Origin of the sequence: Aurantimonas sp. Leaf443, from assembly GCF_001425575.1 — a bacterium.
Taxonomy (GTDB): domain Bacteria; phylum Pseudomonadota; class Alphaproteobacteria; order Rhizobiales; family Rhizobiaceae; genus Leaf443.
On the sequence record NZ_LMRD01000010.1, the window covers coordinates 1 to 185,980 of the forward strand.

The window sequence follows — 185,980 nt, forward strand, 5'->3', positions numbered from 1 at the left end:
CACTCCGATGTCCCCGCACCGATGGCGTGGAGACGAGTTCAAACATGGGTCAATTCTCGATGGAAAAACCGAAGCTGCCTGGGTCAGCTCTCAGTGGAAATCAACACTTCGAGCGTTTTGTCGCCATCGGCTCCGCGACAACGCTGGCGAAAGCGCTCGCGGCCGAGGGCGTTCTGAACAAGCGCGGCAAGCTGATCGACAAGGGCTTCCTCTACAAGCTCATCAACAACCGAGTCTATCTCGGCGAAGCCGTCCACAAGGGTACCTCCTATCCCGGCGAACACGAGGCCATCATCAATCAGACCCTCTGGGACAAGGTTCACAGCATCCTGCAGGAAAGCCCGCGCCTGCGGGCGAAAAACACCCGCCGCCAGACGCCGGCCCTGCTGAAAGGGATCATCTTCACCGAAACGGGCACGGCGATGACGCCGACCGCGACGAAGAAGGGCACGCGTCTCTACCGCTACTACGCATCGATGGACCTGATCCGAAACCGCCCGACCGGCGAGACTTCAGGCCCGCTGCGCTTGCCCGCAGGTATGGTCGAGGATGCGGTCGTCGGCGAAATTCGCCGCATGATCCGCGCGCCCGAGATCGTGGCCCGAACGATCAAAGCCCTTCGCGAGGAGAGCCCGACCGTCGATGAGAAGGCAGTCGTGAAAGCGCTCGGCGAGTTCGACCAGCTCTGGGCGGCGCTCTATCCGGCGGAACAGTCCCGCATCGTCCAGCTTCTGGTTGAGCGGGTGACCGTCGGCGAAGATGGCATCGCCGTCGATCTGCGTCAGGAGGGGCTGGGGTCGGTCCTGAGAGACATGATGGTGTCCTGCCAGACGGAGGCCTGCGCATGACCAGCACGAAGGACACCATCCGCGTCGTCATCCCGCTGACGATCCGCAAACGCAACGGGCGACCGAAGATCCTGCCGCCCGACGATTTGAGCTTGCGGGATGGACGGGCACAGGATCCGCATGTGCTTCGCGCCATCGCCCGCGCCTGGAGCTGGCGGCGGCAGTTGGAAACGGGCGCCGCTTCCACGATTCAGGACATCGCAGCGGCCGAGAAGGTCTCCGACCGGTTCGTAAGCCGGATGATGCGGCTCGCCTATTTGTCGCCGGAGGTGCATGAACACCTCGTCATCAGGCGCGTGCCGCCCGCGCTTTCGTTGAACGACCTCGTCGCGGTCGCGGACCGACCGTGGGCGGATCAGATAGACATGGTTTTCGGTTTAGGCACTTAAGTAGACCCGCCCGTCCATAGGACTGCATGTGAGAACCAGGGCGGAGCTGACGAATTTCAAGAACAAGAAAATCAGGGACGCTGCTTCAGTCTGGCCTCCAAGGCGCGGTAAGCATGCTTTTCACCCAGAGCGAGGATCTCGGGCCGGTTGTCTATTACTGCTGCCAGTTCGAAAGTGACGGCGTCGAACAGATTAGCGAGAAGCGCGTCTCCGATCGCCCGAGTCTCAGAGAGATCTTCAAGAAGGCCGGCCATTTCCCCATGAGCGAGCTTATTGCGGCCCTCCCGGTACACTTTGGTGACGGCGTCTGCGATGCTCAGCGACTCCGATGGGGTCGGCTGCCCCTTGGGATTAAGTGCGGCTTCCGAGAAGGTCGTCATTGTCGCAGCATCGCCACCAGCCCCCGACAGCCCGTCGGCTGCGCAACCATAGTTGACCACCGCCATGAAGTCCGAGGCTTCCCGCCGCGCCTCGCCAACCCAGTATAGCGCGTTTGCCCAACGTTCGATTACATGCGGCCCCCGGCCTGTCTGTCGGCCCTGCACATAGGCGCTGAGAACTTTGCCCGCTGCGTCGAGGAATGGTCGCTCAGCCTGCACTTTCGCGGCGAGCGCGCCGGGTGCGGAGCCCAACCCCGGAATCTGCACGCTTGAGCCTCTCAAGAAGGCACCACTGGACGAGGTCGCCAGTCGGTCTTCTGCGAAGAGGTGTTGCCGTCCGGCTTTTGTGAACCGCCGCGCGTCCTCCACCTGGAAACGCAACCCGATTGCATCGATCGCCAGGCCGATGATGATCGAAGCTTTATTGTGCGACTGGTTGAGTGCGTGGCCTTCCATTCTGATCGTCGCAACCCATTCGAAGTTCCGGAGCGAACTCAGGACTTCCCAAGCTCTGTGAAGGTCTCCATCGCTGTTGGGTGTAAGCGCTTGATCACGGAGTTCGTCGTATCTGATCTCCCCGCTCTCGACCTTTTGGATATGCTCAAGTTGGGCCGGGTTGCTTACATACCGCGCAATCCAGGCTTCCCGGGGCAGAAACTCGACCGGCCCAATGGAGAACGGCCGCACTCCTTGGTCGGCGTGAAACAAGTGGCACGGGATATGGCGATGGACATCTGGCCGGGCGGCATCGGCAAGCCTATCGAGGATGCGCTCATAATCTGCGGCCATGGCGGCGAAGAAGCAATCGTTTACGACCGTATTGTGTTGCTCTGCAGCGTCGATCGGAAGGTGCGAACGGCAATTGCGGATCGTTTCGCCAATTGAGCGGAACGACAGTTTGTCGAACTCGGAGCGGGCGATGGTCTGACGGAAATCCTCCCGTCGATCCCACGTCTGTCCAGTGAGCCGGTGAGCGGCATCCACGCCAACTTGCGTGACGCGATACTCCTGCTCCGAATCGACTGGAATGGCGAGAGGCACCAGGGGGAATCGGCTCAGCGCCCACCACTCATCAAACGGCATAGCAGCCGCCTTGATGACATCTTCCAGGATGGTCTCAAGGAGACGTTCGGCAGGCACCTCGGGCACCTTTTGACCGTCCAACTTGTTTGATCTCGCCACCTCGACCTCCTACTTCACCTCTCGTGACGCACGACACTCGTCCTCGTGGGACTGCGCCGTCTTGCGCGCCGTAACGCCCACTTCAGGTGTCTCAATTTTCATGCCTGGCGATGAAACGGCTGCAAAAAGTTCGGGCGAGTCAATTCCGCAACGAAAGGAAAATGCAACGCTTTTCGTGATCGAACCAAATCAGGTGAGGTTCGTTCAGAAAGAGACGAAAGTCGTTTAGAGACCAAAAATCGGCGCTGCGCCAGTCTCTGAGGTTCGGGCGGCTTTAGTAAACCCCTTTGAAACTTGGGATAAATTCGTCGCTCAACGCGCGTCGCTGAAAGTTCGCGACGGGAAACTGGCGGACAGAGAGGGATTCGAACCCTCGATACGGTTTCCCGTATACACGCGTTCCAGGCGTGCGCCTTCAACCACTCGGCCACCTGTCCGTTTCGTTCGTAGACCGCCGGGCGGAACGGGCCGCGGCGGGGGTGGCCGGGCGGCCTTCGGGGGCCGCCGGAAGGCTGGCCACCTTCGAACGAGGCGGACTTATAGCCGGAACCCCCGTTCGTTCAAGCACCAATCGACGGGACGGCGAAGATTGGGGTGGCGCCCTCGCAATCCCCGCGCAAGGCTGCGGCCCGGCCATCCCGGATGGGCGGAGAAATATGCGGCGTCCGGCTCGGGTCCGGCGGCGTGACGGAAGGCGTCGCGTGCGGATCGGGTCGGCCGAGATCCGGACAGGAGTGCCGTTTCATACCGGCTCGCCTTGGAACGACCCTTCGGGACGGCTCATGCGATTCTGAAAGACGCTCAAGCGCCGTGCGGTCCATGCCAGGGAACGTCATTCCAAACGCGCGGCGGGATCAGGCACGGGGTCGGGGACGCCAGGTGGGAGGCGCGGGCCCTGGCGCCCGGAGCTGAAGGACCGGACGCCTCGCGAAAGCGGACACGCGGCGCGCCGGGGCCTGACGGGTCCGAACGGCGTCGGACACGTCAGGAGGCGGACCGAGGCACCGGAGCGCCTCGAAGGCGCCCTATTCCTTCACGGCGCCCGTCATCGAGGACACGTAATAGTCCACGAAGAACGAGTAGAGGATCACGACGGGCAGCGAGCCGATCAGCGCCCCGGCCATGAGCGAGCCCCATTCGTAGACGTCGCCGCGCACGAGCTCGGTGAGGACGCCGACGGGCACCGTCTTGTTCTCCGAGGACTGGATGAAGGTCAGCGCGTAGATGAACTCGTTCCAGGCCAGCGTGAAGGCGAAGATGCCGGCCGAGATGAGGCCGGGCACGGCCAGCGGCAGGACGATCTTCGTCAGGATCTGCCAGCGCGTCGCCCCGTCGACCAGCGCGCTCTCCTCCAGCTCGAAGGGGATGGAGCGGAAATAGCCCATCAGGAGCCAGGTGCAGAAGGGGATGAGGAAGGTCGGGTAGGTGAGGATCAGCGCGAGGCGCGAGTCGAAGATGCCGACCTGGAAGACGATGAAGGCGAGCGGGATGAAGAGGATCGAGGGCGGGATGAGATAGGCGAGGAAGACGAGAAGGCCCGTCACCCGCGATCCCGTGAAGCGCACGCGCTCGATGGCATAGGCGGCGAAGACGGAGGCCGCCAGCGCGATGACGGTCGAGCAGGTCGAGACGATCACCGTGTTCCAGAGCCAGCCGGGATAGGAGGTCTCGAACAGGAGATACTTGATGTGGTCGAGCGTCGGCGCCACGACCCAGAACGGGCTGTGCGCCGAATAGTCGGTGAGCTGGTCGTTCGGCTTCACCGCCGTGATCGCCATCCAGTAGAACGGGAAGAGCAGCACGAAGATGAAGACGGCGAGCGGCAGGTAGATCACCAGGATCTTGCGCGCCGGCGTGTCGTGGTGGGACATGCCGACGATGTCGTCGGTGATGTGGCCGCCGGTGGGTTCGGTATGGGTCGCGGTCATCGTTTCGTCCTCAATCCGAGCCGCCCTGCTGCCATTTGCGGCGTTGCAGACCGAAGAAGCTGAACAGGATGGCGGCGAGCAGGAAGGGCACCATCGCCACCGCGATGGCCGCGCCCTCGCCGAGCGAGCCGCCGGGAATGCCGCGCTGGAAGGAGAGCGTGGCCATGAGATGCGTGGCGTTCACCGGCCCGCCCTTGGTGAGGACGTAGATCAGCTGGAAGTCGGTGAAGGTGAAGAGGACCGAGAAGGTCATCACCACGGCGATGATCGGCGTCAGCAGCGGCAGGGTGATGCGGCGGAAGCGCTGCCAGGAGGTGGCGCCGTCGAGGGCTGCCGCCTCGTGCAGCGAGACGGGGATGGTCTGGAGGCCGGCGAGAAGGGAGATCGCCACGAAGGGAATGCCGCGCCAGACATTGGCGGCGATCACCGAGAAACGGGCGTTCCAGGGATCGCCGAGGAAGTTGATGGGCGCCGAGATCAGCCCCGCCTTCATCAGAAGCCAGGAGATGATCGAGAACTGCGCGTCGTAGATCCACCAGAAGGCCAGCGCCGACAGGACGGTCGGCACGACCCAGGGCAGGAGGATGATGGCGCGGAAGAAGTTCTTGAAGGGCAGGTTCTCGTTGAGGATCACCGCCAGCCAGAGGCCGAGGCCGAACTTCAGGATCGAGGCGATGGTCGTGTAGAACACGGTGTTGAACACCGAGAGCCAGAAGACCCGATCTTCCATCAGGTAGGCGTAGTTCTCCAGCCCGATGAAGACGCCGGGGCGCCCGATGCTCGTGTCGGTGAAGCCGAGCCAGATGCCGAGCGCCAGCGGGTAGGTGAGGAAGCACAGGAGGAAGACGGCCGCCGGCAGCATGAACAGGAGGCCGAGCCCGTTGCGGCTCTGCGACAGGCGCTCGAAGAACGAGGCTCGGGCCGCGCGCGGTGGCGAGGCGGTGGAAACGGACATGGCGGCGGCCTCTCGCAAGGGAGGGAAAGTCTGGCTTGCGGCCGGCGAACCGGACCGCGGGATCGGCATCCGGACCGCGCCTTCCCCGAAGGGGAGGCGCGCCGGCAGGCGCAGGGGCGTGGCGCGGCTCGCGCCGCCGGCCGTCGAAGCATCGCCTCGCCGCGTCCGGCTCGTCGGGCGATCCTCTCCCCTTCAAGGGGAGAGGACGGGCGCCGATCGGCCCGGAGCGGGCGGGGCCGCGCGGCCCCGGTCGGGCCGGTCTAGATGCGGTAGTAGCGGTTCGCCCGGCGCTCCGCATTGGCGATGGCGTCCTCGGGCGTGGACTGGCCCGTGACGGCCTCGGCGAACATGTCGACGAGGACGTAGTCGGCCATGGCCGCCGCGGAGGCCGCGCCCAGCGGGCCGGCATAGCCGTTCGGGCGAAGGCTCGCCGAGGCCTTGGCATAGGCCGCGTGGATCGGGTTCGACGTCCAGACCGGGTTCGCCTCGAAGGCCTTGAGCGGCTGGCAGCAATAGGCGCTGGCGCCCTCGATCCAGGCGTTCATGTTGTCGGCCTGGAACAGGAACTGCAGATAGGCCTTGGCCGCTTCCGGATACTTGGTGTGGCGGAAGATCGAGATGGTCGAGGTCTGGTGCAGTTCCACGCTCTCGCCGACCGGGCCGATGGGCAGGTTGGTCGAGCGCATGTCGTCGGCGATCTCCTTCATCGCCGGATCCTTCAGGGCGGCGTAGTAGACCGAGACGCCGTTGGCCGTCAGCGACACCTGGCCGGCGAGGAAGGCGCGGTTGTTGTTGACGTCCTGCCAGCTCTCGGTGCCGGGGATGAAGGTCTTGTAGAGCTCCATGGCGTATTTGACGGCCGCGAGCGTCTCCGGGCTGTTGAGGACGACCTTGCCGCTCTCGTCGACCATCTTGCCGCCGTGGCTCCACAGGAGCCAGTGGGCGTAGTTGTTGCCGTCGCCCACCGCCTTGCCGTGCGGGAAGCCGGCGGGCGTGCCCTTGGCCTGCATGGCCTTGCACAGTTCCAGGAAGCCGGCGGTGTCCTTGGGAAATTCCGAGAAGCCGGCCGCCTTCATGTGGCTGTCGCGGTAGACGACCGCGTTGCCGATGGCGCAGAGCGGCAGGGCGATGAACTTGTCGTCGCGCTTGGCGTAGGATTCGAGGCCCGGATACCAGCCGCCATTGGCGGCCCCGATCGAGGTGCCGAGATCGGTCACGTCGACGAGCTTGTCGGGATATTGCTGCGGGTCGTCGAACCAGCTCATCACCATGTCCGGACCCGAGCCGACATTGGCGGCGACGGCGGCCTTCGGGCGCACGTCCTCCCAGCTCTCCTTGTCGATGCGCACCTGGACGCCCGTCGCCTCGGTGAACTTCTGCGTGTTGGCGATGAAGGCCGCCTCCTCGGCGGGCACGAAGGGCACCCAGCGCAGGAGACGCAGCGAGGCGCCCTCCTCGGGCTTGAAGGTCGGCGCCCCTTGCGCGAAGGCGCCGAGCGGGCCGTTGAAGGCCGAGGCGGCGAGAAGGCCGGCCGTGCCGGCGAGTACGGTTCTGCGGGTGATCATGGTCGTTTCCTCAAACGGCGGGATGTCGTTGGTGGAAGGACGCGGTCGGGATCCCGAGCCCGCCGCGCTGTCTTTTTGGAGGGCGCGCGCCTAGAGGCGCATGCCGCTCGCCGCATCGAAAAGATGCACCGCCGCCGGATCGATCGCGACGTCGATGCGCTCGCCCGGCCGCGCCGTGATGCGCTCGCGGAAGACGCAGGTGACGGAGGTGGCGCCCAGCTTGCCGAGGACCTGGCTCTCGAAGCCGGTCGGCTCGATGACCTGCACCTCCATCGGGATCGTGCCGCCGAGCACGATCGCCTCGGGCCGCGCGCCGTAGACGAGGTCCTGCCCCGGCGTGCCGCGATGGCCGGGCGAGAGCGGCAGCGAGAGCCCGTCCTTGGTCAGGAAGCGCGTGGCGTCGTTCGGGTCGAGCCGGCCGGGCATCATGTTCATGGCGGGCGAGCCGATGAAGCCGGCGACGAAGAGGTTGTTCGGCCGGTCGTAGAGCTCCAGCGGCGCGCCGATCTGCTCGATGCGCCCGTCCTGCATCACGACGATCTTGTCGGCCATGGTCATGGCCTCGATCTGGTCGTGCGTCACGTAGACCGTCGTCGTCGTCAGGCGCTGGTGGAGATTCTTGATCTCCGTGCGCATGGAGACGCGCAGCTTGGCGTCGAGGTTGGAGAGCGGCTCGTCGAAGAGGAAGACCTGCGGGTCGCGCACGATCGCCCGGCCCATGGCCACGCGCTGGCGCTGGCCGCCCGAGAGCTGGCGGGGAAAGCGGTCGAGAAGGTGGGAAAGGCCGAGGATCTCGGCCGCGGGCTTCACGCGCGCGTCGATCTCGGACTGCGGGGCGCCCTTCAGCTTCAGCGAGAAGGCCATGTTGTCGGCGACCGACATATGGGGATAGAGCGCGTAGTTCTGGAACACCATGGCGATGTCCCGGTCCTTGGGCGGCACGTCGTTGACGACGCGCTCGCCGATGCGGATCTCGCCGCCGGAAATGTGCTCCAGCCCCGCCAGCATGCGCAGGAGCGTCGACTTCCCGCAGCCCGAGGGGCCGACCAGGATGACGAACTCCCCGTCGTCGATATGGACGTTGACGCCCTTGATGACGGAATGCGAGCCGAACGACTTGCGGACGTCGACGAAATCGACCGAGGCCATGCGTGAACTTCCTCCCCTTGGACGAGCGGCCGGCGGGCCTTCTCGGCCTCGTGCCGGCCTTGCGGCCCGCCTCGTTTATCCGCGCCCGACGAAGGGCATCTTGGTGGCCATGATGGTGAGCGTCAGGATGTTGATGTCGAGCGGCAGGCCCGCCATGTGGACGACGGCCGCCCCGACCGCGGCCGGATCCATGGTGGGCTCGGGCGCCACGCGCCCGTCCGCCTGCAGGACGCCGGAGGACATCTTGGCCGTCATGTCGCTTGCCGCGTTGCCGATGTCGATCTGGCCGCAGGCGATGTCGAAGGGCCGCCCGTCGAGCGCCGTCGACTTGGTGAGGCCGGCGATGGCGTGCTTGGTGGCGGTGTAGGGCGCCGAGTTCGGGCGCGGCGTCGTCGCCGAGATCGAGCCGTTGTTGACGATGCGCCCGCCCCGCGGCACCTGCCGCTTCATCAGCCGGAAGGCTCCTTGCGTGCACAGGAACGCGCCCGTCAGGTTGGCGGCGAGGATCGTCTGCCACTGGTCGAAGGTCACGTCCTCGAGGGCGACGGGCGGCACGTTGGTGCCGGCATTGTTGACGAGGAGGTCGAGGCGCCCGAACCGGTCCTCGATCGCCTCGAAGAGGGCGTTCACCGCCGCCGGATCGCCGATATCGGCGGCCATGGGGACCACGGCGCCGGACCCGAGCGTTCGGGCGGTCTCCTCGAGGACCGCGAGGCGGCGCCCGGTGACGACCACCGTCCAGCCGGCTTCGACGAGCGCGGCGGCGATCGCCTTGCCGACGCCGGTGCCGCCGCCCGTGACGAGGGCGATGCGGGAGGAAGGGGAGGTGCTCGTCAAGCGGCGGATTCCTTCTGGTTCGGCAGGCGCGTGCCGGAAAGCATGGCGTAGACGCGGGCGAGCGAGGCGTCGTCGTCGCGCCCCATGCCGGCGCCCGAGGCGGCGAGGAACATCTGCAGCGCGGCGGCGGCCACGGGCGCGGGGAACTTCGCCGCGCGCGCCATGTCCTCCACGATGCCGAGATCCTTCACGAAGATGTCGACCGCGCTTTTCGGCGCGTAGTCGCCCTCCACGATATGCGGCACGCGGTTCTCGAACATCCAGGAATTGCCGGCCGAGGCCGTGATGACCTCGTAGACCCTGGCCAGATCGAGCCCCTGGCGCGCGGCGAAGGCGACGGCCTCGCAGGCGGCGGCGATGTGGATGCCGGCCAGATGCTGGTTGATCATCTTGAAGGCCGCGCCGGCGCCCGGCGCCTCGCCGAGCTCGTAGACCTTGGCCGCGACGGCGTCGAGCAGCGCCCGGGCGCCGGCAAAGGCGGAGGGCGATCCCGAGGCCATGACGGTGAGTTCGCCCGAGGCCGCCCGGACCGGGCCGCCGCTCATCGGCGCGTCGAGATAGTGCCGGCCCGACGCTTCGAGCCGCGCCGCCAGGCGCCGCACCACGTCCGGGTCCATCGTGGCGCAGGAGACGAAGGTGCCGCCGGGCGCCATGACCTCGGCGACCGCGTCCGGCCCGAAGAGCAGCGCCTCGGTCTGCGCGGCGTTGACGACGACGCTCAGCACCACGCCCGCTCCCGCCGCGGCCGCGCCGGCGCTCTCTGCGACTCGCCCGCCCTGGCTCGCGAAGGCCCGGCGCGAGGCCTCGGCCACGTCGAAGCCGACGACGTCGAGCCCGGCGCCACGCGCCGAGCGCGCCATGCCGAGACCCATCGAGCCGAGACCGAGCACCGCGACGGGGCCGGCCGGTCGGGATTGCTCCTCCACCGCCATTCATCCTCCCTGGCGCCGAACCCGCTGGCCCGGCTTTACCGATCGTGCCGTTCCGGCATTCTGCTTCGGCCGCTCCGGCCCTCCCGAACCAAAGCTCCCTCTTCATAATTCATTGCCCCAGTCGAAGCAACGAAGTCTTTCATATTACGCCGGAAGAACCCCGGTTTTTATTTTCGATACGCCGATTTTATAGTCAGCATGACGCGATCATCCGCACCGGATGCTTGAAAGCCCCGACGAATGTCTCTCGCCTCCTCTGGTGCGGACGGAGTTAGACCACGGACGCCATCCAGCCGAGACCCTCTTCCACCGATCCGCGCGGGCGGTATTCGGCCCCGACGAAACCGGCATAGCCGACGGCGTCGAAGGCCCGCAGGAGCCGTGGCGTATCGATCTCGCCCTCGTCCGGCTCGGCCCGGCTCGGCACGGCGGCGATCTGCACGTGGCCGATCAGGTCGCGATGGGCCTCGAAGCGCCGGATCAGGTCGCCGCCCATGATCTGCAGGTGATAGCAGTCGAACATGATCGACAGGTCCGGGCATCCGAGCCGGCGAACGATCGCCGCCGCCCCTTCCAGCGTGTCGAGGAAGTAGCCGGGCGCGTCGCGGTGGTTCAGCGGCTCGATGAGGACGCCCATGCCGCGCGTCGCGGCGCGATCGCAGGCATATCGCAGATGGGCGTCGAAGGTCTCGGCGGCGCCCGCCACGCCCTTGGAGGCGCCGGCCATGACGTGGACCGCGCGCGCGCCGATCGAGGCCCCGTAGAAGAAGGCCTCGTCGATCGCGGCGCGCGCCTCCTCCTCGCGCCCGGGCAGCGCCGAGAGGCCGAACTCGCCGGGCCGGCCCTTGGCCGTGTTGAGGCCGAGCATGGGAAGCCCCGTCTCGGCAAGGGCGGCCGCCACGGCGCCGGCCTCCTCGCCATAGGGCCAATGGCACTCGACGGCCGAGAAGCCGGCGGCCTTGGCGGCGCGGATCGCGTCGGGCAGCGGGCGGTCGTTCCACAGGAAGCCGAGATTGGCCGAGAGGCGGATCATGCGGGGTCTCCGAACCGCGTGGTGACGGCCTCGACCTGGTCCGGCGTCAGGCGCCGGGCGCCGAGGCCGCGCGTGAGGAGCGCGAGGCGCGCGGTCGCCTCCAGCTCCTCCACGGCGTTGACGGCGCTCTCCACGGTCCGGCCGGCGACGACCGGCCCGTGATGGGCGAGCATGACCGCCGCGTGCCGGCCGGCCAGGCCCCGGATCGCGGCGCCGATCGCCGCATCGCCCGGCACGAAGAAGGGCAGGAGCTTCACCCGGCCGAGCAGCATGACCGAATAGGGCGTCAGCGCCGGAGCGAAATCCTCCTCGTCGGCCTCGGGCAGCGTCGAGAGCGCCACGCAATGGGCGCAGTGGAGATGCACCACCGCCCCGGCCCCGTGCCGCGTCTCGTAGAAGGCCTCGTGGAGGGGCATCTCCTTGGTCGGCCGGTCGCCGCCGACATGGCGGCCGGCGGCGTCGAAGCGGCTGAGGCGCGCCGGGTCGAGCCGCCCGAAGGAGGAGCCGGTGGGCGTCACGAGAAGGCCGCCGTCCTCCGTGCGCGCCGAGATGTTGCCGGTCGAGCCGTGCGTCAGGCCGCGCTCGAAGAGCGAGACGGCAAGGGCCGCGATGGCCTCGCGCAGTCTCGCCTCGCCGCTCACGGCCGGCCCGCCTTCAGCGCCGAGAGCGCGGTGGAGAAGAAGTCCTCGGCGCCGAAATTGCCGGATTTGAGCACCAGCCAGAGCGGTCGGTCCTCGGCCTTGAGCGCCGGCACGCCCGGCGCGATCTCCGGCCCGATGGCGAGGGCCGGCAGGCCGAGCCCTTCCACCACGGCGCCGGAGGTCTCGCCGCCGGCGACCACGAGGCGGGTGATGCCGCCCCGCGTCAGCGCCCGCGCGAGCGCGGCGAAGAAGGTCTCGACGGCACCGGCCGCGGCCTCGCGGCCAAAGCGCGCCTGCGCTTCGCGCACGGCCTCGGGCTCGGCCGAGCTCGCCACGAGCGGCACCGCGCCCTGCGCGATGGCCGACAGCGCCCATTCGGCGGCGCCCTGCGCGGTCACGGCGCCCGACAGGAGCCCCTCCGGTTCGACGGCGAGGACGGGATGGCCGTCCCGCGCGTAGCGCTCGACCTGGCCGCGCGTGGCGATGGAACAGGAGCCCGACAGGATCGCCGCCGGCCCGTCGCTGCCCGTAAACGGCGCCCCGGCGCCCGAGATGAGGCCCTGCGCGCGAAAATTCCCGGGCAGGCCGAGCGCGACCCCCGATCCCCCGGTGACGAGCGCCATTCCGTCGGCCGCCCGGCCGATCTCGAGGAGGTCGCGGTCGGCGATCGCGTCGACCACGACGAGGCCGCGTCCGGCCTCGGCCTCGCCAAGGATCGCCGCGCGGATCGCCTCCGCCCCGCGAAAGACGGTCGCCGCCGGCACGTGGCCGACGCCGCCCGTCGTCTGCGGCTTCAGCCAGCGCCGGATGTCGGCGTCGCGCATCGGCGTCAGCGGATGGTTCTCCATGCCGCTCTCGCTGAGCAGCCTGTCGCCGACGAAGAGATGGCCCTGGTAGAGGCTGCGCCCGGCGGCCGGAAAGGCCGGGCAGACGATGGCGTGGGTCGTGCCAAGGCGCGCCATCAGCGCGTCGATCACCGGGCCGATATTGCCTTCGGGCGTCGAATCGAAGGTCGAGCAGTACTTGAAGAGGATCTGCCGGCAGCCGGCCTCGAGCAGCCATTCGGCGGCCTCCAGCGAGAGGCGCACGGCTTCGGCGACCGGGACGGTGCGCGACTTCAGCGCCACGATCCCCGCTTCCACGCCGGCCTGCGGCGCGCCCTTCGGCACGCCGCTATACTGCGTCACCGCCATCCCGCCCTTGGTGAGCGTGTTGGCAAGGTCCGAGGAGCCGGTGAAGTCGTCGCCGATGCAGCCGAGGAGCATGGGGGTCAGACCTTCGCCACGCCGCCGAGCTCGTCCTCGAGATGGGCCCGGACGATCTCGTCGAACGTGGTCTCGGCCTTGAAGCCGAGGACGCGCGCCCGGTCCGCCGAGACGTCGGGCGCCCAGCCCGAGACGATCCGGGCGATGGTCTCGTCCGGCTCGCGGCGGATGAGCTTCACCGCCTTCTCGCCGACGATGCGGCGCAGCGCCTCGATCTCCTCGCCGACCGTGGCCGAGAGGCCGGGCATGGCGAGATTGCGGCGCGGGCCGACGGGCCCGGTGTCCATCGTGGCGGCATGCAGGAAGAAGCCGATCGCCGCGCGCGGGCTGGCGAAGAAGTGGCGCACCTCCTCCGAGACCGGCAGCACCGCCTCCTGCCCGTTCATCGGCTCGCGCAGGATGTTGGAGAAGAAGCCGGAGGCGGCCTTGTTGGGCCGGCCCGGGCGCACGCAGATCGTGGGCAGGCGAAGACCGATGCCGTCGAAGATGCCCCGGCGCGAATAGTCGGCGAGGAGCAGTTCGCCGATCGCCTTCTGCGTGCCGTAGCTCGTCAGCGGCGTCAGCGCGAAGTCGTCGGGAATGGCTTCGGGGAACGGTGCGCCGTAGACGGCGATGGAGGAGGCGAAGACGACGCGCGGCGCGTAGGGGGCCTCGCGCCCGGCGAGCCTGATCGCCTCGAAGAGGTCGCGCGTGCCGTCGAGATTGATGCGGTAGCCCTTCTCGAAATCGGCCTCCGCCTCGCCCGAGACGATGGCGGCGAGGTGGAAGATCGTGTCGGGCCGCCCCGCGATCAGCATCGCGGCCGAACCCGGCGCCGAGAGATCGACGGCATGGGTCTCGATGGCGGGCACCGCGCCTTCCGGCCGGGCGGGCTCGACGACGTCGGCGAGCACCATGGACTCCACCGGGCGGCCGCCGAGCGTGCCGTCGGCGGCGATGCGCGCGGCGAGCCGCGCCCCGATCATGCCGGCCGCGCCGATCACGAGTAGTTTCATGCCGTCCTCCCTCGGGCCCCTCGGCCCGCCGGCTTGCCGCCGGCCCGTTGCCTGTCGTCTCGATCCGGCCGCCCGCCGCCGTCCGGCCGGGCGCGGCCGCGTCTCATGGCGGCCCGGCGCGCGCCAGCATGGCGCGGGTCGTCTCGCCGATATGCTCGATATGGATCTCGAAGGCCCGGATCGTCGCCTCGCGGTCGCGCCGTTCGAGCGCGTCGACGATGGCCTCGTGATCGGCGATCGACCGCGCGACGACGCCGGGCTCGGCGACGGCGAGGCGCCTGGAATCGATGACGAAGCCGTAGAGATCGACGGTGAAGTCGACGAGCGCCCGGTTCGTGGCGAGGCGATAGACCGCCAGGTGAAACTCGCGGTCGCTGATGAGGAAGCGCAACGGGTCGTCCGCGACGGCGCGCTGGGCGCGCACGCATTCGCGCAGGAACGCGATCGTCCCCGCCTCGATGCGCGTCGCCGCCTCGCCGACGACCGCGCGCTCGACGAGGAGCCGCGCGGCATGGATCTCGTCCAGCGTGTAGACATCGACGCGATGCGCCTCGCGCGGGCGGCGGAACTCGGAGCCGACGGCGCTGGAGGCGATGCGGGTGCGCGCGCCGTGCACCACCGTCAGGAGCCCCTTGGCCGCCAGGATCTGGATGCCGCCGCGCACCGTCTCGCGGCTGACCTGGAAGGCGGCGGCCAGATCCCGCTCGCCCGGCAGGTCGTCGCCGATCTTCAGGAGACCGGAATCGATGAGGCTGGCGATCTTGCCGGCCACGACCTCGCGCACGTTGCGCCGGACGATCCTCTCGTGGAGGTCCGGCGCGTGGTCGAGGACGAGGGTGGGGGATGCCATGGTGGGCCTGTGGTCCATCCTTTAGACCACGATGACAGGCGATCGCGCGACCCCCGTCAATCCTGCGCCGCACCAAACCCATCCCGCGTCCGCGAAGGCGCGCCGGGCCTCGCGCGCGATTCACGAGGCCGCGAGAGGCGCTTGCGGCGGGCGGGCGGACATCCCATCTTGGTCCTTCCGGATTCTTCCCGGCCCTCCGCGACAGCGGCCGGCCGGCTCTGCAGGACGACAGGATGCGCTTCGTGATTCGCGCGCTCGGCTTCTTGGCCACGGCCTTCGCGGTGGTGCTCGCCATCGGCGACATCGCCCGCTCGCTCGCCGACGAGCGCATGGAGCTCGCGAGCGTCTCGGAGATCCTCGCCTCGGCCGGCGCCAGCCCCGCCGCGCCGGCCGATCCGCAGATCGCCGATCTCGTCGCCACGCTTCTGGCGGCCCCGGCCTCGCCGCTCCTCTTCGCGCTCGGCCTCGTCCTGATCGCGCTGTCGCGGCGGCCGCACCGGTCCGGCCTGCGGCGCCTGTCGGCCTGAGGCCGCGCGGGCCCGACGAATCTCAAGCCGGCGTGGCGCCCTTGCGGCGCCGCGCGACCGCCGCTCTCGCGCCGCGAGGGCACGGGCCCCCCATGCGCGAAAGGACGACCATGTACATTCTCGATATGTTCACCAAGAAGATGAAGCTGCCGAGCGTCGAGGACGCCCTGCCCGGACGCGCCGAACCGCTGCCGACGGCCGAGCGCCACTTCCTGAACGACCGGCCCCTGAAGCCGCCCTTCCCCGATGGAAGCCGCACCGCGATCTTCGGCATGGGCTGCTTCTGGGGCGTGGAGCGCAAGTTCTGGCAGCTGCCGGGCGTCGTCGTGACGGCCGTCGGCTACAGCGGCGGCGCCACGCCCAACCCGACCTATCAGGAGGTCTGCAGCGGCCAGACCGGGCAGAACGAGGTGGTGCTCGTCGTCTACGATCCGGCCGGCATCTCCTACGAGGCGCTGCTCAAGGCCTTCTGGGAAGGCCACGACCCGACGCAGGGCATGCGCCAGGGCAACGACATGGGCACGCAGTACCGCTCGGGCATCTACTATGCCGACGAGGATCAGCGCGAGGCGGCGCTCGCCTCGAAGGCGGCCTATCAGGCCGCGCTCGAGAAGGCCGGCCACAAGGGCCGCATTACCACCGAGATCGAGCCCGCCGGCGCCTTCTACTACGCGGAAGCCTATCACCAGCAGTATCTCGCCAAGAATCCCGGCGGCTATTGCGGCATCGGCGGCACCGGCGTCTCCTGCCCGATCGGGCTCGGCACGCCGGCCGGCGCGGGAACGCAGGCGGCCGAGTAGGCCGGGCGTCCGCGACCGCGGGACATGGCGCGGGCGGCGGAGGCGGCCCGCGCCAGGCCCGCCTCCGCCGCCCGGACCGCGGCCAGATTTCACGTGAAATCGGCCCTCGCCCGTGCCAGTCTCGCCCTCGTGCCCGGACCGGGGCGTGAAGCGCCCCGTCCGGTCCCGTTTTCCAGCGGGCGAACCCGCCACGGGGCGCCCCGCGACACGAGGATCGAGACTCGATGAAACGCTTCCTGGCCGGGCTTCTCGCCGCAACCGTCCTGACCGCAGGCGCCGCGAAGGCGGCCGACGACAAGCCGGCGATCCTCTACGATCTGGGCGGAAAGTTCGACAAGTCCTTCAACGAGGCCGCCTATAACGGCGCCGAGAAGTACAAGGCGGAGACGGGCGTCGCCTATCGCGAGTTCGAGATCGTCAACGACACGCAGCGCGAACAGGCCCTGCGCCGCTTCGCCCGCGACGGGGCGAGCCCGATCATCTCCGTCGGCTTCAGCCAGGCCGCCGCGCTCGAAGCCGTCGCCAAGGAATTTCCCGACACCAAGTTCGCCATCATCGACGCCGTGGTCGAGGCGCCGAACGTGCGCTCCATCCTCTTCAAGGAGGAGGAGGGCTCCTATCTCGTCGGCCTCCTGGCCGGCATGAAGTCGCAGACCGGCAAGGTCGGCTTCATCGGCGGCATGGACATTCCCCTCATCTCCAAGTTCGGCTGCGGCTATCGCGGCGGCGTCAAGGCCGCCAGGGCGGACGCCGAGGTCCTCTGGAACATGACGGGCACGACGGGCGCGGCCTGGAACGACCCGGTGCGCGGCGGCGAGCTCGCCAAGTCGCAGATGGACCAGGGCGCCGACGTCATCTTCCACGCCGCCGGCGGCACCGGCATCGGCGTCCTGCAGGCCGCCGCCGACGCCGGCAAGTTCGGCATCGGCGTCGATTCCAACCAGAACATGCTGCATCCCGGCCACGTCCTCACCTCCATGGTGAAGCGCGTCGACAACGCCGTCTACGCGACCTTCGCGGACGCGGCCAAGGGCAGCTGGACCGCCGGCACGCAGATGCTCGGCCTCAAGGAGGACGGCGTCGCCTACGCCCTGGACGACGACAACAAGGCGCTCCTGACGCCCGAGATGACCGCCGCCGCCGAGAAGGCCAAGGCCGACATCATCGCCGGCACCGTGAAGGTCCACGACTTCACCACCGACAGCGCCTGCCCGTACTGAGGGCAGAACCGCGGCCTTCCGCCGCCGCACAAGGGGGCGAACGTCCCGCGACGCCAGTGCTCTCCCCTTCTCCCCTCGGGGGAGAAGGGCGCTGCGTCCCGGCCGTCACCATCACTTTGCCGCGATGCGCCGTCGATGCTATCGCCAGCCGGCGACACGAGGTGCGGGAGAGCGGAGAGCGCGACATGGCCGAGAAGGTGATCTTCGACACCGATCCGGGTCCGGACGACGCGGTGGCGCTCCGTGCGGCGCCGGGCTTGCCGGTCCTTCGTCTTCATCCGGCATATCGATGATGGGATCGCAATGACGGACGATCGTTCACGCCCGTTGCAGACACGGGGGAAGGAAATGTCCGGCAGCGGGCGATGCTCGCCGGAGGCGACGACCCTGGCGCAGCGCAAGCGGAACGAGGCGACGCGCCGGACGCTGGCCGCCGATGCCGCGGTGCGCGCGCTTCGCGATTACGCGCGGGGGCATGGCGGACGTTACGTCGTCTTCGGATCCTACGTCACGGGAGCGATGCGATACGACAGCGATCTCGATGTCCTCGTCGATTTTCCCGTCGAGCTGACGCCGCAGGCCTGGCGGTTCGCGGAGGATGTCTGCGCCGGGACCGCCGTCCCGCTGGACATCCACGACGCGCGGACCGCCACGCCCGCTTTCTGCGAACGGGTGATGAGCAGAGGCCTTCTCCTTCCGTGACGGACGTGCGCTGGATCGAGGTCGAGGACGATCTGGCGTCGGCATGCCGGCACTTCGGCAACGCCGCTTGGCTGGCCGACGACGGCGGGTTCGACGACGACGGCATCGCCGGGTACCGGGCGCGGATGGCGCTTCTGCATGCCATGCAGTCCGCCCACACCTCGCTCGAAGGCGCGCTCCGGCGAATCCTCGAAATCCTCGGCGAGGAACCTCCGGTCGGCGGCAACTCCCATGTCGACCTCGTCAGGCGCGTGTCCAGAGCGGTCGACACGCCCGGCCATGTGCGTCCCGCGATCCTGACACCGGACGTCTTCCGCGACGTGGACGAGTCCCGGCGGTTCCGTCATCGCGCGACCCATGACTACGACAATTTCGACCCGACGCTCGCCAAGCCGTCCATCGAAGCCGCGCGCCGTCTCGCTGTCGGTCTCGGACCCTGCATCGCGGCGTTCAGGGATCGCGTCGATCCGCCGTCGCCCGAGGTCGACGACGACGAACATACAGGATGACGGGCGATGACGGTCGCGCGTGGTCGACCCTTGGAGCGCGCGCGGTGACGCGGTGCTCCGTCGATGCTATCGCCAGCCGGCGACACGAGGTGCGGGAGAGCGCGACATGGCCGAGAAGGTGATCTTCGACACCGATCCGGGGCAGGACGACGCGGTGGCGATCCTTGCGGCGCTGGGCTCGCCGGCCGAGATCGAGGTGCTCGGCATCGTCACCGTCGCCGGCAACATCCCGATCCATCACACGACGCGCAACGCCCTGCGGCTCGTGGAACTGGCCGGCCGTACCGAGGTGCCGGTCATCCAGGGCTGCGACCGGCCGCTGGTGCGCCGGCTCGTCACCGCCGAGCACGTGCACGGGCAGACCGGGCTCGACGGGTCGGACCTGCCCGAGCCCTCGATCGCCGCCCGGCCCGGCCACGGCGTCGACTTCATCGTCGAGACGGTGCGCGCGCACGAAGCGGGCACGATCAGCCTTCTGGCGCTCGGGCCCCTGACCAATGTCGCGCTGGCGCTGCAGAAGGCGCCGGACATCGCGGGCCGGCTGAAGCGCATCGTGCTCATGGGCGGGGCCTATTTCGAGGTCGGCAACATCACCCCCGCCGCCGAGTTCAACATCTATGTGGACCCCGAAGCGGCCGCGATGGTGGTGGCGAGCGGCGTGCCGCTGGTCATGCTGCCGCTCGACGTGACCCATGCGATGCGCTCGACCAAGCCGCGCATCGCCGCCTTCGCCGGGCTCGGCAACCGGGCGGGCGAGGCGGTCGCGGCCATGCTCTCCTTCTCCGAGGTCTACGACCTCAGGAAATACGGCTGGGACGGCGCGCCGCTGCACGACCCCTGCGTGACCGCCTATGTCCTCGCGCCCCATCTCTTCGAGGGCCGGCACATCAACGTGGAGATCGAGACGGCGAGCGCGCTCACGCGCGGCATGACGGTGGCCGACTACTGGGGCGTGACCGACCGCGCGCCGAACGCCTTCTACGTGCGCTCGGGCGATGCCGACGCCTTCTTCGCGCTCCTGACCGAGCGTATCGCGACCTTGCCGTGACGCGTCGGTAACGGCCCGAGGCGACAACAGCGCCGAGCCGCGTAAACGACGACGTTTGCCGTCAGTAATGCGGCGGCTTGGTGATCTCGGGCCGCGCGAAGCCGCCCTCCTCCAGACCGTTCACGCGGTCGGCGATCTGCTTGACGGCGCGCTGCAGCGCGACGAGCTGGTCGTGCGCGCCCTTCAGCTCGTCCGAGAGTTCCTCGATCGTCTTGGCCTGGTGGGCCACCATGATCTCGAGATCCTCGATCCTCTGGCGGTCGACGTCGCTGCTCATCGCATCATCTCCTGCAGTGCTCTTCGCATCGCCTCGCCATGCGCGACCGGACGGCGCGTCAGGCGCTCGACGCTGACATGGACGAAGAAGCCGTCGGCCGCGGCCGTCTCCGCCTCGCCCCCGAACAGGGCGATCTCGTAGCGCACCGAGGAGCGCCCGAGATGGCCGACCCTGAGGCCCGCCGTGACGGGCTGGGGGAAGGCGAGTTCGCGATGATAGCGGCATCCGCTTTCCACGACGAGGCCGATCGGCCCCTGCCCGCGCAGGTCGAGAAGCCCGGCCCCGATGAGGAAGGCGTTCACCGCCGAATCGAACAGCGCGTAGTGCACGACGTTGTTCATGTGGCCGTAGGCGTCGTTGTCGCTCCAGCGCGTCGTCAGCGGCACGAAGCGGGCGTAGTCGGCCCGCACGGGCGGCTCCCCGCGCCCGGCGCCCGGCTTGCGATCCTCCGTCATCGTCCCTCCCCGTCCGGTTCGGCGCGGCCCGAAGCCGCCCGGGCGCCGAGCCTTTGCTTTCGGCGCGGCAGAGCCTAGTCTCACGACCGACCGACTATCGACAAGCGAGCATCGTGAATGGCCGAGCCGGCGATCGAACTGATCGACATCGACAAGACCTTCGGCGCCGTGCACGCGAACCGCCGGATCAACCTGACGGTCGAGAAGGGCACGATCCACGGCATCGTCGGCGAGAACGGCGCCGGCAAGTCGACGCTGATGTCGATCCTCTACGGCTTCTACCAGGCCGATCGCGGCGAGATCCGCGTCGGCGGCCGCACGGTCCAGATCCTCGATCCGAACGCGGCCATCGCGGCGGGCATCGGCATGGTGCACCAGCATTTCATGCTGGTCGACACTTTCACCGTCGTCGAGAACGTCATGCTCGGCGCCGAGCAGTCGCCGCTTCTGGCCAAGGGCATCGCCAGGGTGCGGGCGGAGCTGAAGCGGCTGGAACGCGACCACAGGCTCGACGTCGATCCCGACGCCGTGGTCGAGACGCTGCCCGTCGGGCGCCAGCAGCGCGTGGAGATCCTGAAGGCGCTCTATCGCGGCGCCGACATCCTCATCCTCGACGAGCCGACCGGCGTCCTCACCCCGCCCGAGGCCGACCACCTCTTCGCCGTGCTGCGCCAGCTGCGCGACGCCGGCAAGACCGTCATCCTCATCACCCACAAGCTGCGCGAGATCATGGACGTGACGGACGCCGTCTCGGTCATGCGCCGCGGCGAGATGGTGGCGACGCGGCGCACCGCGCAGACCTCCGTCGGCGAACTCGCCGAGCTGATGGTCGGGCGGCGCGTCCTCCTCACCGTCGACAAGGCGCCGGCCCGGCCCGCGGCCACCGCGCTCGCCGTCCGGAACCTGACGGTGCGCGACGAGCGCGGCGTCACCATGTGCGACGACCTCACCTTCGAGCTGCGCTCCGGCGAGATCGTCGGCATCGCGGGGGTCGCCGGCAACGGGCAGTCCGAGCTCCTGGAGACGCTGGCCGGCATCCGCCGGGCCAGTTCGGGCCGCATCACCCTTCTCGGCGAGACGATCGACCCCGCGAGCGGACGCGTCGATCCCGCCGCGATGCGCGCGCGGGGCCTCGCCCACGTGCCGGAGGACCGCCACCACATGGGCCTCGTCCTGCCCTTCAAGGCCTACGAGAACGCGATCCTCGGCTATCACGACGATCCCGCGCTGCGGCGCGGCCCGCTTCTCGACGTCGCCGCCATGCGCCGGCGCGCCGAGGGCGAGATCGCCGCCTACGACATCCGCCCGCCCGCCTGCGACCTGAAGACCGCCAACTTCTCCGGCGGCAACCAGCAGAAGATCGTGCTCGCGCGCGAGATGGAGCGCGACCCGAAAGTGCTCCTCATCGGCCAGCCGACGCGCGGCGTCGATGTCGGAGCCATCGAGTTCATCCACCGCCGCATCGTGGAGATGCGCGACGCCGGCAAGGCGATCCTTCTCGTCTCCGTCGAGCTCGACGAGATCCGCGCGCTCTGCGACCGCATCCTCGTCATGTTCGCCGGGCGCATCGTCGGCGAGCGCCCGGGCGGGGCGGACGAGAACGAACTCGGCCTCCTGATGGCCGGCATCGAAAGCCGCGAGGCCGCCGAGTGAGGGACGCGCGCCTCACGCTCCTGACCCTCGGCGTCGCCGATCTCGAAAGCGCGGCCCGTTTCTACGAGGCGCTCGGCTGGGCGCGTACGGGGGCGGGCAACGAGAGCGTCGTGTTCCTGCAGGGCGAAGGCCTCGTCCTCTCGCTCTTCGGCCTCGACGATCTGGCGCGCGATGCCGGGCTCGAGCCCGGCGCGGCGCTGCCGGCCTTCCGCGGCATGGCGCTCGCGATCAACCTGCCGGACGAGGCCGGGACGGACCGGCTCTACGCCGCGGCGCTCGCCGCCGGCGCCAGCGCCGTGAAGCCGCCTCAGAAGGCGCCCTGGGGCGGCTATTCCGGCTATTTCGCCGATCCCGACGGCCATCTGTGGGAACTGGCCCACAATCCCTTCTTCCCGCTCACACCGGAGGGCCACGTGAACCTTCTCGCCAAGGACGGCGCATGAGCCGTCCCTATGCCAAGCTGCCCGCCTCCGTCGAGTTCGGCCTCATCCCCCTCGTCAATCTCGTCGTCGCCTTCGCCGTCGCCGGCCTCGTCGTCCTGGCCGTCGGCGAAAGCCCGGTGGAGGCGGCGCGGCTGATGCTGCGCGGGGCCTTCGGCTACGGCGAGGGCATCGGCTTCACGCTCTACTACGCGACGAACTTCATCTTCACCGGCCTTGCCGTCGCGGTCGCCTTCCATGCCGGGCTCTTCAACATCGGCGGCGAGGGGCAGGCCTATCTCGGCGGGCTCGGCGTCGCGCTCGTCGCGCTCGGCCTCGGCGCGCTCCTGCCCTGGTGGCTGACGCTGCCGATCGCCATCCTCGCCTCGGCGCTGTTCGGCGCGGCCTGGGCCTTCCTGCCCGGCCTCCTGCAGGCGACGCGCGGCAGCCACGTCGTCATCACCACCATCATGTTCAACTTCATCGCCGCCAGCCTGATGGTCTATCTCCTGGCCGGCCCGCTGAAGCCCATGGGCACGATGGCGCCGGAGACGGCGACCTTTGCGGCGGGCGGACAGCTGCCCAAGCTCGGGCCCCTGTTCGAGCTCTTCGGCGTGCGGCTCGGCGGCGCGCCGCTCAACGTCTCGCTCTTCGTGGCGCTGGCGGCCGCCCTCCTCGTCTGGCTCATGATCTGGCGCACCAGGCTCGGCTACGAGATCCGAACGCTCGGCCATTCGCCGAAGGCCGCGCATTATGCGGGCATGTCGCGCACGCGCCTCGTCGTCATCGCCATGGCGATCTCCGGCGCGCTCGCCGGCATGATGGCGCTGAACCCGGTGATGGGCGACCAGTACCGGCTCGTGATCGACTTTCCCTCCGGCGCCGGCTTCGTGGGCATCGCCGTCGCGCTGATGGGACGGGGCCACCCGGTCGGCATCGTCCTGGCCGCACTCCTCTTCGGCGTCCTCTACCAGGGCGGGGCGGAGCTCGCCTTCGACATGCCCTCGATCTCGCGCGACATGATCGTCATCATCCAGGGCCTCGTCATCCTCTTCGCCGGCGCCCTCGAGAACATGGTGCGCCCGGCGGTCGGGGGTGCGTGGCGCATCCTGGCGCCGCGCGGCACCGGCCCGGCCGCCGCCCCCGGGGAGACGCGCTGATGGACGCGAACACGCTCGTCAACCTCCTCGATTCCACCATCCGCCTGTCGACGCCGCTCCTCTTCGCCGCGCTCGCCGGCCTCTATTCCGAGCGCTCGGGGATCTTCGACATCAGCCTCGAGGGCAAGATGCTGATCGCCGCCTTCGCCTCGGCGAGCGTCGCCGCCGTCACGGGCTCGGCCTTCGCGGGGCTCGGCGTCGGCATCCTCGCGGCGATCGGCTTCTCGCTCGTCCACGGCCTCGCCTCCATCACCTATCGCGGCAACCAGATCGTCTCGGGCGTGGCGCTGAACTTCATCGCCTCGGGCCTGACCATCATCCTGGGCGCGGCCTGGTTCGCGCGCGGCGGCTCGACGCCGAGCCTCACAGGGGCGCAGCGCTTTTCGCCCATCGCCCTGCCGGGCGCCGACGCCCTGCGCGACGTGCCTGTCCTCGGCCGCTTCTATGCCGACATCGTCTCCGGCCAGACGCTCCTCGTCTACGTCGCCTTCGCCATGGTGCCGCTCACCTGGTGGGTGCTCTACCGCACGCGCTTCGGCCTCAGGCTGCGGGCGGTCGGCGAGAATCCGGCGGCGGTGGACACGGCGGGCATCTCGGTCGCCTTCCTGCGCTACCGCGCCGTCGTCATCTGCGGCCTGCTCACCGGGCTCGCCGGCTCCTATCTGGCGCTCGCGCAGGCCGCCGGCTTCACGCGCGAGATGTCGGCCGGCAAGGGCTATATCGCGCTCGCCGCCCTCATCTTCGCCAACTGGAAGCCGGTGCCGGTGATGCTCGCCTGCCTCCTCTTCGGCTTTCTCGACGCGATCTCGATCCGCCTGCCGGGGCTTTCCATTCCCGGCCTCGGCGCCGTGCCGCTGCAGGTGGTGCAGGCCTTGCCCTACATCCTCACCGTCGTGCTGCTGGCCGGCTTCATCGGCAAGGCGAGCGCGCCCAAGGCCGGCGGCATCCCCTATGTGAAGGAACGCTGAGCCGATGTCCGACGACCTGTTCCTGCGCGCCCGGCAGGCGATGCGAAAGGCGCATGCGCCCTATTCGAGCTTCCCCGTGGGCGCGGCGCTGCGCACGACGGACGGGCGCATCTATGCCGGCTGCAACGTGGAGAGCGTCGCCTTTCCCGAGGGCTGGTGCGCTGAGACGACGGCGATCGGCCACATGGTGATGGACGGCGGCGGGCGCATCGCGGAGATCGCGGTGGTGGCCGAGAAGCTCGTGGCCTGCAGCCCCTGCGGCGGCTGCCGCCAGCGCATCGCCGAATTCGCGAGCGCGCAGACGCGCGTCCATCTGTGCGACGCGGCGGGCGGCGTCGTGGAGACGGTGGCGATGGGCGAACTCCTGCCGCGCGCCTTCGACACGACGAGCCTCTCGTGAGCGCCGCCGCGCTCCTGCGGGAAAGGCTCGCCGGGCGGCGCCCGAACGTGGCGCTGATCCTGGGCTCGGGCCTCGGCGCGCTCGCCGAAGGGCTGGCGGAGCGGATCGAGATTCCCTTCGCCGACATTCCCGGCTTTCCGCGAAGTTCGGTCAGCGGCCATGCCGGCGCGCTCGTCTCCGGCCGCCTGGAGGGGCGCGAGGTGATCGTCGTCTCCGGCCGCGTCCACTATTACGAGCGCGGCGACGCGGCGGCCATGCGCCCCGTGCTGGAGGCGCTCGCGACGTTGGGCGTGCGCACGCTCGTCCTCACCAATTCCGCCGGCTCGGTGCGCCAGGAGATGGCGCCCGGCTCGGTGATGGTGATCGCGGACCACATCAACTTCTCCGGCCTCAACCCGCTGATCGGCGAGCCGGACGAGCGCCGCTTCGCCGGCATGACCGCCGCCTACGACGCGACCTTACGCGAGCGGATCTCGGACGTCGCGGCCGCGCTCGGCGAGGAGCTGCATTCGGGCGTCTACATGTGGTTCTCCGGCCCCTCCTTCGAGACGCCGGCCGAGATCGCCATGGCGCGCACGCTCGGCGCCGACGCGGTGGGCATGTCGACCGTGCCAGAGACGATCCTCGCCCGCTTCCTCGGGCTGAAGGTCCTGGCCGCCTCGGTCGTCACCAATTACGGGGCCGGCATGACCGGCGCCGAACTCTCGCATGCCGAGACCAAGGAGATGGCGCCGAAGGGCGGCGCGCGCCTGTCGCGCCTCCTCGCCGCCCTCCTGAGACAAGGACATCTCGATGACTGACGATCCCGCCGCCAAGGCCCGCCGCCTCATCGCCTGCCTCGACCTCACCGACCTGTCCGACACGTCCTCGCAGGCGGATGTCGCGGCGCTCTGCGAGCGGGCCGTCACGCCCGAGGGCAGGGTCGCCGCGATCTGCATCTGGCCGCGCTTCGTCGCCTTCGCCGCCGAACGCCTCGATCCCGCCATCCGCATCGCGACGGTCGTGAACTTCCCCGCCGGCGAGGACGACGTGGCGGCGACCTGCGACGAGACGCGGCGGGCCGTCGCGGACGGGGCGCACGAGATCGACCTCGTGATCGCCCATTCCAGGCTCCCCGTCGATCCCGGCTTCGTGACGGCGCAGGTGGCGGCGGTGAAGGACGCCTGTGGAGGCGCGCTCCTGAAGACGATCCTGGAGACCGGCGAGCTCGCCGACGCGGCGACGATCCGCCTCGCCTGCCGGGCCGCGCTCGAGGGCGGCGCCGATTTCCTGAAGACCTCCACCGGCAAGCGCCCCGTCGCGGCGACGCCCGCCTCCGCGCGCCTCCTGATGGAGGCGGCCGCCGGCGCCGGGCGCCCGGTCGGCGTGAAGCCCGCCGGCGGCATCCGCAGCTTCGAGGACGCGGCGGCCTATGCCGATCTCGCCGAGGCGATCCTGGGGCCGGGCGGCGCGACGCCCGCCCGCTTCCGGCTCGGCGCCTCCGGCGTCCTCGCCGATCTCCTCGCCGTCGCGCGCGGCGAGCGCCGCCCGGCCGCCGGCGCCGCCTATTGATGGCACCGCTGCCGCAGGAGACCATCCGGCACAAGCGCGATGGCGGCGAACTGGCCCCCGCGGCCATCGCCGCCTTCGTCGAGGGCCTGTCGACGGGGCGGATCGGCGAGGGGCAGATCGGCGCCTTCGCCATGGCGGTGTTCCTGAAGGGCATGACGCGCGCCGAGACCGTGGCGCTGACGCTCGCCCTGCGCGATTCCGGCGACGTGCTCGACTGGTCCGGTCTCGACCGCCCGGTGGTGGACAAGCATTCGACGGGCGGCATCGGCGACAACGTCTCGCTGATGCTCGCGCCGCTCGTCGCGGCCTGCGGAGGCGCGGTGCCGATGATCTCCGGCCGCGGCCTCGGCCATACCGGCGGCACGCTCGACAAGCTGGAGGCGATCCCCGGCTACGACGTCTCGCCCGACCCGGGGGTGCTGACGCGTCTCGTCTCGACGGTCGGCTGCGCCATCGTCGCCCCGACCGGCCGCCTCGCGCCCGCCGACGGGCGGCTCTACGCCGTGCGCGACGTGACGGCGACGGTGGAATCCGTGCCGCTCATCGTCTCCTCGATCCTCTCCAAGAAGCTCGCCGCCGGCCTCGGCGCGCTCGTTCTCGACGTGAAGACCGGCTCGGGCGCCTTCATGGCGCGCGAGGCCGACGCCCGCGCGCTGGCGGCCAGTCTCGTCGAGGTGGCGAACGGCGCCGGCCTTCGCACCAGCGCGCTCCTGACGCGCATGGACGAGGCGCTGGCCTCGGCCGCCGGCAACGCGCTGGAGGTCGCCAACGCGGTGCGGTTCCTCTCCGGCGCCCATCGCGACGCGCGGCTGGAGCGCGTGACGCTGGCGCTCGCCGGCCAGATGCTGGTTTCGGCGGGCCTCGCGCAGGCACCGGCGCAAGCCGAGCGGATGGCGCGCGAGGCGCTGGTCAGCGGACGGGCGCTGGAGCGCTTCTCGGCGATGGTCGCGGGGCTCGGCGGCCCGGCCGACTTCGTCGAGCGCGCGGATGCCTATCTGCCCGCCGCCCCGCTCGTGCGCGACGTGCCCGCGCCGCGATCCGGCACGGTCGTCGCGGTGGACGCACGGGCGCTCGGCCTTGCCGTCGTCGCGCTCGGCGGCGGGCGCACGCGCCCGCAGGACGGGATCGACCCCGCCGTCGGCCTCGACCGGCTGGCGGAGATCGGACGCGAGGTGACACGCGGCGAGCCGATCGCGCGGGTGCATGCGGCGCGCGAGACGCAGGCCGAGGCGGCGCTCGCCTCGGTCGCGGCGGCCTATCGCATCGCCGAGGGCACGGTCGCGCGCGCCGACCCCGTGGTCGACCGGATCGGCTGACGGGGCGAGCGGGCGCCCCTCCCTACTGGCGCAGTTCCAGCTGGCCGTCGCGGATCGAGACGCTCGACAGGCGCTTCAGGAAGCTCATGCCGAGGAGCACGGTCGGAAGGCCGGCGCCCTCGAGCACCAGCGCCTCCACCTCGCGCGCCGAGACGGCTCCGATCTCGACGCGGTCGAGCGTGACGAGGGCGGCCCTGGCCGGTCCGTTGGCGGTCTCGACGCTCGCGGTGAAGTCGGCGGGCCGCAGCGACAGGCCGAGCCGGCGCGCGGTCTGCGCATCCAGCGCGACGCGCGTCGCGCCCGTATCGACGAGGACGGGAACGGCGCGCCCGTTGAGGCGGGCCTGCGTGCGCGCATGGCCGTCGGGCCCGAGCGCGAGGCGCAGCATGCGCGGGGCGAGCGAGGCCTCGAGGGGAGCCTCGGGCGTCTCGATCGTCTCCACGCCTTGCGCCTGCCGGCGCTGCAGGACCTCGAAGACCGAGGGCGTCGCGAGGCCGATCAGCGTGGTGGCGGCGAGGACGGCGAGGAACTTGTGCATGCGGGCCGCCCTCTTCTCGGAGCGGCCGGGATGATGGACCGCGCCGCCCGCGCCGGCCGGATCGCGGCGCGCGGGGGCGAGCGTAGCGGGAGAGGTCCCGCCAGACCCTTGCCATGCCCCCGGCAAGGGCCGGATTTCGCGGCGAAGGGTTAGCGCGCGGTCAAGACGAGCGCTACTTCGTGCCGTACATGCGGTCGCCCGCATCGCCGAGGCCCGGCACGATATAGCCCTTCTCGTTGAGATGGCTGTCGATGGAGGCGGTGAAGACGGGGATGTCGGGATGGGCGGCGCGGAAGCGCTCGATGCCCTCGGGCGCGGCGAGGAGGCAGAGGAAGCGGATGTTCTGCGCCCCGCGCTCCTTCAGCTTGTCCATCGCCGCGATGGCCGAGTTGCCGGTGGCGAGCATCGGATCGACGACGATGACGAGGCGGTTGCCGAGATCCTCGGGCGCCTTGAAATAGTATTCCACGGGCATCAGCGTCTCGTGGTCGCGATAGACGCCGATATGGGCGACGCGCGCGGCCGGCACGAGGTCGAGCATGCCTTCCAGAAGCCCGTTGCCGGCGCGCAGGATCGAGGCGAAGACGAGCTTCTTGCCTTCCAGGATCGGCGCGTCCATCGGCTCCAGCGGCGTCTCAATGGCGAGCGTCGTCAGGTCGAGGCCGCGCGTCACCTCGTAGCACAGCAGCGTCGAGATCTCGCGCAGGAGCCGCCGGAAGCTCGCCGTCGAGGTCTCCTTCTTGCGCATCAGCGTCAGCTTGTGCTGCACGAGCGGGTGATCGATGACGGTGACGCCGTCCATGAAGGACCTCTCGGGACGAATGGTGACGCTCTCCGCTTAGCCTGCCGCAGGCGGCGCGCCAAGCGCCATCGCGCGCGCCAGCATGGCGTCGAGGAGCCGCCTGCGCGTCGGCTCGTCGACGAAGGCGGCCTCGATGGCGGTGCGGGTGAAGGTGAGGCCCCGCCCCGGCAGGAGGCTCTCGGCCCGCTCGTATTCGGTCGCGAGATCGGTGGCGAAGAAGGGCGGGTCGTCGGAGGCGAGCGTCGCTTTCACGCCGGCCTCCACCAGCGCCTTCAGCGGATGGGACGCCAGGTCGGGACAGATCCCAAGCGCGAGGTTGGAGCCGGGGCAGACTTCCAGCACGATGCCCTCGCCGCGCAGCCGGGCGACGAGATCGGGATCCTCGGCCGCGCGCACGCCGTGGCCGAGGCGCTCGGGCTTCAGCGCGTCGAGCGTCCCGCGCACGCTGGCGGGCCCGCAAAGTTCCCCGGCATGGGCGGTGAGGCCGAGCCCGGCCTCGCGGGCGATGTCGAAGGCGCGCGCGAAATCGGCCGCCCGCCCCTGCCGCTCGTCGCCGGCGAGGTTGAAGCCGGTGACGAAGGGAAAGGCCGGGTCGACGGCGATGCGCGCCGCCCGCTCCACCGCCTCGGGCCCGAAATGGCGCACGCCGACGACGATCTGGCGCGAGACGATGCCGCAACGGCGCTCCGCCCGCGCCATGCCGCGCGCCGCGGCCCTGAGATAGGCGGCGGCGGAGAGGCCGGAGGCGACGCCATGGTCGGGCGAGACGAGGAGTTCGGCATAGAGCGCCCCCATGCCCGCGATCGAGACGAGATAGTCGAAGGCGAGGCGCTCGAAATCCTCCTCGCGGCGCAGGAGCACGGCCGCGCCGTCATAGACGGCGAGGAACTGCGTGAAATCGCCCGTCCGATAGGCGCCGTCGCGCAGGAAGGCCGAGACGTCGCGGCCCTCGCGCGCGGCGAGCTCCAGCGCGAAGGCGGGCTGCAGCGTGCCCTCCAGATGCACGTGGAGCTCGGCCTTGGGCAGCGTCTTCGGCCCGGCGGCGGCGGGGATCACAGGAAGCTCGTCCCGTGGCGGCCGGGGGCGAGGCCGAGATGAGCGGCGACGCTCTCGCCGATATCGGCGAAGCTCTCCCGCGTGCCGAGCGCGCCGGCGGGAAGGCCCGGTCCGTAGGCGAGGATCGGCACGAGTTCGCGCGTGTGGTCCGTGCCCGGATGGGTCGGGTCGCAGCCGTGGTCGGCGGTCAGGATCACGAGGTCGCCCGGCTGGAGGCGCGCCTGAAGGTCGGGCAGGCGCGCGTCGAAGGCCTCGAGCGCGGCGGCGTAGCCGGGAACGTCGCGGCGATGGCCGTAGAGCATGTCGAAATCGACGAAATTGGCGAAGACGAGATCGCCCGCGCGCGCCCGGTCGAGCCCCTCCAGCAGGGCGTCGAACTGCGCCATGTTGCCGTCGCCCTTCAGGACGAGCGAGACGCCGCGATGGGCGAAGATGTCGGAGATCTTGCCGATGCCGACGACCTGGCGGCCGGCGGCGCAGGCCCGGTCGAGCAGCGTCTCCTCCGGCGGCGGCACGCAGTAGTCGCGCCGGTTGGCGGTGCGCCGGAAGGTCCCGGCGCTCTCGCCGACGAAGGGCCTCGCGATGACGCGGCCGATATTGAGCGCGTCGAGGCGCGCGCGCGCCGCCTCGCAGAGCCCGTAGAGCCGCTCCAGCCCGAACGCCGCCTCGTGCGCGGCGATCTGCAGCACGCTGTCGGAGGATGTGTAGAGGATGGGCCGGCCGGTCGAAACGCTCTCCTCGCCCAGCGCCTCGATGATCTGCGTGCCCGAGGCATGGCGGTCGCCGAGAATGCCCGGCAGGTCGCAATCCTCGATCAGCGCGCTCACCAGATCGCGCGGCAGGCAGGGCACCGTGTGCGGGAAGTAGCCCCAGTCGAAGGCGACGGGCACGCCGGCGATCTCCCAATGGCCGGAGGGCGTGTCCTTGCCGTTGGAGACCTCGCGCGCCGCGCCGTAGAGGGCGGTCGGCGCCGGCGCGTCGCGCCCGGCGCGCCCGGCGGCGTGGAAGAGGCCGAGCCGGGCCATGTGGGGCAGGCGCAGCGGACCCCGGCGCAGGCCGTCCCGGTCGCCCCGCCCGGCGGCGCAGGCCGCCTCGATATGGCCGAGCGTGTCGGCCCCCGCATCGCCGAAGCGCCCGGCATCGGGCGCGGCGCCGATGCCGAAACTGTCGAGGACGACGAGGACGGCTCTGGCCAAGACGGGAGGCTCCGGGTTCGGGCCCCTCCATGGGCCCTTCGCGCGCCAATCTAGAGCCCGGCGCCCGGATTTGACAGGCGCGGGGCCCCGGGCGGTCAGTTGGCGGCCGAGCCCTTGGCCATGCTCTCGCGCGACTGGTACTGCTTGGCCGCCTCGTCGAAGGCGTCGACATTGTCGCCGATGGTGACGGTCGGCTGGCAGTTGGGAACGCAGGCATAGGTCATCCGGCTCGACTGCCGGTAGACGCGCACCGTGCGGTCCTCGAAGCTCTGCACGCCCACCTGCTCGTCGACGATCATGCGGCCCTTGTCGTCGAGGACGACGAGATTGGTGATGCCGTAGGAGCGGCCGGTCAGGACGAGGCGCTCGGAGTTCAAGACCTCGACGTCGACGATGGCGGGATTGCCGACGATGACGGTGGTGGCGGGACGGTCGATCTCGACGATGCGGGCGTGGTCGATGAGGACCTCGATCATCGTCTCCGCCGATGCGGCGGGACCGCAGGCCGCGGCGAGCGCCAGGAGGGCACCGAGCGCGGCGACGCGAGGACGGAAGGAAGACATGGCGGTTCGGGACCCTCGCTGTGCAGGCGTCCCGAGGATGGCGCGCGCTTGGTAAGGGAAGGCTTAACGGGACCTGCCGCAATTGCCGAAAACCCGGCGGCGCAGGCCCGCGAAGTGTTTACCACCCCCATTAAACCGCCCGCAATCTGTTCGCAGTAGTGTCTGAACATCCGATCGAGAGACCTCGACGGAACCGAACCTGCCGAGGCACAGGAGTTATCATGACCAAGGTTTTCGCGAAGTTCCTGAAAGACGAGTCGGGCGCCACCGCCATCGAATACGGCCTGATCGCCGCCCTGGTCGGCGTCGCCATCATCGGCGGCGCGACGACGCTCGGCAGCAACCTGTCGACCAAGATGACCGCCATCGCCGGCAAGATCGGCACCACGGTTCCCTGAGGTCGGCGGGCCGGCGCCGGACGGCGGCCGGCCGCTGATATCCGTGCCACGGCGCAGCGAGCGGGAGGCCTTCCGCGGTCGCCCGCTCGCTCGCCGCACCCGGAGCGCTCATCCATCGCAAGGGCAGGCCAGCCGTGACCGCAGCGCTTCTCGTCGTCGTCTTTCCCTTCGCCATGGCCTTCGCGGCCTTTTCCGATCTCGTCTCCATGACGATCCCGAACCGCGTGCCGGCGCTGCTCCTGGCCGCCTTTCTCGCCGCCGCGCTGCTGATGGGGCTCACGCCCGAGGCGATCGGCTGGCATTTCCTCACCGGACTGATCGCGCTCTGCGCGACCTTCGCGCTCTTCGCCGCCGGCTGGATGGGCGGGGGCGACGCCAAGCTGATCGCGGCGAGCGCCGTCTGGTTCGGACCGACGCCGGTCCTTGCCGACTATCTCGGCACCAGCGCCCTGTTCGGCGGCGTCCTGACGCTCGGCCTTCTCCTGGCGCGCGGTCAGGTCCTTCCCGTCACCGGCATCGACTTCGTCGACCATCTCCTCGAACGCGACACGGGCGTGCCCTACGGCATCGCGCTGGGCGCGGGCGGTCTCGTCGCCTACAGCACCAGCCCCTGGCTCGAGGCCGCGCTGTCGAGCCTTGCGTGAGGATGAAGCGCGGCCGCCAAAGCCCGCCACGGCGGCTCGGCGAGGCCCGGCATCAGGGTTTGTTAACCATAAATTGAGGGTTCGACCTCGATAACCGACCCCGGAACCTGTCCGTCGACAGGTGCGAGGGGGATTGCGATGCAGTTCGCGCGTCTGGCCGTCGTCTCGATTGCGCTTCTGGCCGCCGGTGGCGCCATGTTCGTCGCCATGACGTTCATGGAACCCGTGCCCGTCGAGCCCGTCATCATCACGGCGGCGCCCGCGCAGCCGCCGATCAAGCTCGTCGACGTGCTCGTGACCTCCCGCGACCTGCCGATGGGCTCGCCCATCGAGGGCGCCCTCGACTGGCAGGCCTGGCCCGCGGACGGCGCCGGCCCGACGCTCATCCTCAAATCCCTGCGCCCGAACGCGGTGGAGGAGCTCAAGGGCTCCATCGCCCGCCAGACCTTCTTCGCCGGCGAGCCGGTGCGCGAGGCCAAGCTCATCAAGACCGACCACGGCTTCATGTCGGCGATCCTGCCCGCCGGCAAGCGCGCCGTCTCCGTGCAGATCAGCGCCGAGACCTCGGCCGGCGGCTTCGTCCTGCCCAACGACCATGTCGACGTCATCATGACGCGCCGCCGCGCCACGACGGGCACCGGCTCGGGCGCCGGCGAGCAGTTCTCGACCGAGACGGTCCTGCGCAACCTGCGCGTCCTCGCCATCGACCAGACGATCGAGGAAAAGGACGGCGAGCGCGTCGTCGTCGGCTCCACGGCGACGCTCGAGGTCGACCCGACGCAGGCCGAGGCGCTGACGGCGGCCCAGCAGATGGCCGACAAGCTCGTCCTGTCGCTGCGCTCCATCGCCGATTCCGTGCCCGGCTCGCCGGGCTATGCCGCCTTCCTCCTCGCCGAGGAGGAGAACGCCAAGCACGGCAAGATCAAGGTCGTGCGCTACGGCGTCAGCGAGGACGTGACCCCGGCCCGATGAGCGATCCGTCCCGACCCGACATGCCGCCCCGCCTTGCGACCCGCCCCTCACACGAGCGCCCGATGATTGCCCGACCGACCGCCGTCCGGACGCGGCGCGCCACGCGCGCCTGCCTGTCCACGTTCCTCGCCCTGACGACCGCGCTGGCGCCCCTGGCCTGCGTCCAGAGCGCGCGGGCGGCCGAGTCCACGGTCGTTCCCGTGCGCGGCGGCGTCCAGAGCGTCAATCTCGGCCTCAACAAGACGCGGGTCATCGTCCTGTCGGCCGACGCGCACGACATCCTCGTCGCCAACCCCTCGGTCGCCGACGCCGTGACGCGCGACGCGCGGCGCATCTACATCTTCGGCAAGCAGATCGGCCAGACGAACATCGTCGTCTTCGACCGCCAGAACCGCCAGATCGCCTCCATCGACCTGAAGATCGAGCGCGACATTTCCGGCCTCGAGGCCTCGATCCGCAAGTATCTGCCGGGCTCGGAAGTCCATGTGGACATGCTCAACGACAACGTCGTCCTCACCGGCCAGGTGCAGACGCCGCAGGACGCGGCGCGCGTGGAGCGCCTGGCGCGCATCTTCGTCACCGGCGGCGAGGGCACGACGGGGCAGTATCTGCAGTCCGCCGCCTCCTCCGGCGGGGGCGACGTCGCCTTCGGCCAGGAGCAGCGCCAGACCAGCCAGATCGTCAACCTCCTGCAGATCGCGGGCGAGGACCAGGTCACGCTGAAGGTGACGGTCGCCGAGGTGCAGCGCTCCGTCATCAAGCAGCTCGGCTTCAATTCCAGCGCCTCCGGCGCCATCGACGGGATCTCCTTTGCCTCTTCCGGCGACAATCCCTTCGCCCTCGGCAACCGCCTGACGAACAACCTCCTCAACGCGAGCGGCACGCTCGGCAACACGACCATCGCCGGCTCGCTCGCCGCCCTCGAGCAGGCGGGCGTCATGCGCACGCTCGCCGAGCCGAGCCTGACCGCCATCTCCGGCGAGAAGGCGAGCTTCAAGGTCGGCGGCGAGTTCGCCCTGCCCGACGGGCGCACGATCACGCCCGAGAAGCGCACCAACATCCGCGACGACGCCGGCCGCATCGTCGACACGGAGGTGGAGGAGGCGCAGGTCGAACTGAACTCGGTGCGCATGGAATACGGGATCGGGCTCGACTTCACGCCCGTCGTCCTCAGCCCCGGCCGCATCTCGCTGAAGATCCGCACCGCCGTCTCCGAGCCGACCTTCGAGAGCCCGTTCACGCTCGCCGGCGGCGTCAAGGTGCCGGCCACCAACATCATCGGCCTGCGCAAGCGCCTCGCCGACACGACGGTGGAGCTGCCCTCCGGCGGCAGCCTCGTCATCGCCGGCCTCGTGCGCGACGAGCAGCGCCAGGTGATGTCCGGCTTTCCGGGCCTCGCCAAGGTGCCCATCCTCGGCACGCTCTTCCGCAGCCGCGACTTCCAGCGCTACGAGACCGAGCTCGTCGTCATCGTGACGCCCTATCTCGTGCGGCCGGTGGCCCGCGACGCGCTGGCGCGTCCGGACGACAACCTCTCCCTCTCCTCGGACGGCGCGGCCAACTTCCTCGGCAAGGTGAACCGCGTCTACGGGCGGATGGAGACCCAGCTTCCCCCGGGCCGGTACCACGGCGTCGTCGGCTACATCTACAAGTGACCCGGGCGAGAGACCGCAAAGAGATGACCAAGACGTCACGCGCCCTCATCGACCCGCTGCGACCCTTCGCGATCGCGCTCCTGCTCGGCCTTTCCGGCGGCTGCGCCAATGTCCACACCATCGAGGTGGGCGCCGTTCCGGACGACTACCGCAACCGCCATCCGATCGTGGTCGGCGAGGCGGTGCGCACGATCGAGATCCCGATCCTCGTCTCCGACCGCGCCCTCTCGCCCGGCGACCGCAGCCGCGTGGAGGATTTCGGCGAGCGCTTCAAGGTCTCCGGGGCCGGCGCCATCCAGGTGCTGATGCCGGCGGGCGCGGCCAACGACTTCGCCGCCCGCCACGTGACGAGCGAGGTCGTGGCGCTCCTGAAGCGCCGGCGCATCGACAAGGCGCGCATCTACGTCCAGCCCTATCCGGCGCAGGGCCTCGCCGGCCCCGTGCCGATCCGCCTCGCCTTCGCGACGCTGGAGGCGCGCACCAGGCAGTGCGGCGTGTGGGACGCCGATCTCGGCGACACGTCGGAGAACCGCAACTACACCAATTTCGGCTGCGCCACCCAGCAGAACATCGCCGCCCAGATCGCCGACCCGCGCGATCTCGTGAGCCCGCGCGGCATGGGCGAGATCGACGCCCAGCAGCGCACCAACATGCTCGACAAGTACCGCACCGGCCGCCGGACCCAGTCCGACGCCAACGACACCGAGACGGACTACACATGGTAGGGACGGGAGCGACCATGCAAGCGCTGGACGGGTCGGCGGGCCCCGCCGAGGAACTGTTCTCCACCGTGCGCCCGATCCCGCGGATCTCGGTGCAGGCCTTCTGCGAGAGCGAGGGCGTGGCCGAGCCGATCGAGCGCTGCGGGCAGGACCGGCGCATGGCCAAGGCGCATCTGCGCGTCCACATGGGCGGCATCCGCGCGGCGGCCGAGCACTACGCCTCGGCCCCCACCCCCAATCTCGTCCTCATCGAGACGCGCTCGCCGCCCTCGGAGGTGCTCGCCGAGCTCGAGCTCCTCGCCGACGTCTGCGACCCCGGCACCAAGGTCGTCGTGGTCGGCCATCACAACGACGTCTCGCTCTATCGCGAGCTGACGCGCCGCGGCATCTCGGAATATCTCGTCGCCCCCATCGCCTTCTCCGACGTCCTCGACGTGATCGCGGCGCTGTTCGTGGCGCCCGACGCCGAGCCGCTCGGGCGCGTCGTCGCCTTCGTCGGCGCCAAGGGCGGCGTCGGCTCCTCCACGATCGCCCACAACATCTCCTGGTCGATCTCCAAGCTCTTCTCGTCGGACGTCGTCATCGCCGACCTGGACCTGCCCTTCGGCACGGCCAACATCAATTTCGACCAGGACCCGGCCCAGGGCATCGCCGAGGCGGTGTTCTCGGCCGACCGGATCGACGACGTCTTCCTCGACCGGCTGCTCGCCAAATGCGCCGAGCATCTCTCGCTGCTCGCCGCCCCGTCCATGCTCGACCGCACCTACGACTTCGAGGCCGAGGCGTTCAGCGCGCTGATCGAGACGGCCCAGCGCGGGGCGCCCTTCGTCGCGCTCGACGTGCCGCACGTGTGGAACGACTGGACGCGCATCGTCCTGTCGCGGGCCGACGACATCGTCCTGACGGCGACGCCCGACCTTGCGAACCTGCGCAACGCCAAGAACCTCGTCGACACGCTGAAGCGCCTGCGCCCCAACGACCGGCCGCCGCGCCTCATCCTCAACCAGGTGCATATGCCAAGGCGCCCCGAGATCCCGCCGCAGGAATTCTCCGAGCCGCTGGGGCTCGAGCCCATCGGGCTCATCCCCTTCGACCCGCAGGTCTTCGGCAATGCGGCCAATAGCGGGCGCATGCTCGCCGAGACCGATCCCAAGCACCCCTCGGTCGAGGCGTTCCACCAGATCGCGCATGTCCTCACCGGGCGGGGCGAGCCGAAGAAGCACAAGAAGGCCGGTCTCCTGCAGCGCCTCGGCATGCGCTGACGGGCCTCCGGCGGGCCTCGACCCGAACTGCGGACGACGGGGCACGCCGCCCCCCGCCGTCCTGTCGATCCCGCGGCACGCCAAGGTGACGCACGATGTTCGGCAAACGCGGTAACGAGAGACCCTCAGGCGGGGCGGCGACGGCCACCCTTCCCGCCCCGAGCGCCTCGCCGCGCCCGGCGCCCGCCGCCATCGCCGAGCCGCGCGCGGCCAACACGCCGATCGCGCCGCGCACCGCGCCCGTCCCGCCCGAACCCGAGGCGCGGGCCCCGCGCGGCCGCTCGGACAGCTATTACGAGACCAAGACGCAGGTCTTCGGCGCGCTGATCGACACGATCGACCTCTCCCAGCTCGCCAAGCTCGACGCCGAGAGCGCGCGCGAGGAGATCCGCGACATCGTCAACGACATCATCGCGATCAAGAATTTCGCGATGTCGATCGCCGAGCAGGAGGACCTGCTCGCCGACATCTGCAACGACGTGCTCGGCTACGGCCCGCTGGAGCCGCTGCTGGCGCGCGACGACATCGCCGACATCATGGTCAACGGCGCGCGCCAGACCTTCATCGAGGTCGCCGGCAAGGTGCAGGAGAGCGGCATCCGCTTCCGCGACAACCAACAGCTCCTCAACATCTGCCAGCGCATCGTCTCCCAGGTCGGGCGCCGCGTCGACGAGACCTCGCCGATCTGCGACGCGCGCCTGCCCGACGGCAGCCGCGTCAACGTCATCGCGCCCCCGCTCGCCATCGACGGGCCCGTCCTCACCATCCGAAAGTTCAAGAAGGACAAGCTCACCCTCGACCAGCTGGTGAAGTTCGGCGCCATCACGCCGGAGGGCGCCACGATCCTCCAGATCATCGGCCGCGTGCGCTGCAACGTCGTGATCTCCGGCGGCACGGGCTCGGGCAAGACGACGCTCCTCAACTGCCTGACGCGCTACATCGACGAGGACGAGCGCATCATCACCTGCGAGGATTCGGCCGAACTGCAGCTGCAGCAGCCGCATGTGGTGCGTCTGGAGACGCGCCCGCCCAATATCGAGGGCGAGGGCGAGATCACCATGCGCGACCTCGTCAAGAACTGCCTGCGCATGCGCCCCGAGCGCATCATCGTCGGCGAGGTGCGCGGACCGGAAGTGTTCGACCTCCTGCAGGCGATGAACACCGGCCATGACGGCTCGATGGGCACGATCCACGCCAACTCGCCGCGCGAATGCCTGAACCGCATGGAGTCGATGATCGCCATGGGCGGCTTCACCCTGCCGGCCAGGACGGTCAAGGAGATCATCGTCGGCTCGGTCGACATCATCGTGCAGGCCGCCCGTCTCCGCGACGGCTCGCGCCGCATCACCCACATCACCGAGGTCGTCGGCATGGAGGGCGACGTGGTGACGACGCAGGACCTCTTCGTCTACGACATCCTGGGCGAGGACGCGGCCGGCAAGCTCGTCGGACGCCACCGCTCCACGGGCGTCGGGCGCCCGGTCTTCTGGGACCGCGCCCGCTACTACAACGAGGAGAAGCGCCTCGCCGCCGCGCTCGACGCCAGCGAGACGTCCGAGTCCGGCGAGCGGTCGCGATGAACCCGCTCCTCCTCGTCCTCTTCGTCCTGCTCGTGGGCCTGGCGGCCGGCGCCATCGCCTACGCGGTGCTCTCGCCCGCGATCGCCAACGGGCGCAAGGTCGAGACGCGCCTGTCGGCCGTCGTGCGCTCGGACAACGACCGGGCCGTCCTCAAGTCGGCGCGCGACCGGCTGCAGGAGCAGAACAAGCGCCGGCGCTCGATCCAGTCCTCGCTGAAGGACCTCGAGTCGCGCCAGAAGGAAAAGTCCAAGCACACGAGCGAGCTCACCCTCGCCCGCCGCCTGGAACAGGCCGGGCTGAAGCTCCTGCCCCGGCACTTCGTCATGATCAGCGTCGGCCTGGGCGCCTTCGGCGGCCTTCTCGCGCTCCTCCTCCTCGGCTCGCCGCTCTATGCGGCCGGGATTGCCATCGTCTGCGGCTTCGGCCTGCCCCGCTTCTGGCTCGGGCGGCGGCGCAAGAAGCGGCTCGACCGCTTCATCAACGAGTTCCCCAACGCCATCGACCTCATCGTGCGCGGCATCCGCTCGGGCCTGCCGCTGAACGACACGATGCGCATGATCGCCAGCGAGACCGTGGAGCCGGTGCGCGGCGAGTTCCAGAAGATCATCGAGGCCCAGCAGATGGGCATGAGCGTGCCCGAGGCCGTCGAGCGGCTCTATCGCAGCGTGCCCGTCGCCGAGACGAACTTCTTCTCCATCGTCGTCACCATCCAGGCCCAGGCCGGCGGCAACCTCTCGGAGGCGCTGGCCAATCTCAGCCGCGTCCTGCGCGACCGCAAGAAGATGAAGGGCAAGATCCAGGCGATGTCCATGGAGGCCAAGGCGTCGGGCTGGATCATCGGCTCGCTGCCGGTCATCGTCGGCTTCCTCGTGTTCCTGACGACGCCCGATTACATCAGCATCCTCTTCACCAGCACCACCGGCAACATCATCCTCGGCTGCAGCGCGCTGTGGATGGCCTGCGGCGTCTTCACGATGAAGAAGATGATCTCGTTCGACTTCTGATCCCCGGCGCCTCCAGCCCCTCCCCCAGACCAGCCAAGCGAAGGCCGCATGTCCGACTTCTTCCACGCGATCGGCGTCTCGCCCTCCTTCGTGCTCAGCCTCGTCATCGGCCTCGCCGTCTTCGCCAGCCTGACGGCGGTGGCCCTGCCGCTGGTCACCGGCAACCGCCTCAAGGGGCGCATGCGCGCGGTGGCGATCGAGCGCGAGGAGGTGCGGCTTCGCGAGCGCGCGCGCATGAGCGCCGAGCGCGAGCGCGGCCGCAGCTCGGCGCAGCTGCGCCAGGCCGAGAAGGGGTTTGCGGCCGCCGTCGTCGCCAAGCTCAACCTGAAGGACGCGCTCGTCGACGAGAAGACCGTCGCGAGCCTTCGCGTGGCGGGCTATCGCGGCCAGGCCCCGCTCAATGCCTTCCTCGCCGCCCGCGCCATCCTGCCGCTCGGCTTCGGCCTCTTCGCCGTCGTCTACGTCTTCGGCCTCGGGCTTCTCTCGGACTATCCGACCTGGATGCGGCTCTTCGCCTGCCTTTTGGCGGCCTATCTCGGCTTCTACATGCCGAACATCTACATCTCGAACAAAGCCAAGAAGCGCCAGCTCTCGATCATCCGCGCCTGGCCGGACGCGCTCGACCTCCTGCTCATCTGCGTGGAGGCCGGCAATTCCATCGAGGCGGCCTTCCGCCGCGTGGCCGAGGAGATCGGCATCCAGTCCATCCCGCTCGCCGAGGAACTCGTCCTCGTCTGCGCCGAACTCTCCTACCTGCCCGAGCGCAAGGTCGCCTACGACAACCTCGCCGCCCGCACGGGGCTGGAGGGGGTGAAGGCCGTGACCACCGCCCTCATCCAGGCCGAACGCTACGGAACGCCGCTCGGCAGCGCCCTGCGCGTGCTCGCGCAGGAGAACCGCGACAACCGCATGATGATCGCCGAGAAGAAGGCCGCCGCCCTGCCGCCCAAGCTCACCGTGCCGATGATCGTGTTCTTCCTGCCGGTGCTCTTCGCCGTCATCATCGGCCCCGCCGCCATCAAGCTGATGGGCTCGCAGTAGCAGCCGCCCGTCGCGCGCGGGAGGTCGCGCCACGGTCCGCCCCATGAGAAAAGCCCGCGCCGGTCGTCCCGGGCGGGCTTTCTCGTTCATCGGCGGATAGGCAGGCCCGTCAGCCCTGCGGCTGCGGCTTGTCCTTCAGCATGCCCCAGGTGTTCTGCTGGGCGAGCATGCCGCGCAGATAGGCGACGTTGGCCTGCGCTTCGGCGGGCGGAAGCTCGGCGGCGGCGATGGTCTCGGCCTCCCGGAAACGGCCCTGCAGGCCGACGACGAGGGCGAGGTTCTGGCGCACGCGGCTGTCGGCGCCCGGCTGCTCGCTCGCCGCCTTCATGTAGGATTCGGCCGATTTCAGGTCGTTGGCGAGAAGATAGGACATGCCGAGATTGGACAGGACGCTCGGCTCGTTGGGCTGCAGGTCGAGCGCCTTGCGGTAGAGCGCGCGCGCCTCGTCGGCCCGCCCGAGCTGGTCGAGGATCGCGCCCTCGGCCGAGAACAGGCGCCAGTCCGGGCGGTCGGGCGTCTGGGCGCGCTGCACGGTCTCCAGCGCCTTCTCCAGTTCGCCGGCGGCGGCCAGCGCCTTGCCGTAGGCGGCGAGGACCTGGCGGTCGGTCGGATGGGTGATGGCGACCTGGCGCATGACGGCGAGCGACTGTTCGTTGCGCCCCGTCATCTGCAGGGCGCTCGCGTAGTTGAGGCCGATCGCCTTGTCCTTGGGCGCGCCGTCATAGGCGCGGCCATAGGCTTCGGTCGTGGCGCGCAGCTCGGCGCCGGACATGGCCGAGACCGGCTTCTGCGGAACGGCGGGCCGGGCGATCGAGCCCGTCGTCTCGCGCGAGACCTGGCTGCAGCCGCCGGCGGCAAGGAGCGCCAGCGCGGCCGCGCCGAAGAAGGCGCGCGGCATGGCCGATGCCCGTTTCCTGCGCTCGACCATGGTCTCTCCCGTTTCCTGCTGGTAATCGACGGTTCGCGGGCGGTGTCAGCCGCTCCGGGACGACAATGAATGGTTAACCCTAACGAGGGGTTAACGCCGGCCGGCCGCCGAAAGGATTCCTTCATGACCGTCACGCTCCTCTCCCACCCGGTCGAGGGCTCGCGACCGATCCTCGTCGCCGCCGGCGCCCTGCCGGACGCCCTGCCGCAGACCGCGCGCCGCTTCGCCGAGGCGACGGGCTTCACGGGCAAGGCCGGCGAGGTCGCGATCCTGCCCGGGCCCGACGGCGCGCCGGCGGCGGCGCTCGTGGGGATCGGCACGAACGGCGAGGGCGCCGCGCAGGCGCTGCTCGCGGGCCATCTCGGCCCCGTCCTGCCCGAGGGCGACTGGCATTTCGAGGGGACCGATCTCGACGAGGGCCTGGCGGCGCTGGCGCTCGCCCTTTCGGGCTACCGCTTCGATCGCTACCGCTCCAGGCCGGCCCCGGCCCGGGACGTGCGCATCGCCGGCCTCTCGCAGGCCGCCGCCACGCGCGCGGCAAGGGCCGCGGACGCGGTGTTCCTCGCCCGCGACCTCGTCAACACGCCCGTCAACGACATGGGCCCGGCCGAACTCGCCGCGGCCGCGCAGGCGCTCGCGGGCCGTTTCGGGGCCGAGTTCTCCTGCATCGTCGGCGACGAGCTCCTCGCCCGCAACCTGCCGATGATCCACGCCGTGGGCCGCGCCAGCGCCTCGGCGCCGCGGCTCGTCGACTTCACCTGGGGCCGGGCGGACGCGCCGAAGGTGACGCTCGTCGGCAAGGGCGTGTGCTTCGACACGGGCGGGCTCGACATCAAGCCCTCCTCGTCCATGCTCCTGATGAAGAAGGACATGGGCGGCTCGGCCAATGTCCTGGCGCTGGCGCAGATGGTGATGGCGGCCGGGCTGGACTGCCGCCTGCGCGTGCTCGTGCCGGCGGTGGAGAACGCGATCTCGGGCGATGCCTTCCGCCCGAGCGACGTCCTCACCAGCCGCACCGGCCGCACGGTGGAGATCGGCAACACCGACGCCGAGGGACGCCTCGTCCTGGCGGACGCGCTCGCCCTCGCCGACGAGGAGGCGCCCGATCTCCTGATCGACATGGCGACGCTGACGGGCGCGGCCCGCGTCGCGCTCGGGCCGGACGTGCCGCCCTTCTTCACGCCCGACGAGGCCCTGGCCGATCAGCTGGCCGCCGCCGCGCGCGCCGTCGGCGACCCGATCTGGCGCCTGCCCCTGCACAAGCCCTACGCGGCGGGCCTCGCCTCCAAGATCGCCGACACCAACAACGTGACGAGCGACGGCTTCGCCGGCGCCATCACCGCCGCGCTCTTCCTCGAATCCTTCGTCGAGAGGGCCGGGGCCTGGGCGCATTTCGACATCTATGGCTGGCGCCCCAAGCCCGGGGCGCTCGGCCCCGTCGGCGGCGAGGCGCAGGCCATCCGCGCGATCTTCGAGGTCCTGGAGGCCCGTTGCCGCTAGGGACCGCGCGGGCGAGGCGGATGCGCCTCGCCGTCGGACGACGCGACGCGGAAGGCGATTTCAGAACGCTGAGGAAACGCCGATGGGCACGGACATGCTCGACAGACGACTGAACGCCTATCGCGACGACCTCGCCGATGCGCGCCTGGCCGGCCGCGTGACGGCCGCCCGCTTCGTCGAGGGCGAGGCCCGCCGCGTGCGCGCCCCGCTCGCCCCCTTGCGCCGGGCGCCGCGCGACGACGCGCCGCTGGAGACGCAGGCCCTGATGGGCGAGGCGGTGCGCGTCTTCGAGACGGACGGGAACGGCTGGTGCTTCGCCCAGCTGGAGGACGACGCCTATGTCGGCTACCTCCCCGCGTCGGCGCTGGGCCCGCTCGGCGAGGCGCCGACCCATGTCGTGCGCGTGAACCAGACCTTCCTCTTCCCCGGCCCCGACATCAAGCGCCCGCCGCTCGCCACGCTCCCCCTCGGCGCGCGGCTCGGCATCGTCGGCGAGGCGAGCGACCGCAACGCGACCTATGCGCTCGTGGCCGGCGGCGGCGCGGTCGTCGTGCAGCATCTCGCCGGAACCGGCCCGAGCGAGGCGGACGCCGTCGAGACCGCGCTCGGTTTTCTCGGCACGCCCTATCTGTGGGGCGGCAAGAGCGCGCTCGGGATCGACTGTTCGGGCCTCGTCCAGGTGGCGCTCGGCCGCGCCGGCATCGCCGCCCCGCGCGATGCGGACCTGCAGGAGCGCGATCTCGGCACGCCTGTTCCGGCGGGCGAGGCCCCGCGGCGCGGCGATCTCGTCTTCTGGCCCGGCCATGTCGGGCTCATGCTGGACGAGACGCGGCTTCTCCACGCCAACGCCTTCCACATGATGACCGCCATCGAGCCGCTCGCCGAGGCGAGCGCGCGCATGGCGGCGCGCGGCGTCGCGCTGCGCAGCGTGCGGCGGCTGTAGACTAACGCCGCGCGAGGCAGCGCTGATAGGCGCGGTCGCCGTCGCGCAGCGCCTGCTGGCGCTTGAGGGCGCGCATGCCGAACCCGTCCTCGCCGCGGTCGACGGCGTTCTCGTAGGCGTTGTTGGCGCTCTGCGAGGCGTAGATCCGGCAGAACTCGGGCGAGCCGCGCGGCGCGGGATTGGCCGAGGCGCCGACATAGGGCACCGGGGAATCGATGGGAACCGGCGTCACGGACGTGCAGCCGGCGAGAAGCGCGGGGCCGAGCAGCGCGGCCGCGAACCAGGGACGCATCTTGAGGTCTCCGGACCATGGGATCATCGTTAAGGCACAAGCCCGCCGGGCCGCGGCAGGTTCCATGCCGGCGGCGGGCGAATGGTCGCGCGCCGGCGCCGCATGCCGCGTTTGACGGCGGGCGCGGAACGGTCCATTCACGCGGCGATGCCTCATCGCGAGATCGACTTCATCGAGCCGGAAACCGCCGCGTCGCGCCTGCGGGCGCTCGGCGGGCTGGCCTTTCTCGACAGCGCCATGCCCCACGAGACGCTCGGGCGCCACTCCTACGCGATGGCCGACCCCTTCGCCCGCTTCACCGTGGAGGCCGGCGGCGCCCGTCTCGACGGCGCCCCCCTGGCCGGCCCGCCGCTTCAGGCCCTCTCGGCGCTCCTTCAGCGCCATGCCGGCGAGACGATCCCCGGCCTGCCGCCCTTCCAGGGCGGGGCCTGCGGCCTCATCGGCTACGATTTCGCCCGTCACCTCGAGCGGCTCGCCGCCGCGCCCGACCTCGATCCGGCAAGGCCCAGCGTCTCGCTCGGCCTCTACGACGCGCTCGTCGCCTTCGATCTCGCCGCGCGCCGCGCCTTCCTCGTCTCGACCGGCGATCCCGAGCGCGAGCCCGCCGCGCGGGCCGAGCGGGCCGAGGCGCGCATGGCGCAGCTGGCCGAAGCGCTGGCGCGGCCCGCACCCGACCCCGCGCCCCTGCCGAAGGGGGGGCTCGACTGGCGCTCCAACTTCTTCGAGCCGGACTACCGCGCCGCGATCGAGCGCGTGCGCGACTACATCCGCGCCGGCGACATCTACCAGGCCAACATCGCCCAGACCTTCGAGGCGGCGCTGCCGCCGGGCTTCGACCCGTTCGCGCTCTATCTGAACCTGCGCCGCACCAATCCCGCGCCCTTCGCGGCCTTCCTGGAAGAGGGCGGGCGGGCCATCGCCTCCTCCTCGCCCGAACGCTTCCTGAAGCTTCAGGGCCGCGCGGTCGAGACGCGGCCGATCAAGGGCACGGCCAAGCGGGCGGCGGACCGGGACGCGGACCGCGCGCTCGGCGAGGCGCTTCTCGCCTCGCAGAAGGACCGGGCGGAAAACGTCATGATCGTCGATCTCCTGCGCAACGACATCAGCCGCGTCTGCGAGGCGGACTCGGTCGAGGTGCCCGTCCTGTGCGGGCTGGAGACCTATGCGAGCGTCCACCACCTCGTCTCGGTCGTCACCGGCCGGCTGCGGGCGGGGCTGGGCGCCGCCGACCTCCTCGCCGCGACCTTCCCGGGCGGCTCCATCACCGGGGCGCCGAAGATCCGGGCGATGGACATCGTCACCGAGATCGAGCGCACGGCGCGCGGCGCCTATTGCGGCTCGATCGGCTATCTCGGCTTCGACGGGGCGATGGACACCAACATCGCCATCCGCACCGTGACGATGGAGGCGGGCCGCGCCCGGCTCTCGGCGGGCGGGGGCATCACCATCCTCTCCGACCCCGCGGCCGAATACGAGGAGACCTTCACCAAGGCGACGCGCGTCTTCGCCGCCTTCTCGGGCACGGGCGCGTGATCCTCGTCGTCGACAACTACGACAGCTTCGTCTTCAACGTCGCGCGCTACGTCGTGCGGCTCGGCCGCCGGGTGGAGGTGGTGCGCAACGACGAGGTGAGCGTCGGGGCCGTGGAGGCGCTCGCGCCCGAGGCCGTGATCGTCTCGCCGGGGCCCTGCAGCCCGCGCGAGGCGGGCATCTCGCCCGACCTCGTGGCGCGCCTTTCCGGGCGCCTGCCGATCCTGGGCGTCTGTCTCGGCCACCAGGTCATCGGCGACGTCTTCGGTGGCCGCGTCACCCGCGCCCTCCATCCCATGCACGGGCGCGCCTCGCTCGTCTCCCATGCCGGAACCCGGCTCTTCGAGGGGCTCGGCGAGACGATGCAGGTCGGGCGCTACCATTCGCTGATCGTGGAGGAGACCGCGCCGATGCGCGAGACGCTCCTCGTCGACGCGCGCTCGCGCGAGGGCGAGATCATGGCGCTCAGCCATCGCGCGCACCCGACCTTCGGCATCCAGTTCCATCCGGAATCGGTGCTGACGGTGCGGGGCGAGGCGATCTTCGAGAATTTCCTGAGGCTCAGCGACGGGTGGCATGGCCGAGATCTGGATTGACGGCGCCTTCCGCGACGGCGCCGGGGCGATCGACGCCTCCGATCGCGGGCTGCTCCTGGGCGACGGCGTCTTCGACACCGCCCTCGTGCTCGGATCCCGCGTGTTTCGCCGCCGCGCCCATCTCGACCGGCTGGAGGCGGCCCTTGCGGCCCTCTCCATTCCGGTGCCGCTTGAGACGCTCGAAGGCGCCATGACGGCGCTTGCCGAGCGCGTCGGCGAGGGCTCGATCCGCCTGACCGTCACGCGCGGCCGCGCCGCGCGCGGCCTCGCCCTGCCGGCCGACCCCCGCCCCACCATCCTCGGCTCGCAGGCGCCGCTGGCGCCCGGCGCCTTCTTCGCCCCGCTGCGCCTCTCGCTGGCCGAGGCCCGGCGCAACGAGACCTCGCCGCTCTCGCGGCTGAAGACGCTCTCCTATCTCGACGCGATCCTCGCCAACGACGCCGCGCGCCGGGCGGGCGCGCAGGAGGCGCTGTTCCTCAACACGCAAGGACGCCTCGCCTGCTCGGCGCTCGCCAACGTCTTCGTGGAGACGCCGCAGGGGCTGGCGACGCCCCCGCTCGCCGAGGGCGCCCTGCCCGGCATCATGCGCGCGCTGGTCCGGGACATCGCCCCAAGGCTCGGCCTTCGCGTCGAGGAGCGCCCGGTGGCGCTCGCCGAAGCGCTGGAAGCCCCGCTCTTCCTCACCAACAGCCTGCGCCTCCTGGCGCCCGCGGCGCTCGACGCCGCGCCCAACGAACCCTCGAGCGCCATGCGCGCGCTGACGCAGGCGCTCTGCGAGGCGGCGCGCGCGGAATGCGGCGTCGACCCGCGCGAGAAGCGCGGGCGGCCGCAGCCTACCGTTTGAAGCGCCCGCCGGCGACGAGCCAGGCCGGGTCGAACCACGTGTCGGCCTCCCCGTCATAGGGCAGCGTGTTCACGTCCCAATGACGCACGAACGGGGCGTAGACGTCCCAGACGCGCGGGCCGCCGCCGACGAAGACGACGCGGCCGGCAAAGCGCGACAGCACCGCCTGCGGCGCCTCGTGCGAGCGGATCTCGACGATCGTGCGGGTGCGCCGGGCGAAATCGGGAAAGGCGGCGAAGGTGCGCGGCCCGCAGATCACGACATGGCCGCGCGTGATCTCGAAGAAGCGCTCGACATCCTCGACGAAGGCGCGGTCCGGCTCACCCTCCCAGGGCATGCCGCCGTGAAGGCCGAGCTGTCCCGAGCGCCCGATGGCGCAGATCACCCTCACGTCCGGCATCGAAGACCCCCGCGCCCGTTTCGCTGCCGCCGCCATGCCACGGCGCGGAGCGCGGCGGAAGCGCCGGGCGCACGTCCCGAACCGTCCGGGGTACCCTTCATGACCGCGGGCCTGCGACCGGCGCTTCGTTCGCGCAAATGCATCGCCGGCCGAGACTGTGATTTAGTTGGCAAAACATTAATCACTTAAAAGATCGCGCGCCGACTATCGGCCATAAGGGGAGGATGGATAACGTTCTTACTTCCTCCGATCATCTCGACGGCGGCTCCGGCCAGAAGCCGGTCATCGTCGCCTCGCTGCTCTCGATCGCGAAATCGACGCGGGCCTTCCTCGCCCTCCTTCTGGCGGAGATCGATCTCCATCCCGGCCAGGACCAGCTCCTCGACCGGCTGGAGCCGGCGACGCCGATCAGCGTCTCGGCGCTCGCCGACGCTCTCTCCGTGCGCCCCTCGACGGTCTCCAAGATGCTCGACCGGCTGATCGACAAGGGCCTTGTGGCGCGCGAGAGCAGCAGCAGCGACGCGCGCCGCACCATGGTGCGGCTCACCGAGGAGGGCGTCGGCGTGCAGTTGAAGGTCCGCCAGCTCTGGGACCGCTTCGAGACCGACCTCGTCTCGGCCATCGAAGCCCCGGAGCTCCGCGACCTCGACGGCGCGCTGATGCGGATCGGCGACCTTCTCAGCCAGAAGCTGAGACGCCTGCGCTGATCCCCGGCGAGACAGGCCCTCGGGACGGGAGAAAAGGCGCGCTGCGTGCGCCTTGCCTTCGGCATTGCAGGAAACGCGCGGCTTGGATGCCGATTTGCGGGAGCCGAGCCCTGGAGAGTGCGGATGGACCGAGCGGCGTCAACGGGTTATCAACCCTTGCATCGCATGTGTGCAGGGTCGGAAAATTGGCGCCGGCGGCTTCGCCTCGCTATCCAATCGCCGCAATTGTGCATATGCTAACAGGGAGAGGAAGACCTCCCCTTCCGTTCCTTTCGCTGTGAGTCCCGTGCGTTCCGCCTCCCGACGAAACACCCTGAAATTGGCCCTCGCCGCCGCCGTGGCGTCCACCTTCCCGCGCGCGTCCGGCGCGCAGGACGGTCAGGGCGCGCCCGCGCCCGCCGGGGCCCCGCCCGCCGCGCCCGATCCGGCGGCGCCGGTGACGCTCGACTTCAACGCCCTCAGCGCACGCATGCAGGAGCGCGCCTCGCGCCCCTACGAGGCGCCCGAGAACGCGCTGCCCGAGGAGATCGCGGGCCTCTCCTACGACCAGCACCGCTCGATCCGGTTCCGGCCGGACCGCGCGCTGTGGCGCGAGGCGCCGGTCAACTTCCATCTCCAGGCCTTCTATCCCGGCTGGGTCTTCAAGGAGACCACGCGGATCTACATCGGCAATGACGGTGCCTACACGCTGCACCAGTTCAACCCGCCGGACTTCGAGTACCGCGCCCCGCTCGATCCGGCCGTGTTCGACGGCCTGAGCCTGCCGGGCGTCGCGGGCTTCCGGATCCACGCGCCGCTGGAGCGGCCGGACTATTTCGACGAGCTCGTCACCTTCCTGGGCGCCAGCTACTTCCGCGCGCTCGGCATGGGCACGCGCTACGGCCTCTCCGCGCGGGGCCTGGCCATCAACACGGCGACGTCCGACGACGAGGAGTTCCCGCGCTTCTCCGCCTTCTATGTCGACCGGCCCAAGCCGGGCGACGTGTCGATCCGCATCATGGCCGAGCTCGACAGTCCGAGCCTTGCCGGCGCCTATTTCTTCGACATCACGCCCGGTCCCCAGACCGTGATGCTCGTGACCTGCCGGCTCTATTTCCGCAACGAGGTGACGCGGCTCGGCATCGCGCCCCTGACCTCGATGTTCACCTTCGGCGAGAACGACCGTGCCGGCACGGACGACTTCCGCCCCGAGGTGCATGACAGCGACGGGCTGAGCATCCATCGCGGCAACGGCGAGCATGTGTGGCGCCCGCTGTCGAACCCCGATCAGCTCGCCCTCTCCTTCATGCAGGAGACCAACCCGCTGGCCTTCGGCCTCCTGCAGCGCGACCGCGAGTTCTCCCATTACGAGGACACCGAGGCGCGCTACGAGATCCGCCCCTCCCTGATGGTCGAGCCGCTCGACAACTGGGGCAAGGGCACGATCCAGCTCGTCGAGATCCCGACCAATTCGGAAGCCAACGACAATATCGTGGCCTTCTGGGTGCCCGAGGCCAAGCCCGCGGCCGGCGGCTCGATGGAGTTCCGCTACCGCATGCGCTGGGGCCTCGACGTGGAGGAGCGCTTCGGCCTCGCCACCGTCAGCGGCACCTTCGTGGGCGTGGGCGGCAACGCGGCGGACGCCAACGAGCAGTCGACGCGCCGCTTCGCGGTGAATTTCGAGGGCGGCACCATCTCGAACCTTCCGGCCGACGCGGTCCTCGAGCCCGTCGTCGACGTGCCGGCGAACGCGAAGCTGGTCCATACCGCGATCGCGCGCCTGCCCCATGGCGGCTGGCGTCTTTCGCTCGAACTCCAGAAGCTCGATTCGGCCCCGGTCGAACTGCGGGCGAAACTTTCGATGCTGCAGCGCATTGTTAGCGAGACTTGGCTCTACCAATGGACGGGCACTCCATCATGATGAACCATTCGATCCTTGCCACCGATACGGACCGGAACGCCGGGTCGCTGATCGGCCGCCCCGACCTGTCCGACGACGCGCTCGTAGCGGCGATCGCCGAGACGCAGGCGCTGCTCGGCCTGACGGGCGCCTCGCCCGAGGCGACGCTCGCCGCCGCCCGCGCCGGCGATGCCGCCGCGCTGAACACGATGAAGTCGCTGATGCTGCCCCCGCCGGTCGCCCGCCTGCAGATGCCGGTGCAGGTCCTCAAGGCCGAGCGCCGCGCGATCGGCTCGGCGGTGCTCTCGCCGGTTCCCGTGCGCGACCGCCACGCCGCCTGACCACCGCGTTCCCGCCACTTTCCCCCGTCACATCCGTCATGCCGCGCCGGCTTTCCGCCGGCGCGGCATCGTCATATGATCCAGGCCGGCGTGCGCGCCGGGCAACGGGAGCGGTCGCGGTCTGTCGCGCCCTCGGCTCCGCGCAGACAAGGAAGCAGGTGATCCGGTGGTGACGTTCAAGCGGCTGGCGTTCGTACTCGCCTCGTTCGTCCTCGCGGTCGTCGCCGCCTCGCTGTTCTTCGTCGTGGTGACGGTGAACGGCCTGACCTATCTGCACATCGCGCAGATCAGCCTTCTCGTCCTGTGCTGCCTCTGGCTCGCCTGGGGCTTCAACACGGCCGTCTCCGGCATCCTGTCCGGCCAGAAGCGCGCGGCCGTGCCCACCAGTCCGCAGGCGCTCGCCGCACGGCGCACCGCGATCCTGATGCCCGTCTACAACGAGGACTCGGTCTCGGTCTTCGCGCGCGTGGCCGCTATGATCGAGGGCCTGCGCCGCATCGGCTACCAGGACGCGTTCGACGTCCACGTCCTGTCGGATTCCACCAAGGCCGAATGCGTGGCCGAGGAGCGGCGCAACGCCGCCATCCTCCTCGCCGAACTCGGCGCGGCGGGGCGCCTCTACTATCGCCATCGCGAGCAGAATGTCGGTCGCAAGGCCGGCAACATCGCCGACTTCGTGACCACGAGCGGCGGCGCCTACGAATACATGCTCGTCCTCGACGCCGACAGCCTGATGCGGCCGGAGACGATCGTCGCCATGGCCGCGCGCATGGAGGCCGATCCCGAACTGGCGCTCCTGCAGACGCAGCCGCTCATCATCGGAAGGCGCACCCTGTTCGGCCGCGCCCTGCAGTTCTCGGCGGCGCTCTTCTCCCCGATCTTCTCGCGCGGCATCGCCACGCTCCAGGGGCGCGAGGGTCCCTTCTGGGGCCACAACGCCATCATCCGCATCCGCGCCTTCGCCGCCCATTGCGGGTTGCCGACGCTGGAAGGGCGCCCGCCCTTCGGCGGCCACATCCTCAGCCACGACTTCGTGGAGGCCGCGCTTCTCGCGCGCGCCGGCCTGAAGGTCGAGGTCCATCCCGATCTCGAGGGCTCCTACGAAGAGGCCCCGTCCAACATCATCGAATATGCCAAGCGCGACCGGCGCTGGTGCCAGGGCAACCTGCAGCACGGGCGCCTCATCGGCGCGGTGGGCCTGCGCCTGTGGAGCCGCGTGGCGCTGGTCTGCGGCATCATGGCCTATGCCGCCTCGCCCATCTGGCTGATGTTCCTGATCGTCTCGCTGCTCGATCCGGTGCTGGCGCCCGAGCCCAACTATTTCCCGGCCGACTCGCTCTTCCCCGTCTTCCCGCGGCCCGAGACCGGCAAGGCGCTGCTCCTCCTCTTCGGCATCTTCGTCCTGCTCCTCCTGCCCAAGACGCTCATCGCCTTCGGCTCGGCCTTCGGCCGCCAGCGCCGGCGCTTCGGCGGCTTCATCGCGGTGCTGGCGGGGGCGACGGCCGAGCTGGTGATGACCTCGATCCTCGCCCCGATCATGATGATGTTCCAGTCCAAGGCCGTGATGGAGATCCTTGTCGGCGCCGATTCCGGCTGGCCCTCGACCGAGCGCGAGGACGGCAGCCTGCCGCTCAAGGCCTCCTTCGCCGCCTCCTGGTGGATGGTGCTCGCCGGCGCCTTCGGCCTCGTGGCGACCTGGAGCTACTCGCCCGACCTCATCCTGTGGATCTGCCCGATCGCGATCCCGCTCGTCGCCGCGCCCTTCCTCATCACCCTGACGGGCGATCCGGCGATCGGCGACGCGGCGCGCCGGCAGGGCCTGTTCGAGACGCCCTTCGAGATCGATCCCGAGCCCGTCATCGCCGACTCGGTGCGCTGGCGCGCGCGCCTTGCCGAAGCCAACCGCCCGCGCGAGCACGCCGCGCAGCCGATCGACGCCCCGCACGCCCTGCCCGATCCCGCCTGACGACGCGCTCCATAAGATGGACGCAATGATCACGGGAATGGGAGGCTGAAGGACGGACCGCTCGCGGCCGTGCGAGATGCGGGCCGCCGGCGATCCCATCCGGCGGCGGGGCCGGGCGGTCGAAGCCGCCGGGCGGCATCGCAACAGATGGACCGAGCCGACCGCAGGCGTTCCCGAAGGGCGTGCGGCGCTCCAGCGCTTCGAGAGCCCAAGGCCCCATGACGCCAGCCCCCTCCCCCGCGCAGCCGGCCGGACGCGACCACCGCGTGGACTTCTGGCGCGGCATCGCGCTCGCCATGATCTTCGTGAACCACGTGCCCGGCAATCTGTGGGAGAACTACACGTCCCGCAACTTCGGCTTCTCGGACTCGGCCGAACTCTTCGTCTTCCTCGCCGGCTTCGCCTCGGCCTTCGCCTATGCCAGACCCTTCCTGGCGGGCGACCGGCTGCGCGTCACCGTCAAGGCGTGGCGCCGGGCGGGCGTCCTCTATCTCGTCCACGCGACGCTGACGCTCGCGGCCATCGCCATCCTGTGCTGGGGCGCCCTGGTGCTCGGCAACGGCTCGCTGCTCGAGACGATCGGCATGCGCCAGTTCATCGAGCAGCCGCTGGAGGCGATGGTGGGCTTCGCCATCCTCGGCCACCAGCTCGGCTACGTGAACATCCTGCCGATGTATTCGGCGATCCTCCTGATGCTGCCGGCCATCCTCGCCCTCGCGCGCCTCGGCAAGGGCGTAATGCTGGCGGCCTCGGGAACGCTGTGGCTCCTCGCCTATGCCTTCGGCCTCAACATCCCGGCCTATCCGCTGCCCGGCGGCTGGTTCTTCGATCCCTTCTCCTGGCAGTTCCTGTTCACGATCGGGCTCTATTGCGGCCTGTGCCGCCTGGAGGGCGTCTCGCCCCTGCCCCACCGCCGCTGGATCATGGCCCTGGCGCTCGCCTTCTGCTTCGCCGCCTTCCTCACGGCGCGCTACGAGCTCTTCGACCGCTGGACCGCGATCCCGCTGCCGACGCTCCTGGTGGGCTTCGACAAGACCTATGTGAGCGTGCCGCGCCTCCTGCACGTCCTCGCGCTCGTCTACATCTTCGCCCATCCCGCGCGGCGCTCGCCGCTGCGCCAGATTTCGGCGGGCAACGTCTTCACGATGATGGGCCGCCATTCGCTGCCCGTCTTCGCCACCGGCACGGTGCTCTCGCTGCTCGGACAGGTCGTGAAGTTCGGCGAAGGGCCGAATCTCGTCTTCGACACGCTCCTCGTCGCCGTCGGCATCGGCCTGCAGGTGGCGCTCGCCGCCTGGCTCGACTGGTGGCGGCAGAACGGCAAGCGCCGGCCGAAGGGCACGCCCGCCCCGGCGCCGGCCTCCTTGCCGGTCGGCGAGCGGGCGCCCTACGGAACGCAGGCCGCGCCGCGTCAGGCGTAGCGCCGCTCGGGCGCCGCCGGCCGGATCGCGCGCCCGTCGGCGCCGAAGAAGCGCAGGGACTGCGGCTCGGCGGCCAGATGCACGGTCGAGCCGCGCGCCAGGTCCACCGCTCCCGGCAGCTTGACGACGAGCGGCTCGCCCGCGCCCCCGAGATCGACATAGACGAGCGTCACCTCGCCGAGCGCCTCGGTCAGGGTCACCGTGCCGGTCAGGAGCGCGCGGTCCGGCCCGGCGAGGGCGAGATCCTCCGGCCGCACGCCCAGATGCAGCGCGCCGCCCGCTCCGGCCGGCGCCTCCACGGCCACCGCGCCGCCGCCATCGGCGAGCCGGATGCGCCCCGCCTCGGCGGTGGCCTTCAGGATGTTCATGGCGGGCGAGCCGACGAACTGGGCGACGAAGAGGTTGTCGGGGTCCGAATAGAGCTCCATGGGCGTGCCCACCTGCTCGATCCGGCCCTTGTTGAGGACGACGATGCGGTCGGCGAGCGTCATCGCCTCCACCTGGTCATGGGTGACGTAGACCATCGTCGTGCCGTGCATGCGCTCGTGCAGACGCGCGATCTCGATCCGGGTCTGGACGCGCAGCGCCGCGTCGAGATTGGAGAGGGGCTCGTCGAAGAGGAACACCTTCGGGTCGCGCGTGATCGCCCGGCCGATGGCCACGCGCTGGCGCTGGCCGCCCGAGAGCGCCTTGGGCAGGCGGTCGAGATAGGGCTCGATCTGCAGGATGTCGGCGGCCCGGCGCACGCGCGCGTCGATCTCCGATTTCGGCGTGTCCTTCTCCAGCGTCAGGCCGAAGGCCATGTTCTCGTAGACGGTCATGTGCGGATAGAGCGCGTAGGACTGGAACACCATGGCGATGCCGCGCTCCTTGGGCGAGGCGTGGTTCACGAGCCTGCCGTCGATCTCCAGGCGCCCGGCGGTGATCTCCTCCAGCCCCGCGATGACGCGCAGGAGCGTGGACTTGCCGCAGCCGGACGGGCCGACGAAGACCACGAACTCGCCGGGCCGGATGTCGAGGTCGATGCCGTGCAGCACCTCCACCGCGCCATAGGCCTTCTTCACGCCCTTCAGCGTCACGCCTGCCATGATCGTCTCCTCCCGGTCTCCGGCTCGTTCGTCCCTGGCGGGCCCTGGCCGGGCCCGCCGCTGCGCAAGACTCGGCCCGCCCTCAGTCGAGGCGGGCGAAATAGGCCCCGTGCGTGTCGAGGCGCAGCCGCGCGCCCGCCCCTTGCGAGGCGCCGAGTTCCGGCGCGCCGCCGAGCGGGCGGCTCTGCGGGGCCTCGAACTCGGCCGGCGCGCGCGACAGGTTGAAGACGCACAGGACGCGGTCGCTCTCCGCCTCGCGCTCGAAGGCGAGGAGGCCGGGGCCGAGATCGAGAAAGCGCAGCGTGCCGTGGCGCAGCGCCGGATGGGCGCGGCGCAGCGACAGGAGCCGGCGATAGGTCTCGAGCAGCGAGCCCGCGCGGCCGGCCTGCGCGTCGACGCTCGCCTCCACATGCTCGGGCGGGATCGGCAGCCAGGTCCGCTCGGCGTCGCTGAAGCCGCCATGGCGCGCGCCCGCCTCCCAGACCATCGGCGTGCGGCAGCCGTCGCGCCCCTTGATGACCGGCCAGAAGCGCTTGCCCCAGGGATCGACGATGTCCTCGAAGGCGATCTCGGCCTCGCTCTGGCCGATCTCCTCGCCCTGGTAGAGGCAGACCGAGCCGCGCAGCGACAACAGGATCGCGGCCGCGAGCTTCAGGATGGCGTCGCGGTCGCCATGCCCGTCGGCCCAGCGCGTGGCGTGGCGCGTCACGTCGTGATTGGAGAAGGCCCAGCAGGCCCAGCCGTCCGGCGCGCCCGAGAAGAAGCCTTCCACGACGGGCCGGATGTCCTCGATCTCCGGCAGCGTCGTGTTCAGGAAGTCGAAGGCGTAGCACATATGCAGGCGGTCGGTGCCGGCGGTGTATTGCCCCATCAGTTCCACGCCGCGGATGAGCTCGCCCACCTCGCCGACCGCCGTCGCGGCCGGATATTGGTCGAGAAGCGCGCGGAAGCGCTTCAGGAAGGCGAGATTCTCCGGCCGGTTCTTGTCGTAGACATGCTCCTGCCGGTTGTAGGGCCGGTCGCGCGGCGCGGTGCGCTCGTTCCAGAGATTCTCGGCGAGCGGCGGGTTGTCGCGCAGCTCGGCGTCGTGGAAGTAGAAGTTCACCGTGTCGAGCCGGAACCCGTCGACGCCCCGGTCGAGCCAGAAGCGCGTGACGTCCAGCATCGCGTCCTGGACGTGCGGGTTGTGGAAGTTGAGGTCCGGCTGCGAGATCAGGAAATTGTGCAGGTAATACTGCTGGCGCCCGGCATCCCATTCCCAGGCCGAGCCGCCGAAATTCGACATCCAGTTGTTGGGCGGCGCGCCGTCCGCCTTCGCGTCGGCCCAGACATACCAGTCCGCGCGCGGATTCGTGGCGTCGCGCCGGCTCTCGGCGAACCAGGGATGGCGGTCGGACGTGTGCGACAGGACGAGGTCGATCATGACCTTCAGGCCGAGCGCGTGCGCGGTCTCCACCAGCGCGTCGAAATCGGCGAGCGTGCCGAAGATCGGGTCGACATCGCGGTAGTCCGACACGTCGTAGCCGAAATCCTCCATCGGCGAGGTCATGAAGGGCGAGATCCACAGGGCGTCGACGCCGAGCTCGGCGAGATGGGGCAGACGCCGCGTGATGCCCGGAAGGTCGCCGATCCCGTCGCCGTTCGTGTCCTGGAAGGAGCGAGGATAGACCTGGTAGATGACCGCCCCGCGCCACCAGTCGCGGTCGGCGCCTTCGAGGGCGCGGGTTCGGGCGGGCAGGACGGCCGGATCGTCGTCGAGACTGTCGAGCATGGGAAGGCGCTATCCTTTGACGCCGCCGGCGGTGAGGCCGGAGATGATCTTGCGCTGGAAGACGAGCACCAGCACGATGAGCGGCACGGTCACCACGACCGAGGCCGCCATGATCGTGCCCCAGGGCACCTCCTGCTCGGAGGCGCCCGACAGGAGCGCGATGGCCACCGGCACGGTGCGCGTGTCGTTGTTGGCCACGAAGGTGAGCGCGAAGAGGAACTCGTTCCACGCGGCGATGAAGGCGAGGAGCCCGGTCGTCACCAGCGCCGGCCACATCAGCGGCAGGAAGACGCGGGTGATGATGGTGAAGGGGCTCGCCCCGTCGACGATCGCCGCCTCCTCGATCTCCACCGGCAGGTCGCGCATGAAGGTGGTGAGCACCCAGACCGTGAAGGGCAGGGTGAAGATCATGTAGGCGAAGATCAGCGCGAAGAGCGTGTTGTAGAGGCCCATCGCCCGGATCATCTCGAAGAGGCCGGCGAGCACGGCGATCTGCGGGAACATCGACACGGCGAGGATGGTCATCAGGAGAAGGCCGCGGCCGCGGAAGTTCACCCGCGCCAGCGCGTAGGCCGCCGTCACCGCCAGGAAGAGCGAGATGGCCACGACCGAGACCGCGACGATCAGCGAGTTGAGGACGTTGCGCAGGAACGTGCCGGAGGAGAGCACGCCATAGTAGTTCTCCAGGCTGAAGGAGCGCGGCAGATAGTCGATGCGGAAGATGTCGGTGCCCGCCTTCAGGCTCGTCAGGATGGCGTAGTAGAAGGGGAAGACCGAGAACAGGACGATGGCGACGACGAGGGCGTAGAAGCCGATCGTGCCGGCGAGCCGGCGGGCGTTCAGCGCTTGCATCAGCGGCCTCCCGTGAAATCGACGCGCGCGATCTTGATGTAGAGGAGCGTGATCATCGCGATCACGAGGAAGAGCATCGTGGAGGCGGCCGAGCCGAGCGCGAAATTGTCGAACTGGAAGAGGTTCTCCTGCGCGTAGACGCTCATCGTCTTGGTCTGCCCGTTATTGGGCGTCAGCACGTAGATGAGGTCGAAGACGCGCAGCGCGTCGAGGGCGCGGAAGATCACCGCGACGAGGATCGCCGGGCGGATCAGCGGCAGCGTGACCTTGAAGAACACCTTCACCGGATTCACGCCGTCGATCTTCGCCGCCTCGTAGACGTCGCCCGGCACCATCTGCAGGCCGGCCAGGATGAGGAGCGCCATGAAGGGCGTCGTCTTCCACACGTCGACGAGGATGACCGCGACCATGGCCGTGTCGGGCGAGGCGGTCCAGGCGATGGGCGCCGAGAGGATGCCGATCCCCACCAGCATGTCGTTGAGGATGCCGAACTGGTCGTTCATCATCCAGGCCCACATCTTGGCCGAGACGATGGTCGGGATCGCCCAGGGGATGAGGACGGCGGCGCGCACCAGCGCCCGGCCGGGGAAGTTGGCGTTGAGCACGAGCGCGAAGACGAGGCCGAGCACGGTCTCGATGGAGACCGAGATCAGCGTGTAGCGCACCGTGTTCCAGACCGCCTGCCACCAGACGGGATCGACGAGGAGGCCGAAGGCCTCGCCCTCCCCGTCCCCGTAGTCGACCCATTCGTAATAGTTGCGGAACCAGACGAACTTCGCCCCGGCAAGGTCGCTGAGCGTGGCGTCCGTCAGCGAGAAGCGGATCGTCTGGAGGAGCGGCCAGGCGGCGACGAGGGCGAGCACGGCCATCATCGGCAGGAGGAAGAGCCAGGCGGCGCGGCGGCGCTGGCGCGTCAGCGCCGAACGGCCCTCGACGGGCGCCGCGGTCTCGATCGAATGTTCGGTGGGGGGCACGCCGAGCGTGACATTGGCCATGGGAAGCGCCTTCGAACGGATGACGGGGCAGGCCTTGGCGGGCGGCCGCGCCGGGCGCGGCGCTGGCCGTCTTCATACCGGAACGCCCTGAAGCGCCGGGCGCGGGTCCGCCCCGCGCAAAGGGTCCGGGGGCCGGAGGGGCGACGCCGCGCCCCGTCCGGCCGGGCCTTCTACCAGTCGCTGCGCTTCAGGCGGCGCAGCTGTTTCTCCAGCGCGTCGAGATTGGTCGCCGCGTCGCCCTGGCCGGCGAGCGTCTTGCTGGCCGCCGTCCAGAACTGCTGCGAGACCTCGTTGTACTTGGCCTTGGTCGGCGCCGAGGGCCGGGGCGTGGCGTTCTCGAAGACGCTCTTCCACTTGGCGACGAGGGGCTGCTGCGCCTTGATGTCGGCATCGTCGTAGAGGGCGGGGATCGAGGGCAGGCGCGAGGTGCCGAGCGCGCGCTGTTTCTGGCTCTCGGGCGAGACGAGGAACTTCACGAGTTCGATCGCCGCATCCTTGTTCCTGGAGAACTGCGAGACCGCGAGGTTCCAGCCGCCGAGGCAGGCGGCCGAGACGCCCCCGGCGCCCGCCGGCAGCGGGGCGGCGTCGAACTTGCCCTTCACCGCGGAATCGGCGCCGTTGCCCAGATTGTAGGCGTAGGGCCAGTTGCGCATGAAGACCGCGTTGCCCGTCTGCCAGACGCCGCGCGACTCCTCCTCCATGTAGCCGAGGACGCCCGCCGGCGCGATCGTGCCCACCCAGCCGCGCGCCATGTCCAGCGCCTCGGCGGCCTTCGGGTTGTTGACGGTGATCTCGCCCTCGGGCGAGACGATCTGGCCGCCGCCGTTGGAGGCGATCCATTCGAGCGCGTCGCAGGTCAGGCCCTCATAGGCCGCGCCCTGGAAGACGAAGCCGTTCATCTGCGCGTTGCCGGCCGCGCGCTCCTTGTCCTGGATCTCCCTGGCGGTCTCGGTGAGCTCGGCCCAGGTGCCGGGCACGGACTTGCCGTATTTCTCCAGAAGGTCCTTGCGGTAGTAGAGCGCGGGCGCGTCGGCATAGAGCGGCATGGCGACGAGCTTGCCGTCGACCGTCTGCGACTGGACGATCGCCGGGGAATGCTGGCCGACCACGTCCCTCATCGCGTCCGTCAGGTCGACGAAATTGGCCGCCAGCTGCGGCGCCCAGATCACGTCGGTTCGGTAGACGTCGACATCCTCGTTGCCGGCCGAGAGCCAGAGCCGGTACTGGCCGAACTGGTCGGTTGTGGAGGCCGGCATGGTGACGATCTTCACCGTGTGGCCGCTGGCCTTCTCGAACGCGTCGAGCTGGCCGCGCAGTTCCTCGATATCCTTGCCGATCGAGCCGGCGACGATCGAGAGTTCGGCGGCCTGCGCCGCTCCCACGAGCGAGACGCCGGCCACGAGCGCGGCGATCAATGATTTCAGCATGCGGTTCTCCTCCCAGGGATGTCCTGCACGGCCGGGTTGTACCGGGCCTTCGAACGACGCGCCGTCTCCGGGCGCTGCCGCTCCTCCTCACCTCACCGTTCCATCCCGGTCCGTCGCCGCCGGGTCGTCACGATAGCTGTGTCACGCGGGCGCCGCGGAAAGACGCCGCGCCCGATTTTCGCCCTATTTGGCCGCCCGCCTCAGGCGGCGACCTCCATCCGGCGCCCCTCGCGGTCCGAGACGATGCACAGGTCGAGAAGCTTCTGGATCTCCGCGGCATGGCGGAAGTCCGGCTGGCCGTTCTCGCCCGTCATCAGGGCCATGGCGAAGCGGTGCTCGTTGCGCGGCGTCACCGGGCATTCCACGCGCTTCCAGGTCGCGGTGTCGACGTCGGCGCCCAGGCACACGTCGAGCGTGGAGGTGAGCTGGTTGGCCCAGATGCGCAGGGCCCCGGTCTCGCCGTAGATCGTCAGATGCAGGTCGTTGAGGTTGCCGGTGGCGTAGCGGCTCATGTGCACGACGCCGAGCGCGCCGTTCTCCATCTCGACCGTCATCGCCACGCTGTCGTTGACGTCGAAGCGGTAGGCGCCGATCGCCCCGCCCTCGGCCTTGTCGAAGGTCTTCATGCGCGCCTGCAGGGCGGCGATGCCCTGGCCGCAGCCGAAGGTGACGAAGTCGAGGATGTGGATGCCGATATCGCCGAGGACGCCCGTCGAGCCGTGCGCGGAGGACAGGCGCCAGAGCCAGCGATCCTCCGTGCGCCAGTCGCCCCAGTGCTTTCCGGTGAGCCAGCTCTGCAGATAGTTGGCGTCGACATGGCGGATCGTGCCGATGCGCCCCTCGTCCACCATGCGCCGCGCCATCTGCAGCGCGTGGGCGTTGCGATAGGTGAGGTTGACCATGTTGACGAGGCCGGATTCCTCGGCCGCCCGCGTCATGGCGAGCGCGTCGGGATGGTTCACGGCCAGCGGCTTCTCGCAGAAGACCGGCTTGCCGGCCGAGAGAAGCTGCATCGTCGTCGCCTTGTGCACGGCGTCGGGTGTGGCGTTCACCGCCGCGTCGAAGCCGTTCCAGGCGAGCGCCTCGTCGAGGCTGGAGAAGACGTTGGGGATCGCATGCTCGGCCGCGAAGAGGCGGGCGCGCTCGACATTCATGTCCACCGCCGCCACGACCTTGCAGGTCGGGATGGAGGCGAAATGCTCGGCATGGCGCGGCGCGATGCCGCCGGTGCCCAGGATCAGGATGCGGTGTTCGGCGCTCACCGGTAACCCGCCTCCCCGGCCTTGTGCAGCGAGGGGCCCTTCTTCACGATCGCCTCGCGCGCCTTCTCGACCGGCACGTTCGGCGCCTGCGACACGTCCTTCCAGGGCCTGGCGGGGTTGTAGGCCCAGGCGACGGCGTTGCGCAGCACCGTCTGGATGCTCGGATCGTGATAGATCGGATAGGTCTCGTGGCCGGGCTCGAAATAGAAGATCCGGCCCGCGCCCCGCTGGTAGGTGAGCCCGGAGCGGAACACCTCGCCGCCCTCGAACCAGGAGACGAAGACCGTCTCCAGCGGCTCGGGCACGAGGAAGGGCTCGCCATACATCTCGGAATGGGGCAGCTCGATCGCCGCCTCGATCCCTTGCGCGATCGGATGGCTCGGATTGATGACCCAGAGCCGCTCGCGCTCGCCCGCCTCGCGCCAGCGCAGAGAGCAGGGCGTGCCCATCATGCGCTTGAAGATCTTGGAGAAATGCCCCGAATGCAGGATGACGAGGCCCATGCCCTCGTTGACGCGCTGCTGCACGCGGTCGACGATCTCGTCCGACACCTGACCATGCGCCTTGTGGCCCCACCAGAGGAGAACGTCCGTCTCGTCGAGCCTTGCCTGGGAGAGGCCGTGCTCGGGCTCGGGCATGGTGGCGGTGGAGACGGAGAAGCGCGCGTCCTGGCGCAGGGCGGCGGCGATCGTCTCGTGGATGCCGTCGGGATAGACCTCCCGCACGACGGCATTCTCCTTCTCGTGGAGGAACTCGTTCCAAACGACGGTACGGATCGTCATGCGCGCTATCGCCTTTCCATCTCCAATCGCGGACCGCGATCGGCAGAGGCGGCCCGATGCCGGCGGCGGGGCGAAAGGCCCGTCCTCGCCGGCGCGCGCTCGCGCCCTCTCCCGATGGTCCGCCTCCTCCCGAGAGGACGGTCGGCGCCCTGGACCGCTTCAAAGCGCTTTGAGAGGAGATTGAAGCGGTTTGAAATGCGTGTCAAGAATGGCGCCGCGATTTTTGGGAGCGCGGCGCCGACGAGGCGGGGGCCGGGAGGCGGCATGATCCACAGCTTGAAGGACCTCGCGGAGCATCTGAAGCTCTCGCAGACCACGGTAAGCCGGGCGCTCAACGGCTATCCGGAGGTCGGCGCCAAGACGCGCCAGCGCGTCATCGAGGCGGCGGAGCGGCTGAACTACCGGCCGAACCCGACGGCGCGGCGCCTGGCGACGGGCCGGGCCAACGCGCTCGGCATCCTCTTCTCCGTCGAGGACAAGATGCTGGAGCGCCCGACCGTGACCGACCTCCTCGCCGGCATCAGCGAGACGGCGGCGGACCGGGGGCTGGCGATCCATCTCAACCCCGTGCGCTCGGGCGAGGAGGGGCGCGCCTGCGAGCGCATCGTGGGCTCCGGCGCGGTCGACGCGCTCGTCCTCCTCTCCCCGCTCCTCGATACGGCCGAGACGAGCTGGCTCGCCAAGATCGACTTTCCCGTCGTCGGCCACGGGCGCCCGGTCTTCGAACAGGACGTCGCCTCGCTCAGCGTCGACAATCTCGGCGCCTTCCACAAGGGCGCCGCCTATCTCGCCGGGCTCGGCCATCGGCGCATCGCCCTCCTCAACGGCGAGGAGAAGCTCGCCTACGGGCAGGATCGGCGGCGGGGCTACCTGACGGCCCTTGCCGAAGCAGGCCTTGCCGCCGACGCGGCGCTGATGGCGAGCGGTCGCCAGACCTATCTGGAAGGCTACCGCGCCGCCCGGGCCATGCTGGCGCTGGACGGGCGCCCCACCGCCTTCCTGTGCTCCTCCATCCTGGTGGCGACGGGGGCCTCGCGCGCCATCGCCGAGGCCGGCCTGTCGATCCCGCGCGACGTCTCCCTCGTCGCCCATGACGACGCGGTCTCGGCCATTCCCGCCGAGATGGCCTTTCCCGAACTCACCGTCCTGCATTCCTCGGTGCGCGAGGCGGGACGGCGCATCGCCGACATGGCGATCGAGCGGGCCGCGGGCACGCCCGCGCGCGATCTCGTCGAGGTCTGGGACGTGCCGCTGATCGTGCGCGGATCGACCGCCGCGCCCCGCCGATGAGAACGCCGCCCGACCCGGCCGGGTCGGGCGGCCGGGCCTGCGGCAGGTCCCTTTACCCTTGCGGCGAAGGGTCCGGCCGCCTGCCTTGTTGACGACAAGCCGAGCGCCTAGGGTCGCGCCACGTTCCTCCATCGTCCAGGGTCCCATGCCGCGTCCGCCCGTTCCGAACCGATTGCGCCTGTCCGGCGCGGCGGCTCTCCTCGTCCTGGGCCTGACCGGCACGATCGGGCCCGCGGGCGCGCAAGGGGCGCAGGACGCTCCGGCGCGCGCCGTCCGCGTGCCGGCCGCCAGCGTCGCGGTGGCGGCGCGGCGCGAACTCGTGGGCACGGTGCCGATCGAGGGCTCGCTGGTCGCGCGCGACAGCGTCAGCATCTTCGCGCAGGTCCAGAGCGCCCGCATCGAGGCCGTGCTCGTCGATATCGGCGACCGCGTCGAGGCCGGCGAGGTCCTCGTGCGGCTCGACGCGCGCCCTCTCCAGGTGCAGCTCGCCCAGGACGAGGCGGCGATCGCGGCCGGCGAGGCGGCCGTCCAGCAGGCGACGAGCCAGATCGAGGGCCAGAGCGCCGCGCTCGAACAGGCCGACCGCGTCTTCTCGCGCGCCGAGCGCCTCCTGCGCAGCGGCGCCGGCGCCCAGTCGACGCTCGACGACGCGCGCTCCGCGCTCGCCTCCGCGCAGGCCTCGCTGAAGGCCGCGCGCGACGCCAAGGCGAATGCGCAGGCCCTCGTCGAGCAGTCGAAGGCCAAGCGCGACGACACCGCCCTCCAGCTCGAGCGCACGCAGGTGCGCGCCCCCGTCGCCGGCCTCGTCGTCACGCGCGCCGCCGATCTCGGCCAGATCGCGGCGACCGGCGGCGATCCGCTCTTCACGCTCGTGCAGAACGGCGTGGTGGAGTTCGAGGGCAAGGCCATCGAGACCGCGCTGGGCCAGCTCAAGCCCGGCCAGCGCACCACCGTCTACCCGTCCGGCGCCCCGCCGCGCGCGGGCGCGGTGCGCCTCGTCTCGCCGCGCGTCGACGTCGCCACGCGCCAGGGCATCGTCAAGATCGCCCTCGACGACGACCAGGACCTGCCGATCGGCCTGTTCGGGCGCGCCGTGGTGGAGACCATGCGCCGGCAGGGCGTGACGGTGCCGCTCTCGGCCGTGATGACCTCCGCGCAGGGCTCGCTCGTGCAGCGGGTCGGGGCCGACGGCACGCTCGAGACGCGCCAGGTGACGACGGGCATTCTCGACGGCGCCGCGCTCGAGATCGTGGAGGGCCTGTCGGCCGGCGACACGGTCGTCGCCAAGGCCGCGCCCTTCTTCCGCGACGGGATGCGCATCCGGCCCGTGCCGCTCGACGAGACGCCGGTCCCCGAGCCCGTGGCGCCGGTCTCGGCCATGGCCCCGCCCGGCGACGTGGAGGCGCAGGCGCGCACCGGCGACGCGCGGGAGACCGTGCGATGAACGTCTCCGCCTGGTCGATCCGCAACCCGGTCCCGCCCGTCGCGATCTTCCTGGCGCTGATGGCGATCGGCCTCGTGGCCTTCCTGCGCCTGCCGGTCACCCGCTTTCCCAATATCGACGTGCCCTTCGTCGTCGTCACGATCGTGCAGCCGGGCTCGGGCCCGGCCGAGATCATGAACCAGATCGGCCAGCCGGTGGAGGATTCGCTCCAGTCCGTCTCCGGCATCAAGCACGTGACGACCATCGCCGCGGACGGAGCCTCGACGAATCTCGTGGAGTTCGACCTCGAGGTCGACCCGCAGCGCGCCGTCAACGACGTGAAGGACGCGATCTCGCGCATCCGCTCGGACCTGCCGGGCTCGGCCAACGAGCCCATCGTGCAGCGGCTCGACATCGCGGGCCTGCCGATCCTCACCTACGCCGTCACCGACCCGACCAAGTCGATCGCCGAACTCTCCTACTTCATCGACGACGCGGTGAAGCGCGCCGTGCAGGGCCAGCCCTCGGTCGGCGACATCCGGCGCATCGGCGGGCTCGACGAGCAGGTCAATGTCGATCTCGACCCCGACCGGCTGGCGGCGCTCGGCATCAGCGCCGCCTCGGTCAGCGAGCAGCTGTCGCGCACCAACATCAATCTCGGCGGCGGGCGCGGGGATCTGGGCGCGCGCGAGTTCTCCATCCGCGCCATCGGCTCCTCGATCAGCGTCGAGGCCCTGTCGGCGCTGCCCATCGCGCTCGGGGACGGGCGCTCGGTGCGGCTCGACGCGCTCGGCACGATCCGCGACGGGGGGGCGGACGTGCGCTCCTACGCCCAGTTCGACGGCGAGCCCGTCGTCGCCTTCCAGGTCATCCGCTCCTCCGGCGGCTCGGACACGGAGGCCGCCGACAGCACCCATCGCGGCGTCGAGCGGCTGAAGGCGGAGTTTCCCTCGGCGAGCTTCACCCTCATCGAGGACAGCGCGGTCTACACGCGCGGCAATTACGACCGCACGATGCACACGCTCTACGAGGGCGCCGCGCTCGCCGTGCTCGTCGTCTTCCTGTTCCTGCGCGACTGGCGCGCGACGCTGATCGCCGGCGTCGCCCTGCCGCTCTCCATCATCCCGACCTTCTTCGCCATGAGCGCGCTCGGCTTCACGCTGAACCAGATCAGCCTCCTGGCCATCACGCTCGTCACCGGCATCCTCGTCGACGACGCGATCGTGGAGATCGAGAACATCGAGCGCCACATGGCGATGGGAAAGGGCCCCTACGAGGCCTCGATGGAGGCGGCCGACGAGATCGGCCTCACCGTCATCGCCATCTCCTCCACCATCGTCGCGGTCTTCGCGCCGGTCTCCTTCATGTCGGGCATCGCCGGCCAGTATTTCAAGCAGTTCGGCCTGACGGTCGCCATCTCCGTCCTGTTCTCGCTGGCCGTCGCGCGCTTCGTCACGCCGATGATGGCGGCCTATCTGATGAAGCCGAACACGAGGCACCAAGGCGAGCGGCGCGACGGTTTCGTGATGCGCTGGTACCTCGCCTTCCTGCGCGGCACCCTGCGCCACCGCTGGCTGACGCTCGTCGTCGGCCTCCTCTTCTTCGCCGGCTCGATCTTCTCGGCCACGCTGATCCCGACGACCTTCATCCCCGAGATCGACGACGGGCGCTCGGTCCTGTCGCTGGAACTGCCGCCGGGCGCGCGCACGGCCGACAACATCGCGGCCACGCAGGCCGTCGTGGCCAAGCTCGAGACCATTCCCGGCATCGCCAACGTCCTCGTCTCGGGCGGGGCGAGCCCCAACACGCAGACCGACGACGGCGCCAACCCGACCAATGCGACGGTCTCGATCTTCTACGCGCCGAAGGCCGAGCGGGATCTGACGAAGTTCGAGATCGAGTCCCTCATCGAGGCCGAACTCGCCGACATTCCGGACATCCGCACCTATTTCGCCAACGACAACGGCCAGCGCGCCGTCTCGATCTCGCTCCTCTCCTCCGACCGCGCGGCGGTGGAGGCCTATGCCGACCGGCTGATCGGCCGCATCGCCGACACGGGCCTGGTGAAGAACGCGACCTCGGGCGCCTCGCTCCTGCGCCCGGAGGTGCAGATCCGCCCGCGGCCGGAGGTCGCCGCCGAGCTCGGCGTCACCGCCAGCGCCATCGCCCAGACGATCCGCGTCTCCACCATCGGCGACGTGGACGCCGCGCTCGCCAAGTACAATCGCGGCGACCGCCAGGTGCCGATCGTCGTGCGCCTCGACGCGTCCGCGCGCGACGATCTCTGGCGCCTGCGCAACCTCAAGGTCCAGGCCGCGAGCGGAGCCATGGTGCCGCTCGGCGTCGTCGCCGACATCACGCTCGGCACCGGCCCGACGACCCTGGAGCGCTACGACCGGCAGAACCGCGTGACGATCGGCGGCGACCTGCCGGCCGGCACGCCGCTCGGCTCGGCCATCGCCGCCATCGACGCGCTGCCGGACGTGAAGTCGCCCCCGCCCGGCGTGCGCGTGCAGCCGGCGGGCGACGCGGAGGTGATGGAGGAGGTCTTCACCGGCTTCGCGCTGGCGCTCGGCGCCGGCATCCTCATGGTCTATGCCGTGCTCGTCCTTCTCTTCGGCTCCTTCCTGTCGCCGATGACGATCCTCATGTCGCTGCCGCTCTCGGTCGGCGGGGCGATCCTCGGCCTCTATCTCGCCAATGACGCCATCTCGCTGCCGGTGGTGATCGGCTTCCTCATGCTGATGGGCATCGTGACCAAGAACGCCATCATGCTCGTGGAATTCGCGCTCAAGCGCGAAGCGGAGGGCGCGACGCGCGCCGAGGCCATCCTCGACGCCGCCCACAAGCGGGCGCGGCCCATCGTGATGACGACGATCGCCATGGTCGCGGGCATGGTGCCCTCCGCGATCGGGCTCGGCGAGGGCGGCGAGTTCCGCTCGCCCATGGCCGTGGCGGTGATCGGCGGGCTGATCGTCTCGACCGCGCTGTCGCTGGTCTTCATCCCGACGCTGCATTCCTTCGTCGAGGGCTTCGGCACGCGGCTGCGCCGCCGGCTCGGCCGGCTCGTCAACGCCGCGCCGAAGGGCGAGCCGCAGCCCGCCGAATAGGGGGCGCAGGCCCCGCCCCCATCGCCGTCTCAGTGCCGGTTCGAGACGGCGGCCTGCTCGAAGGTCGCCATGCCCGAATGGCACTCGGCCGCCGCCTTCACGATGCCGGCCGCGAGAGCCGCGCCCGTGCCTTCGCCGAGCCGCATGCCGAGGGCGAGGAGCGGCACCTTGTCCATGGCGCGCAGGGCCCGCATATGGCCGGGCTCGGCCGAGACATGGCCGAACAGGCAATGGTCGAGCGCCCGGCGGTCGAGCGCGAAGAGCACCGCCGCCGCCGCGCTCGACACGAAACCGTCGACGATGACGGGCACGCGCTGCATCCGCGCGGCGAGGATGGCGCCCGCCATGGCCGCGATCTCGCGCCCGCCGAGGCGGCGCAGCACTTCCAGCGGGTCGGAGAGATGGCCCTCGTGGCGCTTCAGCGCCATGGCCACGACATCGGCCTTGCGCGAGACGCCGGCCGCGTCGTTGCCCGCGCCCGGCCCCACCCACTCCGCCGGCTCGCCGCCGAAGAGCGCGGCGAAGAGGGCGGCGGCGATCGTCGTGTTGCCGATGCCCATCTCGCCGATGCACAGGAGATCGGGCTCGCCGGCCAGCACTTCCATGCCGAAGGCCATGGTGGCCGCGCAGGTGCGCTCGTCCATGGCCGCCTCCTGCGTGATGTCGGCGGTCGGCACTTCCAGCGCGAGGTCGAAGACCTTGAGGCCGAGATCGTAGGCCGCGCAGATCTGGTTGATCGCCGCGCCCCCGGCCGCGAAGTTCTGCACCATCTGCGCCGTCACCTCCGGGGGATAGGGCGAGACGTTCTGCGCGGTGACGCCGTGATTGCCGGCGAAGACGGCGACGAGCGGCCGGCGCACGGCGGGCGCGCGGCCCTGCCAGGCGGCGAGCCATTCGGAGATCTCCTCCAGCCGCCCGAGCGCGCCCTCGGGCTTGGTCAGCTCCATCTCGCGATGGCGCTTGGCATGCACCGCCGCGCCGTCCGGTCCCGGCATCTGGCGCATCAGCGCGCGGATGTCGTCGAAGGGCAGGCCGGTGATGGACATGGGAGACGCTCCGTGGTCAGTCGTGGCGAGCCCGTGGACGGGCCGGACGTGCCCTCATAGTCGCTCGCGAGAGGGACCGGAAGGCCGCCCGGCGCCACGCCCCTTCGCGCAAGGACGCACGCGCCGATGATCGCGATCGCGAAAGCGAGCCTCCGGGCCGCCGCCTTCCTCACCCGCCTGCCGCCCGTGGCGGCGAGTTTCCACGGCACCCACCGGCTCGGCGACGACGCCCACGCCTTTCCCCTCGCCGGGCTCCTGGCGGGCGCGGCGCCCGCGCTGGCGCTCCTTGCCGGCGGCACGCTCGGCCTGTCGCCGGCGGTCTCCGCCACGCTCGCGCTCGGCCTCCTCGTCGCGCTGACCGGGGCGCTGCACGAGGACGGGCTGGCCGATGTCGCGGACGGGCTCTTCGGCCATCACGGGCGCGAGCGCGCGCTCGCCATCATGAAGGACAGCCGCATCGGCGCCTACGGCACGCTGGCGCTCGTCCTGTCGGTCGCGCTGCGCATCGCGCTCCTCGCCGACCTCGCGACCGCAGCGCCCGCTCTCGCGGCGCTGGCGCTGCTCGGCGCGGCGGCCGCGAGCCGGGGCGCCATGGCGCTGTTCTGGGCCTCGCTGCCGAGCGCCGATCCCGGCGGCCTCGCCGACAGCGTCGGCCAGCCGTCCCGGAACCGCGGCCTGCAGGGGGCCGTCCTCGGCGCGCTCCTGCTCGGTCTCGCCGCCCTTCCCGCCGGGGCGTCGGGCATCGCCGGCGCGCTTCTCGGCCTCGGCCTCACGGCCGCGCTCCTCTCCCTCTTCGCCCGCTTCCTCCTGCGCCGGCTCGGCGGCCAGACGGGCGACGGGCTGGGCGCCGCCCAGCAGATCGGCGAGACGGCCTGCCTCCTCGGCCTCGCGATCATGGTCTAGGGCAGGACCAGCACGGCCCCGAGCACCGAAAGGCCCAGGACGAGATCGCAGAGCGCGGCGTAGAGCCCAAGCGCGGCGCCGATATCGGCGGGCGTCGCCTCGAAGCGGCCTTCGGCATGGAGTTTGGGCGCCTCCACCGCCAGCGCGCCGTAGCGGCGCGGGCCGCCGAGCGCGAGGCCGAGCGCGCCGGCCGCGGCGCTTTCGGGCCAGCCGGCATTGGGCGAGCGGTGCAGGCCCGCGTCGCGCCGCGCGATGCGCCAGGTTTCCGCCGCCGCGCGCCAGCACGAGCGCCGGGCGGCGGCCAGCGCGAAGAGCGCGGCTGTGAGGCGGGCGGGCGCCAGATTCAGGAGATCGTCGAGCCGCGCCGAGGCCCAGCCGAAGTCCCGATAGCGCTCGTTCAGATGCCCGATCATCGAATCGGCCGTGTTCACCGCCTTGTAGGCGAGAAGGCCCGGCAGGCCGAAGGCGAGGAAGAAGAGCCAGGGAGCGACGAACCCGTCCGAGGCGTTCTCGGCGAGACTCTCGATGGCCGCGCGGCAGATGCCCGCCGCGTCGAGAAGGTCCGGGTCGCGCCCGACGATCATCGCCACGGCGCGCCGCCCGCCCTCCGGCCCCTCGGCCTCCAGCGCCTCGCGTACCGCGCGCACATGCTGAGCGAGGCTGTTGCCGGCGAGAAGCAGGCCGAGCACCAGCGCCTCGCCGAGAAAGGCGAGCGGCCCGAGCAGCGCGTCGAAGAGGCCTTGCAGCAGGAGGCCGGTGGCGATCGATCCCAAGACGAGGAGCGCCGCGGCCGCGATGCCGCCCCGCCGTCGCCGCGCCGGCGAGAGCGCCGGCCGGTTGAGACGCCGTTCCAGGAACGCGATCGCCGCCCCGATCAGCGCGACCGGATGGGGCAGGCGGCGCCAGAGCCAGTCGGGATCGCCGACGAGCCGATCGAGGACGGTGCCGAGAAGGAGGGCGGCGAAGCGTTCGGTCATCGTGCGAGGATCATGGGGTCCGGGTCGTGGCGGCGCGATCGGGCGGCGGGCTCAGGCGATGTCGACGAGATGGGCGAAGGAGCCGCAGACGGCGCCGCGGCGAAGGCCTATCGCCCCGAGGTCCTCCCCCCGCGCGTCGCGCGCGTGGAACAGCGGTTCGGCCGGGCCTTCGGAGAGGATCGTCGCGTAGTGGAACTCGTGCGCGGTCAGCGGAGCGCGGAAGGGGCCGCCCGGCGCCGGCGTCAGAAGGCGATAGCCGAGATGCAGGCGCCGGGCGGCGAAGCTCGTCTCCAGCGGCAGGTGGCCGAGCATGGCGTGGCGCGTGCCGTCGGCCGCAACGAGCCCCTCGCCCAGCACCATGTAGCCGCCGCATTCGCCGTAGATCGCGGCGCCCCGCCGGCGCGCGGCCTCCATGCCGGCCCGGAACCCTGCGGCGCCGGCGAGACGCCCGGCATGGAGCTCGGGATAGCCGCCGGGCAGGTAGACGGCATCGGCCGCCGCGTCCGGCGCCTCGTCGGCGAGCGGGGAGAAGAAGGAGAGGTCCGCCCCCGCCCCTCGCCAGCCGGCCATGAGATGGGGATAGGCGAAGGCGAAGGCCTCGTCCCGCGCGACGGCAATGGTCCGGCCGAGCGGGGGCAGCGGCTCGGGCGCCTCGCCCGCGGCGCCGCGACGGCCGGGCGTCGCGAGGCGCGCCAGCGCGTCCATGTCCGCCCCATGCGCGAACCAGTCGGCGGCCCGGTCGAGAAAGGCGTCGAGATCGCCATGCTCCTGCGCCTGCACGAGGCCGAGATGGCGCTCGGGCAGGACGAGGCCGGAATCGCGGGGCAGCGCGGCGAGGACCGGCAGGCCGAGCGGCGCCAGCGCCTCGCGCAGAAGCGTCTCGTGGCGCGCCGAGCCGATGCGGTTGAGGACGAGGCCGGCCAGCGGGACGTCGGCGCGGTGGGTGGCGAAGCCGCGCACGAGCGCGGCGACCGAATGCGACTGCCTCGCGCAGTCGACGACGAGGACGGTGGCGAGGCCGAGACGGGCGGCAAGGTCCGCCGCCGAGCCCGTACCGTCGGCCGCGCCGTCGAAGAGGCCCATCATCGCCTCGACGACGAAGGCCGTGCCCGGCCGCGTCGCGGCCAGATGCGCGAGGAGGGCGGGGCGCATCGCATAGGGATCGAGATTGACGGAAGGCCGCCCGCTCGCCGCCGCGTGGAAGGCGGGATCGATGAAGTCGGGCCCGGCCTTGGCGCCGGACACGGCGTGGCCCCGGCGGCGCAGCGCGCGCAGGAGCGCCAGCGTCACCAGCGTCTTGCCGCTGCCGGAGGCGGGCGCGGCGATCATCAGCCCGGCGCTCATGCGTGTCCGCGCTTTGCGGCGGCGGGCGCCGGCCCTATAAGCGGCGCATGGGCTTCAATCTCGGCGACGGGGCGCCGCACGCGCGCGGACATCAGGACCGGCCGCTGCGCACCGGCTGGACGACGGGCGCCTGCGCGACCGCCGCCACCAAGGCGGCGCTGACGGCGCTCCTCACCGGCGCCTTTCCCGATCCCGTCGCCATCACGCTGCCCAAGGGCGAGACGCCGGCCTTCGCGCTCGCCCGCGAAAGCCTCGGCGAAGGCTGGGCGAGCGCCACCATCGTCAAGGATGCCGGCGACGATCCGGACGTGACGCATCTGGCCGAGATCGTCTCCACCGTGCGCCACGGCGCGCCGGGCGCGGGCGTCACCTTCTCGGCCGGGCCCGGCGTCGGCACCGTCACCCTGCCCGGCCTGCCGCTCGAACCCGGCGAGCCCGCCATCAACCCCGTGCCCCGCGCCATGATGCGCGCGGTCGTGGAGGAGGCCTGCGCCCTGGCCGGCCTCGCGCCGGACATCGCGATCGAGATCTCCGTGCCGCGCGGCGAGGCGCTGGCGCGCCGGACCTGGAACCCGCGCCTCGGCATTCTCGGCGGCCTCTCGATCCTCGGCACCACGGGCGTCGTCCATCCCTTCTCCTGCTCGGCCTGGATCCATTCGATCCATCGCGGCGTCGACGTCGCGCGCGCCGCGGGCCTTGCCCATGTCGTCGGCGCCACGGGCTCGACCAGCGAGGCGGCGGCGGCCGCGCTCCATCCGCACCTGCCGCAGATCGCCTTTCTCGACATGGGCGACTTCGCCGGCGGGCTCCTGAAATACCTGCGCGTCCACCCGGTCGAGCGGCTCACCATCGCCGGCGGCTTCGCCAAGCTCGCCAAGCTCGGCCAGGGCGCGCTCGACCTCCATTCCGGCCGCAGCCAGGTGGACCTCTCCTTCCTCGCCGCCCTGGCGCTGGAGGCGCGGCCGGAGGCGGACGCGCGGCTCGGCCCGGCGATCCTTGCCGCCAACACGGCGGCCGAGGCCCTGGCGCTCGCCAAGGCCGAAGGCGTCGATCTCGCCGCCGCCGTGGCCGCCAAGGCCCGCGCGAGCGCGCTCGGCGTCCTGCGCGAGGCGCCGGTCGCGCTGGAGGTCCTCGTCGTCGGCCGCAAGGGGGAAGCGCTTGCAAGGCTCGGATGAGAGGGGCACGGCGACGATCCTCCTTCTGGGCGGCACGGCGGAGGCGCGGGTGCTCGCCCGCCGCATCCTGGAGACTTGGCCGGACGCGCGGCTGATCCTCTCGCTCGCCGGGCGCACGCTCGCGCCCGACGCGGTGCCCGGCGCGCTGATGCGCATCGGCGGCTTCGGCGGCGCTGCGGGGCTCGCCGCCTTCCTGCGCGAGACGCGCGTGGCGCGGCTGGTCGACGCCACCCATCCCTTCGCCGCCGGCATGTCGCGCAACGCCGCGGCCGCCGCCGCACGCGCCGGCGTGCCGCGCCTGTCGCTCTGGCGCCCGCCCTGGGACCCCGTCGCGGGCGACGACTGGACGCCCGTCGCCTGCCTGAAGGGCGCCGTCGAGGCGCTGCCCCCGGGCGCGCGCCCGTTCCTGGCGCTCGGGCACCAGCATCTGGCGCCCTTCTTCCGGCGCGCCGATCTTCGTCCCATCGTGCGGATGATCGACCCGCCGGACCCGCCGCTGCCGGCCGCCGCGCGCCTCGTCCTCGGCCGGCCCTTTCCCGATCCGGCGCAGGAGGCGGCGCTTCTGGCGGAGACGGGCGCGACCCATCTCGTCTGCCGCAATTCGGGGGGCGCGATCTCGTATGCCAAGATCGCGGCCGCGCGCGCCCTCGCGCTGCCGGTCGTCCTCATCGAGCGCCCGCCCCCGCCGGCGCCCCCGCTGGCCGCCTCGCCCGCCGAGGCGCTCGTCTGGCTCGGCGCGCTCAAGGCGCCTTGATGCCGCGCTTGGGGCGCAGCACATGGACATGGGCCGCGTCGTAGAGGGCCGAATCGACGAAATCCCGGGCGCCCAGCGCCCGGCCGACGAAGATCAGCGCCGTGCGCGTGAGCTTGGCCTCGCGGATCTTCGTGTGGATGTCGGACAGGGTGCCGCGGATGAAGGCCTCGTCCGGCCAGCCGACGCGATAGGCGACGATGGACGGGCAGTCCGGCCCGTAGGCGGGCAGCGGCGTCAACTCGCGCTGAATATGGGCGATGTTGCGCACGGAGAGATGGATGGCGAGCGTCGCGCCGCTCCGGCCCAGCGTCGCCAGATCCTCGCCCTCCGGCATGGACGAGGACTTCATCGCCGTCCGCGTGAGGATGACGGTCTGGCAGACTTCCGGGATGGTCAGTTCCGTCGCGAGCGCGGCGGCGGCGGCGGCGAAGGCCGGCACGCCCGGCGTCACGTCGTAGGGGATGGCGAGCGCGTCGAGCCGGCGCATCTGCTCGGCGATGGCGCCGTAGAGCGACGGGTCGCCCGAATGGACGCGCGCGACGTCGAGGCCCGCGCCATGCGCGCGCTCCATCTCCGCGACGATCTCGTCGAGATGCATCGGCGCCGTGTCGAGGACGCGCGCGCCCTCTGGCGCGGCGGCCACGATCGCCTCGGGCACGAGCGAGCCGGCATAGAGGCAGACCGGGCAGGATTCGATCAGGCGAAGGCCCCGCACGGTGATGAGATCGGGCGCGCCGGGACCGGCGCCGATGAAATGGACGGTCATGGCTGGGCCTCCGGCACGATGCCCGTGCCCTCTTTGCGCGCGTAGCCGCGCGGCGTGTAGACGAAGCGACGCCCCTCGCCCGTCGTCACGACGCGGCTCTGCGAGGAGCCGACGACGACGGTGGTCAGCATGTCCACATCCTCGGTGCGAAGCGTGGCGAGCGTGACGATGCGCAGGCTCTCGCCCGACCGGCCGAGATTGGCGGCGAGGATCACCGGCGTCTCGGCGGGACGGTGGCGCAGGAGTTCGTCGCGGGCGAGACCGAGCTGCGTGCGGCGGGTGCGCGAGACGGGGTTGTAGAAGGCGATCACGAAATCGGCCTCGCCCGCCGCCCGCACGCGGCGCGCGATGTCGTCCGCCGGCGTCAGCAGGTCGGAGAGCGAGATCGTGCAGAAGTCGTGGCCGAGCGGCGCGCCGGCGCGCGCGGCCGCGCCCTGCAGGGCCGAGATGCCGGGCGAGACGCAGATCTCGATGCGGCGCGCGCCGTCGCGGAGGCCGCCCTTCTCCAGAAGCTCGAAGACCAGCGTCGCCATGGCGTAGATGCCGGCATCGCCCGAGCAGACGAGCGCGACGTCGCGGCCGGTGCCGGCGAGCTCCATCGCGTGGCGCACGCGCTTCTCCTCGGCGCCGAGGTCGAAATCGTGGCGCACCTTGCCCGCCGCCAGCGGCCCCAGAAGGTCGAGATAGAGCGAGTAGCCGACGAGATCGGTGGCGGTGGCGATCATCGCCGTGACCTCCGGCGAGCGCCAGCCCTCGCAGCCCGGCCCGATGCCGACGACGAAGAGGCGCCCGCGCGCGCGGCCGAAGGCGGCAGGGTCGAGCGGGCGCGGTGCGCGCGCCAGCGCCGCCGTGACGCGCGCGCCCTTGCGCTTGGGCACGACCAGCGCGCCGTCGGGCCCGACGCCCGCCAGCGCCGCCCCTTCCGCGACGCCGTGGCAGCCGACCTCGGCGAAGACGAGGGCCGACGGGTTTTCGAGGCGCGGCGCCTCGGCCTCCAGCGTCGCGGCGTCGAAGAAGCGGGCCGGCACGCCGAAATGGGCGGCCACCGCATGCACGGCCGGCTCGTCGGCCTTCACGTCCAGCGAGGCCACGGCGGCGATGCTGAGCCGGCTCATCTTCGCCTCGGCCAGCACGGTTTCGGCCAGCGCGACGGCGTCCTCGGGCGGCGCGCCGCGCTCGGCGCCGAGGCCGAGGAGAAGCGTCTTCGGCCGGTAGAGGAGTTCCTGCGCGCCGGCCGCGCGGTCCTCCTCCGACACCGCGAGAACGAGGCGCGCGTCGTCGGCGACGGGCAGGTCGCCCGCCTGCAGCCAGGCCGCCTCGCCCTCGATCCAGACCTCGGCGCCGGCGACGAGCTCGGCCATCACGGCCGGCGCGGCCTCGGGATTCTCCAGAGCGTAGCCGGCGGGCGGCGCGTCGAGCGCGAGGCCGAACTTGAGGTCGCCCGCCGTCGTCACCGCCGCCACGCAGCCGAGCGCTTCGGCGAGGCGACGGGCGAGGTCGTTGGCGCCGCGATGGCCGCCCAGAAGCGGCACGGCGACCGAGCCGTCCTCGGCCAGCGACAGGACGGGCGGCTCGCGGCGCTTGTCGCCGAGATGGGGGCCGAGGATGCGCACGACGGCGCCGGCCGCCATCAGCGCCACGACCGGCCGCCCGGCGAGGAAGAGATGCGGCAGATGCGCCGCCGCGCTCTCGAAATGGGCGTCCGCCCCTTCGACGCGCGCCCGCGCCCCGTGCACCTCGCCGCCGATGGCGGCCTGCACGCGCCGGGCGAGCGGCAGGGCGCCGGGCGTCAGAACGACGATGGCGGGCACGGCGCCCGTCGCGGCGGGAGCCGGGGCGGACGGGACGGCGGCGAGGCGTTCGCTCATGCGGGGACGGCGGACCTTGGCAGGCCTGCGGCCATCGCGGGCTCGGTGCCGCGATAGCCGAGGATCATGGAGAAATAGGGCGCCGGCCCGCTCGCCTCGCGCAGCGGCGTCAGACGCTCGCCCGGCATCGAGACGCGCTCGGCGAAGGCGCAGGCGTCCAGAAGGCCGAGCCGGTCGAGAAGCGCGCGCACGCGCTCGAAATGCCGGCCGAGCTTGAGGATGGCGAAGGATTGGCAGCCCGCGAGCCGCGCTTCGAGATCGGCATCCTCCAGCGGACCGGGCACGATGGTGAGGACGTCGCCGCGCGCGGCGAGCGGGCGCCGGGCGGCGGCCGCCGCCGCCATGACCGAGGCGATGCCCGGCACGACCTCCACGGGAAAGCGCGGGGCGAGGCGCTCGAAGAGATAGATGAAGGAGCCGTAGAAGAACGGGTCGCCCTCGCAGAGCGCGGCGACGTCGCGGCCCTCGCGGAGTTCGGCCGCGATCGCCCGCGCCGCCGCATCGTAGACCGCGCGCGCCGGCGCCCGGTCGGTGCGCATCGGCATGGGAAAGGCGATCTCGCGCTGCGCGCCCGGCAGATGCGGGGCGGCGATGGACCGGGCGAGGCTCGCCTGCCCCTCGGCCGCGGGATAGGCGATGACGGGCGCGGCGCGCAGGAGGCGCACGGCCTTCAGCGTCAGGAGTTCCGGGTCGCCGGGCCCCAGCCCGATCCCGTAGAGCGTGCCGGGCGCGCGGGTCACAGCGCGTCTCCACGCCCGGGCGGCACGGGCGCGGCCTCCTCCGGCGCCGCCTCCTCGGCGGCGCGACGCGGCGGGCGCACCGGCACGGGCCAGGGCTTGGTGCAGTGCCAGTGCATCACCGCCATGGCGGGTCGCAGGGCCTGGAACGGGCCGACGGCATCGGCCGTCTCGACGGCCAGGCGCATCAACTCGCCCCCATGCGCCTCGCGCAGGCCGATGAGCTGCGCCTGGCTCTCCAGCGTCACGGCATGGGCGACGAGGCGCCCGCCGGGCTTCAGCGCGGCGAAGCAGGCCGGGAACACGCCGTCCGACAGGCCGCCGCCGATGAAGATCGCGTCCGGCGCGTCGAGTCCGTCGAGCGCCTCCGGCGCGCGGCCCTCGACGATGGCGAGGTGAGGCACGCCGAGCGCGCCGGCATTCTCCTCGATCATCGCGCAGCGCTCGGGGGCCGGCTCGATGGCGATGGCGCGCGCCCGCCGGGCGCCGCGCAGCCATTCCACGGCGATGGAGCCGGCGCCCGCGCCGACATCCCAGAGAAGCTGGCCGGGCATGGGCTCCAGCGCCGCGATGGCGAGCGCGCGGGCGACGCGCTTGGTCATCTTGCCGTCATGCACGAAGGCGTCGTCGGGAAGGCCCGCCACGAGCGGGCGCGGCGCGGCGGCCCGGCCCGCCACGCATTCCACCGCCACCGTGTTGAGGTCGGCGACGTCCTGAAGATCGTAGGCATAGGCCGCCGTCTCGCGCAGGCGCTCGCGCGGGCCGCCGAGATGTTCGAGCACGTGGAGGCGGCTCTGCCCGAAGCCCCGGCCGGTGAGGAGCCGGGCGATCTCGCGCGGACTGTCGCCGTCGCCGGAATAGATCAGGAGGCGCGCGCCGGGAAACAGGACGCGGTTCAGCGCCTCGACAGGTCGCCCGTGCACCGTCAGGCAGTCGCAGTCCTGCAGCGGCCAGCCGAGCTTGGCGGCGGCCAGCGAATAGGCCGAGGGGCTCGGCAGGACGAGCATCTCGGCGGCCTCGATATGGCGGCTCAGCGTCGCGCCGACGCCGAACCACATCGGGTCGCCCGTCGCCAGGACCACGGTCGGCGTGCCCGCGCAGGAGAGGAGCGCGTCGAGCCCGCGCGAGAAGGGCGAGGGCCAGAGCACGGTCTCGGCGCTCGTGCCGCGCAGCATGGAAAGATGCCGCTCGCCGCCGAAGACGATCTCGGCGGCCTCGATCGCGTCCAGCGCCTCGGAGGAGAGGCCGTCCATGCCCCCGTCCCCGATGCCGACGATGGTGAGCCAGGGACCGTCGGACGCGCCCATCGCCTCAGCCGTTCAGCCGGGCGAGGGCGTTGACGGCCGCCGCCGCCATGGCCGAGCCGCCGCGCCGGCCACGCAGCGTCACGAAGGGCACGCCGCGCGAGTCGCGCGCGAGCTCGGCCTTGGATTCGGCCGCGCCCACGAAGCCGACCGGCAGGCCGATGATGAGGGCGGGCTTCGGCGCGCCCTCGTCGAGCCGCTCCAGGAGGCGGAAGAGCGCGGTCGGCGCATTGCCGATGGCCACGATCGCCCCTTCCATCTGGCCGTTCCAGAGATCGACCTGCGCGGCCGAGCGCGTCGTGCCGTCGCGTTCGGCGTTGCGCTGCACGCGCGGGTCGGCGAGCTTGCAGACGATGCGGTTGGCCTGTTTCAGGTCGCGCGCGATGATGCCGTGCGCCACCATCTCCGCGTCGCACAGGATGGGCGCGCCGGCGGCGAGCGCGGCGAGCCCGGCCGCGATGGCCCCGTCCGAGACGACGAGATCGGCGACGATGTCGGGCATGCCGCAGGCATGGACGAGGCGGATGGCGAGCGGGCGGGCCTCCTCGGAGACGGCGGAGAGATCGCTCTCCTCCTCCACGATGCGGAAGCTCTCGGCGTAGATCGCGGCCGGATCGCGCAGATAGGAGAGGCCGGCATTGGGCGCGACATAGGCGCCCGCATCCTCGGCCTCGAGGCCGGGCGCCAGGCGATGGCCTAGGCCGGCGATCCAGCCCTCCTCGGTGAGGGTGCGGATGAGCTCGGGCTCGGAAAGGTCGCTCGGCACTTCGAGCAGCGTGCCGAGGCGCCCCTCGGCGTCGGCGCGGGCGAAGATCCGCGCCATGGTCTCGACCTGCGCCTCGTCGAGGCAGGACTTGTCGCCCGTCTCGATCGAGACGAGGCCGGGATAGATCTCCGCGAGCACGATCGCGGCGTCGAGGCGCTCGGAGAAGTCCGTCTCGAACGGCCAGACGGCGAGGAGATCGCGGAACTCGGGATCGCGCCGCAGGCCTTCGAGGCGCGCGATGCCGGTGATCGCCTGGCTGCCGACCGAGCCCGCATAGGCGAGCTTCCAGACCGGCTGCGCCTTGGTGGCGCGCGCCTCGGCGAGGCGCCGCTCGGCGAGCCCCGTCGGATACGGGTCGGGCCGGGTGACGGAGAGGCCGGGAATGTCCTGATAGGCCGGGCGCCCCCAGAACATCGGCGAGGCGGCGAGCGCGCCGCGGTTCAGCCGGCCGGCGACCTCGAACCGGTTAGAGAAATTGTCGTCGCGGTCGGTCAGCGTGTCGTGGAGATAGGCCCAGAGCGCGCGCCAGTCCGGCGAGCCGGCGATCGCCTCGGCCGCGCCCGTCGGGTAGCCGAAGGGAAAGTCGAAGCCGGCGAAGACGCGCTTGCCCTCGCCCGCGGCGTCGCGGAAGAACTGGCGCAGCCGCGCCATCGCCGCCGAGCGCGTCGCCGGGTTCACGGTCTCCAGGATGCGCGCGTCCGTGCCGTCGCGTTCGGCGAAGGAGATCCAGATGGAGTCCTTGCCCGTCGTCGGCGTGTTGGCGGCGGACCAGTCGACGATCGCGTAGCGATCGAAGAGTGCCGTCATGAGAGTCCCTTCCGGTTGGTCGTCATCGAGAGGGGCCCGAGCGGGTGGTCCGCATGCGGGTAGGGATGGTGCGTGTGGCCGTTCGGCCCGTGATCGTGCCCGTGGCCATGGTGGTGCCCGTGGCCATGGTGGTGATCGTGGCCGCCCGAGACGGCATGATCGTGGCCGTGATCGTGCCCGTGGTCGTGGGGCCCGTGACCGTGGTGATCGTGCCCGTGCGCATGGTCGTGCGCATGGTCATGGTCGTGCCCGTGCCCATGCCCATGCCCATGATGGCCGTGCGCATGCGCGCCCGTCTTCCGCGCGGCGGCGGTCCGGCAGGCGCCGGTGCAGGTGTCGGCGCAGAGCGTGCAGTCGGCCGAGGAGCCGATGCCCTCGACATGGTGATGGTGGCTCTCCTGGGCGAGCCCGACCTCCGCCTCGAAGCCCAGCACCTGCTCGCGATACTTGCACATCTGGCAGTTCATGTTGTTCGTGCCCTCGAGGATCTCCGTCAGGCGGTCGACGAGCGTCTCCACCACGAGATCGTGGGCGCCGAGATAGGAGGCCTTGAGGAAGGCGATCTCGGGATGGGCGGCGGCGATGCGGTCGGTCTCCTCGAAGATGCGCCGCACCAGGATGCCGGTGAAGAGGAAATAGGGGAAGACCACGATGCGCCGGTAGCCGAGGCGGCTCGCATGTTCGAGCCCCGGCCCGACCAGCGGGAAGGTGACGCCCGAATAAACCGTCTCGCCCCAGCCGAAGCCGAGGCCCTCCCAGAGCATGCGCATGACCTTGGAGACGTTGGAATTGGCATCGGGATCCGAGGAGCCGCGGCCGACGACGACGAGCATCGTGTCGTGCAGCGCCTCGCCGTCGCGCCAGCCGTGCGCGCGCAGGCCCTCGCGGATGCGCTCGCCGGCGGCGCGGATCATCTTGGGGTCGATGCCGAGCTCGCGCCCGTAGTCGATGGCGAGGCCGTTGGCGGCGGCATAGGTGTTGAGGACGGAGGGAATGTCGTTCTTGGCATGGCCGGCGGCGAACAGCATGCCCGGCAGCGCCTGCACGCGCGTCGCGCCCTTCTCGCGCAGGCGGTCGAGCCCGTCGCGGATGATCGGCTTGGCGAACTCCAGATAGCCGAAATCCACCGCCCAGTCGGGCAGGCGCGCCTGCAGCTTCACCGCGAGGCCCGAGAATTCCTCCATCGCCGCCTTGTCGCGGCTGCCATGGCCGCAGAGCATCAGAGCCTTCATGTCCGTCCTTCCATCCTTGCCCGGAGCCGGAGGAAGCGAGGGCGGCGGCATGCCGGCCCGGCGTCGTTCCGACAGCCCGTCTAGGCCCCCTGCTTGGGTCGGCCGCACCGGGATCGTTTTCAGCCCGTCGCGCGGGCACCGTCAGTTCACTGGATCTTGCGTCGGTTCGTTCGGGTTCGATGAGGTAGCCTTGCGCGCCGGACCCGTCAAACGATTGCTGGCGCGCGCGGCGCCTTGCCCGCCCCGCCCGGCGGATGCTCTAAGCGCCCCCGCGCCCCCGACCCGGGGGCCCTCCCCTTCGAAGGCGCCGCGATGGACATCCTCAGCCTCGACATGGCCGCCTTCGTGATCGGCGCGGCCTTTCTCGCCGGCTTCGTCGATTCCATCGCCGGCGGCGGCGGGCTCGTCACCATCCCCGCCCTCCTCATCGCCGGCCTCGACCCGATCACGGCCATCGGCACCAACAAGCTGCAGGGGCTCTTCGGCTCGGGCTCGGCCTCCCTCGCCTATGCGAGGCGCGGCCATGTGAGCCCGCGCGAGGTGGGGGCGGCGGCGCTCATCTCCTTTGCGGGCGCGGTGCTCGGCGCGCTCCTCGCCCTCGTCATGCCGCTCGACCTCCTGGAGGCGGCGCTGCCCTTCCTCCTCGTCGCCATCGCCCTGTTCTTCGCCTTCAAGCCGGGCCTCTCCGACAAGGACGCCGAGCGGCGCATCTCGCCGGCCGCCTTCGCGCTCTTCGTCGTGCCGCTGATCGGCGCTTATGACGGGCTGTTCGGGCCGGGCACCGGATCCTTCTTCATGCTCGCCTTCGTCACGCTCGCCGGCTACGGCATCCTGCGCGCGACGGCGCACACCAAGATCCTCAACTTCGCCTCCAATTGCGGCGGCTTCCTCGTCTTCGCGGCCTTCGGCTCGATCCTGTGGAAGGTCGGGCTGGCGATGGGTCTCGCGCAGTTCCTCGGCGCCCGGCTGGGCGCGAGCCTCGCCATGCGGCTCGGCGCCGGGCTGATCCGCCCGCTGCTCGTGATCGTGTGCCTGGCGCTCGCCACCAAGCTCCTGTTCTTCTGAGGACGCAGGCGGCGCGTCCGACCTTTCGCCTGCAACGTTTCGTTTCACGCGAGGCGGTTGGCGCCAGCGCGGCAGGTCCTACTTCTCGTGGCTCCGGCAATTTCAACGGAGCCTTGCGATGGCACACGCGACGCGATGGGCGGACAGCCCGGCCGGCTACGGCCTCGTCAGCCGCATCCTGCACTGGGCCATGGCGCTGCTCTTCGTCTGGCAGTTCGCGAGCGCCCTCCTGCACGTCTTCGCCGAGGACACGCGCGTCGAGGGCTTCTTCTGGTCGACGCATTATTCGGTGGGCGTCACGCTCTGGCTGCTGGTGCTCCTGCGCGGCGTCTGGGGCCTGGCCAATCTCCGGCGCCGGCCGGCCCATGAAGGCCCCGCGCTCGAGGCCGGGGCCGCCACGCTCGGCCATGCGCTCCTCTATCTCCTGATGATCGTCGTGCCGAGCCTTGCCATCCTGCGCGCCGCCTTCAACGGGCGCGGCTTCAGCGTCTACGGGCTGCAGCTCGTGGCGCCCGGCGGCACGGCGAACCCGACCTTCACCGAGCCCGCCAATCTCCTGCACGGCTTCCTCGGCTGGACGCTGCTCGCCCTCGTCGCCGGCCATGTCGCGATGGCTCTCTATCACGGGCTGGTGCGCAAGGACGCCACGCTCGACCGCATGACCAAGGGCTGGTCCGACAAGGGGCGCCAAGGCTTGGAGGGCGGCGGCGGCACCGGCCGCGGGGCGTTCGAGCCCCGGCCCGGCCTTCTGCGCACCGCGCCGCTCGGGCCGAACCCGCGCGCCTGAACCGCTCGCCGCCGGGCCGGCCGCCGGCCGCCGCGACGGAACACGCCGAGGAAGGACCGGGCGAGGGCCAGCCCCTCACGGTCCCTCGCCGTCACTTCGCCGCGAAGGCCTTGAACGCCTCGGCATGGTCGGGGTGCCAGCGCGAGAGCGGCGGGCGGTTCTCCACGATGTCGCCGGCGGCCCAGGCCACGCGCTTCTCGTCCATCGCCCGCGTCACCTCGCCGTCCGGGCACAGGATGTAGAAGTCCGGCCGCTCCAGGCTCTCGAAGAGGAAGTCCACCACCTGGTCCGGCGTCCAGGCGCCGTCCGGCTTCTCCGTCCGCCCGCGCTTCGTCAGCCCCGTGAAGACGAAGCCGGGGATGAACAGCCGCGCCTCGACCAGCCCGCCCTCGCGGTTGCGCAGCTCGTGCTGCAGCGCCTCGGTGAAGACCTTCACGCCCGCCTTGGCGACGTTGTAGGCCGGGTCTCCCGGCGGCGTCGTGATGCCCTGCTTGGAGCCGGTATTGACGATGAGGCCGGGCGCGCCGCTCTCCACCATCGCCGCGCCGAAGGCCCGCGCCACGTTGAGGACGCCGCCGAGATTGACGCCGAGCACCGCATCCCAGGCGTCCGACGGCCCGAAGATCGAACTGCCCGGCTGGATGCCGGCATTGTTGAGGAGGACGTGCACGGGCCCGTGCTCGGCCACGATCGCCCGGGCCGCCTCTTCCACGGCGGCACGGTCGGCGACGTCGAGCGCCAGGGTGACGAGGCGCGTGCCGTCTTCGGGCCGGAGCGCGGCGCGGGCGGCGGCCAGACCCTCGCCGTCGCGGTCGATCAGGACGACCCGCAGACCCTCGGCGAGAAGCCGGCGGGCCGCCGCAAGGCCGATGCCCGACGCCGCGCCCGTGACGACGGCGAGATGGTCCGGGCGGATGGCGGGATGGGGCATGGAACGGTCCTTTCAGGCAGAGAAGACGGCGGCGGCGCGCCGCACGGACGGGGTGAGGGTCGTCAGCCGTGCAGCTTCAGCGCGGGCCCGCGCGTCGGCGTGACGGCATCGGCCAGGATGGCGACCGTCCCGCGCAAGGGGCCGAGCACGCTCCACTGGTGGCGGCGCTGCAGGCTGTGATAGGCGGCGATGGCGAACCGGCCGTCGACGAGCATGTCGTTGCGCCCGACGAGGCCGGAGATCGTGCCGACCGAGCCGGCATGGCTCAGCGAGATCAGCCGGCCCTTGTCGGCGAAGCGGAAGGGCGATGGCGTGCGCCCGTCCAGCGCGGCGGGAATGGCCTCGGCGAGATAGGCCGCCTCCTGGCTCGCGCATTGCGCGGTCGGCGGCAGCGGGGCCTTCGCGCCCGCCGGCGTCAGGCTGGCGGCATCGCCCAGGACATAGATCGCCGGATCGACGCTCGAGCGCAGGCGCTCGTCGACGAGGATGCGCCCTTTCCCGTCGAGCGCGAAATCGGCGAGGCGCGCCAGCACGGGATGGCCGACGAGCCCGGCCGCCCAGACCGCGATGTCCGCCGGCCAGACCTCGCCGTCCTCGGCGCGCACCTCGCGCGCCGTCATCGCGGCGATGCGCGCGCCCGTCCGCACCGAGACGTCGAGGCTGCGCAGCCGGTCGGACACGCTGCGCCTCAGGCCCTCGTCGGCGCCCGGCATGATCTCGGGCGCGGCCTCCAGGATCGTCAGCCCCAGGAGCGTCCCGCCGGACGCCTCGTCCGGCCTGGCCGGCCGCTCGAAGAAGGCGCGTTCGGCAAAGCGCAGATGGGCGGCGAGTTCGGTGCCCGTGGCGCCCGAGCCGACGATGACGATCTCCACCGGCCGGCGCGAGGCGCGCGCGCCGATCATCAGCGTCACGAAGCTCTCGCGGAACCGGTCGGCATCGCGCCGGGCATCGAGCCGCACGGCATGTTCGGCGACGCCGGGCGTTCCGAAATCGGTCGTCACGCCGCCGAGCGCCACGACGCAGAGGTCGTAGCCGAGCGTGCGGGCCGCCGCGCCCGGCCGCCCGTCCCGCCCTTCGATGGCGGCCAGATGCACGCGGCGGTCCGCCCGGTCGATGCGCTCGACGGTCCCTTCCTCGAAGCGGAAGCTGCGCATCTTGGCGAGCATGTAGAAGCTCATCTCGGCGAGCGAGGAATCCACCGTGCCGGCCGCGAACTCGTGCAGCCGCGGCTTCCACAGATGGCTGCCGACCCGGTCGACGAGGGTGACGGCAAGGTCGTCGCGGCGCGCGAGCGCCACCGCGAGTTCGAGCCCGCCGGCCCCGCCGCCCAGGACGAGGACACGGGTGCGCGTGTTCGGCCGATGCGCCATTCTCGGGTCTCCGCTTGACCGGTTTCGACCCTTGCGATCGACAGACCCCAAGCGCTCCATCCGGCCGATCGTTCCGCGCGTGCGCGGCTCCCCCCGCGAGATAGGACGGGACCGTCCGGCCTCCAGGCTCCGATCCGCTTCGCCGTCGCCCGCAAGGGCGGGGAGGCCGGGCCGGGCGCGCGATGCGCCCTCCCCTTTCCCCGCATATGCTTTAGAAGGAGGCTCGCGGTGGGTGCCGCAACGGGCGGAAGAAAGAGTTCGGCATGGGCGAGACGGCACGGCGGATCGACGGCAAGGCGAGCGCGGCGCGCATCGTGGCAGAGGTGAAGGCGGCCGCGCAGGCGCTGCGGAGCGAGACGGGCACGCAGGCCGGGCTGGCCGTCGTCATCGTCGGCGAGGATCCCGCCAGCCAGGTCTATGTCGCCTCCAAGGCGAAGATGGCCACCGAATGCGGGTTCAAGTCGGTCAAGCACGTGCTGCCCGCCGACACGGCGCAGGAGGACGTCGTCGCGCTGGTGCGCGACCTCAATGCCGACCCGACGATCCACGGCATCCTCGTCCAGCTGCCGCTTCCCGAGGGCATCGACGAGACGGCGGTCGTCCAGGCGATCGCGGCCGACAAGGACGTCGACGGGTTCCACCTCCTCAATGTCGGCCGCCTGTCGACGGGCGCGCGCGACGAGGCCTTCGTGCCCTGCACCCCCGCCGGCTCGATGATCCTCATCCGCGAGGTCCTGGGCGACGATCTGTCCGGCCTTGCCGCCGTCGTCGTCGGGCGCTCCAACATCGTCGGCAAGCCGATGGCGCAGCTGCTCCTGGCCGCCAACGCCACCGTGACCATCGCCCATTCGCGCACGAAGGATCTGGCGGCCGTGTGCCGCGCCGCCGACATCCTCGTTGCCGCCGTCGGCCGCCCGCAGATGCTCGGCGCCGACTTCGTCAAGCCCGGCGCCGTGGTGATCGATGTCGGCATCAACCGCATCCCCGCCCCCGAGAAGGGCGAGGGCGCCTCGCGCCTCGTCGGCGACGTGGACTATGCGGCCGCAAGCGCGATCGCCGGCGCGATCACGCCCGTGCCCGGCGGCGTCGGCCCGATGACGATCGCGCTCCTCATGGCCAACACGCTCGTCTCGGCCTACCGCATGTCCGGCCGCACGCCGCCGCGGTTCTGAGTGGGCGCGGGGGCCGCTCGAAAGGCCCCCGCGATACGGCCCCCTAACCCTGCGCCGCGGCGCTCGGCGCGTCGGCGGCGACCTTCGGGCCGCCCTTGGAGACGCCGACCATGGCCGGGCGCAGGACGCGCTCGCCGATGGCGTAGCCGGCCTGCACGACCTGGACGACCGTGTTGTTGGGCAGGTCCGGGTTCGGCACCTCGAACATCGCCTGATGGAAGTTCGGGTCGAAGCGCTGGCCCTCGGGCTCGAGGCGGCGCACGCCGTGGCGCTCGAGCACCGAGAGGAGGCTGCGCTCGGTGACCTCGACGCCGTCGACGAGGCCGCTGAGGCTCCCCTCGCCCTCAGCCTTGGCCTCGGCCGGCACGGCCTCCAGCGCGCGGCGCAGGTTGTCGGCGACCTGCAGCATCTCGCGGGCAAAGCCCGTCACCGCGTAGGTGCGCGCGTCCTTGATCTCGCGCTCGGTGCGCCGGCGCAGGTTCTCCATGTCGGCGGCGAGCCGCAGGAGGCGGTCCTTGACGTCGTTGTTCTCCGCTTCCAGCGCCTGGATGCGCTCGGCGTCGGCCGAGGCGGCGGCGGCGGGATCGGCGAAGCCCTGGCGGGCGCCGGCCTGCGTCGGATCGATGCCGGGAACGGCGTTCGCGTCGAAGGCGGTCTCGGCCGCCTGGCTGGTCTCGGTGCCGAAGGTCTCGTCGGGCCGCTTGCCGGTGTCGCTCGTCATCTCTCGTCCCACTATGCGCCTGTGCCGAAGCGCCCTTCTCTCCCTCGGGGAGGGACGGGACCTGCGGCACGCAGAAGATTCGTGTTGGCGCCGCATATCGAATTGCAGGCGCCTAAAATCAAGCCTCGCGGCTGGCCGCCGCCTTGGTGAGGATGCGCGAGACGATCTGCGCCGTGTAGTCCACCATCGGCACGATGCGCCGGTAGTTCAGGCGCGTCGGCCCGATGACGCCCACCGCGCCGATGACGCTCTCCGTGCCCCCGCGATAGGGCGCCACGACGAGCGAGGAGCCAGAGAGCGAGAAGAGCTTGTTCTCCGAGCCGATGAAGATGCGCACGCCGTTGCCGGTCTCGGCAAGGCCCAGCAGCTCCATGATGCCGCTCTTGGTCTCCAGGTCGTCGAAGAGGAGGCTGAGGCGCTCCAGCTCGTCCGCCGCCGTCACGCTCTTCAGGAGATTCGCCCGGCCGCGCACGATGAGGCGGGCCGGCTGGTCGGCCGTCGCGCCCGACCAGACCGCCAGCCCCTCGTCGACGAGCTGCTTGGAGAGAAGGTCGAGCGCGTTCGCCGTCTCCCGGCGCAGGAGCGCGATGCGCTCGCGCGCCTCCGAGAGCGTCAGGCCGACGCCGTGGGCGTTGAGGAAGTTGGAGGCTTCCACGAGCTGCGCCGTGGTCACGCCCGCCGGCAGCTCGACGATGCGGTTCTCCACCTCGCCATTCGCGGCGACGAGGACGGCCAGCGCCTTGCGCGGCTCGAGGCGGATGAACTCGATATGCTTCAGCCGCAGGTCCGACTTGGCCGTCAGCACGATGCCCGCCCCGCGCGACAGGCCCGACAGGAGCTGGCTCGCTTCCGTGAGGAGCTTGTCGAAGGGCCGTCCGTCGCCCGAGAGCCGCACCTTCTCCTCGATCTCCTCGCGCTCCGACGAGCCGAGGTCGCCGACCTCCAGGAACGCGTCGACGAAGAAGCGCAGGCCGAGTTCGGTCGGCATGCGGCCCGCAGAGACATGCGGCGAATAGATGAGGCCGAGCGCCTCGAGATCGCTCATCACGTTGCGCACGGAGGCGGGCGAGAGCGAGGTGGAGAGGAGACGCGAGAGCATGCGCGAGCCGACCGGCTCGCCGATGTCGAGATAGCTCTCCACCACGAGGCGGAAGATCTCGCGCGAGCGCTCGTCGATCAGGGGGCCGAAGTCGCTGACGGGCTTGCGAAAATCGCTCATGGGAATGCTCTTGGGCTCACCGGGTCATTATAGGCCCGCCCCGCCCCCGCGCCAAGCCGCCGCCGGCGGGACGAGCGCAACGGGTTTGCGCCGCCGGTCCCGCCTCGCTACAAGCCCGACGCAATGGGACGCCTTTAGCCTGTCCCCCAGAAACCGGGAACCGAACCTCCATGCGGCCATCCAGACGCGCCGGCGACGAACTGCGCCCCGTGACCCTCGAGCGCAACGTCTCGCGCCATGCGGAAGGCTCCTGCCTCGTCAAGTTCGGCGAGACGCATGTCCTGTGCACCGCGAGCCTCGAGGAGCGCGTGCCGGGCTGGCTGAAGAACACCGGCAAGGGCTGGGTGACGGCCGAATACGGCATGCTGCCGCGCGCCACCGGCGAGCGCATGCGGCGCGAGGCGGCGAGCGGCAAGCAGTCCGGCCGCACGCAGGAGATCCAGCGTCTGATCGGCCGCTCCCTGCGCGCCGTGGTCGACCTGAAGGCGCTCGGCGAGCGCTCCATCACGGTGGATTGCGACGTCATCCAGGCCGATGGCGGCACGCGCACGGCGGCGATCACCGGCGGCTTCGTGGCGCTGGCCGACTGCCTCGCCTGGATGGAGAGCCGCGCCATGGTCAAGCGCGCGGCCGTCCTCAAGGATCACGTCGCCGCCATCTCCTGCGGCATCTCCTCGGGCACGCCGGTGCTCGACCTCGACTATATCGAGGATTCGGCCGCCGAGACCGACGCCAACTTCGTCATGACGGGCGCCGGCGGCATCGTCGAGATCCAGGGCACGGCCGAGGGCGCGCCCTTCTCGCAGGACGAGCTCCTCGCGCTCATGGCGCTCGCGCAGAAGGGCATCGGCGAACTCGTCTCCCTGCAGCGCTCGGCGCTCGGGGGCGCCCTGTGACGCGCCTGTCCCCGGCGGACGGGCCGCTTCTCGTCGCCAGCCACAACCACGGCAAGATCTGGGAGATCCGCGAGCTGATGGAGCCCTTCGGCTTCGAGATCACCTCGGCCAGGGACAAGGGGCTGGACGACCCGGAGGAGACCGGCACGACCTTCGAGGAGAACGCCGCGATCAAGGCGCTCGCCTCCATGCGCGCCACCGGCCTCGTCTCGCTCTCCGACGATTCGGGCCTCTGCATCGAGGCGCTGGGCGGCGATCCCGGCATCTATTCGGCCCGCTGGGGCGGGCCCGAGCGCGATTTCTCGATGGCCATGCGCAATGTCGAGGAGAAGCTGCAGGCCGCCGGCGCCACGGCGCCGGAGCAGCGCCGCGCCACCTTCGTCGCCGTCCTGTGCCTGGCGCGCCCGGACGGCGAGACACGGTATTTCCGCGGCGAGGTGGACGGCACGATCGTCTGGCCGCCGCGCGGCACGTCCGGCTTCGGCTACGACCCCTTCTTCCTGCCCGAGGGCATGGACCGCACCTTCGGCGAGATGATGTCGTCGGAGAAGCACGCCTGGAAGCCCGGCCAGACGACCGCGCTCTCGCACCGCGCCCGCGCCTTCCGCCTGTTCGCCCGCGAGGTCCTCGGGGTCGAATGATGAACAAGGCCAGCCCGGACGTCCTGCCTTTCCGCCCCGTGCCGCGCGATCCGGGCTTCGGCATCTACATCCACTGGCCGTTCTGCGCGGCCAAATGCCCCTATTGCGACTTCAACAGCCATGTCCGCCACAAGCCGGTGGACCAGGACCGCTATGCGAGCGCCTTCGAGCGCGAGATGGCCTGGGCGCGCGGGCGCTCCGGCGGCCAGACGGTCACCTCGATCTTCCTGGGCGGCGGCACGCCCTCGCTGATGGACCCTTCGACGGTCGGCCGGCTGCTCGACGCGGTGGCGGCCAACTGGACCGTCGCCGAGGGCGCGGAGGTGACGCTGGAGGCCAATCCCTCGAGCGTCGAGGCCACACGCTTCGCCGGCTACCGGGCGGCGGGCGTCAACCGCGTCTCGCTCGGCGTCCAGGCGCTGAACGACCGCGACCTGAAGCTTCTCGGGCGCCTGCACGACGTCTCCCAGGCGCTGACGGCCATCGAGCTGGCGCGCCGCACCTTCCCGCGCCTCTCCTTCGACCTCATCTACGCCCGGCCGGACCAGAGCGTCGCGGCCTGGGAGGCGGAGCTGACGCGCGCCATCGATCTGGCCGCCGACCACCTGTCGCTCTACCAGCTGACGATCGAGGAGGGCACGCCCTTCTTCGCGCTCCACAGAGCCGGCAAGCTCGTCGTGCCGGACGGCGAGCTCTCGGCCGAGCTCTACGAGGCGACGCAGCGCCTCACCGCCGCGCGCGGCCTTCCCGCCTACGAGATCTCCAACCACGCGGTGCCGGGCGCGGAATCGCGCCACAACCTCACCTACTGGCGCTACGGCCTCTATGCCGGCATCGGCCCGGGCGCACATGCGCGGCTGATGGGGCCGACCGGCCGCCACGCCATCTCCAACGAGCCCATGCCCGAGACCTGGCTGAAGATGGTCGAGGCCTGGGACACGGGCTCGGTCGTCGACGAGCTGCTGACGCCGGCCGAACAGGCGGACGAACTGCTGCTCATGGGCCTTCGCCTCACCGAGGGCATCGACCTGAAGCGCTGGCGCAAGCTCACCGGGCGCGACATCGACCCCGAGAGCGAGACGCAGCTGTGCAGTCTCGGCATGGTCGAGCGGCTGGGGCCGGACCGCCTGCGCGCGACGCCGGCCGGCATGCTGGTGCTCGACGCGGTGGTCGCGGACCTGGCGTGACGATGGGTGCGGGGGCCGGGCGATGAGCGAGGAGCCGCGCGCCTACACGCTTCTGGGCACGCCGCGGACGGCGCCGCGCCCCGAGCCCGCGCTCTATCTCGTCGCGACGCCCATCGGGAATCTCTCGGACATCACGCTGCGGGCGCTGGAGACCATCGCCGGCGCCGACCGCCTCGCCTGCGAGGACACGCGCGTCACGGCCAAGCTCCTCGCCCGCTTCTCCATCCGCCGCCGCATGACCGCCTATCACGAGCACAATGCCGACGAGGCGGGCGAGGCGCTGATCGCCGATCTTCAGGCCGGCCTCTCCGTCGCCCTCGTCTCGGATGCCGGCACGCCGCTCGTCTCCGATCCCGGCTACCGGCTGGCGAGCCTTGCCATCGCGCGCGGGTTGAAGGTCGTGCCCGTGCCCGGCGCCTCGGCCCCGCTCGCCGCGCTCTCGGCCTCGGGCCTGCCGTCCGACGCCTTCTTCTTCGCCGGCTTCCTGCCGCAGAAGGCCGAGGCCCGCCGCGCCCGCCTCGCCGAGCTCGAGCGCGTGCCCGGCACGCTCCTCCTCTTCGAGGCGCCGCACCGCATCGCCGAGAGCCTCGCCGCCATGGCCGACATCCTGGGCCCGCGCGCCGCCGCGGTCTGCCGCGAGCTGACCAAGGCCTACGAGACCATCTATCGCGGGACCTTGGCCGAGCTTGCCGAAAGCTTCGCCGCCATGGAGCGCGTGCGCGGCGAGATCGTCGTGTGCATCGCCCCGCCCGCGCCCGAGGCGGCGGCCAGCGGGGAGGACGCCGACGCGATCCTCGCCGGCCTCCTGAAGGAGATGAAGCCGGCAAGCGCCGCGCAGGAGGCCGCGCGCCTCACCGGCCTCAACCGGCGCGACCTCTACCGGCGCGCGCTGGCGCTGAAGGACGGCGGGTGAAACCGTCGCCCGGCGAGAGGCGCCGGCGCCTCGCCCGCGGCGCCTTCGCCGAGGACCTGGCGGCTCTCGCCCTGCGCCTCAAGGGCTACCGCATCCTCGCCATGCGCCACCGCACGCGGCTCGGCGAGATCGACATCGTCGCCCGGCGCGGCGACACGGTGGCGATCGTCGAGGTGAAGGCGCGCGCCAGCGTGAGGGCCGCGATCGACGCCGTCGGCCCGGCCGCGCGGCGCCGCATCGCCAACGCGGCCGATCTCTGGCTCGCCGGGCGCCCGGACGCCGCGCGCCTGTCGCTGCGCTTCGACATCGTCGCCGTGCGCCCCTGGCGCTGGCCCGTGCACCTGCCCGGGGCGTTCTGAGCGGGGTGGACCGACAGGCCGACGCGGCACAAAAGCCGCGCTCCGCGCCCCGATTCACCCCCTTTCGGGCGGCGGGATGGGCAATCGCCCAAGGGCTCGCTATAGACGCGGGGATTTTGGAAGGGCCCCGGCCCTTCGCGAACCGGCAGGCGGCGTGTCCAAGAAGAAGAAGCTCTCGCTGAAGAAGGCTAGCGAACGCGGCCTCGTGATCGGCCTCGTGCGGCGCATCATGGCCGAGAACGGTCGCGCCTTCGTCGGCCAGTACGCGCTCGCCATCGTCTGCCTCGTCCTGGTGGCGGCCTGCACGGCCTTCCTCGCCTGGATCATGCGCGACGTGATCGACAAGATCTTCGTCGAACGCAACCAGACCGCCATCGCCTGGCTCTCGCTCGCCGTCTTCGTCACCTTCGCCGTGCGCGGCATCGCCACCTACGGCCAGGGCGTGATCCTCGCGCGCATCGGCAACAACATCGTGGCGCGCTACCAGCGCCGGCTCTTCGCCCATCTCACCGAGCTCTCCGTCGACTTCTTCGGCGAGAACCGCTCCGCGCATCTGGCCGCCCGCATCAACCAGAACGTCTCGGGCATCCGCGACACGCTGAACCTCACCGTCACCTCGATCGCGCGCGACCTTCTCAGCCTCATCTTCCTCGTCGGCGTCATGGTCTTCCAGGACCCGCTCCTGTCGCTGATCGCGCTCGTCGCCGGCCCGCCCGTCGCCATCATGATCGGCAAGCTCGCCCGCAAGCTGCGCGTCGCCACGCGCCAGGCGATCGACCTCAACGCGCGCGTCCTGGGCTCCATGCAGGAGGTGGCGCAGGGCATCGCGGTGGTGAAGGCCTTCACGATGGAGGAGGCGCTGCGCGCCCGCATCGAGACGCTGATCCTGGCCGCCGAGGAACGCTCCAACCGCATCGCCGTCATCACCGAGCGCACCTCGCCCGTCACCGAGATCGTCGCCGGCCTCGCGATCGCGGGCGTCATCGCCTATTCGGGCTACCGGGCGATCGTCTACGGCTACTCGCCGGGCGCCATGTTCGCCTTCATCACCGCGCTCCTGCTCGCCTACGACCCGGCCCGGCGCCTCGCCAAGCTGCAGGTGCAGCTGGAGCGCGCGCTGGTCAACGCGCAGATGATCTACGAAATCCTCGATCTGAAGCCGCGTCAGGCGGACGGGCCGAACGCGGCCGCGCTCGCCGTCTCGACCGGCGAGATCGAGTTCCGCGACGTGCGCTTCTCCTACTATGCCGGCGAGCCCGTCCTGAAGGGCCTCTCCTTCGTCGCCCCGGCCGGGCGCACGACGGCGCTGATCGGCGCGTCCGGCGGGGGCAAGTCCACCGTCGTCGCCCTCCTGCAGCGCTTCTACGACGTGGAGGGCGGCGCCATCCTCGTCGACGGGCAGGACATCCGCGACGTGACCAAGCGCTCGCTGCGCTCCTCCATCGCCTACGTGCCGCAGCAGCCGACTCTCTTCGAGGGCACGATCCGCGAGAACATCCGCCTCGGCCGCCCGGACGCCACCGACGCGCAGATCGAGGAGGCCGCGCGCCTCGCCCAGGCCGACGAGTTCATCCGCGCCCAGCCGCTCGGCTACGACACGCCGCTCGGCGAGAACGGGGCGAGCCTCTCGGGCGGCCAGCGCCAGCGCCTGTCGATCGCCCGCGCCCTCGTGCGCGATGCGCCGATCCTGCTCCTCGACGAGGCGACCTCGGCCCTCGACACGCGCTCCGAGACGCTCGTCCAGGCCGCGCTCGACGAGGCGATGAAGAACCGCACGGTCATCGTCGTCGCGCACCGTCTGTCGACCATCGTCGGGGCGGACCAGATCCTCGTCGTGGACGGCGGCCAGATCGTGGAGCGGGGCACCCATGGCGAGCTTGTCGGGCGCCCGAACGGGCTCTATGCCCGGTTCTACGGCCTGCAGATGCACGGGCAGCCCGCCGCCGAGGCGATCGCGCGCACCGTGCACGGCTGACGGCGCCCGTCCGGGCGTCGAACGAGGGGAGGACCGCGATGAAGATCGGAATCGTCGGCGCCGGGGGGCGCATGGGCCGCACCCTCGTGAAACTCGTGACCGAGAGCGGCGCGGCCAGCGTGGGCGCGGCGCTCGACCGCGAGGGCTCGCCGGTTCTGGGCGAGGATGCCGGGGTGCTCGCAGGTCTCGGCCCGCTCGGCGTGCCGGTGACGAGCGATCTCGAGAGCCTCGCCGATTGCGACGGCATCCTCGACTTCACCGCCCCCGCCGCCTCGCTCGCCTTCGCCGCCATCGCCGCGCGCCACGGCCTCGTGCACGTCATCGGAACGACGGGCTTCTCGGCGCCGGAGGAGGCGGCCTTGCGGCCGCATGCGGCGGGCGCGCGCATCGTGAAGTCCGGCAACATGAGCCTCGGCGTCAATCTCCTCGCCAATCTGGTCGAGCAGGCGGCCAGGGCCCTGCCGGCGGAGGCCTTCGACATCGAGATCCTGGAGATGCACCACCGCCACAAGGTGGACGCGCCCTCGGGCACCGCGCTTCTCCTCGGCCAGGCCGCCGCCCGGGGCCGCGCGGTCGATCTCGATGCGGTGAGCGTGCGCTCGCGCGACGGCATCACCGGGGCCCGCGCGCCCGGCACGATCGGCTTCGCCACGCTGCGCGGCGGCTCGGTGGTCGGCGAGCATTCGGTGATCCTCGCCGGCGAGGGCGAGCGGCTCGAACTGTCGCATGTGGCCGCCGACCGCACCGTCTTCGCCCGCGGCGCCCTCACCGCCGCCTTCTGGGCGCTCGGCCGCCCGCCCGGTCTTTATTCGATGCGCGACGTCCTCGGCCTTGCAGGCTGAGCCGCGTCGCGGCAGCATCCCCCTTCCAGACGATCCGCCAACGAAAGCCCCTTCCATGACCCGAACCCTCGTCCTCGTCCGCCACGGGCAGAGCGAATGGAACCTGAAGAACCTCTTCACCGGCTGGAAGGACCCCGATCTGACGGAGAAGGGCGTGGAGGAGGCCCGCCAGGCCGGCCGCCGCCTCAAGGCCGCCGGCATCCATTTCGGCACCGCCTTCACCTCCGAGCTCTCGCGCGCCCAGCGCACGCTCGGCCTCATCGTGAGCGAGCTCGGGCAGATGCATTTCCCGACCCACCGTTCCGTCGCGCTCAACGAGCGCGACTACGGCGAGCTCTCCGGCCTCAACAAGGACGACGCCCGCGCCAGATGGGGCGAGGAACAGGTCCATATCTGGCGCCGCTCCTACGACGTGCCGCCCCCGGGCGGAGAGAGCCTGAAGGACACGGGCGCGCGCGTCTGGCCCTACTACATCCACGTCATCCTGCCGAAGGTCCTGTCGGGCGACAACGTCATCATCGCCGCCCACGGCAACTCGCTGCGCGCCCTCGTCATGGCGCTGGAGGGCATGACGCCGGAGGACATCGTGGCCGAGGAGATCGGCACGGGCGTGCCCATCGTCTACCGCCTCAACGCCGATTCGACCGTGCGCGAGAAGGAAGTGCTGAGCTGACGGCCCGAACGAAGGCCCACGACCTCAGGCCGGGCCCTCACGCCCGGCCGTGAGGGCGGTGCGGCGTCTGCGCGAACCCGGCGCGTCCACAATCGATGCGAATGCGCGGGCGGACGTCACTTGGAAGGCCCGGCGCGATCAGGGCGCCGCCGGCCCCGCCTCGCGGCCGCGCGCGCTCGCCGGCATCTGCGGCAGGGGCGGGGGCGCCGGAGGCCCGAGCACCGGCGGGCCGCCGAGCGCGGGCCCCTCGGGCCCGTAGATCCGGTCGCGGATCTGGCGCGCATAGGCCGCGATCATCGCGCGGTCGACCGCGTCGCGATCCTGGACCAGCGCGCCGGCCGCGCCCGTGACGCCGCGCGCGAGCGCATCCTGCACGACGCCGAGATGGAAGCTGCGGATCGTCGCGCCGCCCTCGTCGGCGATCGTCACCGTCGTCGTCAGCGAATTGGCGCTCGCCAGGACCAGCGTCAGCGCCGGGTTCTTGTAGGTCAGGTCGTCGATCAGGATGGTCATGCGCGCCGGCCGGCCCGCCGTGTCGCCGCCCATCAGCCCCTCCGACACCGCCGCCTGCAGCTTCGGCGCGAAATCGCGGCGCGTCACCGACGGGTCCGTCACCACCGCGACGCTGCGGATCGCCAGCCGCCCCGTCCCCTCCACCACCGGCGCCCGGCATCCGGCGAGCATCGCCAGGACGAGGAAAGCGGAGAGGAGGCGAAGGCGCATGGGCGGACCGGACGGGCAGGAGGGCGGGATCGGCCTTCAGCTACAGGATCGGCGGGGCGATCGGAACCCGTGATCGACGGCAGGCCGGCCGGTCACGCCGCGTCGCGCCGGCCGGCGAAGAAGAGGCAGAGGTCGTTCAGGACGCAGGTCTCGCATCGGGGGCGGCGCGAGAGGCAGACGGCCTTGCCGAACTGGATGAGCCAGAAATGCCCGTCCTTCCGCGCCCAGCCGGGCGCGCGCTCCTCGAGCTGGTGCGCCGTCTCCTCGGCGCTGCGCGCGTCCGTCAGGCCGAGCCGGTTGCAGACGCGGTCGACATGGGTGTCGACGGCGATGACGTCGGCCCCGAAGGTGAAGCTCATGACGATGTCGGCGCATTTGCGCCCGATGCCGGGCAGCGCCATCAGCCCCTCGCGCGTGTCGGGCACGGTGCCGCCGTGCTCCTCCAGGAGGAAGGCGCAGAGCCGTCTGATGTTGCGCGCCTTCATGTTGTAGAGGCCGCACGGCTTGATGGCGGCGGCGATCGTCGCCTCGTCGAGCGCGCCCATCGTCCGGGGCGTGCGCGCCAGCGCGAAGAGCGCCCTGGTGGCCGCCGCGGTGTTGACGTCGCGGCTCTGCGCCGAGAGGAGGCAGGCGACGACCGAGCGGAAGGCGTCCTTCTGGTCCTTCGGCCCCTTGGCGGTCGGCGTGCGGCCGGGCATGTGCGCCTTCAGGCGCCCGAACGCCTCCTCGACATCCGCCTCGCTCAGGAGCCCCTGCCCGCCTCGCCTGCCCATGCGCCCTCGCCTCCCGTTGCGCGCGGCTAGATCGGGCGCGGCGCCGCCCGGTCGAGAGCGCGGGACGGCGTGCCGCAGGGTTCGGCAGGGTCGGCGCCGATCGCGAGCCCGGATCGGACGGGGCGGCGACGCCTTGCCTTCTCCCGTCCCGGGAGACGGGAGCCACCCGCCCCTCACCCCTCGCGCGCCAGGAGCCCGCATTCCCAGCCGAGCATGGCGCGCTTGCGCGTCAGGCCCCAGTGATAGCCCGTCAGCGCGCCCGAGCGCCCGACCACGCGGTGGCAGGGGACGACGAAGGAGACGGGATTGCGCCCCACCGCGGCGCCGACGGCGCGCGGCGCCTTCGGGCTGCCGATGCGCGTGGCGATGTCCGAATAGGTCGTCGCCTGCCCGACGGGGATCGCCAGGAGCGCCTCCCAGACGCGGACCTCGAAATCGGTGCCGATGAGGACGACGCGCAAGGGGCTTTCGGCGCGCCATTCGTCGGGCCGGAAGGCGCGGGCGGCGAGCGGCGCGATGCCGGCGTCGTCGCGCGAGAAGCGCGCCTTCGGCCAGCGCCGCACCATGTCCGCGAGCGCGGCCGCGTCGCCCTCGGCGCTGGCGTCGGAAAAGCCGATGCCGGCAAGGCCGCGCCCCGTGGCGACGACGATGGCGCGCCCGAAGGGCGAGGGCGAGAAGCCGTAAGTGAGTTCGATCCCCTCGCCCCGCGCCTTGTGCGCGCCCGGGCTCATCGCCTCGTGGCGCACGAAGAGGTCGTGGAGGCGCGAGGGACCGGAGAGGCCGACCTCGTGGGCGGCGTCGAGCAGCGGCAGGCCTTCGGCCAGGAGCCGCCGGGCGTGGTCGATCGTCACCGCCTGCAGGAAGGCCTTGGGGCTGAGCCCCGCCCAGCGCCGGAAGGTCGCCTCCAGATGGGTCTGCGTCGTCTGCAGCGCGTGGGCGATCTCGGCGAGCGTCGGCTGGCCGCGGAAGGCGGTGGAGATGAACTCCACCGTGCGGCGCACGAGGTCGTAGTCGCCGCCGGACGCGATATCCGGGCCGGATCCCGGTGCGGGCAGGTCGGCGGGCGCGGCGATCCTGGCGTGTAGCGTCATCTCGAAACTCCCTTCGCCCCGACCATGGCCCGCCGCGGGCGCGCCGGCCACCCGTTTTCCGGCGCGGACCTCGTTCGGTGCGGCGATGAAGGCCCCCCCCCCCCGGGGAGGAACCGGCCCTCAGGCCGGCGCCCGCCTCGCCCGCAGCCGCGGATAGAGGAGGCCGAGCGCCAGGCCGCTCATCACGAGGAGCGCGGCGAGGAGCTTCCAGCCCGGCAGCGGCTCGCCGAGGAAGAGCGCCGAGGCGGCCATGCCGAAGACGGGCACGAGCAGCGCCATCGGCGTGATCGAGGCGGCGGGATGGCGCGAGAGGAGGAAGGCCCAGATCGAGTAGCCGAAGAGCGTGTTGCCGGCCGCCTGCCAGACGAGCGCCGCCCAGGTCCAGCCGTCGGCCGAGGCGACGCCGGCGCGGATGGCCTCCCATCCCTCCAGCGCGAGCGAGAGGGCGAGGAGCGGCGGGGCGGAGAAGAGGCTCGCCCACACCACGTAGGGCAGCATGTCGCGCACCCCGCTCGCCTTGGCCGCCATGTTGCCGCAGGCCCAGGAGAAGGCGGCCGCCACGACCAGCGCGAGGCCGAGCGGCGTCGTCGTGGCGTCGACATTCAGCGCGATGACGAGAATGCCGCTCGCCGCCAGCACGAGCGCCACCCACTGGAAGCCGCGCACCCGCTCGCCCGCCAGCGCCACCGAGAGGCCGATGGTGAAGAAGACCTGCAACTGGATGACGAGCGAGGCGAGGCCCGGCGAGATGTGGCCGCGCATGGCCACGAAGAGGAGGCCGAACTGCCCCGAGCCGATGAGGAGCCCGTAGGCGGCCAGATTGCCCCAGCGCGCCTTCGGCCGCGGCAGCAGGAAGATGCCCGGGAGCGCCGCCAGCACGAAGCGCAGGCCGGCGAAGAGCAGCGGCGGCAGATGGTCGAGCCCGACGCGGATGACGACGAAGTTCGTGCCCCAGACGGCCACGACGCAGAGGGCGAGGAGAATGTGGCGGAACGGCAGGGGCGCGTGGTCCATGCCGCCCTTCTGTCAGAGGGGCCGGCCCCTGCCAAGCCGCGCTCAGCGCCCCTTGGCGGTGAGGAGCGCGCGGTTGAACTCCTTGGCGAAGCTCTCGCGGTCGTCGGGGTTCAGGAAGGCGCCGAGCTCCGTCGCGCGCCCCTCGCCGCTGATCGCCATGGAGAGGATGCCGAACTCCGCGTGCCGGCGCACCGCGAAGCGCGCCCAGAACGGGTTGTAATGGGCCTCGCGCACACGGCCGCGCGGCGAGGTCTTGCGGATGGAGAGATCGGTGCGCGAGACGACCACCTCCTCGCGCGCCCGCGCCGAGGCGTAGGAAAGGCGGAAGGCGCCCCAGACGAGGAGGACGTCGAGCCCGAAGAAGCCGAAGACCGGCCAGGCGCCGTGCGCGACGGCGGCGAGCCCCACCGCCGCGCTGACGCAGGAGACGAAGGCCATGAGGAAGAGGAAGCCGCGGCGCCCGAGCGAGCGGTAGGGCACGAGCAGGGCGTGGAAGATCGGGCGATCGGCCTCGCTCTCCCCGTCACGCGAATTGTCAGCCATGCGGGCGCCCCGCTATAGGGTGGGAATGGCGGACAAGATCGGCACCCCGGGTTCCAAGGTCAAGCGCGCGGCGGCGGGGACGGCCGGGCGCAAGGTCGCAGGCGCCGCGCTCCCCGCTCGGCCACGCAAGGCCGGCGCCGCGAAGCCGGCCGCGCCCCGGCCGCCCCGCATTCCCTATTCGAAGGCCGAGATCGAGGAGTTCTTCCGCCGGCTCGCCGTGCAGCGGCCCGAGCCGAAGGGCGAGCTGGAACATTCCAACCCGTTCACGCTCCTCGTGGCCGTCGTCCTCTCGGCGCAGGCGACCGATGCCGGCGTCAACAAGGCGACGCGCGCCCTCTTCGCGCGGGCCGACAACGCGGCGGCCATGGCCGGCCTCGGCGTCGCGGCGATCGAGGCGCATATCCGCACGATCGGCCTCTTCCGCACCAAGGCCAGGAACGTCGCCGCGCTCGCGCAGGCGCTGGTCGAGCGGCATGGCGGCGCGGTGCCGCGCGATCGCGAGAGCCTCGAGGCGCTGCCGGGCGTCGGGCGCAAGACGGCGAGCGTCGTCCTCAACAGCGCCTTCGGCGAGGAGGTGCTGGCCGTCGACACGCATATCCTGCGGCTCGGCAACCGGCTGCGCATGGCGCCGGGCAAGACGCCGGAGGCGGTGGAGGCGGGCTTCCTGCGCATCATCCCCGCGCCCTACCGTCGCCACGCCCATCACTGGCTGATCCTGCACGGGCGCTACGTCTGCAAGGCCCGGACGCCCGACTGCGAGGCCTGCGTCGTCGCCGATCTCTGCAAGGCGGCGGAGAAGCGCAGCGACGTGCCGTATCCGCTCACGGAGCTCGCGGAGGGAGCAGGCTCGCCTCGCGTTCTGGCGCAAGCACGGGCGGCACCCTCGCCTCCAGAGAACCGATCCCGCCCTCGCGCGCCATGACCCGCTGGTGCAGGTGCACCATCATGGCGGCGGCGAAGAGCGGCGTCAGGAGGTTGAGGAGCGGCACCGCCATGAAGGCGGCGACCACGAGCCCGGCGGCGAAGACCTTGCCCTTGTGGCGCTCGCGCAGCGCCTTCGCCTCGTCCGTGTCGCGATAGCGCAGGGCCGCGAACTCGAAATATTCCCGCCCCAGCAGATAGCCGTTCACCAGGAAGAAGGCGACGAGGTTGACGCCCGGCACGAGCAGCAGCGTCAGCGCGAAGAGATTGCCGACGATGACGATGCCGAGGAACTTCACCGAGAGGAAGAGGCCCGACAGAAGCGGCATGGCCCGGCCGGCCGGCGCATCGGGATAGCTCTCGCTCTCCACCACTTCGGCCACGTCGTCGAGGAAGAGGCCGGCGATGGCCGCGCTCACCGGGCCGATGAGGAAGGCGAGGCCCACGGCCAGCGCGAAGCCGGCCGCGAACCAGGCGAGCGTGCCCGCGCCCGAGGCGAAGCCCTGCGCCCAGTCCGGCGGGGCCGGCAGCCAGGCGGAGAGATGCGGCCAGGCCGCCGCCTCGAACAGCGCCTCCAGCCCGAACCAGGCGAGGACGAGCACGAGGACGGTGAGGCCGAGCACCTTCCACAGCGCGGCCCGGAAGGGCGGGGAGAGGATGTCGCCGAGGGCGCGCAGGGCGCTCGTGAGGATCATGGATGCATCGCTCCCCTCGTGGATGGGCCGGCCCAGAAATAGGGGGCGGCGAAAGGCGCCGCAATGCGCCGCGCGGACGGCGATGCTGGCCATCGCGCGCCCGGACGGCTAAAGGGTCCGGAAACCCCTCGACCGGACGGATCCAAGATGCAGTTCGACGTCCTGACGATCGGCAATGCCATCGTCGACATCATCTCGCGCACCGATGACGCCTTCCTCGCCCGCGAGGCCATCGACAAGGGCGCGATGACGCTGATCGACGCGACGCGCGCCGTGCATCTCTACGACGCGATGGGCCCGGCCATCGAGACCTCGGGCGGCAGCGCCGGCAACACGGTGGCCGGCCTCGTCAGCCTCGGCGGCACGGGCGCCTATTTCGGCAAGGTCTGCGACGACCAGCTCGGCGCGATCTTCCGGCACGACATCACCGCGCTCGGCGTCCATTACGAGACGGCCCCGCTTCAGGACTTCCCCCCGACGGCCCGCTCGATGATCCTCGTGACGCCGGACGGCGAGCGCTCCATGAACACCTATCTCGGCGCCTGCGTGGAGCTTTCGCCCGCCGACATCGACCCGGACGTCGTCGCGGCCGCCGCCGTCACCTATTTCGAGGGCTATCTCTGGGACCCCCCGCTCGCCAAGCAGGCGATCGTGGAGGCGGCGCGCATCGCCCATGCGCATGGCCGGCTGGTCGCCATGACGCTGTCGGACGCCTTCTGCGTCCACCGCTACCGGGCCGAGTTCCTCGAGCTCATCGCCTCCGGCACGGTCGACATCGTCTTCGCCAACGAGAGCGAGATGCTGGCGCTCTACGAGACCGCGTCGCTCGACGAGGCGATGGACAGGCTGGCCACCACGGTGAAGCGCTTCGCCGCGGTCACCCGCTCGGAAAAGGGCTGCGTGATCGTGGAAGGCGCCATGCGCCTTGCGGTGCCCGCGAGCGACGTTCCCCAGGTCGTCGACACGACGGGCGCGGGCGACCTCTTCGCCAGCGGCTTCCTGCGCGGCTTCACCGCCGGGCTCGGCCACGAGGACTGCGCCCGGCTGGGCGTCGTCGCGGCGGGCCACATCATCGGCCAGATCGGCCCGCGCCCGCAGGGACCGCTGAAGGACCTGCCGGAGGCCGCCGCCATCCTCTCGCGGATCGGCGGCCGCGCCGCCATCGCCTCCTGACAGCGGGACGGGACCGACCGACGATGCGCCTCACCATCGCCAACAAGAACTATTCCTCCTGGTCGCTGCGCCCCTGGGTGCTGATGAAGGCGCTCGCCATCCCCTTCGAGGAGCGCATCCTCTATTTCGGGCCGCAGACGAAGGACGCCTTCCGCGCGGCTTCCCCGACCGCCCGCGTGCCGGTGCTGGAGACGGACGGGCTGACGGTGTGGGACTCGCTCGCCATCGTCGAGACGCTCGCCGAGACCCATCCGGGCGTCTGGCCCTCGAATCGCGCGGCGCGCGCCTTCGCGCGCTCGGCCTGCGCCGAAATGCATGCGGGCTTCCCGGTCCTGCGCGACATCTGCACCATGAGCTGCGGCGTGCGCGTGGCGCTCTCCGACATGCCCCCGGCGCTTCAGGCGGACATCGGGCGCGTGGGCGCGATCTTCGAGGAAGGGCTCACGCGCTTCGGCGGCCCGTTCCTGGCCGGCGAGGCCTTCACCGCCGCCGACGCCTTCTTCTGCCCCGTCGCCTTCCGCGTGCGCACCTACGGCCTCCTCCTGCCCGAGCCGGCCGCGGCCTATGTCGAGCGGCTCCTGGCCCTGCCCGCGATGGTCGAATGGCATGCGGCGGCGCTCTCGGAGACCGAGCGCGAGCCGGGCCACGAGGCCGACATGCACCGCGCCGGCCGCGTCCTCTCCGACGCGCGCGCCGCCGCGAGCCTCTGAAGGCGCGGGTCAAGCCGCGATCACGCTTGCGAAAGACGGGCGGACAGGGGCGGCCTGCCACCCCACATCCCGAGGCGACACTCACCGCCGAAGGAATGGAGACGCCCCATGCGTGGCACCGCCGCCGCCAATCGCCGCCCCGCCCTCGTCGCGCTCGCCGGCGCGATGCTTGCCGCCACCGCGCTGCCGGCCGCGGCGCTCGACCGCGAACTTTCCTCCGAAGCCGGCCCGCTGCAGGTGACGACGGCCGTGACCGGTCTTGCCAATCCCTGGGCCTTCGAGTTCCTGCCGGACGGCGCCATGCTCGTGACCGAGAAGGCCGGACGCCTGCGCGTCGCCGCGCCGGACGGCACGCTCGGTGCGCCGATCTCCGGCCTTCCCGAGATCGACGCCGGCGGCCAGGGCGGCCTTCTCGACGTCGCGCTGGATCCCGGCTTCGCCGAGAACGCGACGATCTGGTTCACCTTCTCCGAGCCCGCCGAAGGCGGCAATTCGACGGCGCTCGCCAAGGGCGTCCTCTCGTCGGACCGCACGTCGCTGAGCGACGTGACGACCGTCTTCAGCCAGCTGCCGCGCTATGCCGGCAACAAGCATTTCGGCTCGCGCATCGTCTTCGACGGCGAGGGGCACGTCTTCCTCGGCCTCGGCGAGCGCTCCGACCAGCCGATCCGCAACCGCGCCAAGGATCTCGACAACCATCTCGGCAAGGTCGTGCGCCTCAACCTCGACGGCTCGGTGCCGCAAGACAATCCCTTCGTCGGCCGGGACGGCGCCCTGCCCGAGATCTGGTCCTACGGCCACCGCAACATCCAGGGCGGCGCGCGCCATCCCGAGACGGGCGCGATCTGGTTCACCGAGCACGGGCCGAAGGGCGGCGACGAGCTGAACCTCATCGAGAAGGGCGCCAATTACGGCTGGGCCGAGGTCTCCTACGGCGTCAATTACGACGGCACGCCCGTCGGCACCGGCGAGAAGACCGCCCCGGGCGTGACCGACCCGGTCCACCAGTGGACCCCGGTCATCGGCGCCTCGGGCCTCGAATTCTACACCGGCGACCTCTTCGCCGACTGGAAGGGCGACGCCTTCGCAGGCGGTCTCGCCACGACCGACCTCGTGCGCCTGACCATGGAGGACGGCAAGGTCACCGGGGAGGAACGCCTCCTCGCCGACCTCGGTCTTCGCATCCGCGACGTGAAGGCGGGTCCGGACGGGGCGATCTACGTCGCCACCGACGAGCGCAATGGCGAGATCCTGAAGATCGCGCCGGCGGATTGAGACCTGGAGGGCCGGGTGCGGGCGCCGTGAAGGGAGCCCGCCGCCCCGTCAGACCGGCGCCAGAGGCCGGTGCGGCACAGGCGGGCGTTCGACGAGGATCGGGTCGCCCGGCCGGACCGTGCCGCCGCTGTGCACGATCGCCATGACCCCCGCCTTGCGCAGGAGTTCGCCGTCCGGCCCCTTGTCGAGCGTGGCCGCCATCAGGCCCTTCCGGAACGCGTCGATCTGCGCGCAGGGGTTTCGAAGGCCGGTCACTTCGAGAACGACATCGGCCCCGAGGCGAAGGCGCGCGCCGGTGGGCAGGGCGAGGAGATCGAGGCCGAGCGTCGTGACGTTCTCGCCGAGATCGCCCGGCGCGACCTCGAATCCCTTGCCGGACAGTTCCTCGAAGAGTTCCGCATGGATGAGGTGAACCTGGCGCAAATTCGGCTGGGTCGGATCGCGGGCGACGCGCGAGCGGTGCCGCACGGTTTCGCCCTGATGCGCGTCGCCCTCGACGCCCAGGCCCGCGAGGATCCGGATCTCTGCCCGCGGTCGCTTCGAGAACCGATGGTCGCCGTCGCTTGCGACGGAAAGAACCCGACCCTGTTCCATGCCTGCTCCCCGGTTCGAATACCGTCGCCGCTCGGCGGCGCTCAGCCGGCGGCGGCCGTGCGCTCGCCCGCCATCCTATAGGAGATCGCCTCCGCGAGGTGAACCCGGCGCACGCCATCCTCTCCGTCGAGATCGGCCAGCGTGCGGGCGACCTTCAGGATGCGGTGATAGGCGCGGGCGGAGAAGCGCATCTGCTCGGCGGCGTCCTTCAGGAGCCGCGTCGAGCCCTGGTCGAGCGCGGCGACGCCTTCCACCATGGCGGCGGGGCAGAGCGCGTTGGTCGTGCCGGGCGCAAGGCCCGCCGCGGCGTAGCGCTCGGCCTGCACGGCGCGGGCGGCCTCGACGCGCGCCTTGACGGCGGCGGAGGTCTCGCAGGGCGCCGGGCGGATGAGGTCGACGGCGGTCACCGCCGGCACGTCGACGCGCAGGTCGATGCGGTCGAGGAACGGGCCGGAGAGGCGCGCCTGATAGTCCGCCGCGCAGCGCGGGCCGGTGCGGCAGGTATGGCCGGGCTCGCCGGCCATGCCGCAGCGGCACGGGTTCATGGCGGCGACGAGCTGGAACTTGGCGGGATAGGTGACGCGATGGTTGGCCCGCGCGATCACCGCCTCGCCGTTCTCCAGCGGCTGGCGAAGGGAGTCGAGGACGACGGGCGAGAATTCCGGCAGTTCGTCGAGGAAGAGCACGCCGCGATGGCTGAGCGAGGCCTCGCCGGGCCGGGCGCGGATGCCCCCGCCCACCATCGCCGCCATCGAGGCCGAATGGTGCGGGGCGCGGAAGGGCCGGCGGTCGGAAAGGCGCCCGCCGGAAAGCTCGCCCGCGATCGAGGCGATCATCGAGACTTCGAGGAGTTCGCGCGCCCCGAGCGGCGGCAGGATCGAGGGCAGGCGCTGGGCGAGCATCGACTTGCCGGAGCCCGGCGGCCCGGCCATCAGGAGAATGTGCTACATAAAGGGCACCGAATCGATGGAGTACGCCCGGTGCCCAAGGCTTTCAGCTACATCCGTTTCTCCACGCCGGATCAGGCCCGGGGGGACTCGCTCCGTCGCCAGCTTGCCGCCGCTCGTGCATGGTGCGAGGCTCGCGGCTTAGACCTCGACGACAGTCTCCGCGACCTCGGCATCTCCGCCTTCAAGGGTGCCCACCGGGACATAGGAGCGCTTCGTTCGTTCCTATCGCTGGTCGAATCCGGGCAGGTTCCGCGAGGCTCCTTCCTGATCGTCGAATCCTTGGACCGCCTGTCCCGCGAGGCCGTTCTCGATGCCGCGGCGAGGCTTTTCGACCTGATCCGCGCAGGCGTGATCGTGGTTACGCTCTCCGATGGGCAGATCTACTCGGAGGAGAGGCTGCGAACCGACTGGACGCCCCTTATCGTGAGCATCGCCGTCATGGCTCGCGCCCACGAGGAATCCAGGATCAAGGGCGAGCGCGTCGGGGCGGCATGGGCCGCGAAGAAGGCTGCCGCCCGCGAGGAGGGCCGCCCCCTTACCTCGCGGTGCCCCGAGTGGCTTGTGCTCGAGGACGGGCGGTTCGTCGTTCGCGAGGACCGCGCTGAGGTCGTGCTGACGATCTTCCGATGGGCGATCGAGGGCTACGGGCGAAGGCAGATCATCGCCAAGCTGAACGAGGCGGGGACGCCGACATGGCGCGGCGGCGTCGGCTGGCAAACATCGACGGTCGGCAAGATTCTGACTGGCCGTCTCGTCCTCGGCGAGTACCAGCCTCACGTCGGCAGCAGCCGGGCCGGGACTCGTCAACCTGCCGGAGACCCCGTCATCGGCTACTACCCACGGATCATCGACGAGGACACGTACTGGCGCGCCCAACAGGCATCGCAGGGACGCCGCGTCGCGGCCGGTCGACGTGGAAGAGGCGTTGCCCACCTCCTCCTCGGCCTCGGCCGTTGCACGCGCTGCGGAGCGGCCATGCACCTCGTCAACAAGGGGAGCGGCACCAAGAACGGGAAGCCCTTCTTTGAATGTTCGACAGCCAGTCGGAAGGCTGGCTGCGAGAACTCCGGCCGCTGGCGAGTCGATCACATCGAGCACCGCCTCCTCCGAGGTCTTGCCTACGTTGATGCCGGCGCCGTTCTGAACGGCGCGCAGCCGACCGCCGAGGCCGATCGCGTGTCTATCTTCGCCGCCCGGCTTGCCGAGGTCGAGCGCGCCCGCGCGCGGCTCTTGGCACTGGTCGAGGAAGGCGACGAGGGAGCAGTTGCCCGCTATCGTACACTCGGCGACGAAGCCAAGACGATCAAACGCGAACTTGCCGATGCCACGAAGGCAGCCGCGACAGCCGCCGCCGACCCAGGCCTCAAGGCTCGTCTTGGCGAAGCCGTGGACCTGTCGCGGGCGATGGATGAGGCGGAAGGTGACGAGCGTCACGCGATTCGCACGCGCCTTGCCGAGCAGCTTCGCCAGCTTGTCGCCGAGGTCCGCTACGATCCCGACCTAGGCGTGCTTGCCGTCTTGATGCCGCGACCCGGCATTCCCGCAGATGAGGTCCCGTCGATCGTAGGAGCGTCGAGGATGACGGCATGGCGCCTCTGGCTCAACGACGACTCCGACCCGTCCGGCCTCGCCGGGCTCGAGGACATTCCGCGTCCGGACGAAGATGCGAAAGCCCTCCGTATCCTTGCAAAGATGCGCGACCGGGGAGCGTCGGCGTAGCCGGCGCGATCCGGGTGAACCGACGTCGCCCCTGCGGGGGGCGTGAGACCCTCCTGGGAGGGTCGGAGCAGGTCCAAAGGACCAGGAGGGGGTTAGGCAGCCTCCCGCTTGCCCGACGTCTCCTCGACCGCGTCCGTCAACTTCATGGGTCTGGCCCGGCGCGGCATCGGCGACGGGAGCGCCCGCCACTCCGCATGCAGACGCAGCGCCGCGCGAAGGTCCGATCGGATACCCGTCGAGAGCGCCGCGAACCCGTGGGTCGCCTCGAGTGCCGCGAGCTCCGCGGCAGGATCGGCAAGGATTCGGCCACCGAGCAGCCGCCGCGCGCGGCCGAGTTGCGAACGGCGATTCCTGAGCACCTGTCCGACGATGCCACGTGTCCGAAGCCATTTGGAGAAACCCGGCTCCAAGGTGGGCATGCTCTCTCCCCGATCTCGATCCAGGATCAGGCGGCCGATCGCTTCCGCCAATCCCGCCGGAACGGCATTCGCTATCATCTGGTCGATGTCCCGCATGCGGGTCGCCGGAGACCAGTCCCACTCGCTGGGAAACCCCTGCAATCGGCTCGCTTGGTGCTGGGTCAAGGTTGGGACCGTGCATGCAGGTGCGATGTCGTCGCGGTGTGGTGCCGAGAGGTACCGCGGACCGGGCCGTCCAGACGACGTCCTTACGATCGCGGCACACGGCTCGTCGACGCTCCGGACGCCGCGTCCTCCGCCGTAGGGGCGAACGAAGACCGCGCCCGCGGTAAGCAAGGCTTGGTCAGCCACGGACAGAAGGGCATACGATGGCATCGGGCGTCTGGACGACTCGCGGATCGTCGGGGCGGGACCGTCCGAGCTCCAGAAACGCCTCTTACCCGCATGCCGGGGATGCGTATGGATCATCGCGCCGACATCGCCTCCCAAGATGTCGCGGATCGTCGTAGGACGCTCCGATGCCGCTTCCCGGATCGCCGACGAGAGGAAGCCGTTCGCCTCCCCCAAGCGGCCAACCACCAGAAGACGTCGACGAGCTTGACCCACGCCATACCTGCTCGCGTCCACGATCGCTTCCGTTAGCCCGTAACCGGCTCGTACGAGGAGTTCTCGCGAGGTCGCCCAAGCTTTTGACTTGGAAGCGCGCGGCACGTTCTCGAGTAGGAACCACTCTGGCCGGGCGACCACCACGGTCATTGCGAACGCGATCATGAGGGATGCCCTGTCTCCCTCGATGCGGTGGCCGGCCGAAGAGAAATCTTGGCAAGGTGGCCCGCCGACGATGAGCGCAGGCCGCAGCGCGGCAACGGTGGGCGCCACGGCGAGCAGGTCCCCCAGATCGGCGACCTCTGCATGATTGCCCAAGTTCGCGCGATAGACCGACACCGCTGTCGGCCACACGTCGAACGCGCGGACGACATCGCAACCAGCACGCCCTAAACCTAGGGACAACCCCCCGGCACCGCAGAATAGCTCGACCGTTCTCACCTGCACCCCGTAACCAGATTTGCCGTTACGGCCTAGGAGCGGAAGAGCGTGTGGGGCTTGCGTGCATTCTCCGGCGGCGGCGAACTGTCGAGATCCGTACGCTGGCGCTCCCTAGAGGCCGACACCGATTTAGACCGCGCGGTAGTATTGGATATGGCCGATCACTGGTTCTCGATACCCATTGTGGGTACAAGATCGATGATTCACCTAGAGCGTGGTTCCAAGCCGTGGCCACACGCTACAAGGTTGCAACGAGCGGAGAGTCATCAGGCCGTGGCCAAGAAAGCAACAGTACTTGAGCCAGAGCGGGTGGCGGCGGCAGAAGAGTCGCTGGCCGCGGTTTCCCGCCAGGTCAAATTCACGATCGCGGAATATCCCGTGTCCTTCTATGTCGGGCGGTTCGACGACGAGGTAAACGGTCGTTACTTCGTACCGTCCTACCAGAGGAATCTCGCCTGGAATCCCGAGCAGCAGTCCCAGTTCATTGAGTCGCTTCTTGTCGGCCTGCCGATACCGTTCATGTTCTTTTACCAGACGCAGAGCGGTCGCATGGAGATCGTCGACGGATCGCAGCGAATGCGTGCCATGAGGGCCTTCTTGAAGGAGGACCTTCGACTTCGGGACCTATCTCTCGTTCCCGAGCTCAACGGTTTCCGTTACTCGGATCTCCCCGGCGAACGTCAGAACAAGCTCGAGGATGTCACGATCCGCACGATCGTATTGGATACGGAAACCGACGCGGCAACGCGGGCGGAGATGTTTGCCCGGATCAACAGGTCTGGAACGACGGCGAACGAGGCTGAGATTAGACGCGGTTCACTGCCCGGCCCCGTGACCGATCTTTTCAAGGAATTGGCCGAGTCCGCCGATTTCGTCCGAATGACGCCTCTTACCCAAAAATCGGTTGATCAGCGAGAACGGGAAGAACTGGTCACGCGGTTCTTTGCCTATGTGGACACTAACGAGACAGACCAGGGGCGCTTCCCCGGCTATCGGGATCGACCAAAGAGATTCCTGTTTGAATACGTGAAGTGGGCGAACGAAAAGGCGGATAGAGAGCCGGGACTCGTGCCGACCATGCGTACGGAATTCGAACGCATGCTTTCCTTCGTGGCGACATCGTTCCCGCATGGCTTCCAGAAGCCGGCCGGAGGCCGGACTGTTCCGCGTGTCCGTTTCGAGGCTATTGCGGTGGGCTCCGCGCTTGCTCTTCGTGAAAACCCTGATCTTTCCCTTGATCCGGGCGAGATCGCGCGGCGGATGGAGCTTGCAGGCTTCGATGATCTTGTCGTCTCCGATGGTGCCAATGTCCGCTCGAAACTTGAGGGCAGGATCGATCTCGTTCGCTTGATCCTGACGAACGAATGACGCCCGCCCGCCGATCGCTCCTAGAACGAAGGGAGCAATTCGACATCCATTTCTCCCTCGCCCAAGCCGTGCAGACTCAGATCTTCGAAGGCGAGACAAGCTCGTTAGGGGAGCTTGAACTGACGGTTCGGCATCTGCTGACAATCAAGTCGGGACTTGTCGTCCACATCTACAATGTCCTCGAGTCGACGATGACTGGGGTCATGGATGTGGTGGGTCGGGCGATCGGTAGCGCTCCCCCAACCGAATGGACGGAGGACGCGCTCAAGGAATGGCTACGCAAGCATGCCGCATCCGCTTCGGACGGCGGTGAGGAAGGTCGATTGCGTATAGTCCACACTGCCGCGCGGCACCTCTTGGGGACGGTCTCGCCCGAATCCCGTACCCTGAAGAAGCCTTCTGGATCGTGGTCGGATGAGTTGGTCTACACCTTCGCTCGGCGGCTTCGCGTGCAGGTTACCATGCCACCGGACATGCACCGTCGCCTTCAGAAACGTGCCGATCTGCGTGGGATGACACCTGTGGAGTTCGTGGCCGATCGACGAAATGCGATTGCACACGGTAGAAGGTCGTTCGAAGATGGCGCGAATGACATCACGCTTCAGAGCATTCGCGAGCTGGCGGACGTCACCCTTGACTTCCTCGGCCATGCCGTCGATGCCTTCGAGGACTACATTGCCGCGGAGCGCTATCGGATCGTGACATGACAAACGCCTCGACGATCTCGGCGGTCGACTTGTTTTGTGGCGTCGGTGGCTTGACCTTCGGACTGGAGGAAGCGGGAATCGACGTTCGGCTCGGTGTGGACATCGACAGCGACTGCAAACACCCGATCACCAGGAACACGCGGGCTTCCTTCCTCGCCAAGGATGTCTCGGCTCTCGACGCATCCACAATCACCGATGCCCTGTCCGGAAGCGACGTGACCCTCTTGGCTGGTTGCGCACCCTGCCAACCGTTCTCGACCTACTCCCGTGGAGCCAAGCGCGACGGCGGGCCCCGGCGAGGAAGAGGCGGGGCGGAGGATTGGAGGCTGGTCGAGAAGTTCGCTGACCTAGTCGAGGCGGTTGAGCCGGATCTCGTCACGATGGAGAACGTCCCGCCGCTCGCTCGGCAAGCCGTGTTCGAGACGCTCGTACGGAAGCTCGATGGATACTTTCTCGACTACCAGATCGTTGAGTGCAGCTCGGTTGGTCTTCCGCAAAAGCGCAAGCGGTTGGTCCTGCTCGCGTCGAAGCTCGGCCCCATCTCCGTTCCGCAGTTCGGTCGGGCCCGAGCGACGGTGCGCTCGACGATCGGAGCGCTGCCCCCGTTGGCCGCGGGCGAAGTGGACTCCGAGGACCGTCTGCATTGCGCGAGTCGCCTGAGCGAGGTGAACCTTTCACGCATCAAGGCTTCCGTTCCCGGAGGGACGTGGCGCGACTGGCCCGCAGGCCTTAGAGCTGCGTGCCACGTGAGGGACACAGGCGCGACATTCCCTTCGGTCTATGGTCGCATGGAGTGGGATGCCCCGGCGCCGACGATCACGACGCAATGCTTCGGCTATGGCAACGGTCGGTTCGGCCACCCTACGCAGGACCGCGCCATCAGTCTCCGGGAGGCCGCCATGCTTCAGGGCTTTCCGCGGCACTACTCGTTCATTCCCGAGACAGAGCCGACGAGCTTCGCTAGGCTCGGACGCCTGATCGGCAATGCGGTCCCAGTGACCTTGAGCAGGGCGATCGGCGACATCCTCGTCGACCATGTCCGGATGTATCGGTAGAGCAGCCCGGAAAGGGTTCGAGCCGAGCACGACCACTCAGCTCGATCGTCGACGACCACTCGAGAACGTCTCGGAGCATTCCACTGACCATGGACGACGATCCCGACGCTTCAGGCCCGACATTGGACGACAACGAGCCTCCGCCGACGTCGGAGCGGTCGGCACTGATGGCGAAGGTGCGGGGCAAGAACACGAAGCCTGAGCTCGTCGTCCGTCGCGCCCTGCATGCTTTGGGACTGCGATTCCGCCTCCACAGGCGAGACCTGCCAGGCCGACCCGACATCGTTCTGCCGCGGCACCGTCTTGCGATCTTCGTCCACGGTTGCTTCTGGCACCGCCACGAGGGATGCCGGATGGCCTCGACCCCGAAGACGCGTCGAGACTTCTGGGAAGCGAAGTTCGAGGCCAATGTTCAACGGGATCGACGGAACCTCGAGACGCTCCAAGAGCTAGGCTGGCGGCCCGAGATCGTCTGGGAATGCGAAAGCCGTAAGGCCGACCTTCCCGACCGGCTCCAAGCGATCGTGGAGAACTCGTCCAAGCGGGATCAGGCGGCTCCCTCGAGCTCGCAGGAAGCCGCCGACTGAACCCAGCCCGCCCCCGTTTACCACAGTCGGGGCACCCCTTCGGCGCTACCTCACGGGCGCGGCGCGCCCCGCCTGCTTCGCCTCCGGCTACGGCCCGGGCTCCGGGCTGGAAAACGTGGACGGCCCTACCCGCCGAGCGGCGCCCCAGTCCGTCCGGCTCGCGACGGCTGCACCGCCGCTCCACGGCCGCAAAAGTTAACTGGCACCTAGTTAAATTCCGCCGACCGTTTGACGCCCGCGCCGATCCGCCGAACCCTGAAAAAGGAAAGGCCCCCCGGTCATCGCGCGTCAACGCTACGGGAGGCCTCTGGTAGAGGCTCAACAATGGCAATCGGCTTCCGCGCCGTCAACGGCACCTTCGAGTGAACCCGCGGCTGGGCATAGACCCCAGCCAGCCGACAGCCTCCCCAAACCCAGCCCGTCAACAAATTTTGCAGCCGCATCGCCCAGCCGATGGCGGGATCGCAGCGCGGCTCCAAGCTGCCGCGAACGCACGCGGCCCGCGTCCGGATGCCGCCGCCGCGCAGCGCCTCGTCCGCCCGTCGCGCGAGCCGATCGTCGGTTCGGTCAAGGCCACCGTCCACGCCCTCTTCGAGCCCCCCTCCGCCACGTCAGGGACTCTCGCGACCATCCCGACCGCGACCGCACCGATGGACACCTCCGCCCGGCCGTCAGGGCCGGGCCTTGCCAACGGAGGAGCTACATTCACCCCCCCTCTCTCCAGCGAGGCGCAGAGGGCCAAGGCGAAGCGTCAAGCACGGCAGAAGAGGGACGAGACGGCCCGAGCGGCAGCCCCTACGACCCAGCGTCGATGGGACCTCATGTCGGGCATCTCCCGGATGCTCCGCATCGGCCTCGCCCCCGACGAGCGCGGGCCGTCCGTCTGCGGATGCGGACGCCCCGGCTTCGACGTCGAGAGCGTCGGCATCCACCGCCGGACCCGCGAGGACGGCACGCGCCGCGCCTTCGTCTCCGGCGTGTACCGCTGCGGCTCCGGCTGGCTCTGTCCGACCTGCGCGCCTGCCGTCGCCGCGATCCGGCAGGCCCGCGTGCAGCGTGTCGTGGAGGCGACGACCGAACACGACGGGTCTTTCGTCATGGGCCTCGTCACCGTCTCGCACGGCCCTGCCGATCGTCTCGCCGACCTCAAGCGTCTCGTGTCCGAGAGCTTCGCCGCCGCTCGTCGCGGCGCCCCGTGGGAGCGCATCAAGCGACGCGGCGGGATCGCCGGCGTCCTTGTCGCGCCCGAGGTCACGCACGGCGGGTACGGCTGGCACTTCCACATCCACTTCGGCATGGCTTGCCTCGCCGACAAGGCGGACGCGCGCGCCGCTGGAGAGGCCTTGATCGAGCGCTTCATGCGCGCCGTCGAAGCGCGCGGTGGCAAGGCGCTCCGGCACGCGCAGGGCATCCAGATCGCCGCGAGCCCAGAGGCGGCGGGCGAGTACATCGCCAAGGGAACGTCCTGGGAACTGGCGGCCGGGTCGTCGGGCCGCAAGAGCCACGCTGCCGGACGCACGCCCTGGGACATCGCCGAGGACGCGATCGATGGCGACATGCCGTCCTATGGCCTCTGGCGCGAGTTCGCCGAGGCGATGCCCGGCACGCGCTCGTGCGTCGTGACGCCCCGGCTCGCCGCTGCGCTTGGGATCGATGCGGAGGACGACGACGAGACGGGCGGCGCGTTCGACCTCACGGAAGAGGCGCTCAAGGTTGGCGACGTGCCGTCGCCGACGTGGCGCACGATCCTGCGGACGAGCCTCGCCGGGACGTTCCTCGCCACGATCGAGGCCGCGCCCGTTCTGGACGGGACGGCCTTCGCATCGATCCTGGCGCAGGTCTCCGCCGTGGCTGACGAACGGCTCCGCGTCATCGCGGCGAAGGCCGAGGCTCGCCGCCGTACCGCCGAGGAAGCCCAGGCAGCGCGACAGGCGACCGCCGACGACCGCACCCGCCGTTACCTCGTCCGGCGAACCGCCGAGCGCGTCGAGGCATGCGGCGGAGCCGGCACGCGCGCTGCCATCGCCCACGCGATCGCCGCGACCGCCGCCGCCGTTCCCGGGATCGTGCCGCCGACCGTCGCGGAGGTCGTCGCCGAACTCGCGCGCCGTCCGGTCGCGGTCCTGCCGATCGCCGCTTGACGCCCATTCCCGTTCCCGGAAGAAGGCGACGGCCGGCGGCCATTAGGGAGTCGCCCGGCATTGAGGGGACGGACATGGAAGAGATCGCCGCCGAGGAGGGAGTTGCCATCTGGACCGGGCGGGCCTGCACTGGATGCCAGCGCCCGAGCGCCATCGCGGTCGCCATCGACCGTCTGCGCGCCCTCGGGCCGCTCTCGCCGACCGATGTCGAGGACGCCGCCATGCTCGCCTGTGGTGCCTGCCTTGCCGAGGTGCAGTGCATCCGCGAGGACGGCGCGTGGGCGCTCCAACTCGCCCGTGCCAAAGTCGCGGCAGCCGTCTGACCTGGACGCCGCTCCGAGCCTCTCTCACGCTGGTCCTACAGCCAAAGGAGACGCGCGCATGATGATCCACCTATGCCAAGACTGCCTCGCGGTCGCGAAGCTACCGCGATACGAAGAGGAGGCTCCATGCGAGTGGTGTGGCGGCGACCTCTGCGGTTGCAAATCGTGCGTTCAGACGGCCGACGCACTTCTCGCGGGCGTGCGCAGCCGCGCAGCACTCGGTCTCCAGCGGCCCGAGGCGGGAGACCTCCGCTACTGGTGCGAGGCGACGGGCGTTCGGGGGCCGATCATCTGGCAGGACGTGACCCGACAGATGCGAAGGCGCGACGTTCGGCTGGGTGGGTTGCTCGCCGAAGTGCAGATCGACGGCATCCTCTGGACTGCGAGCGTCGAAGACCGTGACATCGTCCCCGGGTTTTTCTGGGAGGTGAAGAACCCGTTGGACCCAGACAACGGAGGCGACGGCGGTATCGTGTCTAGCCTCAAAGCCGGGCAATGGGCCGCCGAGATCGCCATCGCCAAGGAGGCCCGCGCGGCCTGACCTGGACGCCGCGCCGGACGGGCCTCACGCTGGTTACACGACCAGCCAAGGAGGACCCGCCATGCTACTACCGACGACCATCACCACCGCGCTCCGCCGTCGCCCGGCGGTGCGCCTCGTCGTCTTCGCCGCCGGCTATCTCGTCGCCGCCGTCCTTGGCGTCGGTGGCCTCATCGCGTTCTCCACGACAGGCGAAATAGACGCGCTCATGGGGCGCGGTGCCGTGATGGTCGCGGGCATCGTGCTGGGGTTCGGGACAGGTGAGCTCCGGCGCGCGACCCGCCCGCAGCGCAAGCTCGATCCCTCGAATCCGACCACCGCCTGACGCCGTTCCTCAAGACCTCATGCGCCATCCTGCCGGGGAACGCCGATGCCCAAGCGCAAGCGTCGCCGGGATGCCCGGCGAGGCAGCTACCCCGGCCGGATGCCGCGTCGAGAGGTCGGAACTGCCGCAAGGGGCGGTCAAGGAACAACAGGAGATCGAGTATGCGCCAGACGATCAAGAACCCGATCGCACGCGGCCTCGCGGCCGTTCTCATGGCCGCCGCCCCGGTCCTCTGGATGATCGGCTTTCCCCTCGTGGTGTTCGCCATCCACAAGGCCATGAACGGCTGAACCGGACGGACCATCCGTCCGGTTCGCAGATCACGAAACGAGCTTGGTAGCCGCGGCTGCGCCTGCCGGGCCGCCGGCGCTGGCACCCAGCGCCTTCGCCCCTGCCTTCGCCGACTTCGACGTGCCGTCTCCGCCGTCGCCACCCTTGTCGACCGCCCCGGGAGCGAGCCGGGGAACATGGCGGTGCCCCATCGTCGCCGCGCCGACCACCGCCGATCCGGCGTCGTCGTCCCCCCAGGCCGAAGCCTGAAACCCGATGAACTCCGCGACCTTCTGTGGCATGGACGTGAGCAGCCTGTAGGACCAGAGCACGAGCTGCCACTGCATGAAGAGCAACATGCCGATCGACACGACGAGACCCGTCGCGCCGAGGCTGTAGCCGACGACCGCCGACTTGAAGGCGATGTTGTACGAGGCGAGCACCATGTTCAGGACGACGACGTTTACCGCGTGCATGGCGACGAAGGTGGCGACCGTGATGACGGGGCGGAGCAACACCCCGACGACCATCGAGATGTAGCCTTGCCGCTGGGCCTGCCCGATCAGTTCCTCGTCTTTCACGTTCGCATGAAGGAACGCCCAGACTGATGCCGCGATCGCGGCCTTGACGACCTCGTAGATCCAGGCGGCGACGGCGAACAGCATGAACGCGAACGGGATCATCGGCAGCACGTAGGCGAGCAGCGCCCCGCCCACCCACGCCATGCCGATGAGCGGCCAGCCGGCCGTCATGACCATGTTCAGGACGTCGCCGCCGGCGCCGCCGAAGATCGCGCTTCCGCCATAGGCCGCGAGGGCGAGCGCGAACGCCGCCTGTGCCGAGACCATCAGCGTCGTACCGAGCGTCATCAGGTCGCCGATGGGATCGACGCGCCATCCCGAGTACCCAGTGAAGTAGTCGTTCACCGGACCCGTCACGCGGCCGACGAGGGCCGCCAAGAAGTTGCCGCCTTCGGCTGCCTCGGCCGTCAGTTCGTCGCCGCTCGCCAGTGCCGAGGCGGCGCTCTCCTTCCGAAGCTGGGATTCCACCAGCGCCAGCGCCGTCCCGACTGGCCCGGCGACGGATTCCCATTCTCGAGGATCGGGCTTCGAGCGCGACGGTTGCTCTGCCACCGCTTCCGACGACGCGAGGGAGGCATGCGCCAGAATCCTGTAGTACCCGCCGAGAGCGACAAACCCACGTTCGGCCACGTCGCGCACGACCAGCTCACGCAGGCCCGTGTCCTGCCCGGAGGCGAGCGAAGCCGCGACATCGGAAAGGGCTCGGTCGTACCGGATGCCTGCTTGGCGCAGCGTGGCATCGACCGCCGCCTTGAGCATCCCGCGCGAGGCGTAGACGGCTTCCACGTCCGGCCCCGTCAGGGTCTTGCGCCCGTTCGCGCTCGCGATCTTCACGGCGTCGGCGAGCTGATCCGCGAACGGCATTCCGCGGACCTCGGCGACGACCGCGGCAACGGCCTGTCGCCGTGCATCGCCGAACTGCCCCTTCGCGAATCCTTCTGCGCGCGAAAGAGACAGGGACCCGCAGGCCGGACCCCACGACCACGAGTACCCGACAACCCGCGCAGGCGTGTCGGGGCTCCACGGGAACCAGCCTTCCTCGGCGGGGGCGACGATCTCCGAGCCGACCGGCGGCGGCAGGCTCGCACCGCCGTCGCCTTTGATCACCTGCCAGTCCCGCGCGACGGCATACGCCTTGGCGCAGACCTCGCTCTCGACCACGGAAATCACTAGGTCGCGCCCGCCCGCCGAGACGGGGGACACCGAATGGCCGTCCGTCAGGATGAATTCCACGGCGGCATTGGATGCCGCGTTCGCGATGTTGATCCCGGGTCGGGCGATGGCGTCGCGCAGCACGAAGTGGACGACGGACAGGCCGTCCGCGACGGGGACGAGGCAGCCGAGCCCGATCACGACCCGGATCATCGCCATCGCGCCGCTCTGCTGGTCCGACAGCGGCTCGCCCTTTCTCGCGGCCCTCACGACGAGCATGAGGATGGAGTAGGCGAGCCATGCGGTCGCAAGCGCGACCAGCGACGTCGACAGGACGTACATGACCGCTGAGAAGGCCGTGCCGTCGCTCCCGGTCGGAAGGATCGTGGTGACGGCCTTCCACGCCCAGTCCGTGTCCGCCGGCGTCGCGAGGATGTCGGAGAAGCTCACGACTGACGCTCCGCGACTTCGGATACGGGAGTCGTATCCGTGTGGGTGAAGAGCAGCCGATCACGTTCGGACATCCGCGCGCGCAGAATGTCGAGGACCGACGCGGGGACCGCGCCATCGCGGATCGCCGTCAGGAGCGTTCCGCCGACGACGATCTTGCGTCGGGCATCGTCGCGCCGTTGCGCATCCCGCAGCGCCGTCGTCGCCATGGCGAGCCGAGCTTCCAGCGCCGCTCGCCGTTGCGACAGTTTCCCGAGATCGATTGCCATGCCGTCCTCCCGTTGCGCCGGTCGATCGATCCGCCGGCGGAATGCCATTCGCCGAGCGGAAAAGTTTTCCGCCCGGCTGGCCGTGTCGCCGACCCTTTCTTGAGGATTCGCGCGGCCCGGAGGCGTCCACGCGGAGCGCCCGACATCCATGGTCCGGCGGGAACTTGCGCGGAGCAAATCGGCGCCCGACCCTCATGGAGGAAACCGGGGAGGTTCCCGAAGGGCGCGATTATACGTTCTGCGAACGTTCGCGCCCCGCGGGGCTGGACCCCCGTCGCCGACGAGGAGAGATTGCATGTCGCTGTCAGTTGAAAACGCCCGGGCTTCTCGGGAAGCCGCATACGCCGCCTACGAGTGCACCCGCGCCGTCTACGAGTTGGCCCGGAAGTCGGGCGCATCCGAGGACGACCTAGACGACCTGTCGCTCGACATTCTCAGGGCTGCCAACGCACTCGCGCGCGCGGGCGATCTGGCCCATCAAGCAGAAATGGACGACCTCTTGGGTGAGGAGAGACAGGTCAGCGTGGCCGCAACACTCGCCGCGCTCGAATTCGGCGCGTGACGAGCCTCCGCGAGCACGAAGCGCTTTGCCACGTCCGGGCATCCGTGATCCAACGGAGCCGCGGCAAGAGCTCCGTTGCGGCGGCAGCCTACCGCGCCGCCGCCCGCCTGACGGACGCGCGCACCGGGCAAACGTGGGATTACAGTCGCAAGCGGCACGTAACGGATTCCTACGTTATGGCCCCGGCCGGGTCCGCCGCGTGGGTGTACGACCGGCAGCAACTCTGGTCGCGCGTCGAACTCGCCGAGCGACGCCGCGATGCCCAGACCGCGCGGGAACTTCAGATCGCCATCCCGCGGGACGTTCCGCGCGAGCGATGGCGCGCGTTTGTTGCCGATGTCGCCACACCCTATCTCGCCGCTGGCGCCGTCGTGGATGTCGCGGTCCATGAACCGCGTGCGGGCGACGGCGCAGAGCAGCCGCACGTCCACATGCTGCTCACCGTCCGCGCGTTGGATGCGACGACCGAGACGGGCTTCGCCGCGAAGCGGAACGAGGCCGTATCGGCTCTTCTGACGTCTGGCGGGAGCCACGGCGGCGGCGCCCGAGGGGATGCCCTCAGGCGGGAGCGCGAGCGGGTCGCCACGATCATCAACGACCACCTTCGCGCCGCAGGCAGCCGACGTCGCGCCGACCATCGATCGTATGCGGCCCGCGACGATCCTCGGACACCGGAACCCAGGATGGGCGAGAGCAGGAAGGCCGCGACGGCGAAGCGCCGATCACACGACCGCAGGACCCTCGTCATCGTCGGGCTGCGCCAGACCCGGCAACTCGAAAACCAGATCATCGAAGTGGAGAAGGATATGGCCCTACGAGCCAAAGGATTCGCGAGGGCACCCGCCCGCGTGCGCGAACCTCACCAGCAAGATTACAAGCTCGGCTTGCTCGCCGATCGATTCCCGGACGGCGACTTCAGCCCGTTCCGCGATGCCCTTTACTTGGTCGATGCTAAGAACCCGCGCCGAACCCGTGTCCTGACCCGCGACGGCGCGTGGGTCGAGAGCGACGACGAGTCCGGCACCGTGAGCCTTTGGGGACCGCGCAGCGCGAACGCCGCCGCCTTGGCGGACGCGATCGCCGTTTCCACCGGCTACGGCGTCGACCGTCTCGAAAGGTCCGCCTCCGGCAGAAAGCCCAGCGGAAACAAGCGAAAGCAGGCGATGCCGGAGGCGGAAGCCGTCTCGTTGGCCGACAAATGGCATCGGCGGGGTTACATGGACGTGACCGAGGGTCCTTCTGGGGTCCGTGTCGGTCTCGGACCTCGATCCCGCCTTCTGGATTCGGGTGATCACATCGACCTCGTCGGCCCCGTCAGCGAGGTTGCGTTGCGCGCCCTCGCAACGAAAGCCGCCGAGGACTGGGGTGGCAGCTTGACGCTCGACGGTCCCTGGCCCGAGGAGGCGATCGGCCGACTTTGGCTTGAGTGCCAGCGGCAGGGTGTCGACCTCGTGGGCTACGAACCGCCGCCGGAGCTCGTGGCCGAGTGGAATGCCAGATCGGCAATCATTGCCGATTCAGCGACGCGCCTTCGCGCGGTCAGGAGCGAGACCCGCGAGGCCGACATCCTCCTCGCGGCCGCGTCGGGAGATGTCGCCGCGCTGCGCAGGCTGCCTGCCGATCTCCGGGCTTTCGTCCAAGGCCACCTTGACGACGACCAGCGTTCGGAACTCGCGCATGCGGATCGCGAGGCGGTCACGGCGAGCCTGCCGCAGTTCCGGAGGTATGGCAAAGCCGAACTCGAGCGGGATCCGAAGGCAGCGACCGTCGTCGCGCAGCCGATCGAGCCGGCACCGCGCGACGACCACGAGCGGCATCCGACGTGATCGCCGTCGCCGCAGTCCTCGAATCCCGCCGGAACGCGCACGCGCTCCGGCGGTACGTCCGCGAGCGCGCCGCCGGCAGGGGCGCGGCCGAGTGGATCGTCCTCGACGAGTCCTTGGGCGCATGGCTCGCGACCGATGAAGTCGGCGCCACTACGTCTGGACGCGAGTGGCGCCGCGTCCGCCAATCCTCGGAGCCGTGGTGCAGCGCCCTTGGCCACGACCTCTCCATCGCGGCCGACGACTCCTTGCAAGCGATGTTCGCCGCGATCGAGGACGACGACCTCAGCGCATGGCGGAGCCTCTGGATCGAGGCCGACCGCTCGCCGTCGCGCTGCCTGACGGATTGGCGCGCTCGCGGCCGGCGTCTCCTCGCCGCCGTGTCCGGAGAACCCAGATCGACGGGCGGAACCCTCGCCGGGAAGTTCGCCGCGAGAGGGACGGGCAAGCGGAGCTTCGCGACCGTCTGACGCGGCGGGCATGCCTGTCACGTCGCAAGGATTCGCCGGGGTAGGAAAGTGCCACCCGCCTCCGACTCGTCGCTCAGGCGGCTCGCAGGAAGGCCGTTTTAAGCGCTTCGCCCCCTTGGGTGGGCTTGGACACCACCCCAACCGTCTTCGCCGCTCCTGTCGAATGCCGACGCGCAGGAGGAGGCCAGCAAGGACGGAAGACCCTGCCGGGGGGCGTGGTGTGCTCGTCGGGGGTGGTCGGTCCCGCCCCGCCTGCGGCGTCGCTCCTGCGGCTACCCCGGGGACCGATCTCGCACCCGAGAACTCCCGCGCCGTCCGCCAAGGGGCGGTCGCTATGCTCGGCGCTCCGATACTCTGAGTTCCGTTCATGCCGACGAAGCCCACAGCTCACGTCGGCGGGGCGCTGCGCGTCAACAGGTACGCGACAAGGCCGACGAAGCCCGCAAAGGCGGCCAGCCGAGACCACTCTCCCGCCAGAACTCCAGACGGTCTCGCCGAGAGAGTGAGGCGAGCTAAGCCGAATGGTCGGCTTTCCGCGCCCTCTCGTATGTGTCGTCCGTCCGCCAGCCCATAAGTCCCATCCTTCGTCTCGCCATATCGGGCGCCGGATCGTGACGACCCGCCGAAGACGCCGCACCACGAGGTCCGCGCGCTCCTTTGGCAGGAGTGGCGACCAAGACCGGACGTGCAGGGGTAGTCCCGCCGGCGCATGTCTTGGAGGTCGATCGACGTGGGATCGTATCGATGTCGATGTTGCCGAGCAGCATCATCAAGTTGCCAGGAAGGCTGTGATGCTTCGTCCTCAAAGGTAGCTTCCGATCGTCACGACTTGGCCGTTGTCATGGGCCCTGTTGAGCAGGAATCCCATGCTCCGGCTCAAGTCAGTTGACGAAGCTCGCGGCGGCCGTGTTGATGCGCCTCCGGACTGCCTCGGAGCCCGCCGTCGCTTTGAAGTCTTCCGGCAGCGAAGCAAGCGACTTCGCCACTTTTAGCAGCCAAAACTGCAATGCGGTCCGCTCGGCACCTTTGAGATCGTCGCTCCGAGTTGCCACAAACGGTTGCACGTGATCAAGCACCTTGACGGCATATGCCCTTTGACTGCCGTCGCCTAGCATACCGTCAATTTGCTCGATCCCGGTCAGAATGGCGTCGATGTTGGAGATTTCCTGTCCTGCCTTCTGCTCTGTTCCCAGCAACAAGGCGATGCGGAAAGCCTGCGTGTCGATTTGGTAGGTTTGGAAACCGGGAAGGGCTTCTGCCTTCCGGTACGCGGTGGCGATGTATTCATCGGCTCTGTCAAGACGAGGCACGTCTGTCATTGCAAGCGCATACTGGAGCCAGAAAAGGGGCTCTCCGTTTACGCGCTCGTCGTAGCGAAGACGTTCGTAGATGCTGACAATGATCGCGTCCGGATCACCTTTGCCGCGTAGCGTACGCCGCAGGCTCGAATAGGCCATCATGTTCGACATGAGGACTCGATATGTACGCTCACTCCGCCGCATGGCTGCGGCTAGCGTAACCTCTACGATCGTATCGGCGATCTCGTTTGGATCGATGAATGTGGCCATGACAAACGATGAAAAGACCGACGAACGCGCCTTAAAACCGTCGGCCGATGTCTCGAAGATCTCATGCGACAGATCTTCAAGCGGCTTTAGCGCGGCGAATGGATCCTGGCCCACCACGGACCGCACGAAGGCGGCGCTGACCGCACCTTGGTGTGCGGCGATTAACATTGTCATGGTCAGGATGAGCCGCGTGGCCCGTTTCTCGAAGAGCGGTGCCAGGACCGACTGAACACGGTCGCGGATCGCCTTGTTTTCGAACAGGTCGAGCAGGAGATCGCGCAGGTCACTGCGGCGGTCCTCGGTGGGCGCCTGGAGCCCAGCGCGCTCGCACAATCGGCCGAAGGCGACGACCTCGGCGCGTGTGAGCCCATTCACGCTCACCCGATCGAAAGGCTTGGGCAGAAGCTGAACTAGCTCATGAAACCGAACCTCAAAGGTTCCTGTGCGTACCTCCACTACTAGCTTGGCCTTTGGGAGCGCTTCGCGAAGGCCGCGCAAGTTGTCCTGCGCGGCGGAATACTGCTCGACAAACACGATCACGCGATCGAAGCCGGCCAGCGATGCCACCTCGCGTTGGAGGTCCGGATGTCCGGGCCGAAACAGCAGACAGGTCCAACCTCTCGACGAAAGCTCGGACGCGAGAAGGTGAAGGAAGATTGACTTTCCGTTTCCGAGGCGGCCATCGACCACAAGCGAAGCCTTGGACTCCATTGCGTCCGAAGCAACTTGCACCGCTTCCGCTCGTGCGATCGCGTAATCCTCACTAGGTTGCGATCGGGCGAGACTACCCGCATGGAAGTTGCCGTACACAAGCAGGTCGAACACCTCCGCAGCGGTCGGACGCGCGCCCGCCTTTCTGTCGCGAGTGGGCGCGAGCGAGCGGAAGGAACGTAGACTGTCGAGTGAAGGGGGCGCGGAGCGCGGAACGCGAGCGAGCGCTTCGGCAAAACCATTGGTACCGATAAACATCGTGCGCCCGAACTGTGCAGTGCGGCGCAAGAACGTCTTGTCGGGATCGGGGCCTTGGATGAACACCGTCCGCTCAGCCAGCTTCGGGTCCGCCATTAGAAGGCCCGCGATATGGTAGTCGGCGAGACTGTAGCCAACAATATAAAGTGCGCTCGCAAAGGCAAGATCGCGCTGGAACTGGTCGTACCACGGCGAACGGACGACATACTGGTTTACATAGGAACTCTCGCCGAGGACTAGACTCTCTTTCACATTTTCGGGCGTGATCAAACGGATGCTGCCGTGAAGGTGCACCACCGCCCCATGAGCCAGTTTGTTCGGAACGGGCTCCGATACGTCGATCGAGTTCGGCGATACCTTCTTCTTCAACCGATGCAATTCTACCGCATCATCGTAGTTGGTTGAGTAGATGCGGCGCCACGGCTCGTTAAGGATAGCCGTTTGCCCCGCAGTCAATGCGGTCAGCCGAAAGAGCTTGTAGAGTTCGTCCCGAAGCTTTTCAGGGTCGTCCTCAGCGAACTCCTCACTGAGGACCTGGAGATCGTAGTCGGTATCCACGGGGAGACTGAGTTGTTTAATGAAATGGCGGCGCAACCCTCTGCCATTTGGCGGGCTGTCGTTCGCTATGTTGGTTGCACCCAGGCTGAACCCTGACCCTAGGAAGAGGATTGAGGATTCAGGATCGAAGTCCTCGAGTCCAATATCTTGCGTCATACCTGCTCCGTTTCGCGCAATCGACACTTGTCTCGTATGTGGCTTCAGCGGAAACAGAGCGAACGTCATTTTGCAGATAATTGCGAGATGTTTCAGTGAACGGCAGGAGCTAGACCGACCCCTTCTTTAGGCGTTTATGTATCACACCATGCTAGCCGCGAGGCCGCCCGGAGGTCTCTGAACGTAACGGACAAATCCGTGACGGACTCGGGTGGTTTTCCGCCTGTCCGCTTACTGCTGCTACTCGTAGATAGCTGACATTCAGTTGCTCCCGACGGGTTCGGCGACACCCAAATTTGAGTCCAATCGATCGGCCCCAAAGACAGCGCCACACGCAGCGAACATGCCACCAAGCCAATTCGGCGCGGACTGTTGCTCGCGCCGAAAATAGCGATTTTGGATCCAGCCGTCTCTAGCGGCTGGCGAGGACCGGGCTGGCCGTGCCCTTCAGACCCTCGACCACGACCAGCCGCGGCTCCTTGCCCGCCGTCGGCTCCCCGGGGGCGCCTATCGTGCGCACCGGGCCGATGCTGGAGGCCATGCCGGCGCCCTTGTCGTTGGTCTTCAGCACCACGACGGGCTCGTCCTGCCCTTCGAAGAACACGCCGTATTCGGTCATCGGCTTCAGCTTGGCGACGCTGACGTCGATCGTATCGACGAGCCCGAGATTGCGCGAGACGACCATGCCGGAACCGTCCGCGCCCTCGGGCGCCTTCAGCGATAGCGTCAGGTTCTCTGGACCCGCCTTCAACGGCATGAGGTTCTCGGTGCCCGCACCTTCGGGAACCGCGCCCGGCACGAATACGAGGGCCTGCGGGGCCTGTCCGATCGGGATCTCCGCGACGACCTTCTGCTCGGCCGTGTCGATCACGTCGACCTTGTCGCCGTTCTCGAGCCCGACGAAGATCCGGCTGCCGTCCTCCGATCCCCAGATGCCGTGCGGCAATGCGCCGACGGGGATGGTCGCGACGAGCTGCGTCTTCTCGCCGGGCTTGTAGACCTTCACAACGTTCTCGCCGCCGATCGTGACGTAGACCAGCGTCGCGCCGTCCACCGTGCCGAAACCGAGATGGTTGGAGATCGGTCCGCTGTCGATGACCTCCTTCACCTCGAGCGTCTTGGCATCGACGCGCGTGACCTTGCCGACGTCCTTGTGCGTCAGCCAGACGTCGCTGCCGTCCGGGCTCACCTGCACGAAGGGCACGAATGGCGAGACGACCGGGATCCGCTTCACCAGCGCATGGCTCGCAACGTCGAAGACCTCGAGCACCGGGTTGAACGAGTTGGCGACGAAGGCGAGCTTGCCGTCGCGTGAGAACTTGGTCATGCCCGGACCGCTTGTCGTCGGGATGCGGCCCGTCTCCTGAAAGGTCGCGGCATCGATCACCGAGAGGTAGTCCTCGCCGCGCACCGTCGCCCAGACTTCCGTCCCGTCCGGCGTGAAGAAGGCCTCGTGCGGGTTGCGCCCAACATAGGTCGTGCCCTTCACGGCATTGGTTGCCGTGTCGATGAAGGTGACGGAGTTCGTCACCGTCGAGACGACGACGAGCGTCTTGTGGTCCGGCGAGAAGCCGAGGCCGTGAACGTTGACCTCGCCCTTGTAAAGGGGGCTCAGAACGTCCGGGCGCGGATTGCCGAGCCGGATCTGGCCCAGCAGCTTGTTGGCGACGGGGTCGATGACCGAGACCGTGTTGGAGTTCTGGTCGGCGGTGTAGACGCGGTCTGACGCGGCGGGCAGCGCGAAGGCCGACGTCGAGACAAGGAGCGCGGCGGCGAGAATGGCGGTGCGGGTCATGGGGTTGTCTCCGGAACGGGCTTTGTCTTGTCGGCGGATGCAGCGAGCATCGAGCGCATCAGCGCGATCTCGTAGGTCTGTTCGGTGATGATGGACTGCGCGAGGTTGCGGATCGCCGGGTCCTCGGTCGAGCCGAGGACGGCCTTGGCCATGTCAATCGCGCCCTGGTGATGCGGGATCATCTGGGACAGGAAGTCGTGCTCGGGATCGCCGGTCACCTGAGCCGACATCATGCCGGCGTGCATCCTCTCCATCGCCTCCGCGGTCGCTTCGGCATACTGTGAACCGTCGGGCGTGGCCGGCACCATCGGCGAGTGCTGATGAGCGGGCGCGTCCTGCGCCTCCGCCGAGGAGAGTGACGCCCCGGCGAAGGCCAGGGTCAGGAGAAGCGTCTTCAGCATGGATTCACAGGGTCCTCGAAGTACGGGGTCGGCAAGAAGACGCGTACGGCCGCCTTTCATTCCCGTGGCGGCAACATTTATTCGGGGCGAGGCGCCTGAAGGATCCATCGCCTCTATCGATCGGAATGACCAAAACAACGCGTTGGATCGAACGATTGCCGTTGTGCATGGTCCCCGCAGGATAAGGACCCGCCAATGACCTTCGAACAGATGCGTGCCGTCACCCTTGGCCTCCAACCGCTGTCGCGCCTCGACAGCCCGCGCGAGGTCGTGCGCCAGTTCACTCCTAACTGGTTCGCCGCCACGATGGGCACCGGGATCCTCGCGATTGCGCTGTCGCAGTTCCAGGCAGACGTGCCGATGCTGCATCCGGTGGCCGAGGGCCTCTGGATGTTCAACATCGCGCTGTTCACACTCTTCGCCGGCCTCTACGCCGCCCGCTGGATCTTCTTCTTCGACGGGGCCAAGCGCATCTTTGGCCATTCCGTCGTGTCGATGTTCTTCGGCTGCATCCCGATGGGCCTCGCCACCATCGTCAACGGCTTCCTGATCTTCGGCCTGCCGCGCTATGGCGAGGTGGCGGTCGGGATCGCAGAGACGCTCTGGTGGATCGACGTCGCGATGGCGGCGGCATGCGGGGTCGCCATCCCCTTCATGATGTTCACGCGCCAGAGCCACACGATCGACCAGATGACCGCGGTCTGGCTCCTGCCGGTGGTCGCGGCCGAAGTCGCAGCCGTCTCCGGGGGACTGCTCGCGCCGCATCTCGTCGACCCGCATTCCCAGCTCGTGGTGTTGACCCTCTCATATGCGCTCTGGGCGCTGTCGGTGCCGATCGCGCTCAGCATCCTCGTCGTGCTCCTCCTGCGCATGGCCATCCACAAGCTGCCGCACGCCAACATGGCGGCGTCGAGCTGGCTGGCGCTCGGGCCGATCGGCACTGGCGCGCTCGGGCTCATGACGCTGGGCGGCGCGGCGCCCGCGATCCTTTCCGCCAACGGTCTGGAGCGCTTCGGCGCCTTTGCGGAAGGGCTCGGCTTCTTCGGCGGTCTGCTGCTCTGGGGCTATGGGCTCTGGTGGCTGGCGATGGCCGTGCTCGTGACGCTGCGCTACCTGCGCGACGGCCTTCCCTTCAACATCGGCTGGTGGGGCTACACATTCCCGCTTGGTGTCTATGCCGTGGCCACGCTGAAGCTCGGCACCCTCCTGCCGATCGCTGCCATCCATATCTTCGGCGCGGTGCTCGTCGCGGTGCTGGCGGTGCTTTGGGTGATCGTCGGCACGAGGACGGTGCGCGGTGCCTGGAGGGGCGATCTCTTCGTCTCGCCCTGCATCAAGGCCGATTGAGAGAAGGAAAAGCAGCCGCCGGCGGTTGCTCGTTGAGGAAGGCGGTGACGCCGGCCCGGAACCGGACGGCGCCGCCCTGGGCTGGGTGGCGCACGTGGGTGGGGATTCCGAGCCCGTCCGCCGCACGCTGCGCCATCCGGCCGATGCAGAGGATTCGGCGCGGCGCGAAGATCGCGACAATCATCTCCAGCACCTTCCGATGTTCGGCGATCTCGGTCCGCGTCGGCGTCCGGTTGCGCAAGGGCAAAACGCCGCGATGGGGATGGAAGAGCACCGCGTTCCAGAACAGCGGCAGCGGGTCGGGCACCGCGTTCCAGATCTCCCGGGAGGTTCCGGACTCCGGTGTCGGCAAGGTCCCGCGAGTCGCCCGCGCCAGCGGCGGATCGAGGCCGAGCCGCTCCGACAGGTCGGCGAGCCGCCGGTCACCGGTGAACGGCACGCCCGTCCGACGCGCTCCAAAGCGCGAGGGTGCTTCGCCGAGCCAGAGGTCACGGACGTCGCGATCCGCCATCGCGGCGAGGTAACGCCCGAGATTGCGACGGCGGATGGCTGGCGCGTCCACGTCCTCCATCTTCGCGTCGAACCCGGCATAGGGGTTGAACAGGTTGGCCTTGCCGGGCAGCGCCGCGAGACGCTCGACGATCGCGTCGACCGAATGCCGTTCTAACATCGTCGATCCATCGATCACGCCCGCGGAACCTCGATCGTCGGCAGCTCGGCCAGAAAGGCGGCGACGGCGCGGCTCGGGTGACGGTCCCTCGCAAGCACCGAATAGAACCCGCGCGACGGCAGGTCGAAGGGCAGCGCCACCAGCTTCCCCGTGCGAAGACTGGCATCCGCGACCACGGTAGGTAGGATCCCGACGCCGGCGCCCGCCTCGATCGCCGCGCGCACGGCCTCGTTCGAGGGCAGTTCGAGTTCGACCGACAACGCGGTGGGATCGACACCGAAGGCTTCAAGCGCGCTTTCAAGGATCGCGCGGGTGCCCGAGCCCCGTTCGCGCAGCACCCAGCGCGCCGATGCGATATCTCCGGGCGCGACGGGAAAGTCAGAGTCCACGCGCATTGATGCTGCGACCAGAATTAGCCGGTCGTCGGCAACGCGTTGCGTGCCGAGCCGGACATCGCCGAGCTCGTCCTCCACGAAGCCGAGATCGGCCGTGCCATCCAGCACCGCCTCGGCCGTGCGCGCCGTGTTGGCGATGCTCAGCCGAAGGTCGATGCCGGGATGGCGGGCCTTGAAGCCCGCGAGCACCGGCGGCAACCAGTGGTTCGCCACCGTCTGGCTGGCGACGATGCGGAGACGACCCCGCTTCAGTCCGGCAAGTTCGGAAAGCACGATGCCAGCGTCTTCGGCCCGTGCAAGCACCGCGCGGGCCTCGGGCAGGAACAGGCGACCCGCCTCGGTGAGTTCGATCCTCCGCCCCACGCGGTCGAACAGCCGGACGTCGTGGCGCTCCTCCAGCGCGGCGATGGCGGCGCTCGTCGCCGACTGCGTGAGGTTCAGCGACTTCGCCGCCTCTGTCACGTGCTCGCGTTCGGCAACGGCAACGAAGATGCGAAGCTGATCGAGCGTCACAGCGTACCGCCGGAGAGGTCTGGGGCGGGGCGGTTGAGGCTGTCGTAGACGGCCGTCGCCACCTGCATCAGCCGTTCGCGCGGCGCCTCGGCCGACACGACGTAGCCAAGGCCAGCGTCGCGCCAGAAGAAGGCTGAGACGCCGTTCTCCTCGACGAACTGGAACGACGTCTCGTCCTTCTCGTCGGTCTTGATGAACAGCGTCAGCCGCGTGCCCTGGTCGTCGTCGTACATCAGCATCGCAGCGGGACCCGCGCCCGCAGGCAGGAGGCGCCCGCCCATCAGCCGATAGCCGAGCCCCGTCAGGTCCGGAGCCGACAGCCGCGTTCCCAGCCGCTTCGATAGCCATTGCAGGAGATGTGCCTCCTCGTCGGCCCGCACTTCGACGGGATGGACCACCTCGACCACGAAGGTGCGATGCGCCGCGATCGCCTCGTCGGCCATGACCGCCACACGAGCCATCTGCGGCGGCACGCGCAGGACGTCGTTCGCCAGCCACCCGCCGGCGCTGCCGAGGATCAGCCAGCCCATGACGGCCGCGATGCGCAGACGTGTGGCCGCGAAGCGACCGCGCCGGGCCTCGCGGATGTTCGCCATGCGCAACCGCGCGGGAATCGGCTCCTCGGCCTTGAAGGCAAGCCGTTCGCGCAGTGCCCGGGCGATCTCGCGGTCGCGAGCGAGGGCCGCGGCAATCTCCGGTCGCTCCGTGAGATAGGCTTCGACTGCGGGCAGCCGCTCGGCCTCAAGCCGTCCGTCCACATAGGCTTGCAGGTCGTCCTCGCCGACGGGCGTTTCCCTGCGGCTCATTTGACTCTCCTCAAGGGCGCGCGAATCCCGGTCTCCAGGATGGCGCGCAGCTTCTCGCGCGCCCGCGATAGGCGCGACATGACCGTGCCGACCGGCAGCCCAATCACCCGCGCCGCCTCGTCGTAGCTCATGTCTTCGACGCCGACGAGAAGGAGGACGGTGCGGTGCTCTTCACTCAGCGCATCGAGCCCCGCGAGAACGTCGCGGAGCCCGGCGCGGCCGTCCTGGTCTCCGTCCACCGCCGGCGGCGAGGCCATCTCGTCGAGCGCCACGTGGGGCCCACGCCGCTTGTGCTGGCGCAGGCCCGAGAGGTGGAGGTTGCGCAGGATGGCGAACAGCCAGGCGCGCAGGTCGCCGTCGGGCCGGCGTAGGTGCCAGCGTCCGACGGCACGCTCCAGGCAGTCCTGGACGAGATCGTCGGCGGCGTCGCCATCGCGCACCAGCGCATAGGCATAGCGCCTCAGGCCCGGAATGAGCGGTTCGATCCGCGCCGCGATCTCGTCGGTCGACATGCCTTACTTCGCCAGCGTTGGGTCGATCTGCCAGATCTCGTCGGCGAGCTTGCCGTCCCGGAACATCATGACGTAGCGCACCGGGATCTTGTTGTCGTTGGCGAAGACGACATCGGCGACGACGGTGGCGCCCTTCGGGTTCATGCTCTCGCGCATCTCGACGACGGTGGCCTTGAGGCCCGTCTGCGCCTTGGCGAACTTTGCCCAGGTCGCGGCGATCTCGGGGCCCGTGTAGGTGCCATCGAGCGGACCCCCGACCCAGTGAAGCGTTGCGGACGGCGCATAGGCGGCGGTGACCGCGGCGGTATCACCCTTGGCGATCGCTTCGATATGCGCCTTCGCCACGTCGCCGGCGGGACCCGCAAGCGCGGCCGAAGCCCCGGCGGTGAGAATGGCGATGGCTGCAAGGAGGGTCTTCATGGCTCGGTGTCCTTCGGTTCGGCCTCGATTGGCCAACGGAAGACGTTCAAGAACGGCGCTTATTCCCAAAGGACTGAAAATTAGAGACGAGCAGGTTCAGTTCGGCGTTCAGACAGAACGTCCGCTCACGGCGCAAGCTGAAAGGGCGCCAAACGGCTCCGAGGGGTCGAAACCTGCCGACCGCCCTGTCGGTATTTATGTATCCCACCATCAGCAGATTGTGCCCCCCGGCCGCCGCGATCTCCAGCGCGCGCTTGGCGACTGTCTGGCCCTTGATCTCGGCAAGGTCGGGCAGGTCGGCGGGCGCGGCGCGGATGGCGGGCTCGGGCCTCGCCATCACCTGCGTGCCCCGGAAATGATTGGCGATCTGGATGAGGCTGCGGGCGGCCAGAATGCCCATCTCGCCGTCCGCCCAGGCCGCTTCCGGGCCGCAATCGGCCGGGCAGATGAGCGACAGGCCGAGCGCGTTGGCGGCCATGGCGGCGGGCAGCACGCCCGCGACGGAGGCGATCGTGCCGTCGAGCGAGAGTTCGCCGAGCACGATATGGCCGGGCAGCGCGTCCGCGGGGATTGCGCCGAGCGCCGCCATCAGGCCGAGCGCGATGGGGAGGTCGTAATGCGAGCCTTCCTTCGGCAGGTCGGCGGGTGCGAGGTTCACGGTCACGCGCTTGGGCGGCATGGAAAGGCCCGAGGCGTGCAGGGCCGCCTGCACGCGCTCGCGGCTCTCGGCCACGGCCTTGTCCGGCAGGCCGACGATCTGCATGCCGATCTTGCCCGGCGCGACCATGACCTGCACATCGACGGGGATCGCCTCGATCCCCTGGAACGCGACGGTCTTGACCCGCGAGACCATGCCCCACCCTTCTCCCGGCGGGCGCCGCCTTCACGCGCGATGCAACCCTTGAGCGGCCAAGCTTAAGCATGGGATGCGCCCGCCGCGCAAGAACGCGACGGGAACGAATCGGCGCCGAATCGCTATCGCCGCGACCGGACTCGGGACGCGCGCGGAGTCGAGTCCGAAGCGGCGACGGCGCGCCGGGAAGCGTCCCGTCAGGAGAGGCCCGGCTCCGGCTCGTCGGTCGAGATCGCGTCCACCGTGCGCGGGCCGGTCTCGGGGCTGCCGTCGGCATGCTCGATGAAGACCTGCACGGGGCCGGGCTTCATCTCGCCGAAGGGCGAGGCGAAGGCGATCTCGGCCGCGTCGCGCCCGACGCCGATGCGCACGAGCCCGTCGAGATTGGCCTGGCGCGTCGCGTCGAAGAGCCACCAGCGGCCGTCGAGATAGGCCTCGAACACGGCGTGGAAGTCCGGCGGCTGCAGTCCGAAGGCGTAGGCGCTGACGAAGCGGGCGGGAATGCCGAGCGCGCGGCAGAAGGCGATGCCGAGATGGGAGAAGTCGCGGCAGACGCCGGCGCGCAGGAGAAGGCTTTCGTCGGCCGTCGTCTCCCCGTCCGAGGAGCCGCGCCGGTATTCGAGATTGTCGTGGATCCAGTTGCAGATCGCCGTCACCCGGCCGTAGCCCTTGGGCAGATGGCCGAACTCGCGCGTGGCGAAGGCCGCGAGCCGGTCGGAGGAGACGAAGCGCGAGGGCAGGAGATAGGGCAGGACGTCGAGCGGCACGTCCTCGAGCGGCGTCTCGTCGATGGTCGCCGGGTCGGCGCGCAGGACGTCGAGCGTCACCTGCGCCTCGTAGCGCACGTGCAGCGGGCCGGGCCGGGCGTTCACCGCCACGTAGCGCGTGCGCGTGCCCGGCACGACATGCGTGCGGCGCGCGAGATCGGGCGAGATGGTCAGCGTCTCGGAGAGATCGCGATGGCGCCCCATCCGGGCCGCCTCGAAATTGAAGATGAACACGGTGGGGCTCACGACCTCGTAGGAGAGGTCGCAGCCAAATCTGTATCGCACGGTCATGCGAGGTCCTCGTGGCGGGCGGGAGCGGAGCGGCGAAAGCGGGCGGCACGGCGCGCGGACGGCCCCTTGCGGCACGCCGTCCCCGATGCCTGCCGCAAGTGCCGGTCGCGCGATTGGTTCCCTGCCGTCGCGTCACGCGCCGCCGCCCGTCGCCGAGCCATGCGCGAGACGCACGGCTCTACGGACCTCGCGCACGCGAAAGGCCCCGGCGCGCGCGCGCCGGGGCCTTATGGGGTCATCTCAAGTATGTGCGCGTCAGTCGACGCGGTAGAGCGGCTGGGGAACGGGCTGGTAGACCGGGGCCGGCTGGCGATAGACCGGCGCCGGCTCGGCGCGGCGGCCCGGGCCGTCCCAGCCGCGGCGGTAGTCGCGGTCGGCATAGTCGTCGCCGCGGTCGTCGTTCCAGTCGCCCCGCTCGGCGCGGTAGCCGTCGCGGCGATCGTAGTCCCGGTCGCGGTCGCGGCGATCGTCGTCGCGCCGGCCGTCGTCCCAGTCGCGGCGGTCGTGCCGGCGCGGGCCGTCGAACCGCTCGTAGCGGTCGCGGTCGCGGTAGAAGGACCGGCCGCGATAGTGGTCGTCCCAGTAATTGCCGAAGGTGAAGGCGATGACGGGCGTGCGCGTCACCTCCACGAAGCGCGTGCCGGTGTAGCGCTGGCGCCCCTGCGAATAGGCCAGATAGTTCGACGACACCCAGCCGCGCGCCCCGTCATAGGAGACGTCGCACCAGGAACGGTTCGAAAGGCAGCCATAGACGCGCACGCGATCGCCCGCGCCCACGAGATCGACCGGCGGATAGGCCGTCGAGGGGCCGGCGCGAAGGTTCACGTCGGTGACCGCGATCGCCACGCCCGCGGCGAGCGCCGAGGAGCCGGCGAGGAGGGTGCCGGCGAAGCCGGCGGCGGCGATGAGCTTGCCCAGCATGGATGTCACGTCGTTTCTCCAGACCCCGAAACCGCCCCGCGGCCGGCGCCGCGGTCTTCGCCCGAGGCCGGGAGGGGAGGCCCGGCTCTCGTTCCGCCTGCGGGGGAAGCCCGCGGCGGGGTCGATCGTGACCGCAGTAAAGCACGCGTCGTCCCAACGGTTCCGGAACGGGGTCGTTATCTTTCGTTCATTCCGGCGCTTCGCCGGCGCCTCAGAGCCTGGCCTCGATCGCGTCCCAGAACAGCGCCGCGATGTCGGCGCCGCCGAAGCGCTTGACCTCGCGGATGCCGGTGGGCGAGGTCACGTTGATCTCGGTCAGATAGTCGCCGATCACGTCGATGCCCACGAAGACCTGGCCGCGCGCCTTCAGCGTCGGGCCGATCGCCTCGCAGATCTCGCGCTCGCGCGCCGTCAGTTCCGTCGGCTCGGCGCGCCCGCCCACATGCATGTTGGAACGCGCGTCGGTCTCGGAGGGCACGCGGTTGATCGCGCCGACCGGCTCGCCGTCGATGAGGATCACCCGCTTGTCGCCCTTGCGCACGTCCTTCAGGTAGCGCTGCACGATGAAGGGCTCGCGGAAGAGCAGCGCGAAGGTCTCCATGAAGGAGGAGAGGTTGCGGTCCTCCTTCGTCAGGTGGAACACGCCCGCGCCGCCATTGCCGTAGAGCGGCTTCATCACGATCTCGCCGAACTCGGCGCGGAAGGCGGCGACCTCGGCGGGGTCCTTGGTGATGAGCGTCTCGGGCATGAGCTCGGCGAACTCGGTGACGAAGATCTTCTCGGGCATGTTGCGCACCCAGGCCGGGTCGTTGACGACCAGGGTCCCGGGATGGATGCGCTCCAGGATATGCGTGGAGGTGATGTAGTTCATGTCGAAGGGCGGGTCCTGGCGCAGCAGCACCACGTCCATCGTGGAGAGATCGACCTTCTCCGGCGCGCCGAGCGTGAAATGGCGCCCCTGGTCCTCGGTGAGGCTCAGCGTCTCCACGCGCGCCGTCGCCGCGCCGTCGCGCAGCGACAGGCGGTCGGGCGTGTAGTGGAAGAGTTCGTGGCCCCGCCCCTGCGCCTCCAGGCACAGGGCGAAGGTGGAATCGCCCCTGATGGTGATCGAGGAGACATGGTCCATCTGGACCGCGACCTTCAGCGCCATGCGGCTTCCCTTCGGCAGGCGCCGGCGAGAAGAGCCGGCTCGAGACCTGCGAGGTAGCGCCGCCGGTGCCCGAGCGCAATGGCGCGGGCCGTCGCGAGCGGCGCGCCCGTCAGGCCTTCCAGCGTCGGCCGGACGTCTCGAGGCCGAAGAAGCGCGGCGTGCGGGCGAAGGTCGCAAGGCCCGCGAGCGCCGCCAGCGGTTCGGTGACCACGAAGAGCGGGATCTCCTTCAGGAGCGCGGAATGGGGCGCCTTGTCCTCGAAGGCGGCGCGCAGCGCCGAGGCCTCGATCAAGGGCAGCATGCGCTGCACGATGCCCCCGCCGATATAGACGCCGCCGCGCGCCATGAAGAGAAGCGCGATGTCGCCGGCCATGCGGCCGAGATAGGTGGCGAAGAGGGACACGGCCTCCTGCGCCGTGGCGTCGCTCAGCGCGGAGGCGGCCTCGGTGATGGCGGCGGGCGTCTCCAGCGCCGCGGGCACGCCGTCGACGGCGCAGAGCGCGCGATAGAGATTGACGAGGCCGCGGCCGCACAGGATCTGCTCGCCCGAGACGCGGCCCTCGATCGTCTGGAGATGGGGCCAGAGCGCGAAGTCGCGCGCCGTGCGCGGTCCGAGGTCGATATGGCCGCCCTCGCCCGCCACCGGGATCCACATGGAGCGGGCGCGGATCAGGCCGGCGACGCCGAGCCCCGTGCCGGGCCCGAGCACGGCGCGGCTCGCGCCCTCGTGCACGGGTCCGCCGCCGATCTGGTGGCGGCCGGTCTCGACCAGCGAGGAGATGGCGAGCGCCTGCGCCTCGAAATCGTTGAGGACGATGACCTCGGTCACGCCCAGCATCGTCATCATGGCGCGCGGGCGCACCACCCAGGGGCAGTTGGTGAGTTCGATCTCGTCGCCGTCCACCGGGCCCGCGACGGCAAGGACCGCGGTCTTGGGCTGGATCGAGGTCTTGTCCAGCACGGCGACCTGGATCGCCTCGTCGAGCGTCTCGAAATCGGCCGTCTGCACGACGGGAAAGGTCTTGGGCGTGGCGAAGGCGTCGACAAGGATCGCGAAGCGCGCGTTGGTGCCGCCGATATCGCCGACGAGAATGGGGAAATCGAGCGCGTCGGGACTGTCGTGGCGCGAAACCAGAACCATCATCGAACCTTTTCAATCGATTTGCATCAGATGCCCGACCGATAGTCCATCGGCCGCACGAAGGCAAAGCCTTCGCGCGGGCGAAAGGGGCGCGCGGTGCGTCCCGCCTCAGCGCAGCGGGCGCTCGCGCGGCAGGGGCACGTCCGCCCGGGGCATGGGCGCGAAGCCGCCGGGCGTCGCGCCCGAATAGGACGAGGCGGTGGCCGGAACGCCCGTCTCGCGCGCCGGCGGGGCGGCGGCCACCATGGGCTCGCCCGCGCCGCGGCCGGCCGCCGCCAGCACGGTGCGGCAGGCCTTGGGGAGCGCCGCCATGGTCAGCGGGGGCTTGGGCTTGAAGGGCTTGGCGCCGGGCTTGGGCGGCTGCAGGGCGACGTTGAACCACCAGCCGAGATCGCCGCAGCCGTCGCCCGTGCCGGTCGAGGGCTGGTCCTCGCAGCCGACCGAGCCCGGCTGACAGTAGAGCCGCACGTGGAAATGCTCGTTGTGGCCGTAGATCGGGCGCACCTTGTTGAGATAGGCGCGGTCGCGGCCCGAGGTCTCGCAGAGCTTCTTCTTGACGCCGGGATGGACGAAGACGCGCTGCACCTGCGGGTCCTCGGCGGCCAGCTTGATGAGGTCGCGGTAGCGATCGTTCCAGATGCGGTCGTCCACCTCGAACGTGCCCTCGCGCAGCACCGAGCGGAAGGGGAAGGTCTCGCGCGCCTCGCGCGTCAGGCGCGGGTTCGGCATGGGCTGGAACCAGATATCGGCGTCGAGCCCGATCTGGTGCGAGGCATGGCCGGAGGGCATCGGGCCGCCGCGCGCCATCGACATGTCGCCGACGAGAAGGCCCGGCCAGATGCGCCGCTCGGCCGCCTCGCGCGACAGGCGCTCCAGGAAGGCGACGAGCTGGGGATGGCCGTAACGCCGGTCGCGCGACAGGCGCATGGCCTGCCAGTTCGGGCCGTCCTCGGGCAGCTGCACGCCGCCCGCGAGGCAGCCGCGCGAATAGAAGCCGACGCTCTGCGAGGGCATCGCGGCGGCCGTGTGCTGGGCCCCGAAGAGCTCCTTGGCCGGCGGCTCGGCGAAGGCCGGCAGCGCCGTGGCGAGAAGTCCGGCGGCGGCCAGGGCCGCCCGGACGATCGAAACAGGTTTCATTCTGTGCATCCCCGGCCGACGGAATTGCGCCCGTGCCGGCCGAGCCTAGCAGGGCAGGCGTGGCGCGAGGCTTGTGCCGGCACTCCCCGCGCTAGGACCAGCGATCCCGCAGCGGCATGGTCGAATTGTGGAGGCGGAGCGCCGCATCTCCCGTTCGCCCATCACGCTCGCGTGCGGCGCTGCGGCGCGCGTCCGGGACGCGTCGTTTCGAACGCGCGGCGGTCTCAGAGGGCGACGGGTTCCCAGGTCCCGCTCTCGCCGGCGCGGAACAGGGCGTCGATCGCCGCCTGGTTCGCACGGCTCGCCGACAGCGGGAACACCGTCGCGGCCCCGCCGAGCGCGGCATCCGCGAAGGCCTCGGCCTGCAGCCGGTACTGGTCGGCATTGGCGAAGCGGTGGATCGTCTGCGTGCCGCGCATGCGGTCGCTGAGGACGACGGTGTCCTCGCCGTAGCGGCCGGGATTGAAGGGGGCCGTCAGTTCGATCGTGCCGTCCTCGCCGTGGAAGAGCATGGTCTGGCGGTGGGCGAGCTGCGTGGAGACGGTGAAGCCCATCGAGAAGGTCTCGAACTCGGCCTCGCAGACGCAGAGCCGGTCCGTGCCGAAGGCGGGGTCGCGTTCGATGGCGGCGCGCACGCGCAGCGGTTCGGCGCCGGTGGCAAGGCGCGCCGTCACCAGCGGATAGACGCCGATGTCGCGCAGCGCGCCGCCGCCGAGCGCGGTCCGGTTGCGCATGTTGGCGGGGTCGACATTGTAGTAGGTGAAGCAGCCCTCGACGCGCCGCAGGCGCCCGACGGCCCCGTCCGAGACAAGCCGGCGCACCGCCTGCCATTGCGGATGGTAGAAGACCATGAAGGCCTCCGCCACGAGGACGCCGCGCGCGCGGGCCGCGGCCTCGATGGCGGCGATCTCGCCGGCCTCCATCGCGATCGGCTTCTCGCACAGGACATGCTTGCCCGCCGCGATCGCCTTCAGCGTCCAGGCCGCATGGTCGGCGGTCGGCAGCGGCAGGTAGACGGCATCGACCTCGGAACTGTCCAGAAGCGCCTCGTAGCTGCCGAAGACGTGGCGCAGCCCGTAGGGCGCGGCGATCTCGGCGGCCCGGGCGCGCTCGCGCGAGGCGAGCGCCACGAGGCGGCCGTTGGAGGCGCGCGCGAGCGCCGGCATGACGTGCTCGCGCGCGATCTTCGCCGTGGAGAGGACGCCCCAGTTCAGCATCGCGGCCCTGCCCTTTCCTGTCGCGCGCCCGTCAGGCGCGCAGTCTCGCGCCGGTCGCCTTCGCCACCTGCGCCACGATCGCCGCCGAGACCTTCTCGAGATCCTCCTCGGTCAGCGTGCGCTCGCTCGGTGAGAGCGTGACCTCGATGGCGACCGACTTCTCGTCCGCCCCCATCGCGCCGCCGGTGAAGACGTCGAAGACGCGCACGCCCGTCACGAGCTTGCGGTCGGCGCCCTCGGCCGCGCGCACGATCGACAGGGCCTCGACGCCGGCGGGCACCACGAAGGCGAAGTCGCGCCGGACCGGCTGGAAGGACGAGAGGGACAGGACCGGCTTGGTGCGCGTCGCCTTGCGCTTGGCCTCGGGGATCTCGTCGAGGAAGACCTCGAAGCCGCAGAGCGGCCCGCTGGCGCCGAGCGCCTTGAGGACGCGGGGGTGGAACTCGCCGAACTCGGCGAGAACGGTCTTCGGGCCGAGCTTCAGGCGGCCGGAGCGGCCGGGATGGTACCAGCCGCGCGCCGGCGCCTCCACGGTGAGGCGCTCCACCGGCGCGCCGGCGGCCTCGAGCGCGGCGATGGCGTCGGCCTTGGCGTCGAAGACGCCGACCGAAGGCGCCGCCCCGTCCCAGGCGCGGCCCGGGCCGGTCAGGGTCGCGGTGCCGCGGCGCACGCCGCCGGCCACGCGCCTCTGCCCCTCGGGCGCGTCGGAGAGATAGATGCCGGCGACCTCGAAGAGCGCGGCGTCTCCGAAGCCCTTGGCGGCGTTGCGCTGGGCGGCGGCGATCAGGCCCGGCAGGAGCGAGGGCCGCATGTCCGACATATCGGCGGCGATCGGGTTGACGAGGCGCAGCGCCTCGGCGCCGCCGCCGAAGGCCTCGGCATGGGCGCGGGGGATGAAGGAATAGGTCACCGCCTCCACCATGCCGCGCACGGCGAGCGCGCGGCGCGCGGCGCGGTCGCGGATCTGCGCCCGCGTCAGGATGCGCCCGCCGACCGGCGCGAGCCGCGGCAGGGGCTCGGGCGCGATGCGGTCCACCCCGCGCATGCGCATGATCTCCTCGACGAGATCGGCCTTGCCGTCGATGTCCGGCCGCCAGGAAGGCACGACGAGGCGCACGCGCTCGGGGCTGCCCGCGCCGGTCTCGACGAAGCCGAGGCGGTTCAGGATCGACAGGCTCTCCTCGCGCGAAACGTCGACGCCCGTCAGGCGCCGCGTCTCGGAGAAGGGGAACTCGACCTCGCGATAGACATGGCCGGCCTCGCCCACCAGCGCGCCCTCGGCCGGCTGCGGCCGGTTGACAACGACGAGGGGCTCGCTCGGCGTGCCGCCGCACAGGTCCATGACGAGGCGCGTCGCCAGGTCCAGCCCCGCGCCCATGAAGGCCGGGTCGACGCCGCGCTCGAAACGGTAGCGCGCGTCGGTGACGATGCCGAGCGAACGGCCCGCGCGCGCGATGTCGAGCGGCTCCCACAGGGCCGATTCGATCAGGACGTCGGTGGTCGTCTCGTCGCAGCCCGAATGCTCGCCGCCCATGATGCCGGCGATGGATTCGGGGCCGGCCTCGTCGGCGATGACGCAGACCGACGGGTCGAGCGCATGGGTGCGCCCGTCGAGGCCGAGGATCTCCTCGCCCGTCCGCGCCTGGCGCACCACGAGCGCGCCGGCGACCTTGCGGGCATCGAAGACGTGCAGCGGCCGGCCGCGGTCGAAGGTGACGTAGTTCGTCACGTCCACCAGCGCGTTGATCGGGCGAAGGCCGATCGCCTTCAGGCGCTTCTGCATCCAGTCCGGCGAGGGACCGTTGGCCACGCCCCGCACGAGGCGCAGCGCGAAGCCGAGGCAGGTGGCGCTCTCCACGCGCAGCTCGACCGGGCAGGCGCCCTGCCCGGCGACCGGCTCCACCGCGCCCGGCTTCAGCGTGCCGAGGCCGGAGGCGGCCAGATCGCGCGCGATGCCGTAGACGCCGGTCGCGTCGGGATGGTTGGGCGTCAGGTTGATCTCGATCACGGGATCGGCGAGGCCGGCATAGTCGGCGAAGGGCGTGCCGACGGGCGCGTCCTCCGGCAGGTCGATGATGCCATTGTGCTCGTCGGAGAGCTCGAGCTCGCGCTCCGAGCACATCATGCCGTGGGACTCCACGCCCCGGATCTTGCCGATGCCGAGCGTGACGTCGAGGCCGGGCACGTGGGTGCCGGGCAGGCCGAGCACGCCCACGAGCCCCGCCCGCGCGTTCGGCGCGCCGCACACGACCTGCAGCGGCCTGCCGCCGTTCACGTCCGGCCCCGCGTCGACGGTGAGGACCTGCAGCTTGTCGGCGTCCGGATGGCGCTCCGCCGTCAGCACCCGCGCGATGCGGAAGGGCCGCATCGCCGCGCCGTCGTCGATCGCCTCCACCTCGAGCCCGATCATCGTCAGGCGCTCGGCGATCTCGGCGAGGCCCGCGTCGGTCTCGAGATGGTCCTTCAGCCAGGAGAGGGTGAATTTCATGTCTTGGACCTTCCGCCACGTTCGCGAACGCGGCTCTGCTTGTGCGCTTTGGCTGACGCTCCTAGCCGCCGAGCGGGCCAAAGGGCAAGCGCGGCCTTCTCGTCATTGCGGCGGAAAGGACCCGCCGCCCCCGGGCGCGGCCTCCGACACCGCCTCGCGCACGGCCGCGTTCGAGAGGACGAAGCGGTAGGTGAGGAGGGAGACGACGGAGAAGGCGGTGTAGAGGAGGAGGACGGTCGTGGTGGCGAGCGGCACGTCGTAGGAGAAGAGGACGATGACCGTGGGCAGGAGGACGCCCGTGAAGAAGGCGGCGAGCGCGGCCGGCGTCTGCGGCAGGAGGCGGTACCAGACGGCGTAGAGCGCGACGGTCACGATCGCCAGCGCCGCGCGGCCGAGCGAGACGGTGAGGGCGAAGAAGTCGCCGTCCGCGAAGAGCCAGTGCAGGGCGTTGACGACGAGAAGGCCGATCGCCGCGCCGCACAGGACGGCGATCGATTCCATGAGAAGGCTGCGCGGTGACATCCTGGCCCTTTCGCCCGTGCGGTCGCAGGAGGGAAAGCAGGGCGCGCAGGCGCAAGTTCAAGCCCCGGCGGGCGTCTCGCGGTGCGCGGCCGGCGAAGGGGCGGCGGCGGCGCGCAGCATCCCTTCGATCTCGGCGCGCGGCTTCGGGCGGCTGATGAGGTAGCCCTGCACCTGCGAGAGCCCTTCGGCCCGGGCCAGGTCGAGCTGCTCGGCCGTCTCCACGCCCTCGACGAGCGTCGTGATGCCGAGGCTGACGCCGAGCCCGGCCACCGCGCGGATGATGGCGAGCGCGTCGGCGCTCGTCTCGGCGTCCTTCATGAAGGAGCGGTCGATCTTGATCTTGTCGATGGGGAAGCGGCGCAGGTAGCTCAGCGAGGAATAGCCCGTGCCGAAGTCGTCCATCGCGAAACGGATGCCGGCCGCCTTCAGCGCCGCGATGTTGCGCGCCGTCGCCTCGCTCTCGTCGAGAATCGCGCTCTCGGTGATCTCGATCTCCAGCCGCGCGGCGGCAAGCCCGGTCTGCGCGAGGGTTTCGAACACGGTCTGCGCGAAGCCGGCCTGCTGGAGCTGCATGCTGGAGACGTTGACCGCCACCGCGATCTCGTCCGGCCAGTGGCTCGCATCGGCGCAGGCCCGGCGCAGCACCCATTCGCCGAGAGAAACGATGAGGCCGATCTCCTCGGCGACGGGAATGAACGTCGCGGGGGACACGAGCCCGCGCTCGGGATGGTTCCAGCGCACCAGCGCCTCCATGCCCACGATCCGGTCGCCGGCCAGTTCCACCAGCGGCTGGTAGTGCAGCTCGAAGGCGTCCGTGGCGAGCGCCTCGTGCAGGTCGCTCTCCAGCGCCCGCCGCAGGCGCGCGCTCTCGGACATGGCGGGATCGAAGACGCGGACCTGGCCGCGGCCCGAGGCCTTGGCGTGGCGCAGGGCGAGGTCGGCGTCGAGGATGAGCCGCTCGATGTCGCCCAGCCCCCCGCGCACGGTCTCGAGGCCGATGCTGACGCCGATCTCCACGAACCCGCCCGAGGTCTCGAAGGGCCGCGCGATGGCGGCCACGAGCGCCTGCGCCCGCGCCATCACCTCCGCCTCGCTGCGCGCGCGCATCAGGATGGCGAACTCGTCGCCGCCCATCCGCGCGATCGCAGAGCCCGGCCGCACGCCCATGCGCAGCCGCTCGGCGACGGCGCGCAGCAGCTCGTCGCCGAGCGCATGGCCATAGGTGTCGTTGACGAACTTGAACCGGTCGAGATCGAGAGAGAGCAGCGCGACGACCGGGCGCTTGGGATCGGCCGGGCGCAGGAGCGCGTGGTCCCCCTCGCGAAAGGTGCGGGAGTTGAGGAGATCGGTGAGCCCGTCGTGGCGGGCGAGATGGGCGATGCGCGCCTCGCTGCGGCGCTGCGCGGTCACGTCCTCGAAGGTGGAGACCCAGCCGCCGCCGTCCATCGAGCGGTAGAGGATGGAGAGGACGCGCCCGTCGGCGAGTTCGCGCAGCACCGGCTGCCCGGTCTCCCCGCCGAGCGCGGTCAGCGTGCCGAGCCGCAGCTGGTCGAGCGTGACGCCGGCCGGGTAGCAGCCGTTCCGCAGGAGGACGCGGCAGACCTCGGTCTGCGTCATGCCGAAGGACAGGCTGCCGGCGGGCAGGCCGAAGAGCTCGTGATAGCGGTGATTGCAGACGACGAGCTGCTCCTCGGCGTCGAACATGCACAGGCCCTGGCTCATGTTGGCGAGCGCGGCCTCGAACCGGCGGACCTGCTCGAACAGCCGGTCGCTGACGCTCGACGCCGTGCCGTGCGGCCGGCTCTGGGCGCCCGGGAAGCCGGTGCCCGGCGCGAGCGCCTGCAGGGCATCCGCCTTCCACAAGGGTACAGTCATCACCGCTCTCCCGAGACCCCGAGGCGCATGGGCACGGTGTGTGCGCAGGCGCTCGGCACGCACAGGGTGCGGCAGGACCCGTTGACGCCGCGTGAATCGCGGCGCCAATCTTGCTCTCGGCCGCGCGATGCTCGGCGGGCGCCGCTGACAATAAGCACGACTGCCATTGATGACAGGTTAAGCAACCTGCCGCCCTTTTCGGCAGCGACCGGCCGGCGCGATGGACTCAGCCGCTCAGGCCGCCGAACAGCGTCGGCATGTCGAGCGGGCGGAAGCCGTAACGCTCCAGCCAGCGGATGTCGGCCTCGAAGAAGGCCCGCAGGTCCGGCATGCCGTATTTCAGCATGGCGATGCGGTCGATGCCCATGCCCCAGGCGAAGCCCTGGTACACGTCCGGGTCCAGCCCGCCGGCGCGCAGCACGTTGGGATGGACCATGCCGCAGCCCAGGATCTCCATCCAGTCCGAGCCCTCGCCGAAGCGCACCTCGCCGGGCCGCGAGCGGTCGCACTGGATATCGACCTCAAGGCTCGGCTCGGTGAAGGGGAAGAAGGACGGGCGGAAGCGCATGTTCAGGGCGGGCACCTCGAAGAAGGCCTTGCAGAACTCCTCCAGCACCCACTTCATGTTGGCGATGGTCGCGCCCTTGTCGACGACGAGCCCCTCCACCTGGTGGAACATCGGCGAATGGGTGGCGTCCGAATCCTGCCGGTAGGTCTTGCCGGGGATGACGATGCGGATCGGCGGCTCGCTCGTCTCCATCGTGCGGATCTGTACGGGCGAGGTGTGGGTGCGCAGCACCTTGCGCTCGCCGGCCGCGTCCGGCTGCAGGAAGAACGTGTCGTGCATCTCGCGGGCGGGATGGCCCACGGGGAAGTTGAGGGCGGTGAAATTGTAGTGGTCGGTCTCGATGTCCGGCCCCTCGGCGATCGAGAAGCCCATGTCGGCGAAGATCGCGGCGATCTCCTCGATGACCTGGCTGATCGGATGGATGCGCCCGCGCGCGGCGGGGCTCGAGCGCACCGGCAGCGACACGTCGAGCGTCTCGGCGGCGAGGCGCGCCTCGGTCGCCGCCTCCGCCAGCGTCTCGCGGCGGGCGAGGATGGCGCCCTGCACGCGGTCGCGCAGGCCGTTGAGACGGGGGCCCGCCTCCTTGCGCTCGTCTTGCGTCATCTTGCCGAGGCCCTTCAGCGCCTCGGAGATGCGGCCCTTCTTGCCGAGTTCCTGGATGCGGATCGCCTCCAGCGCCGCCTCGTCGGCCGCCGCCTCGATGGCGGCGACGATCTCGGCCTCGGAAATCGCCGCTTCGGGTGTCGCGATGTCGCTCAAGCGTTCACTCCTGCCGTCCCGGCCTCGCGCCGGCCGACGCTGCGACCGGGAAGACCCTCGCCGGCTCGTCTAGACCATTGCGCCGCGCCAAGGGAAGCGGGCGCCCAACGAAAAGGCCCGCCCCGGACGGTGCCGGCGCGGGCCTTGGGATCGGTTCGAAGGCGCCGCTTGAGGCGACGCCCCGGCCGCGCGTCGCCTCAGGCGGCGCGCTTCTCGCCGACGGCGCGCTCGTAGGCGCCCTCGAACTGGCCTTCCTTGAGATAGTCGAGCGAGGCCTTGGCCTGCGCGACCAGGGCCGCGAAGGCCTCCGGCTCGTGGATGGCGATGTCGGACAGAACCTTGCGGTCCACCTCGATGCCGGCCTTGTTCAGGCCGTCGATGAAGCGGGCATAGGTGAAGCCGTGCTCGCGGACGGCGGCGTTGATGCGCTGCACCCAGAGGGCGCGGAAGTTGCGCTTCTTGACGCGGCGGTCGCGCGTGGCGAACTGCTTGGACCGATCGACGGCCGCCTTGGCGGCGCGGATCGTGTTCTTGCGGCGGCCGTAGAAGCCCTTGGCGGCCTTCAGGACCTTCTTGTGCTTGGCGTGGGACGTGACGCCCCGCTTGACGCGTGCCATGATCTAAACTCCTTCAGACTTGTCCTGCCGGCCCGCTCAGCGGTGATACGGCATGTAGATCTTGACGATGCGCTCGTCGGGCTTCGAAAGGATCATCGTGCCGCGCGCATCGCGGATGAAGTCATTGGAACGCTTGATCATGCCGTGGCGCTTGCCGGCGGCCCCTGCCTTGATATGGCCGTTGGCCGTGGCGCGGAAGCGCTTCTTGGCCGCAGCCTTGGTCTTCATCTTGGGCATTTTGCTCTCCTCAGGTTCAAGGATCGCGACCGGCCGGGACGGCGTTGAAGCCGACCTGCCTCTCCGGTTGGATACGGGGACGTCGCGATAGCATTCGGAACCGCCACGGCATGCCCTGCCGGACGGCTCTCCACTTCGACGTGGCGCTTATAGGGGGCGAACGCTCCGAAGGCAACCGATCTCGCCGTTTCGCCCTAGGGTGGAAAAAATCGTCACCGCACTCGCCACTTCCCCCATCTGGGGGATGCGCGTGCGCCCGGCGCCGTGCTCCTCTATGCTCGCACACCTCTCGGGCTCCGACGATGACGATCATTGACTTCCCCTCCCGCCCCAAGACCGGTCTCGATCCCGTGCCCGCCTCGACGGTGGCGGGGGATGGGGGCGGGACGTGGCCCGTCGTCGAGCACCGCGACCTGTCGCGCCTCATCTCCACCTGGGACAATGCCGATATCGGCATGGCGCTTCTCGACGAGCAGCTGCGCGTCGTCGCCGCCAACGTCACCGGCGAGGATCTCCTGTCCACCCGCTCGCATTTCTTCCCGCTGACGCCCGGCGCCCGGCTGCGGCCGACGCAGGAGGAGGACGCGGAGCGCCTGCGCCTGGCCGCCGACCGGCTGGCCTTCTGCGCGGCGGCGATCCAGACGCTGGATCTCGGCGCCTCGCCCCACGGCCTCAGGCTCACGCTGCGGCGCCTCGGGCCGATCGCGCTCGACCGCCTGTCGCGCACGGGCGCCAGCCGCGCCGCCCGCCTTCCCAGCGCCCGCCTCCTCGCCACGCTGCGCGCCGAGCGGGCGGCGGAAGGCGAGCGCGGCGTCGCGGCCCTGACGGCCTGAGGACCGGCGCGCCGCGCCCCGTCCGGCCGCATCGCGAAGGTCTCCGTCGCCCGCCCACTGCGGCGAGGTCACCCGCTGCGGCTGCGATCCCTCCCGGTCCGCCCCCGTCCCGGATGCCGCGCATGAAAAAGCCGCCCCGGCAGTGCCGAGGCGGCTCGAAGCGATGATCGAGGGAGGGGCGGAGCGCGGCCTCAGCCGCGCGGCGCCAGAACCATCATCATCTGGCGGCCTTCGAGCTTGGGCTCGGCCTCGACCTTGGAGATCTCGGCCGTCTCCTCGCGGACGCGGTTGAGAAGCTTCAGGCCGAGTTCCTGGTGCGCCATCTCGCGACCGCGGAAGCGCAGCGTCACCTTGACCTTGTCGCCCTCGTCGAAGAAGCGGCGCACGGCCTTCATCTTCGTCTCGTAGTCGTGGTCGTCGATGTTCGGACGCATCTTGATCTCCTTGACCTCGATGGTCTTCTGGCGCTTGCGCGCCTCGGCGGCCTTCTTCTGGCCCTCGTATTTCAACTTGCCGAGATCGAGGATCTTGCACACCGGCGGATTGGCGGTCGGCACGATCTCGACGAGGTCGAGACCCGCCTCCTCGGCCATGGCCAGGGCCTCCTGCGTCGGAATCTGGCCGCGGTTCTGCCCCTCAGCGTCGATGAGCTGAATCATCGGGTTCCGGATGTCCCGGTTGGAGCGCGGCCCTTCCTTCTGGGTCGGCGGTGCACGGAATGGTCTGCGAATGGTCGTTCTCTCCTGAACGTTGACGACGACGGCTCGATGTTCAAAGACGCCCGAGCGGGGCGAACCGTTCCCGATCTTTCGAGAGGGAAACCGTCCGCCGGACGCGAGGCGGCCGACAAGCGTTCAGCCTATAACACCCTTCGCCGCGGTTTTCACGTCTTTCGCCGCAAATCGTCATCGCCCGTGAACTTCGCCGGCGCAACGCCCGTCAAGAAGAAGCGGAAGAACAGGGGCCCCGCCCATGCGCCAGGCCATCGAAGTCGAGAGCATCCTCACCGTCGGCACGGGCGCCGATGCCCGCCCCATCGCCCGCTCGGTGCGCGAGGGCGCGGCCCCGACGCTCCTGTGGCTCGGCGGCTACCGCTCCGACATGCGCGGCACCAAGGCCGAGCGGCTGGCCGATCTCGCCGCGCGCGAGGGGCTCGGCTTCTGCCGCTTCGACTATTCCGGCCACGGCGCCTCGGGCGGCCGGTTCGAGGAGGGCACGATCTCGCGCTGGCTGGAGGAGACGCTTTGCGTCGTGGAGAGCCTTCGCGCCGGCCCGCTTCTCGTCGTCGGCTCGTCCATGGGCGCGTGGATCGCGCTGCGGCTGGTGCAGCGCCTGCGCGGGACGCCGGCCGGGCGCCCCGTCGCCGGCCTCGTCCTCCTCGCCCCGGCGCCCGACTTCACCGAACGCCTCGTCAGGCCGCGCCTGACGGCCGACGCCCGCGCACGGCTCGAACGCGACGGGGTGCTGCGAGAACCCTCGCGCTACGGCGACGAGCCCGACCTCTACACCGCGGCGCTCCTCGAGGACGGCGCGGCCAATCTCGTGATGGAGGGCACGATCGAGACCGGCTGCCCCGTCCATATCGTGCAGGGCATGGAGGATCCCGACGTGCCCTTCTCGCATGCGCTGGAACTCGTCACCCATCTGCCGGCCGACGGCGTGACCGTGACGCTCGTCAAGGACGGCGACCACCGCCTCTCGCGCCCGACGGACCTCGCCCTGATCGAGCGCATCGTCCTGGCCGAGGTCGCCGCCCTGCGCCAGGCCTGACGCCACGCCGCCACTGCCCGCGCCGGAGGCAGTCTGCCTGCCGCGCTGACGCAGGAAACGGCAAGCGTTTTGGCCGGACTCGAAAAGGTTCCAGGGTCGCGGAAAAAATTTCACGCCGTCCGCCGGCTGTGGCACCGGCGTCACAATGCCGATCCCGCGCCGTCGAAAGGTCAGCGATGTCAGTTTCTTACACTCGTCGCGGAAAACGGGCGAATCCGCAGCGGCCGCCCGAAAGGCGGATGCGGGGGGCGGCGACATTGCCCCAGGCTGGGTTTCGCGGCGCCCGTGCCGCCTTCGTCGCGTTGACAGTCTTTCGCGCCGCACTCACCATCCCCGCATCAAGGTCTTAATCCTTCGTGCTTGGGACGGGTACGAGATGCAGAAAATTCGCGCGATCGGCGCCACGCTCCTGCTTTGCCTGACTTTGGCCGGCCCCGGCCATGCCGGCGTCGCCCGCGGCGCCTCCATGGCGGTGGGCGAACAGACGACCCAGCCGATCGGCCATCATCTCCTGTGCATCGAACTGCCGAAGGAATGCGAGGCGCAGCGCGCGGCCACCTTCGTCCATCCCGTGCCGCTCACCAAGGCGCTGATGCAGACGGTGGCGAGCATCAACGTCGCCACCAACGCCGCCATCAAGGCCGCGTCCGACCGGGACCTCTACGGGGTGGAGGAGCGCTGGACCTATCCGACGGACCGGGGCGACTGCGAGGACTACGCGCTTCTCAAGCGCCGCCTCCTGCACGCGGCCGGCATCGCCTATTCCAACCTCCTGATGACCGTGGTCAAGAAGCCGGACGGCGAGGGCCATGCGATCCTCACCCTGCGCACCAGCCAGGGCGACTTCGTGCTCGACAATCTCAACGCCCGCGTCACGCCCTGGACGCAGGTGCCCTACACGTTCCTGAAGCGCCAGAGCAGCCTCGACCCGGCCCGCTGGACCGCCATCGAGGACGGGGCCGACGTCCTCGTCGGCGCGGTGGCGCAGTAGGGCGTTTCCAGCCAGGGCGAAGAGGCATCGGCGCGGCGCGGGCGCGCTCTCGCGAGGAACGCGGAGTTCAGCGCTCGTCGTCCTCGCCGCCGCCGTCGGTCAGCGCGGCGTCGCCCGCGATGACGTAGCTGCCCGAGAGCCAGCGGTTGAGATCGACCGCCTTGCAGCGCGGCGAGCAGAAGGGATAGCTCTCGCGCGCGGCCGGCGCCCCGCATTCGGGGCACCGGCGCTTGGGGCGCAGAGGCGTGACGGGCGCGACCATCGGCTCAGAGCGTGCCGGGCGTCGCCTCGGCGGGCGCCGGGCGGGCGGGAAGATCGGGGCCGGCCTTCCAGCGGCCGTGAATGTCGAACCCCTCGCCGCCGAGCAGCGCCAGCGTCTCGTAGAGCGGCAGGCCGACGACATTCGTGTAGGAGCCGACGAGCCGCACCACGAAGGCGCCGGCCAGCCCCTGGATGGCGTAGCCGCCGGCCTTGCCGCGCCATTCCTGCGAGGCGACGTAGGACTCGATGTCCTCGCGCGACAGGCGCTTGAAGCGCACGCGGCTCTCCACGAGGCGCTGGCGCGCGGCGCCGCGCGGCCCGACGACGCACACGCCCGTGTAGACGCGGTGCGTGCGGCCGGAGAGGAGGCGCAGATTGGCGACCGCGTCCTCGGAGAGTTCGGCCTTGGGCAGGATCTGGCGCCCGACGGAAACGACGGTGTCGGCGGCCACCACGTAGATGCGCCCCGCCGGATCGAGCTCGGCCATGGCGCGGGCGACCACGTCCGCCTTCTCCTTGGAGAGGCGCTTGGCCAGCGAGCGCGGATGCTCGTTGCGCGCGGGCGTCTCGTCGAGATCGGCCGGCATCAGGCGGTCCGGCTCAATGCCGGCCTGCTGCAGGAGCTCCAGCCGGCGCGGCGAGCCGGAGGCGAGCACCAGTTGCCTTCGGGCCAAGACGGCGGCTCTACTTGAAGCGGTAGGTGATGCGACCCTTGGACAGGTCGTAGGGCGTCATCTCCACCAGAACCTTGTCGCCGGTGAGGACGCGGATGCGGTTCTTGCGCATGCGGCCGGCCGTGTGGGCGATGATCTCGTGGTCGTTCTCGAGCTTGATGCGGAAGGTGGCGTTCGGCAGGAGCTCGGTCACGGTTCCGGGGAACTCGAGGACTTCTTCTTTCGGCATAAGGTGGTGGGCCTTCGGGGCTGGTCGCGCGCCGGCCAGAGAGACCGGCGGCAAAGGGGGAACGGCCGCAGGACTGCGGCTCCGATCATCAAAGATGCGCCCTCCATCGGCGCAATCGGGAAAAAAATCAAGCTGAACGACAGGCGGCGCCCGCGCCGGGCGGTCCCCCTGCCGCCGCCGCGCCCGTTTCGCGGAGGCGCGCGGCGCGCCCTCAGCCGGAGATGCGCTCCACCTCCGCCCCGCAGGCGCGAAGCTTCTCCTCCAGCCGCTCGAAGCCGCGGTCGAGATGGTAGACGCGGTTGACGAGCGTCTCGCCCTCGGCGGCGAGCCCGGCGATGACGAGCGAGACCGAGGCGCGGAGGTCGGTCGCCATCACCGGGGCGCCGGCGAGCCGTCGCACGCCCTCCACGGTCGCGATCTGGCCCGAGAGCTGGATCTTCGCGCCCAGGCGCGCCAGCTCCTGCACATGCATGAAGCGGTTCTCGAAGATCGTCTCGGTGATGCGCGAGGTGCCGTCGGCCATGGTCATCAGCGCCATGAACTGCGCCTGCAGGTCGGTCGGGAAGCCCGGGAACGGGTCCGTCATCACGTCGACGGCCTGGATGCCGCCGCCGTTGCGGAAGACGCGGATGCCCCCGTCCAGCGCCTCGACGCCGACGCCGGCCTGACCGAGCGTGCCGAGCGCCTGCGACAGGAGATCGGCGCTCGTGCCCTGCAGCGTCACGTCGCCGCCGGTCATGGCGACGGCCATGGCGTAGGTGCCGGTCTCGATGCGGTCGGGCAGGACGCGGTGGCGCGCGCCCGACAGCGCGGTCACGCCCTCGATCGTGATGGTCGGCGTGCCCGCGCCCGAGATCTTCGCGCCCATGGCGTTGAGGCAGGCGGCGAGATCGACGATCTCGGGCTCGCGCGCGGCATTCTCGATGATCGTCTCGCCCCTGGCCAGCGAGGCGGCCATGAGGAGGACGTGCGTGGCGCCGACCGAGACCTTCGGGAAGACGTAGCGCGCGCCCTTCAGCCCGCCGGGCGCCTCGGCGACGATGTAGCCGCGGTCGATCTCGATCGTGGCGCCGAGGGCGCGCAGCGAGTCGATGAAGAGGTCCACCGGCCGCGTGCCGATGGCGCAGCCGCCCGGCAGCGAGACGCGCGCCTTGTGCATGCGCGCGAGCAGCGGCCCGATGACCCAGAAGCTGGCGCGCATCTTCGAGACGAGCTCGTAGGGCGCGGTCGTGTCGACGATGTTGCGGGCGGTGAAGTGGATCGTGCGCCCGAGCCCCGGCTCCTGGCCGATGCGCTTGCCGGTCACCGAATAGTCGACGCCGTGATTGCCGAGGATGCGGATGAGCTGCTCGACATCGGCCAGATGCGGCACGTTCTCCAGCGTCAGCGTGTCGTCCGTCAGGAGCGAGGCGATCATCAGCGGCAGGGCGGCGTTCTTGGCGCCCGAAATCGGGATCGTGCCCCGCAATTCGTTGCCCCCGCGAATGCGAATGCGATCCATGAATGCCGTCCCGCGCAATGGAATTGGTCTGTCCCTTGCCCGGCTCTCTACACCAGCGACCCGGTGGTGACAAACGCCGCGCCCGCCCAAGCCCTTGATCCCCTTGCGGCCGGGGCTTGGGCGCGCGGACCGCCTATTCCGGCCGGATCAGCGCGACGATGCCGAAGACCACGAAGGCGAAGACGGCGATCTTCCAGAAGTCGGAGCGGCGGCGAAGGCCCGGCCAGCCGATCGGCCGACAGATCTGGGCGCCCATCAGGACGATGAAGAGAACGGAGAAGAGCTTGCTCATGCGCTCTCTTAGCCGGTTTTGCGCTGTTCGGCTCTCCTGCGCGGCGGCCCGACGCGCGGAACCGACCGGCGGCCCCCCGCGGACCGCCGGCCGGATCGAGCGGCGGGCCGCCCCTGGGCTTCCCGAAGGAAGCCGCGAAGCTACGGCGGGACCGGGCGCAAGGATGCAGCGCCGGCACGCGGAAAGATCGCAGGCGCGACCCCATCGCTCAACCGAGGGGAATTACGGTGACGGCGCCGGTGCCGAAAGCGTCAGATCGTGTGGATCGCGCCCGAGGCGAGGACGGGGCCGGTCGGCAGGCCGGTCGGCGAGCCGCCTTCGGGCTCCAGCGAGACGGCGAGCGCGGTGTCCGGGGCCATCGCGTCCATGCCCTCCATCACCATGCGCAGGGGATGGTCGGTGCCCACGAGCCCGAGCGAGCGCGGGGCGGCGCCCGCGGGCCCGACGAGCCAGAGCTCGGGCACGCGGCCGGGCTGCGCCTCGACGGCGACGGGCACGAGCGTCGCCATGGCGCTGGCGCGGTCGATGACGACGGTGAAGAGCGGGCGCCCGTCGCTGCCGGCGAGCGTGGCGAACATCGCGCCGCGATCGGCGGGCTCGGGCGCGGAGAGGAGCACGAAGGCGAGGGCGGCGAGACTGGAGGCGGCAAGGCCGAACCCGCCGATCCCGAGCCAGCGCCAGAAGGCCGCGACGCCGCGCGCGGGAAGAGAGGCCGCGGCGGGCGCGGTGCGCGTCAGCCGGTCGAGACGGCGTTCGAGGCGCGCGCGGGCGCCCGGCGGCGGCTCGACGGGCTCGATGGCCTCTGCCAGCGGGGCGAGCCGCGCCGTCCAGTCCTCGAGCGCGCGCGCGAAGGCCGGGTCGCGGGCCGCCCGGCGCTCGGCCTCGCGCCGCTCGTCGCCGGAGAGGAGGCCGAGCGCGTGCTCGGCGGCGAGGTCGCGCTCCTCGTCGGGGGTCCCGTCGATCGGGGGCGGAAGCGTCGTCATGGCGCGAGACATCCCCGCAGGCGGATGAGGCCGCGCCGGATGAGGCTCTTCATCGTGCCGAGCGGCAGGCCGGCGCGGCGCGCCAGCTCGTCATAGGTCAGCCCGCCGTAGAAGGCGGCGGCGATGGCGCTGCGGGTTCTGGCGTCGAGCGCCGAGAGGCAGGCGGCCAGGCGCCGCTGCTCCTGCGAGGCGCTCAGCGCCTCGAACGCGTCCGGCCGTTCCTCGGCCACCTCGCCCGCCTCGTCGAGCGGGCGGTCGAAGGCGCGCGGCCCCAGCTGCCGCAGCCGGTCGATGGCGCGGTTGCGCGCGATGGTCGAGAGCCAGGTGATCGGGCTCGCGCGGCTCGCGTCGAAACTGTCGGCCCTGTTCCAAACGGTCAGATACACGTCCTGCAGCACGTCCTCGGCGTCCTCGCGATCGCCCAAGATACGCAAGGCCACGCCGAAAAGCTTCGCCGAGGTGAGGTCGTAGACATGGCCGAGCGCGGCCCGCTCGCCCTTGGCGACGCGCGCGATCAGCGCCACGAGCCGCTCGCGCGCCTCGTCCGGGCCGGAAGCCCGCCTCAAGATCGGTAAAGGATGCGAAGGGTCGTCATGGCGCGCAGCCGAACAGGCTTCTTCCGCGCTTGTCAACGCGCCGGCGACCCTGCGGCGCAGCATCGCGGCGCGCTGGACGCGGCGCGCCGGCGCGGCACCTGAGCGGCGAAGGGCGATCGACCGGCCCGCGCGTCGCGGAACGCTTGGGCCCCCATCGCACTTGCCGGACGCGTGTCGAACCCGAAAAGGAGACCCCCATGAGCCTCGACCCCGCCCCGACCCGGTCGGACCCCATCGCCATCGCGCCCGCCCGGGGCGCCGTCGTCGTCGATTTCCACGGCGCGATCGTCGCCTCCACGAAACGGGCCCTCCGGCTTTCGGAAGACGGCTACGAGCCGGTCTACTACATTCCGAAGGAGGACGTGGAGATGGCCTTCCTGCACGAGACCAACCGGCGCACGACCTGCCCGCACAAGGGCGAGGCGCGCTACTGGTCGATCTCGGCCGAGGGCATGGCCGCCGAGAACGCCGTCTGGGCCTACGACACGCCGAAGGCCGGCGTGGCGCAGATCGCCGGCCACGTCGCCTTCGACAAGCGCCATGTCGTGGTCAAGGCCGACGAGGCCTGACCACGACCGGCCCGTCGGCGACCTGACCCTTTGGGTCCGGCCCTGCGATGCCGGAAGGCGGCCGAGCGCCGCGCGCGGTGATGTCAGCGGTCGCTGTGGCCGAGGCTGCGCTGGGGATCGAGCCGGTCGCGCACGCGCTGCTTGAGCACCTTCGCCTCGGGAAAGCCGCCATCGGCCTTGCGCTCCCAGAGCGTGGCGCCGTCGTAGCGGATCTCGAAATGCCCGCCCGTGGCCGGCACCAGCGCCACCTCGGCGAGATCGCCGCCGAAGGTGGAGAGAAGCTCCTGCGCGAGCCAGGCCGCGCGCAGGAGCCACTGGCACTGCGTGCAATAGGCGATCTCGATGCGCGGCCGCGCGGCGCTCTCGTCCATGGTCCCGTCCCCGTCTCGTCTGCGCCCCTCGGCGCGCCGGTTCTTCGCCCGCCGGCCCCGACAAGGCCGCGCGCCGCCCTATCATAGCGGGTGCGGACCGCCGAAGGCACGGCGGCGCGCGAGGGGGCGAGAGCCGAGGGCATGACGACGACGAAGGCCGTATCCGGTCGCACGCACCGGCCGCGCACCTGGCTGGCGCGCAAACGCATCAAGCTGCGCCGGCTCTATCACGGCCATCGCCCGTCGGCGCTGCGCTTCCAGATGGGCGTCCTGGTCGTGGACCTGGCGATCATCGTCCTGTTCATCTTCGCGCCGGTCCTGCGCGACACGCCGGCCTATCTGTGGCTGGACTATTCGGTCGCCGCGGTACTGGCGCTGGATCTGGGCGCGCGCACCTTCGCCGCGCGCCATCCCTGGCGCTACCTGCGCCAGCCCTTCGTGGTGCTCGACCTCTTCATCCTCGTCACGCTCCTCTTCCCGCAGACCTTCGTCAATCTGGGCTTCCTGCGGATCGTGCGGCTCTGGTCGCTGTCGCGCAGCGGCTTCCTGTGGCGCCCGCTGCGCCGCTCGCGCTTCGCGCTCTACGAGACGCCGGCGCGCGCGGTGGTCAATCTCGTCGCCTTCCTCTTCGTGGCGACGGGCTTCGTCTACACGTTCTTCTTCCGGCGCGGCTCCGGCATGACGGGCTATGTCGACGCGCTCTACTTCACCGTGACCTCGGTGACGACGACCGGCTACGGCGACATCACGCTGGAGGGGCCGGGCGGCAAGCTCACCGCCATCGTCATCATGATCACCGGCATCTCGCTCTTCGTGCGCCTCGCGCAGGCCGTGTTCAAGCCGACCAAGGTGGAGTTCCCCTGCCCCGCCTGCGGCCTGCGCCGGCACGATCCGGACGCCGTCCACTGCAAGGCCTGCGGCCACCTCCTCAACATCCCCGACGACGGCAACGACTGAGGGCTCAGCTCTTCAGCCGGTATCCCGTGCGGAAGATCCAGACGATGACGGCAAGGCTCGCGGCGAGGAAGAAGAGCGTGACGGCGAGGCTGACGGCGACGGGCACGTCGGCCGTGCCGAAGAAGGACCAGCGGAAACCCGAGACGAGATAGAGCACCGGGTTGAAATGCGTCACGACCTGCCAGGCCGGCGGCAGCATCTCGACCGAGTAGAACGAGCCGCCGAGGAAGGTCAGCGGCGTGATGACGAGGAGCGGCACGAGCTGCAGCTTCTCGAACCCGTCGGCCCAGACCCCGATGATGAAGCCGAAGAGCGAGAAGGTGACGGAGGTGAGGACCAGGAAGAGGATCATCACCACCGGATGCTCGATGCGCAGGTCCACGAAGAGCGCGGCGGTGGCGAGGATGATGAGGCCGAGGATCAGCGACTTCGTCGCCGCCGCCCCGCAATAGCCGAGGACGATCTCGAGCGGCGAGACCGGCGCCGAGAGGAGCTCGTAGATCGTGCCGGAGAAGCGCGGGAAATAGATGCCGAAGGCCGCGTTCGACAGGCTCTGCGTCAGGAGCGAGAGCATGATGAGGCCGGGCACGATGAAGGCGCCGTAGGAGACGCCCCCGACCTCCGAGATGCGCGAGCCGATCGCCGCGCCGAACACCACGAAATAGAGCGTCGTGGACAGGACCGGCGAGATGACGCTCTGCAGGAGCGTGCGGCGCATGCGCGCCATCTCGAACGCGTAGATCGCGCGGACCGCGAAGAGGTTCATGCCCGCTCCTTCACGAGGCTGACGAAGATCTCCTCGAGCGTGCTCTGCTTGGTGGAGAGGTCGCGGATGCGAAGGCCGTTCTCGGCGAGCGTGCCCATGAGGGCGGCGATGCCCGTGCGCTCGGCGCGCGTGTCGTAGGTATAGGTGAGGGTGAGCCCGTCGGGCGAGAGCGACAGGCCCTGTGGCGGCAGGCCCGGCGGCAGGGCGGAAAGCGGCGCGTCGAGCTGCAGCACGAGCTCCTTGTGGCCGAGCTTTCGCATCAGCTCCAGCTTCTCCTCCACGAGGATCAGCGAGCCGCCGGTGATGACGCCGATGCGGTCGGCCATCTCCTCGGCTTCCTCGATATAGTGCGTGGTCAGGATGACGGTGACGCCCTCGTCGCGAAGGCCGCGCACCACCTGCCACATCTCGCGGCGCAGCTCCACGTCGACGCCCGCCGTCGGCTCGTCCAGGAAGAGGATCTCGGGCTCGTGGGCGAGCGCCTTGGCGATGAGGACGCGCCGCTTCATGCCGCCCGAGAGCGTCATGATGCGATTGTCCTTCTTCTTCCAGAGCGACAGCTCGCGCAGCACGCGCTCCACCACGGCGTCGTCGCGCGGGCGGCCGAACAGGCCGCGCGAGAAGGAGACCGTGTCGAAGACGGTCTCGAACGCATCCGTCGTCAGCTCCTGCGGCACGAGGCCGATCTTGGAGCGGGCGGCGCGATAGTCGTGCGCGATGTCCCTCCCGTCCACCGTGACGGTGCCGGTCGTGGGCGTCACGAGGCCGCAGATGATCGAGATCAGCGTCGTCTTGCCCGCGCCGTTCGGCCCGAGCAGGGCGAAGATCTCGCCCTTGGCGATGGAGAGATCGATGCCCTTCAGGGCGGTGAAGCCGCCCTTGTAGGTCTTGGACAGCCCCCTGACCTGAAGGATCGCGGGGGCGGCCGGCATGAATTTGGCGATGGCGGACATGGCGGAAGGGGCGCTCGCGTCGTGGTGCGGACCCCGTGTCTTCGGGCGCGTCTGGCGCCTGCCGGTCCGTCAGGGGGTCACAGATAGGGCCGGCTCGCGCGCGGGCCAATGGCCGCGCACCGTTCCGGCCCCGTCCGGACCGCCCGGCGCGGTCAGCGCAGGCGCGGCGGGCTGGTGCGGAAGCGGCCGGCGTCGATCTCGCGCTCGCGCATCTCGAGGTCCGAGAGCGAGGTGGCTTCGGAGAGGTAGCGGTCGCTGCGGCTCTGGCGCTGGCGGCCGGCGAAGAGGCTCTTGAGGTTCATGGCAGTCTCCTTTCGGTTCCGAATATGGGCGCCGTTGTGCAGTGCAGCAACGACCACATCCGCAACGCAGCCATGCGTTCGAGCCCCCTCTGCGAAACGATTCAGTAAGCCGTTTCGGCAGCGTTGCCGCGCTGGCGCCGTTCCAGCGCGAGCGAGGCGAAGAACACCGCGAGGCCGCCGACGGCGAGCGCCGCGCCCACCCAGCCGGTCGCCGCGTAGCCGTGGCCGGCGGTGATGGTGAGGGCGCCGAGCCAGGCGCCGAGGCCGTTGGCGAGGTTGAAGGCGGAATGGTTGAGGGCGGCGGCGAGCGTCTGCGCCTCGCCCGCGACGTCCATCAGGCGGATCTGCAGCGCCGGGCCGATGGCCACCGCCGAGGCGATGAGGAAGACGCACAGGCACAGCATGAAGGGGATCTGCGCGGTGAGCGCGAAGAGCGCGAGCACCACGACGTTCCAGAGGAGCGCGCCGCCGACCGTCGCCATCAGCGCCCGGTCGGCGAGGCGCGCGCCGACGACGTTGCCGACGATCATGCCGGCGCCGAAGATGGCGACGACGAAGGGCACCGCCGAGGCGCTCATGCCCGCGACTTCCGTCGCGGTCGAGGCGATGTAGCTGTAGACGGCGAACATGCCGCCGAAGCCGATGGCGCCGATGCCGAGCGTCAGCCAGACCTGCCCGTTGGCGAGCGCGCCGAGCTCGCGCAGGGGGCTGGAGCGCGGCGCGGCGCGGTCGGCCGGCAGGAGGCAGGCAATGAGGAGGACGGTGAGCGCGGCCAGCGCCCCCACGAAGCCGAAGGACAGGCGCCAGGAGAAGGCCTGCGACATCCAGGTGGCGAGCGGCGTGCCGAGAAGCGTGGCGACGGTGAGGCCGAGCATGATGCGCCCGACCGCCTGCGAGCGCTTGCTCGGCGGCTGGAGCGCGGCGGCGACGAGTGCGGCGACGCCGAAATAGGCCCCGTGCGGCAGGCCCGAGAGAAAGCGCACCAGGGCGAAGGTGGCGTAGTCGGGCGCCAGCGCCGAGGCGACGTTGCCGGCGGCGAAGAGCATCATCAGGATGAGGAGCAGCGTGCGCCGCGCCAGCGTCGAGCCGAGGACGGCGATGACCGGCGCGCCCACGACGACGCCGAAGGCATAGGCGCTGATGACATGGCCCGACTGGGCGACGCCGATGTCGAGCCCGGCCGCCACCTGCGGCAGCATGCCCATGATGGCGAATTCGCCGGTGCCGATGGCGAACGCCCCCATGGCGAGCGCGAGTTCCACCAGGAGGACGCGCCGCGGCGTCAGCGCCGCCGTCGGCAGGAGCGGAATGGGTCCGGCTTCCGCGCGGGCGAGGCGCAGATCCAGTTCGGCGAGGTCTGACACCAGACGGCTCCGTCTCAAAGTCTGTCGGGGAATCGGTTCGGCCTCCCGGGCCGGACCTTGCGGCGCGGCGTGCGGGATGTATTCGGTAAGAGAAGCTTAGCGTGTTCGCCCGGTTCTAGCCCATCCTGCAACCGGCAGGTAGCCTGGGCCTTGCATGGGTCGCCGGCCGCCCGGGGCCGTCGCGGCCGGGTCCGAGGCGCGGCGAAAGCGCCGCGTCGCAGTGCCCGCGGGCCTGCATGGCGCCGGCGCCGAGCCTTGCGCCTGGCTCAAAGCTCGTCGGCGGGAATGCAGCGTCCGCGAAGGCGGTAGACGAGGCCGTCCGGTTCGTAGAGGAGCTCGGACTCGCCGTCGAAATAGGCGACGCCCATGCGCCCGAGGAGGCGCGAGCCGAAGCCCTTGCCCTGCGGCGCGACGACGGGGGGCCCGCCCCTCTCGCGCCATTCGAACTCGAGCACGCCCTCCTCCGCCTCCCGCCAGACGATGGAGACCCGGCCGGCCTCCGTCGCGAGCGCGCCGTGCTTGACGGCGTTGGTGGCCAGTTCGTTGACCGCGAGCGAGAGGCCGAGCCCCTGCTGGCGCGACAGGGCGAGCGCGGGACCGGAGATCTCGAAGCGGTCGGTGCCGTCGCGGTGGTGGGCGAGCGCGGCCTCCACCACGTCGCCGAAATCGAGCCCGGCCTCGCCGAAGGCGGTGAGGAGGTCCTGCGCGCTCGCCATGGCCGAGAAGCGCCCGGCCAGCGCGTCGCGCACCTCCGGCAGGCTGCGCGCGGTGCGGAAGGTCTGGCTGGCCACGGCCTGGACGAGGGTCAGCATGTTCTTCATGCGGTGGGCGAGTTCGCGCGTCAGGGTCTGGCGGCGCTCCTCGCTGGCGCGCAGCTTCGCCTCGGCCCGGCGCTGCGCCTCGATGGCGAGGTCGCGCAGGAGGACGTCGCGGCGCAGCCGGATCAGCGTCATCGCCTGGCGGGCGAGCGCGTCGAGCGCGCGCCTCTGATCGTGCGTCAGCCCGCCCGCGCGGGGCGTCTTGTCGATGGCGCAGACCGTGCCGAGCGCCACGCCCTCATCGTTGCGGATGACGGCGCCGGCATAGAAGCGAATATGCGGATCTTCGGTGACGAGCGTGTTGCAGGCCGTGCGCGGATCGGCCGTCAGGTCCTCGATGACGAGGATCCTGTCCTCGCGCAGCGCATGGGCGCACACGCTCTGGCTGAGCGGCGTCTCGGCCGGCTCGAAGCCGCGCCGCGCCTTGAACCACTGCCGGCCCTCGGCCACGAGGCTGACGAGCGCCACCGGCGTCTCGCAGATCACGCAGGCAAGCTCCACGATCTCCTCGAAGCCCGGCTCCGGCGAGGTGTCGAGGATATGGTACTCGGCGAGCGCGGCGAAGCGCGCAGCGTCGGTGGGGTCGGCGGGTCGGTCCGTCATCGTCCAGTCGGGATCATCGGCGCGCCAGGACGCCACGCGCGATGCTTAGCCACGAAAACGCCTTGCGGGCAACCGGCGGGCGCGGCGAAAATCGTGCCTCACGCCACCGCGACCTCGAGCGTGCCCACGCCCTCGATCGCCGCCGACAGCCGGTCGCCGCGCCGCACGGGGCCGACGCCGGCGGGCGTGCCGGTCATCAGGACGTCGCCGGCGGCGAGCGGGAAGAGGCGCGACAGATGGGCGATCGCCTCGCCGACCGACCAGATCATCTGCGACAGGTCGCCGCTCTGACGCCGCGCGCCGTTCACGTCGAGCGTGATGGCGCCGCGGGCCGGATGGCCGATCTCGGCCGCGCTTCGCAGGGCCGAGACGGGGGCGGAGGCCGCGAAGGCCTTGCCCGTCTCCCAGGGCCTCCCCTTGGCCTTGGCCTCGCCCTGCAGGTCGCGGCGCGTCATGTCGAGCCCGACGCCGTAGCCGAAGACGGCCGCCAGCGCCTCGGCCGGATCGAGGTCGCGCCCGCCCGCCTTCAGCGCGACGACGAGCTCCACCTCGTGATGCACGTCCGCGCTCATCGTCGGATAGGGAAAGCGCCCGTCGCAGACGAGGTCGCCGGCGTTCTTCTGGAAGAAGAAGGGCGGCTCGCGGTCCGGGTCGGCGCCCATCTCGCGGGCATGGTCGGCGTAGTTGCGCCCGACGCAATAGACGCGGCGCACGGGAAAGAGCGCCGCCGTGCCCGCGACGGGCAGGCCGGTGACGGGCGCGGGCGGAAAGACGAAGTCGGACATGGACGGACCTTGGGGGGAAGGGACGAGGGCGGGCGGGCGGCGGAACGGATCGTCAGAGGTCGGCGCGCAGCGCCACGCTGACGCCCGCGCCCGGCCGGTGCTCGATCTCGGCCTTGAGGCTCTGGGCCATGGCGCGCACGAGCTTGCCGCCGATGCCCGTGCCCTTGGGCGGCGCGGCGCCGCCGCTCGCCATTCCGCAGCCGTCGTCCTCGACATGGATGCAGAACGCCTCGCCCTCGAGCGTCGCGGTGACGCGGATCTCGCCCGCCGTGCCGGCGGGATAGGCGTATTTGCAGGCGTTGGAGATCAGCTCGTTGACGATGACGCCGACCGAGACGGCGCGGTCGGTCTTCAGGCGGAAGGGCGGCGCGCTGACGCGCACGCGCCGCGGCGAGGCCGGCGTCGACCACGTCTCCTCGAGGTCGAGCGCGAGCGCGTCGAGATAGTCGGCCATGTCCACGGTCTCGATGTCGTTCGAGGTGTAGAGACGCCGGTGCACCTGGCCGATGGCGCGGATGCGCTGCTGGGTGTTGCGCAGGGCCTGGCGCGCGTCCTCGTTGGCGAGCGCGGAGGCCTGCATGTTGACGAAGGTGGAGACGATCTGCAGCGAGTTGGCGATGCGGTGGTTGGTCTCCTTCAGCAGCGCCTCGAGCCGCTCGTTGGAGGCCTTCAGCGCCGCCTCGGCCTGCGACTTGGCGCCCACGAGCGCGGCCCGCTCGAGCGCGTTGGCGAAGGAGGTCGCCAGGAGGTCGAAGAAGTCCTCGCCCACCGTCTTCACCACGTAGTCCGCGGCGCCCGCCTTCAGCGCGGCGACGGCGACGCGGCTCTCCTCCGAGCCCGTGACATAGACGACCGGCGGCAGCACCGGCAGCGCCTCGCGCAGCATGGCGAGCGTCTCCAGCCCGTCGCGGCCGGGCATGTAATGGTCAATGGCGATGAGGTCGAAACGCTCGCGGCGCAGGATCTCCAGCCCCTCGTCGCCGCCCTCGGCGGTGCGCATGGCAAAGCCCCGACGGCGCATGGCGCGCTCGGTCAGCGTCCTCAGGCCTTCGTCGTCGTCGATATAGAGGATGGAGGGCAAGATCTGTCTCAGCCCTCGCCCGGATCGGGGAGCTGGATCACCGAGAGGAACAGGCCGAGCTGGCGGATGGCCTGGGCGAAGCTCTCGTAGTTCACCGGCTTGGTGATGTAGACATTGGCGCCCAGATCGTAGCAGCGCTGGATCTCGACCTTGTCGTCGGTCGTGGTCAGGACGACGACCGGCGTGCGCCGCAGCGGGCTCGTCTCGGTCTTCATCCGCTGCAGGATGTCGGTGCCGCTCATGTCCGGCAGGTTGAGATCGAGCAGGACGAGCGCCGGGCCGTTGCGCGCCGGCCCCTCGGGCGACTCGAACAGGAAGTCCAGCGCCGAGGTCCCGTCGGTGAAATGGCGGATCGGGTTGGTGACGCCGGCACGGCGGATGTTCTTCTCGATGAGGCGCGCGTGACCCTCGTCGTCCTCGACCATCACGATATTCACGGAGAGATGAGCGTTCAACGACTTGGACCTCAGGAGACAGCGGATTGCGCGGGCATTGAAAGGCGGAATGTCGCACCTTCGTCAAGGGCGGAGCGGCAGCCGATCATGCCGCCCAGACGATAGGCCATCGCCCGCACATGGGCGAGGCCGATCCCCTCGCCCGGCTGGTCCTGCACGCCGGAGCGGCGGAAGAGGTCGAAGACGCGGTCGTGATCCTTCGGATCGATGCCGCGCCCGTTGTCCTCCACCTCGAAGAGGACGCGGTCGCCGAGCCGCTGTCCGCGCACCGTGATGCGGCCGGGGCGCCCGGGCTTGAGATATTTCACCGCGTTCTCGATGAGGTTGGAGAAGATCTGCTCGATGGCGACGCGGTCGGTGACGATGGCGGGCAGCGGCTCGACCGTGATCTCCGCCCCCGTCTCGCCGAGCCGGTGCTGCATGGAGGCGACGATGCCCGAAACGAGCTCGTTCATGTCGAGGCGCTCGGGCGTGACGACGCGCCGCCCCTCGCGCGACAGGCGCAGGATGGCGTTGATGAGCCGGTCCATCTTCTGCGTCGAGGTGCGGATGAAGCGGATGGATTCGGGAAGGTCCTCGCGCACGGCGAGGCGGTCGTCGGCCGACACGAGGTCGGGCGCCTGCGCCTCCACCCGGTCGAGCAGGCCGCCGAGCTGGCCGACGGCCGCGTCGAGCTCGGCGGTGAAGCCCATGACGTTGACGAGCGGCGAGCGCAGGTCGTGGCTGACGATATAGGCGAAGCGCTGGATCTCCTCGTTGGCGCGGGTGAGGTCGGCGGTGCGCACGGCGACCTCGCCCTCCAGGTCCTCGTTGAGGAGGCGCAGGCGGTCCCGCGAGGCGGCGAGCTCGGCGGCGTTGCGCCGGCTCGCCCAGATCGTCAGGGCGGCGAGGAGGAGGAGGAAGAGGCCCGCCACCACGAGGGCGGCGAGCGAGACCACGATGGAGCGGCGGCTCGCCTCGCTGCGCTCGGAGAAGAGGCGGGCCTCGGCGGCGTCCATGTCCTGCGTGACGAGGCGCACCTGGCGCACGTAGTCGGCCGCGCCGTCCTCCACGAAGCGGCGCGCCCGGCCGGTGGCGTCATCGCCCGCCGCCTGCGCGATGGAGGTGCGCACGGAGGCGATCTGCGCGTCGATCTCGCCGGACAGGCGCCGCACGAGCGCGCTCTGCCCGGCATTGTCGCCGACGAGGTCGGAGATGCGCGCCATCGTCTCGGGCAGGGCCTGCGCCGCCACCTCGAAACTCTGCGCGAAGCGCTCGTCGGGCTCCAGCAGGTAGCCGCGCCGCGCCGTCTCGGCCCGTTCGCTCAGCGAGCGCAGTTCGGCGAGCGCGTACTGCACCTGCACCGTATGCGTGAGCCGCTCGGCGTTCTCGACGCTGCGCAGCACCGTCCAGGTCGCGGCGATGCCCACGAAGACCATCAGGGCGAAGCCCGCGGTCAGCGCGGCGACGAAGGAGGGACCGGCCAGCCGGTCGGACAGTTTCATGGCGGCGGCCGCTCCCCTCGCGATGGTGACCCGCCAGGGATTAGCCTCGGTGCGGCGGGCGGGCAATGGTTGCCCCGCCCGCCGCGCCCGAGGCGGCGTCGCCCTCCCGGCGGCGCCCGCCATGCCCGCCCCGGGTCGCCGCCGGGGCCCCCGCCCCCGCCCTCAGTGGCGCAGGAGCAGCGGGACCGGGCATTCCGAAAGGAGATCGCGCGTCACGCCCCCGAGGATGAACTCGCGCAGGCGCGAGCGGCCGTAGGCGCCGCACACGATCATCTCGGCCCCCGTCACCTGCGCCTCGCGGATCAGCGCCTCGGCCGGCCGCGCCCAGTCCGACAGGTGGCGGATCTCCACGTCCACCCCGTGCCGCGAGAGATGGCGCGCCATGTCGGCGGCCGGCTCGCGGTGGCGCTCCTCGTCCGAGCCGCCCTCCGAGACGGAGGCGAGGATGGCGAGGTCGCAGGCCCGCAGGAAGGGCATCGCCGCGTCGATCGCGGCGGCGCATTCGGCGCTGTCGCGCCAGCCGATGACGACGCTGCGCGGCACCGCCGGGAAGCGCCCCTCGGGCGGCACGACGAGCACGGTGCGGTCGGCCTCGAAGAGCACGGCGTCGACGAGTTCGGGCCAGTGGCGCGTCTCGCCATAGGGCCGGCCCATGACGAAGACGTCGCTGGTGCGGGCGATGCGGGCGGCGGCGTTGGAGAGGCCGGCCAGCATCTCGTCGAAGCGGCGCACTTCGGTCGGCGCGTCCGACACGGGCAGGCGCCGGCGCAGCGCCTCCTCGGTCTCCCCGCCCGCCTTCTCGCTCTGCTTGACGATCTCGGCCATCAGCCATTCGCTGCCGGGCCCCGGCGGGATCGGCGTCAGCGCGATATGGTTGGCGAGAAAGACCGTCAGATGCGCGTCCGCCGCCTCGGCGAGCGCCTGCGCATGGGCGATCTTGGCCTCGTCGCGCGCCGAGCCGTCGGCGTGGACGGCGATGTCGGCAAGGCCGGCGAGGCGCCCGGCGCCGGGTGCGAGGCCCGAGCCGAGCGCGCCCGCGACATGGCCGTTCGTCTCCTTGGACTGGGACATTCTGCTCATGCGACTTCTCCTCCGGGGGATGACGGCGATGCGGCAGGGATATCAGGCGGGCGGGGCACCGCATTGATGCAGATCAATCGCCGCCGCCTGCGGCGGGGTCCTCGGAGCGCAAGCGGAAAAATCTTCGCGGGGGCGTGGATGGAAACGCGATCGTGCCGCGTATACGGGCCATGAAGCGCGAGACATCCGACCTCGACGTCCTGGCCGAGCTGGCCCCGATGCGCCGCTACGCGCTGTCGCTGACGCGCGACCCGGCGGCGGCCGAGGATCTCGTGCACGACACGCTGGTGCGCGCCATCGAGCGGCGCGAGCAGTACCGGCCGGGCCGGCCGATGCGCGTCTGGCTCCTGTCGATCCTGCACAACCGCTTCGTCGACGGCCTGCGCCGGCGCAAGGCGGACGCCGCGCGCGACGCCGAGCTCGGCCGCCTCGCCCCCGAGATCGCGCCGCCCGCGCAGGAGGACGCGCTGAGGCTCGCGGATCTTCGCCGCGCCTTCCTCACCCTTCCCGAGGAGCAGCGCGCCGCGCTCCATCTCGTGACGATCGAGGGCCTGTCCTACGAGGATGCCGCGCGCGCCCTCGCCATTCCCGTCGGCACGCTCGTCTCGCGCCTGTCGCGGGCCAGGGCCCGGCTGCGCGGCATCGAGGAGGGCGCGCCGTCGGCCGCGCCGGCCGAAAATGTCGTGCCCTTCACCCCGAGCGCCAGAACGTCAGGAGGCTTCGATGGAGCGTGACGCCGATCCCGTGATCGAGAGCGATCTCATCGCCTATGTCGACGGCGAGCTGACGCCGGCCCGGCGCATCGCGGTCGAGGCCCATCTCTCCGGCCATCCGGCCGAGGCCGCGCGCGTCATGGCCGACCTTCGCGACCGCGACGCGCTGCGCCTGGCGCTGGCCGCGCCCGGCCGCGGCCTGTTCGAGCGCCCGGCCACCGCGCAGGCCGCCCGCCGCCTCGCCGCCGCGCTGCGGCGCGCGCGCTACGGCGAGGCCGCCCGGCGCGTGGCGGCCGTGGCGCTTCTCGTCGGCTTCGGCTGGCTCGCCCATGCCGGGATCGGCCCGCTCGGCGTGCGCCAGAGCGTCGCCTCCAGCCCGCCGCCCGATTTCGTGTCGGAAGCCTTCATGGCCCACCGCACGTCCGAATTGCGCGCCTCGATGGCCTCGCTGCCGGAGGCCACCGGCTTCGATCCGGCCGAGATCCTCGCCGCGACGGCGATCGCCCTGCCCCGCCTGCCGAAGGACTGGCAGGTGCGCGACGCGCAGGTCTTTCCCTCGCCCTTCGGGCCGAGCGTCGAGCTGACGCTTGCCTCGCCCGATCTCGGCGCCCTCTCGCTCTTCGCCGTGCGCCCCGGCCGCTTCGACGTCTCGACGCCGGCGGTCTCCAGCGAAGGCGAGGCGAGCGCGGCCCACTGGCAGCTCGGAGACGTCGCCTACGCGCTCGTCGCCTCCAAGGCGCGCCGATCCTCCATCGAGCATGCGGCGCGCGATCTCGCCGACACGCTCTACTGACCCGTCCCACCAACCGGAGACTTCCCGATGAACACGCCGTTCCAGGACCAGCGCTGGGGCGCCCCGCCCCGAACCGGCCTGCCCGCCGGTGCCCAGAGCGCCGCCCTCTTCGACGAGGGCCTGCGCCGACACATGCTGTCGGTCTACAACTACATGGGCCTCGGCCTCGTGGTGACCGGCCTCGTCGCCTATATCGTGGGCACGACGCCCGCCCTCTACGTGCCGATCTTCTCCTCGCCGCTCAGATGGGTGGTGATGCTGGCCCCGCTCGCCTTCGTCCTCGTCTTCTCGTTCCGCATCCAGACCATGTCGGCGGCGGGCGCGCAGGCCGCCTTCTGGGCCTTCTGCGCCGTCATGGGCCTGTCGCTCGCCTCGGTCTTCCTGGTCTTCACCGGCACCAGCATCGCCAATGCCTTCTTCGTCTCGGCGGCGATGTTCGGCGCCACGAGCCTCTACGGCTACACGACCAAGCGCGACCTCACGCAGTTCTCCTCGCTCCTCGTCATGGGCCTCATCGGCGTGGTGATCGCGAGCATCGTGAACATCTTCCTCGGCTCCTCGGCCCTGCAATTCGCCATCTCTGTGATCGGCATCATCGTCTTCGTCGGCCTCACGGCCTGGGACACGCAGACGATCAAGGAGCAGTACGCGGAGAACTTCTCGGCCGAGTCGCGCCAGAAGATGGCCGTGTTCGGCGCGTTCTCGCTGTTCCTGAACTTCGTCAACATCTTCCAGCTCGTCCTGTCGCTGACCGGCACGCGCGAGGAATAGCGGCGGGCCGCCGCACCGACGACCGGCGCGGCCCGCCGCCCGGCGGCGGCCCGTCCCCTGCCGCCGCTCCCCGAGGCCGGCCCCGCCGGCTTCGGACCCCATCCATCCCCAGGAACGACCGGAGACTTCCGATCATGGAACACCAGGACCGCAAGGCGATCGAGGATCTCTTCGCCAAGCTGGAGACCGTCGAGCGCTCGGCGCCGGCGCGCGACGGCGAGGCCGAGGCCTATATCGCCGACAAGATGCACCGCCAGCCCGGCGCGCCCTACTTCATGGCCCAGACCATCGTGATGCAGGAAATGGCGCTGGAGAACCAGGCGCGCGAGATCGAGGCGCTGCGCGCCGCGCAGGTCTCCCGCCAGGTCGGCCACGGCCAGCCCCAGGGCGGCGGCTTCCTGTCGCGGCTCCTGGGCGGCTCGCAGCCGAGCCGAGCCCCCGCTCCGCAGGGCTACGGCCAGCCGGGCCACGGCCCGCAGCCGGGTTACGGACAGCCCTCCTACCAGGGCGCCGGCGGCGCCTGGGGCGGCGCGCGCCAGGGCGCGCCGGGCATGGCGTCCGGCCAGCACGCGATGCCCATGCAGGGTCGCTCGGGCGGCGGCTTCCTCGCCGGCGCCGCGCAGACGGCGATGGGCGTGGCCGGCGGCGTCCTTCTGGGCAACGCGATCGGCTCGATGTTCGCGGGCGACGTGGCGGGCGAGGCGGCCGGCGCCGCCGAGGGCCTTGCGGCGGACGCGGGCGAGGCGGCGGGCGGCCTGCAGGAGGCCGCGATGCCCGAGGACGGCGGCGGCTTCTTCGACGGCGGCGGCTTCGACGAGGAGATCTGAGGCGCCCCGCGCCCGCGATGCGACGCAATCGATCGGGGGCTCAGCCCCCGATCTTCGTTTCGGCCTTGCGCTCGGGCGAATGCAGCCCGAAGGGCCGCGGCCATTTCCAGTCCTTCAGCTTCTCGCCGTCGCTGACGATCTCGCGCGCCATGCGCTCGCTGGTGCCCGGCTCCACGAGGCGCAGCTCCTCGGCGAGGCGCGAGGCGCTTTCCAGCGTCGGCCCGGTCGTCACCGGCACGCCGGCCGCCTCGATCCGCGCCACCGCCTCGCGCACGCCCGGCATCAGCCCCTCGGGCGTCACGTCGCGCAGGAACACGGCGAGGATCCGCCGCCCGTGGCGGGCGACGAGCTCGGCATAGATCGCCGCGTCGCTCTGCCCGGTGTCGCCGATCAGGAGGAAGGGCAGGTCGGGATAGCTGTCCATGAGATGGGCGACGGAGGCCAGCTTGTGGTCGGCATGGTTGCCCGTCAGCCATTTCTTGGCGTCGAGGCCGAAATCCTTCAGCATCATCGGCCCGTGCGGGATCTCGCGCAGCGTCAGGAAGTCGTCGATGAGGTCGTAGAGGTTCCACGGGCTGGAGGAGACGTAGAAGATCGGGTTCGTCTCGCCCCCGTCCCGGCCCGCGCACAAAGCCCGGTAGAACCAGGCGATGCCGGGAAAGGCCACGCGCCCCTCGGCCGAGTTCAGCGCCACGGTGCGCCAGTGGCGCAGGAGGTTGCGCGCGCCGGTCTCGATGATCGTGTCGTCGATGTCCGAGACGATGACATAGTCGGCGCGCGGCGAGACCGAGCGCAGCCAGGTCGTCTCGCGGCGCGGCTCGAAGGGGGCGTAGCCCTTGGCCTTCAGGAGCGTCAGCCTCACCTCCTCCCAGGGGCGCTCGGCCTGTGCCGGCTCGGCGCCGGCCTCCACCTCGATCTCGAAGAAGCCCTGCTCGTCCGTCACCGCCGTGCCGCTGCGCCCGCAGGCCTGCCAGGCGACCTCGGCCTCGCGGATCTCGTCGGTCTCGTAGCGGCGGAAGGTGCGCTTCAGATTTTCCCAGCGCGAGAGGGTGGGCTCGGCGCCGACGATGCCCTCGTCCTCCACCACGCGGCCGCCGAAATGCAGGCGCCCATGCGCGATATGGCCGCGATAGGGCAGGAGGATCGGCGGCGAGGTCAGGCCGAGCCGGATCTTGGCGTGGTAGCGCGCGTCGTCCCACAGGCCCGCGAGGCGCGAGACGACGGCGAGCGCCAGACGTTCGCCCCTCATGCGCGCCGGAAGAGGCTGGCGATGCGCTGCTTCCAGCTCACCGGGCGTTCGGGATCGGCGATGTCGCTTTCGGCGAGCATCTCCTCGTCGGGCGTCAGCGCCCGCATCGGCATCGGCACCATGCGCCGCCCTTGCGGGTCGAGCCGGTCGAGGACCGCGAAGAGCGAGCCGCCCGTCTCGGAGAGCACCGCGCGCACCGCCTCGAGGCTGCAGCCCAGATGCTCGGCCAGCAGCCCGTCGCGCTTCAGGAGGATCTCGCTGGCCATCTCGTCATCCTCCTCCTCGCGCTCCATCACGATGTCGCATTCGGTGTCGTAGCCGAGCGAGCGGTTGTTGAGATTGGCCGAGCCGAGCTTCAGGATGCGGTCGTCGGCGATCATGATCTTGGCATGGACATAGATCGGCGAGCCCGCCTCGTTGGCGGGATAGACGATGCGGAAGCGCCCGTGCCGGTCGGCCTTGTCGAGAAGATGCATCATGCGGATGCGGGCCGAGTCCATCGCCTTGGCCTCCAGCCAGCCGTCGGCCGTGTCGGGATTGACGACGAGGATCTGCGGCCCGTCCGGCTCGGCGAGGCGCGCGGCGATGGCCTCGGCGATCTTGCGCGAGGCGAAATACTGGCTCTCGATGTAGAGCGTGCGACGCACGGTCGCGACGATGGCGAGCGTGGCCGCCTCGATCTCGCAGATCTGGCGCCGGTCCTCGTATTCGGGCGCCGTGCGCGCGATGCCGACATCGACCTGCGTGAAGTCGACGGGCAGGCGCTGCGGCCAGATGTCCTTCTCGCCCGCCAGGACCTCGATCGTCTCGCCCGTCGCCCGCTCCCAGCGCATGCGCGCCAGTTCGCTCAGCGCCTTGGCGGCCGGCCCCGTCAGGCAGCTCGTCGCGTCGTGCCAGGGCCCGAGCGGCGCGCCGCGCGGCGTGTGCCGTCCGGCCCGGTTCTCCTCGTGCTCGCGCGTGTCCCAGCGCCCCACCGTCATGTCGATGCCGCCGCAGAAGGCGAGCGTCTCGTCGATGACGAGGAGCTTCATGTGATGGGCGGCCAGCGGGGGATGGGCGCCGTCGAGCTTCAGCTTCACCCGGCCGCCGAACATCCAGTTCAGCATGAAGAAGGGCGTCTCGCCGCGCCCGAGCGAGTTGAGGACGCCGAGATCCCATTTCAGGATGCGCACGTCGAGGCCGCGCCGGCGCCTGGAGATCCAGTTCAGGAACTTGCCGATCTCGTTCGGCCCCTCGAGCGTCGGCCCCTCCGGCTCCAGTTCGATGCGCGCGTCGAAGTCCCAGCCGATCAGGAAGATCGAATGTTCGGCGGCGAGCATGGCCTCCTTGGCGGCGTGGAAGAAGTCGGCGGCGTCGACGATGATCGACAGGCGGTCGGCGGTGGCGATCCGCCAGCAGGTCCGGCCCTCTTCGAGGATGGAGGGGGCGCTTCGGAACGCGGCGTCGTCTGGCATGTGGCTGGCTCGCCCTTCCTTGGCTTGAACCGGCAAAGATGGGAGAGCCGCGCGCGCCGGAAAGGACGTCCGGCACAATCGATGCCGTCGCGGCCACGCCCCGTGAAACTTCACCTGTCCGGTCATGATAGTCGAACGGTGCCCCCGCGCTGTCTTTCGCGCCATGCCGCGAAGTCGTCTTAGGACGATTAGCTAGTGCCCCGTGGTACTCCCTTCGTGTAGCCTGCGGTTCTGGAACACGTCCTTCGTCGGAACGCGACGAACGTCCCTTTCGATCTCGTAATCGTAAGTTGTGCCGCCATGTCCACGTTCGATGTCCACGCCATCGCGGTCCCCGCCTTCACCCTGACGGTCGAGCCCGACCGCACGCTGCGCTTCGCCAGCCTCAACGCCATCCATTCCAACCTCACGGGCCTGCGCGCGCAGGACATTGTCGGGCGCACCCCCGAGGAGTGCCTGCCCGCCGAGGTCGCGCAGAAGGTGAGCCCGCGCTATCTGGCCTGCGTCGTCACGCGCGCCGTGCAGGAATACGAGGAGGAGCTGGAGCTTCCCAACGGCCGCTTCTGGTGGCGCACCACGCTGACGCCGCTGCGCGAGAAGCCGAACGGTCCGGTCACGGGCATCCTCGGGCTCGGCATCGACATCACCTCGATCAAGCTCTCCGGCCAGGAGCTCGAGGCCTCCGGCTTCGATCCCCTGACGGGCGCGGCGAACGCGCGCCATCTCGAGAAGATGCTGGGCGATGCCGTCGGCCGGGCCGCGTCCGGCGGGCGCCCCTTCTCGCTCGTCCTCGCCCGGCTCGCCCAATCCGCCGACGCCTGCCCCGAGGAGATGCGCAAGTCGGTGATCGTCCATGTCGCCGGCCGCCTCAGGGAGAGCGTGCGCCAGACCGACACGGTGGCCCATCTGGGCGAGGGCCGTTTCGGCCTCCTCCTGTCGGCCGCCACCGAGGGCGCGCTCGAGGTCAGCCTCGACCGGTTCCGGCGCGGGCTGCAGGCGCCCGTCGCCCTCGGGCCGCAGGAGACGCCCATTGCCGTCGAGATCGGCGGCACCGTCTTCGCGGACGGAGCGAGCGCCGAGAGTCTGTGGAACGCGGCCGAGGCCGACCTCCTCGCCCGCGCCGCCCGCCGCGCGCCGGCCCCGCGCGCCGACCGCGGACCCGCGCTCGGCGCCCGCGCGCGCGGCTGAACCGCCGCCGGCCGGCCTTCGCGCTCCCGCGCCGGGCCGGGACCCCGCCGCCCGGCCCCTTCCGATGGCCCGCCGCGCTCCCTCCGATGCGCCGCCCGGCTCCGCCGTTCGGGCGAGGCGCGGCGCTCGTGCCCGCGCTATCCTCGCCTCCCTCCCCGCGCTCTCTTTTCCGAAGGCCCGGGGCCCAGGCGACAGGGAGAGTGCGATGACGATCCGTTCAGCCCGCGACCTCGTGACCGAGGCCAGCCGGACGATCACGACGCTGACGGCGGCCGAGGCCGCGCAGAGGGCGGGAAAGCCCGACACGGTCTTCGTGGATATCCGCGAGCGCGAGGAGCTGCAGCGCACCGGCATGGTGGCGGGCGCCATCCACGCGCCGCGCGGCCTGCTCGAATTCTACGCCGACCCCTCGAGCCCGAACCACATGGTGGCGCTGGCGCCCGAGCGCTCGCTTCTCCTCTACTGCGCCTCGGGCGGGCGCTCGGCCCTCGCGGCCGCCGCGCTCTCGCAGATGGGCTTCCCGCATGTCGCCCATGTCGCGGGCGGCTTCGCGGCGCTGAAAGCCGCCGGCATCCGCACCATGGCGCCCTGACGCGGCGCCGTCGACGGGGCGGGGGTCGGGCCCCCGCGAAAACTTTCCAAGGCGGCGGTTCTTTGCGAAAGAAGGCCGGACGCGAGCCCGCCGCACGGGCCGCGACGGCCGGAGAGAGCCCATGCCCGTCACGATCTATCACAACCCCGCCTGCGGAACCTCGCGCAACACGCTGGAGATGATCCGCCAATCGGGAGAGGAACCGAAGGTGATCGAGTATCTGAAGGCGCCGCCGAGCCGCGAGACGCTGATCGAACTCCTCGACGCGATGGACCTGAAGCCCCGCGACATCCTGCGCCGCAAGGGCACGCCCTATCTGGAGCTCGGCCTGGACGATCCCAAGCTCTCCGACGAGGAGCTCCTGGCCGCCATGATCGCCCATCCGATCCTGATCGAGCGGCCGATCGTCGTGACCGAGAAGGGCGTGCGCCTGTGCCGGCCCTCCGAGAAGGTGCTGGAGCTTCTCGACACGCCCGTCGAGCGCTTCACCAAGGAAGACGGCGAGACGGTCGGCTCCGCGCCCGGCGCCTGAGGCCGCCCTTCGAGGCCGGAACCGGCACGGTCCGGCCCTCGGGTCCCCGGTCCGCGCCGGCGGGCCCGCCCTCCCCCTCGCAGGTCAGCCCGTCCCGATGCTCTCGCGCTTCCTCGCCTATTACGCGCCCTGGCGCGCGCTCTTCGTCCTCGACTTCGGCTGCGCGGTCCTCGCCGGCCTGCTCGAGCTCGGCTTCCCCATCGCGGTCAAGGTCTTCGTCGACGACCTCCTGCCCGGCCGCGACTGGCCGCTGATCGTCCTGGCCTCGGCGGGGCTCCTGGCGATCTACGCCGTCAACACCGGGCTCATGGCGGTCGTCACCTATTGGGGTCACATGCTCGGCATCAACATCGAGACGGAGATGCGCCGCAAGGCGTTCGAGCACCTGCAGAAACTCTCCTTCGGCTATTTCGACGAGACCAAGACCGGCCATCTCGTCGGGCGCCTGACCAAGGACCTCGAGGAGATCGGCGAGATCGCCCATCACGGGCCGGAGGATCTCTTCATCGCCGTCATGACCTTCGTCGGCGCCTTCGTGCTGATGCTCTTCGTGCATGTGGAACTGGCGCTCGTCACCGGCTTCGTCGTGCCCGTCGGCGCCTATCTCACGACCCGCTACGGCGCGCGCATGACCGCCACCTGGCGCGCCATCTATGCCTCGATCGGCGACTTCAACGCCCGCATCGAGGAGAATGTCGGCGGCATCCGCGTCGTCCAGGCCTTCGCCAACGAGCCGCACGAGCGCGCCCTCTTCGCCCGCAACAACGCCGAGTACCGCCGGCGCAAGCTCGACGCCTACCGCATCATGTCGGCCTCGCAGTCGCTGAACTACCTGTCGATGCGCCTGACGCAGGTGATCGTCATGGTCGCCGGCACCTATTACGTCCTGGCCGGCGATCTCTCCAACGGCGGCTTCGTCTCCTTCCTCCTCCTCGTCGGCGTGTTCTTCCGTCCGGTCGAGAAGATCGCCGCCGTCATCGAGACCTATCCCAAGGGCATTGCGGGCTTTCGCCGCTACACCGAGTTCCTCGACACCGAGCCCGACATCGCCGACCGCCCGGGCGCGCAGGACGTGACGAGCGTGCGCGGCGCCATTGCCTTCGAGGAGGTGCGCTTTTCCTACCGTTCCAGGCGCGAGGTGCTGAAGGGCATAGACTTCCGCGTCGAGCCCGGCGAGACGGTCGCCTTCGTCGGCCCGTCCGGCGCGGGCAAGACCACGCTCTGCTCGCTCGTGCCGCGCTTCTACGACGTCGGCGCCGGCGCGATCCGCATCGACGGGCGCGACGTACGCGCCATGACGCTCGCCTCGCTGCGCCGCCATGTCGGCGTGGTCCAGCAGGACGTGTTCCTCTTCGGCGGCACGGTGCGCGAGAACATCGCCTATGGGCGACTGGACGCCGGCGAGGCCGAGATCGTCGCGGCGATGGAGCGCGCGAGCCTGTCGCAGACCGCGGCGGCCCTGCCGCACGGGCTCGACACGGTCGTCGGCGAGCGCGGCGTGAAGCTCTCGGGCGGCCAGAAGCAGCGCCTCTCCATCGCCCGCATGTTCCTGAAGGACCCGGCGATCCTCATCCTGGACGAGGCGACCTCGGCCCTCGACACCGAGACCGAGCGCCAGATCCAGGCCGCGCTCGCCGAACTCTCGCGCGGGCGCACCACGCTCGTCATCGCCCACCGGCTCTCCACCGTGCGCCATGCCGACCGCATCCTGGTCGTCCTCGACGGGCGCATCGCCGAAGAGGGCGACCATGCCTCGCTGATGGGGCGCGACGGGCTCTACCGCCGCCTCGTCGGCGGGCAGGACAGTCTCGGCGATCCCGGCGGCGCCCCGGTGCCGAGCTTCGCCTGACCCCGAGCCGAGCCGGGCGGGCGAGGGCCCGGCCTTGCTGCACGCATCCCGCTCAGGCCTCGCCGGGCGAGGCGGGCCCGCGTCCCGGCGCTTCGGCGAGCACGCGCTCGCGGGCGGCCGTGAGCTGGGCGATGGCGTCCGACAGGAGATTTCCGACGGCGAAGCGCTCGATCTCGCTGCGCGTGCGGTCGCCGTCGATCAGCATGCGGCGCGCCGCGCGCGCGGCCGCCTCCGCCTCGAAGATCAGTTCCACTTCGGGTCGAAGGATCATCGCGCACTCCCAGTCTGCGGGGACCGGGCTCTACGCCGCCGGACGCGTGGCTGCAAGGAGAGGCGCGGCGCGGCGCCGGCCCGCGCGCGGCTAAGACAGGCGCGACGCGCCCCGCCGTCCTTCCGGAACGCGAAAAGGCGGGATCTCTCCCGCCTCTTCCGGTCTGATAATTCACGCTCGCCCGGCACCGCAGCTTCGGGGTCCGGACACCGGCGGGGCCGGTTCCGGAGCCGAGCCGTTCGCAGGCTCGCAGGATCTTAGAGGTTGCGGTGGGCCGTGTCCTTGAGCTTGTCCGTGCCGTCCTTGACGGCGGACTTCGCCTCGCCGACCTTCTGCTGGCTCTCGCCCTTCACTTCCTGCGCCACGCCCTCGGCGTGCAGGCTGTCGTTGCCGGTCGCCTTGCCGACGGCCTGCTTCACGTTGCCGACGGCTTCGTTGGCCAGACCGCTGATCTTGTCGCTCGTGCTACCCATCGTTTCTCTCCGTGGTTGTTCGATGCGGGTAGAAGCATCGGCGGGGCCGCTTCGTTCCCGGCTAACCGAAAGTTCATGAAAGGAAGTCCCGCCCGCTTTCGCCGCCCCCATCCGCAAAGGCCCGATGGGCGCCGGCCCGCGCCGCACCATCTAGGCCGGGAGGCCGGGCATCCCGCTCGCGCCGAGCGGAAAGACGCGATGGCCCGAGACATTCACCCATCCCTCCCGCCGGCGACGGCGGCCGGGCGTGTCGCGAGGCGGGCATGACGTCGAGACTCGTGCGCACCGTCCGCCAGATCGCGCGGCGCATCTGGTTCCGCGCCGGCGCGTTCTGCGTCCTCGCCGTCGTCACCGCCTTTCTCGGGATCTGGCTGAGCCCCTACATCCCCGACGACGTGCCCGCGCAGATCGGCTCGGACGCGGTCGACAACATCCTCGGCATCCTCGCCTCCTCCATGCTGACGGTGACGACCTTCTCGCTCTCCACCATGGTCTCCGCCTATGCCTCCACCACGAGCAACGTGACGCCCCGCGCCACCAAGCTCATCATGGAGGACACGGTGACGCAGAACGTCCTGTCCACCTTCATCGGCTCGTTCCTCTTCAGCCTCGTCGGCATCATCGTCCTGTCCACGGGCCTCTACGGCTCCTCGGGGCGCGTCGTGCTCTTCGCGGTCACGATCCTCGTCATCCTCTTCATCGTCGTCACGCTCCTGCGCTGGATCGACCATCTGTCGCGGCTCGGGCGCGTGACGGAGACGACGCAGCGCGTGGAGGCCGTCACGCTCGAGGCGCTGGAGGAGCGTCGCCGCGAGCCCTGCCTCGGCGGCGTGCCGCTTCTCGATGCGGCGCGCGCGATTCCGGCCAGCGCCCGCCCCGTGCGCTCCCGGCGCATCGGCTATGTCCAGCATGTCGACACCGGCGCCCTCTCGGCCCTGGCGCGCGAGGGCAAGGGCCGCGTCTTCGTCGTCGCCATTCCCGGCGACTTCGTCGACACGCGCGAACCGATCGCCTTTCTCGACGGGGTCGAAGAGGGCGAGGAGGCCGCGCGCGCCTGCTTCACCGTCTCCGACACGCGGTCCTTCGACCAGGACCCGCGCTATGGCGGCATCGTCCTCGCCGAGATCGCCAGCCGCGCCCTGTCGCCGGCCACCAACGATCTCGGCACGGCCATCGGCGTGATCGGGCGCGCGGTGCGCCTGCTCGCGGCCTGGGCCGAGACCGCGGACACGCCGGCAGAACCGGCCTATCCGCATGTCCACGTGCCGCCGCTGGCGCTCGGCGATCTCTTCGACGATTTCTTCACCCCGCTCGCGCGCGACGGCGCCGCGATCGTGGAGGTCGGCGTGCGGCTGCAGAAGGGCCTGCGCACCCTGGCCCGCCTCGGCCGCGACGATTTCGCCGCCGAGGCGCTGCGCCATTCGCGCCAGGCGCTGGAGCGTTTCGAGAGCGGGCTGACGATCGAGGACGACAAGCGGCGCGTCAGGGCGCTGGCGCAGGAGATCGAGGCGATCGTCGCCGGGCGCGGCGCGGCGGGCTGAACGGCCGGCCGCTCAGGGCCCCTCGTCGCCCTCTTCCAGCACCCGGCGCAGCACGGCGATCGCCCGCTCGTCCGTCTGCGCCACGTTGAAGCGCATGAAGGCGCCGGCGCTCCGGCCGGCGCTGAACACGTCGCCGGGGGCGAGAAGCACCCCGTGCCGCAGGCTGGCCCGCGCGAGCGCCCCCGCGTCGCGCCCCTCCGGCAGGCGGCACCAGAGGTGGAAGCCGCCGCGCGGCATGAGCCACGGCCGGATGCCCAGCGTCTCGAGGCGCACGGCCACCTCGCGCCGGCGCCGGTCGAGCCGGGCGCGCAGCTGGCCGAGATGCTTGCGGTAGCTGCCGTCGAAGAGCGCGCCCTCCACGATCGCCGCCGCCGCCGGGCTCGGCCCGCCGAAGCTCGTGGCCACCTGCAGGTCCACCAGCGCCTCCACGAGGTCGGGCCGGGCGGCGATATAGCCGCAGCGGATGGAGGCCGAGAGCGTCTTGGAGAAGCTGCCGATGCGCAGGACGCGCGAGAGCCCGTCGAGCGCGGCGAGCCGGGGCGAGGGTTCGGGCTCGAAATCGGCGAAGATGTCGTCCTCCACGATGGCGACGTCCTCGGCGGCCGCGATGCTCAGAACGCGGTGCGCGGTCTGCGGCGAGAGCGTCGCGCCCGTCGGATTGTGGACGGCCGAGTTCGTCACGTAGAGCCGCGGCCGGTGCGCCGCCACCGCCTCGGCGAAGAGCGCCACGTCCGGCCCGCCCGGTCTGTGGGGCACGCCGACGACGCGCACGCGATGCACGCGCAGGAGCGCCAGGAAGTTGAAGTAGCAGGGATCGTCGACGAGGACGGTGTCGCCCGGTTGCAGGAGAAGGCGGCACAGGAGGTCGAGCGCCTGCGTGCCCGAGCCGGTGAGGAGAATGTCGTCCGCTCCCGCCGCGATGCCCTCCCCCGCCATCTGCCGCGCCAGGAGGCGGCGCAGCCCCGGCGAGCCGCGCGCCGGCCCGTAGTCGCCCAGAAGCGCGTCCTCGCCCCGCGCCAGCGCCCGGATCGCCCGGCGCAGGGCCGCCTCCGGCAGCCAGTCCGCCGGCAGCCAGCCGCAGCCGGGCGAGAGCGCGCCGGCCGGCGCGTCCAGCGACTGGCGCGACACCCAGAACGGGTCGATCTCGCGCCGCGGCCGCGGCCGTTCCGCGTCGGGCGCCGCCTGGACCGGAGCGCCCGCCACGTAGAAGCCCGAGCCCGGCCGCGAGACGATCAGCCCCGTCGCCGCCAGCCGGTCGTAGGCCTCCACGACGGTGGAGGGCGAGACCGAGAGCGTCGCCGCGAGGCGCCGGATGGAGGGCAGCCGCTCGCCCGCCGAAAGCCCGCGCGCGGCGATGCGCCCGCGGATCTCGCCCATCACCGCGCCGATGCGCGTGCCCTCCATCTCCGTCCTGCCCGATGCCAATCGTGCGGCTCCCGTATCCCATACAGTTCGGGCGAAGCGTACGGGTCCGTCCCTGTCCGCGCCAGAGGCGAACGGGCACAAGCGCCGCGAACGGGCGAGGAGACGAGCGCGATGGAACGCCGGAATGCGGGATGGGCGAGCGGGTTCGCCGGGGTCGTGATCTTCAGCGGATCGCTGCCGGCGACGCGCGTCGCCGTCGGCGGCTTCTCGCCGCTCTTCCTCACCTCGGCGCGGGCGGTGATCGCCGCGCTCCTGGCCGCGGGCCTTCTCGCGCTCCTGCGCCAGAAGCGCCCGGCCGCGACCGATCTCGGCGCGCTCGCCACCGTCGCGCTCGGCGTCGTCCTCGGCTTCCCGCTCCTGACGGCCCTCGCCCTGCAGCACGTCACCGCCGCGCGCTCGATCGTCTTCATCGGCCTCCTGCCGCTGTCCACCGCCCTCTTCGGCGTTCTGCGCGGCGGCGAGCGGCCGAAACCCGCCTTCTGGCTCTTCTCGCTCGCGGGCGCCGCGCTCGTGGCGGGCTTCGCGGCGCTCGCCGGCGCCGGGGCCTCGCCCGCCGGAGACGTCCCGATGATCGCCGCCATCCTCCTGTGCGGGCTCGGCTATGCCGAGGGCGCGCGCCTGTCGCGCCGGCTCGGCGGCTGGCAGGTCATTTCCTGGGCGCTGGTCCTGTCGCTCCCGCCCATGCTGGCGCTCGCCCTCGCCACACGTCCCGCCACGCTCTCCGGCATCGGCGGCCCCGAATGGCTCGGGCTCGCCTATGTCTCGGTCTTCAGCATGCTCGTCGGCTTCGTCTTCTGGTACCGGGGTCTGGCGCTCGGCGGCATCGCGGGCGTCGGGCAGCTGCAGCTCCTGCAGCCCTTTCTCGGCCTGATGCTCGCCGCCCTCCTTCTCGGCGAGCCCGTCCCCTGGCCGATGATCGCGGTCACCGCCCTCGTCGTCCTCTGCGTCGCCGGCGCCAGGCGCTTCGCCTGAGGGCGGGGCTCCAGCCTCGCCCTGCTCGGCAGGGCGCGCCCCGGACGAAGGCCGCCTCATGCCCCTGTCGCCCCGGCGGAGGCTGGTTTCGACCATCCGGCGAGGGTCCGGTCCGGGGCCTTCGCGCAAAACGAGATGGACAAGGCGGGCGCCGGCGCGCCTCATCGCGCCGACCGGTGCGCCAGCGGATCGCGGCGAAGCGCCAAGATGGAGCGCACCCCGTTTTGACCGGACAGGCGGGATAGCCGATAAGGCATAGGCATTCGCCTATGAGTACGACTATGTCGAAAGCGTCTGACGGCCCGGTCTCGCGGGTCGAAGTCATTACCTCGGTGCAACGGCGGCGGCGCTGGTCGACCGCCGAGAAGGTCCGGCTCGTCGAGGAGGCGATGCAGCCGGGCATGAGCGTGTCCTTCGTGGCGCGTCAGGCTGGCGTGTCACCCTCTCAGCTCTTTGCCTGGAAGCGCCGAATGCTGGAAGGCGGCCATGCTGCCGTCCAGGCCGACGAAGATGTCGTGGGCACGTCCCGCGTCCGCGAGCTGGAGAAGCGGGTTCGTGACCTCGAGCGCCTGCTCGGTCGCAAGACGATGGAGAACGAGATCCTCAAGGAGGCGCTCGACGTCGCTCGCCCAAAAAAACGGACGTTGCCTTTGCTGTCCTGGAGCGATCCAACGGACGGTTCAAGGTGAGTGCCGTGGCGCGAACGCTGAACGTCGCTCGTTCTCACATCAACGAGCGACGCGGCAGGACGGTGACGCCGCGGGGACCCTATCGCAAGGCGGAGGATGCCGGGTTCCTGCCTGCCATCCGCGCCATCGTTGATGCCAAGCCGACCTACGGCTACAGGCGCGTCACGGCGCTGCTGAACCGGGAACTGCGCCTTCAGGAGAAGCCGACCGTCAACGCCAAACGAGTGTTGCGGATCATGCAGCATCACGGGTTGACGCTCGAACGCCATACCGCCTCGCGGCCCGGTCGAACCCACGACGGCATCGTCATCGCGCTGCGCTCCAACATCCGCTGGTGCTCGGACCATCTGGAGATCCACGCCCGCAACCGCGAGGTCGTGCGCATCCTCTTCGTGCTGGACGCCTGCGACCGCGAGATCATCGCCTGGTCGGCCGTCGCCAATGCCGGCATCTCCGGCGAGATGGTGCGCGACCTCATGGTCACGGCGGTCGAACGTCGCTTCGGCACCATCACGATCCCGCACGCCGTCGAATGGCTCTCGGACAACGGCAGCGCCTATATCGCCAGGGACACCGCCGACACGGCCCGGGCCCTCGGTCTGACGCTGCTCTTCACGCCCGTCCGAAGTCCGCAGTCCAACGGCATGTCCGAGGCCTTCGTCAAAACCCTGAAACGCGACTACGCTCGCGTCACCATCCTGCCCGACGCCGACACCATCCTCGCCTTGCTCCCCGACTGGATCGAGGACTATTGCGAGGTCCATCCGCACTCAGGTCTGAAGTTCCGATCGCCCCGCGAGTTCATCAGGCTCAGTGCCTAAACCCAACCGCCGCCTGTCCGGCGAAATGGGGTCCACTCCACAAGACGAGGATCGACCATGCCCTCGAGCATCCTGCATCCCGAACGCCATCTCGTCTCGCGCATCGGCTGGCTGCGGGCGGCCATCCTCGGCGCCAATGACGGCATCGTCTCCACCGCCAGCCTCATCGTCGGCGTGGCGGCCGCTTCGGCCGGCCAGAGCGGAATCCTCCTCGCCGGCACGGCCGGGCTCGTCGCCGGCGCCATGTCCATGGCGGCGGGCGAATATGTCTCGGTGAGTTCGCAGTCGGACACGGAGCGGGCCGATCTGGAGCGCGAACGGCGCGAACTCGCCGACCAGCCCGCCGCCGAGCACCGCGAACTCGCCGCGATCTATGTCGGGCGCGGCCTGGATCCGGCCCTGGCCGAGGAGGTCGCCCGCCAGCTCATGGCCCGCGACGCGCTCGGCGCCCATCTGCGCGACGAACTCGGCATGGCGGAGGAGAGTGCCGCCCGCCCGATCCAGGCGGCCCTGACCTCGGCGGCGACCTTCGCGGTCGGGGCGGCGCTGCCGCTCCTGACGGCCGTGCTCGCCCCCACGGCCCTCGTCGTTCCGGCCGTCTCGATCGCCTCGCTGCTCTTCCTGGCGCTGCTGGGCGCCGTCGGCGCGCGCGCCGGCGGTGCGGCCGTCGGCCGGGCGACGCTGCGCGTCACCTTCTGGGGGGCCCTTGCCATGGCGGCGACGGCCGGCATCGGCGCCGTCTTCGGCACGAGCGTCGCCTGAGCGCGGCGCGCCCGCGCCGCTCGCCGGATTTGCCGGATGGGAACGGCTCTACCCCTCAATGCGACAGGAGGCAGCAGACCGGTGCGGTGGTCAGGAGGTCGAGCGTCACCCCGCCGAACAGCCGCTCGCGCCATTTCCAGCGCCCGTAGGCCCCCGCCACGATGAGGTCCGCGCCGTGCGCGGCCGCGATCTTCCCGACGGCCTCGGGCGCCCCGCCTTCCGCTTCGGCGCGATGGACGAAGGAGGCCGTGACCCCGTGTCGGGCGAGATAGGCCTTCAGGTCGTCCCAGGGCGCCTCCGGCACCTCGCGCGAGATGGTGACGACGACGACCTCCTGCGCCGCCCGCAGGAGCGGCATCGCGTCGGACAAGGCGCGCCGGATCTCGCGCGTGTCCTTCCAGGCGACCACGATGCGGCGCGCCTCCAGCCGGTCCACATTGGCGGGGACGACGAGGACGGGGCGGCCGGCGGCGAGAATGACGTCGCCCGCCGAGAAGGCCGGATCGCGGGCGCCGCCCGGCGCCTCGTGGCCGACGATGACGAGATCGGCCCCGCGCGCCTCCTCGACGACGAAGAGCGAGGCCGGCCAATGCGCCGAGCGCCAGGCCCGGGACCGCACATTCGCGGCCTCGCGCTCGAACAGCGCCTTCGCCCGCTCGACCAGAAGGTCGACGCGTCGCACCTCCATGTCCATCATGTCGGCGGGGATGTATCCACCTTCCGCATAGAGCGGGACGAACTCCTCGGCCGCCGCCGCGCCCGTCAGGTGCACGCCCCAGGCGTCGGCCAGCCGTGCCGCGAGCCGCACCCGGTCCGCCGCCCCGTCGGCGTCGTCGACATGCACGAGGAGCGAACGGAACGTCGCCCCCGGTTGCCGGTCCATCTCGTCCATGCCGCCCTCCATCGTTCGGATGACGCGAGGATGGCAGGACGGGAGCGACCGGTCGTTGACCTTGATCAACGCGGGAGGGTTTGCGGGGGAATGGCGGCGCGGGGCCGGTCTGGCCGGTGGCCGGGCCGAAGAGCCGGAAGGGCCTGAAGCCCTGCCCCCGCCTGACGGCACGTCGCCCCTGAGGGTTGGGCGCACCGGCGGCCTTGGCCGGCGACGCCCGGTGGTCTCGCTTTCGGGCGAGAAGGAGACGCGTCACTTTCGCGGCGGAACGTGGGATTTGTTTTTTGCGTCGAGCAGGCCTTCGCTCGGGCCCCGGCTGCCTGTCCTGCATTGCGGATCGGAGGTCCGGACGCGCGAAGG

Annotated in this window: 184 protein-coding genes, 1 tRNA gene and 2 pseudogenes; 87 read left to right on the forward strand and 100 right to left on the reverse strand. The window is 70.5% G+C overall.

All coding sequences use genetic code 11. The features are described from left to right. Both ASG48_RS14750 and ASG48_RS14755 read left to right on the forward strand, forming a co-directional pair. Window positions 1-848 (forward strand): recombinase family protein (locus ASG48_RS14750; protein WP_244486911.1); only part of this gene is annotated, 848 nt, incomplete at its 5' end. Beyond that, on the forward strand, window positions 845-1,237 hold the full coding sequence (locus ASG48_RS14755; RefSeq protein ID WP_055851406.1) for a hypothetical protein: 393 nt from the start codon (window positions 845-847) through the stop codon (window positions 1,235-1,237). The genes ASG48_RS14750 and ASG48_RS14755, both read left to right, overlap by 4 nt. 71 nt (window positions 1,238-1,308) lie before the next feature. On the opposite strand, the gene ASG48_RS14760 is transcribed toward ASG48_RS14755, so the two are convergent. From ASG48_RS14760 to ASG48_RS14820, 13 genes are all read right to left on the reverse strand, one after another. After that, window positions 1,309-2,781, reverse strand: coding sequence for a hypothetical protein (locus ASG48_RS14760; protein ID WP_244486912.1), 1,473 nt, complete (start codon window positions 2,779-2,781; stop codon window positions 1,309-1,311). Window positions 2,782-3,146: 365 nt separating this feature from the next. Beyond that, window positions 3,147-3,236, reverse strand: a tRNA-Ser gene (locus ASG48_RS14765). A 588-nt stretch (window positions 3,237-3,824) separates the two neighbouring features. Beyond that, window positions 3,825-4,670, reverse strand: coding sequence for a carbohydrate ABC transporter permease (locus ASG48_RS14770; protein ID WP_156381638.1), 846 nt, complete (start codon window positions 4,668-4,670; stop codon window positions 3,825-3,827). Window positions 4,671-4,737: 67 nt separating this feature from the next. Further along, window positions 4,738-5,682: a sugar ABC transporter permease gene (locus ASG48_RS14775; RefSeq protein ID WP_055851411.1), complete on the reverse strand. Its 945-nt coding sequence runs from the start codon at window positions 5,680-5,682 to the stop codon at window positions 4,738-4,740. A 260-nt stretch (window positions 5,683-5,942) separates the two neighbouring features. Beyond that, window positions 5,943-7,247 carry an ABC transporter substrate-binding protein gene (locus tag ASG48_RS14780; protein WP_055851415.1) on the reverse strand — a complete coding sequence of 435 codons (1,305 nt, stop codon included), beginning with the start codon at window positions 7,245-7,247 and terminating at the stop codon, window positions 5,943-5,945. Between the two features lie 90 nt (window positions 7,248-7,337). Further along, a complete protein-coding gene (gene ugpC, locus ASG48_RS14785; protein WP_055851418.1) occupies window positions 7,338-8,396 on the reverse strand; it encodes a sn-glycerol-3-phosphate ABC transporter ATP-binding protein UgpC in 1,059 nt (352 codons plus the stop codon). A gap of 75 nt (window positions 8,397-8,471) precedes the next feature. Further along, window positions 8,472-9,233 (reverse strand): SDR family oxidoreductase, encoded by a 762-nt coding sequence (locus ASG48_RS14790; RefSeq protein WP_055851421.1) that lies wholly within the window; start codon window positions 9,231-9,233, stop codon window positions 8,472-8,474. Beyond that, window positions 9,230-10,165 (reverse strand): L-threonate dehydrogenase, encoded by a 936-nt coding sequence (ltnD, locus tag ASG48_RS14795; protein WP_055851424.1) that lies wholly within the window; start codon window positions 10,163-10,165, stop codon window positions 9,230-9,232. The genes ASG48_RS14790 and ltnD overlap by 4 nt, the downstream gene beginning before the upstream one ends. 271 nt (window positions 10,166-10,436) lie before the next feature. Then, complete coding sequence (locus tag ASG48_RS14800) at window positions 10,437-11,198, reverse strand: TIM barrel protein (protein ID WP_055851427.1); 762 nt, start codon at window positions 11,196-11,198, stop codon at window positions 10,437-10,439. Beyond that, the gene (locus ASG48_RS14805) at window positions 11,195-11,839 is read right to left on the reverse strand and encodes an aldolase (RefSeq protein ID WP_055851430.1); all 645 of its coding nucleotides are present in this window, start codon (window positions 11,837-11,839) and stop codon (window positions 11,195-11,197) included. Before ASG48_RS14805 ends, ASG48_RS14800 begins: the two co-directional genes overlap by 4 nt. Then, entirely contained in the window at window positions 11,836-13,104 is a 1,269-nt protein-coding gene (gene otnK / locus ASG48_RS14810; protein WP_055851433.1) for a 3-oxo-tetronate kinase, read from the reverse strand. The genes ASG48_RS14805 and otnK overlap by 4 nt, the downstream gene beginning before the upstream one ends. A 5-nt stretch (window positions 13,105-13,109) precedes the next feature. Then, window positions 13,110-14,099 carry a D-erythronate dehydrogenase gene (gene denD, locus ASG48_RS14815; RefSeq protein ID WP_055851436.1) on the reverse strand — a complete coding sequence of 330 codons (990 nt, stop codon included), beginning with the start codon at window positions 14,097-14,099 and terminating at the stop codon, window positions 13,110-13,112. A gap of 103 nt (window positions 14,100-14,202) precedes the next feature. After that, window positions 14,203-14,949: an FCD domain-containing protein gene (locus ASG48_RS14820; protein ID WP_055851438.1), complete on the reverse strand. Its 747-nt coding sequence runs from the start codon at window positions 14,947-14,949 to the stop codon at window positions 14,203-14,205. A gap of 233 nt (window positions 14,950-15,182) precedes the next feature. Between ASG48_RS14820 and ASG48_RS14825 the strand changes: the two genes are divergently transcribed. The 6 genes from ASG48_RS14825 (at window position 15,183) to ASG48_RS14850 (ending at window position 19,755) form a co-directional block, all read left to right on the forward strand. Further along, window positions 15,183-15,476: a hypothetical protein gene (locus tag ASG48_RS14825; RefSeq protein ID WP_055851441.1), complete on the forward strand. Its 294-nt coding sequence runs from the start codon at window positions 15,183-15,185 to the stop codon at window positions 15,474-15,476. Window positions 15,477-15,586: 110 nt separating this feature from the next. Beyond that, window positions 15,587-16,276 carry a peptide-methionine (S)-S-oxide reductase MsrA gene (gene msrA, locus ASG48_RS14830; protein ID WP_055851444.1) on the forward strand — a complete coding sequence of 230 codons (690 nt, stop codon included), beginning with the start codon at window positions 15,587-15,589 and terminating at the stop codon, window positions 16,274-16,276. Window positions 16,277-16,500: 224 nt separating this feature from the next. Continuing rightward, entirely contained in the window at window positions 16,501-17,496 is a 996-nt protein-coding gene (locus tag ASG48_RS14835) for a BMP family ABC transporter substrate-binding protein (RefSeq protein ID WP_055851446.1), read from the forward strand. Window positions 17,497-17,844: 348 nt separating this feature from the next. Continuing rightward, window positions 17,845-18,198, forward strand: coding sequence for a nucleotidyltransferase domain-containing protein (locus tag ASG48_RS14840; RefSeq protein ID WP_055851449.1), 354 nt, complete (start codon window positions 17,845-17,847; stop codon window positions 18,196-18,198). After that, window positions 18,195-18,707, forward strand: a complete 513-nt coding sequence (locus ASG48_RS14845) for a hypothetical protein (protein WP_055851452.1) — start codon at window positions 18,195-18,197, stop codon at window positions 18,705-18,707. The genes ASG48_RS14840 and ASG48_RS14845 overlap by 4 nt, the downstream gene beginning before the upstream one ends. A gap of 106 nt (window positions 18,708-18,813) precedes the next feature. Then, complete coding sequence (locus ASG48_RS14850; RefSeq protein WP_055851455.1) at window positions 18,814-19,755, forward strand: nucleoside hydrolase; 942 nt, start codon at window positions 18,814-18,816, stop codon at window positions 19,753-19,755. Window positions 19,756-19,816: 61 nt separating this feature from the next. Here the strand turns inward: ASG48_RS14850 and ASG48_RS14855 are convergent, their stop codons facing one another. Together ASG48_RS14855 and ASG48_RS14860 are read right to left on the reverse strand one after the other, a co-directional pair. Continuing rightward, window positions 19,817-20,032, reverse strand: coding sequence for a SlyX family protein (locus ASG48_RS14855; RefSeq protein ID WP_055851456.1), 216 nt, complete (start codon window positions 20,030-20,032; stop codon window positions 19,817-19,819). Further along, on the reverse strand, window positions 20,029-20,487 hold the full coding sequence (locus tag ASG48_RS14860; protein ID WP_055851459.1) for a thioesterase family protein: 459 nt from the start codon (window positions 20,485-20,487) through the stop codon (window positions 20,029-20,031). The genes ASG48_RS14855 and ASG48_RS14860 overlap by 4 nt, the downstream gene beginning before the upstream one ends. Window positions 20,488-20,604: 117 nt before the next feature. Here ASG48_RS14860 and ASG48_RS14865 point away from each other — a divergent pair, with 117 nt between their 5' ends. The 8 genes from ASG48_RS14865 to deoA are packed head-to-tail and all read left to right on the forward strand — an operon-like array spanning window position 20,605 to window position 27,954. Then, a complete protein-coding gene (locus tag ASG48_RS14865; RefSeq protein WP_055851462.1) occupies window positions 20,605-22,140 on the forward strand; it encodes an ABC transporter ATP-binding protein in 1,536 nt (511 codons plus the stop codon). Then, window positions 22,137-22,583 (forward strand): VOC family protein, encoded by a 447-nt coding sequence (locus ASG48_RS14870; RefSeq protein WP_055851465.1) that lies wholly within the window; start codon window positions 22,137-22,139, stop codon window positions 22,581-22,583. The genes ASG48_RS14865 and ASG48_RS14870 overlap by 4 nt, the downstream gene beginning before the upstream one ends. After that, on the forward strand, window positions 22,580-23,719 hold the full coding sequence (locus ASG48_RS14875; RefSeq protein ID WP_055851468.1) for an ABC transporter permease: 1,140 nt from the start codon (window positions 22,580-22,582) through the stop codon (window positions 23,717-23,719). The genes ASG48_RS14870 and ASG48_RS14875 overlap by 4 nt, the downstream gene beginning before the upstream one ends. Further along, window positions 23,719-24,687 carry an ABC transporter permease gene (locus tag ASG48_RS14880; protein WP_055851471.1) on the forward strand — a complete coding sequence of 323 codons (969 nt, stop codon included), beginning with the start codon at window positions 23,719-23,721 and terminating at the stop codon, window positions 24,685-24,687. The genes ASG48_RS14875 and ASG48_RS14880 overlap by 1 nt, the downstream gene beginning before the upstream one ends. A 4-nt stretch (window positions 24,688-24,691) precedes the next feature. Beyond that, window positions 24,692-25,087 (forward strand): cytidine deaminase, encoded by a 396-nt coding sequence (locus ASG48_RS14885; RefSeq protein WP_055851473.1) that lies wholly within the window; start codon window positions 24,692-24,694, stop codon window positions 25,085-25,087. Next, a complete protein-coding gene (locus ASG48_RS14890; RefSeq protein ID WP_055851476.1) occupies window positions 25,084-25,887 on the forward strand; it encodes a purine-nucleoside phosphorylase in 804 nt (267 codons plus the stop codon). The genes ASG48_RS14885 and ASG48_RS14890 overlap by 4 nt, the downstream gene beginning before the upstream one ends. Next, entirely contained in the window at window positions 25,880-26,638 is a 759-nt protein-coding gene (deoC, locus tag ASG48_RS14895; RefSeq protein WP_055851479.1) for a deoxyribose-phosphate aldolase, read from the forward strand. The genes ASG48_RS14890 and deoC overlap by 8 nt, the downstream gene beginning before the upstream one ends. Then, window positions 26,638-27,954, forward strand: coding sequence for a thymidine phosphorylase (deoA, locus tag ASG48_RS14900; RefSeq protein ID WP_055851481.1), 1,317 nt, complete (start codon window positions 26,638-26,640; stop codon window positions 27,952-27,954). The genes deoC and deoA overlap by 1 nt, the downstream gene beginning before the upstream one ends. Before the next feature lie 22 nt (window positions 27,955-27,976). Here the strand turns inward: deoA and ASG48_RS14905 are convergent, their stop codons facing one another. The 5 genes from ASG48_RS14905 to ASG48_RS14925 form a co-directional block, all read right to left on the reverse strand. After that, window positions 27,977-28,492 (reverse strand): TIGR02281 family clan AA aspartic protease, encoded by a 516-nt coding sequence (locus tag ASG48_RS14905; protein WP_055851485.1) that lies wholly within the window; start codon window positions 28,490-28,492, stop codon window positions 27,977-27,979. Window positions 28,493-28,664: 172 nt separating this feature from the next. Further along, window positions 28,665-29,294: a uracil phosphoribosyltransferase gene (gene upp, locus ASG48_RS14910; protein WP_055851488.1), complete on the reverse strand. Its 630-nt coding sequence runs from the start codon at window positions 29,292-29,294 to the stop codon at window positions 28,665-28,667. A 36-nt stretch (window positions 29,295-29,330) separates the two neighbouring features. After that, window positions 29,331-30,350, reverse strand: a complete 1,020-nt coding sequence (gene add / locus ASG48_RS14915; protein WP_244486913.1) for an adenosine deaminase — start codon at window positions 30,348-30,350, stop codon at window positions 29,331-29,333. Then, on the reverse strand, window positions 30,347-31,546 hold the full coding sequence (locus ASG48_RS14920; protein WP_055851491.1) for a phosphopentomutase: 1,200 nt from the start codon (window positions 31,544-31,546) through the stop codon (window positions 30,347-30,349). Before ASG48_RS14920 ends, add begins: the two co-directional genes overlap by 4 nt. Window positions 31,547-31,641: 95 nt before the next feature. Then, window positions 31,642-32,109 carry a pilus assembly protein N-terminal domain-containing protein gene (locus tag ASG48_RS14925; RefSeq protein ID WP_055851494.1) on the reverse strand — a complete coding sequence of 156 codons (468 nt, stop codon included), beginning with the start codon at window positions 32,107-32,109 and terminating at the stop codon, window positions 31,642-31,644. A 221-nt stretch (window positions 32,110-32,330) separates the two neighbouring features. Here ASG48_RS14925 and ASG48_RS18010 point away from each other — a divergent pair, with 221 nt between their 5' ends. The 9 genes from ASG48_RS18010 to ASG48_RS14965 all read left to right on the forward strand — a co-directional run bounded on the left by ASG48_RS18010 (window position 32,331) and on the right by ASG48_RS14965 (window position 41,387). Next, a complete protein-coding gene (locus ASG48_RS18010) occupies window positions 32,331-32,507 on the forward strand; it encodes a Flp family type IVb pilin (protein ID WP_082529503.1) in 177 nt (58 codons plus the stop codon). A 134-nt stretch (window positions 32,508-32,641) separates the two neighbouring features. Beyond that, window positions 32,642-33,151, forward strand: a complete 510-nt coding sequence (locus tag ASG48_RS14930; RefSeq protein WP_156381625.1) for a prepilin peptidase — start codon at window positions 32,642-32,644, stop codon at window positions 33,149-33,151. A gap of 138 nt (window positions 33,152-33,289) precedes the next feature. Next, complete coding sequence (gene cpaB, locus ASG48_RS14935; protein ID WP_055851498.1) at window positions 33,290-34,123, forward strand: Flp pilus assembly protein CpaB; 834 nt, start codon at window positions 33,290-33,292, stop codon at window positions 34,121-34,123. Between the two features lie 62 nt (window positions 34,124-34,185). Further along, complete coding sequence (locus ASG48_RS14940; RefSeq protein ID WP_055851507.1) at window positions 34,186-35,778, forward strand: type II and III secretion system protein family protein; 1,593 nt, start codon at window positions 34,186-34,188, stop codon at window positions 35,776-35,778. A 23-nt stretch (window positions 35,779-35,801) separates the two neighbouring features. Further along, window positions 35,802-36,503, forward strand: coding sequence for a CpaD family pilus assembly protein (locus ASG48_RS14945; protein WP_055851510.1), 702 nt, complete (start codon window positions 35,802-35,804; stop codon window positions 36,501-36,503). Between the two features lie 14 nt (window positions 36,504-36,517). After that, window positions 36,518-37,762: a CpaE family protein gene (locus ASG48_RS14950; RefSeq protein ID WP_244486914.1), complete on the forward strand. Its 1,245-nt coding sequence runs from the start codon at window positions 36,518-36,520 to the stop codon at window positions 37,760-37,762. A gap of 95 nt (window positions 37,763-37,857) precedes the next feature. Continuing rightward, complete coding sequence (locus ASG48_RS14955; protein ID WP_055851515.1) at window positions 37,858-39,342, forward strand: ATPase, T2SS/T4P/T4SS family; 1,485 nt, start codon at window positions 37,858-37,860, stop codon at window positions 39,340-39,342. Next, the gene (locus ASG48_RS14960) at window positions 39,339-40,346 is read left to right on the forward strand and encodes a type II secretion system F family protein (protein WP_055851518.1); all 1,008 of its coding nucleotides are present in this window, start codon (window positions 39,339-39,341) and stop codon (window positions 40,344-40,346) included. The genes ASG48_RS14955 and ASG48_RS14960 overlap by 4 nt, the downstream gene beginning before the upstream one ends. A 48-nt stretch (window positions 40,347-40,394) precedes the next feature. Then, window positions 40,395-41,387 carry a type II secretion system F family protein gene (locus ASG48_RS14965; protein WP_055851520.1) on the forward strand — a complete coding sequence of 331 codons (993 nt, stop codon included), beginning with the start codon at window positions 40,395-40,397 and terminating at the stop codon, window positions 41,385-41,387. 109 nt (window positions 41,388-41,496) lie between these two features. On the opposite strand, the gene ASG48_RS14970 is transcribed toward ASG48_RS14965, so the two are convergent. After that, window positions 41,497-42,315 carry a tetratricopeptide repeat protein gene (locus tag ASG48_RS14970; protein ID WP_055851523.1) on the reverse strand — a complete coding sequence of 273 codons (819 nt, stop codon included), beginning with the start codon at window positions 42,313-42,315 and terminating at the stop codon, window positions 41,497-41,499. Window positions 42,316-42,438: 123 nt separating this feature from the next. Between ASG48_RS14970 and ASG48_RS14975 the strand changes: the two genes are divergently transcribed. Both ASG48_RS14975 and ASG48_RS14980 read left to right on the forward strand, forming a co-directional pair. Beyond that, entirely contained in the window at window positions 42,439-43,815 is a 1,377-nt protein-coding gene (locus tag ASG48_RS14975; RefSeq protein ID WP_055851525.1) for a leucyl aminopeptidase family protein, read from the forward strand. An 82-nt stretch (window positions 43,816-43,897) separates the two neighbouring features. Continuing rightward, complete coding sequence (locus ASG48_RS14980; protein WP_244486915.1) at window positions 43,898-44,758, forward strand: C40 family peptidase; 861 nt, start codon at window positions 43,898-43,900, stop codon at window positions 44,756-44,758. 1 nt (window position 44,759) lies between these two features. Here ASG48_RS14980 and ASG48_RS14985 read toward each other — a convergent pair whose 3' ends face one another. Next, complete coding sequence (locus ASG48_RS14985) at window positions 44,760-45,050, reverse strand: hypothetical protein (protein WP_156381626.1); 291 nt, start codon at window positions 45,048-45,050, stop codon at window positions 44,760-44,762. A 147-nt stretch (window positions 45,051-45,197) separates the two neighbouring features. On the opposite strand from ASG48_RS14985, the gene pabB reads away from it, so the two are divergent. Genes pabB through ASG48_RS15000 form a run of 3 tightly spaced genes read left to right on the forward strand, consistent with a single transcriptional unit; the run spans window position 45,198 to window position 48,020 of the window. After that, window positions 45,198-46,583 carry an aminodeoxychorismate synthase component I gene (gene pabB / locus ASG48_RS14990; RefSeq protein ID WP_055851910.1) on the forward strand — a complete coding sequence of 462 codons (1,386 nt, stop codon included), beginning with the start codon at window positions 45,198-45,200 and terminating at the stop codon, window positions 46,581-46,583. Next, complete coding sequence (locus ASG48_RS14995; RefSeq protein WP_055851530.1) at window positions 46,580-47,176, forward strand: aminodeoxychorismate/anthranilate synthase component II; 597 nt, start codon at window positions 46,580-46,582, stop codon at window positions 47,174-47,176. The genes pabB and ASG48_RS14995 overlap by 4 nt, the downstream gene beginning before the upstream one ends. Beyond that, window positions 47,157-48,020 (forward strand): aminotransferase class IV, encoded by an 864-nt coding sequence (locus tag ASG48_RS15000; RefSeq protein WP_055851533.1) that lies wholly within the window; start codon window positions 47,157-47,159, stop codon window positions 48,018-48,020. The genes ASG48_RS14995 and ASG48_RS15000 overlap by 20 nt, the downstream gene beginning before the upstream one ends. On the opposite strand, the gene ASG48_RS15005 is transcribed toward ASG48_RS15000, so the two are convergent. After that, complete coding sequence (locus tag ASG48_RS15005; protein WP_055851536.1) at window positions 48,010-48,420, reverse strand: dihydrofolate reductase; 411 nt, start codon at window positions 48,418-48,420, stop codon at window positions 48,010-48,012. The genes ASG48_RS15000 and ASG48_RS15005 overlap by 11 nt on opposite strands. Window positions 48,421-48,644: 224 nt before the next feature. On the opposite strand from ASG48_RS15005, the gene ASG48_RS15010 reads away from it, so the two are divergent. The 5 genes from ASG48_RS15010 to ASG48_RS15030 all read left to right on the forward strand — a co-directional run bounded on the left by ASG48_RS15010 (window position 48,645) and on the right by ASG48_RS15030 (window position 54,734). Continuing rightward, window positions 48,645-49,127, forward strand: coding sequence for a MarR family transcriptional regulator (locus ASG48_RS15010; RefSeq protein ID WP_055851539.1), 483 nt, complete (start codon window positions 48,645-48,647; stop codon window positions 49,125-49,127). Between the two features lie 319 nt (window positions 49,128-49,446). Beyond that, window positions 49,447-51,027 (forward strand): glucan biosynthesis protein G, encoded by a 1,581-nt coding sequence (locus ASG48_RS15015; RefSeq protein ID WP_244486916.1) that lies wholly within the window; start codon window positions 49,447-49,449, stop codon window positions 51,025-51,027. Further along, complete coding sequence (locus tag ASG48_RS15020) at window positions 51,024-51,347, forward strand: hypothetical protein (RefSeq protein WP_055851541.1); 324 nt, start codon at window positions 51,024-51,026, stop codon at window positions 51,345-51,347. The genes ASG48_RS15015 and ASG48_RS15020 overlap by 4 nt, the downstream gene beginning before the upstream one ends. Before the next feature lie 166 nt (window positions 51,348-51,513). Beyond that, window positions 51,514-53,313, forward strand: a complete 1,800-nt coding sequence (gene mdoH, locus ASG48_RS15025) for a glucans biosynthesis glucosyltransferase MdoH (protein ID WP_055851544.1) — start codon at window positions 51,514-51,516, stop codon at window positions 53,311-53,313. 218 nt (window positions 53,314-53,531) lie between these two features. After that, on the forward strand, window positions 53,532-54,734 hold the full coding sequence (locus ASG48_RS15030) for an OpgC domain-containing protein (RefSeq protein ID WP_082529504.1): 1,203 nt from the start codon (window positions 53,532-53,534) through the stop codon (window positions 54,732-54,734). Here ASG48_RS15030 and ugpC (ASG48_RS15035) read toward each other — a convergent pair. The 7 genes from ugpC (ASG48_RS15035) to ASG48_RS15065 all read right to left on the reverse strand — a co-directional run bounded on the left by ugpC (ASG48_RS15035) (window position 54,725) and on the right by ASG48_RS15065 (window position 62,911). Next, window positions 54,725-55,822 (reverse strand): sn-glycerol-3-phosphate ABC transporter ATP-binding protein UgpC, encoded by a 1,098-nt coding sequence (gene ugpC, locus ASG48_RS15035; protein ID WP_055851552.1) that lies wholly within the window; start codon window positions 55,820-55,822, stop codon window positions 54,725-54,727. The two genes, ASG48_RS15030 and ugpC (ASG48_RS15035), sit on opposite strands and share 10 nt — an antisense overlap. An 82-nt stretch (window positions 55,823-55,904) precedes the next feature. Next, window positions 55,905-57,593 (reverse strand): alpha-glucosidase family protein, encoded by a 1,689-nt coding sequence (locus tag ASG48_RS15040; protein ID WP_082529505.1) that lies wholly within the window; start codon window positions 57,591-57,593, stop codon window positions 55,905-55,907. 9 nt (window positions 57,594-57,602) lie between these two features. Beyond that, on the reverse strand, window positions 57,603-58,445 hold the full coding sequence (locus ASG48_RS15045) for a carbohydrate ABC transporter permease (RefSeq protein WP_055851555.1): 843 nt from the start codon (window positions 58,443-58,445) through the stop codon (window positions 57,603-57,605). Next, entirely contained in the window at window positions 58,445-59,440 is a 996-nt protein-coding gene (locus ASG48_RS15050; protein ID WP_055851558.1) for a sugar ABC transporter permease, read from the reverse strand. Before ASG48_RS15050 ends, ASG48_RS15045 begins: the two co-directional genes overlap by 1 nt. A 170-nt stretch (window positions 59,441-59,610) precedes the next feature. Then, window positions 59,611-60,867 (reverse strand): ABC transporter substrate-binding protein, encoded by a 1,257-nt coding sequence (locus ASG48_RS15055; protein ID WP_055851560.1) that lies wholly within the window; start codon window positions 60,865-60,867, stop codon window positions 59,611-59,613. Window positions 60,868-61,067: 200 nt separating this feature from the next. After that, the gene (locus ASG48_RS15060) at window positions 61,068-62,129 is read right to left on the reverse strand and encodes a Gfo/Idh/MocA family oxidoreductase (RefSeq protein WP_055851562.1); all 1,062 of its coding nucleotides are present in this window, start codon (window positions 62,127-62,129) and stop codon (window positions 61,068-61,070) included. After that, window positions 62,126-62,911 (reverse strand): ThuA domain-containing protein, encoded by a 786-nt coding sequence (locus ASG48_RS15065; RefSeq protein ID WP_055851565.1) that lies wholly within the window; start codon window positions 62,909-62,911, stop codon window positions 62,126-62,128. The genes ASG48_RS15060 and ASG48_RS15065 overlap by 4 nt, the downstream gene beginning before the upstream one ends. 264 nt (window positions 62,912-63,175) lie before the next feature. Here ASG48_RS15065 and ASG48_RS15070 point away from each other — a divergent pair, with 264 nt between their 5' ends. The 3 genes from ASG48_RS15070 (at window position 63,176) to ASG48_RS15080 (ending at window position 68,734) form a co-directional block, all read left to right on the forward strand. Next, entirely contained in the window at window positions 63,176-64,201 is a 1,026-nt protein-coding gene (locus tag ASG48_RS15070; RefSeq protein ID WP_055851567.1) for a substrate-binding domain-containing protein, read from the forward strand. Between the two features lie 145 nt (window positions 64,202-64,346). Then, window positions 64,347-65,645, forward strand: coding sequence for an efflux RND transporter periplasmic adaptor subunit (locus ASG48_RS15075; RefSeq protein ID WP_082529507.1), 1,299 nt, complete (start codon window positions 64,347-64,349; stop codon window positions 65,643-65,645). After that, a complete protein-coding gene (locus tag ASG48_RS15080) occupies window positions 65,642-68,734 on the forward strand; it encodes an efflux RND transporter permease subunit (protein WP_055851573.1) in 3,093 nt (1,030 codons plus the stop codon). The genes ASG48_RS15075 and ASG48_RS15080 overlap by 4 nt, the downstream gene beginning before the upstream one ends. Before the next feature lie 29 nt (window positions 68,735-68,763). Here the strand turns inward: ASG48_RS15080 and cobT are convergent, their stop codons facing one another. Continuing rightward, on the reverse strand, window positions 68,764-69,780 hold the full coding sequence (cobT, locus tag ASG48_RS15085) for a nicotinate-nucleotide--dimethylbenzimidazole phosphoribosyltransferase (RefSeq protein ID WP_055851576.1): 1,017 nt from the start codon (window positions 69,778-69,780) through the stop codon (window positions 68,764-68,766). 126 nt (window positions 69,781-69,906) lie between these two features. Between cobT and cobS the strand changes: the two genes are divergently transcribed. Continuing rightward, window positions 69,907-70,683 (forward strand): adenosylcobinamide-GDP ribazoletransferase, encoded by a 777-nt coding sequence (gene cobS, locus ASG48_RS15090; protein ID WP_082529508.1) that lies wholly within the window; start codon window positions 69,907-69,909, stop codon window positions 70,681-70,683. On the opposite strand, the gene cbiB is transcribed toward cobS, so the two are convergent. Both cbiB and ASG48_RS15100 read right to left on the reverse strand, forming a co-directional pair. Further along, on the reverse strand, window positions 70,680-71,660 hold the full coding sequence (gene cbiB, locus ASG48_RS15095) for an adenosylcobinamide-phosphate synthase CbiB (protein WP_055851584.1): 981 nt from the start codon (window positions 71,658-71,660) through the stop codon (window positions 70,680-70,682). The genes cobS and cbiB overlap by 4 nt on opposite strands. Before the next feature lie 51 nt (window positions 71,661-71,711). Next, complete coding sequence (locus tag ASG48_RS15100; RefSeq protein WP_055851585.1) at window positions 71,712-73,004, reverse strand: cobyrinate a,c-diamide synthase; 1,293 nt, start codon at window positions 73,002-73,004, stop codon at window positions 71,712-71,714. A 47-nt stretch (window positions 73,005-73,051) separates the two neighbouring features. Between ASG48_RS15100 and ASG48_RS15105 the strand changes: the two genes are divergently transcribed. Next, the gene (locus ASG48_RS15105) at window positions 73,052-74,179 is read left to right on the forward strand and encodes a cobalt-precorrin-5B (C(1))-methyltransferase (RefSeq protein ID WP_055851920.1); all 1,128 of its coding nucleotides are present in this window, start codon (window positions 73,052-73,054) and stop codon (window positions 74,177-74,179) included. Next, entirely contained in the window at window positions 74,163-74,933 is a 771-nt protein-coding gene (locus ASG48_RS15110; protein ID WP_200939600.1) for a cobalt-precorrin-6A reductase, read from the forward strand. The genes ASG48_RS15105 and ASG48_RS15110 overlap by 17 nt, the downstream gene beginning before the upstream one ends. On the opposite strand, the gene cobM is transcribed toward ASG48_RS15110, so the two are convergent. From cobM to ASG48_RS15140, 6 genes are all read right to left on the reverse strand, one after another. Continuing rightward, on the reverse strand, window positions 74,920-75,699 hold the full coding sequence (gene cobM, locus ASG48_RS15115; RefSeq protein WP_055851590.1) for a precorrin-4 C(11)-methyltransferase: 780 nt from the start codon (window positions 75,697-75,699) through the stop codon (window positions 74,920-74,922). The genes ASG48_RS15110 and cobM overlap by 14 nt on opposite strands. After that, a complete protein-coding gene (gene cobJ / locus ASG48_RS15120; protein WP_055851593.1) occupies window positions 75,696-77,567 on the reverse strand; it encodes a precorrin-3B C(17)-methyltransferase in 1,872 nt (623 codons plus the stop codon). Before cobJ ends, cobM begins: the two co-directional genes overlap by 4 nt. Continuing rightward, entirely contained in the window at window positions 77,564-78,307 is a 744-nt protein-coding gene (gene cobI, locus ASG48_RS15125) for a precorrin-2 C(20)-methyltransferase (RefSeq protein ID WP_055851594.1), read from the reverse strand. The genes cobJ and cobI overlap by 4 nt, the downstream gene beginning before the upstream one ends. Then, complete coding sequence (cbiE, locus tag ASG48_RS15130; RefSeq protein ID WP_082529509.1) at window positions 78,304-79,611, reverse strand: precorrin-6y C5,15-methyltransferase (decarboxylating) subunit CbiE; 1,308 nt, start codon at window positions 79,609-79,611, stop codon at window positions 78,304-78,306. The genes cobI and cbiE overlap by 4 nt, the downstream gene beginning before the upstream one ends. A gap of 4 nt (window positions 79,612-79,615) precedes the next feature. Next, entirely contained in the window at window positions 79,616-80,230 is a 615-nt protein-coding gene (locus tag ASG48_RS18860) for a precorrin-8X methylmutase (protein WP_055851925.1), read from the reverse strand. A 947-nt stretch (window positions 80,231-81,177) separates the two neighbouring features. After that, the gene (locus tag ASG48_RS15140; protein ID WP_055851597.1) at window positions 81,178-82,413 is read right to left on the reverse strand and encodes a sirohydrochlorin chelatase; all 1,236 of its coding nucleotides are present in this window, start codon (window positions 82,411-82,413) and stop codon (window positions 81,178-81,180) included. 312 nt (window positions 82,414-82,725) lie between these two features. Here ASG48_RS15140 and ASG48_RS15145 point away from each other — a divergent pair, with 312 nt between their 5' ends. Next, window positions 82,726-83,478 (forward strand): TSUP family transporter, encoded by a 753-nt coding sequence (locus ASG48_RS15145; RefSeq protein ID WP_055851599.1) that lies wholly within the window; start codon window positions 82,726-82,728, stop codon window positions 83,476-83,478. A 118-nt stretch (window positions 83,479-83,596) separates the two neighbouring features. Then, window positions 83,597-84,265, forward strand: coding sequence for a cytochrome b (locus ASG48_RS15150; protein ID WP_082529511.1), 669 nt, complete (start codon window positions 83,597-83,599; stop codon window positions 84,263-84,265). A gap of 91 nt (window positions 84,266-84,356) precedes the next feature. On the opposite strand, the gene ASG48_RS15155 is transcribed toward ASG48_RS15150, so the two are convergent. Next, window positions 84,357-85,196 (reverse strand): SDR family oxidoreductase, encoded by an 840-nt coding sequence (locus tag ASG48_RS15155; RefSeq protein ID WP_055851601.1) that lies wholly within the window; start codon window positions 85,194-85,196, stop codon window positions 84,357-84,359. Between the two features lie 62 nt (window positions 85,197-85,258). Then, the gene (locus ASG48_RS15160; RefSeq protein ID WP_055851605.1) at window positions 85,259-86,566 is read right to left on the reverse strand and encodes an FAD-dependent oxidoreductase; all 1,308 of its coding nucleotides are present in this window, start codon (window positions 86,564-86,566) and stop codon (window positions 85,259-85,261) included. A gap of 263 nt (window positions 86,567-86,829) precedes the next feature. On the opposite strand from ASG48_RS15160, the gene folD reads away from it, so the two are divergent. After that, window positions 86,830-87,738 (forward strand): bifunctional methylenetetrahydrofolate dehydrogenase/methenyltetrahydrofolate cyclohydrolase FolD, encoded by a 909-nt coding sequence (gene folD, locus ASG48_RS15165; protein WP_055851606.1) that lies wholly within the window; start codon window positions 86,830-86,832, stop codon window positions 87,736-87,738. Window positions 87,739-87,781: 43 nt separating this feature from the next. On the opposite strand, the gene grpE is transcribed toward folD, so the two are convergent. Together grpE and hrcA are read right to left on the reverse strand one after the other, a co-directional pair. Further along, window positions 87,782-88,459, reverse strand: coding sequence for a nucleotide exchange factor GrpE (gene grpE, locus ASG48_RS15170; RefSeq protein ID WP_082529512.1), 678 nt, complete (start codon window positions 88,457-88,459; stop codon window positions 87,782-87,784). 118 nt (window positions 88,460-88,577) lie between these two features. Continuing rightward, window positions 88,578-89,678: a heat-inducible transcriptional repressor HrcA gene (gene hrcA / locus ASG48_RS15175; protein ID WP_055851610.1), complete on the reverse strand. Its 1,101-nt coding sequence runs from the start codon at window positions 89,676-89,678 to the stop codon at window positions 88,578-88,580. A 170-nt stretch (window positions 89,679-89,848) separates the two neighbouring features. On the opposite strand from hrcA, the gene rph reads away from it, so the two are divergent. From rph to ASG48_RS15215, 8 genes are all read left to right on the forward strand, one after another. After that, a complete protein-coding gene (rph, locus tag ASG48_RS15180; protein WP_055851612.1) occupies window positions 89,849-90,574 on the forward strand; it encodes a ribonuclease PH in 726 nt (241 codons plus the stop codon). Continuing rightward, on the forward strand, window positions 90,571-91,215 hold the full coding sequence (rdgB, locus tag ASG48_RS15185) for an RdgB/HAM1 family non-canonical purine NTP pyrophosphatase (RefSeq protein WP_055851615.1): 645 nt from the start codon (window positions 90,571-90,573) through the stop codon (window positions 91,213-91,215). The genes rph and rdgB overlap by 4 nt, the downstream gene beginning before the upstream one ends. Continuing rightward, window positions 91,215-92,402 (forward strand): radical SAM family heme chaperone HemW, encoded by a 1,188-nt coding sequence (hemW, locus tag ASG48_RS15190; protein ID WP_162243936.1) that lies wholly within the window; start codon window positions 91,215-91,217, stop codon window positions 92,400-92,402. Before rdgB ends, hemW begins: the two co-directional genes overlap by 1 nt. Window positions 92,403-92,424: 22 nt before the next feature. Next, on the forward strand, window positions 92,425-93,315 hold the full coding sequence (gene rsmI, locus ASG48_RS15195) for a 16S rRNA (cytidine(1402)-2'-O)-methyltransferase (RefSeq protein WP_055851620.1): 891 nt from the start codon (window positions 92,425-92,427) through the stop codon (window positions 93,313-93,315). Beyond that, entirely contained in the window at window positions 93,312-93,674 is a 363-nt protein-coding gene (locus ASG48_RS15200; RefSeq protein WP_055851623.1) for a YraN family protein, read from the forward strand. The genes rsmI and ASG48_RS15200 overlap by 4 nt, the downstream gene beginning before the upstream one ends. Window positions 93,675-93,903: 229 nt before the next feature. Next, window positions 93,904-95,649: an ABC transporter ATP-binding protein gene (locus tag ASG48_RS15205; RefSeq protein WP_244486921.1), complete on the forward strand. Its 1,746-nt coding sequence runs from the start codon at window positions 93,904-93,906 to the stop codon at window positions 95,647-95,649. 38 nt (window positions 95,650-95,687) lie between these two features. Beyond that, window positions 95,688-96,491, forward strand: coding sequence for a 4-hydroxy-tetrahydrodipicolinate reductase (gene dapB, locus ASG48_RS15210; protein WP_055851630.1), 804 nt, complete (start codon window positions 95,688-95,690; stop codon window positions 96,489-96,491). Window positions 96,492-96,546: 55 nt separating this feature from the next. Next, window positions 96,547-97,164, forward strand: a complete 618-nt coding sequence (locus ASG48_RS15215) for a 2,3-bisphosphoglycerate-dependent phosphoglycerate mutase (RefSeq protein ID WP_055851634.1) — start codon at window positions 96,547-96,549, stop codon at window positions 97,162-97,164. 138 nt (window positions 97,165-97,302) lie between these two features. Here ASG48_RS15215 and ASG48_RS15220 read toward each other — a convergent pair whose 3' ends face one another. The 5 genes from ASG48_RS15220 to ASG48_RS15240 form a co-directional block, all read right to left on the reverse strand. Beyond that, complete coding sequence (locus ASG48_RS15220) at window positions 97,303-97,887, reverse strand: hypothetical protein (protein ID WP_055851637.1); 585 nt, start codon at window positions 97,885-97,887, stop codon at window positions 97,303-97,305. A gap of 92 nt (window positions 97,888-97,979) precedes the next feature. Then, window positions 97,980-98,660 carry an endonuclease III gene (nth, locus tag ASG48_RS15225; protein WP_055851640.1) on the reverse strand — a complete coding sequence of 227 codons (681 nt, stop codon included), beginning with the start codon at window positions 98,658-98,660 and terminating at the stop codon, window positions 97,980-97,982. 173 nt (window positions 98,661-98,833) lie between these two features. Further along, complete coding sequence (locus tag ASG48_RS15230) at window positions 98,834-99,751, reverse strand: bifunctional helix-turn-helix domain-containing protein/methylated-DNA--[protein]-cysteine S-methyltransferase (protein ID WP_055851645.1); 918 nt, start codon at window positions 99,749-99,751, stop codon at window positions 98,834-98,836. A gap of 120 nt (window positions 99,752-99,871) precedes the next feature. Further along, a complete protein-coding gene (locus ASG48_RS15235) occupies window positions 99,872-100,765 on the reverse strand; it encodes an EamA family transporter (protein WP_055851653.1) in 894 nt (297 codons plus the stop codon). Window positions 100,766-100,807: 42 nt separating this feature from the next. Then, entirely contained in the window at window positions 100,808-101,308 is a 501-nt protein-coding gene (locus tag ASG48_RS15240) for a DUF2244 domain-containing protein (RefSeq protein WP_055851656.1), read from the reverse strand. A gap of 25 nt (window positions 101,309-101,333) precedes the next feature. Here ASG48_RS15240 and nth (ASG48_RS15245) point away from each other — a divergent pair, with 25 nt between their 5' ends. Next, window positions 101,334-102,230: an endonuclease III gene (nth, locus tag ASG48_RS15245; protein WP_055851659.1), complete on the forward strand. Its 897-nt coding sequence runs from the start codon at window positions 101,334-101,336 to the stop codon at window positions 102,228-102,230. Here the strand turns inward: nth (ASG48_RS15245) and ASG48_RS15250 are convergent. Next, a complete protein-coding gene (locus ASG48_RS15250) occupies window positions 102,130-102,924 on the reverse strand; it encodes a sulfate transporter family protein (protein WP_082529514.1) in 795 nt (264 codons plus the stop codon). The genes nth (ASG48_RS15245) and ASG48_RS15250 overlap by 101 nt on opposite strands. A 147-nt stretch (window positions 102,925-103,071) precedes the next feature. Between ASG48_RS15250 and ASG48_RS15255 the strand changes: the two genes are divergently transcribed. The 3 genes from ASG48_RS15255 to ASG48_RS15265 all read left to right on the forward strand — a co-directional run bounded on the left by ASG48_RS15255 (window position 103,072) and on the right by ASG48_RS15265 (window position 106,082). Then, window positions 103,072-104,097 carry an adenosine kinase gene (locus ASG48_RS15255; RefSeq protein ID WP_055851663.1) on the forward strand — a complete coding sequence of 342 codons (1,026 nt, stop codon included), beginning with the start codon at window positions 103,072-103,074 and terminating at the stop codon, window positions 104,095-104,097. A gap of 23 nt (window positions 104,098-104,120) precedes the next feature. After that, window positions 104,121-104,807 (forward strand): glutathione S-transferase family protein, encoded by a 687-nt coding sequence (locus ASG48_RS15260; RefSeq protein WP_055851666.1) that lies wholly within the window; start codon window positions 104,121-104,123, stop codon window positions 104,805-104,807. Between the two features lie 108 nt (window positions 104,808-104,915). Further along, window positions 104,916-106,082, forward strand: coding sequence for a PQQ-dependent sugar dehydrogenase (locus ASG48_RS15265; protein WP_082529515.1), 1,167 nt, complete (start codon window positions 104,916-104,918; stop codon window positions 106,080-106,082). 48 nt (window positions 106,083-106,130) lie between these two features. Here ASG48_RS15265 and ASG48_RS15270 read toward each other — a convergent pair whose 3' ends face one another. After that, a complete protein-coding gene (locus ASG48_RS15270) occupies window positions 106,131-106,676 on the reverse strand; it encodes an MOSC domain-containing protein (RefSeq protein ID WP_055851670.1) in 546 nt (181 codons plus the stop codon). A 41-nt stretch (window positions 106,677-106,717) separates the two neighbouring features. Continuing rightward, a pseudogene (locus ASG48_RS15275) lies at window positions 106,718-107,614 on the reverse strand (ATP-binding protein); the annotation flags it as partial. 42 nt (window positions 107,615-107,656) lie between these two features. Here ASG48_RS15275 and ASG48_RS15280 point away from each other — a divergent pair. Beyond that, window positions 107,657-109,345 carry a recombinase family protein gene (locus tag ASG48_RS15280; protein WP_055851673.1) on the forward strand — a complete coding sequence of 563 codons (1,689 nt, stop codon included), beginning with the start codon at window positions 107,657-107,659 and terminating at the stop codon, window positions 109,343-109,345. Between the two features lie 92 nt (window positions 109,346-109,437). On the opposite strand, the gene dcm is transcribed toward ASG48_RS15280, so the two are convergent. Next, complete coding sequence (gene dcm, locus ASG48_RS18020) at window positions 109,438-110,817, reverse strand: DNA (cytosine-5-)-methyltransferase (RefSeq protein WP_348271146.1); 1,380 nt, start codon at window positions 110,815-110,817, stop codon at window positions 109,438-109,440. Window positions 110,818-110,868: 51 nt separating this feature from the next. Here dcm and ASG48_RS15290 point away from each other — a divergent pair, with 51 nt between their 5' ends. From ASG48_RS15290 to ASG48_RS18965, 9 genes are all read left to right on the forward strand, one after another. Further along, the gene (locus ASG48_RS15290; RefSeq protein WP_244486917.1) at window positions 110,869-112,179 is read left to right on the forward strand and encodes a DUF262 domain-containing protein; all 1,311 of its coding nucleotides are present in this window, start codon (window positions 110,869-110,871) and stop codon (window positions 112,177-112,179) included. Continuing rightward, a complete protein-coding gene (locus tag ASG48_RS15295; protein ID WP_055851686.1) occupies window positions 112,176-112,886 on the forward strand; it encodes an MAE_28990/MAE_18760 family HEPN-like nuclease in 711 nt (236 codons plus the stop codon). The genes ASG48_RS15290 and ASG48_RS15295 overlap by 4 nt, the downstream gene beginning before the upstream one ends. Then, complete coding sequence (locus ASG48_RS15300) at window positions 112,883-113,941, forward strand: DNA cytosine methyltransferase (protein ID WP_055851689.1); 1,059 nt, start codon at window positions 112,883-112,885, stop codon at window positions 113,939-113,941. Before ASG48_RS15295 ends, ASG48_RS15300 begins: the two co-directional genes overlap by 4 nt. Window positions 113,942-114,030: 89 nt before the next feature. Further along, complete coding sequence (locus ASG48_RS15305) at window positions 114,031-114,528, forward strand: very short patch repair endonuclease (RefSeq protein ID WP_156381627.1); 498 nt, start codon at window positions 114,031-114,033, stop codon at window positions 114,526-114,528. Between the two features lie 821 nt (window positions 114,529-115,349). Then, window positions 115,350-116,669 carry a hypothetical protein gene (locus ASG48_RS15310; protein WP_055851695.1) on the forward strand — a complete coding sequence of 440 codons (1,320 nt, stop codon included), beginning with the start codon at window positions 115,350-115,352 and terminating at the stop codon, window positions 116,667-116,669. Between the two features lie 74 nt (window positions 116,670-116,743). After that, on the forward strand, window positions 116,744-116,992 hold the full coding sequence (locus tag ASG48_RS15315) for a hypothetical protein (RefSeq protein WP_055851698.1): 249 nt from the start codon (window positions 116,744-116,746) through the stop codon (window positions 116,990-116,992). Window positions 116,993-117,050: 58 nt separating this feature from the next. Beyond that, window positions 117,051-117,533: a hypothetical protein gene (locus tag ASG48_RS15320; protein WP_055851702.1), complete on the forward strand. Its 483-nt coding sequence runs from the start codon at window positions 117,051-117,053 to the stop codon at window positions 117,531-117,533. A 61-nt stretch (window positions 117,534-117,594) separates the two neighbouring features. Then, complete coding sequence (locus ASG48_RS15325; protein ID WP_055851705.1) at window positions 117,595-117,858, forward strand: hypothetical protein; 264 nt, start codon at window positions 117,595-117,597, stop codon at window positions 117,856-117,858. Between the two features lie 161 nt (window positions 117,859-118,019). Further along, on the forward strand, window positions 118,020-118,148 hold the full coding sequence (locus ASG48_RS18965) for a hypothetical protein (protein ID WP_280138020.1): 129 nt from the start codon (window positions 118,020-118,022) through the stop codon (window positions 118,146-118,148). 30 nt (window positions 118,149-118,178) lie between these two features. Here ASG48_RS18965 and ASG48_RS15330 read toward each other — a convergent pair whose 3' ends face one another. Together ASG48_RS15330 and ASG48_RS15335 are read right to left on the reverse strand one after the other, a co-directional pair. Next, window positions 118,179-120,311, reverse strand: a complete 2,133-nt coding sequence (locus ASG48_RS15330; RefSeq protein ID WP_055851707.1) for a DotA/TraY family protein — start codon at window positions 120,309-120,311, stop codon at window positions 118,179-118,181. After that, window positions 120,308-120,580, reverse strand: coding sequence for a hypothetical protein (locus ASG48_RS15335; RefSeq protein ID WP_055851710.1), 273 nt, complete (start codon window positions 120,578-120,580; stop codon window positions 120,308-120,310). Before ASG48_RS15335 ends, ASG48_RS15330 begins: the two co-directional genes overlap by 4 nt. A gap of 295 nt (window positions 120,581-120,875) precedes the next feature. Here ASG48_RS15335 and ASG48_RS15340 point away from each other — a divergent pair, with 295 nt between their 5' ends. The 3 genes from ASG48_RS15340 to ASG48_RS15350 are packed head-to-tail and all read left to right on the forward strand — an operon-like array spanning window position 120,876 to window position 123,435. Further along, on the forward strand, window positions 120,876-121,142 hold the full coding sequence (locus tag ASG48_RS15340; RefSeq protein WP_055851714.1) for a hypothetical protein: 267 nt from the start codon (window positions 120,876-120,878) through the stop codon (window positions 121,140-121,142). After that, complete coding sequence (locus ASG48_RS15345) at window positions 121,139-122,968, forward strand: MobA/MobL family protein (protein WP_162243934.1); 1,830 nt, start codon at window positions 121,139-121,141, stop codon at window positions 122,966-122,968. Before ASG48_RS15340 ends, ASG48_RS15345 begins: the two co-directional genes overlap by 4 nt. Continuing rightward, window positions 122,965-123,435 carry a hypothetical protein gene (locus ASG48_RS15350; RefSeq protein WP_055851721.1) on the forward strand — a complete coding sequence of 157 codons (471 nt, stop codon included), beginning with the start codon at window positions 122,965-122,967 and terminating at the stop codon, window positions 123,433-123,435. The genes ASG48_RS15345 and ASG48_RS15350 overlap by 4 nt, the downstream gene beginning before the upstream one ends. An 881-nt stretch (window positions 123,436-124,316) precedes the next feature. Here the strand turns inward: ASG48_RS15350 and ASG48_RS15355 are convergent. The 3 genes from ASG48_RS15355 to ASG48_RS15365 all read right to left on the reverse strand — a co-directional run bounded on the left by ASG48_RS15355 (window position 124,317) and on the right by ASG48_RS15365 (window position 128,882). Further along, window positions 124,317-126,686, reverse strand: a complete 2,370-nt coding sequence (locus tag ASG48_RS15355; protein WP_162243935.1) for an SIR2 family protein — start codon at window positions 126,684-126,686, stop codon at window positions 124,317-124,319. A gap of 412 nt (window positions 126,687-127,098) precedes the next feature. Further along, window positions 127,099-128,481: a hypothetical protein gene (locus ASG48_RS15360; protein ID WP_055851727.1), complete on the reverse strand. Its 1,383-nt coding sequence runs from the start codon at window positions 128,479-128,481 to the stop codon at window positions 127,099-127,101. Continuing rightward, complete coding sequence (locus ASG48_RS15365) at window positions 128,478-128,882, reverse strand: DUF305 domain-containing protein (protein WP_156381628.1); 405 nt, start codon at window positions 128,880-128,882, stop codon at window positions 128,478-128,480. The genes ASG48_RS15360 and ASG48_RS15365 overlap by 4 nt, the downstream gene beginning before the upstream one ends. A 195-nt stretch (window positions 128,883-129,077) precedes the next feature. On the opposite strand from ASG48_RS15365, the gene ASG48_RS15370 reads away from it, so the two are divergent. Further along, window positions 129,078-130,229 carry a TDT family transporter gene (locus ASG48_RS15370; RefSeq protein ID WP_055851734.1) on the forward strand — a complete coding sequence of 384 codons (1,152 nt, stop codon included), beginning with the start codon at window positions 129,078-129,080 and terminating at the stop codon, window positions 130,227-130,229. Here ASG48_RS15370 and ASG48_RS15375 read toward each other — a convergent pair. The 18 genes and pseudogenes from ASG48_RS15375 to rpmI form a co-directional block, all read right to left on the reverse strand. Beyond that, a complete protein-coding gene (locus tag ASG48_RS15375; RefSeq protein WP_244486918.1) occupies window positions 130,216-130,917 on the reverse strand; it encodes a uracil-DNA glycosylase family protein in 702 nt (233 codons plus the stop codon). The genes ASG48_RS15370 and ASG48_RS15375 overlap by 14 nt on opposite strands. Next, window positions 130,914-131,807: a LysR substrate-binding domain-containing protein gene (locus ASG48_RS15380; RefSeq protein ID WP_055851741.1), complete on the reverse strand. Its 894-nt coding sequence runs from the start codon at window positions 131,805-131,807 to the stop codon at window positions 130,914-130,916. The genes ASG48_RS15375 and ASG48_RS15380 overlap by 4 nt, the downstream gene beginning before the upstream one ends. Beyond that, window positions 131,804-132,613: an anti-sigma factor gene (locus ASG48_RS15385; protein ID WP_055851746.1), complete on the reverse strand. Its 810-nt coding sequence runs from the start codon at window positions 132,611-132,613 to the stop codon at window positions 131,804-131,806. The genes ASG48_RS15380 and ASG48_RS15385 overlap by 4 nt, the downstream gene beginning before the upstream one ends. Continuing rightward, complete coding sequence (locus ASG48_RS15390; protein WP_055851749.1) at window positions 132,610-133,125, reverse strand: sigma-70 family RNA polymerase sigma factor; 516 nt, start codon at window positions 133,123-133,125, stop codon at window positions 132,610-132,612. The genes ASG48_RS15385 and ASG48_RS15390 overlap by 4 nt, the downstream gene beginning before the upstream one ends. A gap of 3 nt (window positions 133,126-133,128) precedes the next feature. Then, window positions 133,129-133,545, reverse strand: a complete 417-nt coding sequence (locus tag ASG48_RS15395; RefSeq protein ID WP_055851753.1) for a nuclear transport factor 2 family protein — start codon at window positions 133,543-133,545, stop codon at window positions 133,129-133,131. A 178-nt stretch (window positions 133,546-133,723) separates the two neighbouring features. Continuing rightward, window positions 133,724-134,398, reverse strand: a pseudogene (locus ASG48_RS15400) (magnesium chelatase domain-containing protein); the annotation flags it as partial. Window positions 134,399-134,595: 197 nt separating this feature from the next. Then, entirely contained in the window at window positions 134,596-135,450 is an 855-nt protein-coding gene (locus ASG48_RS15405; protein ID WP_055851938.1) for a transglutaminase family protein, read from the reverse strand. Between the two features lie 261 nt (window positions 135,451-135,711). Then, window positions 135,712-136,377: an SH3 domain-containing protein gene (locus ASG48_RS15410; RefSeq protein WP_055851758.1), complete on the reverse strand. Its 666-nt coding sequence runs from the start codon at window positions 136,375-136,377 to the stop codon at window positions 135,712-135,714. A gap of 211 nt (window positions 136,378-136,588) precedes the next feature. Continuing rightward, window positions 136,589-137,527, reverse strand: coding sequence for a glutathione synthase (gshB, locus tag ASG48_RS15415; RefSeq protein ID WP_055851762.1), 939 nt, complete (start codon window positions 137,525-137,527; stop codon window positions 136,589-136,591). Between the two features lie 109 nt (window positions 137,528-137,636). Beyond that, window positions 137,637-138,668, reverse strand: coding sequence for a glucokinase (locus ASG48_RS15420; RefSeq protein ID WP_055851941.1), 1,032 nt, complete (start codon window positions 138,666-138,668; stop codon window positions 137,637-137,639). A 108-nt stretch (window positions 138,669-138,776) separates the two neighbouring features. Further along, entirely contained in the window at window positions 138,777-139,805 is a 1,029-nt protein-coding gene (gene mepA / locus ASG48_RS15425; RefSeq protein WP_082529521.1) for a penicillin-insensitive murein endopeptidase, read from the reverse strand. A gap of 224 nt (window positions 139,806-140,029) precedes the next feature. Beyond that, window positions 140,030-141,022 carry a Gfo/Idh/MocA family oxidoreductase gene (locus tag ASG48_RS15430; RefSeq protein WP_055851765.1) on the reverse strand — a complete coding sequence of 331 codons (993 nt, stop codon included), beginning with the start codon at window positions 141,020-141,022 and terminating at the stop codon, window positions 140,030-140,032. 31 nt (window positions 141,023-141,053) lie between these two features. After that, window positions 141,054-143,510: a phenylalanine--tRNA ligase subunit beta gene (gene pheT, locus ASG48_RS15435; RefSeq protein WP_055851770.1), complete on the reverse strand. Its 2,457-nt coding sequence runs from the start codon at window positions 143,508-143,510 to the stop codon at window positions 141,054-141,056. A 102-nt stretch (window positions 143,511-143,612) separates the two neighbouring features. Continuing rightward, window positions 143,613-144,032: a hypothetical protein gene (locus ASG48_RS15440; protein WP_055851772.1), complete on the reverse strand. Its 420-nt coding sequence runs from the start codon at window positions 144,030-144,032 to the stop codon at window positions 143,613-143,615. Between the two features lie 57 nt (window positions 144,033-144,089). Then, window positions 144,090-145,907 carry an EAL domain-containing protein gene (locus tag ASG48_RS15445; protein WP_156381630.1) on the reverse strand — a complete coding sequence of 606 codons (1,818 nt, stop codon included), beginning with the start codon at window positions 145,905-145,907 and terminating at the stop codon, window positions 144,090-144,092. Between the two features lie 226 nt (window positions 145,908-146,133). Next, entirely contained in the window at window positions 146,134-147,225 is a 1,092-nt protein-coding gene (pheS, locus tag ASG48_RS15450; protein ID WP_156381640.1) for a phenylalanine--tRNA ligase subunit alpha, read from the reverse strand. Window positions 147,226-147,431: 206 nt separating this feature from the next. After that, window positions 147,432-147,851, reverse strand: a complete 420-nt coding sequence (gene rplT / locus ASG48_RS15455) for a 50S ribosomal protein L20 (protein ID WP_055851779.1) — start codon at window positions 147,849-147,851, stop codon at window positions 147,432-147,434. A 36-nt stretch (window positions 147,852-147,887) separates the two neighbouring features. Beyond that, the gene (rpmI, locus tag ASG48_RS15460) at window positions 147,888-148,088 is read right to left on the reverse strand and encodes a 50S ribosomal protein L35 (protein WP_055851782.1); all 201 of its coding nucleotides are present in this window, start codon (window positions 148,086-148,088) and stop codon (window positions 147,888-147,890) included. Between the two features lie 302 nt (window positions 148,089-148,390). Between rpmI and ASG48_RS15465 the strand changes: the two genes are divergently transcribed. Further along, the gene (locus ASG48_RS15465) at window positions 148,391-148,921 is read left to right on the forward strand and encodes a hypothetical protein (RefSeq protein ID WP_055851785.1); all 531 of its coding nucleotides are present in this window, start codon (window positions 148,391-148,393) and stop codon (window positions 148,919-148,921) included. Between the two features lie 191 nt (window positions 148,922-149,112). Here the strand turns inward: ASG48_RS15465 and infC are convergent, their stop codons facing one another. Continuing rightward, complete coding sequence (gene infC, locus ASG48_RS15470; protein ID WP_055851789.1) at window positions 149,113-149,652, reverse strand: translation initiation factor IF-3; 540 nt, start codon at window positions 149,650-149,652, stop codon at window positions 149,113-149,115. Window positions 149,653-149,893: 241 nt separating this feature from the next. Here infC and ASG48_RS15475 point away from each other — a divergent pair, with 241 nt between their 5' ends. Then, window positions 149,894-150,691, forward strand: coding sequence for an alpha/beta hydrolase (locus ASG48_RS15475; protein ID WP_055851793.1), 798 nt, complete (start codon window positions 149,894-149,896; stop codon window positions 150,689-150,691). 376 nt (window positions 150,692-151,067) lie between these two features. Further along, window positions 151,068-151,682 carry a transglutaminase-like cysteine peptidase gene (locus ASG48_RS15480; protein ID WP_055851796.1) on the forward strand — a complete coding sequence of 205 codons (615 nt, stop codon included), beginning with the start codon at window positions 151,068-151,070 and terminating at the stop codon, window positions 151,680-151,682. Window positions 151,683-151,749: 67 nt separating this feature from the next. On the opposite strand, the gene yacG is transcribed toward ASG48_RS15480, so the two are convergent. From yacG to ASG48_RS15510, 7 genes are all read right to left on the reverse strand, one after another. Then, complete coding sequence (gene yacG, locus ASG48_RS15485) at window positions 151,750-151,944, reverse strand: DNA gyrase inhibitor YacG (RefSeq protein ID WP_055851799.1); 195 nt, start codon at window positions 151,942-151,944, stop codon at window positions 151,750-151,752. Between the two features lie 4 nt (window positions 151,945-151,948). Further along, window positions 151,949-152,617: a Maf-like protein gene (locus ASG48_RS15490; protein WP_055851803.1), complete on the reverse strand. Its 669-nt coding sequence runs from the start codon at window positions 152,615-152,617 to the stop codon at window positions 151,949-151,951. A gap of 10 nt (window positions 152,618-152,627) precedes the next feature. Further along, the gene (infA, locus tag ASG48_RS15495; RefSeq protein WP_055851806.1) at window positions 152,628-152,846 is read right to left on the reverse strand and encodes a translation initiation factor IF-1; all 219 of its coding nucleotides are present in this window, start codon (window positions 152,844-152,846) and stop codon (window positions 152,628-152,630) included. A gap of 211 nt (window positions 152,847-153,057) precedes the next feature. Next, on the reverse strand, window positions 153,058-154,347 hold the full coding sequence (gene murA, locus ASG48_RS15500) for a UDP-N-acetylglucosamine 1-carboxyvinyltransferase (protein ID WP_055851811.1): 1,290 nt from the start codon (window positions 154,345-154,347) through the stop codon (window positions 153,058-153,060). A gap of 133 nt (window positions 154,348-154,480) precedes the next feature. Next, window positions 154,481-154,639, reverse strand: coding sequence for a hypothetical protein (locus ASG48_RS18565; RefSeq protein ID WP_200939601.1), 159 nt, complete (start codon window positions 154,637-154,639; stop codon window positions 154,481-154,483). Between the two features lie 251 nt (window positions 154,640-154,890). Continuing rightward, window positions 154,891-155,622 carry an anti-sigma factor gene (locus tag ASG48_RS15505; RefSeq protein ID WP_055851814.1) on the reverse strand — a complete coding sequence of 244 codons (732 nt, stop codon included), beginning with the start codon at window positions 155,620-155,622 and terminating at the stop codon, window positions 154,891-154,893. Continuing rightward, entirely contained in the window at window positions 155,619-156,188 is a 570-nt protein-coding gene (locus tag ASG48_RS15510) for a sigma-70 family RNA polymerase sigma factor (RefSeq protein ID WP_055851817.1), read from the reverse strand. The genes ASG48_RS15505 and ASG48_RS15510 overlap by 4 nt, the downstream gene beginning before the upstream one ends. Window positions 156,189-156,415: 227 nt before the next feature. Between ASG48_RS15510 and ASG48_RS15515 the strand changes: the two genes are divergently transcribed. After that, complete coding sequence (locus ASG48_RS15515; protein ID WP_055851820.1) at window positions 156,416-156,787, forward strand: DUF427 domain-containing protein; 372 nt, start codon at window positions 156,416-156,418, stop codon at window positions 156,785-156,787. 83 nt (window positions 156,788-156,870) lie between these two features. Here ASG48_RS15515 and ASG48_RS15520 read toward each other — a convergent pair whose 3' ends face one another. Beyond that, window positions 156,871-157,158 (reverse strand): SelT/SelW/SelH family protein, encoded by a 288-nt coding sequence (locus ASG48_RS15520; protein WP_055851823.1) that lies wholly within the window; start codon window positions 157,156-157,158, stop codon window positions 156,871-156,873. A gap of 141 nt (window positions 157,159-157,299) precedes the next feature. Between ASG48_RS15520 and ASG48_RS15525 the strand changes: the two genes are divergently transcribed. Beyond that, window positions 157,300-158,115, forward strand: coding sequence for a potassium channel family protein (locus ASG48_RS15525; protein WP_055851826.1), 816 nt, complete (start codon window positions 157,300-157,302; stop codon window positions 158,113-158,115). A gap of 4 nt (window positions 158,116-158,119) precedes the next feature. On the opposite strand, the gene ASG48_RS15530 is transcribed toward ASG48_RS15525, so the two are convergent. From ASG48_RS15530 to ASG48_RS15570, 10 genes are all read right to left on the reverse strand, one after another. Next, window positions 158,120-158,881: an ABC transporter permease gene (locus ASG48_RS15530; protein ID WP_055851828.1), complete on the reverse strand. Its 762-nt coding sequence runs from the start codon at window positions 158,879-158,881 to the stop codon at window positions 158,120-158,122. Beyond that, entirely contained in the window at window positions 158,878-159,834 is a 957-nt protein-coding gene (locus ASG48_RS15535) for an ABC transporter ATP-binding protein (protein WP_244486919.1), read from the reverse strand. Before ASG48_RS15535 ends, ASG48_RS15530 begins: the two co-directional genes overlap by 4 nt. 152 nt (window positions 159,835-159,986) lie before the next feature. Beyond that, window positions 159,987-160,136 (reverse strand): DUF3563 family protein, encoded by a 150-nt coding sequence (locus ASG48_RS18390; RefSeq protein ID WP_156381631.1) that lies wholly within the window; start codon window positions 160,134-160,136, stop codon window positions 159,987-159,989. 101 nt (window positions 160,137-160,237) lie between these two features. Next, window positions 160,238-161,380 (reverse strand): MFS transporter, encoded by a 1,143-nt coding sequence (locus ASG48_RS15540; protein ID WP_156381642.1) that lies wholly within the window; start codon window positions 161,378-161,380, stop codon window positions 160,238-160,240. Between the two features lie 386 nt (window positions 161,381-161,766). Further along, window positions 161,767-162,921 (reverse strand): HWE histidine kinase domain-containing protein, encoded by a 1,155-nt coding sequence (locus ASG48_RS15545; protein WP_156381632.1) that lies wholly within the window; start codon window positions 162,919-162,921, stop codon window positions 161,767-161,769. A 98-nt stretch (window positions 162,922-163,019) separates the two neighbouring features. Beyond that, window positions 163,020-163,706, reverse strand: a complete 687-nt coding sequence (locus tag ASG48_RS15550; RefSeq protein ID WP_055851837.1) for a fumarylacetoacetate hydrolase family protein — start codon at window positions 163,704-163,706, stop codon at window positions 163,020-163,022. Window positions 163,707-163,758: 52 nt separating this feature from the next. After that, window positions 163,759-164,787: a histidine kinase dimerization/phosphoacceptor domain -containing protein gene (locus ASG48_RS15555; RefSeq protein WP_156381633.1), complete on the reverse strand. Its 1,029-nt coding sequence runs from the start codon at window positions 164,785-164,787 to the stop codon at window positions 163,759-163,761. Between the two features lie 8 nt (window positions 164,788-164,795). Beyond that, window positions 164,796-165,212 (reverse strand): response regulator, encoded by a 417-nt coding sequence (locus ASG48_RS15560; protein ID WP_055851950.1) that lies wholly within the window; start codon window positions 165,210-165,212, stop codon window positions 164,796-164,798. A 41-nt stretch (window positions 165,213-165,253) separates the two neighbouring features. Continuing rightward, window positions 165,254-166,726, reverse strand: a complete 1,473-nt coding sequence (locus ASG48_RS15565; protein WP_055851839.1) for a sensor histidine kinase — start codon at window positions 166,724-166,726, stop codon at window positions 165,254-165,256. A gap of 162 nt (window positions 166,727-166,888) precedes the next feature. Then, window positions 166,889-167,806: a universal stress protein gene (locus ASG48_RS15570; protein ID WP_156381635.1), complete on the reverse strand. Its 918-nt coding sequence runs from the start codon at window positions 167,804-167,806 to the stop codon at window positions 166,889-166,891. A 170-nt stretch (window positions 167,807-167,976) separates the two neighbouring features. On the opposite strand from ASG48_RS15570, the gene ASG48_RS15575 reads away from it, so the two are divergent. The 4 genes from ASG48_RS15575 to ASG48_RS15590 all read left to right on the forward strand — a co-directional run bounded on the left by ASG48_RS15575 (window position 167,977) and on the right by ASG48_RS15590 (window position 170,910). Next, window positions 167,977-168,540, forward strand: a complete 564-nt coding sequence (locus tag ASG48_RS15575; RefSeq protein WP_055851846.1) for a sigma-70 family RNA polymerase sigma factor — start codon at window positions 167,977-167,979, stop codon at window positions 168,538-168,540. After that, window positions 168,530-169,312: a zf-HC2 domain-containing protein gene (locus ASG48_RS15580; protein WP_055851849.1), complete on the forward strand. Its 783-nt coding sequence runs from the start codon at window positions 168,530-168,532 to the stop codon at window positions 169,310-169,312. The genes ASG48_RS15575 and ASG48_RS15580 overlap by 11 nt, the downstream gene beginning before the upstream one ends. Window positions 169,313-169,339: 27 nt before the next feature. Then, complete coding sequence (locus tag ASG48_RS15585; RefSeq protein WP_055851853.1) at window positions 169,340-170,083, forward strand: Bax inhibitor-1/YccA family protein; 744 nt, start codon at window positions 169,340-169,342, stop codon at window positions 170,081-170,083. A gap of 134 nt (window positions 170,084-170,217) precedes the next feature. Then, complete coding sequence (locus tag ASG48_RS15590) at window positions 170,218-170,910, forward strand: DUF2076 domain-containing protein (RefSeq protein ID WP_055851855.1); 693 nt, start codon at window positions 170,218-170,220, stop codon at window positions 170,908-170,910. Window positions 170,911-170,950: 40 nt separating this feature from the next. On the opposite strand, the gene ASG48_RS15595 is transcribed toward ASG48_RS15590, so the two are convergent. Together ASG48_RS15595 and ASG48_RS15600 are read right to left on the reverse strand one after the other, a co-directional pair. Further along, window positions 170,951-172,159 carry a phosphatase domain-containing protein gene (locus ASG48_RS15595; protein ID WP_055851859.1) on the reverse strand — a complete coding sequence of 403 codons (1,209 nt, stop codon included), beginning with the start codon at window positions 172,157-172,159 and terminating at the stop codon, window positions 170,951-170,953. After that, the gene (locus ASG48_RS15600) at window positions 172,156-173,613 is read right to left on the reverse strand and encodes a phospholipase D-like domain-containing protein (protein ID WP_055851862.1); all 1,458 of its coding nucleotides are present in this window, start codon (window positions 173,611-173,613) and stop codon (window positions 172,156-172,158) included. The genes ASG48_RS15595 and ASG48_RS15600 overlap by 4 nt, the downstream gene beginning before the upstream one ends. Before the next feature lie 300 nt (window positions 173,614-173,913). Here ASG48_RS15600 and ASG48_RS15605 point away from each other — a divergent pair, with 300 nt between their 5' ends. The 4 genes from ASG48_RS15605 (at window position 173,914) to ASG48_RS15620 (ending at window position 177,774) form a co-directional block, all read left to right on the forward strand. Then, entirely contained in the window at window positions 173,914-174,801 is an 888-nt protein-coding gene (locus ASG48_RS15605; protein WP_055851864.1) for a PAS domain-containing protein, read from the forward strand. Window positions 174,802-175,006: 205 nt separating this feature from the next. Next, window positions 175,007-175,393: a rhodanese-like domain-containing protein gene (locus ASG48_RS15610; protein ID WP_055851866.1), complete on the forward strand. Its 387-nt coding sequence runs from the start codon at window positions 175,007-175,009 to the stop codon at window positions 175,391-175,393. A gap of 121 nt (window positions 175,394-175,514) precedes the next feature. Continuing rightward, window positions 175,515-175,925 (forward strand): arsenate reductase (glutaredoxin), encoded by a 411-nt coding sequence (arsC, locus tag ASG48_RS15615; protein WP_055851869.1) that lies wholly within the window; start codon window positions 175,515-175,517, stop codon window positions 175,923-175,925. Window positions 175,926-176,022: 97 nt separating this feature from the next. Further along, window positions 176,023-177,774, forward strand: coding sequence for an ABC transporter ATP-binding protein (locus ASG48_RS15620; RefSeq protein WP_055851872.1), 1,752 nt, complete (start codon window positions 176,023-176,025; stop codon window positions 177,772-177,774). 52 nt (window positions 177,775-177,826) lie between these two features. On the opposite strand, the gene ASG48_RS15625 is transcribed toward ASG48_RS15620, so the two are convergent. Together ASG48_RS15625 and ASG48_RS15630 are read right to left on the reverse strand one after the other, a co-directional pair. Next, entirely contained in the window at window positions 177,827-178,045 is a 219-nt protein-coding gene (locus tag ASG48_RS15625) for a hypothetical protein (protein ID WP_055851875.1), read from the reverse strand. Between the two features lie 257 nt (window positions 178,046-178,302). Further along, complete coding sequence (locus ASG48_RS15630) at window positions 178,303-178,518, reverse strand: CsbD family protein (RefSeq protein ID WP_055851878.1); 216 nt, start codon at window positions 178,516-178,518, stop codon at window positions 178,303-178,305. Window positions 178,519-178,781: 263 nt separating this feature from the next. Here ASG48_RS15630 and ASG48_RS15635 point away from each other — a divergent pair, with 263 nt between their 5' ends. After that, on the forward strand, window positions 178,782-180,059 hold the full coding sequence (locus tag ASG48_RS15635) for a DUF2254 domain-containing protein (protein ID WP_055851882.1): 1,278 nt from the start codon (window positions 178,782-178,784) through the stop codon (window positions 180,057-180,059). 12 nt (window positions 180,060-180,071) lie between these two features. Here the strand turns inward: ASG48_RS15635 and ASG48_RS15640 are convergent, their stop codons facing one another. Next, complete coding sequence (locus ASG48_RS15640) at window positions 180,072-181,463, reverse strand: PLP-dependent aminotransferase family protein (protein WP_055851885.1); 1,392 nt, start codon at window positions 181,461-181,463, stop codon at window positions 180,072-180,074. 132 nt (window positions 181,464-181,595) lie between these two features. On the opposite strand from ASG48_RS15640, the gene ASG48_RS15645 reads away from it, so the two are divergent. From ASG48_RS15645 to ASG48_RS15660, 3 genes are all read left to right on the forward strand, one after another. Then, window positions 181,596-182,456, forward strand: coding sequence for a DMT family transporter (locus tag ASG48_RS15645; RefSeq protein ID WP_055851888.1), 861 nt, complete (start codon window positions 181,596-181,598; stop codon window positions 182,454-182,456). A gap of 281 nt (window positions 182,457-182,737) precedes the next feature. Then, window positions 182,738-183,966 (forward strand): IS3 family transposase gene (locus tag ASG48_RS15655; protein WP_156381636.1). Its coding sequence is split into 2 segments (ribosomal slippage): window positions 182,738-183,086 and window positions 183,086-183,966, totalling 1,230 coding nucleotides; the frame shifts between segments, so codons are not numbered across the junction. A gap of 57 nt (window positions 183,967-184,023) precedes the next feature. Next, entirely contained in the window at window positions 184,024-184,728 is a 705-nt protein-coding gene (locus ASG48_RS15660; protein ID WP_055851893.1) for a VIT family protein, read from the forward strand. A gap of 55 nt (window positions 184,729-184,783) precedes the next feature. Here ASG48_RS15660 and ASG48_RS15665 read toward each other — a convergent pair whose 3' ends face one another. After that, window positions 184,784-185,620: a universal stress protein gene (locus tag ASG48_RS15665; RefSeq protein WP_055851895.1), complete on the reverse strand. Its 837-nt coding sequence runs from the start codon at window positions 185,618-185,620 to the stop codon at window positions 184,784-184,786. Between the last annotated feature and the right edge of the window lie 360 nt (window positions 185,621-185,980).

Excerpts from the sequence above, each read along its gene's own strand:
- ASG48_RS14755 (WP_055851406.1), top strand. The coding sequence starts at position 845 with ATGACCAGCACGAAGGACACCATCCGCGTCGTCATCCCGCTGACGATC.
- ASG48_RS14770 (WP_156381638.1), bottom strand. The coding sequence starts at position 4,670 with ATGTCCCACCACGACACGCCGGCGCGCAAGATCCTGGTGATCTACCTG.
- ASG48_RS14775 (WP_055851411.1), bottom strand. The coding sequence starts at position 5,682 with ATGTCCGTTTCCACCGCCTCGCCACCGCGCGCGGCCCGAGCCTCGTTC.
- ASG48_RS14780 (WP_055851415.1), bottom strand. The coding sequence starts at position 7,247 with ATGATCACCCGCAGAACCGTACTCGCCGGCACGGCCGGCCTTCTCGCC.
- ugpC (WP_055851418.1), bottom strand. The coding sequence starts at position 8,396 with ATGGCCTCGGTCGATTTCGTCGACGTCCGCAAGTCGTTCGGCTCGCAT.
- ltnD (WP_055851424.1), bottom strand. The coding sequence starts at position 10,165 with ATGGCGGTGGAGGAGCAATCCCGACCGGCCGGCCCCGTCGCGGTGCTC.
- ASG48_RS14800 (WP_055851427.1), bottom strand. The coding sequence starts at position 11,198 with ATGATCCGCCTCTCGGCCAATCTCGGCTTCCTGTGGAACGACCGCCCG.
- otnK (WP_055851433.1), bottom strand. The coding sequence starts at position 13,104 with ATGCTCCTCGGCTGCATCGGCGACGACTTCACCGGCTCCTCGGACCTT.
- denD (WP_055851436.1), bottom strand. The coding sequence starts at position 14,099 with ATGAAACTACTCGTGATCGGCGCGGCCGGCATGATCGGGGCGCGGCTC.
- ASG48_RS14820 (WP_055851438.1), bottom strand. The coding sequence starts at position 14,949 with ATGGCATCCCCCACCCTCGTCCTCGACCACGCGCCGGACCTCCACGAG.
- ASG48_RS14825 (WP_055851441.1), top strand. The coding sequence starts at position 15,183 with ATGCGCTTCGTGATTCGCGCGCTCGGCTTCTTGGCCACGGCCTTCGCG.
- msrA (WP_055851444.1), top strand. The coding sequence starts at position 15,587 with ATGTACATTCTCGATATGTTCACCAAGAAGATGAAGCTGCCGAGCGTC.
- ASG48_RS14835 (WP_055851446.1), top strand. The coding sequence starts at position 16,501 with ATGAAACGCTTCCTGGCCGGGCTTCTCGCCGCAACCGTCCTGACCGCA.
- ASG48_RS14840 (WP_055851449.1), top strand. The coding sequence starts at position 17,845 with ATGTCCGGCAGCGGGCGATGCTCGCCGGAGGCGACGACCCTGGCGCAG.
- ASG48_RS14850 (WP_055851455.1), top strand. The coding sequence starts at position 18,814 with ATGGCCGAGAAGGTGATCTTCGACACCGATCCGGGGCAGGACGACGCG.
- ASG48_RS14855 (WP_055851456.1), bottom strand. The coding sequence starts at position 20,032 with ATGAGCAGCGACGTCGACCGCCAGAGGATCGAGGATCTCGAGATCATG.
- ASG48_RS14860 (WP_055851459.1), bottom strand. The coding sequence starts at position 20,487 with ATGACGGAGGATCGCAAGCCGGGCGCCGGGCGCGGGGAGCCGCCCGTG.
- ASG48_RS14865 (WP_055851462.1), top strand. The coding sequence starts at position 20,605 with ATGGCCGAGCCGGCGATCGAACTGATCGACATCGACAAGACCTTCGGC.
- ASG48_RS14875 (WP_055851468.1), top strand. The coding sequence starts at position 22,580 with ATGAGCCGTCCCTATGCCAAGCTGCCCGCCTCCGTCGAGTTCGGCCTC.
- ASG48_RS14880 (WP_055851471.1), top strand. The coding sequence starts at position 23,719 with ATGGACGCGAACACGCTCGTCAACCTCCTCGATTCCACCATCCGCCTG.
- ASG48_RS14885 (WP_055851473.1), top strand. The coding sequence starts at position 24,692 with ATGTCCGACGACCTGTTCCTGCGCGCCCGGCAGGCGATGCGAAAGGCG.
- deoC (WP_055851479.1), top strand. The coding sequence starts at position 25,880 with ATGACTGACGATCCCGCCGCCAAGGCCCGCCGCCTCATCGCCTGCCTC.
- deoA (WP_055851481.1), top strand. The coding sequence starts at position 26,638 with ATGGCACCGCTGCCGCAGGAGACCATCCGGCACAAGCGCGATGGCGGC.
- ASG48_RS14905 (WP_055851485.1), bottom strand. The coding sequence starts at position 28,492 with ATGCACAAGTTCCTCGCCGTCCTCGCCGCCACCACGCTGATCGGCCTC.
- upp (WP_055851488.1), bottom strand. The coding sequence starts at position 29,294 with ATGGACGGCGTCACCGTCATCGATCACCCGCTCGTGCAGCACAAGCTG.
- ASG48_RS14925 (WP_055851494.1), bottom strand. The coding sequence starts at position 32,109 with ATGTCTTCCTTCCGTCCTCGCGTCGCCGCGCTCGGTGCCCTCCTGGCG.
- ASG48_RS18010 (WP_082529503.1), top strand. The coding sequence starts at position 32,331 with ATGACCAAGGTTTTCGCGAAGTTCCTGAAAGACGAGTCGGGCGCCACC.
- cpaB (WP_055851498.1), top strand. The coding sequence starts at position 33,290 with ATGCAGTTCGCGCGTCTGGCCGTCGTCTCGATTGCGCTTCTGGCCGCC.
- ASG48_RS14940 (WP_055851507.1), top strand. The coding sequence starts at position 34,186 with ATGATTGCCCGACCGACCGCCGTCCGGACGCGGCGCGCCACGCGCGCC.
- ASG48_RS14945 (WP_055851510.1), top strand. The coding sequence starts at position 35,802 with ATGACCAAGACGTCACGCGCCCTCATCGACCCGCTGCGACCCTTCGCG.
- ASG48_RS14950 (WP_244486914.1), top strand. The coding sequence starts at position 36,518 with ATGCAAGCGCTGGACGGGTCGGCGGGCCCCGCCGAGGAACTGTTCTCC.
- ASG48_RS14955 (WP_055851515.1), top strand. The coding sequence starts at position 37,858 with ATGTTCGGCAAACGCGGTAACGAGAGACCCTCAGGCGGGGCGGCGACG.
- ASG48_RS14960 (WP_055851518.1), top strand. The coding sequence starts at position 39,339 with ATGAACCCGCTCCTCCTCGTCCTCTTCGTCCTGCTCGTGGGCCTGGCG.
- ASG48_RS14965 (WP_055851520.1), top strand. The coding sequence starts at position 40,395 with ATGTCCGACTTCTTCCACGCGATCGGCGTCTCGCCCTCCTTCGTGCTC.
- ASG48_RS14970 (WP_055851523.1), bottom strand. The coding sequence starts at position 42,315 with ATGGTCGAGCGCAGGAAACGGGCATCGGCCATGCCGCGCGCCTTCTTC.
- ASG48_RS14975 (WP_055851525.1), top strand. The coding sequence starts at position 42,439 with ATGACCGTCACGCTCCTCTCCCACCCGGTCGAGGGCTCGCGACCGATC.
- ASG48_RS14980 (WP_244486915.1), top strand. The coding sequence starts at position 43,898 with ATGGGCACGGACATGCTCGACAGACGACTGAACGCCTATCGCGACGAC.
- ASG48_RS14985 (WP_156381626.1), bottom strand. The coding sequence starts at position 45,050 with ATGCGTCCCTGGTTCGCGGCCGCGCTGCTCGGCCCCGCGCTTCTCGCC.
- pabB (WP_055851910.1), top strand. The coding sequence starts at position 45,198 with ATGCCTCATCGCGAGATCGACTTCATCGAGCCGGAAACCGCCGCGTCG.
- ASG48_RS15000 (WP_055851533.1), top strand. The coding sequence starts at position 47,157 with ATGGCCGAGATCTGGATTGACGGCGCCTTCCGCGACGGCGCCGGGGCG.
- ASG48_RS15005 (WP_055851536.1), bottom strand. The coding sequence starts at position 48,420 with ATGCCGGACGTGAGGGTGATCTGCGCCATCGGGCGCTCGGGACAGCTC.
- ASG48_RS15010 (WP_055851539.1), top strand. The coding sequence starts at position 48,645 with ATGGATAACGTTCTTACTTCCTCCGATCATCTCGACGGCGGCTCCGGC.
- ASG48_RS15020 (WP_055851541.1), top strand. The coding sequence starts at position 51,024 with ATGATGAACCATTCGATCCTTGCCACCGATACGGACCGGAACGCCGGG.
- ASG48_RS15030 (WP_082529504.1), top strand. The coding sequence starts at position 53,532 with ATGACGCCAGCCCCCTCCCCCGCGCAGCCGGCCGGACGCGACCACCGC.
- ugpC (WP_055851552.1), bottom strand. The coding sequence starts at position 55,822 with ATGGCAGGCGTGACGCTGAAGGGCGTGAAGAAGGCCTATGGCGCGGTG.
- ASG48_RS15040 (WP_082529505.1), bottom strand. The coding sequence starts at position 57,593 with ATGCTCGACAGTCTCGACGACGATCCGGCCGTCCTGCCCGCCCGAACC.
- ASG48_RS15045 (WP_055851555.1), bottom strand. The coding sequence starts at position 58,445 with ATGCAAGCGCTGAACGCCCGCCGGCTCGCCGGCACGATCGGCTTCTAC.
- ASG48_RS15050 (WP_055851558.1), bottom strand. The coding sequence starts at position 59,440 with ATGGCCAATGTCACGCTCGGCGTGCCCCCCACCGAACATTCGATCGAG.
- ASG48_RS15055 (WP_055851560.1), bottom strand. The coding sequence starts at position 60,867 with ATGCTGAAATCATTGATCGCCGCGCTCGTGGCCGGCGTCTCGCTCGTG.
- ASG48_RS15065 (WP_055851565.1), bottom strand. The coding sequence starts at position 62,911 with ATGACGATCCGTACCGTCGTTTGGAACGAGTTCCTCCACGAGAAGGAG.
- ASG48_RS15070 (WP_055851567.1), top strand. The coding sequence starts at position 63,176 with ATGATCCACAGCTTGAAGGACCTCGCGGAGCATCTGAAGCTCTCGCAG.
- ASG48_RS15075 (WP_082529507.1), top strand. The coding sequence starts at position 64,347 with ATGCCGCGTCCGCCCGTTCCGAACCGATTGCGCCTGTCCGGCGCGGCG.
- ASG48_RS15080 (WP_055851573.1), top strand. The coding sequence starts at position 65,642 with ATGAACGTCTCCGCCTGGTCGATCCGCAACCCGGTCCCGCCCGTCGCG.
- cobT (WP_055851576.1), bottom strand. The coding sequence starts at position 69,780 with ATGTCCATCACCGGCCTGCCCTTCGACGACATCCGCGCGCTGATGCGC.
- cobS (WP_082529508.1), top strand. The coding sequence starts at position 69,907 with ATGATCGCGATCGCGAAAGCGAGCCTCCGGGCCGCCGCCTTCCTCACC.
- cbiB (WP_055851584.1), bottom strand. The coding sequence starts at position 71,660 with ATGACCGAACGCTTCGCCGCCCTCCTTCTCGGCACCGTCCTCGATCGG.
- ASG48_RS15100 (WP_055851585.1), bottom strand. The coding sequence starts at position 73,004 with ATGAGCGCCGGGCTGATGATCGCCGCGCCCGCCTCCGGCAGCGGCAAG.
- ASG48_RS15105 (WP_055851920.1), top strand. The coding sequence starts at position 73,052 with ATGGGCTTCAATCTCGGCGACGGGGCGCCGCACGCGCGCGGACATCAG.
- cobM (WP_055851590.1), bottom strand. The coding sequence starts at position 75,699 with ATGACCGTCCATTTCATCGGCGCCGGTCCCGGCGCGCCCGATCTCATC.
- cobJ (WP_055851593.1), bottom strand. The coding sequence starts at position 77,567 with ATGAGCGAACGCCTCGCCGCCGTCCCGTCCGCCCCGGCTCCCGCCGCG.
- cbiE (WP_082529509.1), bottom strand. The coding sequence starts at position 79,611 with ATGGGCGCGTCCGACGGTCCCTGGCTCACCATCGTCGGCATCGGGGAC.
- ASG48_RS15140 (WP_055851597.1), bottom strand. The coding sequence starts at position 82,413 with ATGAAGGCTCTGATGCTCTGCGGCCATGGCAGCCGCGACAAGGCGGCG.
- ASG48_RS15145 (WP_055851599.1), top strand. The coding sequence starts at position 82,726 with ATGGACATCCTCAGCCTCGACATGGCCGCCTTCGTGATCGGCGCGGCC.
- ASG48_RS15150 (WP_082529511.1), top strand. The coding sequence starts at position 83,597 with ATGGCACACGCGACGCGATGGGCGGACAGCCCGGCCGGCTACGGCCTC.
- ASG48_RS15155 (WP_055851601.1), bottom strand. The coding sequence starts at position 85,196 with ATGCCCCATCCCGCCATCCGCCCGGACCATCTCGCCGTCGTCACGGGC.
- ASG48_RS15160 (WP_055851605.1), bottom strand. The coding sequence starts at position 86,566 with ATGGCGCATCGGCCGAACACGCGCACCCGTGTCCTCGTCCTGGGCGGC.
- folD (WP_055851606.1), top strand. The coding sequence starts at position 86,830 with ATGGGCGAGACGGCACGGCGGATCGACGGCAAGGCGAGCGCGGCGCGC.
- grpE (WP_082529512.1), bottom strand. The coding sequence starts at position 88,459 with ATGACGAGCGACACCGGCAAGCGGCCCGACGAGACCTTCGGCACCGAG.
- hrcA (WP_055851610.1), bottom strand. The coding sequence starts at position 89,678 with ATGAGCGATTTTCGCAAGCCCGTCAGCGACTTCGGCCCCCTGATCGAC.
- rph (WP_055851612.1), top strand. The coding sequence starts at position 89,849 with ATGCGGCCATCCAGACGCGCCGGCGACGAACTGCGCCCCGTGACCCTC.
- hemW (WP_162243936.1), top strand. The coding sequence starts at position 91,215 with ATGAACAAGGCCAGCCCGGACGTCCTGCCTTTCCGCCCCGTGCCGCGC.
- rsmI (WP_055851620.1), top strand. The coding sequence starts at position 92,425 with ATGAGCGAGGAGCCGCGCGCCTACACGCTTCTGGGCACGCCGCGGACG.
- ASG48_RS15205 (WP_244486921.1), top strand. The coding sequence starts at position 93,904 with ATGGCCGAGAACGGTCGCGCCTTCGTCGGCCAGTACGCGCTCGCCATC.
- dapB (WP_055851630.1), top strand. The coding sequence starts at position 95,688 with ATGAAGATCGGAATCGTCGGCGCCGGGGGGCGCATGGGCCGCACCCTC.
- ASG48_RS15215 (WP_055851634.1), top strand. The coding sequence starts at position 96,547 with ATGACCCGAACCCTCGTCCTCGTCCGCCACGGGCAGAGCGAATGGAAC.
- ASG48_RS15220 (WP_055851637.1), bottom strand. The coding sequence starts at position 97,887 with ATGCGCCTTCGCCTCCTCTCCGCTTTCCTCGTCCTGGCGATGCTCGCC.
- nth (WP_055851640.1), bottom strand. The coding sequence starts at position 98,660 with ATGGGCAGGCGAGGCGGGCAGGGGCTCCTGAGCGAGGCGGATGTCGAG.
- ASG48_RS15230 (WP_055851645.1), bottom strand. The coding sequence starts at position 99,751 with ATGACGCTACACGCCAGGATCGCCGCGCCCGCCGACCTGCCCGCACCG.
- ASG48_RS15235 (WP_055851653.1), bottom strand. The coding sequence starts at position 100,765 with ATGGACCACGCGCCCCTGCCGTTCCGCCACATTCTCCTCGCCCTCTGC.
- ASG48_RS15240 (WP_055851656.1), bottom strand. The coding sequence starts at position 101,308 with ATGGCTGACAATTCGCGTGACGGGGAGAGCGAGGCCGATCGCCCGATC.
- nth (WP_055851659.1), top strand. The coding sequence starts at position 101,334 with ATGGCGGACAAGATCGGCACCCCGGGTTCCAAGGTCAAGCGCGCGGCG.
- ASG48_RS15250 (WP_082529514.1), bottom strand. The coding sequence starts at position 102,924 with ATGATCCTCACGAGCGCCCTGCGCGCCCTCGGCGACATCCTCTCCCCG.
- ASG48_RS15255 (WP_055851663.1), top strand. The coding sequence starts at position 103,072 with ATGCAGTTCGACGTCCTGACGATCGGCAATGCCATCGTCGACATCATC.
- ASG48_RS15260 (WP_055851666.1), top strand. The coding sequence starts at position 104,121 with ATGCGCCTCACCATCGCCAACAAGAACTATTCCTCCTGGTCGCTGCGC.
- ASG48_RS15265 (WP_082529515.1), top strand. The coding sequence starts at position 104,916 with ATGCGTGGCACCGCCGCCGCCAATCGCCGCCCCGCCCTCGTCGCGCTC.
- ASG48_RS15270 (WP_055851670.1), bottom strand. The coding sequence starts at position 106,676 with ATGGAACAGGGTCGGGTTCTTTCCGTCGCAAGCGACGGCGACCATCGG.
- ASG48_RS15295 (WP_055851686.1), top strand. The coding sequence starts at position 112,176 with ATGACGCCCGCCCGCCGATCGCTCCTAGAACGAAGGGAGCAATTCGAC.
- ASG48_RS15300 (WP_055851689.1), top strand. The coding sequence starts at position 112,883 with ATGACAAACGCCTCGACGATCTCGGCGGTCGACTTGTTTTGTGGCGTC.
- ASG48_RS15305 (WP_156381627.1), top strand. The coding sequence starts at position 114,031 with ATGGACGACGATCCCGACGCTTCAGGCCCGACATTGGACGACAACGAG.
- ASG48_RS15310 (WP_055851695.1), top strand. The coding sequence starts at position 115,350 with ATGTCGGGCATCTCCCGGATGCTCCGCATCGGCCTCGCCCCCGACGAG.
- ASG48_RS15315 (WP_055851698.1), top strand. The coding sequence starts at position 116,744 with ATGGAAGAGATCGCCGCCGAGGAGGGAGTTGCCATCTGGACCGGGCGG.
- ASG48_RS15320 (WP_055851702.1), top strand. The coding sequence starts at position 117,051 with ATGATGATCCACCTATGCCAAGACTGCCTCGCGGTCGCGAAGCTACCG.
- ASG48_RS15325 (WP_055851705.1), top strand. The coding sequence starts at position 117,595 with ATGCTACTACCGACGACCATCACCACCGCGCTCCGCCGTCGCCCGGCG.
- ASG48_RS18965 (WP_280138020.1), top strand. The coding sequence starts at position 118,020 with ATGCGCCAGACGATCAAGAACCCGATCGCACGCGGCCTCGCGGCCGTT.
- ASG48_RS15335 (WP_055851710.1), bottom strand. The coding sequence starts at position 120,580 with ATGGCAATCGATCTCGGGAAACTGTCGCAACGGCGAGCGGCGCTGGAA.
- ASG48_RS15340 (WP_055851714.1), top strand. The coding sequence starts at position 120,876 with ATGTCGCTGTCAGTTGAAAACGCCCGGGCTTCTCGGGAAGCCGCATAC.
- ASG48_RS15355 (WP_162243935.1), bottom strand. The coding sequence starts at position 126,686 with ATGACGCAAGATATTGGACTCGAGGACTTCGATCCTGAATCCTCAATC.
- ASG48_RS15360 (WP_055851727.1), bottom strand. The coding sequence starts at position 128,481 with ATGACCCGCACCGCCATTCTCGCCGCCGCGCTCCTTGTCTCGACGTCG.
- ASG48_RS15365 (WP_156381628.1), bottom strand. The coding sequence starts at position 128,882 with ATGCTGAAGACGCTTCTCCTGACCCTGGCCTTCGCCGGGGCGTCACTC.
- ASG48_RS15370 (WP_055851734.1), top strand. The coding sequence starts at position 129,078 with ATGACCTTCGAACAGATGCGTGCCGTCACCCTTGGCCTCCAACCGCTG.
- ASG48_RS15385 (WP_055851746.1), bottom strand. The coding sequence starts at position 132,613 with ATGAGCCGCAGGGAAACGCCCGTCGGCGAGGACGACCTGCAAGCCTAT.
- ASG48_RS15390 (WP_055851749.1), bottom strand. The coding sequence starts at position 133,125 with ATGTCGACCGACGAGATCGCGGCGCGGATCGAACCGCTCATTCCGGGC.
- ASG48_RS15395 (WP_055851753.1), bottom strand. The coding sequence starts at position 133,545 with ATGAAGACCCTCCTTGCAGCCATCGCCATTCTCACCGCCGGGGCTTCG.
- ASG48_RS15410 (WP_055851758.1), bottom strand. The coding sequence starts at position 136,377 with ATGCTGGGCAAGCTCATCGCCGCCGCCGGCTTCGCCGGCACCCTCCTC.
- gshB (WP_055851762.1), bottom strand. The coding sequence starts at position 137,527 with ATGGCGCTGAAGGTCGCGGTCCAGATGGACCATGTCTCCTCGATCACC.
- ASG48_RS15420 (WP_055851941.1), bottom strand. The coding sequence starts at position 138,668 with ATGGTTCTGGTTTCGCGCCACGACAGTCCCGACGCGCTCGATTTCCCC.
- mepA (WP_082529521.1), bottom strand. The coding sequence starts at position 139,805 with ATGAAACCTGTTTCGATCGTCCGGGCGGCCCTGGCCGCCGCCGGACTT.
- ASG48_RS15430 (WP_055851765.1), bottom strand. The coding sequence starts at position 141,022 with ATGCTGAACTGGGGCGTCCTCTCCACGGCGAAGATCGCGCGCGAGCAC.
- pheT (WP_055851770.1), bottom strand. The coding sequence starts at position 143,510 with ATGAAATTCACCCTCTCCTGGCTGAAGGACCATCTCGAGACCGACGCG.
- ASG48_RS15440 (WP_055851772.1), bottom strand. The coding sequence starts at position 144,032 with ATGTCACCGCGCAGCCTTCTCATGGAATCGATCGCCGTCCTGTGCGGC.
- ASG48_RS15445 (WP_156381630.1), bottom strand. The coding sequence starts at position 145,907 with ATGACTGTACCCTTGTGGAAGGCGGATGCCCTGCAGGCGCTCGCGCCG.
- rplT (WP_055851779.1), bottom strand. The coding sequence starts at position 147,851 with ATGGCACGCGTCAAGCGGGGCGTCACGTCCCACGCCAAGCACAAGAAG.
- rpmI (WP_055851782.1), bottom strand. The coding sequence starts at position 148,088 with ATGCCCAAGATGAAGACCAAGGCTGCGGCCAAGAAGCGCTTCCGCGCC.
- ASG48_RS15465 (WP_055851785.1), top strand. The coding sequence starts at position 148,391 with ATGACGATCATTGACTTCCCCTCCCGCCCCAAGACCGGTCTCGATCCC.
- ASG48_RS15475 (WP_055851793.1), top strand. The coding sequence starts at position 149,894 with ATGCGCCAGGCCATCGAAGTCGAGAGCATCCTCACCGTCGGCACGGGC.
- ASG48_RS15480 (WP_055851796.1), top strand. The coding sequence starts at position 151,068 with ATGCAGAAAATTCGCGCGATCGGCGCCACGCTCCTGCTTTGCCTGACT.
- yacG (WP_055851799.1), bottom strand. The coding sequence starts at position 151,944 with ATGGTCGCGCCCGTCACGCCTCTGCGCCCCAAGCGCCGGTGCCCCGAA.
- infA (WP_055851806.1), bottom strand. The coding sequence starts at position 152,846 with ATGCCGAAAGAAGAAGTCCTCGAGTTCCCCGGAACCGTGACCGAGCTC.
- murA (WP_055851811.1), bottom strand. The coding sequence starts at position 154,347 with ATGGATCGCATTCGCATTCGCGGGGGCAACGAATTGCGGGGCACGATC.
- ASG48_RS18565 (WP_200939601.1), bottom strand. The coding sequence starts at position 154,639 with ATGAGCAAGCTCTTCTCCGTTCTCTTCATCGTCCTGATGGGCGCCCAG.
- ASG48_RS15505 (WP_055851814.1), bottom strand. The coding sequence starts at position 155,622 with ATGACGACGCTTCCGCCCCCGATCGACGGGACCCCCGACGAGGAGCGC.
- ASG48_RS15515 (WP_055851820.1), top strand. The coding sequence starts at position 156,416 with ATGAGCCTCGACCCCGCCCCGACCCGGTCGGACCCCATCGCCATCGCG.
- ASG48_RS15520 (WP_055851823.1), bottom strand. The coding sequence starts at position 157,158 with ATGGACGAGAGCGCCGCGCGGCCGCGCATCGAGATCGCCTATTGCACG.
- ASG48_RS15525 (WP_055851826.1), top strand. The coding sequence starts at position 157,300 with ATGACGACGACGAAGGCCGTATCCGGTCGCACGCACCGGCCGCGCACC.
- ASG48_RS15530 (WP_055851828.1), bottom strand. The coding sequence starts at position 158,881 with ATGAACCTCTTCGCGGTCCGCGCGATCTACGCGTTCGAGATGGCGCGC.
- ASG48_RS15535 (WP_244486919.1), bottom strand. The coding sequence starts at position 159,834 with ATGTCCGCCATCGCCAAATTCATGCCGGCCGCCCCCGCGATCCTTCAG.
- ASG48_RS18390 (WP_156381631.1), bottom strand. The coding sequence starts at position 160,136 with ATGAACCTCAAGAGCCTCTTCGCCGGCCGCCAGCGCCAGAGCCGCAGC.
- ASG48_RS15540 (WP_156381642.1), bottom strand. The coding sequence starts at position 161,380 with ATGGGGGCGTTCGCCATCGGCACCGGCGAATTCGCCATCATGGGCATG.
- ASG48_RS15545 (WP_156381632.1), bottom strand. The coding sequence starts at position 162,921 with ATGACGGACCGACCCGCCGACCCCACCGACGCTGCGCGCTTCGCCGCG.
- ASG48_RS15550 (WP_055851837.1), bottom strand. The coding sequence starts at position 163,706 with ATGTCCGACTTCGTCTTTCCGCCCGCGCCCGTCACCGGCCTGCCCGTC.
- ASG48_RS15560 (WP_055851950.1), bottom strand. The coding sequence starts at position 165,212 with ATGGTCGAGGACGACGAGGGTCACGCGCGCCTCATCGAGAAGAACATC.
- ASG48_RS15565 (WP_055851839.1), bottom strand. The coding sequence starts at position 166,726 with ATGAAACTGTCCGACCGGCTGGCCGGTCCCTCCTTCGTCGCCGCGCTG.
- ASG48_RS15570 (WP_156381635.1), bottom strand. The coding sequence starts at position 167,806 with ATGAGCAGAATGTCCCAGTCCAAGGAGACGAACGGCCATGTCGCGGGC.
- ASG48_RS15575 (WP_055851846.1), top strand. The coding sequence starts at position 167,977 with ATGAAGCGCGAGACATCCGACCTCGACGTCCTGGCCGAGCTGGCCCCG.
- ASG48_RS15580 (WP_055851849.1), top strand. The coding sequence starts at position 168,530 with ATGGAGCGTGACGCCGATCCCGTGATCGAGAGCGATCTCATCGCCTAT.
- ASG48_RS15585 (WP_055851853.1), top strand. The coding sequence starts at position 169,340 with ATGAACACGCCGTTCCAGGACCAGCGCTGGGGCGCCCCGCCCCGAACC.
- ASG48_RS15590 (WP_055851855.1), top strand. The coding sequence starts at position 170,218 with ATGGAACACCAGGACCGCAAGGCGATCGAGGATCTCTTCGCCAAGCTG.
- ASG48_RS15595 (WP_055851859.1), bottom strand. The coding sequence starts at position 172,159 with ATGAGGGGCGAACGTCTGGCGCTCGCCGTCGTCTCGCGCCTCGCGGGC.
- ASG48_RS15600 (WP_055851862.1), bottom strand. The coding sequence starts at position 173,613 with ATGCCAGACGACGCCGCGTTCCGAAGCGCCCCCTCCATCCTCGAAGAG.
- ASG48_RS15605 (WP_055851864.1), top strand. The coding sequence starts at position 173,914 with ATGTCCACGTTCGATGTCCACGCCATCGCGGTCCCCGCCTTCACCCTG.
- ASG48_RS15610 (WP_055851866.1), top strand. The coding sequence starts at position 175,007 with ATGACGATCCGTTCAGCCCGCGACCTCGTGACCGAGGCCAGCCGGACG.
- arsC (WP_055851869.1), top strand. The coding sequence starts at position 175,515 with ATGCCCGTCACGATCTATCACAACCCCGCCTGCGGAACCTCGCGCAAC.
- ASG48_RS15620 (WP_055851872.1), top strand. The coding sequence starts at position 176,023 with ATGCTCTCGCGCTTCCTCGCCTATTACGCGCCCTGGCGCGCGCTCTTC.
- ASG48_RS15625 (WP_055851875.1), bottom strand. The coding sequence starts at position 178,045 with ATGATCCTTCGACCCGAAGTGGAACTGATCTTCGAGGCGGAGGCGGCC.
- ASG48_RS15630 (WP_055851878.1), bottom strand. The coding sequence starts at position 178,518 with ATGGGTAGCACGAGCGACAAGATCAGCGGTCTGGCCAACGAAGCCGTC.
- ASG48_RS15635 (WP_055851882.1), top strand. The coding sequence starts at position 178,782 with ATGACGTCGAGACTCGTGCGCACCGTCCGCCAGATCGCGCGGCGCATC.
- ASG48_RS15640 (WP_055851885.1), bottom strand. The coding sequence starts at position 181,463 with ATGGAGGGCACGCGCATCGGCGCGGTGATGGGCGAGATCCGCGGGCGC.
- ASG48_RS15645 (WP_055851888.1), top strand. The coding sequence starts at position 181,596 with ATGGAACGCCGGAATGCGGGATGGGCGAGCGGGTTCGCCGGGGTCGTG.
- ASG48_RS15660 (WP_055851893.1), top strand. The coding sequence starts at position 184,024 with ATGCCCTCGAGCATCCTGCATCCCGAACGCCATCTCGTCTCGCGCATC.
- ASG48_RS15665 (WP_055851895.1), bottom strand. The coding sequence starts at position 185,620 with ATGGACGAGATGGACCGGCAACCGGGGGCGACGTTCCGTTCGCTCCTC.